Origin of the sequence: Streptomyces sp. B6B3 (genome assembly GCF_039871525.1) — a bacterium.
Taxonomy (GTDB): Bacteria; Actinomycetota; Actinomycetes; order Streptomycetales; family Streptomycetaceae; genus Streptomyces.
This window is the reverse complement of sequence record NZ_JBDPLU010000015.1, coordinates 1-215,572: the sequence shown is the minus strand read 5'-3', so window position 1 is coordinate 215,572 and position 215,572 is coordinate 1. Positions and strand designations below refer to the sequence as shown.

Annotated in this window: 189 protein-coding genes, 1 rRNA gene and 3 pseudogenes; 79 read left to right on the top strand and 114 right to left on the bottom strand. The window is 72.6% G+C overall.

Annotated elements, in window-relative coordinates:
* Nucleotides 1-118: ribosomal RNA gene (locus ABGB06_RS27605) — 16S ribosomal RNA — on the bottom strand; the annotation flags it as partial.
* Nucleotides 119-494: 376 nt separating this feature from the next.
* Nucleotides 495-1,502 (bottom strand): stage II sporulation protein M, encoded by a 1,008-nt coding sequence (locus ABGB06_RS27600; RefSeq protein WP_347594179.1) that lies wholly within the window; start codon nt 1,500-1,502, stop codon nt 495-497.
* Nucleotides 1,503-1,673: 171 nt separating this feature from the next.
* Here ABGB06_RS27600 and ABGB06_RS27595 point away from each other — a divergent pair, with 171 nt between their 5' ends.
* Nucleotides 1,674-2,774 carry an RDD family protein gene (locus ABGB06_RS27595; RefSeq protein WP_347594177.1) on the top strand — a complete coding sequence of 367 codons (1,101 nt, stop codon included), beginning with the start codon at nt 1,674-1,676 and terminating at the stop codon, nt 2,772-2,774.
* Here ABGB06_RS27595 and ABGB06_RS27590 read toward each other — a convergent pair.
* From ABGB06_RS27590 to ABGB06_RS27560, 7 genes are all read right to left on the bottom strand, one after another.
* Nucleotides 2,758-3,390: a hypothetical protein gene (locus ABGB06_RS27590; RefSeq protein WP_347594175.1), complete on the bottom strand. Its 633-nt coding sequence runs from the start codon at nt 3,388-3,390 to the stop codon at nt 2,758-2,760. The two genes, ABGB06_RS27595 and ABGB06_RS27590, sit on opposite strands and share 17 nt — an antisense overlap.
* A 52-nt stretch (nt 3,391-3,442) precedes the next feature.
* The gene (gene ahcY, locus ABGB06_RS27585; RefSeq protein WP_347594173.1) at nt 3,443-4,885 is read right to left on the bottom strand and encodes an adenosylhomocysteinase; all 1,443 of its coding nucleotides are present in this window, start codon (nt 4,883-4,885) and stop codon (nt 3,443-3,445) included.
* Between the two features lie 214 nt (nt 4,886-5,099).
* A complete protein-coding gene (gene manA / locus ABGB06_RS27580; protein WP_347594171.1) occupies nt 5,100-6,338 on the bottom strand; it encodes a mannose-6-phosphate isomerase, class I in 1,239 nt (412 codons plus the stop codon).
* Between the two features lie 173 nt (nt 6,339-6,511).
* Nucleotides 6,512-7,708, bottom strand: coding sequence for a mannose-6-phosphate isomerase (locus ABGB06_RS27575; RefSeq protein WP_347594169.1), 1,197 nt, complete (start codon nt 7,706-7,708; stop codon nt 6,512-6,514).
* A gap of 27 nt (nt 7,709-7,735) precedes the next feature.
* Nucleotides 7,736-7,909, bottom strand: a complete 174-nt coding sequence (locus ABGB06_RS27570) for a Trm112 family protein (RefSeq protein WP_347594167.1) — start codon at nt 7,907-7,909, stop codon at nt 7,736-7,738.
* Between the two features lie 137 nt (nt 7,910-8,046).
* Complete coding sequence (locus ABGB06_RS27565) at nt 8,047-9,405, bottom strand: phosphomannomutase/phosphoglucomutase (protein ID WP_347594165.1); 1,359 nt, start codon at nt 9,403-9,405, stop codon at nt 8,047-8,049.
* A 92-nt stretch (nt 9,406-9,497) separates the two neighbouring features.
* A complete protein-coding gene (locus ABGB06_RS27560; protein ID WP_347594163.1) occupies nt 9,498-9,890 on the bottom strand; it encodes a DUF3499 domain-containing protein in 393 nt (130 codons plus the stop codon).
* A gap of 324 nt (nt 9,891-10,214) precedes the next feature.
* Here ABGB06_RS27560 and ABGB06_RS27555 point away from each other — a divergent pair, with 324 nt between their 5' ends.
* A complete protein-coding gene (locus ABGB06_RS27555) occupies nt 10,215-10,682 on the top strand; it encodes a metallopeptidase family protein (RefSeq protein WP_347594161.1) in 468 nt (155 codons plus the stop codon).
* A gap of 70 nt (nt 10,683-10,752) precedes the next feature.
* Here ABGB06_RS27555 and ABGB06_RS27550 read toward each other — a convergent pair whose 3' ends face one another.
* The 3 genes from ABGB06_RS27550 to ABGB06_RS27540 all read right to left on the bottom strand — a co-directional run bounded on the left by ABGB06_RS27550 (nt 10,753) and on the right by ABGB06_RS27540 (nt 16,841).
* Complete coding sequence (locus tag ABGB06_RS27550; RefSeq protein WP_347594159.1) at nt 10,753-12,351, bottom strand: DUF5719 family protein; 1,599 nt, start codon at nt 12,349-12,351, stop codon at nt 10,753-10,755.
* Nucleotides 12,348-16,208 (bottom strand): glycosyltransferase family 2 protein, encoded by a 3,861-nt coding sequence (locus ABGB06_RS27545; protein ID WP_347594157.1) that lies wholly within the window; start codon nt 16,206-16,208, stop codon nt 12,348-12,350. Before ABGB06_RS27545 ends, ABGB06_RS27550 begins: the two co-directional genes overlap by 4 nt.
* Before the next feature lie 369 nt (nt 16,209-16,577).
* Nucleotides 16,578-16,841: a WhiB family transcriptional regulator gene (locus ABGB06_RS27540; RefSeq protein ID WP_347594155.1), complete on the bottom strand. Its 264-nt coding sequence runs from the start codon at nt 16,839-16,841 to the stop codon at nt 16,578-16,580.
* A gap of 509 nt (nt 16,842-17,350) precedes the next feature.
* Between ABGB06_RS27540 and ABGB06_RS27535 the strand changes: the two genes are divergently transcribed.
* The 4 genes from ABGB06_RS27535 (at nt 17,351) to ABGB06_RS27520 (ending at nt 21,400) form a co-directional block, all read left to right on the top strand.
* Nucleotides 17,351-17,848, top strand: a complete 498-nt coding sequence (locus ABGB06_RS27535; protein WP_347594153.1) for a cysteine dioxygenase family protein — start codon at nt 17,351-17,353, stop codon at nt 17,846-17,848.
* A gap of 13 nt (nt 17,849-17,861) precedes the next feature.
* Nucleotides 17,862-18,827 (top strand): 2-phospho-L-lactate transferase, encoded by a 966-nt coding sequence (gene cofD, locus ABGB06_RS27530; RefSeq protein WP_347594151.1) that lies wholly within the window; start codon nt 17,862-17,864, stop codon nt 18,825-18,827.
* Complete coding sequence (locus ABGB06_RS27525) at nt 18,824-20,215, top strand: coenzyme F420-0:L-glutamate ligase (RefSeq protein ID WP_347594149.1); 1,392 nt, start codon at nt 18,824-18,826, stop codon at nt 20,213-20,215. The genes cofD and ABGB06_RS27525 overlap by 4 nt, the downstream gene beginning before the upstream one ends.
* 228 nt (nt 20,216-20,443) lie before the next feature.
* Nucleotides 20,444-21,400 (top strand): cation diffusion facilitator family transporter, encoded by a 957-nt coding sequence (locus ABGB06_RS27520; protein WP_347594147.1) that lies wholly within the window; start codon nt 20,444-20,446, stop codon nt 21,398-21,400.
* A 98-nt stretch (nt 21,401-21,498) separates the two neighbouring features.
* Here the strand turns inward: ABGB06_RS27520 and ABGB06_RS27515 are convergent, their stop codons facing one another.
* Nucleotides 21,499-22,689, bottom strand: a complete 1,191-nt coding sequence (locus ABGB06_RS27515; RefSeq protein WP_347594145.1) for a cytochrome P450 — start codon at nt 22,687-22,689, stop codon at nt 21,499-21,501.
* A gap of 86 nt (nt 22,690-22,775) precedes the next feature.
* On the opposite strand from ABGB06_RS27515, the gene ABGB06_RS27510 reads away from it, so the two are divergent.
* Nucleotides 22,776-23,696 (top strand): SMP-30/gluconolactonase/LRE family protein, encoded by a 921-nt coding sequence (locus ABGB06_RS27510; RefSeq protein WP_347594142.1) that lies wholly within the window; start codon nt 22,776-22,778, stop codon nt 23,694-23,696.
* A 316-nt stretch (nt 23,697-24,012) separates the two neighbouring features.
* On the opposite strand, the gene ABGB06_RS27505 is transcribed toward ABGB06_RS27510, so the two are convergent.
* Entirely contained in the window at nt 24,013-25,299 is a 1,287-nt protein-coding gene (locus tag ABGB06_RS27505; RefSeq protein WP_347594140.1) for an SGNH/GDSL hydrolase family protein, read from the bottom strand.
* A gap of 222 nt (nt 25,300-25,521) precedes the next feature.
* Nucleotides 25,522-26,850: an SGNH/GDSL hydrolase family protein gene (locus ABGB06_RS27500; RefSeq protein ID WP_347594138.1), complete on the bottom strand. Its 1,329-nt coding sequence runs from the start codon at nt 26,848-26,850 to the stop codon at nt 25,522-25,524.
* Nucleotides 26,851-27,282: 432 nt separating this feature from the next.
* Between ABGB06_RS27500 and ABGB06_RS27495 the strand changes: the two genes are divergently transcribed.
* The gene (locus ABGB06_RS27495) at nt 27,283-28,227 is read left to right on the top strand and encodes an alpha/beta hydrolase (protein WP_347594136.1); all 945 of its coding nucleotides are present in this window, start codon (nt 27,283-27,285) and stop codon (nt 28,225-28,227) included.
* Nucleotides 28,228-28,318: 91 nt separating this feature from the next.
* Here the strand turns inward: ABGB06_RS27495 and ABGB06_RS27490 are convergent, their stop codons facing one another.
* Entirely contained in the window at nt 28,319-29,455 is a 1,137-nt protein-coding gene (locus ABGB06_RS27490) for a helix-turn-helix domain-containing protein (protein WP_347594134.1), read from the bottom strand.
* A 26-nt stretch (nt 29,456-29,481) separates the two neighbouring features.
* On the opposite strand from ABGB06_RS27490, the gene ABGB06_RS27485 reads away from it, so the two are divergent.
* Complete coding sequence (locus ABGB06_RS27485; protein ID WP_347594132.1) at nt 29,482-30,462, top strand: PHB depolymerase family esterase; 981 nt, start codon at nt 29,482-29,484, stop codon at nt 30,460-30,462.
* Nucleotides 30,463-30,579: 117 nt separating this feature from the next.
* Nucleotides 30,580-31,347, top strand: a complete 768-nt coding sequence (locus ABGB06_RS27480; RefSeq protein WP_347594130.1) for a polysaccharide deacetylase family protein — start codon at nt 30,580-30,582, stop codon at nt 31,345-31,347.
* A 105-nt stretch (nt 31,348-31,452) separates the two neighbouring features.
* On the opposite strand, the gene ABGB06_RS27475 is transcribed toward ABGB06_RS27480, so the two are convergent.
* Nucleotides 31,453-32,277: a SigB/SigF/SigG family RNA polymerase sigma factor gene (locus ABGB06_RS27475; RefSeq protein ID WP_347594208.1), complete on the bottom strand. Its 825-nt coding sequence runs from the start codon at nt 32,275-32,277 to the stop codon at nt 31,453-31,455.
* A gap of 794 nt (nt 32,278-33,071) precedes the next feature.
* Here ABGB06_RS27475 and ABGB06_RS27470 point away from each other — a divergent pair.
* The 6 genes from ABGB06_RS27470 (at nt 33,072) to ABGB06_RS27445 (ending at nt 36,336) form a co-directional block, all read left to right on the top strand.
* The gene (locus tag ABGB06_RS27470) at nt 33,072-33,845 is read left to right on the top strand and encodes a polysaccharide deacetylase family protein (protein WP_347594129.1); all 774 of its coding nucleotides are present in this window, start codon (nt 33,072-33,074) and stop codon (nt 33,843-33,845) included.
* Between the two features lie 154 nt (nt 33,846-33,999).
* Nucleotides 34,000-35,205 (top strand): helix-turn-helix transcriptional regulator, encoded by a 1,206-nt coding sequence (locus ABGB06_RS27465; protein WP_347594127.1) that lies wholly within the window; start codon nt 34,000-34,002, stop codon nt 35,203-35,205.
* Between the two features lie 132 nt (nt 35,206-35,337).
* On the top strand, nt 35,338-35,511 hold the full coding sequence (locus ABGB06_RS27460) for a hypothetical protein (RefSeq protein WP_347594125.1): 174 nt from the start codon (nt 35,338-35,340) through the stop codon (nt 35,509-35,511).
* On the top strand, nt 35,508-35,759 hold the full coding sequence (locus ABGB06_RS27455; protein ID WP_347594121.1) for a hypothetical protein: 252 nt from the start codon (nt 35,508-35,510) through the stop codon (nt 35,757-35,759). The genes ABGB06_RS27460 and ABGB06_RS27455 overlap by 4 nt, the downstream gene beginning before the upstream one ends.
* Before the next feature lie 51 nt (nt 35,760-35,810).
* The gene (locus tag ABGB06_RS27450) at nt 35,811-36,080 is read left to right on the top strand and encodes a type II toxin-antitoxin system Phd/YefM family antitoxin (RefSeq protein WP_347594119.1); all 270 of its coding nucleotides are present in this window, start codon (nt 35,811-35,813) and stop codon (nt 36,078-36,080) included.
* Nucleotides 36,073-36,336, top strand: a complete 264-nt coding sequence (locus ABGB06_RS27445) for a type II toxin-antitoxin system RelE/ParE family toxin (RefSeq protein ID WP_347594117.1) — start codon at nt 36,073-36,075, stop codon at nt 36,334-36,336. The genes ABGB06_RS27450 and ABGB06_RS27445 overlap by 8 nt, the downstream gene beginning before the upstream one ends.
* Nucleotides 36,337-36,359: 23 nt before the next feature.
* Here the strand turns inward: ABGB06_RS27445 and ABGB06_RS27440 are convergent, their stop codons facing one another.
* Nucleotides 36,360-36,578 (bottom strand): cold shock domain-containing protein, encoded by a 219-nt coding sequence (locus tag ABGB06_RS27440; RefSeq protein WP_347594114.1) that lies wholly within the window; start codon nt 36,576-36,578, stop codon nt 36,360-36,362.
* 60 nt (nt 36,579-36,638) lie between these two features.
* Nucleotides 36,639-37,601 (bottom strand): adenosine kinase, encoded by a 963-nt coding sequence (locus ABGB06_RS27435; RefSeq protein WP_347594112.1) that lies wholly within the window; start codon nt 37,599-37,601, stop codon nt 36,639-36,641.
* Between the two features lie 240 nt (nt 37,602-37,841).
* On the opposite strand from ABGB06_RS27435, the pseudogene ABGB06_RS27430 reads away from it, so the two are divergent.
* Both ABGB06_RS27430 and ABGB06_RS27425 read left to right on the top strand, forming a co-directional pair.
* Nucleotides 37,842-38,858 (top strand): annotated as a pseudogene (locus ABGB06_RS27430) (family 43 glycosylhydrolase); the annotation flags it as partial.
* A gap of 177 nt (nt 38,859-39,035) precedes the next feature.
* Nucleotides 39,036-40,109, top strand: coding sequence for a cellulase family glycosylhydrolase (locus tag ABGB06_RS27425; protein WP_347594110.1), 1,074 nt, complete (start codon nt 39,036-39,038; stop codon nt 40,107-40,109).
* A 94-nt stretch (nt 40,110-40,203) separates the two neighbouring features.
* On the opposite strand, the gene ABGB06_RS27420 is transcribed toward ABGB06_RS27425, so the two are convergent.
* The gene (locus ABGB06_RS27420; protein ID WP_347594108.1) at nt 40,204-41,274 is read right to left on the bottom strand and encodes a saccharopine dehydrogenase NADP-binding domain-containing protein; all 1,071 of its coding nucleotides are present in this window, start codon (nt 41,272-41,274) and stop codon (nt 40,204-40,206) included.
* A gap of 112 nt (nt 41,275-41,386) precedes the next feature.
* Between ABGB06_RS27420 and ABGB06_RS27415 the strand changes: the two genes are divergently transcribed.
* A complete protein-coding gene (locus ABGB06_RS27415) occupies nt 41,387-42,328 on the top strand; it encodes an AraC family transcriptional regulator (protein WP_347594106.1) in 942 nt (313 codons plus the stop codon).
* Between the two features lie 25 nt (nt 42,329-42,353).
* Here ABGB06_RS27415 and ABGB06_RS27410 read toward each other — a convergent pair whose 3' ends face one another.
* The 9 genes from ABGB06_RS27410 to ABGB06_RS27370 all read right to left on the bottom strand — a co-directional run bounded on the left by ABGB06_RS27410 (nt 42,354) and on the right by ABGB06_RS27370 (nt 56,656).
* On the bottom strand, nt 42,354-44,210 hold the full coding sequence (locus ABGB06_RS27410; protein WP_347594104.1) for a glycoside hydrolase family 15 protein: 1,857 nt from the start codon (nt 44,208-44,210) through the stop codon (nt 42,354-42,356).
* Between the two features lie 180 nt (nt 44,211-44,390).
* Nucleotides 44,391-46,406, bottom strand: coding sequence for a serine/threonine-protein kinase (locus tag ABGB06_RS27405; protein WP_347594102.1), 2,016 nt, complete (start codon nt 46,404-46,406; stop codon nt 44,391-44,393).
* 179 nt (nt 46,407-46,585) lie between these two features.
* The gene (locus tag ABGB06_RS27400) at nt 46,586-48,355 is read right to left on the bottom strand and encodes an ABC transporter ATP-binding protein (RefSeq protein WP_347594100.1); all 1,770 of its coding nucleotides are present in this window, start codon (nt 48,353-48,355) and stop codon (nt 46,586-46,588) included.
* Nucleotides 48,352-50,142, bottom strand: a complete 1,791-nt coding sequence (locus tag ABGB06_RS27395) for an ABC transporter ATP-binding protein (RefSeq protein WP_347594098.1) — start codon at nt 50,140-50,142, stop codon at nt 48,352-48,354. Before ABGB06_RS27395 ends, ABGB06_RS27400 begins: the two co-directional genes overlap by 4 nt.
* Before the next feature lie 157 nt (nt 50,143-50,299).
* Nucleotides 50,300-50,422, bottom strand: a complete 123-nt coding sequence (locus ABGB06_RS27390) for a hypothetical protein (RefSeq protein WP_347594096.1) — start codon at nt 50,420-50,422, stop codon at nt 50,300-50,302.
* Between the two features lie 251 nt (nt 50,423-50,673).
* Nucleotides 50,674-50,838 carry a hypothetical protein gene (locus tag ABGB06_RS27385; protein ID WP_347594094.1) on the bottom strand — a complete coding sequence of 55 codons (165 nt, stop codon included), beginning with the start codon at nt 50,836-50,838 and terminating at the stop codon, nt 50,674-50,676.
* Between the two features lie 22 nt (nt 50,839-50,860).
* Complete coding sequence (locus tag ABGB06_RS27380) at nt 50,861-52,801, bottom strand: alpha/beta fold hydrolase (protein WP_347594092.1); 1,941 nt, start codon at nt 52,799-52,801, stop codon at nt 50,861-50,863.
* The gene (gene lanL, locus ABGB06_RS27375; RefSeq protein ID WP_347594090.1) at nt 52,798-55,578 is read right to left on the bottom strand and encodes a class IV lanthionine synthetase LanL; all 2,781 of its coding nucleotides are present in this window, start codon (nt 55,576-55,578) and stop codon (nt 52,798-52,800) included. Before lanL ends, ABGB06_RS27380 begins: the two co-directional genes overlap by 4 nt.
* 355 nt (nt 55,579-55,933) lie before the next feature.
* Complete coding sequence (locus ABGB06_RS27370) at nt 55,934-56,656, bottom strand: response regulator transcription factor (protein WP_347594088.1); 723 nt, start codon at nt 56,654-56,656, stop codon at nt 55,934-55,936.
* A gap of 448 nt (nt 56,657-57,104) precedes the next feature.
* Here ABGB06_RS27370 and ABGB06_RS27365 point away from each other — a divergent pair, with 448 nt between their 5' ends.
* The gene (locus ABGB06_RS27365) at nt 57,105-59,480 is read left to right on the top strand and encodes an ATP-binding protein (RefSeq protein WP_347594086.1); all 2,376 of its coding nucleotides are present in this window, start codon (nt 57,105-57,107) and stop codon (nt 59,478-59,480) included.
* Complete coding sequence (locus ABGB06_RS27360; protein WP_347594084.1) at nt 59,477-60,133, top strand: response regulator transcription factor; 657 nt, start codon at nt 59,477-59,479, stop codon at nt 60,131-60,133. Before ABGB06_RS27365 ends, ABGB06_RS27360 begins: the two co-directional genes overlap by 4 nt.
* 53 nt (nt 60,134-60,186) lie before the next feature.
* Here ABGB06_RS27360 and ychF read toward each other — a convergent pair whose 3' ends face one another.
* Nucleotides 60,187-61,275: a redox-regulated ATPase YchF gene (gene ychF / locus ABGB06_RS27355; RefSeq protein WP_347594082.1), complete on the bottom strand. Its 1,089-nt coding sequence runs from the start codon at nt 61,273-61,275 to the stop codon at nt 60,187-60,189.
* A gap of 214 nt (nt 61,276-61,489) precedes the next feature.
* Here ychF and ABGB06_RS27350 point away from each other — a divergent pair, with 214 nt between their 5' ends.
* Nucleotides 61,490-62,047 (top strand): DUF6542 domain-containing protein, encoded by a 558-nt coding sequence (locus tag ABGB06_RS27350; protein ID WP_347594080.1) that lies wholly within the window; start codon nt 61,490-61,492, stop codon nt 62,045-62,047.
* Between the two features lie 12 nt (nt 62,048-62,059).
* Here ABGB06_RS27350 and ABGB06_RS27345 read toward each other — a convergent pair whose 3' ends face one another.
* Nucleotides 62,060-63,076: a 4-hydroxy-3-methylbut-2-enyl diphosphate reductase gene (locus ABGB06_RS27345; RefSeq protein ID WP_347594078.1), complete on the bottom strand. Its 1,017-nt coding sequence runs from the start codon at nt 63,074-63,076 to the stop codon at nt 62,060-62,062.
* A 216-nt stretch (nt 63,077-63,292) separates the two neighbouring features.
* Here ABGB06_RS27345 and xseA point away from each other — a divergent pair, with 216 nt between their 5' ends.
* Both xseA and ABGB06_RS27335 read left to right on the top strand, forming a co-directional pair.
* Nucleotides 63,293-64,525 (top strand): exodeoxyribonuclease VII large subunit, encoded by a 1,233-nt coding sequence (gene xseA / locus ABGB06_RS27340; protein WP_347594076.1) that lies wholly within the window; start codon nt 63,293-63,295, stop codon nt 64,523-64,525.
* 81 nt (nt 64,526-64,606) lie between these two features.
* The gene (locus ABGB06_RS27335) at nt 64,607-64,891 is read left to right on the top strand and encodes an exodeoxyribonuclease VII small subunit (RefSeq protein WP_347594074.1); all 285 of its coding nucleotides are present in this window, start codon (nt 64,607-64,609) and stop codon (nt 64,889-64,891) included.
* A gap of 30 nt (nt 64,892-64,921) precedes the next feature.
* Here ABGB06_RS27335 and ABGB06_RS27330 read toward each other — a convergent pair whose 3' ends face one another.
* Nucleotides 64,922-65,638, bottom strand: coding sequence for a DUF4245 domain-containing protein (locus ABGB06_RS27330; protein ID WP_347594072.1), 717 nt, complete (start codon nt 65,636-65,638; stop codon nt 64,922-64,924).
* A 135-nt stretch (nt 65,639-65,773) separates the two neighbouring features.
* Here ABGB06_RS27330 and glpX point away from each other — a divergent pair, with 135 nt between their 5' ends.
* Nucleotides 65,774-66,805 carry a class II fructose-bisphosphatase gene (gene glpX, locus ABGB06_RS27325; protein ID WP_347594070.1) on the top strand — a complete coding sequence of 344 codons (1,032 nt, stop codon included), beginning with the start codon at nt 65,774-65,776 and terminating at the stop codon, nt 66,803-66,805.
* 148 nt (nt 66,806-66,953) lie between these two features.
* On the opposite strand, the gene ABGB06_RS27320 is transcribed toward glpX, so the two are convergent.
* The 8 genes from ABGB06_RS27320 to ABGB06_RS27285 all read right to left on the bottom strand — a co-directional run bounded on the left by ABGB06_RS27320 (nt 66,954) and on the right by ABGB06_RS27285 (nt 77,106).
* The gene (locus tag ABGB06_RS27320; RefSeq protein ID WP_347594068.1) at nt 66,954-67,361 is read right to left on the bottom strand and encodes a WhiB family transcriptional regulator; all 408 of its coding nucleotides are present in this window, start codon (nt 67,359-67,361) and stop codon (nt 66,954-66,956) included.
* A 121-nt stretch (nt 67,362-67,482) separates the two neighbouring features.
* Nucleotides 67,483-68,169 carry a DUF1707 domain-containing protein gene (locus tag ABGB06_RS27315; protein ID WP_347594206.1) on the bottom strand — a complete coding sequence of 229 codons (687 nt, stop codon included), beginning with the start codon at nt 68,167-68,169 and terminating at the stop codon, nt 67,483-67,485.
* Between the two features lie 356 nt (nt 68,170-68,525).
* Nucleotides 68,526-70,520 carry a SpoIIE family protein phosphatase gene (locus tag ABGB06_RS27310; RefSeq protein WP_347594066.1) on the bottom strand — a complete coding sequence of 665 codons (1,995 nt, stop codon included), beginning with the start codon at nt 70,518-70,520 and terminating at the stop codon, nt 68,526-68,528.
* Nucleotides 70,521-70,570: 50 nt separating this feature from the next.
* A complete protein-coding gene (locus ABGB06_RS27305) occupies nt 70,571-71,338 on the bottom strand; it encodes a DUF402 domain-containing protein (RefSeq protein WP_347594064.1) in 768 nt (255 codons plus the stop codon).
* A gap of 57 nt (nt 71,339-71,395) precedes the next feature.
* Complete coding sequence (locus ABGB06_RS27300; protein WP_347594062.1) at nt 71,396-72,790, bottom strand: class II fumarate hydratase; 1,395 nt, start codon at nt 72,788-72,790, stop codon at nt 71,396-71,398.
* Nucleotides 72,791-73,270: 480 nt separating this feature from the next.
* Nucleotides 73,271-75,616, bottom strand: a complete 2,346-nt coding sequence (locus tag ABGB06_RS27295; protein ID WP_347594060.1) for an FtsX-like permease family protein — start codon at nt 75,614-75,616, stop codon at nt 73,271-73,273.
* Nucleotides 75,613-76,293 carry an ABC transporter ATP-binding protein gene (locus ABGB06_RS27290; protein WP_347594058.1) on the bottom strand — a complete coding sequence of 227 codons (681 nt, stop codon included), beginning with the start codon at nt 76,291-76,293 and terminating at the stop codon, nt 75,613-75,615. Before ABGB06_RS27290 ends, ABGB06_RS27295 begins: the two co-directional genes overlap by 4 nt.
* A 240-nt stretch (nt 76,294-76,533) precedes the next feature.
* Nucleotides 76,534-77,106: a PadR family transcriptional regulator gene (locus ABGB06_RS27285; RefSeq protein ID WP_347594056.1), complete on the bottom strand. Its 573-nt coding sequence runs from the start codon at nt 77,104-77,106 to the stop codon at nt 76,534-76,536.
* Nucleotides 77,107-77,819: 713 nt separating this feature from the next.
* On the opposite strand from ABGB06_RS27285, the gene ABGB06_RS27280 reads away from it, so the two are divergent.
* Nucleotides 77,820-79,529 carry an alpha/beta-hydrolase family protein gene (locus tag ABGB06_RS27280; RefSeq protein ID WP_347594204.1) on the top strand — a complete coding sequence of 570 codons (1,710 nt, stop codon included), beginning with the start codon at nt 77,820-77,822 and terminating at the stop codon, nt 79,527-79,529.
* Between the two features lie 130 nt (nt 79,530-79,659).
* Here ABGB06_RS27280 and ABGB06_RS27275 read toward each other — a convergent pair whose 3' ends face one another.
* The 10 genes from ABGB06_RS27275 to ABGB06_RS27230 all read right to left on the bottom strand — a co-directional run bounded on the left by ABGB06_RS27275 (nt 79,660) and on the right by ABGB06_RS27230 (nt 89,447).
* Complete coding sequence (locus ABGB06_RS27275) at nt 79,660-81,258, bottom strand: AI-2E family transporter (protein WP_347594054.1); 1,599 nt, start codon at nt 81,256-81,258, stop codon at nt 79,660-79,662.
* A gap of 285 nt (nt 81,259-81,543) precedes the next feature.
* Nucleotides 81,544-82,239: a transglycosylase SLT domain-containing protein gene (locus tag ABGB06_RS27270; RefSeq protein ID WP_347594051.1), complete on the bottom strand. Its 696-nt coding sequence runs from the start codon at nt 82,237-82,239 to the stop codon at nt 81,544-81,546.
* 424 nt (nt 82,240-82,663) lie between these two features.
* Complete coding sequence (locus tag ABGB06_RS27265; protein ID WP_347594201.1) at nt 82,664-83,965, bottom strand: PhoH family protein; 1,302 nt, start codon at nt 83,963-83,965, stop codon at nt 82,664-82,666.
* A gap of 321 nt (nt 83,966-84,286) precedes the next feature.
* The gene (locus ABGB06_RS27260) at nt 84,287-85,054 is read right to left on the bottom strand and encodes an isoprenyl transferase (protein WP_347594049.1); all 768 of its coding nucleotides are present in this window, start codon (nt 85,052-85,054) and stop codon (nt 84,287-84,289) included.
* Between the two features lie 247 nt (nt 85,055-85,301).
* Entirely contained in the window at nt 85,302-86,102 is an 801-nt protein-coding gene (locus ABGB06_RS27255; RefSeq protein WP_347594047.1) for an A24 family peptidase, read from the bottom strand.
* Nucleotides 86,103-86,531: 429 nt separating this feature from the next.
* Nucleotides 86,532-87,062 (bottom strand): DUF1990 domain-containing protein, encoded by a 531-nt coding sequence (locus ABGB06_RS27250; protein ID WP_347594045.1) that lies wholly within the window; start codon nt 87,060-87,062, stop codon nt 86,532-86,534.
* Between the two features lie 180 nt (nt 87,063-87,242).
* A complete protein-coding gene (locus tag ABGB06_RS27245) occupies nt 87,243-87,995 on the bottom strand; it encodes an OmpA family protein (protein WP_347594043.1) in 753 nt (250 codons plus the stop codon).
* A gap of 13 nt (nt 87,996-88,008) precedes the next feature.
* Complete coding sequence (locus ABGB06_RS27240; protein ID WP_347594041.1) at nt 88,009-88,611, bottom strand: hypothetical protein; 603 nt, start codon at nt 88,609-88,611, stop codon at nt 88,009-88,011.
* 36 nt (nt 88,612-88,647) lie between these two features.
* Complete coding sequence (locus ABGB06_RS27235) at nt 88,648-89,187, bottom strand: hypothetical protein (RefSeq protein ID WP_347594039.1); 540 nt, start codon at nt 89,185-89,187, stop codon at nt 88,648-88,650.
* Nucleotides 89,188-89,237: 50 nt separating this feature from the next.
* The gene (locus ABGB06_RS27230; protein ID WP_347594037.1) at nt 89,238-89,447 is read right to left on the bottom strand and encodes a hypothetical protein; all 210 of its coding nucleotides are present in this window, start codon (nt 89,445-89,447) and stop codon (nt 89,238-89,240) included.
* Nucleotides 89,448-89,752: 305 nt separating this feature from the next.
* Here ABGB06_RS27230 and ABGB06_RS27225 point away from each other — a divergent pair, with 305 nt between their 5' ends.
* The 3 genes from ABGB06_RS27225 (at nt 89,753) to ABGB06_RS27215 (ending at nt 91,812) form a co-directional block, all read left to right on the top strand.
* A complete protein-coding gene (locus tag ABGB06_RS27225; RefSeq protein WP_347594035.1) occupies nt 89,753-90,022 on the top strand; it encodes a WXG100 family type VII secretion target in 270 nt (89 codons plus the stop codon).
* A 175-nt stretch (nt 90,023-90,197) separates the two neighbouring features.
* Complete coding sequence (locus ABGB06_RS27220; protein ID WP_347594033.1) at nt 90,198-91,226, top strand: hypothetical protein; 1,029 nt, start codon at nt 90,198-90,200, stop codon at nt 91,224-91,226.
* A 58-nt stretch (nt 91,227-91,284) separates the two neighbouring features.
* Nucleotides 91,285-91,812 carry a hypothetical protein gene (locus ABGB06_RS27215; protein WP_347594031.1) on the top strand — a complete coding sequence of 176 codons (528 nt, stop codon included), beginning with the start codon at nt 91,285-91,287 and terminating at the stop codon, nt 91,810-91,812.
* A gap of 123 nt (nt 91,813-91,935) precedes the next feature.
* Here the strand turns inward: ABGB06_RS27215 and ABGB06_RS27210 are convergent, their stop codons facing one another.
* From ABGB06_RS27210 to ABGB06_RS27165, 10 genes are all read right to left on the bottom strand, one after another.
* A complete protein-coding gene (locus ABGB06_RS27210) occupies nt 91,936-92,697 on the bottom strand; it encodes a carbonic anhydrase family protein (RefSeq protein ID WP_347594029.1) in 762 nt (253 codons plus the stop codon).
* Between the two features lie 416 nt (nt 92,698-93,113).
* On the bottom strand, nt 93,114-94,007 hold the full coding sequence (locus tag ABGB06_RS27205) for a DUF5936 domain-containing protein (RefSeq protein WP_347594027.1): 894 nt from the start codon (nt 94,005-94,007) through the stop codon (nt 93,114-93,116).
* A 37-nt stretch (nt 94,008-94,044) separates the two neighbouring features.
* The gene (locus ABGB06_RS27200; protein WP_347594025.1) at nt 94,045-95,058 is read right to left on the bottom strand and encodes a type II secretion system F family protein; all 1,014 of its coding nucleotides are present in this window, start codon (nt 95,056-95,058) and stop codon (nt 94,045-94,047) included.
* 9 nt (nt 95,059-95,067) lie between these two features.
* Complete coding sequence (locus tag ABGB06_RS27195) at nt 95,068-96,408, bottom strand: CpaF family protein (RefSeq protein WP_347594023.1); 1,341 nt, start codon at nt 96,406-96,408, stop codon at nt 95,068-95,070.
* 44 nt (nt 96,409-96,452) lie between these two features.
* A complete protein-coding gene (locus tag ABGB06_RS27190; RefSeq protein ID WP_347594021.1) occupies nt 96,453-96,899 on the bottom strand; it encodes a TadE/TadG family type IV pilus assembly protein in 447 nt (148 codons plus the stop codon).
* Nucleotides 96,896-97,309, bottom strand: a complete 414-nt coding sequence (locus ABGB06_RS27185) for a TadE/TadG family type IV pilus assembly protein (RefSeq protein WP_347594019.1) — start codon at nt 97,307-97,309, stop codon at nt 96,896-96,898. The genes ABGB06_RS27190 and ABGB06_RS27185 overlap by 4 nt, the downstream gene beginning before the upstream one ends.
* A gap of 29 nt (nt 97,310-97,338) precedes the next feature.
* Complete coding sequence (locus ABGB06_RS27180; protein WP_347594017.1) at nt 97,339-98,562, bottom strand: AAA family ATPase; 1,224 nt, start codon at nt 98,560-98,562, stop codon at nt 97,339-97,341.
* Nucleotides 98,563-98,875: 313 nt separating this feature from the next.
* Nucleotides 98,876-99,628 (bottom strand): Flp pilus assembly protein CpaB, encoded by a 753-nt coding sequence (gene cpaB / locus ABGB06_RS27175; protein WP_347594015.1) that lies wholly within the window; start codon nt 99,626-99,628, stop codon nt 98,876-98,878.
* Between the two features lie 110 nt (nt 99,629-99,738).
* Nucleotides 99,739-100,749 (bottom strand): hypothetical protein, encoded by a 1,011-nt coding sequence (locus ABGB06_RS27170; protein ID WP_347594013.1) that lies wholly within the window; start codon nt 100,747-100,749, stop codon nt 99,739-99,741.
* A 450-nt stretch (nt 100,750-101,199) separates the two neighbouring features.
* Nucleotides 101,200-102,513, bottom strand: a complete 1,314-nt coding sequence (locus ABGB06_RS27165; RefSeq protein ID WP_347594010.1) for an alanine racemase — start codon at nt 102,511-102,513, stop codon at nt 101,200-101,202.
* A 173-nt stretch (nt 102,514-102,686) separates the two neighbouring features.
* Between ABGB06_RS27165 and ABGB06_RS27160 the strand changes: the two genes are divergently transcribed.
* The gene (locus ABGB06_RS27160) at nt 102,687-103,898 is read left to right on the top strand and encodes a pyridoxal phosphate-dependent aminotransferase (protein ID WP_347594008.1); all 1,212 of its coding nucleotides are present in this window, start codon (nt 102,687-102,689) and stop codon (nt 103,896-103,898) included.
* Between the two features lie 130 nt (nt 103,899-104,028).
* Here the strand turns inward: ABGB06_RS27160 and ABGB06_RS27155 are convergent, their stop codons facing one another.
* Nucleotides 104,029-104,463 (bottom strand): nuclear transport factor 2 family protein, encoded by a 435-nt coding sequence (locus ABGB06_RS27155; RefSeq protein ID WP_347594006.1) that lies wholly within the window; start codon nt 104,461-104,463, stop codon nt 104,029-104,031.
* A gap of 110 nt (nt 104,464-104,573) precedes the next feature.
* Here ABGB06_RS27155 and ABGB06_RS27150 point away from each other — a divergent pair, with 110 nt between their 5' ends.
* Together ABGB06_RS27150 and ABGB06_RS27145 are read left to right on the top strand one after the other, a co-directional pair.
* A complete protein-coding gene (locus ABGB06_RS27150; protein ID WP_347594004.1) occupies nt 104,574-105,200 on the top strand; it encodes a TetR family transcriptional regulator in 627 nt (208 codons plus the stop codon).
* A 142-nt stretch (nt 105,201-105,342) separates the two neighbouring features.
* On the top strand, nt 105,343-105,705 hold the full coding sequence (locus tag ABGB06_RS27145) for an MmcQ/YjbR family DNA-binding protein (RefSeq protein ID WP_347594002.1): 363 nt from the start codon (nt 105,343-105,345) through the stop codon (nt 105,703-105,705).
* Between the two features lie 17 nt (nt 105,706-105,722).
* Here the strand turns inward: ABGB06_RS27145 and ABGB06_RS27140 are convergent, their stop codons facing one another.
* The 3 genes and pseudogenes from ABGB06_RS27140 to ABGB06_RS27130 all read right to left on the bottom strand — a co-directional run.
* Nucleotides 105,723-105,914 (bottom strand): DUF397 domain-containing protein, encoded by a 192-nt coding sequence (locus ABGB06_RS27140; protein ID WP_347593999.1) that lies wholly within the window; start codon nt 105,912-105,914, stop codon nt 105,723-105,725.
* A gap of 17 nt (nt 105,915-105,931) precedes the next feature.
* The gene (locus tag ABGB06_RS27135; protein ID WP_347594199.1) at nt 105,932-106,576 is read right to left on the bottom strand and encodes a DUF5753 domain-containing protein; all 645 of its coding nucleotides are present in this window, start codon (nt 106,574-106,576) and stop codon (nt 105,932-105,934) included.
* Between the two features lie 21 nt (nt 106,577-106,597).
* Nucleotides 106,598-106,810: pseudogene (locus ABGB06_RS27130) on the bottom strand (helix-turn-helix transcriptional regulator); the annotation flags it as partial.
* A gap of 180 nt (nt 106,811-106,990) precedes the next feature.
* Here ABGB06_RS27130 and ABGB06_RS27125 point away from each other — a divergent pair.
* Complete coding sequence (locus tag ABGB06_RS27125; RefSeq protein WP_347593996.1) at nt 106,991-107,431, top strand: ATP-binding protein; 441 nt, start codon at nt 106,991-106,993, stop codon at nt 107,429-107,431.
* 394 nt (nt 107,432-107,825) lie between these two features.
* Here the strand turns inward: ABGB06_RS27125 and ABGB06_RS27120 are convergent, their stop codons facing one another.
* The 5 genes from ABGB06_RS27120 to ABGB06_RS27100 all read right to left on the bottom strand — a co-directional run bounded on the left by ABGB06_RS27120 (nt 107,826) and on the right by ABGB06_RS27100 (nt 114,535).
* Nucleotides 107,826-108,371, bottom strand: a complete 546-nt coding sequence (locus ABGB06_RS27120) for a hypothetical protein (RefSeq protein ID WP_347593994.1) — start codon at nt 108,369-108,371, stop codon at nt 107,826-107,828.
* Nucleotides 108,372-108,388: 17 nt separating this feature from the next.
* Nucleotides 108,389-110,578 (bottom strand): alpha/beta hydrolase, encoded by a 2,190-nt coding sequence (locus tag ABGB06_RS27115; RefSeq protein ID WP_347593992.1) that lies wholly within the window; start codon nt 110,576-110,578, stop codon nt 108,389-108,391.
* Nucleotides 110,579-110,733: 155 nt separating this feature from the next.
* Nucleotides 110,734-111,825: a hypothetical protein gene (locus ABGB06_RS27110; RefSeq protein WP_347593990.1), complete on the bottom strand. Its 1,092-nt coding sequence runs from the start codon at nt 111,823-111,825 to the stop codon at nt 110,734-110,736.
* Nucleotides 111,825-112,484, bottom strand: a complete 660-nt coding sequence (locus ABGB06_RS27105; RefSeq protein ID WP_347593988.1) for a hypothetical protein — start codon at nt 112,482-112,484, stop codon at nt 111,825-111,827. Before ABGB06_RS27105 ends, ABGB06_RS27110 begins: the two co-directional genes overlap by 1 nt.
* A gap of 176 nt (nt 112,485-112,660) precedes the next feature.
* Nucleotides 112,661-114,535: a phosphoenolpyruvate carboxykinase (GTP) gene (locus tag ABGB06_RS27100; protein WP_347593986.1), complete on the bottom strand. Its 1,875-nt coding sequence runs from the start codon at nt 114,533-114,535 to the stop codon at nt 112,661-112,663.
* 214 nt (nt 114,536-114,749) lie between these two features.
* On the opposite strand from ABGB06_RS27100, the gene ABGB06_RS27095 reads away from it, so the two are divergent.
* From ABGB06_RS27095 to ABGB06_RS27085, 3 genes are all read left to right on the top strand, one after another.
* Nucleotides 114,750-115,394, top strand: coding sequence for a hemolysin III family protein (locus ABGB06_RS27095; protein ID WP_347593984.1), 645 nt, complete (start codon nt 114,750-114,752; stop codon nt 115,392-115,394).
* 68 nt (nt 115,395-115,462) lie between these two features.
* A complete protein-coding gene (locus tag ABGB06_RS27090; RefSeq protein WP_347593982.1) occupies nt 115,463-117,151 on the top strand; it encodes a DHA2 family efflux MFS transporter permease subunit in 1,689 nt (562 codons plus the stop codon).
* A gap of 5 nt (nt 117,152-117,156) precedes the next feature.
* Entirely contained in the window at nt 117,157-117,762 is a 606-nt protein-coding gene (locus ABGB06_RS27085; RefSeq protein ID WP_347593980.1) for a TetR family transcriptional regulator, read from the top strand.
* Between the two features lie 50 nt (nt 117,763-117,812).
* Here ABGB06_RS27085 and ABGB06_RS27080 read toward each other — a convergent pair whose 3' ends face one another.
* Nucleotides 117,813-119,849, bottom strand: coding sequence for a thioredoxin domain-containing protein (locus ABGB06_RS27080; protein WP_347593979.1), 2,037 nt, complete (start codon nt 119,847-119,849; stop codon nt 117,813-117,815).
* Between the two features lie 218 nt (nt 119,850-120,067).
* On the opposite strand from ABGB06_RS27080, the gene ABGB06_RS27075 reads away from it, so the two are divergent.
* Both ABGB06_RS27075 and ABGB06_RS27070 read left to right on the top strand, forming a co-directional pair.
* On the top strand, nt 120,068-120,997 hold the full coding sequence (locus ABGB06_RS27075; RefSeq protein WP_347593977.1) for a helix-turn-helix transcriptional regulator: 930 nt from the start codon (nt 120,068-120,070) through the stop codon (nt 120,995-120,997).
* 223 nt (nt 120,998-121,220) lie between these two features.
* Nucleotides 121,221-122,327 carry a hypothetical protein gene (locus tag ABGB06_RS27070; RefSeq protein ID WP_347593975.1) on the top strand — a complete coding sequence of 369 codons (1,107 nt, stop codon included), beginning with the start codon at nt 121,221-121,223 and terminating at the stop codon, nt 122,325-122,327.
* A 498-nt stretch (nt 122,328-122,825) separates the two neighbouring features.
* On the opposite strand, the gene greA is transcribed toward ABGB06_RS27070, so the two are convergent.
* Together greA and ABGB06_RS27060 are read right to left on the bottom strand one after the other, a co-directional pair.
* Nucleotides 122,826-123,326 (bottom strand): transcription elongation factor GreA, encoded by a 501-nt coding sequence (gene greA, locus ABGB06_RS27065; RefSeq protein ID WP_347593973.1) that lies wholly within the window; start codon nt 123,324-123,326, stop codon nt 122,826-122,828.
* Nucleotides 123,327-123,583: 257 nt separating this feature from the next.
* Nucleotides 123,584-124,003, bottom strand: coding sequence for a DUF4307 domain-containing protein (locus ABGB06_RS27060; RefSeq protein WP_347593971.1), 420 nt, complete (start codon nt 124,001-124,003; stop codon nt 123,584-123,586).
* 119 nt (nt 124,004-124,122) lie between these two features.
* On the opposite strand from ABGB06_RS27060, the gene mca reads away from it, so the two are divergent.
* Both mca and ABGB06_RS27050 read left to right on the top strand, forming a co-directional pair.
* Entirely contained in the window at nt 124,123-124,995 is an 873-nt protein-coding gene (mca, locus tag ABGB06_RS27055; RefSeq protein ID WP_347593969.1) for a mycothiol conjugate amidase Mca, read from the top strand.
* A 3-nt stretch (nt 124,996-124,998) separates the two neighbouring features.
* Nucleotides 124,999-125,247 carry a hypothetical protein gene (locus ABGB06_RS27050; RefSeq protein WP_347593967.1) on the top strand — a complete coding sequence of 83 codons (249 nt, stop codon included), beginning with the start codon at nt 124,999-125,001 and terminating at the stop codon, nt 125,245-125,247.
* Between the two features lie 159 nt (nt 125,248-125,406).
* Here ABGB06_RS27050 and ABGB06_RS27045 read toward each other — a convergent pair whose 3' ends face one another.
* From ABGB06_RS27045 to ilvA, 4 genes are all read right to left on the bottom strand, one after another.
* Nucleotides 125,407-128,742 carry a tetratricopeptide repeat protein gene (locus ABGB06_RS27045; protein ID WP_347593965.1) on the bottom strand — a complete coding sequence of 1,112 codons (3,336 nt, stop codon included), beginning with the start codon at nt 128,740-128,742 and terminating at the stop codon, nt 125,407-125,409.
* 226 nt (nt 128,743-128,968) lie between these two features.
* On the bottom strand, nt 128,969-129,802 hold the full coding sequence (locus ABGB06_RS27040; RefSeq protein ID WP_347594197.1) for an ABC transporter permease: 834 nt from the start codon (nt 129,800-129,802) through the stop codon (nt 128,969-128,971).
* 29 nt (nt 129,803-129,831) lie between these two features.
* A complete protein-coding gene (locus tag ABGB06_RS27035; RefSeq protein WP_347593963.1) occupies nt 129,832-130,890 on the bottom strand; it encodes an ATP-binding cassette domain-containing protein in 1,059 nt (352 codons plus the stop codon).
* A 166-nt stretch (nt 130,891-131,056) separates the two neighbouring features.
* On the bottom strand, nt 131,057-132,262 hold the full coding sequence (ilvA, locus tag ABGB06_RS27030) for a threonine ammonia-lyase (RefSeq protein ID WP_347593961.1): 1,206 nt from the start codon (nt 132,260-132,262) through the stop codon (nt 131,057-131,059).
* Between the two features lie 382 nt (nt 132,263-132,644).
* Here ilvA and ABGB06_RS27025 point away from each other — a divergent pair, with 382 nt between their 5' ends.
* Nucleotides 132,645-133,124, top strand: a complete 480-nt coding sequence (locus ABGB06_RS27025; RefSeq protein ID WP_347593959.1) for a MarR family transcriptional regulator — start codon at nt 132,645-132,647, stop codon at nt 133,122-133,124.
* Nucleotides 133,125-133,263: 139 nt separating this feature from the next.
* Here ABGB06_RS27025 and ABGB06_RS27020 read toward each other — a convergent pair whose 3' ends face one another.
* The gene (locus ABGB06_RS27020) at nt 133,264-134,427 is read right to left on the bottom strand and encodes a cystathionine gamma-synthase (protein WP_347593957.1); all 1,164 of its coding nucleotides are present in this window, start codon (nt 134,425-134,427) and stop codon (nt 133,264-133,266) included.
* Between the two features lie 376 nt (nt 134,428-134,803).
* On the opposite strand from ABGB06_RS27020, the gene ABGB06_RS27015 reads away from it, so the two are divergent.
* Together ABGB06_RS27015 and msrA (ABGB06_RS27010) are read left to right on the top strand one after the other, a co-directional pair.
* Nucleotides 134,804-136,018, top strand: coding sequence for a hypothetical protein (locus ABGB06_RS27015; RefSeq protein WP_347593955.1), 1,215 nt, complete (start codon nt 134,804-134,806; stop codon nt 136,016-136,018).
* 56 nt (nt 136,019-136,074) lie between these two features.
* A complete protein-coding gene (gene msrA, locus ABGB06_RS27010) occupies nt 136,075-136,740 on the top strand; it encodes a peptide-methionine (S)-S-oxide reductase MsrA (RefSeq protein WP_347593952.1) in 666 nt (221 codons plus the stop codon).
* Nucleotides 136,741-136,782: 42 nt separating this feature from the next.
* On the opposite strand, the gene ABGB06_RS27005 is transcribed toward msrA (ABGB06_RS27010), so the two are convergent.
* The gene (locus tag ABGB06_RS27005) at nt 136,783-136,983 is read right to left on the bottom strand and encodes a hypothetical protein (RefSeq protein ID WP_347593950.1); all 201 of its coding nucleotides are present in this window, start codon (nt 136,981-136,983) and stop codon (nt 136,783-136,785) included.
* Nucleotides 136,984-137,342: 359 nt separating this feature from the next.
* Here ABGB06_RS27005 and ABGB06_RS27000 point away from each other — a divergent pair, with 359 nt between their 5' ends.
* Nucleotides 137,343-137,834, top strand: coding sequence for a hypothetical protein (locus ABGB06_RS27000; protein WP_347593947.1), 492 nt, complete (start codon nt 137,343-137,345; stop codon nt 137,832-137,834).
* 63 nt (nt 137,835-137,897) lie between these two features.
* Here ABGB06_RS27000 and ABGB06_RS26995 read toward each other — a convergent pair whose 3' ends face one another.
* Nucleotides 137,898-140,243, bottom strand: coding sequence for a beta-L-arabinofuranosidase domain-containing protein (locus ABGB06_RS26995; protein WP_347593945.1), 2,346 nt, complete (start codon nt 140,241-140,243; stop codon nt 137,898-137,900).
* Between the two features lie 350 nt (nt 140,244-140,593).
* On the opposite strand from ABGB06_RS26995, the gene ABGB06_RS26990 reads away from it, so the two are divergent.
* From ABGB06_RS26990 to msrA (ABGB06_RS26975), 4 genes are all read left to right on the top strand, one after another.
* The gene (locus ABGB06_RS26990; RefSeq protein ID WP_347593943.1) at nt 140,594-142,057 is read left to right on the top strand and encodes an MFS transporter; all 1,464 of its coding nucleotides are present in this window, start codon (nt 140,594-140,596) and stop codon (nt 142,055-142,057) included.
* 194 nt (nt 142,058-142,251) lie between these two features.
* Nucleotides 142,252-142,485 carry a hypothetical protein gene (locus ABGB06_RS26985; RefSeq protein ID WP_347593941.1) on the top strand — a complete coding sequence of 78 codons (234 nt, stop codon included), beginning with the start codon at nt 142,252-142,254 and terminating at the stop codon, nt 142,483-142,485.
* Nucleotides 142,486-142,546: 61 nt separating this feature from the next.
* Nucleotides 142,547-143,839 carry an FxsB family cyclophane-forming radical SAM/SPASM peptide maturase gene (locus tag ABGB06_RS26980; RefSeq protein WP_347593939.1) on the top strand — a complete coding sequence of 431 codons (1,293 nt, stop codon included), beginning with the start codon at nt 142,547-142,549 and terminating at the stop codon, nt 143,837-143,839.
* A gap of 101 nt (nt 143,840-143,940) precedes the next feature.
* Nucleotides 143,941-144,588, top strand: a complete 648-nt coding sequence (gene msrA, locus ABGB06_RS26975) for a peptide-methionine (S)-S-oxide reductase MsrA (RefSeq protein WP_347593937.1) — start codon at nt 143,941-143,943, stop codon at nt 144,586-144,588.
* Between the two features lie 30 nt (nt 144,589-144,618).
* Here the strand turns inward: msrA (ABGB06_RS26975) and ABGB06_RS26970 are convergent, their stop codons facing one another.
* Genes ABGB06_RS26970 through ABGB06_RS26960 form a run of 3 tightly spaced genes read right to left on the bottom strand, consistent with a single transcriptional unit; the run spans nt 144,619 to nt 146,379 of the window.
* Nucleotides 144,619-145,146 carry a hypothetical protein gene (locus ABGB06_RS26970; RefSeq protein WP_347593935.1) on the bottom strand — a complete coding sequence of 176 codons (528 nt, stop codon included), beginning with the start codon at nt 145,144-145,146 and terminating at the stop codon, nt 144,619-144,621.
* Nucleotides 145,143-145,391 carry a helix-turn-helix transcriptional regulator gene (locus ABGB06_RS26965; RefSeq protein ID WP_347593933.1) on the bottom strand — a complete coding sequence of 83 codons (249 nt, stop codon included), beginning with the start codon at nt 145,389-145,391 and terminating at the stop codon, nt 145,143-145,145. Before ABGB06_RS26965 ends, ABGB06_RS26970 begins: the two co-directional genes overlap by 4 nt.
* 55 nt (nt 145,392-145,446) lie before the next feature.
* Nucleotides 145,447-146,379, bottom strand: a complete 933-nt coding sequence (locus ABGB06_RS26960) for an alpha/beta hydrolase (RefSeq protein WP_347593931.1) — start codon at nt 146,377-146,379, stop codon at nt 145,447-145,449.
* Between the two features lie 163 nt (nt 146,380-146,542).
* On the opposite strand from ABGB06_RS26960, the gene ABGB06_RS26955 reads away from it, so the two are divergent.
* The gene (locus ABGB06_RS26955; protein WP_347594195.1) at nt 146,543-147,229 is read left to right on the top strand and encodes a TetR/AcrR family transcriptional regulator; all 687 of its coding nucleotides are present in this window, start codon (nt 146,543-146,545) and stop codon (nt 147,227-147,229) included.
* A gap of 87 nt (nt 147,230-147,316) precedes the next feature.
* On the opposite strand, the gene ABGB06_RS26950 is transcribed toward ABGB06_RS26955, so the two are convergent.
* A complete protein-coding gene (locus tag ABGB06_RS26950) occupies nt 147,317-147,871 on the bottom strand; it encodes a flavoprotein (protein WP_347593929.1) in 555 nt (184 codons plus the stop codon).
* A 95-nt stretch (nt 147,872-147,966) separates the two neighbouring features.
* Here ABGB06_RS26950 and ABGB06_RS26945 point away from each other — a divergent pair, with 95 nt between their 5' ends.
* On the top strand, nt 147,967-149,151 hold the full coding sequence (locus ABGB06_RS26945; protein WP_347593927.1) for a helix-turn-helix transcriptional regulator: 1,185 nt from the start codon (nt 147,967-147,969) through the stop codon (nt 149,149-149,151).
* A gap of 206 nt (nt 149,152-149,357) precedes the next feature.
* Nucleotides 149,358-149,597, top strand: a complete 240-nt coding sequence (locus ABGB06_RS26940; protein ID WP_347593925.1) for a hypothetical protein — start codon at nt 149,358-149,360, stop codon at nt 149,595-149,597.
* 18 nt (nt 149,598-149,615) lie between these two features.
* Here the strand turns inward: ABGB06_RS26940 and ABGB06_RS26935 are convergent, their stop codons facing one another.
* On the bottom strand, nt 149,616-150,137 hold the full coding sequence (locus ABGB06_RS26935) for a universal stress protein (protein WP_347593923.1): 522 nt from the start codon (nt 150,135-150,137) through the stop codon (nt 149,616-149,618).
* A 61-nt stretch (nt 150,138-150,198) separates the two neighbouring features.
* A complete protein-coding gene (locus tag ABGB06_RS26930) occupies nt 150,199-151,458 on the bottom strand; it encodes an SLC13 family permease (protein WP_347594193.1) in 1,260 nt (419 codons plus the stop codon).
* Nucleotides 151,459-152,123: 665 nt separating this feature from the next.
* On the opposite strand from ABGB06_RS26930, the gene ABGB06_RS26925 reads away from it, so the two are divergent.
* Together ABGB06_RS26925 and ABGB06_RS26920 are read left to right on the top strand one after the other, a co-directional pair.
* On the top strand, nt 152,124-152,504 hold the full coding sequence (locus tag ABGB06_RS26925; RefSeq protein WP_347593921.1) for an ATP-binding protein: 381 nt from the start codon (nt 152,124-152,126) through the stop codon (nt 152,502-152,504).
* Between the two features lie 45 nt (nt 152,505-152,549).
* On the top strand, nt 152,550-152,804 hold the full coding sequence (locus ABGB06_RS26920; protein ID WP_347593918.1) for a hypothetical protein: 255 nt from the start codon (nt 152,550-152,552) through the stop codon (nt 152,802-152,804).
* A gap of 80 nt (nt 152,805-152,884) precedes the next feature.
* Here ABGB06_RS26920 and ABGB06_RS26915 read toward each other — a convergent pair whose 3' ends face one another.
* The gene (locus ABGB06_RS26915) at nt 152,885-154,267 is read right to left on the bottom strand and encodes an aminotransferase class I/II-fold pyridoxal phosphate-dependent enzyme (protein ID WP_347593916.1); all 1,383 of its coding nucleotides are present in this window, start codon (nt 154,265-154,267) and stop codon (nt 152,885-152,887) included.
* 71 nt (nt 154,268-154,338) lie between these two features.
* Here ABGB06_RS26915 and ABGB06_RS26910 point away from each other — a divergent pair, with 71 nt between their 5' ends.
* Nucleotides 154,339-156,105: a PLP-dependent aminotransferase family protein gene (locus ABGB06_RS26910; RefSeq protein ID WP_347593914.1), complete on the top strand. Its 1,767-nt coding sequence runs from the start codon at nt 154,339-154,341 to the stop codon at nt 156,103-156,105.
* A gap of 51 nt (nt 156,106-156,156) precedes the next feature.
* Nucleotides 156,157-157,068, top strand: coding sequence for a phosphorothioated DNA-binding restriction endonuclease (locus ABGB06_RS26905; RefSeq protein WP_347593912.1), 912 nt, complete (start codon nt 156,157-156,159; stop codon nt 157,066-157,068).
* A gap of 11 nt (nt 157,069-157,079) precedes the next feature.
* On the opposite strand, the gene ABGB06_RS26900 is transcribed toward ABGB06_RS26905, so the two are convergent.
* Nucleotides 157,080-158,009 carry an LLM class flavin-dependent oxidoreductase gene (locus ABGB06_RS26900; protein WP_347593910.1) on the bottom strand — a complete coding sequence of 310 codons (930 nt, stop codon included), beginning with the start codon at nt 158,007-158,009 and terminating at the stop codon, nt 157,080-157,082.
* Between the two features lie 150 nt (nt 158,010-158,159).
* On the opposite strand from ABGB06_RS26900, the gene ABGB06_RS26895 reads away from it, so the two are divergent.
* Nucleotides 158,160-158,615: a lamin tail domain-containing protein gene (locus tag ABGB06_RS26895; RefSeq protein WP_347593908.1), complete on the top strand. Its 456-nt coding sequence runs from the start codon at nt 158,160-158,162 to the stop codon at nt 158,613-158,615.
* 225 nt (nt 158,616-158,840) lie between these two features.
* Complete coding sequence (locus ABGB06_RS26890; protein WP_347593906.1) at nt 158,841-159,146, top strand: thiamine-binding protein; 306 nt, start codon at nt 158,841-158,843, stop codon at nt 159,144-159,146.
* 37 nt (nt 159,147-159,183) lie between these two features.
* Here ABGB06_RS26890 and ABGB06_RS26885 read toward each other — a convergent pair whose 3' ends face one another.
* From ABGB06_RS26885 to ABGB06_RS26855, 7 genes are all read right to left on the bottom strand, one after another.
* On the bottom strand, nt 159,184-160,041 hold the full coding sequence (locus tag ABGB06_RS26885; protein ID WP_347593904.1) for an amidohydrolase family protein: 858 nt from the start codon (nt 160,039-160,041) through the stop codon (nt 159,184-159,186).
* Nucleotides 160,038-162,101, bottom strand: coding sequence for a CoA transferase (locus ABGB06_RS26880; protein WP_347593902.1), 2,064 nt, complete (start codon nt 162,099-162,101; stop codon nt 160,038-160,040). Before ABGB06_RS26880 ends, ABGB06_RS26885 begins: the two co-directional genes overlap by 4 nt.
* Nucleotides 162,102-162,221: 120 nt before the next feature.
* Nucleotides 162,222-163,568, bottom strand: coding sequence for an ABC transporter substrate-binding protein (locus ABGB06_RS26875; protein ID WP_347593900.1), 1,347 nt, complete (start codon nt 163,566-163,568; stop codon nt 162,222-162,224).
* A 16-nt stretch (nt 163,569-163,584) separates the two neighbouring features.
* A complete protein-coding gene (locus ABGB06_RS26870) occupies nt 163,585-164,517 on the bottom strand; it encodes a carbohydrate ABC transporter permease (protein ID WP_347593898.1) in 933 nt (310 codons plus the stop codon).
* 64 nt (nt 164,518-164,581) lie between these two features.
* Nucleotides 164,582-165,547 carry a sugar ABC transporter permease gene (locus ABGB06_RS26865; RefSeq protein ID WP_347593896.1) on the bottom strand — a complete coding sequence of 322 codons (966 nt, stop codon included), beginning with the start codon at nt 165,545-165,547 and terminating at the stop codon, nt 164,582-164,584.
* On the bottom strand, nt 165,544-166,464 hold the full coding sequence (locus ABGB06_RS26860; RefSeq protein ID WP_347593894.1) for an NAD(P)-dependent oxidoreductase: 921 nt from the start codon (nt 166,462-166,464) through the stop codon (nt 165,544-165,546). The genes ABGB06_RS26865 and ABGB06_RS26860 overlap by 4 nt, the downstream gene beginning before the upstream one ends.
* 98 nt (nt 166,465-166,562) lie before the next feature.
* A complete protein-coding gene (locus ABGB06_RS26855; protein WP_347593892.1) occupies nt 166,563-167,270 on the bottom strand; it encodes an RraA family protein in 708 nt (235 codons plus the stop codon).
* 206 nt (nt 167,271-167,476) lie between these two features.
* On the opposite strand from ABGB06_RS26855, the gene ABGB06_RS26850 reads away from it, so the two are divergent.
* Nucleotides 167,477-168,160, top strand: a complete 684-nt coding sequence (locus ABGB06_RS26850) for a GntR family transcriptional regulator (protein ID WP_347593890.1) — start codon at nt 167,477-167,479, stop codon at nt 168,158-168,160.
* 95 nt (nt 168,161-168,255) lie between these two features.
* Here ABGB06_RS26850 and ABGB06_RS26845 read toward each other — a convergent pair whose 3' ends face one another.
* Together ABGB06_RS26845 and ABGB06_RS26840 are read right to left on the bottom strand one after the other, a co-directional pair.
* A complete protein-coding gene (locus tag ABGB06_RS26845; protein ID WP_347593888.1) occupies nt 168,256-169,518 on the bottom strand; it encodes an Ig-like domain-containing protein in 1,263 nt (420 codons plus the stop codon).
* Between the two features lie 228 nt (nt 169,519-169,746).
* Nucleotides 169,747-170,109: a hypothetical protein gene (locus ABGB06_RS26840; RefSeq protein ID WP_347593886.1), complete on the bottom strand. Its 363-nt coding sequence runs from the start codon at nt 170,107-170,109 to the stop codon at nt 169,747-169,749.
* A 97-nt stretch (nt 170,110-170,206) separates the two neighbouring features.
* Here ABGB06_RS26840 and ABGB06_RS26835 point away from each other — a divergent pair, with 97 nt between their 5' ends.
* On the top strand, nt 170,207-170,419 hold the full coding sequence (locus ABGB06_RS26835) for a hypothetical protein (RefSeq protein ID WP_347593884.1): 213 nt from the start codon (nt 170,207-170,209) through the stop codon (nt 170,417-170,419).
* A 109-nt stretch (nt 170,420-170,528) separates the two neighbouring features.
* Here ABGB06_RS26835 and hutH read toward each other — a convergent pair whose 3' ends face one another.
* The 5 genes from hutH to ABGB06_RS26810 form a co-directional block, all read right to left on the bottom strand.
* Nucleotides 170,529-172,112, bottom strand: coding sequence for a histidine ammonia-lyase (gene hutH / locus ABGB06_RS26830; RefSeq protein WP_347593882.1), 1,584 nt, complete (start codon nt 172,110-172,112; stop codon nt 170,529-170,531).
* Between the two features lie 77 nt (nt 172,113-172,189).
* Nucleotides 172,190-173,521, bottom strand: coding sequence for a GGDEF domain-containing protein (locus tag ABGB06_RS26825; RefSeq protein ID WP_347593880.1), 1,332 nt, complete (start codon nt 173,519-173,521; stop codon nt 172,190-172,192).
* A 221-nt stretch (nt 173,522-173,742) separates the two neighbouring features.
* The gene (locus ABGB06_RS26820) at nt 173,743-174,633 is read right to left on the bottom strand and encodes an enoyl-CoA hydratase-related protein (RefSeq protein WP_347593878.1); all 891 of its coding nucleotides are present in this window, start codon (nt 174,631-174,633) and stop codon (nt 173,743-173,745) included.
* Nucleotides 174,634-174,680: 47 nt separating this feature from the next.
* Nucleotides 174,681-175,685, bottom strand: a complete 1,005-nt coding sequence (locus ABGB06_RS26815; RefSeq protein ID WP_347594191.1) for an adenylate/guanylate cyclase domain-containing protein — start codon at nt 175,683-175,685, stop codon at nt 174,681-174,683.
* Between the two features lie 277 nt (nt 175,686-175,962).
* Nucleotides 175,963-176,889: a biotin--[acetyl-CoA-carboxylase] ligase gene (locus ABGB06_RS26810; protein ID WP_347593875.1), complete on the bottom strand. Its 927-nt coding sequence runs from the start codon at nt 176,887-176,889 to the stop codon at nt 175,963-175,965.
* Nucleotides 176,890-177,010: 121 nt separating this feature from the next.
* Here ABGB06_RS26810 and ABGB06_RS26805 point away from each other — a divergent pair, with 121 nt between their 5' ends.
* Complete coding sequence (locus ABGB06_RS26805; RefSeq protein WP_347593873.1) at nt 177,011-178,597, top strand: acyl-CoA carboxylase subunit beta; 1,587 nt, start codon at nt 177,011-177,013, stop codon at nt 178,595-178,597.
* A 44-nt stretch (nt 178,598-178,641) separates the two neighbouring features.
* Here the strand turns inward: ABGB06_RS26805 and ABGB06_RS26800 are convergent, their stop codons facing one another.
* On the bottom strand, nt 178,642-181,644 hold the full coding sequence (locus ABGB06_RS26800) for an NACHT domain-containing protein (protein ID WP_347593871.1): 3,003 nt from the start codon (nt 181,642-181,644) through the stop codon (nt 178,642-178,644).
* Between the two features lie 140 nt (nt 181,645-181,784).
* Between ABGB06_RS26800 and ABGB06_RS26795 the strand changes: the two genes are divergently transcribed.
* The 6 genes from ABGB06_RS26795 to ABGB06_RS26770 all read left to right on the top strand — a co-directional run bounded on the left by ABGB06_RS26795 (nt 181,785) and on the right by ABGB06_RS26770 (nt 188,483).
* A complete protein-coding gene (locus ABGB06_RS26795; protein WP_347593869.1) occupies nt 181,785-182,015 on the top strand; it encodes an acyl-CoA carboxylase subunit epsilon in 231 nt (76 codons plus the stop codon).
* Nucleotides 182,016-182,130: 115 nt separating this feature from the next.
* On the top strand, nt 182,131-182,295 hold the full coding sequence (locus tag ABGB06_RS26790) for a hypothetical protein (protein ID WP_347593867.1): 165 nt from the start codon (nt 182,131-182,133) through the stop codon (nt 182,293-182,295).
* A 135-nt stretch (nt 182,296-182,430) separates the two neighbouring features.
* A complete protein-coding gene (locus tag ABGB06_RS26785; protein WP_347593865.1) occupies nt 182,431-183,873 on the top strand; it encodes an ABC transporter permease in 1,443 nt (480 codons plus the stop codon).
* 40 nt (nt 183,874-183,913) lie between these two features.
* On the top strand, nt 183,914-184,606 hold the full coding sequence (locus tag ABGB06_RS26780; protein ID WP_347593862.1) for an ABC transporter ATP-binding protein: 693 nt from the start codon (nt 183,914-183,916) through the stop codon (nt 184,604-184,606).
* A gap of 370 nt (nt 184,607-184,976) precedes the next feature.
* Nucleotides 184,977-185,645, top strand: a complete 669-nt coding sequence (locus ABGB06_RS26775; RefSeq protein ID WP_347593860.1) for a nucleoside triphosphate pyrophosphatase — start codon at nt 184,977-184,979, stop codon at nt 185,643-185,645.
* A 1,062-nt stretch (nt 185,646-186,707) separates the two neighbouring features.
* Nucleotides 186,708-188,483, top strand: coding sequence for a biotin carboxylase N-terminal domain-containing protein (locus ABGB06_RS26770; protein ID WP_347593858.1), 1,776 nt, complete (start codon nt 186,708-186,710; stop codon nt 188,481-188,483).
* An 85-nt stretch (nt 188,484-188,568) separates the two neighbouring features.
* Here the strand turns inward: ABGB06_RS26770 and ABGB06_RS26765 are convergent, their stop codons facing one another.
* Together ABGB06_RS26765 and ABGB06_RS26760 are read right to left on the bottom strand one after the other, a co-directional pair.
* A complete protein-coding gene (locus ABGB06_RS26765; RefSeq protein WP_347593856.1) occupies nt 188,569-189,441 on the bottom strand; it encodes a DeoR/GlpR family DNA-binding transcription regulator in 873 nt (290 codons plus the stop codon).
* Nucleotides 189,442-189,596: 155 nt separating this feature from the next.
* Complete coding sequence (locus tag ABGB06_RS26760; protein ID WP_347594189.1) at nt 189,597-191,123, bottom strand: NAD(P)H-quinone dehydrogenase; 1,527 nt, start codon at nt 191,121-191,123, stop codon at nt 189,597-189,599.
* Between the two features lie 159 nt (nt 191,124-191,282).
* Here ABGB06_RS26760 and ABGB06_RS26755 point away from each other — a divergent pair, with 159 nt between their 5' ends.
* From ABGB06_RS26755 to ABGB06_RS26745, 3 genes are all read left to right on the top strand, one after another.
* Nucleotides 191,283-191,744, top strand: a complete 462-nt coding sequence (locus ABGB06_RS26755; RefSeq protein ID WP_347593854.1) for a gamma-glutamylcyclotransferase — start codon at nt 191,283-191,285, stop codon at nt 191,742-191,744.
* 199 nt (nt 191,745-191,943) lie between these two features.
* Complete coding sequence (locus tag ABGB06_RS26750) at nt 191,944-192,687, top strand: purine-nucleoside phosphorylase (protein ID WP_347594187.1); 744 nt, start codon at nt 191,944-191,946, stop codon at nt 192,685-192,687.
* Between the two features lie 295 nt (nt 192,688-192,982).
* Complete coding sequence (locus tag ABGB06_RS26745) at nt 192,983-194,620, top strand: phospho-sugar mutase (RefSeq protein WP_347594185.1); 1,638 nt, start codon at nt 192,983-192,985, stop codon at nt 194,618-194,620.
* Between the two features lie 10 nt (nt 194,621-194,630).
* Here ABGB06_RS26745 and ABGB06_RS26740 read toward each other — a convergent pair whose 3' ends face one another.
* The 3 genes and pseudogenes from ABGB06_RS26740 to ABGB06_RS26730 all read right to left on the bottom strand — a co-directional run.
* Nucleotides 194,631-195,269: a PH domain-containing protein gene (locus ABGB06_RS26740; protein WP_347593852.1), complete on the bottom strand. Its 639-nt coding sequence runs from the start codon at nt 195,267-195,269 to the stop codon at nt 194,631-194,633.
* Between the two features lie 458 nt (nt 195,270-195,727).
* A complete protein-coding gene (locus ABGB06_RS26735) occupies nt 195,728-196,630 on the bottom strand; it encodes a hypothetical protein (protein WP_347593850.1) in 903 nt (300 codons plus the stop codon).
* A 105-nt stretch (nt 196,631-196,735) separates the two neighbouring features.
* Nucleotides 196,736-197,221, bottom strand: a pseudogene (locus ABGB06_RS26730) (SigE family RNA polymerase sigma factor); the annotation flags it as partial.
* Nucleotides 197,222-197,437: 216 nt separating this feature from the next.
* Here ABGB06_RS26730 and deoC point away from each other — a divergent pair.
* From deoC to ABGB06_RS26715, 3 genes are all read left to right on the top strand, one after another.
* Nucleotides 197,438-198,406: a deoxyribose-phosphate aldolase gene (gene deoC, locus ABGB06_RS26725; protein ID WP_347594183.1), complete on the top strand. Its 969-nt coding sequence runs from the start codon at nt 197,438-197,440 to the stop codon at nt 198,404-198,406.
* An 89-nt stretch (nt 198,407-198,495) separates the two neighbouring features.
* A complete protein-coding gene (locus ABGB06_RS26720; protein WP_347593848.1) occupies nt 198,496-199,926 on the top strand; it encodes an aldehyde dehydrogenase family protein in 1,431 nt (476 codons plus the stop codon).
* Complete coding sequence (locus ABGB06_RS26715; protein ID WP_347593846.1) at nt 199,919-200,908, top strand: aldehyde dehydrogenase family protein; 990 nt, start codon at nt 199,919-199,921, stop codon at nt 200,906-200,908. The genes ABGB06_RS26720 and ABGB06_RS26715 overlap by 8 nt, the downstream gene beginning before the upstream one ends.
* Nucleotides 200,909-201,121: 213 nt before the next feature.
* Here ABGB06_RS26715 and ABGB06_RS26710 read toward each other — a convergent pair whose 3' ends face one another.
* A complete protein-coding gene (locus ABGB06_RS26710; RefSeq protein WP_347593844.1) occupies nt 201,122-201,913 on the bottom strand; it encodes a SigE family RNA polymerase sigma factor in 792 nt (263 codons plus the stop codon).
* Nucleotides 201,914-202,309: 396 nt separating this feature from the next.
* Between ABGB06_RS26710 and ABGB06_RS26705 the strand changes: the two genes are divergently transcribed.
* From ABGB06_RS26705 to ABGB06_RS26690, 4 genes are all read left to right on the top strand, one after another.
* Nucleotides 202,310-202,987, top strand: coding sequence for a response regulator transcription factor (locus ABGB06_RS26705; protein ID WP_347593842.1), 678 nt, complete (start codon nt 202,310-202,312; stop codon nt 202,985-202,987).
* Nucleotides 202,988-203,267: 280 nt separating this feature from the next.
* On the top strand, nt 203,268-204,965 hold the full coding sequence (locus ABGB06_RS26700) for a HAMP domain-containing sensor histidine kinase (RefSeq protein ID WP_347593840.1): 1,698 nt from the start codon (nt 203,268-203,270) through the stop codon (nt 204,963-204,965).
* Between the two features lie 83 nt (nt 204,966-205,048).
* On the top strand, nt 205,049-205,660 hold the full coding sequence (locus ABGB06_RS26695; RefSeq protein WP_347593838.1) for a hypothetical protein: 612 nt from the start codon (nt 205,049-205,051) through the stop codon (nt 205,658-205,660).
* A 287-nt stretch (nt 205,661-205,947) separates the two neighbouring features.
* Nucleotides 205,948-206,628, top strand: a complete 681-nt coding sequence (locus tag ABGB06_RS26690; protein WP_347593836.1) for a VanZ family protein — start codon at nt 205,948-205,950, stop codon at nt 206,626-206,628.
* A gap of 139 nt (nt 206,629-206,767) precedes the next feature.
* On the opposite strand, the gene ABGB06_RS26685 is transcribed toward ABGB06_RS26690, so the two are convergent.
* The 3 genes from ABGB06_RS26685 to ABGB06_RS26675 all read right to left on the bottom strand — a co-directional run bounded on the left by ABGB06_RS26685 (nt 206,768) and on the right by ABGB06_RS26675 (nt 209,605).
* Nucleotides 206,768-207,157, bottom strand: coding sequence for an ATP-binding protein (locus tag ABGB06_RS26685; protein WP_347593834.1), 390 nt, complete (start codon nt 207,155-207,157; stop codon nt 206,768-206,770).
* Between the two features lie 164 nt (nt 207,158-207,321).
* Complete coding sequence (locus ABGB06_RS26680; protein ID WP_347593832.1) at nt 207,322-208,440, bottom strand: adenosine deaminase; 1,119 nt, start codon at nt 208,438-208,440, stop codon at nt 207,322-207,324.
* A gap of 250 nt (nt 208,441-208,690) precedes the next feature.
* Nucleotides 208,691-209,605: a LysR family transcriptional regulator gene (locus tag ABGB06_RS26675; RefSeq protein WP_347593829.1), complete on the bottom strand. Its 915-nt coding sequence runs from the start codon at nt 209,603-209,605 to the stop codon at nt 208,691-208,693.
* Nucleotides 209,606-209,955: 350 nt separating this feature from the next.
* Here ABGB06_RS26675 and ABGB06_RS26670 point away from each other — a divergent pair, with 350 nt between their 5' ends.
* Nucleotides 209,956-211,227, top strand: a complete 1,272-nt coding sequence (locus tag ABGB06_RS26670) for an MFS transporter (RefSeq protein WP_347593827.1) — start codon at nt 209,956-209,958, stop codon at nt 211,225-211,227.
* A 142-nt stretch (nt 211,228-211,369) separates the two neighbouring features.
* Here the strand turns inward: ABGB06_RS26670 and ABGB06_RS26665 are convergent, their stop codons facing one another.
* The gene (locus tag ABGB06_RS26665) at nt 211,370-212,518 is read right to left on the bottom strand and encodes an alkaline phosphatase PhoX (protein ID WP_347594181.1); all 1,149 of its coding nucleotides are present in this window, start codon (nt 212,516-212,518) and stop codon (nt 211,370-211,372) included.
* Nucleotides 212,519-212,831: 313 nt separating this feature from the next.
* On the opposite strand from ABGB06_RS26665, the gene ABGB06_RS26660 reads away from it, so the two are divergent.
* Entirely contained in the window at nt 212,832-213,287 is a 456-nt protein-coding gene (locus tag ABGB06_RS26660) for a PH domain-containing protein (protein WP_347593825.1), read from the top strand.
* A 30-nt stretch (nt 213,288-213,317) separates the two neighbouring features.
* On the opposite strand, the gene ABGB06_RS26655 is transcribed toward ABGB06_RS26660, so the two are convergent.
* On the bottom strand, nt 213,318-214,151 hold the full coding sequence (locus ABGB06_RS26655) for an alpha/beta hydrolase (protein ID WP_347593823.1): 834 nt from the start codon (nt 214,149-214,151) through the stop codon (nt 213,318-213,320).
* Nucleotides 214,152-214,385: 234 nt separating this feature from the next.
* Here ABGB06_RS26655 and ABGB06_RS26650 point away from each other — a divergent pair, with 234 nt between their 5' ends.
* Entirely contained in the window at nt 214,386-215,306 is a 921-nt protein-coding gene (locus ABGB06_RS26650; protein WP_347593821.1) for an NAD-dependent epimerase/dehydratase family protein, read from the top strand.
* A 39-nt stretch (nt 215,307-215,345) separates the two neighbouring features.
* Here ABGB06_RS26650 and ABGB06_RS26645 read toward each other — a convergent pair.
* Nucleotides 215,346-215,572 (bottom strand): HNH endonuclease signature motif containing protein (locus ABGB06_RS26645; RefSeq protein ID WP_347593819.1); only part of this gene is annotated, 227 nt, incomplete at its 5' end.

Genomic DNA, 215,572 nt, shown 5'->3' with positions numbered 1-215,572 from the left:
CACGTGTTACTCACCCGTTCGCCACTAATCCCCGACCGAAGCCGGATCATCGTTCGACTTGCATGTGTTAAGCACGCCGCCAGCGTTCGTCCTGAGCCAGGATCAAACTCTCCGTGAATGCTTCAAAACCATCCACGCGAGCAAGAACATCCTCGCTGAATGCGCCAAACAAACCCCAGGAAACCCCAAGGTCCTGTCTGGCAGTCAAATCATCTGGCATTGACAACATGACACGCTGTTGAGTTCTCAAGGAACGGACGCCTTCCGGCGTTTTCCCTCTCGGTGTGTCCACTACCTTAGTAGCGTTCCCCGCCGAATTCAAAATCCGGGGTCTTTCGACAAGCTGAGGGCAAGCGAAAGAAGCCCTCTCGGGCGGTAGCTCACGGTTTGTGGTCGCCACTTACAGTGGCGGAACGCGCCCCCTGTTGCAAGCGCTCGGGCAACATTACGCGTGGGGGTCACCGCCGTCAAGTCGAGCCCTGGGATCAAACCGGTCAGGCGGCGACGGGCACCTCGTCCGGGCGGTCTCGCGCCGTCATGTCCCCGGTTTCGCCGGCCAGGGCGGCCCGCCGTCCGAGGACGAAGACATAGGCGAGGAAGGCCACTTCGGCCACCACCCCGATGGCGATGCGGCCCCAGGTGGGCAGCCCGGACGGGGTCACGAAGCCCTCGATCACCCCGGACAGCAGCAGCACCAGGGCCAGGCCGATGGCCATGCCTATCGCCGCGCGGCCCTCCACCGCCAGCGCGGCCCGCCGGGTGCGCGGACCCGGGTCGATCACCGTCCACCCCAACCGCAGCCCGGTCCCGGCCGCGACGAAGACCGCGGTGAGCTCCAGCAGTCCGTGCGGCAGGATCAGGCCCAGGAAGACGTCGAGCCGGTCGACCGAGGCCATCAGCCCGACGCCGGCCGCGACGTTGATCGCGTTCTGCAGCAGGACCCAGAGCACCGGGAGGCCGAGCAGCGCGCCGAAGGCCAGGGACATCCCGGCGACCTGCGAGTTGTTCGTCCAGACCTGGGCGGAGAAGGCGGCGGCGGGACTGCTGGAGTAGTACGACTCGTACGCGCCGCCGGGCCGGGTCATCTCGCGCAGCTCCTGCGGGGCGGCGACGCTGCTGCGCACGCCGGGGTCGGTGGCGATCCACCAGCCCAGCGCCGCCACCACGATCGTGAACACCAGGCCCGTGGTGACCCACCAGTGCCGGCTGCGATAGCACGCGGCGGGAAAGCCGCGGGTGAGGAACAGGGCGGCGTCCCGCCACGTGGCCCGCCGGGCGCCGACGACCGCGCTGCGGGCGCGGGCCACCAGCGTGGTGAGCCGGCTGGTGAGAGCCGGGTCGGGGGCGGACGACTGGAGCTGCGAGAGGTGAGTGGCCGTGCGCTGGTAGAGCAGGACGAGCTCGTCGGCCTCCGCTCCGGTGAGGCGCCGGCCGCGGCGCAGCAGCACGCCCAGCCGGTCCCACTCCGCCTGGTGTGCGGCGACGAACACGTCGAGGTCCATGAGCCGAGCTTCTCAGACGGGACTGACACGGGCACAGGGCACCGGGACTGGACACGGAAACGGGACACGGAAACGGGACACGGGGACGCTCCCGGTCTCGCCGGCGCTGTCGGGAGACGGTGACAGACTGTCCGGTGGAACCGGTCAGTCACCACGGGAGGGGGTCACCGGATGAGTCAGCTGGTCACGGGCGACGCGGTGGTGCTCGGCCTGCAACCGGCGAGGCTGCCGAGCCGGGCGCTGGCCATCACCCTGGATCTGGTCGTCCTCGTGGGCTGCTATCTGCTGCTGGTGATCGTGCTGCTGAGCGCGGTGCTGCCGCTCGGCACGGCCACGGCCGCCGCGGTACAGGCCGCGCTTCTGGTGCTGTTCCTGGTCGGCGGTCCGGTGGCGGTGGAGACGCTGAGCCACGGACGTTCGCTGGGCAAGCTGGTCTGCGGGCTCCGGGTGGTGCGGGAGGACGGCGGCCCGATCCGCTTCCGGCACGCGCTGGTGCGCGGTGCGATCGGCTTCCTGGAGATCCTCGCGACGGTCGGGTGCGTGGCCTGCATCGCCTCGCTGGTGTCGGCGCGGGGTCGCAGGCTGGGAGACGTCTTCGCCGGGACCCTGGTGGTGCGGGAGCGGATTCCGGGCGCGCGGTCGGCTCCGCCGCCACCACCGCCGCCCGGGTTGGACGGGCGGTTCGCGGAGCTCGACCTGTCCCGGGTGCCGGAGGGGTTGTGGCTGGCGGTGCGCCAGTACCTGGGCCGGATGCGGCAGCTGGACCAGCGGGTGGCCTGGTCGATGGCGGTGCGGCTGTGCTCCGATCTGGTGGACCGGATCGGCACGCCGGCCCCGCCCGGCATCCACCCGGTGGCCTATCTCGCCGGGGTGGCCGCGGAACGCCAACGCCGGGACGCGGAGCGGGCCTTCGGCCCGCACGCGGTGCCGCCGTCGGCGCCGCCGACGGCGTACGACAGCCCGCACCAGCCCTCGGCGGGGCCCTGGCAGGCCCCGGACCCGGCACCGGTTGCGGCCAGCACGGGCAACGGCCCGCACCAGCCCTCGGCGGGGCCCTGGCAGGCCCCGGACCCCGCACCCGTTGCGGCCAGCGGTGGCGTCGGCCAGCCTCAGACCTCGGCGAGTGCCTGGCAGCCCCTCGACCCGGCACCGGCCACGGGCAGTGGTGGCGGCGCCGATGGCGGCTGGCAGCCGGGGGCGGCGAGCGGCGGGCCGCGGCAGACCGGGGAGTCGGAGGGTCCTCCGGCGACCGGTTTCACTCCGCCGTTCTGAGCGGGGGGAACGTGGACGGCGGCGAGTCGAGGTCCTCGAGTTCCACGCCGGGCGCGGCCAGCACCACGTCGCCGGCGAGGTGGACGACGCGCCGTTCGCCGGTCTCCAGGTCGTCGACCCGGTGCTGGTCCACGACCAGCGGCCCGACGTCCGTCGGGTGCTGTTCCCGGCCGAGCAGCGTCCAGGACTCCTGGCGGGTGCGCGGGGCGAGCACCGGCGGGGTGAGCTCGACCAGCCGGACCGGCGTGGCGTCGCCGTCGGGTTCGGGTCTGAGCAGGCGGGCCGTGGCGACCAGGAACGCGGGCGAGTCCCCGGTGAAGCCGCGCGCGGGCGCGTTGCCCTCCTGGGCGTGCTCGCCGGTGGCGGCCATCCGGACCCAGGTGACGCCGGCCAGCGCGCCGCCGCGCACCAGCCAGTCGCCGGCCCGCAGCTCAAGCCGGAGCGGCCGGCCCAGCTCGTCCAGCGTCAGGTCCACGGATCCGGCCGGTGCGCCGCTCGGGGCCGTCCGGTGGGCGACGTAGCGCCAGCCGCTGGGGCCAGGAGCGCACTGGAAGCGCTCCTCGCCGACGGGCTCCCCGGTCTCGGGGTCCTGGAGGAGGTAACGGCCGCGGGGCATGGTGGGTGGGTGGGTGCTCCCGCGGCCCAGCGCGGGCCGCGGGAGCGTCGCGTCAGTAGCGGTAGTGGTCGGACTTGTAGGGACCCTCGACCGGCACGCCGATGTAGTCGGCCTGTTCGGGGCGGAGGGCGGTGAGCCGGACGCCCAGCGCGTCCAGGTGCAGCCGGGCGACCTTCTCGTCCAGGTGCTTGGGCAGCGTGTAGACGCCGGTCGGGTACTCGCTGGTCTTCGTGTGCAGTTCGATCTGGGCGATCGTCTGGTTGGCGAAGCTGTTGGACATCACGAACGAGGGGTGGCCCGTGGCGTTCCCCAGGTTCAGCAGGCGGCCCTCGGACAGCACGATGATGTTGTGGCCGTCCGGGAAGGTCCAGGTGTGCACCTGGGGCTTGACCTCGTCCTTGACGACGCCGGGGATCTGGGCCAGGCCCGCCATGTCGATCTCGTTGTCGAAGTGGCCGATGTTGCCGACGATCGCCTGGTGCTTCATCCGGCTCATGTCGGAGGCCATGATGATGTCGCGGTTCCCGGTGCAGGTGACGAAGATGTCCGCGGTCTCCACGACGTCCTCGAGGGTGGCCACCTGGTAGCCGTCCATCGCGGCCTGGAGGGCGCAGATGGGGTCGATCTCGGTGATGATCACCCGGGCGCCCTGGCCGCGCAGCGACTCGGCGCAGCCCTTGCCGACGTCGCCGTAGCCGCACACCACGGCGACCTTGCCGCCGATCAGCACGTCGGTGGCGCGGTTGATGCCGTCGATCAACGAGTGGCGGCAGCCGTACTTGTTGTCGAACTTGGACTTGGTGACCGAGTCGTTGACGTTGATCGCCGGGAAGAGCAGCGTGCCGTCCCGGAACATCTCGTACAGCCGGTGCACGCCGGTGGTGGTCTCCTCGGTGACGCCGCGGATCTCCGAGGCGGCCTGGGTCCACTTCTGCGGGCTCTCACCCAGCGTCCTGGTCAGCAGTTCGAGGATGACGCGGTGCTCGTCGTTCTCGGCGGTGTCGGGGTCGGGGACCTTCCCGGCCTTCTCGTACTCGACGCCCTTGTGGACCAGCAGGGTGGCGTCGCCGCCGTCGTCGAGGATCATGGTCGGGCCACCGGTCGGGGCGTCCGGCCAGGTCAGCGCCTGCTCGGTGCACCACCAGTACTCCTCGAGCGTCTCGCCCTTCCAGGCGAAGACGGGGATGCCGGCGGCGGCGATCGCCGCGGCCGCGTGGTCCTGGGTGGAGAAGATGTTGCAGGAGGCCCAGCGGACCTCGGCGCCCAGGGCGATCAGCGTCTCGATGAGCACGGCGGTCTGCACGGTCATGTGCAGCGAGCCGGTGATGCGCGCGCCGGCCAGCGGCCGCGACGCGGCGTACTCCTCGCGGATCGCCATCAGGCCGGGCATCTCGTGCTCGGCGAGGCTGATCTCCTTGCGTCCGAAGTCGGCCAGCGAGAGGTCGGCGACCCTGAAGTCGCCGCCGGTCGCGGGGTCGTTCGTGCGGTCGGTCATGACGGCTGCTCCTCGTACGGATGAGCGTGCGCGGACAGGTGCGGCTGCGGGCAGCGCGGTCGGACCGCGGGCATGCCCGGAGCATCGCAGTCCGTCGGAGGGCCTTCTTTCCCCTCGGCCGGGTGCGACCCACTGGTCGCCCGACTGCCATCAGCAACGACGTCTGACTCCCGGCCGAATCTACACCTCCGGCCCCGGGGCGGACCACGGGGCCTCAGGCCACGGCGACCGTGGCGCGGAACACGGTGCCGACCCCGGTGGCGCTGACCTGCTCCCCCGCCCTGACGTACGCCGACCGGCCGGGTTCCAGGACGAGTTCGTCACGCTGCTCGTCGCCGGCGCGGAGCGTGGCGCGTCCCGCGGTGCAGAGCAGGATCTGCGGGGTGCGGTCGTCGAACCGGTGCGGGGCGGCGTCGGGCACCAGGTCGACCCGGGAGAGCCGGAAGTCCTCGATCGGCGCGGGGTACCGCTCCTCGACCGGGCCCGCGGCGTCCCCGCCCGCCCCGCCGGGGACGGCCTCCGGGCGCAGCACGCCGGGCTCGGTGGCCCCGAAGCGGACCACGCGGAGGAGCTCGGGCACGTCGATGTGCTTGGGGGTCAGGCCGCAGCGCAGCACGTTGTCCGAGGTGGCCATGATCTCCACGCCCAGCCCCCGCAGGTAGGCGTGCGGCACGCCGGCGCCGAGGAACAGGGCCTCGCCCGGGCTGAGGCGCACCGGGTTGAGCAGCATGCCGGCGATGACGCCGGGGTCGCCGGGGAAGTGGCGCTCCATGCGGTCCACCGCGTCGTAGCTGCTGGTGAAGCGGCTGGGCCCCTCGGCGGCCAGCCGGCGGGCGGCCTGCGCGGCCCTGGTCACCACGCCGGCCAGCGCCTCGCGGTCGGCGCTGAGCACGGCGGTGAGCGTCTCGCGCAGCGCGTCGGCCTCGGGGTGGGCCCGCAGCAGGTCGGCGTACGGCTTGAGCTCGCCCACGTCGAGGGCGTCCAGCAGGTCGGCGGCCTCGGCGGCGGGGCGGAACCCGCACAGCCCGTCGAACGGGGTGAGCGCGCAGATCAGTTCGGGCTTGTGGTTGGCGTCCTTGTAGTTGCGGTGCGGGGCGTCCAGCGGCACCCCGCGGGCCTCCTCGTCGGCGAAGCCGGCGGCGGCCTGGGCCCGGTCGGGGTGCACCTGCACCGAGAGCGGCGCCTCGGCGGCCAGCAGCTTGAGCAGGAACGGCAACCGCGGGCCGAGAGCGCGCACGGTGGGCTCGCCGAGCTCGGCCGTGGGGTCGGCGGCGATGACGTCGGTGAGGGAGACGGGGCCGGAGCCGCGGTCGACGAGGGACGGCGCCCCGGGGTGAGCACCCATCCACAGCTCCGCCTGCGGCTCGCCGGTCGGCTCGGCGCCCATCAGCTCGGGCAGTGCGGTCGTCGAGCCCCAGGCGTAGGGGCGGATGGTGTTCTCCAGGCGATCCATGGCAGATCCAGACGGTCGGTGCGGGCCGCTGCGCGGCGAGCGGCCTGCGGTGCGGGCGGTGCGGGCGGTGGTCAGCCGGACGGAGGCGGGCGGCGGTGCCTGGCCACCGCGGGGGACTTCACGGGCTTCGGGTGCTGGTCAGCCCGGGCGGGCAGCGCGGCGGGCACCGGCCGTCATGACCGGTCGGCGGAGGCGAGCGTCAGGTAGACCGCCGCGAAGTCGAGCTGGGCCAGCAGCTCGGCCGCGATCAGCAGCGGACCGCCGCGCTCGGCGGGCGGCGTCTCCGGCTCGCCGGCCTCCTCCGGCTCCTCCGTCTCCAACTCGCTGAACGCCACGCCCTGGGAGAACGCCAGATCGCGGGCGGCGGTGGCGGCGCTGGGCGTCGGGCCGTCCGAGCCGGGCGGCAGCGGGCTGCGCAGCAGCAGCACCCGGGCGCGCAACGGCTGCGGCTCCTCGACCCGGTCGCGGAAGAAGTCCTCGGGTCCGGCGCCGGGCACCAGGCTGCCGTTCAGCAGCGCCGCGTGCGCCGTCAGCGCCTCGGGGAGCTCGGCGGTGAGCGCCGGCCGGCCGGGCAGGCAGGTCAGGGTGGCCGCGGCGTGCCGGGCGGCGGCGTGCGCCACCGGGCCCTCGCTCCACAGCAGCGGCAGGGCGGCACCGAACTCGACGGCCAGGGTCTTCGCGGTGTTCCCGTGCGTGCGGGAGGCGGGACCGCAGCGCTCGGCCACCGCGTCCAGCCGGTCGGCCATGGCCTGCAGCGCGGCGACGTCGGCGGTGCCGGGCGGGAAGAGGCCGAGGCGCTCGCCGAGCAGCAGCAGCGGTGTGATGACCGCCCAGGTCGGTCCCGGCGCCGCCGGATGGTCGGCGGGCTCGGCGTAGGGGGCGGTGACCAGCGGGAGGGTGAGGTTGCGGCGGTGCGCGCTGGTCTCGGCCAGCGGCGAGTCGGCGGGCGCGACGGTGACCACCTGACAGCCGCGCCGGAACGCGGCCTCCAGCAGCAACGACAGCCCGGGCTCGGTGCCCTCCGCCGAGGTGACCAGCAGCAGGTCGAGCGGGCCGACCCAGCGGGGCAACGGCCACGTGAGGGCCCCCGGGGCGGCGAGCGCGCCGGCGGGTCGCAGCACGCGGACCGGGAGGCCGTCGCCGGTGAGCGCGCGCAGCAGGTCGGCGATGAGCGGCACGTCGGGCCCGGGCCCGGCGAGCAGCAGGGCGCCGGGGCGGCCGTCGGGGTCGATCCGGGAGAGGTCGGACTCCTGCGCGGCTCTGGCGGCGGTGCGCACCTGCGCGCCGGCCGCGGCGACAGCGCGGAGCAGGCCGCGGGGGTCGGCGCGGGTGAGCTGGTCGGGCGAGTCCAGCAGCGTTTCGTCGAACATGCGAGGCTCCGATCGCGGCGAGCGCCGTCAGCCGGTGCGGCGCGCCTCGTCCTCCAGCAGGACGGGGATGCCGTCCTGGATCGGGTAGGCCAGGCCGCAGGACTCACCCGTGCACACCAGTTCGTCGCCGTCCTCGCGGAGCGGGGCGTGGCAGACGGGGCAGGCCAGGATCTCCAGCAGCGCGGCTTCGATGGGCGGCATGGTCTCCTCCAGCGGGTCGTCGCCGATCACCCTACCCGTACGCCGCCCGGCGGGCATCGGGAGCGGCGGACACCGGCACATCCCCCGCACCCGAACGCCCGCCCGCGCACCCACGTCCGCACGGGCGCGCCCGGCGCCTACGCCCGGACGATCGCCAGCACCTCGTCGCGCACCTTGGCCACGGTGGCCGCGTCGCGGGCCTCGACGTTGAGGCGCAGCAGCGGCTCGGTGTTCGAGGGCCGGAGGTTGAACCACCAGTCCTCGGCGGTCACGGTCAGGCCGTCCAGCTCGTCCAGGGTCACGTCGTCCAGGTCGCCGAAGGCGGCGCGGACCGCGGCGGTCCGCGCCGCCTGGTCGGCCACCCGGCTGTTGATCTCGCCCGAGGACGGGTACCGGTCGTACTCGGCGACCAGCTGCGACAGCGTGCCCTGCTGACCGCCGAGCGCGGCCAGCACGTGCAGCGCGGCCAGCATGCCGGTGTCCGCGTTCCAGAAGTCGCGGAAGTAGTAGTGGGCGGAGTGCTCGCCGCCGAAGATGGCGCCGGTGCGGGCCATCTCCGCCTTGATGAACGAGTGCCCGACGCGGGTGCGCACGGGGGTGCCGCCGCTCTCCCGCACCACCTCGGGGACGGACCAGGAGGTGATGAGGTTGTGGATGACGCTGGAGCCCGGCGCCTTGGCCAGTTCCCGGGCGGCGACCAGGGCGGCGATGGCGGACGGCGGCACGGGCTCGCCGCGCTCGTCGACGACGAAACAACGGTCGGCGTCGCCGTCGAAGGCCAGGCCGATGTCGGCGCCGGTGGCCCGCACCCGGGCCTGGAGATCCACGATGTTGGCCGGATCCAGCGGGTTGGCCTCGTGGTTGGGGAAGGTGCCGTCCAGTTCGAAGTACATCGGGTCGACCTCGACGGGCGAGTCGGCCAGCACCGTGGGCACGGTGTGGCCGCCCATGCCGTTGCCCGCGTCCACCACGGCGCGCAGCGGGCGGATGGCGTCGATCCTGACCAGCGAACGCAGATGCCGGCCGTAGTCCTGGAGCACGTCCCGCTGGCCGATGCTGCCGGGGTTGCCGGAGGGGGCCGGGGTGCCCCTGTCGAGCCAGCGCTCCACCAGGGCGCGGATCTCGGCGAGACCGCTGTCCTGCCCGATCGGGGCGGCGCCGGCCCGGCACATCTTGATGCCGTTGTACTGGGCCGGGTTGTGGCTGGCGGTGAACATCGCGCCCGGCAGGTCGAGCGCGCCGCTGGCGTAGTAGAGCTGGTCGGTGGAGCAGAGGCCGATCTCGGTGACGTCCGCGCCGAGCCGGGCCGCCCCGCTGCCGAAGGCGTGGGCGAGCCGGGGGGACGAGGGACGCATGTCGTGGCCGATGACCACCGCCTCGGCACCGGTCACCTCTGCGAAGGCGGCACCGAACAGCTCCGCCAAGCGTTCGTCCCACTGGTCGGGAACCACGCCACGCACGTCGTAGGCCTTCACGATCTGCGACAGGTCAGGCACAGCCCACCCCTTTTTGTCTCGTGTCTGGAGGTCCGAGGTTCGCGTGTCGCGGCTCTCCATCGAGCAGCGGGCCCCAATGTAACCGGCGGAGCTCACGGCTCCGGGGAGCGGAGGATACGCAAGTGCGCACGGCGAGCCACCTCGATGGGATCCGCGCCGCCCGCGGGCGCGGGCTGTCCCGCCGCGCCCCTCCGGCCGTCGTCCCGCGGCGGGGTGCGGGCGGCCTCGCGCACGGCGTCGGCGAGCGCCTCCAGGTCGTCCCCGCTGGGCCGGGCCGCCTGCACGTCGACGGCGAGCCTGACCACCTCCCAGCCGCGCGGTGCGGTCAGCCGCTCGGAGTGCTCCGCACACAGGTCGTAGCAGTGCGGCTCGGCATAGGTGGCGAGTGGGCCGAGGACGGCCGTGGAGTCCGCGTAGACATACGTCAGCGTCGCCACGGCAGGGCGGCCGCACGCGGTGCGCGAACAGCGACGTACGGGGCTCACGATGTTGGACCGTACCGCACTCCTGAGCGGGTCGCGACGACTTGCCCCGACCGTGCACCCCCGTGTCGTCTGGACCGGGTCCGTGCTGTCCGCATTCGCCGGGAGATCCGCCCGGAGATCCGACTGGAGGTGCCGTTGTCCCCCTCGCCGCTCCCCTCACCGGCCCCGGAACCAGCCGGCGAACCGGCCAACGATCCGGCCCGTGAGCCGGCCCGTGAGCCGGATCCCGAGTCGGCCGGCGGACCGGCGGAGCCGGACGCCGGGTCGTCGGCTTCGAGTGAACGGAGCGACCCGCGGCCGTCGGGTCATCTATGGTCAGAGTCGATGGACAACCTCAGCAGCGTCCCCCCCGCCCCGTCCGGGCCGAACCGCCGACCCCGTAACCGGGACCGGCACGGCCGTGGGATGCGCGGGCCCGTGGCGCCACCGCAGGTGCCGCTGGCGATCAGCCGGGCGGACACCTTCGACTCGCTGGTGCACGAGTCGGCGGAGCGGCTCAGACGCCGGCTGCCGCAGCTGGCCGGGGTCGACTTCGCCGTGCAGGAGGTGCCGTGGCTGTCCCGCGGGGAGCTCGCGGACGCCGCGGCGGCGGACTTCGTCCCGCTCGGCGGGGTGGTGCCGGCCAGGGACGGCCGGCCCGACCGGATCGTGGTCTACCGCAGGCCGGTGGAGCTGCGCAGCCGGGACCGCGACGAGTGCGCGCGGCTGGTGCACGAGGTCGTGGTGGAGCAGGCGGCCGAGCTGCTGGGGCTGGCGCCCGAGTCCGTCGACCCGCGCTACGGCCAGGAGTGACCAAGCCCCGATGACCACGCCCCGGTGAGGCACCAGGGCGGTGCCTCACCGGGGCGAGTCAGCGGGTGGCTCAGTCGGTGAGCACCGCGAGGTCCTCCTCGGTCGCCGGCACGGCGACGGTGGAGCGGTCGTCGGCGAAGGGCTGGACCGTGAGCATCAGATCCTGCTCGCCGCCGCCCTCGGACAGCGTCCGGGCGGCGTACAGCCGGCCGTCGCCGCCGACCCGCTCCACGGTGATCGCGTAGCGGCCCTTGGTCCCGTCGGGGATCTCCGGGGCGATGGCCAGGGTGGTGCCGGCGTCCACGGTGTGGTTCTCGGTGAACGGCTCGCCGCCGTCGCTGCCCGCCGAGACGGTGACCTCGACCTCGACCGGACCGCGGGTGGCGGTCAGGGCCAGCCCGGTGCCGTCCGCGGTGTTCCCCGCGATGCTGCCGCGCTGCTCGATGGACGCGCTGGCGGGGACGAACGCCAGCTCCTCGGCGCCGGTGGCCTCCCCGTCCTCGTCGTGCGCCGCCGCGGTGATCGCGACGGCGGCGGCCACCGGGCCGCCGCCCGAACCGGAGGCGGGGGTCAGCACGAGCGAGCCGGCCTCGCCCTGGGAGAGGTTGCCGAGCTCCAGAACGGTCAGCTCGCCGGAGCGGACCGCGACGGTCTCGTTGCCGGCCGGGGTGATGACGCCCGACGGGCCGGCCAGGCCGACGTCGAAGGTGACGTCCTCGTCGCCGGGCGCGTAGGCCACCAGGCGCACGTCGGTGGCGTCGGCCGGGATGCCCGGCAGCACCAGCGGGCCGTCGGCCACGGCGGCGGGCGGCAGCCAGTCCGCGCCGAGCTCCTCGTCGACCACCTCGACCTGGGCGCCGACCCGGCCGGTGCGCGCGGTGACCTGGACGGCGAGGTCGTCGAGCTCCTCGTCGGTCAGCGTGGACAGCCGGACCGGGAGGGCCGAACCGCCGGGCACGGTGATGGCCTGGCCCGCGTCGGTCTCCAGCCGACCCTCCGGACCATAGAGCTCGATGTCGACGACGGTCGCCGCCGCGTCGGGGTTGATGACGTGCACGTAGTCGTGCCGGGTCTCGGCGGTGCTCGCGCCGGCGAACCAGAACGCGGTGTCCGGCTCCTGGCAGGTCGTGCCCAGCAGGCCGCGGCCCGCGCCCGTCGCGACGCTGGTGGTCTGCTGCACGGTCCAGCCGGGGGCCAGCGCCTCCTCGGCCGTGCCGAAGAGCGCCGGGGCGTCGGACCTCTCGGTGCTGACGGTCACCGGCAGCCCGGGCTCCTCCAACGCCGCTACCGGCTCGGCCTCCTCGCCGGCCCCGTCACCGCCCTCGCCACCGCCGCCCTGGTCACCGCCGCCCTCGTCCGAGTCCTCGCCGTCGTCCGCGGGGTCCTCGGTGCCCGGCACGTACTCCGGGGCCGGGAACAGGTTGGCGCTGCCGGCCTCCTGGTCGGAGGCGGACTCGCCGGCCGGGGTGTACCCGGTGTACCAGGTCGTCGCGGACTCGGCCTCGGTCGGCCGCGGGCAGGTCAGGGTGGTGCGCTCGACCGGGCGCGGGCTGGCGGCCGCCGGGGTGGTGGAGTCCGCCGACCCGTCGCCCGGGCCGAGGCTGGCCACGCCGGTCAGCGCGAGCAGCGCGCCGCCGACGGCGAGCAGCGAGATGGTCGGGCGGTTCACCGCTGGTTGCTCCCGTCCCCGTAGTCGGCCGGATAGTCGTAGGGCGCGGCGTAGTTCTGCTCGTCCCAGCCTTCGCCGCCGTACGGCTGGGTCTGCTCCGGAACGGCCTGGCCACCGGGATAGCCCTCGGGTGGGTAGCTCTCGGCGTCCTGGTACTGCTGCTGGTCCGGGTACGGCTGCTGATCCGGATGTTGCGGCTGGTCGGGATACGACTGCGGGTCCGGGTACTGCTGGCCCTGGTACTGGTCGCCGTACTGCTGGCCGTACTGGTCCTGGTAGCCGGTCTGGTACGGCTGCTGCGGGTACGCCGGATCCGGCTGCTCGCCCGCGTAGCCCCACTGCGGCTGTTCCGCGGTGGGCGTCGGTTCGGGCTGCTGGTCGGGCGGCGACATCGGCGGAGGCACGGACGGCGGGGGCGGCGGGGGCGGGCCCGCCGCCGGCTGCGCGTCGGGGGTGGCGCCCGGCTCGGAGGTCGCCCCGGAGGCCGGCTCGGCAGCCGGCGCGCCCTGCGGGTCGAACGTGGCCTGCGGTTCGAAGCCGACGCCGGCCGCGGGCGCCGCCTCGGCGGCGAGCCGGCGCGCGCGCCGGCCGCCCGGTGCCCCGATCGCCACCGGTTCCGGCTCGGGCAGGTCGTCGTCCAGCTCGCGGCGCCGGCCGGGCAGCGCCAGCACGCCCAGCACCAGCAGCGCGAAGCCCTGGGCCCAGACCCACAGGGTGTGGGTGCTCGACGTCTCGAAGGTGATGTCCAGCCGGCCGCCGCCGGCCGGCAGCTCGAAGCCCTGCGCCCAGCCGCCCAGGGTGACCGGGGTCAGCGGCTCGCCGTCGAGGGTGGCGTGCCAGCCGGAGGAGGCCGCGTCGGCGAGGCGCACCGTGCGCCCCTCGGGACCGTCGGGCACGTCGGCGTGCACCTCGACCGGGCCGGCGGCGATCGGCTGCGCGTCCGCCGCGCCGTCGGATCCGGACGGCAGCAGCATGGCCCGGGAGACCTCGCGGTCCACCCGCCACAGCGCGCTGCCGTCCTCCTGGCTGAGGCGCTGGAGTCCCGGCGTGGTGTCCAGCACCTGGTGCAGCGCGATCGGCGAACCGTCCTGCACCAGGACGTACGCCACCGCGTAGGAGGCGAGCACCGCGGTCTGGTCGGCGCCCGAGCCGGCGACCAGGTCGCCCACGGCCTGGCTCAGCTCGGAGTTGTCCCCGAGCAGCCCGGCCAGGTCGGCGTCGCCGAGGCGGGCGCCCGAACCGCGCACCAGGGAGTACTCGACGAGCTCGGCCGGCCCGTCGTCGCTCGCGCCCTCGCCGGACAGCACCAGGGTGCGGGCCTGGTCCTGGGTGGAGCTCTCCTCGGCCACGAACGCGGGCACCTGCACCGGGTCGCGGCGTTCCAGCGGGCTGTCCGCGCCGCCGAGCACCCAGCCGGCGCCGACCAGCAGCGGCCCGACGGCGGCGGCGCCGGCGACGGCCACCGCCACGGGCTGCCGCCAGCCGAAGCTCTGCGCGGCCACCCGGTACCTGGCGCCGTCCGCGCCGAGCACGGCGGCGCACAGCAGGGCCAGCCCGTAGACCAGGGTGGCCGGGCCCGCCCAGTGGTCGCCGCCGCTCGACCAGACGGCGAAGAGCAGACCGACCAGCGCCACGGACCAGGCGGTGCCGATGGCCAGCCGCCGCTCCTTGCGCAGCAGCGCCCCGAGCCCGGCCAGCAGCAGGCCGACCAGCAGCCACGCGCCGGGGGTGCCCGGGCCGCCGGGGCTGAGGTTGAGCAGCTGCCAGGCGTTGGCGTCCGTGGTGTCGAACGGCAGCCCGGCCTCGCGCAGGAAGTCGTCGGGGCTGAGCAGCACCGACCAGGACCACGGGCCGAGCAGCACGAACGGCGTGAGCAGCGCCGCGGCGAACCGCAGCGCCCTGGCCTGGCGCAGGCCCGGCTCCGGGCTGGGCAGCGGCAGCGCCACGGCGCAGACGGCCAGCAGCACGGCCAGCGGCCAGACCACGGGGGTGAAGGCGGTGACGATGGTGAGCAGCAGCGCGCAGGCCCATGCGGCGCGCCACGGGCCGCGGCCGCCGTTCGCGTATCCGGCGGCGGAGATCGCGGTGCGGGCCAGCGGGGGCAGCAGCACGGCGAGCACGGCGGTGCCGATCCGCCCGCTGGCCAGGGCGCCGGTGATGGCGGGCAGCAGGGCGTAGGCGATGCTGGCCCAGGCCCGCAGCAGCCGGGACATGACCAGCGGCCGCGAGGTGAAGTAGGCGCTGGCGCCGGCCAGCGGCACGGAGCAGACCAGCAGCAGCGTCATGGCCGTGCCGGGACTGCCGAGCAGCAGCGTGGAGAGCAGCGCGAGGAGCCCGAGATGGGGCGGGGCCGGCTGGTCGCCGCCGGTGCCCACGGGCTGCCAGGTCTCCAGGTACCGCTCCCAGAGGCTGGCCGCCTCGGCGGGGGCGGGCAGCAGGGCGCCGCCGGCCAGGGCGCCGCCGCTGATCAGCTCGCGACAGGCGAGCAGGGAGAGCAGCAGCAGTGCGAGGAAGAGCATCGGTCCCGGCCGTCGGGCCATCCGCTTGAGCCGCGCGAACTGCTCGACCTCGAAGGCGTCGGCGTCCTCGTCGGTGGGCCCCGACTCGACCGCGCCGTGCCGCCCGGCGGACGCCGTGGCGGCGTCGGAACGGCGCGAGACGTTGCTGACGACCTGCTCGACGGTCGCCCGGACGGTGGCGCCGGGCGGCGGGAAGAGCGGCCGCAGGTCGCCGGGTTGGACGGCCGGATCGCTGACGCGGCGGCGCCGTCTTCGGGCGCCGAGCACCCGTCCGGGCCGCAGCAGGGTGGCGAGCAGGCCGCCCGCCTCGTCCAGGGCGCGTCCCGGCAACTTGCCGACGAGATAGGCCAGGACGCGCAGCAGGGTGCCGAGCACCAGCCGGAAGATGACCCACGGAAGGTTCCGCCCGCGGGTGCCGACGAGCAGCACGTACGAGGCGGCGGCCTTGTCGATGCGGTGCGGGCTGGCGCCCATCCGGCCCGCGCAGTCGATGGAGCGGCGCTCGCGGGAGGCGGCCTCGGCGTGCCGGAGCACGGCGGCGGGGGCGACGAGCACCCGGTGGCCCGCGGCCTGCGCCCGCCAGCACAGCTCGACGTCGTCGCGCATCAGCGGCAGTCGTCGGTCGAAGCCGCCGAGCTGCTCGAAGACGTCGCGCCTGACCAGCATGCCGGCGGTCGAGACGGAGAGCACGGGGCGCACCTGGTCGTGCTGGCCCTGGTCCTGCTCGCGGCGGTCCAGGCTGGTCCACCGGCGGCCGCTGTTGGCGATGGAGACGCCCACCTCCAGCAGCTGCCTGCGGTCGTACCAGCCGCGGAGCTTGGCGCCGACGATGGCGGCCGAGGGCGTGGCGTCGGCCTGCCTGAGCAGCTCCGCGAGGGCGTCCGGCTCGGGCGCCGAGTCGTCGTGCAGCAGCCAGAGCCAGTGCACCGGCTCGCCGAACGGCAGCTCGGGCAGGTCGTAGGTGCTGGTGTCCCAGGTGCGGCTGACGGGGTCCCAGGCCGGCGGCCGCATGAGGTACGGCAGCTCCTCGGGGGTGAGGACCGGCGCGGTGCGGGCGGCCTCGGTCACGGCGGTGCCGAAGCCGGTGCGGCGGGCGAGGTGGAGCACGCGTTCGGCGCCGAGCGCCTCGGTGACCAGAGTGGCGGAGCTGTCCGCGCTGCCCGTGTCGGCGGCTATCACGTCCTGCACGGGACGGTCCTGGCTCAGCAGCCCGGTCAGGACGTCGGGGAGCCAGCGTTCGCCGTCATGCGAGACGAGCACGGCGGTGACGACGTGCCGCGGGAATTCGGGATGGGCGGGCTGACGGTGATGCTCCGCCGGCTGGCTGTGCAGGGACATCGAGGTGCGGGCCCCGGTTCGCTGGACGGTGGTGGACGTAGCGGCGCCGCGGGCGGCGGTACGTCTCGGACAGCGCACCACACTAGCGGCTGGGTCCGACGGCGCCGGTCCGGCTGGTTGGGCGTCAGCCATCGGGCGGCGGCCGTTGGGGGCACCTCCCAGGTCCCGTGGGCCTGGGGGAGCCGGGGGAGGCGGTGCGGGGCCTGGTCCGGCCCGGCGGTACCTCGGTCGGCGCTCGGTCAACGACGCGGCCGGCCTCGGTGCGGCGCTTCGGTCAGCGCCGGGTCAGCCTTCTCGGTCGGCGATGCGGGTCGCCGATGCCGGGCGACGATGCCGGTCGACGCCGATCGGTGACCGGTCGGCGAGAGGTCAGACAGCGGCCTTCTTCAGGCGTCGCCGTTCACGTTCGGACAAGCCGCCCCAGATGCCGAAGCGTTCGTCGTTGGCCAGGGCATACTCCAGGCATTCGGAGCGCACCTCGCAGGCCAGACATACCTTCTTGGCCTCGCGTGTGGACCCGCCCTTCTCGGGGAAGAAGGACTCCGGGTCGGTCTGGGCGCACAGTGCGCGCTCCTGCCAACCGAGTTCTTCTTCCGCCTCGGCGACCAGCAGTTGGTGGAACAGCTCGGTCATATGCGCGCCCCTCGTCTTCTTTGCTTCCCCGTGATGCTGTCGTTATCGATCCCGCTCGAACGACACGAGTGAAATTACAGGTGGGGCGATCTGCGGCAGTCAAGCCACGATCTGCCATTCACCCGATGATTCACCCTGTGGCACCACAACCGTACGGAAAGTGTTCAAATCGCCACAAAGTATGCCGTCCCTTCGGCTCCGTCCTTCCCCTTCCGACGCTTCTTGCCCTCTTGTTCAGGAGGGACGCGTCAGCCGCGGCAGACGTTCCACCCGATCCTGACAGCGACCGAGATCACAGCGGGATCACGGATGAGCAACGGCGTTCGGTGCCGACCGGATGCGGTGATGACGCGCCTGTCCCGACTCGCAAGCGGATAAACCTTTCGGCACCGGAGCTACCGGAAGTGGTGAAAGAATGCGGCTGTTGAGCGGCGCTCGGTTGACACCGGGACGGTCGTTCGGCTCCGCTGAGTTCCCCGAGACCCACGCCAAGGCAGACCTGAACGTCCATGGACAACGACAACGACATCGCCGGCAGTCCGCTGGCGATCCGGCACCTGCTGCCGCCCGCCCACGAGCACCCCAGCACCGTCGCGCAGTTCGCCGCCCTGGCGAGCGAGATCGCCGGCGACCGCGCCCGTTGGGCGCCGCTGGTCCGGTTCGACGCCGTCAGCCGCTGGTACCACCGGATGCTGACCGGCCCCGGATACGAGGTGTGGCTGCTGAGCTGGGTGCCCGGGCAGGGCAGCGGCCGGCACGACCACGGCCCGTCGCACGGCGTCTACACCGTGCTGGACGGTGCGCTCACCGAATGCGCCGAGGGTCGGGGCACCCGGGTGCTGACCCCGGGGTCGCTGCGGGTCTTCGCCCCCGGTTACGTGCACGAGGTGGTCAACGCCACCCTGGAGCCGGCGGTCAGCCTGCACGTCTACTTCCCCGGGCTCACCGAAATGCCCATGCACGGGCCACAATCCACCCCCTTGCCGCGAAGCGCCCTGGCCTGCTGAGAGACTGAGCCACATGCGACGCATCGTGGTTCTGTCCGGCGGTATCGGCGGCGCACGCTTCCTGCGCGGCCTGAAGCGGGCCGCGCCGGAGGCGGACGTCACCGTCATCGGCAACACCGGTGACGACATTCACCTGTTCGGCCTCAAGGTTTGTCCCGACCTCGACACCGTGATGTACACGCTGGGCGGCGGCATCCACGAGGAGCAGGGCTGGGGCCGGGCCGACGAGACGTTCACCGTCAAGGAGGAGCTCGCCGCCTACGGGGTCGAGCCGCAGTGGTTCGGCCTCGGGGACCGCGACTTCGCCACCCATATCGTGCGCACCCAGATGCTCGGCGCCGGGTACCCGCTCAGCGCGGTCACCGAGGCGCTGTGCCAGCGCTGGCAGCCCGGGGTGCGGCTGCTGCCGATGACCGACGACCGGGTGGAGACCCACGTCGTGATCGACGACGGCGTGGGCGGGCGCAAGGCCGTGCACTTCCAGGAGTACTGGGTGCGGCTGCGCGCCGGCGTACCGGCGCACGCGGTCGTACCCGTGGGCGCGGACCGGGCGGCTCCCGCCCCCGGCGTGCTGGAGGCGATCGGCGAGGCGGACGTCATCCTCTTCCCGCCCTCCAACCCCGTGGTGAGCGTCGGGACCATCCTCGCGGTGCCCGGCGTCCGCGAGGCCATCGCCGGCGCCGGCGTGCCGGTGGTCGGCCTGTCCCCCATCGTCGGCGACGCGCCCGTGCGCGGCATGGCCGACAAGGTGCTGGCCGCCGTCGGCGTGCCGGCCACGGCCGCGGACGTCGCCCAGCACTACGGTTCGGGGCTGCTCGACGGCTGGTTGGTGGACACCGTGGACGCCGACGCGGTGAAGGCGGTGGAGGCCGACGGGATCCGCTGCCGGGCCGTGCCGCTGCTGATGACCGACGTCGAGGCGGCCGCCGCGATGGCCACCGAGGCCCTGACGCTGGCCGACGAGGCGCGCCCCGTATGAGCGCGACCGGACCCGGCGAGCGGGCTGTCGAGGCATTTCCCAGGTCTACGGCGCCTTCCGAGCCCGCGGGAGCGCCGGCCTCGGCGCCCTCGTACCGGGTGTGGGCGCTGCCCGGAATCCCCGAGGTGCGTCCGGGTGACGACCTGGCCGCGCTGATCGCCCGGGCCGCCACCGCCGACGGCCCGGCCGGCCTGGTCGACGGCGACGTGCTCGTCGTCACCTCGAAGATCGTCAGCAAGGCCGAGGGCCGGACGCTGCGGGCCGACGACCGCGAACGCGCGATCGACGCCGAGACCGTGCGGGTGGTGGCCAGGCGCGGCCCGACCCGGATCGTCGAGTCCCGGCACGGCTTCGTGATGGCGGCCGCCGGCGTGGACGCCTCGAACACGCCGGCGGGCACGGTGCTGCTGCTGCCCGAGGACCCGGACGCCTCGGCCGCCCGGATACGGGACGGGCTGCGCCGGCTGCTCTCGGTGGAGGTGGGCGTCGTGGTCACCGACACCTTCGGCCGCCCGTGGCGCGCCGGCCAGACCGACGTGGCGATCGGCGCGGCCGGGGTGACGGTTCTGGACGACCTGCGCGGGGTCACCGACCCGCACGGCAACGCGTTGCACGTGACGATCACCGCGGTCGCCGACGAACTGGCCGCGGCCGGCGAGCTGGTGAAGGGCAAGACCGCGGGGCTGCCGGTCGCCGTGCTGCGCGGCCTGCCGTCCCTGGTGGGCGGCGCGGCCACCGCGCGGGACCTGCTGCGCGACCCCGCCCTGGACATGTTCCGGCTCGGCACCTCGGAGGCGGTCCGGGAGGCGGTGACGCTGCGCCGGACGGTCAGGGAGTTCACGGACGAACCGGTGGACCCGGTGGCGGTGCGGCGCGCCGTGGCCGCCGCGGTCACCGCGCCGGCCCCGCACCACACCACGCCGTGGCGCTTCGTGCTGCTGGAGTCGGCGGAGGCGCGGACCCGGCTGCTGGACGCGATGCGCGGGGCCTGGATCGCCGACCTCCGGCGCGACGGCAGGACCGAGGAGAGCATCGCGCGCCGGGTCGCGCGCGGCGACGTGCTGCGCCGCGCCCCGTACCTGGTGGTGCCGTGCCTGGTCGCGGACGGGGCGCACACGTACCCGGACGAGCGACGGGCGGCGGCCGAACGGGAGATGTTCGTGGTGGCCGCCGGCGCCGGCGTGCAGAACCTGCTGGTCGCGCTGGCCGGCGAGGGCCTGGGCTCGGCCTGGGTCTCCTCGACGATGTTCTGCCGCGACGTGGTCCGCGCGGAGCTGGCGCTGCCCGGCTCCTGGGACCCGATGGGCGCGGTGGCGGTGGGTCGCGCCGCGGCCCCGCCCAGCCCTCGTCCGCCGCGCGACGCCGACGCGTTCATCGAGACCCGCTAACGCTGGCGCCTTCCGGCGGGGCGAGCCGCGCACCGGCTGGGGAACCGACGCCGACCGGCCACGGCCCCGGGCGCACCCCGTCGGCGTGCCGGACCGTTCCGCTTCGGGCGGACCGCGCCGGCCGCCCACCGGCCGTGTTACCCGGGTGACCGGCGAGGCCGGTAAGGTCCCGCCGGGAAGACCCGGTCGCCGGGGCCGAGGACGCCGACGAAAGGACAGCCAGCAGCCATGAGCGCCTCAGGGGGAACCAAGGCGATCGTCGCCGCACTCGTCGCCAACCTCGCCATCGCCGTGGCGAAGTTCACGGCGGCCGTGTTCAGCGGATCCTCGTCCATGCTGGCCGAGGGCGTGCACTCGCTCGCCGACTCGGGCAACCAGGCGCTGCTGCTGCTCGGCGGCAAGCGGGCGAAGCGGGCGGCCAGCGCGGAGCACCCGTTCGGGTACGGCCGGGAGCGGTACATCTACAGCTTCCTGGTGGCGATCGTGCTGTTCAGCGTCGGCGGCCTCTTCGCCGTCTACGAGGGCGTCGAGAAGATCCGTCACCCGCACGAGATCGAGCACTGGTACTGGCCGGTGGGCGTGCTGGTCTTCGCGATCATCGCCGAGCTGTTCTCGTTCCGCACGGCGATACGGGAGTCGAACGCGGTGCGCGGCACCCAGGGCTGGGCCCGTTTCGTGCGCACCGCCAAGGCGCCCGAGCTGCCCGTGGTGCTGCTGGAGGACCTCGGCGCGCTGGTCGGCCTGGTGCTGGCGCTGGTCGGCGTGTCCCTCGCCCTGATCACCGGCGACAGCGTCTGGGACGGCGTGGGCACGCTCGCCATCGGTGTGCTGCTGGTGGTCATCGCGATCGTGCTGGCCATCGAGACGAAGTCGCTGCTGCTCGGCGAGGCGGCCAGCCCGGAGTCGGTCGTCGCGATCCGCGAGGCCATAGTGGACGGCGACACGGTCACCAGCATCATCCACATGCGGACGCTGCACCTCGGCCCCGAGGAGGTCCTGGTGGCCGCGAAGATCGCGGTCCGGCACGAGGACAGCGCGGGGCGGGTCGCCCAGGCCATCGACGCCGCCGAGACCCGGGTCAGGACGGCGGTGCCGATCGCCCGGGTGATCTACCTGGAGCCGGACATCCGCCGGGAGCAGGCGCCGGCCGAGACGGCGGAGACGTCCGAGACGTCGGCCGACTAGGTCCGGTCCGACAGCCAACGCCGGTGGTGGGCCCGCGACGTCTGATGCCGGGCGTCGCGGACCAGGCGCGACCTGACGGGTCGGGCGGGCCGACCCGTTCAGCCCGTGGTGACCCGCAGGGTGCGCAGGCCGCGGATGACGAACTCGGCGCGGCGGTCGGGCTCGTCGGCGACGAGGCGTAGCCCGGGCAGCCGGTCGACGAGGGCGGCGAGGGCGGCGGCGATCTCGACCCGGGCCAGCGGCGCGCCGACGCAGTAGTGGATGCCGGCGCCGAAGCCGAGGTGCGGGTTCGGCGCGCGGCCCACGTCCAACGTGTCGGGCTCCGCGAACACCTCCGGATCGCGGGCCGCCGCGCCGAGCAGCGCCGCGATCCGGTCGCCGGGCGCCAGCGGGTAGCCGGCGACGGAGGTCGGGGCGGTGGCGGTCCGTTCGAACAGCTGGAGCGGCGCGTCGTACCTGATCAGCTCCTCCACCGCGGTCGGCAGCAGCGCCGGCGAGGCCACCAGCCGCCGCCACTGGTCCCGGTGCAGCAGCAACGCCCGCACGCCGTTGCCCAGCACGTTCACGGTGGCCTCGTGGCCGGCCATCAGCAGCAGCACCGCCGTGCCGACGAGTTCGTCGTCGGACAGCCGGTCGGTGCCGTCGCGCACCGACACCAGATCGCTGATCAGGTCGTCCCCCGGCGCGGCGGCCCGGTCCCTGGCCAGCGCGCGCAGATAGTCGACGAACTCGGCCGCCGCCCGCTCGGCCGCCGCCGCGTCCTCCTCCGGCAGCCCGTACTCGTACATCTTGACGATGGCGTTGGACCACGGCCGAAGCCGCGGCCGGTCCGCCGCCGGGACCCCGAGCAGTTCCGCGATCACCTCCACCGGCAACGGCCCCGCCAGGTGGGCCATCAGATCGGCGGAGCCCTCGGCGTCGATGGCCGCCGCGAGCCCGGCCACCAGATCGTCGGCCACGGCGCGCACCCAGGGCTGGAGCCGCGCCGTGTGGCCGCGCCCGAACGCGGCGGAGATCAGCCGGCGCAGCCGGGTGTGCCGCGGCGGCTCGTTCTCCAGCAGGGAGTTGCGGTGCAGCAGGTTGAACGCGGGGAACGCCTCGACGGGCGTCCGGTCCTGCCAGAGGCGGCCCGTCGCGCGGTCCCTGAGCACCTCGGAGCACGCCGCGTGCGAGACCGCCACCGCGAGGCCCAGGCCCGGATGCCAGTGCACGGGCCCGCGCTCCCGCAACGCGGCGAACGCGGGATACGGATCTGCCAGGAAGCCGGGGTCGCGCGGGTCGAACAGCACGCGCCGACGCTACCCGTTCGCCGCGCACCGGGAGCGGATACGTTGAGTCCGAATGAGCGAGGAAGCGCGAGACGGTGGGAGAGGCGATGTCCGGCGACGTGGTGAACGGGGTGTACGAGGTCCTGGACGAGCGGTTCCGGACCGGGCGGTGCACCTTCGGCGACAGCGGGTTCGAGCGGCTGCACGACGGCTGCCGCTGGGCCGAGGGGCCGCTCTACCTGCCCGCCTGGCGGCAGCTCGTGTGGAGCGACATCCCCAACGACCGGATGCTGCGCTGGGACGAGGCGACCGGCGCGGTCTCGGTGTTCCGCGCGCCGGCCGGGTACAGCAACGGCAACACGGTCGACCGGCAGGGCCGGCTGATCAGCTGCGAGCAGGGCAACCGCCGGGTGACCAGGACCGAGCCCGACGGCTCCGTGACCGTCATCGCCGACCGCTACCAGGGCCGGCGGCTGAACAGCCCGAACGACGCGGTGGTCCGCGCGGACGGCTCGATCTGGTTCTCCGACCCCGACTTCGGGATCATCACCGACTACGAGGGACACCGCGCGGAGAGCGAGATCGGCGCGTGCAACGTCTACCGGGTCGACCCGGACACGGGCGAGGTGCGGCTGGCCGCCGACGGCTTCCTCGGCCCCAACGGCCTGGTGTTCTCCCCGGACGAGAAGCGACTCTTCGTCTCCGACACCCGGCACAACCAGGTGCGGGTCTTCGACGTGCGCGACGACGGCACGCTCTCCGACGGCGAGGTCTTCGCCGCGTGCCGGCCGGGGGACGGTGCGTTCGACAACATCCGCTTCGACGACGAGGGCCGGCTCTGGGTCGCCGCCATCGAGGACGGCGTCCACTGCTACGACCCGGACGGCACGCTGATCGGCCGGCTCCTGGTCCCGGAGCCGGCCGCCAACATCGCCTTCGGCGGCCCGAGGAACAACCGCATGTTCATCGCCGCCACGACCTCGCTGTACTCCCTGGTGATGTCGGTGACGGGAGCCCCGCGCCTGTGACCCGCGCGGGACCCTCACCGGCGAACTCCCGATTGCGCAAGCCGGTGACAGGAACCCCGCGCCTGGGACCCGCGCGGGACCCTCACCGACGGACTCCCCGATTGCGCAAGCCGGTGACAGGAGCCCCGCGCCTGGGACCCACGCGGGACCCTCACCGGCGAACTCCCGATTGCGCAAGCCGGTGACAGGAGCCCCGCGCCTGTGACCGGCGCGGGACCCTCACCGGCGGACTCCCGGTTGCGCAAGCCGGTGACGGGAGCCCCGCGCCTGTGACCGGCGCGGGGCTCCCGGCGGGGCTCCCGGTTGGCTCCTCGGGTCAGCTCCCGAAGAGCCGCAGCGGGACGGCGGCGGCCATCGCCTCGTTGCCCGCGTCGTTGGGGTGCAGGTGGTCGCCGCTGTCGTAGGCCGGCAGCAGCCGGTCGGGCTGCGCGGGGTCGCGGAGCGCGGCGTCGAAGTCGATCACGCCGTCGTACTCCCCGCTGGTGCGGATCCACTCGTTGACGGCCTGCCGGATGGACTGGTTCTCCGGGGTGTCGAAGCCGAGCGGGGTGTCCCGGAACGGGGCGATGGTGGCGCCGAAGATCTCCAGGCCGCGGTCGTGCGCGCGGTCGATCAGCTGGCGGTAGCCGTCGATGAGGTCCTCGGCGGTGATCCGTTCCGATTCCGGCACGAGGCCGCTGGCGGGGTGCCCGATGTCGTTGACGCCGAGCGCCACGACGACGTACTCGACGCCCGGCTGCCGCAGCACGTCGCGGTCGAAGCGCTTGAGGCCGGCCTCCCCGAACAGCGCCGCGAAGTCCTCGGCGTCGTGGCCGGCCGGCGGGTTGGGGTCGTGCAGCAGGCGGTTGCCGCTGACGCCCTGGTTGAGCACCCCGATGTCCGGTAGGGACCAGGACGACCGCAGCCGTTCGGCCAGGAAGTCCGGCCAGCGGTGGTTGGCGCTGACGCTCGACCCCACGGTGATGGAGTCGCCGAGGGTCACCACGGCCGAGGGCGGCCGGTCGCAGTCGCGGGAACGGACGCTGATGCCGCTGAGGAAGTGCCACCGGTCGCTGGTCGCGGTGGGCGTGATGGTGCTGTCGCCGGTGACGTTGCCGGCCGCCACGTAGTTCTCCTCGCTGGAGAACGCCTGGACCGTGTTGCCGCGGGTGGGCTCGGGGAGGTGGACGCTGACCACCAGGTCGGCCGCCTCGGGGAGGGACAGCCTCACCGGGTCGCTGAACACCGACTCGCCCGGCGGGATGGTCACCCCCCGCGCGCCGTCGAACCTGACCGCCCGGTCGCTGGCCGGCACGGTGCGGTGGCCGGCGCCGCCCGGCGCCTGCCGGGCGACGCGCGCCTCGCCCACGACGAGCGGCTCGGTGCCGAACGTGTTGGACAGCTGAACGCGCAGCTCGTCGCCGCCGATGCTGGTGCGCACCACCTGACGGAGCGTCTGGTCCTCGAAGGTGGTGTCGTCGGAGGCCGGGACGGTGGTCATGGTGGCCGACCAGGTGCCCGTCCACGGGGCTCGGGCGGCGTGGCCCGGGCCCGCCGCGGCGGGCCCGGCGGAGGCGGGGGACGCGACCAGGAGCAGCGACAGTGTGCCGAGCAGCAGTGCCACCGCCCTCCGGGCCGGGGCGGGGAGGAGACGGGTCGAGCGAGAACTCAGGGGTGGGGACACGGGCTGCTCCGACGGCTCAGGACGGTGCGGACGCCAGCACACTGGCACGTCCACCCGCGCACGTCATCAGACAGTCGTCGGGAACCTCCAGCACATCTGCCCGACACGGACGGCCGGTCCGGCCGCCCGTGTCGGGGTCAGCGTGTCATCCGAACGGGACGATCACCGGAAGAGGTTCAGCGGCACGGCCGCGGCCAGCAGGCCGTAGCCCTCGGGGTTCAGGTGCAGCCAGTCGCCGTCGTGCACGGACGGCAGGAGCTGGTCGGGCTGGGCGGGGTCGCGGACCGCGGCGTCGAAGTCCAGGACCGCGTCGAACCGGCCGCTGTCGCGGATCCAGTCGTTGACCGTCTGCCGGGCGCCCTCACGCAGCCCTCCCGCGTCGTCGTACCCGGTGTTGTTGCCGAACGGCAGCAGCGTCGCGCCGTACACCTCGATGCCGTGCGCGTGCGCCCGGGTGATGATCTGGTCGAAGGCGGTGATCAGGTCGGCCGCGACGGCCTCCTGGGCCGCCTCGGTGGCCGCCGCCGTGCCGATGTCGTTGACGCCCTCGAAGATGATCAGCCGGTTCACGCCACTGCGCGCGAGCACGTCGCGGTCCACCCGGGACACCACGCTGGGGCCGAGGCCCTCGTTCAGCACCCGGTTGCCGCCCGCCGCCTGGTTCAGCACCGACACGTCGTCGGTGCCGTAGCCGGCCTGGAGCCGGGAGAACAGCTGGTCGGGCCAGCGGTTGTTGCCGTTGGTGGTGGAGCCCCGGCCGTCGGTCAGCGAGTCGCCGAGGATGGCGGTCGCGGTGACGCCGGTGGACCACGCCTCGACGGCGCTCAGGAAGTACCAGTGGTCGGTGCTGGTGGCGCCCGACAGGGTCTCGTCCGCGACGTGGTTGCCGGAGACCAGGTAGGAGGTGGTGCGCGAGCCCGGATGCGAGGTGATGGACTGCGACGCCTGACCGTCGGCGAGGTAGACCGTCACCGTGAGGTTGGATCCGGCCGCCAGATCGAGGTCCAGCGGGTCCGAGACGTAGCGCGCGCCCATGGGGATGGTCACGGACGACTCGCCGCCGAAGGTGACCGGCTGGGAGCTGCCCGGCTCGATGGCGCTGACGCCGGCCCCGCCGTCCAGCGGCAGGGCGACGGAGATGGCGGTGAGGGGCAGCGGCGCGCCGCCGAACTCGTTGGAGAACTGCAGGCGGATCTGGTCGCCGCCGGTGGTCACGTGCACGGTCTGCCGGAGGGTGGCGTCGTCGAGGACGCCCTGGTCGGTGGTGAAAGGCGGCGGCGGCATGTTGGACGGCTCGGTGAGCTGCGGCATGGCGGTCCACGTGTCGACCCACGCGGGGTCCGCCTTCGGCCGGTGCGCGGCGGCTTCGGCCGACGACGCGGCGGCGCTGGTCGGCGCCACCGCCGACCCGACCGCGGACGACGTCGCGAAGAGCGCCACGGGGAGGGTCGCGGCCGCGATGAGGCGCGCGATCGAGGGGGTTCTTCTCACGGTGTGCGGCTCCTTCGCGAGCTTCACGGAAGGACGTCGGGGGGACGTCGAGGGGGCGGCGGGGCCGGGCGGCCGGGCGCCGGGGTACGGGGTTCCGGGGCGAGGTGCCCGCGGGGCGGTGACCCTATGAACGGCGACGTGCCGCGTCAAGGTGGCGTCGGCGCCCGGAGTCGGCGGTCGGCCGCGCCGGGAGGGTCCGCCGGCGGGCCCGGCGGAGGGCCGGGGTCGGGTGGCCGCCGACCGGACAAGGCCGGTTGCGGCGGAGCGGTGCCGGGCGGCGGCTCCGGCGCGGAGTCCTCGGGTTTCGCCGGGTGTCGGGCCCGGCCCCACGTTTCCCCGACGCTCGTCTGCTGACCGTCGCGCCCGCGCCGTGGGACCGTACTCGGCGACGGCACCGCGCCGCGCGCCCCACGGAGTGCGAACGGAGAAGTCATGGGTTACCCCCTCGACCCGGAACTGGCCGCCGCCGTGGCCATGATGGCCGAGGTGGACATCTCCGACCTGGCCGCCGCCCGGGCGGCCTGGGCCGCCGAGTTGGAGGTGGCCCTCGCGGAGGCCGACGAGCGGGGCGTGGAGATCCGCGAGGCGCGCGCACCGGGACCCGACGGCGCCGGCGAGGTACCGCTGCGCGTCTACCGGCCGCTCGACGCGGAGGGCCCGTTTCCGGCCGTCTACAGCATCCACGGCGGTGGTTTCGTGGCCGGCTCGCCGGACGTCGACCACGACACCAACCTGCGGTTCTGTCGGGAACTGCCCGCCGTGGTGGTCTCCGTGGACTACCGACTCGCCCCCGAGCACCCCTTCCCCGCCGCGCTCGACGACTGCTACGCCGGGCTGTGCTGGCTGGTCGAGCACGCCGCGGAGCTGTCCGTCGACCCCGACCGGATCGGGCTGTGGGGCGACAGCGCGGGGGCCGGCCTGGCCGCCGGCATCGCCATGGTCGCCCGCGACCTCGGCGGCCCGCCGATCCGCTACCAGCACCTGCACAGCCCGGCCCTGGACGACCGGCTGGCCACGGAGAGCGCGCTGCGCTACACCGACACGCCGGTGTGGAACCGGCGCAACGCCCAGCTGAGCTGGGAGGCGTACCTGGGTCCCGACGGTCCTGGCTGCCCCGACGTCTCCCCGTACGCCGCCCCGGCCCGCGCCACGAACCTGGCCGGGTTGCCCCCGGCCTTCGTGGCGGTCATGGAGTTCGACCCGCTGCGCGACGAGGGCGTGGCGTACGCCGAGGCACTCCAGGCGGCGGGGGTTCCCGCCGAACTGCGGTGCTATCCCGGCACCTTCCACGGCAGCGCGGCCGTAACCCACGCCGGCATCGCCCGCCGGGTGACGGCGGAAGCGATGGCGGCGCTGCGGAAGGGGACCGCCCGGTGAGCCCCCCACCGGGCGGTCCCCGAGACCCGGCCGTCAACCGCCAGGCACCCAACCCCGACCAGCCCGGCGACCAGCCGCACAGCAGGGCCCCTCACTCCCCCGTCGACAGCCTCCAGGCGTACAGCGCCAGCTGGGCGCGCAGCCGATCGTTCGGGTCGCGCAGCCGCCAGCCGAGCGCCGTCTCCACGCCCGACAGCCGGGCCGCGACCGAACTGTGGTGCAGATGCAGCGCCGCGGCGGCCTGGCGCAACGACCCGGTCCGACAGAACGCGGCCAGCGCGGCCAGGCTCAGCGCGCCGCCGTCCTGTCCGGACAACTCGGCCAGGGCGCGTACCCCAGGCTCGGACCGCAGCCGCGCCGCGGGCACCTCCGCGAGCAGCGCCAGCGGGCCGAGCGCGTCATGGTCAGCCACCTCCTCCTCGGGCACGCCGGTGACCGCGAAGCGCAGCGCGATCCTGGCCTGCGCCCAGGAGGCACCCGCCTGGGCCGGCGCGACGCTGCCGCCGACCCCCAATCTCAGGCCCCGGGAGCGTTCGCCGCCGGGCAGTCGCTCGTGCCTCCGTTCGGTCATCGCCTCCCGGAGAGGGCCGGCCGGGGAGTCCGTGCCGTCGTGGGGCTGGACGAGCCCCGCGGCCAGCGAGCCCACGGTGGCCACCCGCACCGCCGCGGGCAGTTCGCAGCGGGCCAGCAGCATCACGGCCTCCATGCCCGGGTCGGCGCCCGCGTCGCCGGACACGGCCACCACCCGCAGCGGCAGCCCCGGGTGCAGACCCAGCAGCCGCAACGCCCTGGTGCGGTCCGCGATCGCCTCGCGCTCGGAGAGCACCAGCTCCACCAGCGCGGGATCGGCCGCCTGGGGCGACGGGACGCTCCGGCCCCGCCCGCCCACCATTGCCGCGATCGCCATCCACTCCAGCAGCAACGCGTCGAACGGGCCTTCCGCACCGTCCCGCTCCAGCCAGACCCGACCGGCGGGGCGCAGGTCCACGCTGCCGGAGACGTGACCGGGCACCCCGGGGAGTGCCACTCCGTCGGAGGCGAACCGCACCCGGCGCCCGTCGGCCAGCTCCAGGCCGGCCGGGCACTGCGCGAGACCCGCGGTCGACCGCACCAGCACCACGGGATCGACCGCACCGTCGCTCAACAGCGCCTGGAAGTGGGCGATCACCCGCATGGCCGCGGCGGCGTCCGCGTCGAGCGACGACAACCGCAGGAGCAGACCCTTCACGACCGCAGTCTAGAAAGGGCACCACGATGTCCACCAGAGCCGCTTCACCCCCACGTTCCCCCGTACGCCGGCTCCGCGCGCTGGGCGCGACGCTGTTCGGCGGGGTGCTTCCCCTGCTGGCCGCGCTGTTCCTCGGCGCGCCCACCGCGTCCACCGCACAGGCCGCCACCCTGACCGAGGTGACCAACTTCGGCTCGAATCCGAGCGGTCTCCGCATGCACCTGTACGTTCCGGACAACGTCCGGCCGCAGCCGGCCGTGCTGGTCGCCGTGCACTACTGCACCGGCTCGGGTCCCGCGTTCTACTCGGGCACCGAGTTCGCCCGGCTGGCCGACCAGTACGGCTTCATCGTCATCTACCCGTCGGCCACCCGCGGCGGACAGTGCTTCGACGTCTCCACGTCGGCGGCGCTGCGCCGTGACGGCGGCAGCGACCCCGTCGGGATCCGGTCGATGGTCAGCTACGTCCAGAACCGGTACCAGTCCGACCCCGGCCGGGTCTTCGTCACCGGCGCCTCCTCCGGCGCGATGATGACCAACGTCCTGCTGGGCAACTACCCCGACGTGTTCGCGGCCGGGGCGGCGTTCGCGGGCGTGCCGCACAGCTGTTTCGCGAACAACGACGGTTCCGGCTGGAACAGCCAGTGCGCGAACGGCCAGACCAACCGCACCCCGCAGCAGTGGGGCGACGCCGTGCGCAACGCCTACCCCGGCTACAACGGCCCGCGCCCGCGGATGCAGATCTGGCACGGCACGGCCGACACCACGCTGAGGTACCCGAACTTCCAGGAGCAGATCGACCAGTGGACCAACGTCCACGGCCTCAGCCAGACCCCGTCCTACCAGGACAACCCGCAGCCGTCCTGGACCCGTACCCGCTACGGCGGCACGGGTGACCAGGCTCCCGTGGAGGCGATCAGCCTCAACGGCGTCGGACACAACCTGCCGACGAGCGGCATGGCGGCCCAGGCGATCCACTTCTTCGGGCTCGACGCGCCGGCGGCCTAGGCCGCTGGTTCCCGCGTTGAGGGACGCGGGCACCACCAGGCACCACACGGCACCACCAGGCACCACCCACCCACCACCATCACGAACGAGGGGCCGGAAGGGAATGAGTGAGCTCAGATGCGAGCAATGGACGATCCCCGCGAGGTGCGGCCGCGCCGGCCGAGAAGGCGCCTGCTGGCGCTGCTGGCGGCCCTCGGACTCTGCGTGGTCGCCGCGTTGACCGCGGCCGGACCGGCGCAGGCCACGCGTGACGGCGTCGCCGCCATGGCCGACTCGACCATGGCGGACGCCACGATCATCACCGACACCGGCGTCGGGGGACAGACCGTCGCCTTCACCTTCGACGACGGCCCCGACCCGTCCAACACCCCGCGCCTGCTGCAGGTGCTGGCGCAGAACAACGTCAAGGCCGTGTTCTGCCTGTGGGGCGACCACGTCCGGCAGTACCCCGACCTGGTGCGGCAGATCGCCGCGGCCGGCCACACGCTGTGCAACCACTCCATGTACCACAGCGACATGGGCTCCTGGTCCGCCAGCCAGATCCGCGCGGACCTGGAGCAGACCAGCGCCATCATCCGGCAGGCCGTGCCGGGCGCCCAGATCCCGTACTTCCGCGCGCCGAACGGCAGCTGGGGCCAGACCCCGGGTGTCGCGGCGAGCCTGGGCATGCAGCCGCTGGGCTGGCGGCTGGCCATCAACGACTGGGAGCCGTCCAGCGCGGACGTGTTGGCCCAGCGCCTCAGGTCCGGCATCAGCCCGGGCGCCGTGGTGCTGATGCACGACGGCGGCGGCAACCGCCAGCCCACCGTGGACGCCGTCGCCCGCGTCATCCCCGAGTTCAAGTCCCAGGGCTGGACGTTCACGCTGCCGGCGCCACCGAGGTGACGCCGTTCGGCTGAGGAACAGCACCCGCGCCGGGGCCGCCGTTCGCGGCGGCCCCGGCCCGTTGCCTGCTTCTCGTGCTGTGGGGTGGTGTGGTTGTGGTGGGGGTCAGGCGGTGCGGGAGCCGCGGGTCTGACCGGCCTCGACCTGTTCCCGCAACTGCGCGCAGGTCCGCGACAACAGCCGGGACACATGCATCTGGGAGATCCCCAACTCCTCGGCGATCTTCCGCTGCGTCATCCCCTTGAAGAACCGCAGATACAGAATCCGCCGCTCCCGCTCCGGCAACCGCCGCACACACGGCGCGACCGCCTCCCGCGCCACCACCCGCTCATACGCCCCCTCCGACTTCCCCAACACATCCAGCAGCGAGTACCCCTCCCCCTGCGAGGCCAGCTCCGCGTCCAACGACAACACCGCGTAACTGTCCATCGCGTCCAACCCCGTACGCACCTCGTCCTCCGACAACCGCGTACGCTCCGCCAACGCCCTCACATCCACCCGCCGGTCGTCCACCGAACGACACAACTCGTTGTGCGCCACCCGCACCCGATTCCGCAACTCCTGCACCCGCCGCGGCACATGCAACCCCCACAGATGATCACGGAAATGCCGCTTGATCTCCCCCTGAATCGTCGGCACCGCATAACTCTCGAACGCCGACCCCAACGACGGGTCATACCGCCCGACCGCCTTGACCAGACCCAGATGCGCCACCTGCGTCAGATCCTCAAGACTCTCCCCACGATTCCGGTACTGCCGCGCCAACCGCCCCGCCATCGGCATCCACGCCCGAACGATCTCCTCCACCAACGCATCCCGCGCCGCCCCCGGCTCCATCCCCGCCAACCGCACAAACGCCTCAGCGGTATCCGGAGTGTCGTGATGCGGGTGCCGACGACGCGACCTCCGCGAAACCTGTGTACCAGCCATCACACTCACGCTCCCTCCTCGGCGGACCAAACCCAACACCGCGGGAGCGCCCGGACCAGAGCACACACAGGAGGCCAAACCACTCCCGCGAGATGTGCCTCCAGTCCGAAGCACGACTAATCCCTCACCTGCCCGAACACCCAGACCGTAAACACACGGTGCCGCGTCGGCGGGCCGACAGCGTGGGCTGTGCCGTCGGGCAGCGCGTCATCTTCCGGCGCCTCTTCCGGTGGTTCGGCGCGGCCCCGACGGCTCTGGGTATCCCGCCCCGCCGGTCGCATAACCCGGCCCCGGCGATCGCCCCACACGCGGCCTCCGCCATGGCGTCGGGAAGCGTGGAGAGCCCGTCGGCATGCGTCACGAGGAGTAGCCGAGTTCGCCCGCCGCCCTCCATGATTCGCACAAAAAATTCCGGAACCCTTCCGATAATTATCGGTCCAAAGTCGAGCGATCCGAGCCTCGGCAACGGATACTGCCCCCTCAGCGCCCCATCCCCGAACGGAGACCACTCACTGACCTGGGACGTACGCGCTGCAGGCGCTTCGCCTCCGAGCCGCAGCTACCGGAACTTTTGCGGAAACTGTTGACAGCCCCACCGGCCAGTCCAACACTGTTCCGCATCGACGAACCTGACCCTCCGTCGATCCGAGTCACCAGCCGGGACCCGGCTCCTGGGTCATCAGCAAGCAGATTGTCATGATCGCGACATTCGGGTGACCGCCGCCCTGGATGTCGCAGCCGTGACGCCACCGCACACCACGAATCCAGGGGCCGGAAGGGAACAAGTGACACGCATGCACTTCATCGACGACCTTCGCGGGACGGGGGCACGACGCCTCTCCCGTGCCCGGTTCCGCCTGTTGTCGCTGCTGGCCTGCCTCGGCCTGTGCCTGGCCGCCGCGTTGACCGCCACCGGAGGCACCGCCCAGGCGAGCCGCGACGGCGGCCCGGGCACCGGCACCCTGGCCGACTCCACCATCATCGACTCGACCGGCGTCAGCGGTCAGACCGTCGCCTTCACCTTCGACGACGGTCCCGACCCGTCCAACACGCCGGCCCTGCTGGAGGTGCTGCGCCAGCAGAACGTCAAGGCGGTGTTCTGCCTGTGGGGCGAGCACGTGCAGCAGAACCCCGACCTGGTGCGGCAGATCGTGGCGGACGGCCACACCCTGTGCAACCACTCCTGGAACCACAGCGACATGGGCTCCTGGTCGCCCGACCAGATCCGCGCCGACCTGGAACAGACCACCGCCGCGATCCAGGCCGCCGCCCCGGGTGCGCCGATCCCGTACTTCCGCGCCCCCAACGGCAGCTGGGGCCAGACCCCGGGCGTCGCCGCGAGCCTCGGCATGCAGCCGCTGGGCTGGCGCCTGGCCATCAACGACTGGGAGCCGTCCAGCGCCGACCAGTTGGCCCAACGCCTGAGGTCCGGCATCACCGCCGGCGCGGTCGTCCTGATGCACGACGGCGGCGGCGACCGCAGCGCCACCGTCTCCGCCGTGAGCACGGTCATCCCCGAGTTCAAGGCCCAGGGCTGGACCTTCACCCTCCCCGCCCCACCCCGCTGACCCAGCCACACCCCAGCCGGGGCCGCCCCAACCAGGGGCCGCCCCGGCCGCGTGTTCTCCGAAGACCTCGTGAACCGGGGCCGGTTGTTCGATGTCGCTCCGGGTCCGGCGGGAGTAGCGTGCGTGGTGTCACGACAAAACACCGGGAGTCGGGATGACTGACGACACCGACGTTTCCGCGAGGACCATCGGCACCAGGATCCAGGAGCTGCGGACCATCCGCGGCTTCTCCCTCTCCGAGCTCGGCCGCCGGGCCCATGTCTCGGCGCCGCAGCTCTCCCGGATAGAACGCGGCCAGCGCTACGCCACCCCCGGCGTCGTCGCCTCCGTCGCCCGGGCGCTGGGAGTCGGGGAGGCGGTGCTGCGGGGTCAGCCCTACATCACGATGCTGCAGAAGGACCGGCTGGACGCGATGCTGGCGCCGATCAGCAGCGCGTTGGACAGTTGGGACCTGCCGCCGGACGGCGAGCCGCCGCCCCGTCCGTTGGAGGTGCTGGAGGCGGAGACGGCGCGCATAGTGAGGCTACGGGTCAGGACGGAGTTCGCGGCGATCGCCGAGGAACTCCCGGGTCTCATCGTCGAGTCGGCGCTGCTCACGCAGCTGCACGGCCGGTCGGGCCGGAACCAGGAGCGCGCCTACTCCGTGCAGGCCGAGGTTGCCCGCACGGCGGCGATCGTGGCCTACCGCATGGGGTACATGGACCTGTCCCGGCTCGCGCTGTCCCGGATGGCGGTGGCGGCGCCGCAGTCCGGCGACAAGCGGCACGTGGCCGTGGAGCGGTACGAGCGGGCGCAGATCACGCACGCGGAGGGCTCGCGCCCCGATCGCGCTGTGGCGCTGATGCGCCTCGCGCTGCGGGACCTGGACGACGACGGGGAACGAGCCACCAGGGCCGTGCGCGGAACGCTGCAGCTCCGCGCCGCGATGATGGCCGCCAAGCAGTGCGACGCGAGCGGCCTGGCGGACTGGTTGGGCCAGGCCGGCGAGCTCGCGGCGGTCACCGGGGAGACGAACGACTACGCGATGGCCTTCGGCCCGTTGAACGTGGCACTCAACGAGATGGCCGCCGCGTCCAGTCAGGACGACCACGTGCGGGCGTTGGAGCACGCGGCCCGGGTGCGGCTTCCGCAGGGCTATCCGCCGACCCGCGCGGCGGGCTTCTGGATCGGGAAGGCGAAGTCCGAGGTGTGGACGGCCCGACTCGACGACGCGCTGGTGTCGTTGCGGAAGGCGAAGCAGGAGGCACCGCAGCTGACGCGCTACCACCCCGAGGTCCACGAAACGGTCGGCACGCTGCTCCGCGCCCGGGGCAAGGCGCCCGATCCGCTGCGGGAGTTCGCCCGGTGGAGCGGCGTGTAACAGCTCCGTCGCTGAGCGTCAAGAAGCTCCACGGCCCTGGCAATGCCTGGTAGGCAACGCCGGGGCCGTTGTGCGCGGACAGGCTGAGGTCAGCAAGGTCCCACGTGGCGGAACCCGTGAAGGCAGGCTGACATGGTGCACGCGTCCGCGCCCGCGTCTAACGAGCAACCACCTCCGACGACCGCACAGCAACAGGCGACCGACGAGGCCCTCTCCGACCGGCTGCGCGAGCGGATACGGGAGGCCAACGCGCAGAGCGAGGCGAACCGCCTGAGCAAGGGCGGCCGGACCGCCGGCGGACGGTGACCGACGAGGCGCTGCCGGACCTGGAGCGGTTCTCGGACGAGCAGCAGCGTGGCCTGGCCTGCGTGCGGTGCCGCCGGCGGCTGCCGCCGTCCTGGCGGGCGGCCCGCCGGCTCGGCGTCGTCGCCGACCAGGCCGGACGGGCGTACAGCCTCTACGTCTGCGCGCCGGCCTGCCCGCCCCTCCCGCGCCGCGTCCCGCACGTGGCCTGGCCACCCGGCGGCAGGCCGAACGGCGCGGACTCGAGGTGATGCAACCAGGCAATTGTGTGTACACATGGTACTTCCGGTACACTGGGACGCATGACACAACCTGTGCCCATAGAGTCCATCCGCGAGATCCGCGCGCACCTCGCCGAGGTCGTGGACCGAGCCGACCGCGACGACGTGCCGACAGTGATCACCCGTCGTGGCCAGGAGGTGGCCGCCGTGGTGTCCATCGAGGTGTTGCGGAAGTACCAGGAATGGGAAGAACGCGAGATCAACCGGATCATCGACGAGCGCATGGCCAACCCTGCGGCCGGCATCCCGATCGAAGAGGTCATGAGGGAGACGCTGGCACGCAGTGAGTAAGTACCGCACCATCTTCCGCCCGGAGGCACAGGCACAGCTACGCAAGGTTCCGCGTGACATAGCACTCCGCGTCCTGGCCAAGCTGACCGAACTAGAGAGCGACCCGCTCGGCTTCAACACCACCGCACTCGTGTCGCAGCCTGACCGCCGCCGCCTGCGCGTGGGAGACTACCGCGTCCTCTACACGATCGACGACGGAGAGCTGATCGTGTGGGTCGTCCACCTCGGGCATCGTTCCACGGTCTACGACACCTGAGCCTCGCCTTCAGAGCCGAGGCCTCAGGGGACGACCCGCACCGCCCGGTAGTCGAAGCCGTCCTGGCCTGGCGCCTCCCATTCGAGGCGGACGCGCTGACCAGGTTCGAGCGAGCGGAACCCGTCGGCCTCCACGTGCGAGAAGTGCGTCCAGCAGCCGCCCGGGGTCTGTGGGCTGTCCAGCACACCCCAGCCCTCCTCGTCGCGCCACTCCCGGACCGTCGCCTCCACCTCGTGCGTCATCCCGCGACCCTAACCCGCCCCGGCCCAGCGGCGCCGATGCGCAGTGAGACCCCGTGAGCGTCACGCACGCTCGGCGGCGGTCGTCGTGGCCGTTTCCGTGTCGTTGGCCGGGGCCAGCGCGTCCAGTTCCCGCGCCCGCGCCAGCAACTTCTCCCGTCCGATGGCGTCGGCCGTCGACGAGGGGAGCGTGCAGGCGTAGGCCGCGGCGATCGCGGCGTAACGGGCGCAGCGGTGCGCGGGCTCGCCGGTCAGCCAGCCGTAGAGGTAGCCCGAGACGAACGCGTCGCCCGCGCCGTTGGTGTCCACGACCTCGCCCGGAGGCGCGACGGCCGGGACGTGGGTGAGTTCGCCGTCGTGCAGCAGGTACGCGCCCTCGGCCCCGGCGGTGGCGATGACCGTTTCGGCGCGGCCGCGTTCGGCGATGCGCCGCATGGTGCGCTCCGGGCTGGCCGGCAGGGCGGCGGTGGACAGGAAGACGAGGTCGGCCTCGTGGGCGTAGAGCTCGTGGTACGGCTTGGCGCCGTCCCAGTCGTGGAGATCGGTCGACACGGTGACGCCCGCCTCGCGCAGCGCCGGCAGGGCGAGGGCGCACGGATGGGTGATGGCGACGTGCGCGTGGCGGCTGCGCGCCGCGAGGGCGCTGACCGTCGCGGGCGGCAGCCGGTCGTCGTCGCTCCTGCGGGTGATGTCGTACAGGGAGAGCCGCCGCCCGTCGGGGCCGACGAGGTTCACCGCGCGCCTGGTGCCGGCGGTCAGCGGCAGGTCGGTGAGGGGGATGCCGCGCTGCCGGTGGAACGCGCGCACCAGCTCGCCCTCGGGGTCGGCCCCGATCAGGTCGAGGTGGTGGGTGCGCAGTCCCAGCGCGTGCAGTCCCAGCGCCACGAAGTCCCCGGTCTGGCCGGCTCGGGTTTCGATGGCCGGGACGTGGTAGCTGTCGGCGAAAGGAAGCGGAAGCTGGGGAACATAGACGATCGTGTCAACGCCGGCACCTCCCAGAACGAGGATGTCGATCTCGCGGCTCAACGGCGCTCCTGGTGACGCGTGCGGGGGTTCGCGTGCATTATCCGCGCCCGAATCCGCCGGCGGAGCAACCCGCCACGACGATCGATTCTGATCAATCCTGATCGATTCGCGTCGGATCAATTGACTCTGTGTGCGCCTCGGTTGACCTTGAACGGCACGTGCCCTCGATGGCAGCCCCTCGCAGGCACGACCCCGCACGGACGGCGGGGAGCTCCTCACCCCCACACCAGGAGTCGCCTCATGTCCCTCCAGCACCGAACGCACGCCGCGCACCCCACGCCACGTATCTGGCGCCTCGTCCTGCTCCCGGTCGTCGCGTTGCTCGCCCCGTTCCTGCTCGCCCACCCCGCCGAGGCGGCGCCCGTGACCGTCGTCAACGGGACGCAGTTCACCGATCCGAACGGGAACCCGGTGCACGCGCATGGCGGTGGGGTGATCAGGGTCGGTGAGTACTACTACTGGTTCGGGGAGAACCGCAACGACGACAACACCTTCCGCTACGTCTCCGCCTACCGCTCCACCGACCTGAGGACGTGGGAGTTCCGCAACCACGTCCTGACCGAGGCCACCGACCCGGAACTGGCCACCGCGAACATCGAACGGCCGAAGGTCATGTACAACGAGGCCACCGGGCAGTTCGTGATGTGGGCGCACAAGGAGAACGGCTCCGACTACAGCGAGGCCCGCGCCGCCGTGGCCGTCTCCGACACCGTCGACGGCGACTACGCCTGGCAGGGCAGCTTCCGCCCGCTGGGCCACATGTCCCGGGACATCACCGTCTTCGTCGACGACGACGGCACCGGCTACATGGTCTCCGCCGCCCGGGAGAACTACGACCTGCACATCTACCGCCTCACCGACGACTACACCGACGTCGAGGCCCTGGTCGCCAACCCCTGGCCCAGCGGCCACCGCGAGGCCCCCGCCCTGTTCAAACGCAACGGCGTCTACTTCATGCTCACCTCAGGCGCCACCGGCTGGGACCCCAACCAACAGCAGTACGCCACCACCACCAACCTCACCACCGGCTGGAGCGCGATGACGAACATCGGCGACTCCACCACGTACGACTCCCAGACCGCGTGGGTGCTCCCGATCCAGGGCAGCGAGGAGACCTCCTACCTCTACCTCGGCGACCGCTGGGCGGGAGCGTGGGACGGTCCGGTCAACGACTCCCGCTACGTCTGGCTCCCCCTCGAGTTCCCCGACGACACGACGATGTCGATGAGTTGGGCCGACGAGGTCAGCATCGACACCGAGACCGGCGCGATCGGCGCCGGATGAGCCCGGTCGGCGGGCCGCCATCACCTCCCAGGCCCACGGCGGCCCGCCGGCCGTTCCAGCCCACCCCTTCCAGCCCGCAGGCCGGGCCACCGGACCGTCACGCCGGTGGCCCCCCACAGGACCCAAGGACGAGAGGACGAGAGGACGATCATGTCGCACTCCACCGCACCCGACGCCCGTTCCCACCGCCGCCGGCGCCGCGCCCTGGCGGCCACGCTCGCCGCCCTCGTCGCCGTGCCAGCCGCGGCTCTGACGTCCGCGGCGGCCGAACCAACCGCAGAACCCACCCCGTTGGCCGCCGCCGACTTCAGGGGCGTGAACTGGGCCATGCCCGGCGACAACTTCACCGACGACCCCGTCGTCCCCGAGGGGCTGAGCGAGTCCGACAGCTACGACACCGTCAAGGCCAAGGCGGCCGCCGTCATCGAGGGCTTCGCGAGCACGATCGACGCCAACACCGTCCGGCTGCCCATCAACTTCGACTCCGTGCCCGGCACGGCGTGGGGCGACCGCTACGCCGGGGCCGTCGACGCCGCCACCGAGGCCGGCTTCAACGTGATCCTCTCCATGTGGGAGGGGAACTCCCCCAACGGCCGGATCGACGACATGAACGGCTTCAACGCGATGTGGGACGCCGTCGTCGACCGATGGGGATCCAACAGCCGGGTCCACTTCGAGCTGATGAACGAGCCCCACGGCTACAGCGCCGGCGACTGGGCCAACATCGCCGCCACCTGGATCGCCAACCGCCCGGAGGTGCCCAGGAACCGGATCTTCGTCAGCGGCAGCGGATTCAACCAGGACGTCACCGGCGTCTGCGCCGACAGCCGCCTCGACGGGACCTACCTCTCGCTCCACTCGTACACGTTCTTCCACGGCGAGATGACCTACGACCAGTGGATGAACACCCTCGCCGCCCGGATCGGCAACTGCGGATCACGCACCGTCCTCGACGAGTTCGGCGCCCCGACGGACGACGGCCGCAACTACAACGACGCCAACAGCACCGACAACTTCGTCCGCTACATCCGCGCCGCCACCGACACCGTCCGCAACCACGACATGGGCGCCGTCTACTGGCCCGCCCTCGGCGGCAAGCACACCCAACGCCCCGACTACGACTGGTACTCCCTCTACGCCCTCGAAGGCAGCGGCACCAACCTGACCCTCCGCGTACGCAGCACCAGCATGGTCGACCGACTCCACCACGCCTGGGGCATCTGACAACCCACGGCAACCACACCCGACACCGCCTGACCAACGCCGAAACCCAGACCGGACCCCGCCGGAGCCCCCAGCGCCCCGGCGGGGTCCGCCCTCACGCCCGGACGCTCCAACGAACGCCGTGCGGCTCCAGCCCCGCCAGGAAGTCCGCGGGGTCGAACGCCTGGGACGGCGCCAGCACGCCCGGAGCCGATCCGCCGGCCACCAGCCGGAGGGCGCCCTCCACGGCGATCACCGCCGTCAGGCCGTAGCCGTCGGTGCCCGTCACCGCGCCTCGCGCCCGCCGGCCGTCAGCGCCGTCCGCGTACGCCGCCATCAGCCAGCGCGCCGCCGCCCGCTCCGCCGGTCCCGGACCGTCCGGCAGCGCCTCGACGAGTTCCTCGCTCAGGGCGGTGAACAGCGGCGCGACCTCGGCCCGCATCACCGCCTCGACCCTGCGGGCTGGCACATGGCGCGGCACGGTGACGATGCCGGGCAGCGCGAACGGCGCCACCTTCAGCTCGCCGCGCTCTCCCTCCGCCCCCACCTCGGGGACCGGAACCGTCTCGCACCGCGCCACCGTGCCCCGGTGCCAGGCGCCGTCCACCCAGTGCAGGCCGCCGTCCCGGCCCCACAGGCGGCGGTTGGCCAACGCCGTGCGCGCCGTACCCCGGGAAACGCCGCCGGGGAGCCGCAGGTCGGCGATCGTCAGCGACTCGACGGGCGCGTCCCGGCCCAGGGCCGCCGCGGTGAGGTGCGCGATCAGGTCTCCGGGTCCGCCGTCGTCCGCGAGCGCGGGGACCACGGTGACCCCCGCCCCTTCCGCCGCCTCGCCGAACGTGTCGAACACGCGCTTGAGATAGGGCTGTTCACCCGTGGTGTCGACGTAGTGGCAACCGGCGGTCACGGCCGCCCGCACCACCGGCTCGCCGAACGACTCGAAGGGCGCGACGCAGTTGACCACCGCCGCGCAGCCGTCAAACGCCGCGACGAGAACCGCCGGCTCCTCGACCCCGGCCACCCGCACATCGGCGTCCGTCCCCGCGGCAGTCCCCGCGACCGCCACCCGCCGCAGGCGTCCCTCGTCCCGTCCGACCAACACCACCCGCACGCCCCGGCGCGCCAGTTCGGCTACCACCAGCCGCCCCGTGAACCCGCTCGCCCCGTACACCGCGATCTCCGTCATGACGAGCACGCTAGGTCCGGACGGCGGGACGCTGAATGCCCGGCAGTCCCGGGTGCCTGTCCGATCATCCTCCGCGCCCCGGCTCCCCCGGCTCGGGCGCTACGGTCCCGGAATGGACGTGCTCAGCGACGCGGTGGCGGCCATGCGCACCGGGCGGCCGCACTCGTCGCGCACCCGCTTCGCCGGCCCCTACGGCGTGCGCTTCCGGCCGTTCCGCGGCGCCGGATTCCACGTCGTGCTCCAGGGGGCCTGCTGGCTGCTGCCGCCCCGCGGCGCCCCGTTCCGGCTGGGCGTCGGCGACCTCGTCCTGCTCCCGCACGGCCACGCCCACGGTCTCGCCGACGACCCGGAGACCCTGCTGCGCGACGCGGGCGATCCGAGCGACCCGAACCCGGGCGACGCGGGCGAGCCGGCAGCCTCGGACGCGGGCTCGCCCCCGCCGGACGGCGACCGCGCCGCGACGGTCCTGCTCTGCGGCGGGTACCTCGTCGACCGGATCCGCCCGCACCCGTTGCTCGCCGAGCTTCCCGAGGTGGTCCACCTGCCCGCCCGGGTCGGCGCCCACCCCGAGCTGCGCGCCGCCGTCGGCCTCCTCGGCGCCGAGGTGGACCGCCCCCGGCCGGGCAGCGCCGGCATCGTCCCCGCGCTCCTGGACACCCTGCTGCTGTACGCGCTGCGCGCCTGGCACGACGAGGAGGTCCGGCACCGCCCCGGGCCCGGATGGGCCTCCGCGCTGCGCGACCCGGCCGTGGCCGCCGCCCTCCACGCCGTCCACCGCGACCCGGCGCACCCGTGGACGGTGGCCTCGTTGGGCGCCGCCGCCGGCCTGTCCCGTTCCCCGTTCGCCCGTCGTTTCACCGCACTCGTCGGCCAGCCACCGCTCGCCTACCTGACCTGGTGGCGGATGACCGTCGCCGCGCGGCTGCTCCGCGAGGACGACCGACCCCTTCACCGCGTCGCCGAACGGGTCGGCTACACCTCCGAGTACGCCTTCGCCAAGGCGTTCCGACGCGCCCACGGCACCTCCCCGGGCCGCTACCGACGAGGGAGCTGAAACACCCCGGATCGGATCAGTCAGATCAGTCGAGTGCCCGGTCGAGGTTGAAGGCGGCGCTGATCAGGCCCAGATGGGTGAAGGCCTGCGGGAAGTTGCCGCGCTGCTCGCCGGTGTGGCCGACCTGTTCGGCGTACAGGCCGAGGTGGTTGGCGTAGGTGAGCATCTTCTCGAACGCCAGCCGGGCCTCGTCCGTGCGGCCGGCGCGCACCAGCGCCTCCACGTACCAGAACGAGCAGATGGAGAAGGTGCCCTCCGAGCCGCGCAGCCCGTCGGGGCTGATCGCCGGGTCGTAGCGGTAGACCAGCGAGTCCGACACCAGTTCCTCGCCGAGGGCGTCGAGGGTGGACAGCCACCTCGGGTCGGTGGGCGACACGAACTTGGTGAGCGGCATCATCAGCACCGAGGCGTCCAGCACGTCGCCGCCCTCGCGCTGGACGAACGCGTTCCGCTCGGGGGACCAGCAACGGGCCATGATCCGGCGGTAGATCTCGTCCCGTCGACCACCCCAGTACGACAGGTCGGCGGGCAGGCCGCGCCGGCGGGCCATGCGCATGGCCCGCTCGACGGCGACCCAGCACATCAGCCGCGAGTGACTGAAGCGCATCCGACCACCGCGCGTCTCCCACATGCCCTCGTCGGGCTGGTCCCAGTGCTCGCAGACCCATTCCACCAGGCCGCAGACGCCGTCCCAGAGGTCGCTGGAGATCGGCTCGCCCCACTTGTCGTAGAGGTAGATCGAGTCGATCAGCGCGCCGTAGACGTCGAGTTGGAGCTGGCCGGCGGCGGCGTTGCCGACCCGGACCGGCGCCGAGTCGCGGTGGCCCGACAGGTGTCCCAGCATCCGTTCGGGCAGGTCGCGGCGCCCGTCGATGCCGTACATGATCTGCAACGGGCCGCTCGGCGCGCCCGCCGCGCCTCCTTCCGGCCCGGAGCAGCGCTCTGCGGTCTCCGACAGGAACGTCATGAACGCGGCGGCCTCCTCGGTGAAGCCGAGCCGCAGCAGGGCGTAGACGCCGAACGCCGCGTCCCGCAGCCACACGTACCGGTAGTCCCAGTTGCGCTCGCCGCCGATCTGCTCGGGCAGGCTGGTGGTGGGCGCGGCCACCATCGCGCCCGTCGGGGCGTAGGTGAGCAGCTTCAGCGTGAGCGCGGAGCGGTGCACCATCTCCCGCCAGCGGCCCCGGTAGCGGGAGGCGGACAGCCACCGCCGCCAGAACGCCACCGTGGCGGCGAACTGCTCGGTCGCCTCGGAGCGCGGGCAGGCGCGCGGCGGCTCGCCGGGGGCGATCCGGTCCAGGGCGAACACCTCGGCGTCTCCCTCGCGGAGCGTGAAACGCGCCGAGGCGTCGCGGTCGTCGCAGGTCAACGGCACCGTCGCGGTCAGCGCCAGCGACAGCTCCGGCCCGGAGAAGACCACCTGGTCCCGCTGCCCCGCCTCGACGGTGTGCGGCTCCGCGCCGTAGCCGAACCGGGGCGCCACGTGGGCGCGGAACGGCACCACGCCGCGCACGCACACCACGCGACGGATCACCCGGTTCCGCTCGGCCTCGTCGCCTGAGGTGGTGTCGCCGGGGGTAGTCTCGACCGGCATGAAGTCCTGGATCTCGCAGACGCCGTCCGGCGTGAAGAAGCGGGTGATCAGGACGTTGGTGTCGGGGAAGTAGAACTGCCGGGTCCGCAACACCGGCACGTCGGCGGCGAGCTCGAACGACCCGCCGCGCTCGGCGTCCAGCAGGGCGCCGAAGACGCTGGGCGAGTCGAAGCGGGGGCAGCAGTACCAGTCGATGGTGCCGTCGGTGCCCACCAGGGCGGCGCTGCGCAGGTCCCCGATCAGCCCGTGGTCGGCGATCGACAGATACCGGGAGGTGGCCTCGTTCATCCTGAACCTCCTCCCACCAGCGTAGGTGGAGATCCGGACCCGCGCCGCGCGGCGCGGAGCGGCTGGTCAGGCGGCCGGCCGGACGGCGCGACAACCGGGTGAACCGATTCAACGCCGCCGATTCAACGCCCTCGATGCACGCCCCGACGCAACAGCGCGGCCCCGCCGCGGTCGCGCGGTTCAGACCCGGTACATCGACGCGCTCATCGCGCCGCCGTAGGAGTCGAAGGCGTTCATGCCGGCGGTGTCCGCGCCCTCCAGCCAGAAGTTGACGTCGCAGGTTCCGCAACCGCCGGAGGTGCCGTTCAGGTGCACCGAACGGCCGGCGTCACTGACGCTCGCCAGTTCGAGCGTGTAGAAGCACCCCATGAGGTCGATCGTCCAGCTGCTGCCGTCATAGGTGAGGACGTCGGAGCTCGATTCCCACGTGCCCACCATGTCCCGGTCGACCTGGTCGTTCAGTCCCCCGCCACCGGAGGACCCGCCGTCCGAGCCGCCGCCCGAGGAGCCGTCGGAGGACCCGCCGTCCGAGCCGTCTCCGCCCGAGGAGCCGTCGGACGAACCGCCGGACGAGCCGTCCGAGGAACCACCCGAGGATCCGTCCGACGAACCACCGGACGAGCCGTCCGACGAACCACCCGAGGTGTCCGTGTCCGAGCCGCCGGACGACGAGCCGCCGTCGGAGGTCCCCCCTGACGTGTCACCGCCGTCCGAGTCCCCGTCACCGGAGGCGTCGTCGCTCGGGCTGCCGGACGGGTCCCCGCTCGGGCGCCCCGACTCGCCCCCCTCCGAGCCCTCGGCCGTGCGCCCCGGCGAGTCGTCGGCGGAACCGTCCTCCGCCGAGCCCGCGGACTCCGTGGTCGTCGCGTCGGCCTCCACACCCCGGTCGCCGCCACCGGCCCGCAGGGCGGTCACCACCAGCAACACCGTCACCACGGTCGCCACCACGCTGAGCGCCACCAGCACGACGTCGGGCCGGCGGCGCTGAGCGGCCGTGGCCCGGCGCCGGGCCCCGTGGGGCGGCACGGGAGGCTCCGTGTCCGCCGCTCCCCGATCCCGTGGGGGCTCCTCGACGACGCGCAGCTGCATCGTGTCCGACGGGCTGCCGACGGGCGCGTCGATGGACGGCGCCGGCGGCTCCGCGTCCGCCTCCTGGTTCCGCGCCGGTTCCTCCGGCAGGCGCAGGTGCATCGTCTCCGACGACACGGACGAGACAGGCGGGACGGACGACACGGACGAGACGGCGGAGGGCGCATCGCCGGGAGCCGAGGGCGGCTCCGCGGGCGGCTCCGCCACCTCGCCCCGCTCGGGTTCCTCGATGGTGAGCAGTTGCACCGTGTCGCGGAGCAGCTGATCGGTCAGCGCCGGGGGAAGCCAGGGTCCGCTGGTGCGGTGGGCCAGTGCCGCCGTGGCGATGTCCCGCGGAGTCGGACGTTCCCCCGGGTGCTTGGCCAGGCAGGCGGCCACCAGGTCCCGCAGCGGGCCGGCGAGGTTGCCGAGGTTGGGCGCCTCGTTGATGACCCGGTACATCAGCGCGTGTCCGGAGCCGTCCTCGGTGTCGAAAGGACCGGCGCCGGTGGCGGCGTAGGTCAGCGTCGCGCCCAGGCTGAAGACGTCACTGGCGGCGTCCAGCCGTTCGCCTCTGACCTGCTCGGGGGACATGTAGCCGGGCGAGCCGACCACCGTTCCGGTCCTGGTGAGGACGCTGGCGTCGACGGCGCGGGCGATGCCGAAGTCGATGACCCGGGGGCCGTCCACCGTGGCCAGCACGTTCGACGGCTTGAGGTCGCGGTGCACCAGGCCGCTGTCGTGGATGGCGGTGAGCGCGTGGGCCAGGCCCTCGGCCAGCCGCCACAGCGTGGCCTCGGGCAGGACGCCGAACTGCGTCACGATGTCGTACAGCGGCGGGCCGGCGATGTAGTCCGTGGCGACCCACGGGATCGGCCCCTCGGTGTCGGAGTCGAGCACGGGCGCGGTCCACTCCCCGCCCACCCGCTGTGCGGCGGCGATCTCCCGTTGGAAGCGGCTCCTGAAGGCCGGATCCAGGGCGAACTGAGGGTGGATCAGCTTGACGGCGACGATGCGCCCCTGCGGCGAACGGCCGAGGAATACCTTCCCCATGCCTCCGGCACCCAGCATCCGCAACAGCCGGTACTGCCCCAGTTTCTGCGGATCGTCCGGCTCCAGTGGTTTCAACGTGCCCCCGCCTCGTCGTCGTCAGTCCGTGCGTGTCCTTCGCAGGTTGCTGACGAGTATCACGCGTCGGGGAAGAGAAGTTCGAACCGGTGCCGGCCGACGTCCGCTTCGCGCATTACGCGCCAGTAGCCCCCGGCCGTCTTCGGGTTGCGCCGTTTGCAGCGTTTTCACGAGCGAGGTCAGGCCGTGGTTCGGTCCGGGACGGCGGCCCAGGTGTTGGCCAGGTCGGCATAGAGCGGCGAGTCGCGCAGCAGCGCGTGGTGGTCGCCGATCCGGGCGGAACGCCCGTCCAGCACGAGGATCCGGCGGGCCCGCATCGCGGAGCTGATCCGGTGCGCGATGATGATCAACGTGCCGGGGCGGGCGGAGAACGCCTCCTCCGCGCGTCGTTCCGCCGCCGGATCCAGGTGGCAGGTGGCCTCGTCGAGGATCACCACCCGCGCCGGCGAGACGTACGCCCGCACGAGCGTGATCAGTTGGCGTTCCCCCTCGGACAGGGCGGCGGCCTGTCCGATCGTCGCGTGGAACCCGCCGAGCCGTTTCACCACCGGCGCCAGCCCGACCGCGTCGGCGGCCCACACCAGCTCGTCGTCGGACACCTCGGGGGCGAGGTAGGCGAGGTTCTCCCGCAGCGTCCCGGCGAAGACGTAGGACTCCTGCGGGACGAGCGCGACGGCCTCCCGCAGCTGCGGTTCGGCCAGCGCGCCGAGCGGGACGCCGCCGAGCGCGATCTCGCCGCGTCGGCAGGACTCCAGGCCGGCCATCAGGTTGGCCACCGTCGACTTGCCGATGCCGCTGGGTCCCACGATCGCCAGATGGTCGCCGTACGGGACGTCGAGGTCGAGGTCGTCGACGATCGGCGCGGAGTGCGGGCCGTAGGCGAAGGTGACGCCGCGCAGGGAGAGGGACGGGGAGAGGGACGGGGCCTGGTCGTGGCCGGGTGGGGCGGCGTCGGGCGGGCCGGGCGGTGCGGGCGGCTCGGCCGTGTGTTCCGCGAGCCGTCGCAGCAGGACCTGGAGTTGGACCCCCATGTTGCCCAGGCTCTGCGCGAAGAGCCGCAGCGCGGGTTCGAGCCCGGAGACCAGGTAGGTGACCGCGCCGAGGACCTGCCCCGGGGTGACGGCGCCGCTGCGCAACAGCCACGGCGCCATGGCCAGGGTCGCGACCAGCGGAACGCGGGCGCCGATCACCACCACCCCGATCCGGCAGGCCCCGATGCGGGCGGCCGCCACGGAGGCGGCCGCGTTGGCCTCCACGTCGTGTCCGAGGTGCCGTGTCGCCGTGCCCGCGCCGCCGCACGCCAGCACGTCCCGCAGGCCGGACACGGCGTGGCCGGCGCTCCCCGCCAGCCGCTCCTCGGCCACCAGCGCCTCGCGGTAACGCCTACGGAAGAGGATCGAGAGCAGCGCCAGCAGCGCGCCGGCGGCGGCGAGACACACCAGCGTCACGCCGGCCAGCTGGGGCAGCAGCGTGGCCAGGCCGGCGAGCGCGGCGCCGAGCGAGAACACCACGGTCCGGACCGTCATCAGCAGCAACGCCAGGATCTGCCGCACGCCCTCGGTCTGCCGGGTCAGCCGGGCGACCGTGCTGGCGTCGGTGGGGCCGCCGTCCCGCACGGCGTGGGCCAGCCGGGCCTGGACGACGGCGCGGACCAGCGCGTCGCGGGCGGCCTCCACGACGGCGGCGAGCGGGATGACGGCGTGCCGGGCCGCCCAGGCGCCCAGCACCATGCTCGCGCCGTACAGCATGAGGAACGCCAGCCCCGCGGCCAGTTCGCCGGCCAGGAAGCCGTGGTCGAGCGCGGCGGCGACGAGCTGGCCGGACAGCAGGACGGGGGCCGCCTCCAGGAGCGACCAGGCCGCCAGCACCAGCAGGGCGCGGCGTTGGGCGGCGAGTGCCGGGCGCAGCAGCGTCCGGCCGCTGGGCTTGGCGTTGGCCGTCACCGTCATGTCTGCTCCACCGTTCGGGGCTCCGGCGTTGCCGTTCGAGGCTCTGCCGTTCGGGTCTCCCCCAACAGCGGGGCGTCTTCGCCGGCGTCGCCGGGGGCCTGCTGGAAGAGACCGCGGTAGTCCGGGTCGGCGGCGAGCGCCTCGTGGCTGCCCATGGCCCGGATCCCGTTGTCCTCCACCCACACCACCAGGTCGGCGCGGCGCACGGTGGCGGCGCGGTGGGTGACGACCAGCCGGGTGCGGTGCCGCGCGGCGCGGTCCATGGCCAGGGAGACCTCCCGTTCGGTGACGGTGTCCAGGCTCGACGTGGTGTCGTCCAGCACCAGGATCCTGGCGTCCCGGCAGAGCGCGCGGGCCAGGCCCAGGCGCTGCAGCTCACCGCCGGAGAGCCGCAGCCCGGCGACGGGCGTGGCCGGGCCGAGCGGCAGCCGTTCGACGAACGACTCGGCGCGGCTGTCGCGCAGCGCCCCGCGCAACGCGTCCGGCGGCACCGGCCGGTCGCCGTAGGCGACGGCGTCGGCGACGGTCTCGCCGAGCAGCACCGGCCGTTCGAAGGCGTGGGCCACGGCGTCCCGCACCGACCGCTGGTCGGCCTGCCACAGCGGCATGCCGTCGATGGTCACCGCACCGGCGTCGGGCCGCCACAGCCCGCCCACGACCGCGGCCAGCGTCGACTTGCCGCCGCCGGAGCCGCCGACGACGGCGACGGTGGCGCCGGCCGGAATGTCGAGATCGACGCCGTCGAGCAGCGCGCGGTCTCCCTCGGTCACCCGCACCCCGCGCAGGCTCACCGCGCCCCTGCCGGCGGGCAGCGGCGGGCCGACGCCGGTGCCGTCGCCCCCGGCGGGCGCCGGGGTGTGCAGCACCTCGCTGATGCCGGCCGCCGAACCGCGCGCCCTGCCCAGGTGCGCCAGGGTGCCGACCTGCCGGAAGACGCCGAAGGCGTAGCCCAGATAGGTGTTGAGCGCTATCAGCTCGCCGGGGCTGACCCGCCCGGCGATCACCCCGTGTCCGGCCGTCGCCAGAACGCTGACCTGGAGCACGGCCACCAGCAGGGCGAGCCGCCAGCCCACGTCCCGCTGGGCGTTCCACAGCGCCTCGCCGTGGCGGCGCAGCTCGCGCAGCGGGACGAGCACGCGGCGGGTCTCCCGGCCGACCGTGCCGCTGGCGCGGAGGGTGCGCACCCCGCTCATCGCGTCCACGAAACGGGCGGCGAGCGCGCTGTAGGCGGCCTGGTAACGCTCGGTCAGCTCCGTCGAGCTGCCCAGGAAGCCCCGGGCCAGCCGCCACACGACCGGGGCACCCAGCAGGAAGACCGCGCCGGCCACCGGGTCGATCAGCAGCAGCGCGACGATGCCGGCCACCGAGGTGAGCAGGGCGACGGCGGCCCCGGCCAGGGAGGGACCGACCTTGGCGGTCTCCGCGGTGCCCTGGAGCAGCCGGTTCAGCAGGTCGCCCTCGGCGAACCGCCGCTGCCCGCCGAGGTCGAGGGCGAACAGGTGGCCCAGCGCCCGGTGCCGCAGCCGCGCCGTGGCCCGCGCCGCCGTGGTGGCCTCGACCAGCTCGGCCGCGACCTGGGCCAGGGTGGAGACGGCCAGCAGGGTGACCAGCCAGACCAGGGCGGGACCGGTCGAGTCACCGCCGAGCGCGGCGTCGATCGCCGCGGCCAGCGCCATCGGCAGAGCCAGGGAGGCGGCGGCGTCGAGCAGGGCCGCCCCCAGGAACAGCGACGTCCAGCCGCCAGTCGATCGCGCCACCTGCCACAGGAGCCGATCACGCTGCTGCATGGAAGTCCTCACCTCGCCGGGTCGTGTCAGCCAGTCCGATCTGCCGCTGATCCGGCCTGTCCCTGATCCGGCCTGCCGGTGCTCCGACGTGCCGGTGCTCCGGCCCGCCGACCGCGGACCCCGACGGCTCGGCAGAGCCGCCGGGGTGCCTTCGAGATCAGAAATCGAAGGTGTAGGCAGGGCAGGTCAGAACGCTGCCGAAACCGCAGCAGCCCTCCTCCGAGTTCGCGGCTTCCTCGGATTCCGGTAGCCGCTGGAGCAACTCGACATCGATGGCCATGGTCTTCTCCTTCCGTCAGTGACGGACGGCTGACGGCCCCGCCGTCACCCGGTGTTGGTGTTGGTGCAGCTGTGACAGGTGGTCAGGCCGCTGGTCCCGAAGATGGGGCAGTTCTCGGTAAGCGAGTTCCAGCAGCAGTCCAGTGCGCCCAGAGCCGCCTCCTCCGTCGATGCGAGCTCTTGGAGCGCGTCCACGGAAAGCGTCACGGGAGTCACCTCCTCTCCACGCTCGTCGCGACTACGTGGCCCGCGTCAGCCCGTGAAGGTGCAGCCGAAGCAGGTGATCACGCTCATCTCGCAGCAGCTCGTGGCGTACAGCCAGTCGGGCAGCGGGCAGCAGTCGGCCAGGCCGGCGCTCTCCTCCGTGGCCCGCATCTCCTGCAGGGCCTCCAGATCCAGTGTCATGTCGTCGTTCACCTCCCCTCCTTGTTCGTCGCGGTCATGGACTCCACCCGCCCGCGGCCAGGAACCGCGCCGTGGCCAGGTGGAGGCTCTGGGAGCCGTCCAGCGGGGTGTGCCCCGCGCCGCTCACCTCGTGGTGGTGGAAGTCCACGCCCGGCACCGCGCCCCGTTCGGCCAGCCGCCGCGCCAGCGCGCGGGACTGGCCGGCGGGGACGACGTCGTCCCGGTCGCCGTGGAGGATCAGCAGGGGCGCGCGCAGCCGGGACAGCCGGCCGGGTTCGGCCAGGTCGCGCGGGCCGTGCTCGTCGACCACCCGTCGCCGCCCGCCGAGCCGGTCGATCATGGCGCGGACCGGCGGCGTGGCGTCCCCGTACAGGGACTCGCCGGACAGGAACGGTGCGACGGCCACCACCCGCGACCACAGCTCGGGCTCGGCGCACGCCGCCAGCAGCGCGAGGAACGCGCCGTAGCTGTGCCCGTAGAGCGCCGGCGGTTCGTGGTCCGCGGGCCGGTGGCGGCGGATATGACGGGCCAGGTGCAGGACGTCGGCCAGGTCGGGGCCGCCCCAGGCGTTGACCACGTGCTCGTGGAACGCCTGCCCGTAGCCGATGCTGCCGCGCGGGTTGGGCGCGATGACGGTGACGCCGGCGTCGGCGAAGACCTGGAACAGCTGGTGGAACTTGAGCCGCCACATGCCGGCCGGCCCACCGTGGAGGGCCAGCACGACGTGCCGGGCGGTGCGCCAGTCCTCGTGGCCGCAGACCAGGGCCTCGACGTCGCCCGCCGGTCCCGGGAAGTTCCGCACGTGGCCGGGTGCCCAGGGCCACCGGCCGGCCGGGGTGCCGTCGTCGGCCTCCACCCACCGCGCGTCACCGGCCCCGGCACCGGCCCTGCCGACGGACACGGTGGCGCCCAGCAGCCGCGCGGGCGTGTCGGCGCCGACCGACACGCACCACAGCCGTGGCGACCCCGCGTCGGCGCCGCCGGCGGACGCGCGCCAGGCGGCCGGGCCCAGGACCCGGCCGGTGGGCGCGGCGAGGGGATGGACGGCGTCGCGGTGGGTGTCGAGGAGGAAGAGGTCGCAGACGAGACCACTGGTGCGGCGCAGCAGCGCCCACCTGCCATCCCCGCGCAGGGCCAACGGGCGGACCTCGCCGGCCAGCCGCTCCGGCGCGAGAAGGGTGTGCAACGGGCCGGAGGCCGGTCCGGCGCGCAGCACGTGCCGGCCGTTCCGCTCGGTGGCCGTCAGCAGCGCGCCGCCCTCGGGCGCGGTCAGCAGCACCGTGTCGCCGCCGGTTTCGCTGGGGTCGTTGGGGCCGGGGTCGAGGAAGTCGTGGCCGCCGTCGCGCACGTGGAAGGCGGCGGGGCGGATGCGGCCGGCGGCACGGACGTTGACCACGAACCGCTCGCCGGCCGGGTCGAGCCAGCCGCCGCCGATCAGCAGCAGCGCGGGCAGTGTCCCGACCCGCATCGGCGGGCCGGCCAGGCCGGCCGGGGAGCCCGTCAGCGTCCACGCCGTGCAGGCGGCGTCCGGGTCGTTCCCGACGCGGGCCAGGAGCAGCGCGCCGGGCCGGCCGTCCGGCGGGGCGGCGAGCGTGACGTGGTCTCCCGGCACCGAGCCCAGGGGGCGTTCCTCGCCGTCGGGCAGCACGGCCACCACATCGTGGGCACCGGCCCTGGCCACCAGCACCAGCACGGAGCCGTCGTCGAACGGCACCACGTCGGTGGGCCGCCCCCGCAGCGGGACGTTGGACGCGGCCCGCTCGAAACCGGGCAGCGCCCGGCAGCCCGGGGTGTCGCCGCGGAGGTCCCAGGACTCCAGGAACATCCGGCCGTGGCCGTCGGTGACCAGGGCCGCCGCCCGTTGTCCGGTGGCGGAGAAACGGAAGCCGAAGCGCGATCTGAGGGTGGTCAGGGCCGCCCACAGCGGGGCCGAGGATTGGGACTGGTCCGCCACGGCGGGCGCGGCACCGCTCACCGCTGGCCCTCCGGCGCCAGGGCGAAGTCGTCCACCATCCACCAGCGTTCGCCGCCGTGGCGCAGCCGGTGCAGGAACCCGATCGAACCGGCCAGTCCGAGGTTGTAGCTGTAGGTGGTCTTCAGGGACACGTCGTCGATGGGGACGAGGCGGTCGTCGCGCTGCACGCACAGCCGGGCCAGGCAGGTGGCGTACTCCTCGGCCCAGTCGCGGTACACCCGCTCGCCGGTGGCCGCCGCCATGTCGAGCAGGAACTCGGCGTTGCCGGCGACGCCGTGGCAGTGGCTCGCGGACAGGAACCACTTCTCGGCACGGGTGGCCACCGCCGCCCGGTGCGCCGCCTCGCGGTACCTCGTCTCGCCGGTGGCCCGCCACAGCCGGATCAGGAAGGTGCCGATGCCGGACGCGCCGCTGCACCACCAGCACACCCCGTCCTCCGGCGTCTCGCCCGGCTCCGGGGGCGCGACCGGCCAGGTGACGCCGTCCCCCACCTCCTGGGCGACGGACAGCAGGTAGTCGCCGCCGTCGACGGCCGTCGTCAGCAGTTCGGGCCGGTCCAGCTCGCGGGCGACCGTCATCAGGAACGTGCAGATGCCGGCGACCCCGTGGGCGTACCCCAGGTGGGTCGGGCCGGTCGCGGCGCGGCCGTTGGGCGATTCGGGCAGCGGCCACAGCGTCGACCCGCTGGACGGGCGGGCGGCCAGCACCGATTCGGCGCAGATCGCCACCCGCCGGGCCAACTCCTCGTCGCCGGTGCGGCGCCACAGGTGCAGCTGGGCGAGGCCGGAGCCCGCCACGCCGTGGGTGATGTCCGGGTTGGCCCAGGTGACCGGCAGCCGCTTCACCCGCTGGACCGCGCGCCGCATGGCGCCCTCGTCTCCCAGCGCCTCGGCCGCCTCGTACAGCGCCCAGCAGGTGCCGGCGCGGCCGAAGAAGAGACCGGGCAGGAGCCGTTGGTCCTGGCGGAGTCGGGCCTCCAGCCAGCTCACCGAGGTCCGCAGGGCACGCCGCACCGCGTCGGCCCCGCCGGCTCCGTCGGGCTCGCCGGTCCCGTCGGTGCTCTTGAGGGCCAGCGTGCGCCGCAACGCGTCGATCGAGCCGGCGCAGCCCGCCTGCAGGCTCAACGAGTCGAACAGCCGCCCGTCGTAGGGCACCGCCGGCCACAGGGTCCGTTCGTCGTCCGGCGTCATCGCCGTCATCAGCTCGCGGACGGCGTCGTCCAGCAGCCGCTGCTGCTCGTCGGCAGGCAGCCGCACGGGAGCCGACGCCACCGGGACGACGTCGCCCTCGGCGTCGGGCTGCCGCGGCATCGCGGCGAGCAGTTCCCGCACCCGCGGCAGCCCGATGCGCTGCCGCGGGTCCTGGCGCAGCAGGCCGAGCACCACCGGCGCGAAGGCGCGCAGCGTGGGGCTGGTGCCGGCGACCGCGTTCACCAGGAACGCCAGCCGGTCGTCGAGCGGGCGCGGCTCGGGGGAGGCGTCCTCGGCCAGCAGCGGGTGGACCCCGGTGCACAGGAAGAAGAGCGACGCGCCCAGGCTGTACAGGTCGGTGTCCTGCTCCGGCGCGGGGTAGCGCGCCGGGCCGGTCATCTCCTCCGGCGCGACGTACCCCATCGTCATCACCCGGGTCACCTGCTCGCCGGGGCGGGTGACGAACTCGGTGTCGATCAGCACCAGGGTGTCGTCGGGGGTGACCATGACGTTGTTCGGCGTCAGGTCGCGGAAGACCAGGCCCTTGTCGTGGACCGTGGCGACCAGGGTGACCAGCTGCCGGGCCATCGGCAGCACCGCGTCCACCGAGATCAGGTGCTCGGGATCCTCCCGCACCTGACGCTCCACCCACGCCCGCAGCGTCACGCCGGGGACCTCCTCCTCGGCGAGGAAGACGTGGTCCTGGTACTCGAAGAGCGACACCGGGCGGGGCGAGATGCCCATGCCCTCGAAGAGCCGCAGGATCTCGTGCTCGTTGCGCAGGTAGTCGCGGGCGTCGGTGCCGTCGAACTCGGCCGCGACGTACGGGCGGGCCTCCTTGATGACGACGGTCCGGTCGGTGCGCCCGTCCTTCGCCCGGTAGACCCCGCCGCGGTTGGAGTGCCGGATCGCTTCGAAGACGGCGAACCGGGAGTCGAGCAGCACCTGCTGCTGGCCGCGCTCCTCCGCGCCCCGGGCCGGGGTCGGGTCGGGGAGGGGCGGCTTCGCCCAGGGCACCGGCGCGTACCACGCCTCGCGCTTGTCCTGGAACCAGCTGCCGTCGGGGGTGACCAGCATCGGCACGTAGGAGCCGTCGGCGTCGAGGATCTGCTGCCGGCCGGAGAAGCCGCCGAAGCGGTAGTGCACCAGGCTGTCCGGCCGGTAGCGGCGGTCGGAGAGGATCTTCGGGCCGGTCATGCCCTCGGTGGCCTGGTGGAGTTCCTCGACCAGCTCCGCGAACTGCCGGTCGTCCTCCGGGTAGACGGTGATGAACTTGCCGCCGCTGCCTCGGTTGCAGCGCACCGAGAGCAGCTGCCGCAGCTGGGCGACGCCCTTGGCGAACTTGAAGGCGACGCCGCGTTCGAGCAGCACCCGGGCGGCGGCCCGGAGGGCGGGCACCGCGGAGCGCGGCGTCGCCGAGAGGTGGATCTTCCAGCCCTGCGGTCGCGAGTAGTGCCCGGGTGGCAGAACGTGGCACCACATGTCGTCCAGGGAGTGGTCCCACCCGTGGAGCGCGACCACCTCGTCCCTGACGCCGAGGAAGTCGTGAACGTAGAGATGGTCGGGATGCTGGGGCTGGCTGCTCACGGTGGCTCCCGGCGGTGAGGACGAACGCACCGGTGGTCGGCGCGGCTCCTCAGGACGCTAGGCCGCCCGATGTCCCGGGCTCCCGGGGCAGATGTCTCGTAAATGTCCCGCCCGAACGTCCCGGTTCCCGCGTTGGTCGTGCTTTCGGGGCGATCCGGACAGCGCCGGAACCGGGCGTTCGGCGCGTCTCGTTGAGGGCACCGGCTCGCCGGCGGGCTGGTGAACTGGTGGACGGGTGGACGGGTGTGCTGCGGGCTGGTGGGAACGACGACGGCGCCGGCCGCCCGTCATCCCAGGCCGCCTCCGCGCCGCGCGCGTCCGCTCACCCTCGAATCACCCGCGAATCACCCGCGAATCAGCCGCGAACCGAACCGTTCGCGTTCGGGACCAACGAGATCCCCAACCCGGCGTCGCGCGCCCGCACGACCGCCTCCATCCGGTGGTGCACGTCCAACTTGCCGAGGATCTGCGAGACGTAGTTGCGAACGGTCTTCTCCGTCAGCACCAGGTCCCTGGCGATCCGGCCGTTGCTCCAGCCGCGCGCGAGCAGGTCGAGTACCTGCGTCTCTCGCTCCGTCAGCTGCGGGAACGCCGACAGGTGCGGCGCCGCGTGGGGTGCCGAGAAGTACTCGCTCAGCCGTCGGGCGATCACCGGGCTGAACACGGCGCCGCCCTCGGCGACGATCTCGAGGGCGCGCAGCAGCTCCTGTTCGGAGGTCTGCTTGGTGATGTAGCCGCTCGCCCCGGCCCGTACGGCCGCCACCACCGAGTCGTCGTCGTCCCGGACCGAGACGGCCAGCACGCGTGGCGTCCTGCCGTGCCGAGCTCCGTTCGTCGTGCTCCGCGCCGGGGTCGGCCCCGAACGCAGGGCCCGGATGGCGACCGTTCCCGCGCCGGCCTCCAACCGGGGGTCGATGAGGACGACATCGGGCGCCGGAGACAGCTCCGGCAGTAACCGCAGCGCCCCCTCGACCGACCCCACCTCGCCCGCCAGTTCGAAGCCTTCCGCTTCCGACAGGAGGTGCCGGATGCCGGCGCGGAACAGCGCCTGCTCATCGACCACGAAGACGCGCACCATCACCCCGCACCCCCCAGCACCCGGGCCCGGCCGCCGTCGGCGCGACGACAGCGCTCGCGAGAACCCGGCCATCTTCGGTGCGAAGGGCCCGGTTCCGTGTTCCCGACGGCGTGCATGCCGTTCCTCCCCGTTCGCCAAGCCCGCACCTCCGCGCCCGGCCCGCGTGCTCACCTGCCGACCGCCGAGTTCCCCACCAGAGAAGCGACCTGGGGCCTGCACGCCCACCACGGCCGGTTTCAGCCCGTACGACGCGCACACTAGCCCGACCCCGCGTCCGGGTGTGCCGGTCGTTCGCCCCACAAGGAACGGCCGCCGCACACACCACAAGATCACTTCCGCCCCCTAACATGCGCTTTGTCCCGATCACGGGCCAACTAATCTGGCCTCCATGTGGCATGGCGGGCGGGGAGAGCTGGGAGAGCGGGGAGCCAAGCGGAACGGATCCGCCGTGCCGACGGAGGGCCCCAGGTCCGGAGAGCGCCTGTTCAACGTGACCGTCGAGCGGTACGGACTATGGCTCCGGTCCGCCGTGGTCTGCCTGTGCAGTGCCCTGGGAATCGTCTCGGCGGACCCGGCGGGGGTTCCCCTGGCGCTGTCACTGCTGGTGCCCGCCCTCCTCGCCTGCGGTGTGCGGCTCTACGGGCTGCGTCGCCCCCTCCCGTTATCCGGGCTGTGGACGCTGGACGCGGCCGTGGTGGTGCTGACCGGGCTGGCCCAGCCGGTGCTCGGCGGCGCGGGCGCGGATGTGATGGCCGAGGCGGTCGTCGGCATCTGCGTCATCACCTTCCAGCAGGAGTGGGCGGTGCGCCCCATGGCCGGCGCCACCCTGGCCGTCGTGGGAACCGCCGTCTGCGCGCTCGGCGACGTCCTCTCCTCACCCGGGCACAGCCCGGAGTCGGCCACGGTGGTGCGCTTCCTCGTCCTGGCGGGCCTGTCCAGGGCCGCCTACCTCATCGTCCGGACGCGGGTCAGGGCGGCCGACCGGTCGGCCGCGGCCAGGGCGGCGTCGCGCCGGGAGGCCGAGGTCGCCGCCGCCCGGCGGGCGACCGAACGCGAGTACCTGGCGACCCTGCACGACACGGCGAGCGCGACGCTGTTGATGGTCTCCCAGGGCGACGGCCGGGACTGGTCGTGGCTGCCTCCGCGTGCCAGACAGGATCTGGAGGCGTTGTCCGCCGTGCCCGGATTCGAGGCGGGGAGCGTGGACCTCGCGGAACTGCTCGGCTGCGTGCCCGGGGGTGCCGAGGGCGAGGGACCGGCCCTGGTGCGGCTCGGGACGCGCGTCGACGGCCCGCTCATGGTTCCGTCCGGCCCCGGACTCGCGATATTCAACGGGGTCCGGGAGGCCGTCACCAATGTGGCCCGCCATGCCGGAGTGCGGGAGGCGGAGCTGCGGGCCTGGGCGGAGGAGGACGGCGTCGTCGTCGAACTGTCCGACGCGGGCCGGGGATTCGACCCGGAGTCCGTCCCCGCGCGGCGCCGGGGCATCTCCCGTTCCATCGTCGGCAGGATGCGGGCGGTCGGCGGCTCCGCCACCATCACCTCGTTTCCGGGCAGCGGGACCCGGGTGCGGTGGCGCTGGCACGCCGAGGCCCGGGCGCCGCGGTCGGGGGAGGGGACGCTGGCGAAGGGCAGACCGCGGGCGCCCCGCCTCCCGGCGCAGCACGCCGCCGTCGTTCGCCTCATCGGCGGGCAGCTGGTCCACGGGGCGCAACTGGCCGCCCTGCTGATCAGCCTGCTGTCGCAGTTCACCCTGTCGCTGCGGCAGCTCACGGCCTACCAGGACGTCTACCGCCCCGCGTGGGCGCAGACGGCCGCGTTCGTCTGGCTCGCCGTCGTCGCGCTCGCCGGGGCCGCCTGTCTGCTGCGTGGCCGGCGGATCCCGCCGGGGGTGCGTGGCTGGGGCCTGGGCTCGGTGCTGGCCGTTTCGGCGGTGTGCGCCTTCACGCTCCCGCCGGAGCGGTTGACCGGCGCGGAGGACTGGGCGTTCGGGCTGGTCGGCTGGCACGCGCTGTTCCTGCTGGCCGACCTGCGGATCAGGGTGTTCGCGGCGTTCCTCGGGGCGCATGTGGGGCTCAACGCCACCGCGGTGCTCCTGTCGGGGCCGCCGGCCGCCGCGGAGTCCGCCGTCATGGGGATCGCCGTGGTCTCCACCTGCGGCTTCCAGCTTGCCACCGGCGTGCTGACGCGCCAGCTCCACGGGGCCGCCTCGACGGCGGGGACCGAGGCGGCCCGTGAGGAGGAACTGCGCACCCGGGAACGCATCCAGGAGGACATGCAGCGTGATCACAAGGAGCGCTACCGCGCCCTGACGGCGACGACGGTGCCGCTGCTCGCGGGCCTCGGCCACGGCGTGCTGAGCCCGCACGACGAGGATGTCAGGCAGCGGTGCGGCGTGGAAGCCGCCCGTATGCGCCGCCTGTTCGCGGAGAGCGACGCCGTCTCCGACCCGCTGCTGAACGAGGTGCGGGCGTGCGTCGAGGTGGCCGAGCGCCAGGGGGCGACGATAAGTCTGGCCGTTCGGGGCCGGCGGGGGGAGGTGCCCGTGGAGGTACGCCGGGAGCTGATCGACCCGGTGGCGGTGATTCTGGGCCGCACCCGCTCGACCGCGCGGGTGACCGTCGTGTGGACGCCCCGCGCGGTGCGCGTCAGCGTGGTCAGCGAGGACGGCACCGACGGCCGCGACACGGCGGAGGCCGCTTCGGCCCCCCACGGCCATGGCACCGACAACGACGTGAGCGTGGCCAGAACCACCCGCGGCGGACGTCTGTGGGTGGAGGCTGGTTGGAGCAGACCGGCGACCTCCGGAGTTGAGCTGACATGAGTGACAGCGCACCGGTCAGCGTGGTCGTCGTCGACGACCATCCCGCCATCCTCTCGGGCATAGAGGCCTGGTACGCCGCGTCGCGGCGCCCCATCACCGTGGTCGCGGCCGGCGCCTCCGTGGAGGAAGCCTGGACCGCGCCGGGCAGCACGGCCGATGTCGTCCTCCTGGATCTGCAACTGGGCCAGGGCGGCCCCGCCTTCGGCAGCCTTCGACGACTCGTCGACGCCGGGCGGCAGGTGGTCGTCTACTCGATGCGGGACGACGAGAAGACAGCGCTCAACTGCCTGGACCTCGGAGCCGCGACCTTCCTGACCAAGAGCGAGGGCCGACAGCATCTGGTCGAGGCGACGTTGGCGGCCGCCGACGAGCGGCCCTACATGCCGCCCGCACTGGCCGGCGCGCTGGGCACGAACGCCCGCGCCGACCGGCCCCAGCTCTCCGTGCGCGAGGAGAACGTGCTCATCGAGTGGTTCCAGTCGGAGTCCAAGGAGTTGGTCGCACAGCGTCTCGGCATCTCCGTGCGCACGGTCAACTCGTACCTGGACCGGGTCCGCATCAAGTACGCGAACGTCGGCCGCCCCGCGCGAACCAAGGCAAGCCTGGTGGCCCGCGCCATCCAGGACGGCCTGGTCGACGTGGCCGACCTCTGAGCGCGGGGTCCTCCGTCCAGGGCTGGAACACCGTGACGCATCACGACGCCCGGCTACACGTTGAAGCGGAACTCCACGACGTCGCCGTCGCGCATCACGTAGTCCTTGCCCTCCATGCGGGCCTTGCCGCGGGAGCGGACCTCGGTGACGGAGCCGGCGTCGACCAGGTCGTCGTAGGAGATGACCTCGGCCTTGATGAAGCCCTTCTGGAAGTCCGTGTGGATCACCCCGGCCGCCTCGGGCGCGGTGGCGCCCTTGGGGATGGTCCAGGCGCGGGCCTCCTTGGGGCCGGCCGTGAGGTACGTCTGGAGGCCGAGGGTGTCGAAGCCGACGCGGGCCAGGGTCTGCAGGCCCGACTCCTCCTGCCCCACCGACTGCAGCAGCTCCAGGGCCTCGTCCTCGGGCAGTTCGCCGAGCTCGGACTCCAGCTTGGCGTTGAGGAAGATCGCCTCGGCGGGGGCGACCAGGGCGCGCTGCTCGGCCTTGAAGGACTCGTCGGTCAACTCGTCCTCGTCCACGTTGAAGACGTAGAGGAACGGCTTGACGGTGAGCAGGTGCAGCTCGCGCAGCGGCTCGGCGCGCTCGGTGCCCTGGGCGATGCCGGCGGCGTAGAGGGTGCGGCCCTCCTCCAGGATCGCCTTCGCCTCCTCGACGGCGGTGACCAGCGGCTGCCTGTCCTTCTTGACCCGGGCCTCCTTGGCGAGGCGCGGCAGCACCTTCTCGATGGTCTGGAGGTCGGCCAGTATCAGCTCGGTGTCGATGGTCTCGATGTCGCCCTTGGGGGACACCTTGCCGTCCACGTGGACCACGTTCTCGTCGCGGAAGGCCCGGATCACCTGGCAGATCGCGTCCGACTCGCGGATGTGCGCGAGGAACTTGTTGCCCAGGCCCTCGCCCTCGCTGGCGCCGCGCACGATGCCCGCGATGTCGACGAAGTTCACCGTGGCGGGGAGCACCCGCTGCGACTGGAAGATCCCGGCGAGCCGGTCGAGGCGGGGGTCGGGGACGCCGACGACGCCGATGTTCGGCTCGATCGTGGCGAACGGGTAGTTCGCCGCCAGCACCTCGTTCTTGGTCAGTGCGTTGAACAGGGTCGACTTGCCGACGTTGGGCAGGCCGACGATTCCGATCGTGAGCGACACGTGAGGTACTTCCGTAAGCGAGAGCGGACAGCGGGGGCGACCCGGCTCCCGCCGCGGCCCAGGGACGACGCACTTCCGTAAGCGAGAGCGGACAGCGGGGGCGTGGATCGTCCCCAGTCTACGGGCGGCCGCGAGACCGCCATCCGCAGCCATATCGAATGATCAGCGTGTCTTGTCCCGCTTCGTCCGTGATCATCCGCTTACCGTGTGATCCGTGGAACACAGTACGCGCACCTCCCAGCGTCCCCAGCCGCCCGCGGCGGCGGCGCGCGGAACCGTGCCGCGGCCCGCCGAGCGAGGCTCGGCACGGCAGCCGCGGGTCGAGCCGCGCGTCCGCCCCGGCGCCCCCAGGACCCGTGCCCGCCCCCACGTCCGGCTCACCGGGTTCGGCTGCGGCGCGCTGACCGGCGTGGTGATGGTGGGCGCGGCCTGGCTCTGCGAACTCTTCGGCGGCGTGCCCACGCTCTACGGGGTGGTGTTCCTGGCCGTGGCCGTCCTGGCGGCGCTGTGGGTGCGGCCGGCGGACCTGATCTGCGCGCCCGTGGCCGCGCCCCTGGCGTTCGCGCTCGGGCTGGTCACCACCGACGGGGTCGTGGGCACGGTGGCCGAGTTGGCGCTGCGCGCGCCCTGGCTGTTCGCGGGCACCGCGGCGGCGGCCGGCCTGACGCTGCTGCGCAAGCTCCTGCTGCTGCTCGGGGCGCTGCTGCGCCGACGCAGGCGACGCCGACGGGCGGCGGCGACAGCGACGACTACGGCCGCGGCGGCTGCCTGACCCGGGTCGTCGTCAGTCGGCGACCTTGGCCGCGGCCTCGGCCCGCAGGTCCCGGCGCAGCTCCTTGGGCAGCGAGAACTGGATGTGCTCCTTCATCGGCTGCACCACCTCGACGTCCTCGAACCCGCGGGCGGCGAGCCACTCCAGCGCCTCGTCCACCAGCACCTCGGGCACCGAGGCGCCCGAGGACAGGCCCACGGTACTGACGCCGGCCAGCCAGGACTCGTCGATCTCCGCCGCGTTGTCCACCAGATGGGCCGCGCCGGCTCCGGCGCCGAGCGCGACCTCGACCATCCGCTTGGAGTTCGAGGAGTTCTGCGAGCCGACCACCAGTACCAGGTCGGCGTCGGCGGCCACCTGCTTGATCGCGGTCTGGCGGTTCTGCGTGGCGTAGCAGATGTCGTCGCTCGGCGGGCTGACGAGCTGCGGGAAACGGTTCTTGAGGCCGTCCACCGTCTCCATCGTCTCGTCGACCGAGAGCGTCGTCTGGGACAGCCAGACCACCTTCTCCGGGTCGCGCACCGTGACGTTGGCGACGTCCTCGGGGCCGTCCACCAGGGTGATGTGGTCCGGGGCCTCGCCGGTGGTGCCGATGACCTCCTCGTGGCCCTCGTGGCCGATGAGCAGGATGTCGTACCCGTCCTCGGCGAACCGGACGGCCTCCTTGTGCACCTTGGTGACCAGCGGGCAGGTGGCGTCGATGGTGGCCAGCCGGCCGCGCTCGGCCTCCCGGTGCACCTCGGGCGCCACGCCGTGCGCGGAGAAGATGACGATCGCGCCCTCGGGGACCTCCGCGGTCTCCTCGACGAAGATGGCGCCCTTACGCTCCAGGGTCCGCACGACGTACTTGTTGTGCACGATCTCGTGCCGCACGTAGATCGGCGCGCCATACTGCTCCAGCGCCCGCTCCACGGCTATGACGGCCCGGTCCACGCCCGCGCAGTATCCGCGGGGGGCGGCGAGCAGCACCCGGCGTCCGGGACGGACGGGGGCGGCGGACGACGTGGACGGCTGGAACGAGGTGGCCATGCCTCCCATCGTAGGGGGCGGCCAGCAGTGCGAGCAGGGGCGCGTTCGAGCACCCGAGGTAACCCACGGCACCCATAGGGCGTCCAACCTCACCCGGCCGGGAGCGTCACCGCGCGAGCAGGGGCGCGTTCGAGCACCCGGGGTAACCCACGGCACCCATAGGGCGTCCAGCCTCACCCGGCCGGGAGTGTCGGTGGGGGGCGCTAGCGTGGCCGCATGGCTGTGCAGACGTCCGCGGAGGCGCCGATCCCGGTCGGCGAGATCTCCCGGCTCATCGGGGGTTGGATCGACCGGTTGGGGGCCGTCTGGGTGGAGGGGCAGATCACCCAGTTGTCCCGTCGCCCCGGCTTCGGCGTGGTGTTCCTCACGCTGCGGGACCCCTCGCGGGAGGTCTCGCTGCGGGTCACGTGCTGTCGCGCGGTGTTCGACCAGGTGGCCGAGCTGATAAGCGAGGGCGCCCGGATCGTGGTGCACGCCAAGCCCGAGTGGTACGCGCCGCGGGGCGAGTTGTCGCTGCGCGCCACGGAGATCAGGGCGGTCGGCGTCGGCGAGTTGCTGCTCCGGCTGGAGCGGCTGAAGCGGTCGCTGACGGCCGAGGGCCTGTTCGCCGAGGAGCGCAAGCGGCCGCTGCCGTTCCTGCCGCACCGGGTGGGCCTGGTGACCGGGCGGGCCTCGGCGGCGGAGCGCGACGTCCTGCAGAACGCGCGGCTGCGCTGGCCCGCGGTCCGTTTCGCGGTGCGGAACGTCGCGGTGCAGGGAGTGCACGCGGTGCCGCAGGTGATCGGGGCGATCGAGGAGTTGGACGCGGACCCGACGGTCGACGTGATCATCGTGGCCAGGGGCGGCGGCAGCGTGGAGGACCTGCTGCCGTTCTCGGACGAGGAGTTGGTGCGCGCGGTGGCCGCCTGCGGCACGCCGGTGGTCTCGGCCATCGGCCACGAGCCGGACGCGCCGCTGCTCGACCTGGTCGCCGACCTGCGGGCCTCCACGCCCACCGACGCGGCCAAGCGGACCGTGCCGGACGTCGGCGAGGAGGCGGCCCGGGTGCGGGAGCTGCGGGAGCGGGCCCGCTGGATGGTGCGGTCGCTCGTCGAGCGCGAGGAGCGCGGCCTGGCGGCGGCGCGCAGCCGGCCGGTGCTGGCCGAGCCGCACCGGATGGTGACGGCGCGTCGGGAGGAGCTGGTGGCCCTGCTCGGGCGCGGCCGGCGCACGCTGGGGCATCTGCTGGACCGGGCGCAGAGCGATCTGGAGCACACGCGGGCGCGGGTGGTGGCGCTCTCCCCCGCGGCGACGCTCCGGCGCGGGTACGCGGTGCTGCAGCGCGCGGACGGCGCGGCGGTGCGCGCGGTGGACGAGGTGACCGAGGGCGAGGCCCTAAGGGCACGCGTCGCGGACGGGGCGTTCGCGGTGACGGTCGGCGAACGAGCACAGGGGGGCGGGCATGGGTGATCCAGAGCCAGGCACGGCGGGCACGGGTCCCGGACGGAGCGTTCAGCGTGACGCTCGGCGAGCGAGCATAGGGTGGCGGACATGACGGAACCGGACGCGGACACGGCCCTCGGCTACGAGCAGGCGCGGGACGAGCTCATCGACGTGGTGCGGCGGCTGGAGGCCGGTGGGGTCACGCTGGAGGAGTCGCTGGCGCTGTGGGAGCGCGGCGAGGAGCTGGCGAGGATCTGCGGCCAGTGGCTGGAGGGCGCCCGCGCCCGGCTGGACGCGGCGCTGGCCGAGGAGGAGTCGGCGGCCGAGGAGACCGGGTCAGGGGCCGACGAGGGCTCGGCGGAGGACCCGGCCCGGGCGGAGGCGTCCCGGTAGCCCGCCCGGTCCGGTGGGCGGGCGCGGGCCTCAGGGTCGACCGTCGTCGGGGAGCCTGGGCTCCAGCGCGGAGGCCAGTTCGGCCAGGCCGTCCTGGGAGGCGGTGCCCAGCACCACCGTGGTGACGCCCGGCTCGCGGAGCACCAGCGCGTCGTACTCGGGGCCCTCGTACCGGGCCCACTCCCGGCCGTCGATGCGCCGCACCGAACCGGTGTCCTCGGCCTGCCGGGTGATCGAGGCGACGAAGCCCTCGGAATCGCCGTCGGCCTGGGCGAGCGCGGCGTACTCCTCCTCGGGGTCCACGAAGCCGAGCCGCCAGGTGGCCCCGTGCTGGCCCTGCGGCTCGTAGCGCACCGAGTTCGCCCGCCACTCCTGGGGCAGCCCCTCCGGTACCAGCAGCTCGTAGGGCGCGACGCGCGCCGCGGTGGCCGACTCGACGTCGTACGCCACCGGCCGCAGGTGATCCGTGGACTCGTCGTGCGGGATGAAGAGGTAGAGGAAGAAGGCGCCGACGGAGGTCAGGGCCATGGACAGCAGCATGTTCCGGGCGGTCTGGCCCCGCGCCCGGCGGGCTGGCGGCCGGGGCTGGGCCGGCTGGGCCGGATCCTCCGGCATGTCCCGGACCTCCGGGCCCTCTGGGGTTTCCGGTGTTTCGGGGCCTTCCGGGGTCGAGGGCTCGTCCTGGTCCGCCGCCCGCGGGGTGTCCGGGTCGGTCGGTGCGGTCGAGGTGTCCGTCTCGCTTGCCACTCCCCCATGGTGGCGCATGCCGTCGGGTGCCCCGCAGCCGCCCCCTCAGCCACCCTCTCGCTCATCCGAGGTACGTACTGCTCATGTGTACGAATCGCGATAGAGTTGGTGGCACCCTCCGAAAGGTGTGCCTCCATGCCCGAACACCATCTGCCGCCCGCGCTCGACGTCAGCCCCGAGGCTCCGGACCGCAACCTGGCGTTGGAGCTGGTCCGGGTCACCGAGGCGGGAGCGATGGCCACGGGCCGCTGGGTGGGCCGCGGGGACAAGAACGGCGCGGACGGGGCCGCCGTCCGCGCCATGCGGACCCTGATCTCCACCGTCTCCATGAACGGGGTCGTCGTCATCGGCGAGGGCGAGAAGGACGAGGCGCCGATGCTCTTCAACGGGGAGCGGGTCGGCGACGGCTCGGGCCCCGAATGCGACGTCGCCGTCGACCCGGTGGACGGCACCACCCTCACCGCCAAGGGGGCGGGCGGCGCCGTCTCGGTGCTCGCGGTGGCCGAGCGCGGGGCGATGTTCGACCCGAGCGCCGTCTTCTACATGAACAAGCTCGCCACCGGGCCCGAGGCCAGCGAGTTCGTGGACATCGACGCGCCGCCCGCGGTGAACGTCCGGCGGGTGGCCAAGGCCAAGGGCGGCGCGCCGGAGGACGTCACGGTGGTCATCCTGGACCGGCCGCGGCACGCGGACATCGTGCGCGAGGTCAGGGAGAGCGGCGCCCGGATCAAGTTCATCGAGGACGGCGACGTGGCCGGCGCCATCATGAGCGTGCGCGAGGGCACCGGCGTCGACCTGCTGCTCGGCATCGGCGGGACCCCGGAGGGCATCATCGCGGCCTGCGCCATCGCCTGCCTGGGCGGCACGCTGCAGGGAAAGCTGTGGCCGAAGGACGACGCCGAGCGCCGCGCCGCGCTGGACGCCGGGCACGACCTGGACCGGGTGCTGCACACGGACGACCTGGTGCGCGGCGACAACGTGTTCTTCGTCGCGACCGGGATCACCGACGGCGAACTGCTGCGCGGCGTGCGATACCGCGCCGAGACCGCCACGACCCAGTCGTTGGTGATGCGCTCCCGGTCGGGCACCATCCGACAGATCGACTCCACACACCGCCTGTCCAAGTTGCGCGCCTACAGCGCCATCGACTTCGACCGCGGCCGGTGACCGCGACGGCGTTGCGAGCCGTGACCCCGGCAGTGATGCGAGCAGCGATGCGAGCGGTGACGCGCGCGGTGGTCCGAGCGGGTGGGTGAGCGGTGTGCGAGCGGTGTCCCCAGCAGCAGGCCGAGCGGTGATCCCGGTGCCGAGCCCGTCAGGCGACCCGGCCGCCCGAGGTGGCCTCGCGCCGCCGTCGACGACTGAGCAACACCCGGCGCTCCGCGGCGGTCAGGCCGCCCCAGACGCCGTACGGCTCGGGCTGGAGCAACGCGTGCTCCCGGCACTCCAGCAACACCGGACACCGCGCGCAGACCGACTTGGCGGCCTGCTCGCGCGACAGCCGGGCCGCGGTGGGCTCCTGGGAGGGGGCGAAGAACAACCCCGCCTCATCACGCCGGCAGGCGGCCTCCGAATGCCATGGTCCCGCGAGGCTTCTCGGCGCGGACTGGGTGGGTACGGCTGGAGACCACTGGGTCTGTTGTGGCGGTGACGATTGCAGCACGGTCAACTCCTGACGACGGCTACCGGGGGTCGCTCCTGGCTGATGGACCCTCACCCGCATGCACATGCCGCTGCACCGCAGTACACCCTTCCCACCGTGCGGCCAAACGAGTGACGGTCCCCCGAGCCCTACCCGCTGTACGCGGGCTTATGCACGGAGCGACAGCGCGAGCTGCCCCGGCTCAGCCGTCACGCAGGTCCTCGATCCGCTTGCCGTCCACTGTCTTCGCCTCGACCCCGCCCCAGATCGCGACGCCCTTGACGATCACCACCGGCGCGTCGGGCTGCGTCGACTCCGCGTCCCTGACCTCGAAGCCGCCCATGATGCCGCTGCCGGCACCGCGCAGGCTGACGTTCTCCGGCACCTTGATCTCCACGCCGCCGCATATCGCCGTCGCGTTGATGACGACGTGCTGCTGGTCGAAGATCGCCTCGGTCAGGTCGAGCTCGACCCCGCCGCAGACGGCCACCGCGTTGATCTTGCCGCCCACCCGCCAACGGCCCTTGCGGCTCGCGCCGCTGAGCACCGCCACGACGTTCTTCCCGCCGTTGACGTGCAGGCCATGGCTGACCGAGTGCCCGGAGCGGGGCTCGGCCGTCGACGCCTGGCGCGGGGCCGGCACCCGGGACGCGGCCGGTCTGGGCTGTCCGGCGGGCAGATCCTCGATCAGTGGCTGCAACTCGCCCAGGGTCTTGGCGCGGTACACCGCCTCGATCCGCTCGGCGTGCTCCTCGGTGTCCAGGCGTCCCTCGGCCAGGGCCTCGCGCAGGATGTCCGCGAACCGGTCCCGGTCCGCGTCCGAGGCCCGGACGGCCTGGGGCTCGCGGGGGGTGCTCGGCCGGGACGACGCGTCGTCCGGCTTGTCCAGCGTGATCGCCTGCTTGTCCACGGGCGCGGGCGCATTCTCGGGGTTCACCCGCTCAGCGTACCGACTCGCGATACATCGCGACCAGTCCCCTGACGCGTCCGCGCGGCGCCACGCCGGCGTCAGCGGAGGAACGTTCAGCCTCACCCGAACGAGGGATACGGCACCGGGGGCCACGAACGAGGGACCCGGGCGGGGAAGGCAACAGGGAGGAGCAGCGGGCCGCACGCGGCCGGGCGGCATGGGGAGACCGGGAAGCGGCCAGCAGCCGGCCAGCGGCCGACCAGGGAAGAAGTCAGCCGGAAGCCAGGAAGGGACCAGGAGTCCGGGAAGCCGGAAAGGGAGGGGCGGCGGTGGTCTCAGGACGCGATGGTCTGGTGGCCCGCCTGCTGGGCGGGGAGCGCGACCTCGAACCACACGAGCTTGCCCGTGCCCAGCCGGGTGGCACCCCACCGCCGGGCCAGGCGCTGCACCAGATACAGGCTGCGGCCGCCCTCGTCGGACGGGCCCGCCTGGCGCAGCCGCGGCAGCAGCGGCATGTCGTCGCCCACCTCGCAGCGGAGCACGTCGGTGCGCAGCAGCCGAACGGTCACCGGCCGCTCGGCGTACCGCACCGCGTTGGTGACCACCTCGCTGACCAGCAGTTCGACCGAGTCCTCCAGCTCCGTGAGCTCCCAACGCGCCAGGTTCTCCCGGACCATCCGGCGCGCCTCGCGCACCGACTCGGGGCTGGCCTCCAGCTTCCGCAGCGCCACCAGCTCGCTGGGGATGCCCTCGAAGCGGGCGGCCAGCAGGGCGATGTCGTCGTCGCGGTCACCGGTGCCGACGATGTCCAGGATCTCGTCGCACAGCGGCTCCAGCGGCGGGGCGGCGTCCGGCCTGGTCAGCCGCGCGGTCTTGGTCAGCTTCTCGCGCAGCTGCTCCACGCCGGTCCACACGTCCCGGCTCCGTGACTCCACCAGGCCGTCGGTGTACAGCACCAGGGTGGCGCCGACCGGGGCGTCGATCTCGATCGTCTCGAAGTCCACGCCGCCGACGCCGATCGGCGCGTTCGGCGGCAGGTCGACCCGCTCGGTGGTGGCGTCCAGGCGCAGCAGCACGGGCGGCGGGTGCCCCGCGTTGGCCGCGGTGATGCGGTGCGAGACCGGGTCGTAGACCGCGTAGAGGCAGGTCGCCATGCGGTCCTGGCCGAGTCGCTGGGCCTGCTCGTCGAGGTGGTGCAGCACCTCCTGCGGCGGCAGGTCGAGCCCGGCCAGCGTCTGCACCGTCGTGCGCAGCTGCCCCATGATGGCGGCCGAGGTGGTCGAGTGGCCCATCACGTCGCCGACGACCAGCGCCACCCGGCTGCCCGGCAGCGGGATCGCGTCGTACCAGTCGCCGCCGACCCGCGCCGACTGCGCCGCGGGCAGATAGCGGCTGGCCAGCCGGACGCCGGTGGGCTGCGGCAGGTCGTCGGGCAGCATGGTGCGCTGCAGTTCGTCCGCGATGGACGCCTCGCGCCCGTAGAGCGCGGCCTTGTCCACGCCCAGCGCCGAGTGGGTGGCCAGCTGCTGCGCGACCTGGAGATCCTCGCTCTCGAAGCCGGCCCGGTCGGGACGGCGCAGGAAGACGGCCGCCCCGATGACCCGGCGCCGGCCGCGCAGCGGGGCGAGGATCGCCCGGCGGCCCTCCGGCAGCGCCGCCGTTCCGGACAGCTCGCGCAGCGCCGCCCGCGGCACCTGGGACTCGGTGAAGACCGGACGCACCCCGCGCAGCACCTCGGCCAGCGGCCCGTTGCCCCGCACCTCGACCAGGGAGGTGGCGCCGGCCAGCAGCGGCAGCGTCGGGCCCGGACCGTCCGGCAGCACGTCGCCGAACACCGGCATCTCCGGGATCCGGTCGGTGCGGCGCAGCTTCAGCACCCACGGGGTGACGGGCTGCTCGTCGCCGACCGGCAGCGGATGCCGCAGGTAGACCAGGATGGCGTCGGAGAAGGTGGGGACGGACGCGCGGCACAGGCCGAGCACGATCTCGTCCAGGTCCATGCCACGGGCGATGCGCCGGGTGGCCGAGCCCACGAACCGCAACCGCTCGGTCTGCGGCACCCCGCCGTTCACCGCCTCACCCGCCTTGGCCGGCCGCGCCGCGAACTCCGCCCCGAGCTCCGTCTGCACCGCCGTCCCGTCCGGCCTCGCCTCGCCCCGCTGCGCCGACGGCTCGGGCCGCGGGTCCGGCTGGGCGTCGGGGCCGGGCCGGACCGGTGGGTGCTCCGCGGTGTCGGGCCCGGAGCGGGCATGCGGAAGCGCCGATCTCTCCGCGGGAGAGGGTACGTCCGCTGTGCGTGCCACGGGCTGCGGTCGGGTCGGGTCCGTCACGGGGGGATGTCCATCCATCCAAGGGGGAACTGGCGTGCGGGAGGGGGATGTTAGGCGGTTGTGCGGTTGTGGGGGTCGATCCTACGTTTGGCTCCCCGGGGGGCATCAAGAGGTGCACGACCGACGGGTATGCCGGGCCTGTCCCAGTCAACGGGCAACCGGGGGGTGCGCCAGTGCGGATCCGGCCGCCAGTCAACCCACCCCTCACAGAACGGCGGGTCCCAGGCGCTGATCAGCCGGAGCGCGTCCTGACCAGCGGCGCGCACGCGCGCCGCCTGCGCGGCGTCCAGCAGGCCTGCCTGCTGCGCTTGGGCAAATTCGTCCTCGTCCCGCCACTCCCAGCTGCGGTCTGGGTAGACCACGATGTCGAGAAAGTGATCTTCTGAATCCACCCCGCCGGGCCAGCGGCGGCGGGGCTCTTCAAGGTTGACGTACCAGTTCCTTAAGCGCCAGTGCCGATCCCAGAAAAGCCAGACCGACCACGGCTCGCCGGGGCGAGCCAGCTTCAGCACACCGTGCCCCGTCCACTCGGCGCGGACGGTCGTGCGTGGCTTGGTGTAGCGGGTGGCCAGCGGCTCCCTGTCCACAGGGGTGCCGTCGGCCAGCTCCGGTTTGACGCATTCGGTGCCGGGCGCCATCCACACCGCGAGCATCTCCGGAGTGTCCTGGACAACGGTGACGGGCCGGCAGATATGGAACGGGCCGGAGTCGCCCGGCCCGTCCGCAGCTCCTCCGCCGTTGGTACGGTACCGCCACAGGATGTGATCTCCCGGCCGCCACCGGTACGCCGGACCGGCCCCGTTTGTGCCCGTTGTCATCTATGCATGATATTCGGGCACCGCCGCGGCCGGTTCGGAACCGGCCGCCAGACCCCGTCAGGGGTGTGTCATCCGCAGCACGTCCAGTGCCTCGTCGAGCTGCTCCATGGTGAGCTCGCCGCGTTCCACGTACCCGCCGTCCAGCACGGCCTCCCGGATCGTCTTGCGCTCCGCGAGGGCGCGCTTGGCGATCCTGGCGGCCTCCTCGTAGCCGATGTAGCGGTTCAGCGGGGTGACCACCGACGGCGAGGACTCGGCGTACTCGCGGGCGCGCTCGGCGTTGGCCGTGATGCCGTCCACCGTGCGGTCGGCGAGCAGCCGGGAGGCGTTGGCCAGCAGCCGGACGGACTCCAGCACGTTCTTCGCCATCACCGGCAGCATGACGTTCAGCTCGAAGTTGCCGGAGGCGCCGGCCGTGGTCACCGTGGCGTCGTTGCCGACGACCTGGGCGGCCACCATCAGCACGGCCTCGGGGATCACCGGGTTGACCTTGCCGGGCATGATCGAGGAGCCGGGCTGGAGGTCGGGCAGGGCGATCTCGGCGAGGCCGGTGCGCGGTCCCGAACCCATCCAGCGCAGGTCGTTGCAGATCTTGGTGAGCGAGACGGCGATGGTGCGCAGCTGGCCCGAGGTCTCGACCAGACCGTCGCGGGCGCCCTGGGCCTCGAAGTGGTCGCGGGCCTCGGTCAGCGGCAGGCTCGTGCTGCGGGCGACCTCGGCGATGACCGCGGCGGCGAAGCCGGGCGGGGTGTTGATGCCGGTGCCGACCGCGGTGCCACCGAGCGGCAGCTCCGCGAGCCGGGGCAGCGCGCCCTCGAGACGCTCGATGCCGTACCGGATCTGGGCGGCGTAGCCGTTGAACTCCTGGCCGAGGGTGACGGGCGTGGCGTCCATCAGGTGGGTGCGGCCGGACTTCACCACGTCGGCGAACTCGGTGCCCTTCCGCTCCAGGGCCACCGCCAGGTGGTCGAGCGCCGGGATCAGGTCGGCGAGGACCGCGCCGGTGGCGGCGATGTGGATGGAGGAGGGGAAGACGTCGTTGGACGACTGGCTGGCGTTGACGTGATCGTTGGGGTGGACCGGGCGCCCGAGGCGCTCGGTGGCCAACGTCGCGACAACCTCATTCATATTCATGTTCGAAGAGGTGCCGGAGCCCGTCTGGAAGACGTCGATGGGGAAGTGCTCGTCCCAGCCGCCCTCGGCGACCTCCTCCGCGGCCTGGGCGATGGCCTCGGCCATGTCCTTCTCCACCACGCCGAGCTCGGCGTTGACGGTGGCCGCCGCGGCCTTGACGCGGGCCAGGGCGGCGATGTGCGCGCGCTCGATGGTCTGGCCCGAGATGGGGAAGTTCTCCACGGCACGCTGGGTCTGGGCCCGCCACTTGGCGTGTGCGGGCACCCGCACCTCGCCCATCGAGTCGTGCTCGATCCGGAATTCTGGTGTCCCGCTCATGGATACGAATCTACCGGCCGACCCGGCGCACCCCCCGAGCCGGGGGCGAGAGCCCTGTCATTCCCTGCCCACGCCATCGGAACAGATCTACCGGCCGACCCGGAGCACCCCCCGAGCCGGAGGCGAGAGCCCAGTCACTCCGCGCCCACGCCATCGGAACAGATCTACCGGCCGACCCGGAGCACCCCCCGAGCCGGAGGCGAGAGCCCAGTCACTCCGCGCCCACGCCATCGGAACAGATCTACCGGCCGACCCGGAGCACCCCCCGCGCCGGAGGCGAGAGCCCAGTCACTCCGCGCCCACGCCATCGGAACAGATCTACCGGCCGACCCGGCGCACCCCCCCCGCCGGAGGCGAGAGCCCAGTCACTCCGCGCCCACGCCATCGGAACAGATCTACCGGCCGACCCGGCGCACCCCCCCCACGCCGGGGGCGGGAGCCCCCGGCGCGGGGCCGGCCAGCGCTCAGGACAGCCCGGGTTCATTCCGTGCGCAGGCCGTCGGGGCGCATCAGGCGCCAGAGGAACGGCAGGCTGACCAGGGTCACGAAGGCGATGAGGCCGCCGCCGGCCGCGGCCATCGGCAGGAACGCCAGCCAGCCGGAGACCGGCAGGTGGACCATGGTCATCAGCAGCGCGCCCAGGCCAAGCCCGACGCCGCTGGCGAGCGCGAGTCCCAGGGTCACGGGTATCGCGGTCTGCCACAGCACCGAGGCGCCCAACGTGCTCCGCCGGGTGCCGAAGGCGACCAGCACCGACAGCAGGCGCCTGCGCTCCCTGAGCTGCTCCAGGGTGGTCACCACCATGCTGGCGCCGATGAGCAGCAGGACGCCGCAGGCGCCGACCAGCAGGCCGAGCTGGATGTTCCGGAACTGGGACGAGACGTCCTCGGAGGTCACCTCCCAGACGGAAGGCCGACTCTCGTAGGCCCAGGCCACGTTGCGGATCCGCTCGATGACATCCCGGCCGGCCGCCGGGTCGATGCGCACCAGCGCCCGCGTCTCCGCGTCCCCCAGCACGGCGGCGTCCAGGGCGGCCGGGGTGGCGAAGACCCCGGAGGCGTAGGCCGAGAACTGCTCGTCGTCCGGCAGGGGGACCTCGCGCGCCGAGTCCGGCACGGTCCAGTGGCCCCCGCTCTCGGAGGGACGGTCGCCGAGGTAGAGCCGGTCCCCCGGTTGCACCGTGTCGTACTCGGCGTCCTCCGGCGCGCGCACCAGAAAGCTGTCGCCGTTCGCACAGTCGCCGATCTCGGCCAGCAGGCTCAGCGTCGCGCAGTCCCCCACCACCACCTGGGTGGCGGGATCACCGACCGTCCCGGCGTCCTCCCGCAGGATCTCGCCCCAGCCCACCGCGAGAGAGAACGCCTCGGTCACGCCCGGCACGGCCTCGATCTCGCCGGCGAACCGCTGGTCCTCCGCGCGGTCGAGCTCGTATCCCAGCACCTCGACCTGGTACGCGTCGGGATCGCGGCCCGTCTCCTGCGTCTCCTCGGCGCGCACGCCGGAGAAGAGCATGTACAGCGCGGTCGCCCCGGCGACGGCGACGGTGATGCCGCTGACGGCGCGGGCCGCGGGTCCCCCGCTGAGCTGGAGTCGGCGGATGGCGAGCTGCCAGGAGAGCGGGCCGCCGCGCAGCCGGCCGACCAGCCGCTCGACCATCCAGGGGAGCAGCAGCGTGACGCCGACGAGCAGCAGCACCATGCCGACGACCGCCTGAGCGAGGGCGAGGTCGTCGCCGGTGGTGAAGGAGCCGGCCAGCGGCACCAGCATCGCGGGCCCGAGGAGGACGGGCAGCAACCGCCAGGCCAGCCGGCGCCGGCGGCTGGGCGCCCGCCGGACCACGCCCAACGGCTCGATGGCGACGCCGCGCAGCGCGAAGAGCGTCACGGCCACGGCGCTGCCCGGCACGCCCAGCAGGATCAGCGCGACCAGCGCGCCGCTCGGCGCGATGTCCGAGGGGAACACGCTGGAGCCCGACACCGTGACGCCGCCGAGCAGTTCCCGCAGCGGCAGGAAGCCGAGGCAGCCGAGGAGCAGGCCGGCGAGCGCGCCCACCAGGGCCTCGCCCGCGGCGATCCGGCGGGTGGTCATCGCGTCGGCGCCGACCAGGCGCAGCGCGGCCAGCCGCCGGTCCCGGCGCTCCCCGCCGAGCCGGACGGCGGTGGCGACGAAGACCGCGACGGGCATCAGCAGCGCCACGCAGATCACCGAGACGAGGAGCAGCAACGGCGCGTTCAGCTCCTCGTCCGCCCAGTCCCTGCCGAACTCGTCGACCCGCATCACCGCGCCCTCGGGCACGAGTTCGAGGTGGTCGGCGCCCGCGTAGTAGAAGAGGTCGGCGGGGCCGACGAGCCCCTCGTCGCCGATGGTGCCGACCGGCTCGTGGTCCAGCCGCTCGGCGAGCAGCGCGCCCTCCTCGGAGTCGAGCAGCCGCCCGAGCGCCGGGGAGACCAGCATCTCGCCGGGTGCGGGGAACGCGTCGACTCCCGGCGGCGGCGTGGCGGTGCTGCTCGCCCCCGCCTCGGGTTGGAGCAGGGCGCCGCGGACCTCGGTACCGTGGTATTCGGTGAACTCCTGCAGGTACAGCAGGGTGTCGGCCCCGGGTTCGGTCTCGTAGCAGGCGACGTAGTCGTTCATGCAGCTCGGCTCGCGGTTCTCCCCGCGCGCGTCCAGGGTGGTCAACACGTTCGGCACGGCGGTGGCCAGCAGCAGGACGACCACGCCGAGCCCGACGCCGAACGCGGTCAGCGCGGTGCGGGTCCAGCCGGACCGGCCGCCGGCCAGCGCGAACCGCGCGCCGAGCGCCAGATCGCGCGCCCACCCCCTCACGCGCCGGCTCCCGCCAGGGAACGAGCGCGACCGTCGCGCACCACGATCTCCCGATCGGAGTACGCGGCGACCCGCGACTCGTGAGTGACCAGCACCACGGCGGCGCCGCTCTCCCGGGCCGCGTCGGTGAGCAGCTGCATCACCCGCTCGCCGTTGAGCGAGTCGAGCGCGCCGGTGGGCTCGTCGGCGAAGATCACGCGCGGGGCGTTGACCAGGGCCCGGGCCACGGCGACGCGTTGCCCCTGCCCGCCGGATATCTCGCCGGGCCGCTTGTGCCGCACGTCCTCCACCTCCAGGCGCGCCAGCCATTCGGCGGCCCTGGCCTCGGCCTCCCGGCGGCCGCTGCCCGTCAACCGCAGCGGGAGTGCGACGTTCTCGGCGCAGGACAGCTCGGGCACCAGCTGCCCGAACTGGAAGACGAAGCCGAACTCGGCGCGGCGCAGGGCGCTCCGCTCGGCGTCGGACAGCCGCGACAGCTCGCGTCCGGCGTAGTGGACGACGCCCTCGTCCGGCGGCACGATGCCGGCCAGGCAGTGCAGCAGGGTGGACTTGCCCGACCCCGACGGACCCATGACGGCCACGATCTCCCCCGCCTCGATGGCGAAGTCGGCCCCGGCCAGGGCCGGGGTGGCGCCGTAGGTCTTGTGCAGCCCGGAGGCGACGAGAAGCTCGGTCATCGGGTCACGTCCTTGTGCTGGAACGGGGCGAGACGGTCAACGCGGGCCCCGGCGGCGAAGCGGCAGTACGGCCCGGAGGCGGCGAGTGGGGCGGTCATCGGGACGCACCCCTCTTCCGCGGGGACGGAGCCAGCCGTGGGGACGGCCGGCGCACCCCGACGACGAGCCGTTCGAGGCGGTCGAGGCGGGCCCCGGCAACGGTGAGCCAGCGCCGCCCGGAGACGCAGAGCAGCGGGGTGGTCATCGAGACTCGCCCTTCTTCTGCGAGGGCGGGGCGGGCCGTTCGGAGGGGTGGCTCACCTCAGCGGCGAGGCGGTCGAGGCGGGCCGTGGTGAGTTCCAGCCAGCGCAGGTCGGCCTCCAGGTGGAACAGCGCGTGGTCGCAGATCAGCTGGTCGGCGAGGTCGCCGTCGCGCTTGCGGCGGGTCAGCTCACGCATCAGCCGCAGGTGTTCGGCGCGCTGGGTGTCCAGCAGCGAGGCGGCGTCGCGGCCGGTGAGGAGCGACAGGACCACCTTGGTGTACAGGGTCGACTGGAGGTACGGCTCGGGCTTCTCCGGCCGGGCGAGCCAGCCCTCGACGTCGGTGACGCCCGCGTCGGTGATGGCGTACCGCTTGCGCTCGGGTCCGCCGCCGGGCTCGGTGCCGTCGACCTCCACCAGGCCGTTCTTCAGCAGCCGGGACATGGTGGCGTAGACCTGGCCGTAGTGCAGGGGCCGGTCCTGCCCGAAATGGGCGTCGAAGGCGCGTTTCAGGTCGTAGCCGTGCCGCGGACCGTCCTCGAGGAGGGCGAGCAGAGTGTGACTGACTGACATGACGCGCACTATACACACGGTGTAGAGACGCGGTCTATACACGGACTGTCTAGGGAGCGGGATCGGTGGACGTGTCCTCCTCGGCATCACTCGGGCAACAGTTTGGGCAGCGTCCGGAGGGATGTCAGACGCATCGCATAACGTGAGCGAGGCAGCGCGCAGCGCACCACCGCTGCACAGGGCCCCTAGCGGGGAAGCGAGTCCAGCCGGAGGGCTTGGTGGAAGACGGGTCACTGACGGGCGGCGACACGCCGCATCCGGACGGACTTGGGCAGCGCGAACGCCGCGAGGCCCGTGCCCGCGCGCGGGATGCCGAGGCCGCGGCCGGCGCGGCCGAGGCCCGAGACACCCCTGACGCGACGGTGCGCGTCGCGGATGCGACGGCCCAGGCGCCGGGTCGCGAGGCCAACGGGCGGGGCCCCGCGCGCGGTCGCTGGGGCCGCCGCTGGGGCCGCACCGCCGACCGCGGCGGCACCGCCGCGACCAGCCGCACGCTGCCGGACACGGACCCGGACGCGGGCCCGCACGCCCACCTGGACACCAGCACGAACGCCGGCCCGCACGCCGTCCCTGACGCCAGACCAGACACCGAGCCCGACACCGAGCCCAACACCGAACCAGCCACCGAACCAGCCACCGACCCGGACACCGAGCCCACTCCCGAACCCACTGCGGACGGGCTCCGGGCCGCCGCCCGGCGGGCCGGCGAGCGGCTGGGGACGATAGCCCGCAAGCCGTACTGGGACGCACCGCACGACTCCTGGGTGATCCGCCGCTGGCCCGACCTGACGGCCTGTCTGGTCGCCACCTTCTTCTTCTGGCTCTCCCTCACCCCGTCGCTGGTGCCCAGGCCGTGGTACTACCAGGGCGGCATCGGCGGCATCACCGCCGCCATCGGCTACGCCCTGGGCGCGCTGCTGAGCTGGCTGTACCGGCTGCTGTCCCCCTGGCAGCCCGACGAACGGGTGCGCGCCAGGAGCTGGCTGGGGTACCTGGTCCTGCTGCCGTGGGCGGTCGGCATCATGCTCGGCCAGAGCGCCGACATGCAGCGCGAGCTGCGCCAGTTGCACGGGCTGCCGCCGACGCTGACCTGGCACTCGTTGATGATCGCGCTGATCTCCGCGGCCGTGCTGGCGCTGCTGCTCACGGTCGGTCGCGCGGTCCGGCTGCTCACCCGACTGCTCACCCGACTGCTGAACCGGGTGCTGCCCTGGCCGTTCGCGGTCGCCCTGGCGTTGGCGCTGAGCAGCGTGATCGTGGTGGTCGGCACCCGCGACGTGTTCTGGGACCGCGGCGTGCTGGGCGTCGCCAACCAGATCGCCGCGGCCAAGGACCGCAGCACCGATCCGGGCGTGATGCGGCCGTACTCGCCGCTGGTCTCGGGCAGCCCCGACTCGCTGATCGCGTGGGAGGAGCTGGGCAACAAGGGGCGGACCTTCACCGGCACGACGCTGTCCAGCGAGGAGATCTCCGGGTTCACCGGCGAGCCGGCGCTCGACCCGATCCGCGCCTACGTGGGCCGGGCCTCGTACGAGGACTTCGCGGCCGGCGCCGAACTGGCCGTGCGCGAGCTGGAGCGGACCGGCGCCTTCGACCGGGAGGTGCTCGCGGTCACGGGCACCACCGGCACCGGCTGGGTGAACCCGACGACGGTCGAGGCACTGGAGTACATGTACGGCGGCGACACCGCGATCGTCACCATGCAGTACTCGTACATGCCGAGCTGGGCCTCGTTCATGGTGGACAGGAACGAGGCGGGCGTCGCCACCCGGGCGCTCTTCGACGCGGTCTACGCCCGCTGGGAGCAGGATCCGGCGGACGAGCGCCCCCAGCTCCTGGTGTTCGGCGAGAGCCTGTCGGTGGCGGCGGTGGAGGCCGCGTTCGACGGCCTGGACGACATGCTGGCCAGGACCGACGGGGCGCTGCTGATCGGACCGCCCGACTACAGCCCGATCCACACCGAGCTCACCGCGAACCGGGACGAGGGCAGCCCGATCTGGCGGCCGATCTACGACGGCGGGGCGCACGTCAGGTTCGCCCAGTTCCCGGAGCAGGACCTGCTGCTGCCGGAGGGCGAACCGTGGCAGGAGCCCCGGGTCGTCTACCTCCAGAACGCCTCGGACCCGGTGGTCTGGTGGTCGTTCGACCTGCTGTTCCAACGACCCGAGTGGATGAACGAGCCGCTGGGACCCGACGTGACCTCGTCCATCGACTGGTTCCCGTTCGTCACCTTCTGGCAGACCACGGTGGACATGGCCGTGTCCTACACCTCGCCCGCCCCGCACGGGCACCGGTACGGGTCCAATCCGGTGGCCGCCTGGGCCGCGATCGCCGCACCCGCCGGCTGGACCGACACGGACACCGAACGGCTGGGCTTCCTGCTCGAGGTCCGCCACCCACCCCGCCACGGCTGGGCGGGCTGACCGGGCAGCCGGACAGCCTGGCCAGCCGGGGACACCAGCGGACCAGCAGACCAGCAGAACCGCCCGGCTCCATCCCCGTGACGGGGTGGGGCCGGGCGGGTGCGCTGCTCGGGCGGGTGCGGTACTGGAGTCAGTCGGGTTTCCGGCCCGGCCCGTTCTCGTCGGCGGGGCTGCCCTCGCCGCCCGAGCCGGGCGTGGGGCCTTCCGCCGTCCGCTGCGTGTCGGGTGCGGTGGGCGGCGGCTGTGTGGGGGCGAGTTCGGCGATGGTCGCCCCCGTGGTGGCCGGCATCCCGGCAGCACGCCAGCCGGCCTCCTCGTGGTACGCCCGCAGGTACCCGACGACCGTGTTGGTCACCGCGATCAGCGGCACGGCCACGATGGCGCCGGGAATGCCGGCCAGCATCGAGCCCGCGGCCACGCCGAGCACCACGGCGAGCGGGTGCACGCGCACCATCCGGCCGAGGATGAACGGCTGGAGGATGTGACCCTCTATCTGCTGGACCAGGAGCACCACGCCGAGCACGATCAGCGCGTCGACCACGCCGTTGGTCACCACCGTCACCATGACGGCCAGCGCGCCGGACACGATGGCGCCGACCAGCGGCACGAAGGACGCGACGAAGACGATGACGGCCAGCGGCACGGCCATCGGCACCCCGAGGATCACCAGCCCGAGCCCGATGCCGACCGCGTCGATCAGCGCCACGATCACCGTGCCGCGCACGTAGCCGGTCAGCGTCATCCAGGCCCGCGGCCCGGCGCCCGCCACCCCGGGGCGGGCGTTGGCCGGCACCAGCTTCAGGAACCAGCGCCACACGCCCTGCCCGTCGTAGAGCAGGAAGAGCACCACGAAGAGGGTGAGGGCGGCGCCGCTGAAGAACTCCACGAGGTAGTTGGTGGCCTCGAGACCGGCGGACGTCAGCGTGTCCTGGTTCTCGTTGATCCACTCGTTGACGCTGTCCACCCACTCGTTGAGGTTCTCCTCGGTGATGTGGAAGGGCAGGTCGAGCAGCCAGTCCCGCAGTCGTTCGACGCCGTCCTGGAACCGGTCGGACAGGTCCTGGCTGTTGTCTATGACCTGCCAGACCACGAACCAGCCCATCAGCCCCATCACGGCGAAGCCGCCGAACGCGGTGACCACGGTGGCCGCGCCCCGGCCGAAGCCGATCCGCTTGAGCCAGCCGACGAACGGCTGGAGCAGCGCGGTGATCAGCAGGCCCGCGGTGAAGGAGATGACCAGCAGGCTGATCGCCCCGACCACCTGGATCAGCACCCAGATGACGGCGGCCAGCACCAGCATGCGCCAGCCGGCCTCGGCGGCCACCCTGACCCCCCAGGGGATCATCGCGTCGGGCGGCGGCTTGCCGTCCGCGGTGGCCGGTGGCGCGGCGGCCGGCGGCGGGGGCGCGCCGGCGCCGACGGACGGCGGGTGGGCGCCGCCCACCACCGCCTGTCGGGCCCTGGCGGCCAGGGCCTCGCCCTCGGGCTGCCGCGGGTCCGCGGCTCCGGCAGTGTCCGCCGAGGGCTCGTCGGCCGGTCCTGACTTGGCGAGCCCGGCCGGGGCCGCCCCGAGGTCGCGCGCCGAGCCGACCTGCGCCGCCTCGCTCATGCCGCGCTCCCCGGCCTCGCGTTCCAGGCGCTGCTGCTCCCGCTGGGCGGCCGCGCGGTACCCCGTCGCCCGCCTGGCCATCCGCCCCAAACCGGCCCCGAGCCGGCCCAGTCTCGACATCCCTAGTCCCTCCGCCCCCAGCAGTTTCCGCGCGGTGCGCGCCACGACGTTACCGCGTGCCGCCCCAGCACGGGCGTTCCCCTGCGGAAACGCAACCGCCCCGTGCCCTTACGGGGCACGGGGACGCGGGGGGCGGGGGCGGTCAGGCGCGGGACACCGGGCACGGACCCGAGGCCAGGACGAACAACCCAGGAACAACCCAGGAGCAAGCCAAGAACAACGTCCCCGTACCCTTCCCGGGTACGGGGACGTTGCGAAGCGGTTGGGCGCCCCGATCCAGTAGGCCTAGTACCAGCCGTTGGCGGTCCAGAACTCCCAGGCGCCGCAAGGGCTGCCGTAGCGGTCGTCCATGTAGCTGAGGCCCCACTCGATCTGGGTCGCGGGGTTGGTCTGCCAGTCGGCGCCGGCCGTGGACATCTTGGAGCCGGGCAGCGCCTGCATCAGGCCGTACGCGCCGGACGACGGGTTGGTCGCCGTGTAGTCCCAGCCGCTCTCGTGGTCCACGATGTTCGAGAAGCACTGGAACTGGTCGGCGGGCACCATCGACTGGGCCAGTGCCTGCACCTCGGCCACGGTGTAGGAGGACTGCACCGGAGCGTTGGCGGCCTCCTCGGCCGCCTCCGCTGCCGCGGCTGCCTCGGCGGCGGCGGCCGCCTCGCGCTCGGCCTCCTCCTCGGCGGCCTTCCTCGCCGAGGCGTCCTCGGCGGCCTGGATGCGGGCGGCCTCCTGGGCCTCCCGCACGGCGTCGGCGTCCGCGGCGGTGCTCTGGGCCTCCGCCTGCTGGGTCAACGACGCGGTGTGCAGCTGGGCGTTCGTGCCAGCGGGTATTTCGGCAAGCAGCGTCGCGTCTGCGGCGACCGACTCAAGGTCATCGGCGGTGGTGCCCTGCTCTTCTCCCGAGGCGACACCGACGGCAGCGCCGACGGTGGTCACCGCGGTGGCAGACGCCACTGCGAATCCCCGGACCGAGATCCGGCTCACACGGTTTCCTTCCGACATCGCCCGCTCAGGTGACCTCACGGGCGCGATCGTGCCCCAGTCACGGGCCTCCCCTCGCAACGGTCACGGGAGGCACGGGCCCGCAGGGGTTGGCGCGCGGCTCTGCGCGCTGACCCGCTTGGCAATTCGGGCGGCATACGACGAACTGCTGTTCAGTTGTGTGGTGATGCGAACTCGGCCGTATGCGGGGCCTGACAGACGCACACACTGCCGGACGCGGATGCCGGGTGGCAATTCAGCTTGATGTGGGAAAGCTCACACGCAGTTTGGACTTGTCAGCCGCCGGAAAAGCGCCTCCGATCCGCCGTGCGCGCCCTGCCAGGCCAGATACGGCGCCCGCCCACCCGTCGGAGAACGGGTGGGCGGGCGCGAAAGGGAGATGCCGGCGCTTCGCGGACGAGAAAGGTTAAAGCCGTCCCTCCTCCAGCATTTCGGTCACCAGCGCGGCGATCGGGGACCGTTCCGAACGGGTCAGCGTCACGTGCGCGAAGAGCGGATGACCCTTCAACCGCTCGACGACCGCGACCACTCCGTCGTACCTGCCGACCCGGAGGTTGTCCCGCTGCGCGACGTCGTGCGTCAGCACCACCCGGGAGTCCTGGCCGATGCGGGAGAGCACGGTCAGCAGCACGTTGCGCTCCAACGACTGCGCCTCGTCGACGATGACGAACGCGTCGTGCAGCGACCGGCCGCGGATGTGGGTGAGCGGCAGTACCTCCAACATGCCGCGCGCCACGACCTCCTCGATGACCTCCCGGGTGGTGACCGCGGACAGCGTGTCGAACACGGCCTGGGCCCAGGGGTTCATCTTCTCGGCCTCGGTGCCGGGCAGGTAGCCGAGGTCCTGGCCGCCGACCGCGTACAGCGGCCGGAACACCATCACCTTCCGGTGCTGACGCCGCTCCAGCACCGCCTCGAGACCGGCGCACAACGCCAACGCGGACTTGCCGGTGCCCGCCCGGCCGCCCATCGAGACGATGCCGACCTCCGGGTCCAGCAGCAGGTCCAGGGCGATGCGCTGCTCGGCGCTGCGGCCGTGGATGCCGAACGCCTCGCGGTCGCCGCGCACCAGCTTCACCCGGCCGCCGGCGGTGACCCGGCCCAGCGCCCGGCCCCGCTCCGAGGCGATCACCAGACCGGTGTGCACCGGCAGCTCCGCGGCCCGGGCGTCGTACACGCTCTCCTGGGCGAACAGCTCGTCCACCGCCTCGCCCGGCAGCGTGACGTCCACCATCCCGTTCCAGCCGTCGGCGTCCGTGATGGCCAGTTCGGCCCGATACTCCTCGGCGGTCAGGCCGACCGAGGACGCCTTGATGCGCAGCGGCAGGTCCTTGGAGACGACCGTCACGTCGCGGCCCTCGGCCTGCAGGTTCCGGGCCACGGCCAGGATGCGGGAGTCGTTGTCCGCCAGGCGGCCCCGCTCGTTGAGCATGGCGGGCGGCAGGATGCCGGGATCCGAGTGGTTCAGCTCGACCCGCAGGGTGCCACCCAGGTCGCCGATGGGCAGAGGCGTGTCGAGCCGTCCGAACCGCACCCGGTACTCGTCCAGCCGGCGCAGCACCTGCCGGGCGAAGTAGCCCAGCTCGGGGTGGTGCCGCTTGGCCTCGAGCTCGGAGATGACGACGACGGGGAGCACCACCTCGTGCTCGTCGAATCGGGTGAGTGCCGATGGGTCGGCGAGCAGCACGCTGGTGTCCAGGACGTACATCCGCCGGTCAGGTGAGCGCTTCTTGCTGGTGGCCACGTGTGGACGAACCCCCTCGGATGAGGTGTGGGAACGAGGCGCCCGTCGTCCTACGTGAGGTCACCGGGCGCCGGGGCTCTGGTGCCGGCTCCGGCCCACCACGCGGGGCCCGGTGCCGGCCCCCGTCCATGTCCGTGGTACGCAAACGGGCCTCCCGGCGCGGCCGCGCCGACGCGCGACCCGCCGTGAATATGCCCGCAGGCTGCGCATCTCATGCGAAGAACTCCCCGGACCCGCCCCTCCACGCTCCGCGCACGCCGAGCGCCGCGCGCCCGCGTGACGTGCTCAGATTCCGTAACGACGGTGGCGCGCGGCGTAGTCACGGAGCGCGCGCAGGAAGTCAACCTTGCGGAAGGCGGGCCAGTAGGCCTCGCAGAAGTAGTACTCCGAATGGGCGCTCTGCCAGAGCATGAATCCGGACAGTCGCTGCTCCCCGCTGGTGCGGATGACCAGATCGGGGTCGGGCTGACCGCGGGTGTACAGATGCTCGGAGATGTCCTCGACGCTGAGGCCCTCGGCGACCTCCGCCAGCGTCTGCCCCTCGGCCGCGCGCTTCGCCAGCAGCGAACGGACGGCGTCGGCGATCTCCTGACGCCCGCCGTAGCCGACGGCGACGTTGACGAGTATCCCGTCGCGGTCGCCCGCCTCCTCCTCGGCGGCCCGGAGTACCTGGCGCGTCCGCTCGGGCAGCGCGTCCAGCGCGCCCACGTGGTTCACCCGCCACCGGCCGTCGGCCGCGAGGTCCCGCACCGCACCCTCGACGATGGACAGCAGGGGGTTGAGCTCATCCGGCTCACGGTTGAGGTTGTCGGTGGACAGCAGCCAGAGCGTGACGACCTCGACGTCGGTCTCGGTGCACCAGCCGAGCAGCTCGCGGATCTTCGCCGCCCCGGCCTCGTGCCCCTGCCGCGTGGTGTTGCCCGCGGCGCGGGCCCAGCGGCGGTTCCCGTCCAGGATCACGCCGATGTGCTTGGGCCCCTGGTCGGTGTCGAGGCGACCCTCCACCCGCCGCGCGTACAGCCGGACGGCAAGCCGACGCACCCTGTTCCTCATGGCGTGTGTCCACCCCTGCATACCGCTCCCTCAGCACTCGGGTTCGAGCACTCTACTGTCTTTCGGTAACGGCGTGATGCTGCCTCAGCAACGGCCCCGCGACGGCCCGGATGCGCCTCCCCGTCCCCACGCGCCGCCCCCGCGGACAAGAAAGCGGGCCGGTCCGTGGGGGGGGTGACGGACCGGCCCGAGGGGGGGATTCCACCGTAACGCATGTCGGCCCGTGCCGCGCGCATCGGGACCAGATTTACGCGGCGAGTCCTCCGAGAAGCAGCGCCACCAACGCGCCGGCGGTAAGGAAAGGGCCCAGCGGGACATCCGACTTGCGGTCCGCCAGGCCCCGGACGATCAGCCACAACGCGTATCCGGAGGCCAGCAGGAACCCCGCGAACGTGCCGAAGACCACAGCGTCCCAGCCGTACCAGCCGAGGGCCACCCCGAGGGCCACGGCCAGCTTGACGTCGCCGAAGCCGACGGCGTTCGGGCTGATCAGGAAGAGCACGAAGTACACCAGGCTGAGCACGGCACCGGCCCACAGCGCCCTGCTCCAGTCGCCGCCCGCGTCGGGCAGCGGCACGCACCCGGCCAGCCCGGCTATCAGCGCGGCGGCCAGCGGCAGGGTGAGGACGTCGGGCAGCCGCTTCACGGCTCGGTCCACGGTCGCCAGCAGCACCCCGACCGGGGCCACGAGCAGCCACACCGCCAGCTCCGGCCGCGCGCCCACGGCCGCGGCGAGCGCGGCGCAGCAGCAGGCGACCAGCACCGGGAGGCGGACCCTCCCCCAGCCACGGGTGTCCCCCCGGACGGAGTCCGGGGGTGGCTCGGAGGTGTCCCCACGGCCGCCGTACCACCGCTCCCCCGGCGGGCAGCGCGGGCAGCGCGCCAGCCCGAGCCAGCCGACCGACGACCCACCCAGCGGGTGCCCGCCCGGGCAGGCGGAGCGCCACGGCTGCTCGGGCTCGACGGAGAGCCGGTACGCCGGCCTGTCGAGCAGCAGCCCGACCAGGGCGCCGTACACGGCGACGGCGGTCACGAGCAACGGATCCACGCGCCGAAGCGTACGGCGTGCGACTGACACCACGACGGGCCGGTCCACCGGCGGGAGGCGGGCCACCCCGCGGCGATCCGTCGGCGGCGGTAGGCGCTTTCCCGGGAAAGACGACGGGCCGGTCTGCCCGAGTGGGGGGAGGGGCAGACCGGCCCGTCACAAGGGGCCGGATCACAGCCGGGGGGGGGTTGGCTCGCGATCCGTCCCGCCAGCCGTCGCCGGGGTGGGAATGACGACGCTGGCCGTATGGATGTAACACATGTGTCAGCTGGGGCCGACGAGGAGACCATACCGCACAGTACGAAGCGCCGCCCCCATGGATCTTCACCCTTGGTGAGAATCGATGGGCAGAGATCGTGACGCTACGCCAGCGATGTTGGAGCGCCGCGCACGCCCGGCGCCGCCCCTCATCCGGCCCTCACCCGACCGTCATCCGGCGCTGAGCCGGCGCAGAACGCGGCCGCAACGGCGCGCGTAGGCGCGCTGCGCCACCCGGGTCAGCGGCCCGGTGAGCCGGGTGTACCACCGGGCGGCGCGGGTGAACGCGGTCACCGTCAGCCAGACCGAGTCGTCGGGCAGCCGCTCGACCAGGAACGCCTCCTCGCCGCAGGACGGGTGCCCGGCCAGCGTGCCGTAGCCGAAACCGGTGCGATCCGGCTCGTGCACCGCCCAGACCACCCGGCACGGCGCGGACAGCCGGAGCGGGCCGGCGCCGAGGCCGACCAGGACCGTCACGCCCGGCGCCGCCTGGGGCGCGTTCGCCCGCACCCGCACGCCGACGGCGCGGTGCATCCGCCACTCCAGCACCGCCTGGCCGGCCCGCCGCTGCACCGCGCGGCCGCTGCCGAGCCGGGTGCGGACCCGCAGCGGGTGGAAGCCCGCCGGCGGCTGCCCAGCCTCCCGCCGGGTCGCGCCGACGTCGCGGTAGGTGAAGCCGTGGGCCCCGGGGTGCACAGCCATTGGGCACCTTCTCTCCGCGCCGTTTCTCGCCGCGTCGTCCTGCGCGCGGTCCCGTCGGCCTCGCGGCGCGCGCGGCCGGGTCCCCCAGCATCTCGTATCGCCCGGGAGCCGCCCGGGCAAGCCCGACGCCGGCGCGGCGCGGTGTCACCCACGCCGGTCGTCACCGCCGGGGCGGCCGCGTCAGTCCTGGGTGGGCCAGGAGATCTCGACGCGCCGATTGCGCTCCCGGCCCTCCTCGGTGCGGTTGTCGTACAGCGGGAAGTCCTCGCTGTAGCCCGCGACGTTGAACGATATGCCGGACGGGTCTTCCAGCAGGTCCACCAGCGCGACCTGGGTGTTGCGCGCCCGGTCGTTGGAGAGGGTCACGCCGCTCTCATACGAGCCCTGGTCGTCGGTGAACCCGAAGATGTTGACCTCGGTGGGCTGGTACTCGTCGATCGCCTCGGCCACCTCCATCAGGGCGTCCTCCGCGTCGGGGCCGAGGGTCGCGCTGCCCTCGGCGAAGAGCACGTCGGTCTGCAGCGTGAACTTGTGCTGCCCCGAGCTGATCTCCTCGCGCTGCTCACCTCCCCCGTCCTCCACCGGCTCCTCGGTCTCGCCGCCGCCGGTACCTCCGGTGTCGCCGCCGGTGCCGCCGTCGTCGTTCCCGGTGTCGTCGCCCGTGTCGTCGTCCTCCGTCTCGCCGGTGCCGAGGCTCTCGATGACGGACTTGATGTCCAGGGCCTCGGGCTCCGCGAGCTCGGCGCCGTCGCTGATCAGCAGCCCCGGCGCGTTCGAGTCGATCTCGGGCGCCGGCGGCGCCTCGTAGCCGGGCGGCTGGTCGATCTCGCCGTCGTCCTCGTCGGCTATGGCCGGAGTGCCGACGGCCAGCACGGTCGCGCTGGTCACCGCCAGCATCGCGGCCCGTCCGGCACGGCGTCCTCGGTGCGTCATCGTGCGACTCCCCTCAGCGGATCTCGATGGTGGCGGGGGGCAGGTCGCCCACCTGGAAGTCGACCTGGGTGGTCTCCGGCTGCGGCTCCGGGAACTGGGCGAACCAGGAGACGGCGGCGTCCGGCTCGATGCCCGTGCCGAAGCCCGTGCAGAGGCAGCGCCCGCTGGTGTCCCGCAGGATCAGGTAGCGCTTCTCCTCCTCGGTCGCGACCAGGGAGGCACCCGCCATCGAGAAGCCGTTCTCCGCCAGTTCGGTCTCCCCTCCCGCCCAGTTCAGGTCGAAGAAGGTGTTGTCGCCGCCGTTGTGCAGCGTGCCCTCGACGGTGATGAAGCCGCCCTCCTCGCGCTCCACGCTGGTGATGGTCAGCGTGAGCTCCTCCCCGCCGGTCACCTCGGCCAGCGGCTCCGCCGCCTCCTCGCTCGAGCCGCCGTCGGAGCCCTCGTCCCCTCCGCCGCCCTCGCCGTCCCCGTCCTGCGAGTCCTCGGAGGTCTGCTCTTGGCCTTGGTCCGACCCCTCGTCGTCATTGCCCGCGCAACTGGCAACGGCGATCACGAGTGCCGCACCGAGCGCTATCACGATGAGGATGAGCCGGTTCTTGCTGTCACGGAGATCCATCGGGGGCTGGTCCTTCGAACGTCAACGTATCGGGCTTCAGTCTTCTAGATAGACCTGGAACAGTTCGCGCGCTTCTGGCAGTTCGTCCTCGTCCCCCGGGTCGAAGGTGAGGTCCTCCTCCTCGCAGTCCAACTCGACCTCGGCGTTGCCCTCATCCTCGACCTCGCACAGGCCGCGGATCACGGCGGTCGCAATTCCGTTCGCCTGCTGATCCTCGGGTACGCCCGGGATGATGGTGTCACCCAGGGTGTCGTTGGTGAGGACGCTCACCTCGTAGCCGGGCCGGCCGTCCGACAGGGGGTCGCAGCCGTCCAGAACGGCGTCGTTCTGGTTCGCCAGCCGCGGTGCCGCCACGTCACACGCCGCGTCGACGTAGAAGTCCTCGCCGGTCAGGATGTCGTCGAGGTCGCCATCGCCGTCGACGGCCTCCCGGAAGTCCTGGTAGAGCTTGTCGCGGGACTCGGTGGCCGCCGCCAGCGCGGCGGCGTCGGCGGCGGACTGGCCGCTGCTGCGCAGCACGGCCGCTCGGGCGAAGACGAAGAGCGTCACGGCGATCACCAGCAGGCCGGTGACCATCCATATATAGAGGGGAAAGACCGCGCCCCGCTCCCGCTCCGCGCCCCGGATCAGCCGCCCGAGTTGAAAACGGCGTTGACCTGGTCCTGGATGAAGTTGCCGATCTGGTTGTCCAACCCGAGCAGCATCACCGCGCTCACCACCGTGGCGATCAACAGCAGCAGCCCCGCGTACTCCACGAATCCCGCGCCACGGTCGTCGTAACGGGGAGGTGTCCGCTCGGCGACGGCACGCCTCAACTTCAGCAGCAGTCCGCTCATGGCGTCCCTCTCTTCCGGGGCACGGGTGGCAGCGGTGCCCATGTTGCACCCGATTAGTACTGGGATGCACCACGCCCGACCCCCTCCAGCGGGCCTATCCGTACTCCTATCGACACTGACTGTGCCATACGGAGGGCGGGTTGGGCAGGGTGATCTGACGGATCGTGCTGTTATCGATAGCGCCGGAGGCGCACGGAACCGGGTACCGTCTGACCGGCCGATGTGCCACTGCTATCGAATGGGAACCACGGTGCCGTTGGTGTCGTCCTCCATAGGAGACCAACGGGGAGGTTCGGGGAGGTTGCATGTCCCAAGAAGCTGAAGACCTGAGAACACGCGCCACCAACCTGCGGGATCTGGCGAGAGATGTCAGGGGCTTGTTGAGCGGTCCGAAGGGCTACGTCGAGGGCACGATGACGACCTGGGCGGGGCCGAACAAGGACGAGGTGTCCGGCTCGCTGACGTCGTGGAACACCCAGTGCGACACCGTGGCCGACGAGCTGGAGAGCCTGGCGACGGCGTGCGACAACGACGCCCAGGACATCGAGGACCAGGAGGACGAAGACGACGAGTAGTGCGTCGGCGGCCTGCCGTTGACGCGCTGCGCGTCTCGTCTCTGTACCAGGCTCGTAGCAGACCTTCTCCGCCCGGTCGTGCACGGGTGCGAACGAATTACTGTGGATCCACGACAGGGACCACGACACGGACCGTGCCGGGTTGGGCACCCGGAGACGAGGGGAGCGGAGCGTCATGGGTGACGAACGCAATGCGAATCCAGACCAGCTGGATCACCTTGCGAACCTGCTTGAGCACGAGAACGGCGCAACCGGCGCCAGCATCGATCTCGGCGAGATGTTCACCAGGGCGACCAATCTCAACGCCAGCGGCGAGATGACCTCGCTCCAGCCCCTGCAGACCTGGCTGTTCGACACCTCGTGGGACCTCCGCGGCCGGGCCGCCGGTCTGCGCGGCGAGGACCTGACGACCCTGTACAGCTTCCCGACGGATCTGCAGGGCGCCGTGATGCCCACGATCCACGGCTCCAAGCAGTTCTGGGACATGTACCGCAACGGCAACCGGGTCGGCATTCCGGCGGGCATGTCCGCGACGTACATGGCGGACTACGCCTTCACCGGGGTCAGGCCGACCAACTTCATGGGACGGATGGCCACCGCCGGTATGACGCCGCGCGTCGCCGGCTGGCTCGGCGGCTCGCACTCGGCCGCCTCGTACGGCGGCTTCATGCGCAACGGCAGCTGGTTCATCCCCACCGCCCAGCAGTCCAACCTGCTGCGCGTGGCGGGGGGCAGCTACACCTCTTCCATCGCCAGCGGCAGCAGCCGGTTGTCCAGCTTCGGCACGGCGATGAGCAACATGAGCAAGGCCTCCGGCCTGCTGCGCGGCGCAGGCGTCGCGGGCAGCGCCTTCGGCACGGTCACCGGCGTCGTCGACCTGGTCAACCAGGGCAACCCGGTGGAGGCGTTCCAGAACGACCCGTCCGGCTACACCGTGGACGTGACCGGCACCGCGTTCAACGCCTCGATGACGGCCGCCCTGGTCTGCCCCAACCCCGTCACCGTCGGCCTCGCGGTCGGCACCGGCATCGCCTACGGCGCCGCCCTGGTGTGGGACAACTGGGACACGATCACCGACCCGCAGACGTACGTGAACGCGGCGAACGCCGTGGTCGACGCCGGCGAGGCGGTGGTCGACACCGTGGCGGACGTCGGCGGCGACATCGTGGACGGCATCGGCGACGCCATCGGCAGCCTCTTCTGACGGCGTTCCGGCGACCGGTAGACGGAGAGATCGGGCGAGCTAGAGAGAGGAGCGGGGCGTGTACCGGGAACGAGGCGGCCGCGGTTCGAGGATCTGGATCTGGTCCTGCGTCGGCGTCTACGTGGCCGGCGTGGCCTGGATGGGCGCCCTGTCGCTCCCCGAGGATCTCGGCGCGTGGCTGGCGGTGTCCGGGATGTTCCTGCTGCCCCTGGCGCCCTGCCTGGTCGTGCCGCTCAGCAAGCGCCGCTACCACGACATCGACGTCACGCCCGACACGCTGCGGGTCGGCCGGGAGCGCATCCCGGTCGCGGAACTCGACCCGGGCTCGGTGCACCAGGCACAGCACCAACTCGCCGCCGGTGGCGGGGGCGTGCTGGGCAACCTCACGTCCTCGATGAACTCGGGCCTGACCATCCGCGGTCGTAACGTGGTGGACAAGAGCCTGCCGCGGCTGGTGGGCGGCGCGTACGCGGTGCCGATGGGCATGGCCAGCGTCGCCGTCGCCACCCGACACGGCGAACGCCTGCTCGTCGCCACGCGGTCCCCCGAGGCGTTCCTGACCGCACTGGCCCAGGTGGTGCGCTGACCCCGCCGAGCCGAGAGCATCGGGGAGCCCCGAAGCCCCCCACACGACAACGTCGGCCCTCAGGACCACCACCTGGTCGAGAGGGCCGACGTCACGCGATCCCCGCGGCCGCGGTCGGGGAGGTCAGTCCTCGACGAGGGTCAGCACGCGGTCGTTGAGCGGCTGGGTCGGCCGGTTGCTCCTGTGGAACACCTCCCGGTACGCGGCGACCTGGCTCGGAGTGACGGAGACCGGGTCGTCCAGGACGATCCACTTCAGGCCCTCGGTGCAGGGCGGGGTCGTCAGGGAACCGTCGTACTGGTACTGGTCGCGGTCGTTCGGCAGGAACTCGGCGAGGTCGAAGGGCTCGTTGATCTGCGCCTCGTCGCCCTCCTCGGTCGGCAGCCTGTCCCAGAGATCCGTGAAGGCGGAGTCGCCTCGCTCCTTCTCCATCAGGACCCCGACGACGGCGAGATCGCCTGCTTCGTCCGCGTGGACGAAGTGCATCTCCATCGCGGTGTGCTCGCCGTCCTCCGTGTGCTCGCTCGGAAGGTGGAAGTGGAACTGCTGCAGTTCGTACGGCGTTCCGTCGATGATGATCCTGCTGCCCGGAGACACGTTGGCCTGCACGGTGTGACCGTTGTTGACCAGTTTCGCCGTCACGGGGTGGTAGTCGATGGTGATGGCCTCGTCGCTCGAGGTGCCGACCGCGGTGTCCTCCGGGAGATCGATGGGCGACTGTTCCCGGCCCGCACCGCATGCCGCGAAGTCCTCGGAGAGACCTGCCCAGTGCTCCGGGCCGGTGGACCCCTGGTAGCTCCAGTGGACGGTTTCGCGTTCCGCTGTGTGAGGGCTGAAGCCGGTCGCGACGACCGTCAGGGTGGCGACTCCGACAATGACGGACATGCGCGCACGTATGACGCGAGAGGACATGTGCGATACACCTCGTGGGTGGGTCGACGGGGCACCGGACAGGTGCTGCTCACAGCTTTCGACCCCGACCACCAGCGCACAGGAAAGGAATGATCAAAGAAGAACAAAACAGGGTAAGTATTCGAACAAGGCATGACTGATTCCGCGCGCATTCACATGGGAATTGGGATGAACGGCGCTTACTGACGTTGCGGGTCAGCGTGACCTCGCCACGTCCGAGGCAGCCGGTTCCGGCGGCGAAGCCGTCGGGAGACCCAGGGCGGCACGGGGGGCGTTGAGCCGCTCGTGCCCGAGCGTTCGCGGGCGGTTGAGGGCGACCGGCACCCTGCCACCCCGCACGACGGAGGCGGAGCCCGACCACGCCCGGCCCTCGCCGGCCATGAGGCGGGCTAGCGCGAGTCGTCGAGGATCTCGGTGAGGTCCGTGCCGGAGCCGAGCAGCATGCCGGTCACGATGACGATCATCGTGGCGGGCACCATGAAGACCAGCGTCGCCATCGTCGCCTTCGGAATGGCGCGCGCGGCCCGGCGGCGCGCGTTCTGCGCGTCCGTGCGCCGCATGTCGCGGGCGATCTGCATCAACGTGTCGGCGATCGGCGCGCCCAACTCCTCACCCTGCTGCAGCGCGCTGACGAACTGGTTGACCGGTTCCGAGTCGTTGCGCCGGCGCAGCTCGTCGAAGGCCTGCCGCCGGGACACGCCCATGTCCATCTGGCGCAGCGTGATCCGCACCTCGTCCGCCCACGGGCCCTCGTAGCGCTCGGAGACCCGTTCCAGCGCCTGCCGGAAGCCGAGCCCGGCCGAGACGACGACGGCGAGCACGTCGAGGAAGTCGGGCAGGGTGCGGTCGATGACGTCGCGGCGGTCCCTGATGCCCTGCCAGATCGCGATGTCCGCGGCGAACGCCCCGAAGGCGAGGCCGAGCAGCGCGAACAGCGGCACCCCGGCGGCCACGAAGACCACCGTGACCAGCACGCCGAACACCCCGTAGACGAAGCGCCTGGCGGCGTACCGGTCGATGGTCAGGCCCTGCGGGTTGCCCGCCTGGTCGATGCGCCGGCGCTTGCGGTCCACCGCGCGCCGCCCCATCAGCCGCAGCACCAGCGGCGCGAAGCGCATGCCGAGCCGGTCGACGGCCGAGCCGCCCGCCGACACCCGGGAGGAGCCGATCTCCAGTGCCAGCGCCAGATCGGGCGGCAGCGGCGTGCCCGAACGCAGCATCCGGATGCCGGCGATCATGCCCAACACCGCGGCGGCCAGCGCGAGTCCCAGCAGCAGTCCCACGGTTTCGCCCCTCTCCTCTCGCTCCCCGGCTACACGTCTACACGTCGATGCGGCCGAAGCGGCGCACCACGACGAAGCCGACGACGTACATCGCGAGCGCGACGATCATGGCGATCTGCCCGCCGGCGCTGTCGGTGACCCGGCCCAACGCGCCGGGCTCGATGGCGTTGATCATCAGCAGCGCGCCCAGGCCGAGCAGCGGCACGGTCACGGCGGTGGCGTTGATCTCCGCGAGCATGGTCCGCACCTCGCGCCGCGTCTCCTTGCGCTCCTCCAGCGTCTCGGTGAGGTTGCGCAGCGAGGAGACGATGGTGCCGCCGGCCCTGTTGGCCAGTATCAGCGTGGTGACCAGGACGTTCAGCTCACGGGACGGCAGCCGGTCGCCGAGCTCCTGGAGCGCCTCCTCCAGGGAGCGGCCCACGGCCAGCTGGTTGGCGACGATGGCCAGTTCGGCGCCGGCCGGGTCGTCCATCTCCTCGGCGGCCATGGACAGCGCGGTGCGCATGGCCAGACCGGCGGCCGTGCCGTTGGCGATCAGCCGGGCCAGCTCGGGGAGCTGGCCGATGAACCGCTCGGTGCGGCGCTGCCGCTGCCAGTTGAGGAAGGCGTTGGCGCCCCACAGCGCGACCAGCGCGCAGACCGGGCCGAAGAACGGGGCGAGCACCGCGGACGCGACGAGCCACAGCGCGACGACGGCGCCGAGCACGTAGCCCGCGTACTCGCCGACCGTCAGGTCCAGGCCGGTGGCCTGGAGCTTCAGGCGCAGCCGGCGGCCGAGCGCGGTGCCGCGGAGCCGGCGGTCCAGGCCGGTGAACCGGCGCGTCCTTGGGCGCTGGGCCTGGTCGCCGCCCGGGCCGGCGGCGGCGCCGGGGCGGGCCAGTATCGGCAGCGGGCGGGCGTCGGCGGGCGTCGGCTCGGGGCCGGTCAACCGGTCGAGCAGCGCCCGCTGTTCGGCCCGGCCCGAGGCGTACAGCTGGACGCCGGCGATGGCGACCAGCAGCGCGAGCACGGCCAGGCCGATCGTCAGCAGAGAGAGATCCATGCCGTCCATGGGCGGGAACTAGCTCGCCTCCCTGGTCGAGAGTTGGCTGTCGTCGAGGTGCACGCCGAACGCCCGGGGGATCTGCTCGCCCGCCAGGTAGAGCCGGTCGGCGACGGAACGCGGGAGCGGGTAGTGCCGGAACCGGCCGCCGACCCGGCCGCCCGAGGTCATCGGCTCGGCGCGGAACTCGGCGACGGTGCAGATGCGGAACGACTCCCGGCCGTGCGAGGCGAGCACCGCGACCTCGGCCAGCCGACGCGAGCCGTCGGGGTGCCTGACCAGCTGGACCAGCACGTCCACCGCGCTGTTGATCTGGTCGCGCAGCGCCTCGAACGGCACCTGGAGCTCGGACATGGAGGCCAGGGTCTGGAGCCGCAGCAGCCCGTCCTCGGCGCTGTTGGCGTGCACGGTGGCGAGCGAGCCGTCGTGTCCGGTGGACATGGCCTGCAGCATGTCGAGGGTCTCGCCGCCGCGGACCTCGCCGACGATGATGCGGTCGGGGCGCATGCGCAGCGAGTTGCGGACCAGATCGCGGATGGTGACCTCGCCCTTGCCCTCGATGTTCGGTGGGCGGGACTCGAGGCGGATCACGTGGTCCTGCTGGAGCTGCAGTTCGGCGGCGTCCTCGACGGTGACGATGCGCTCGCCGTCGGGGATCAGCCCGCTGAGAGCGTTGAGCAGGGTGGTCTTTCCGGCGCCGGTACCGCCGGAGACGATGATGTTGAACCTGGCGCGCACCAGGCCCGAGAGCAACTGCACCAGATGTTCGTCGAGGGTGGCGAACTCCACCAGCTCGGCGAGGGTGTAGGCGCGCGGGAAGCGGCGGATGGTGAGGGTGGCGCCGCTGAGCGCGAGCGGCGGGATGATCACGTTGACCCGCTCGCCGGTGGGCAGCCGGGCGTCCACCATCGGATTCGACTCGTCCACGCGCCGGTTGACGGCGGAGACGATGCGTTCGATGGTCTGCATCAGCTGTTCCTCGGAGGCGAAGCGCAGCGGCAGCCGCTCCACCCGCCCGGAGCGTTCCACGTAGATCTGCTCGGGGCCGTTCACCATGATCTCGGTGATCGACGCGTCCTCCAGGAGCGGCTCCAGGATGCCGAGGCCCAGGGCCTCGTCCACCACGCGGCGGATGAGCTGGGCGCGGGCCTGGGTGGACAGCACCGGGCCCTCGCGGCTGAGGATGTGGCCGAGCACCCGTTCCAGGCGGTCGCGGCGGTCGGCCATGCCGAGCGAGGACATCTCGGCGAGGTCGATCTCCTCCAGCAGCTTGGCGCGGTAGGTGGCCACCAGGCGGCTGTCGCCCGAGCCGACGCGGGCCGACTCGTCGGGGGCGTGCACGCGGGACCTGAGGCTCATCGCTCGCTCCCCTCTCTCCGGTGTCTCCGGTGTCTCACGGGTGGTTACGGGCTCTCGGGTGGGGTGCCGTCGCAGGGCATGGTCACGGTGCGGGTCGCTTCGAGGTCGTTCAGCAACGGCAGCACGGACGGGATGTCGACGACGGCGGTCGCCGTGGTCTCCTCACCGCACGGGTCGATGGTGATCTCGACGTCGAGCCAGTCGCTCACCGCCCGCTGGCCGATCTGCTGGGCCTGTTCCTCCAACTCCTCCTGGGCCGCGGCCCGGGCGGCGGCGCGGGCGGCCGAGCCGGCCTGCAACGCGCCGTAGCCGACGATGCCCAGCTGCACGCCGGCCAGGGCCACCAGCGCGAGGATCGGCAGCCATCCGGCGAACTCCACGGCGGTGACGCCGCGGTCGCCGCCCCGCGCCCGGCCGGTGAGCCGGGCCGTGAGCCGGCGCCCGATCCGGCGCACGGCCGCCGGGCGCGTGCGGGCGCGGCGGGCGTTCACGGTCCCTCCTCGGGCGTGGCCGACGTGCCCGTGACGGTCAGCGCGGGGAGGTTGAACGCGCCGGGGAAGAGCACCGGAACCTTCACGTCCAGGGTGACGACGCGCGTCCCGCCCTCCAGCGGGCAGGACACCTCGGCGTCCCAGGCGCCCGGCAGGCTCTCGTTCGCCGCCGCGGCGCAGGCGCCCTCGGCGTCGCCGTCGGCGGCGGCCGCGGCGCGGGCCGCCTCGTCGGCGGCGTTGCCGGCCAGCGAGTAGGTGTAGCCGATCAGGATGCACTGCCAGATGGCGGCCATCATGATCAGGATCAACGGGAAGATGCCGGCGAACTCGACCATCACCGCGCCCCGGTCGTCGCGCCAGCCCCGCCGGCCGCGCCCCGGGCCGGCGCGCGGGCGCGCCGCCTCCCTCATGTGCCTCGTCTGCGACTCCACACCCGTATTCATGCCCGCCGGCTCCGGCGTCTGCCGCCCACGGGCGCGGATTCCGGTGCGGCGAGGCCGAGTTCGGCCGCCAGGGACCACATCGCGCGGCGCACCGGGCCGCGCGCGTCCAGATCCTGGATGCGGCCGGCGTCCTGCGCCTCCTGCAACTCGCGGAAGTTCGCCGGGATCACGTTGCGGGCCACGTGGGTCCCGGTGATCCGGGAGATCAGCTGCGGCTGGATATGACTGGTGCGGCCGAGCCGGTTGACGACCGTGAGGGTGTCCGCCGCCTTCCTGATCTGCAGCCGGTCCCACATCCGCACCAGGCGGTTGACCGCCCGCACGGAGATCACGTCGGGCGTGGTGACCAGGATCGCCACGTCCGCCATCTCCACGGCCGCGGCGTTGGCGCTGTTCATCTGGCTGCCGCAGTCCACGACGACCACGTCGTAACGGGTGCGGACGGCGGTGAGCAACTGCCGGGCGGTGACGTCGCTGACATCCTCCGCGCGCTCCCCCTCGGCCGGCGCGATCAGCATCGACAGCCCGGTGTCGTGCGTGAACACGGCCTCGGAGAGCACCTGCTGGGAGATGTCGGGGATGCCGGCCAGGTCCGCGACCGAACGGCGGAACTGCACGTCGAAGTACGAGCCGACGTCCCCGCACAGCAGGTCCAGGTCGACCAGGATCGCGCCGCGCTCGGGTGGCCCGGCGAGCTGGGCGGCCAGCGCCAGCTGGGTGGCCACCAGGGTGGTGCCGACCCCGCCCTTGGCGCCCGAGACGGTGATGATCCGGCCGCCGGGCCCGGTCGCCACGTGCTCCTCGGCGCCCAGGTGGCGGCGCATCCCGACCGCCCACTGGGCCGCGGAGGCGACCCGGGCGGCGAGCTCCTCGTAGGACAGCGGCAGTCCGGCCAGGCCGCGCGCGCCGGCGTCCATGGCGGCCGAGTACAGGCCGGCGGTCGCGTCGGCCGAGACCAGCACCACGCCCACCGCCGGGAAGCGCAGCGCGACCTCGCGGATCAGCTCCAGGGCGGGCAGCGGCCCGATCCGCTCGTGGATCACCACCACCTCGGGCAGCCCGGCCACCGCCTCGTGGGTGAGCGCGGCCAGAGTGTCGAGCAGCGTGGAGGAGTCGGGGACGGAGCGCATCGGCTCGCTGTCGGGCAGCTGGCTCAGCAGGGTGATCAGGGAGCGGGCGGTGTCCGGATCACCCACCGCCGGCAGAATGCGCGTCGTCATCTCTCCAACCTGCTCATTCCGGGCCAGCTCATTCCGCACCACACCAATCCGGGGCGCCGCGCGCCGCGTTGTCCCGATCCGGGCCCCGGCAGTCCGGGCCCCCGCCCTCCGAGTCCCCGCAATCCGGGCCTCCGCAACCAGACCTGTCGCGATCCGGCCGGTCGCGATCCGGGCTCCCCCGCGTCGGTCCGCATCGTTCCCGGCGGACCCACACGCGGCCGCCTCGCCTCGGGGCGCCTCATGTCCGGCCGCCTCACCTCGGACCGCCTCGCGTCCGGCCGCCTCGCCTCGGGGCGCCTCATGTCCGGCCGCCTCATTCGGCGAACAACTCGCCAGGATCCGCGTGCGGATCGCCGAGGCTGTCACCCACGATGGTGTAGGTGCGCTCCTCCTCCGGGATCTCCTGCTCGTCCCCGGGCGCGACCAGCGCCAGCCGCACCTCCTCCGCGAACGCCTCCGCGAACGTGACCCGTTGGGCGTCCTCGTTGTTCAGCGCGAAGGTGATCGGCACCGCCTCCGAGGTGTTGCTGTCGTCGTCTTCCACCTCGGTGAGATCGCCGACCTCGATGACCTCCGCGTTGTTGATCATCAACTGCACCAGCTCGTACTCCTCTTCCTGCTCGCCGGTGCGGTCGGTGACCTGGAAGGCGCCGTACATGTTGATCAGCGCGCCCGGATAGATCTTCCCGGCGACGCCGGTGGAGGCGTCGATCATGACGGCGATCTCCTGCTGCCCCGGGGCGAGTTCGGGCCGGTCGGCGAGCATGTCCGTCTGCAGCAACGAGCCCTCGCGCAGCGGACCCACCGCGACCTGGTCCTCGATCTCCGCCAGGTCGGTCACGGCGGAGTCCGGTATGTATCGCTCGGGGATGCTGACCTCGCGCAACTGGTCGGCGGACAGCTCCTGGTACGGATCGACGTCCTCGCTCAGCTCGTAGGCCGTCGCCTCGGGGCCGACCTTCGACTCCACGTCGTTTATCACCGCGACCACTCCGGCCAGCGCTCCCACGGCGAGCAGGACGGAGACGACCAACAGCATCAGGCCGCGTCGCTGACGAGCGTTCATGAGGAGTGTCTACCTTCTCGGGCTTCTCGGGCTTCTCGGGCTTCTCGGGCTGAGGCTTCGGACGTCTGGGTGGTGCACCGACCGGGAGGCGCGCGGTCCCGGACCGCCCGTCATCGGGCGCCCGGACCGGCGCCGCGGTAGCGGGGTATCGCCTGCTGCGGCGCCGCGGCCCGCGGCCGGTGCTCCGGCGCGTGGGGCTGGGAGGCCTGCGCCCGGGAGGCCGTGCCCTCGGCGGGGCGCCCGGCTCCTATCGCCCGCCGCCGGGCCGAGGCCGCTATGGCGCGCGGGCGCCGCTCCTGCTGCGCCACGGGCGCCGAGCAGAAGGCGCAGCGGTCGCCGATCAGCGTCAGCCCACACCAGTGGCACGCCTCCTGCCGCACGGAGCTGACCATCTGGTACAGCAGCGACACGTCGGGGATGGCGGCGGCGAACTCGACCACCTTGGGCGTGCCCCACCAGGCCGTGGAGGCCTGGGGCAGCGGCACCGGGTGGATCGCCTGCACCTGCCACTGCCGGGCCAGCCGTCCGCTGACCCACTCGCTGCCCAGGCTGCCGGGCGCGTAGGTGAGGGCCGTGGAGAACTGCGGGCCGGCGAGCGCGCCCTCGCCGTCCGCCTGGACCAGCTGCGGCGTGGGGCCGGCCAGCACGGCGCACTGGCCCGCGGGTGGCCGGGCGCCGTTCGGCGCGGGCTGCGGCAGCGCGACCGGCAGCCGGTCGAGCCGGTTAGCCGAGCCGAGCAGCGCCCCGGCGTAGATGTAGTGGGCCAGCAGCCGGGCGGAGGCACCGAGCACGCCGGCGCTGAAGTCGCAGACGGACAGCTGCCGTAGCTGCCGCACCAGGACCGCGGTGCCGAGCGGCGGGAGGGCGCTGGGCAGCAGCGCGATGCGGTCGGACTCCAGCATCGCCCGCACCGCGTGCAGGCGCTGCACGTGCGAGCGCGGCGTGGTGGCCGGGTAGAGCACGATGAGGTGACCGTGCCGCTCGACCAGCGTCCCGATCTCGCTCAGGGTGTCCGCGAACTCCTGCTGTTCGGGCGGGGTGAGTACGTGCGCGCCGGGGGTGCTCTGGTCGGTGGGCGGCAGCACGAGGTCGGCGCTGGTGACCGCGATGGCAATCGGCATGCCACTCCCCCTGGGCCCTGAACACCCGTCTCGTCGCTAGGCGCATCCGCCAGTTGGGCAGCTTATCGACATTCCCCCGGCCGTAAACAGCGGAGTAGCGGGAGAAATGCCCGGATGGGGGCGTGAGCGGGATGCGCCCCGATGATCACCCAGGTGGGGGAACAGTGGAGCCATGGTGGGAAATGTGCCGAGACCCCTCGTCTCCCGGCACATCCCCTCCCTAGAGATGCCCCACGAGTCGCGGCAGTTGCGCCGGGAACCGGTCAGAAAACGGGCACACACCGGTCGATCTGTTCCGAACGGGCGCGGAACGAGCCCGAAACGGGCTGGCGTTGCCCGCGGCGAGCCAACGCGGGTCGCGTCGCGTCCCGTCGTCACCCATCGTCCAGAAGAACGTGCGGTTCCGAAGCAACGCCGTTCCGAAGCAACGCCGTTCCGAAGCAGCGCGGCTCAGAAGAACGTGCGGATGTAGTCCACCACCGTGCCGTCGCCGGCGACGAGCGGGATCAGCGGCCACTTCTCGAAGATCGTGCACGGGTGCGACATGCCCAACGCCACCCAGTCGCCGACCCGCGGCATCGCGCCGCGCACCGCCCCGTTCGCGGGGCTCGGCTCGGCGTCGGCGACCAGGCACGCGTGCTGGTCGGCGAGCCAGTCGACGCGGAGCCCGGCCGCGCCGCGCACCTGCCCGCCGGGCTCCCTGACCGCCTGCACCTCGGGCAGCCCGAGGTCGTAGGCGATGTCCCGCTTCCCCGCGTTGACGAGCGCCCGGCCCGGCTCCGGCTGGGAGACCACCTGGGTCCACAGCCGGAAGGCCGGCAGCAGGGAGCCCTCCCGCGGGATCCGGTTGAACGGCGTGACGTCCCGGTACCGGCCGTCGTCGTGGCTGATGTACGCGCCGGAGCGGAGCAGCCGGAGGCTGGGGCGGGACAGGTCGGGCAGCGCCTCGAACGCCTCCGCGACGACGTCGAACCACGTGCTGCCGCCGGCGCTGACCACGACCTCGTCCAGTTCGGCGAACCGCCCGGCCGCGTCGAACGCCACGGCCAGTCCCATCAGCCCGTCCAGCCAGGCGCGCACCGCCGCCGCGTCCGCGTTCCGCAGCTCGCCCTCGTATCCGGCGACGCCGACCAGCCGCAGGGTGCCCACCCGGGCCACCGCGTCCGCCACGGCCGCCGCCTCCGCCTCGTCCCGCACTCCGGTGCGGCCGCCGGGGACGCCGTACTCGACCACCACCTCGACCGGGCGGGCCGCGTCGGCGGCGCGCAGCGCGGCGTCCATCAGCTCCACGCCGCGCGTCGAGTCCACGTAGCAGACGCAGCGGAAGTCCGGGTCCGCGTCCTGCTCGCCAGCCAGCCAGGCCAGCGCGGCGGCGTCCACCAGCTCGTTGGCCAGGAAGACCCGGCGCACCCCGAAGGCGCGGGCCACCCGCACCTGGTGCGGCACGGCGAGGGTGATGCCCCAGGCCCCGCACTCCAGCTGCCGGTGGAAGAGCTGCGGGGCCATGCTCGTCTTGCCGTGCGGCGCCAGGGCCAGGCCGTGCCGGGAGGCGAAGCGCTCCAGGGAGCGGAGGTTGTGGTCCACCGCCTCGGCGGACAGCGTCAGCACCGGCGTTATGAACCCGCCGGAGTACAGGTCGCGCCGCTGCGTGGCGAGCTCGCCGACCGTGGCCCCCGTCGCGTCGGGAGGCAGCCCCTTGAAGCGGTGGTCGACGATCTCCTCCGCGAGCTTGTCCAACGCGAGCTTGTCCATCGCGATGTTCATGGCGACTCCGGGTGACCGAGTAGATGCGACAGGTTCAGTCGCTCCAGCAGGACCCTACCTAGCACCGGGTACAGAAAGGGTCAACAGAGCGCGATCGGAGCGTAATGCCCCGCACGGTCCTAGTGGGGGAAAACATAAGGCGCCGTGCGTTACACGGCCGTAAGGTGTCGAGTATGCAGGTGATCCAGTCAACCAAGCTCGCCAACGTGTGCTACGAGATCCGCGGCCCCGTGCTGGAGGAGGCGCAGCGGCTCGAGGCGGCAGGTCACCGCATTCTCAAGCTCAACACCGGGAACCCCGCGGCCTTCGGCTTCGACTGCCCGCCGGAGATCCTGGAGGACGTTCTCCGTAACGTCGCGAACGCGCACGGCTACGGCGACGCGAAGGGCCTGCTCTCGGCCCGGCGCGCGGTCATGCAGCACTACCAGACCAAGGGCATCATGCTCTCGGTCGAGGACGTCTACCTGGGGAACGGCGTCTCCGAGCTGATCCAGATGTCCATGCAGGCGCTGCTCGACGACGGCGACGAGGTGCTCGTCCCGGCCCCCGACTACCCGCTGTGGACCGCCTCGGTCTCGCTGGCCGGCGGGCGCGCCGTGCACTACCGCTGCGACGAGCAGTCCGACTGGATGCCGGATGTGGCCGATATCGAGCGGCGGATCACCGACCGGACCAAGGCGCTGGTGGTGATCAATCCGAACAATCCGACCGGGGCCGTATACAGCGACGAGATGCTGCGGCAGCTGGCGGACGTGGCCCGGCGGCACCGGCTGGTGCTGTGTTCCGACGAGATCTACGACCGGATCCTCTACGACGACACCACCCACACGTCGACCGCGGCCCTCGCCCCCGATCTGCTGACGCTCACGTTCAACGGCCTGTCCAAGAACTACCGGGTCGCCGGCTTCCGCTGCGGCTGGCTCGCGGTGTGCGGGCCGAAGGACCACGCGGCGAACTACATCGAGGGCCTGACGATCCTGGCCAACATGCGGCTGTGCGCCAACATGCCCGCCCAGCACGCGGTGGCGGCGGCCCTCTTCGGCCGGCAGTCGATCGAGGGCCTGGTCCTGCCCGGCGGCCGGATCCGCGAGCAGCGCGACGTGGCGTACCAGCTGCTCACCCAGATCCCCGGCGTGACCTGCGTCAAGCCGAAGGGCGCGCTGTACGCGTTCCCGCGGCTGGATCCCAAGGTCTACAAGATCAAGGACGACCGGCAGATGGTCCTGGACCTGCTGCGGACCGAAAAGATCATGATCGTGCACGGCACCGGCTTCAACTGGCCCGAGCCCGATCACTTCCGCATCGTCACGCTCCCCTCGACGTTGCAGCTGACTGACGCGATCACCCGCATCGCGTCCTTCCTGGACGGCTACGCCCAGTACTGAACCGCTTTCCGCGGCAGGTCCCCGTCGCGGCCGGGCAGCGCCCCGGTCGCCGGTCGAGCCTCCCGAGCTCGCCGCCCGTCGCGTCCACCAGGCCCGTTCTCTCACCTGGCAGTGCCGCCGAGCCCTCCGGCTACGCGCCGCGCGCGCCGGCCACGGCCAGCCCGTCCAGGTAGTCGCGGACCCGGACGATGTGCCCGCCCCGAACGCGCATCACCAGCAGGCCGGGGACGGTGAAGGTGTCCCCGGCCGGCGGCAGCGTGGCCACCACCACATGTTCGGCGATGACCACCTCCGGATCGCCCGTGTCGTGGACCGTGACGTCCGTGATCGCCTCCACTCGGACCGGAGTGGCGCCCCAGGCGGCGCGATACCCCGCCCGCACCTCCTCGCGCCCCTCGTAGCGCGGGGGAAAGCCGGGGCTCGCGAAGGGGAACTCGTGTAGCCCGTCCGGGGCGTAGAGGTCCGCCAGGTCATCGGCGGACTTGTCGCGCATGGCCTGGTGATAGCGCGCCAGCACCTCGCGGGGGGCGCGGACGGCGGACGGTCCGGGGTTCGAGTCCGACACGACGATCACTCCATTCGCTCAACGGCCGTTGAGTGGACCGTTGCGTCGAACCCTACGAGCACGGTCGAGCTTCGGTCAACAAGCGTGGAGCGAACTTGTAGGGTGAGGCCGTGCCGAGTTCCTCCCCTTCCACGCCCTCCACGCCCTCCACCGCGTCCACCGCGTCCACCTCCCGCGCCGACCGCCGCCGGGCCACGGAGGCACGCGTCCTGGAGTGCGCCCGCAGGCTGTTCGCCGAACGAGGCTTCGAACGCACCACCATCCGTGCCGTGGCCTCCCTCGCCGAGGTCGACCCGGCCCTGGTCATGCAGTACTTCGGCTCGAAGCGCAACCTCTTCACGCGGTCCCTGGAGGCCGCGGCCGTGCTGCCGAAGGCCACCGACGCCGACGGGCTCGTCGACGAACTGCTGGCCACGCTCGTTCTCAAGCTCGGCGGTCTCCCCGAGAGCACGATCGCGACGCTGCGCTCGATGCTCACCGACCCGGAGGCGGCAGAGCACGCGCGCAGGACCCTGGGTCAGCAGATCGAGTCCATCAGCGCGATCCTCACCGCACACACGGCACAGGCCGCACACGAGGACGCGGAGCTGCGCGCCGCCCTGATCACGACGATCGTGGTCGGCGTCGCCATCGGCCATCAGCTCCTCGGCCTCGCCCCGCTCCGCGACGCCCCCACCGACCGCATCGCCGCGCTGCTCCGCCCGGCGCTCGCGGCCCTGACGGAGTCACCCCACTGAACGGGGCACCGAGTCACCGAGATCGTGCGCGTGGCGTCCCTCCCCCAGCCTGGCGGCTGGGAGGTGCCCCCATGCGGGACGTGACGCGCACGATCTCCGTACCAGGGCGCGCGTGTCAGACCCCTGTCCGATACTGGCGACCATGACCCCTGACGAGCTGCGGGCCAGCTGCCTCGACCTGAACGACACCGCGGAGACCTTCCCGTTCCCCCGTAACCCCGGCCTGTCCGCCTTCAAGGTGTCCGGCAAGGTCTTCGCGTTCAGCGCGCTGGACGAGACCCCGCTGAAGGTGACGCTGAAGTGCGACCCGGAGCTCGCGACCAACCTGCGCGCCGCCCACCCGGCGATCGTCCCCGGCTACCACACCAACAAGCGCCACTGGAACACCGTCACCCTCGACGGCTCGCTCCCCGACGGCATGATCCGGGACATGATCGAGGACTCCCACGCCCTCGTCGTCGCCACCCTCCCCAAGGCGGAACGGCTCCGCCTCGGCCACGCGTGACCCTCAACGGTCTCCGGCTACCGGGCCGGGTGGGCCAGGCGCCGCAACAGCGCGGCCAGCCGAGCGGGGCTGGTGGTCAACACCGTCCCCGGCTCGTCGCTCTCCCGTAGCCACACGTGGCCCCCCTGCGGGGCGCGGGCTATCTCCACGCAGTTCTGATTGACGTCCGCGCTGCTGAAACTCGACTTCTGCCACTCCTGGCGCGACATGTTCCCTCCCAAGGGTCCTACAGGACATAGCGCAGATGCTGGACGAGCGCCATCGAGTTGCCCTCCCGGGACTCCGACGGATCGAGCGGCTCCAGTCCCACCATGGTCAGCCTCCGGAAGGCGGCCGTGAACTGGTCGACGTGCGGGCCGTCGCACAGGAACAGCGGACTCACCGGATGCTCGACGTGCACCGTGCGGAGGCTGGTCACCCCGACGTCGTGGATGGTGAACGGCGCCCCCGGCGTGACCGGATGGGACTCGGCTCTGAACGGCAGCAGCTGGATGGCCACACTGGGAAACTGCGAGAGCTCCACGAGGTAGTCCAGCTGCGCCCGCATCGTGTCCCGCCCGACGAAGTGCATGTGGAACGCCGCCTCGTGGACGACGGCGTGGAAGCTCGGACTGCGCGGGCCGGTCAACGCCTCCTGGCGCCGCATCCGGAACTCGACACGGTCCTTGATCGCCTCGGACGATCTCGACGGCTCGCCGTTGACGAAGAGCTCGCGCATGTAGTCCGGCGTCTGCAACAGCCCCGGCACGTACAGCCACTCGACGGTCCGGAAGCCGGTCACCGTCGACTCCAGCTCCGCGAGGTCGCGACCCCGGTCGTCCAGGATCGCTCGGTACTCGCTCCACCAGCCCTTGCCGGTGGAGTTCGTCATGGCGACGAGTGCCTCGACAAGGGGCTCATTCTCGCATCCGTAGAGGCGAGCGAGTGCCCGGAGCCGAGGCTCGGGACAGGAGGTGCGGCCAGCCTCGATATGACTCAGATGCGCCTGTCCGAGGCCAACCTGCCGCCCGGCTTCCGCCGTGGTCAGACCGGCGGCTTCGCGCAGTTTGCGCATCTCGTGGCCCAAGCGCTTCTGACGTTGGCTCGGGTTGGTCCGAAGTCCCATGCATCAAGTTCCGCCCCGTGCGGGCACTGCTGGCCACCCAAAGAGGCAACGTTCACCTGATGGAGTGATGCGAACACTCGCCGGTACAACTATGAAGTCAGTTCCCCTACCTTCAAGGGGGAATCGCCGCGTCGCGCATCGTGTGTCGCGGCCATTGTGCGAGGAAGGCCAGGAACCGCCATGTGCCCCACCCCCACCCTGCTGCCGAGCCCCACCGACTTCTCGTTCACCTTCCCGCCGCAGCCGCAGTGGGTGCGCAGCGCACGCCACGCGGTCCGCACGGCCCTCGCACCGGTCGCCCCCGCCGGATCCGACCTCGTCGAACTGGCCGCGCTGCTGACCTCCGAACTGGTCACCAACGCGATGACCGCCTCCCTCGCCAGCCTCACCCCCACCCCGGTCTCCCTCCACGGCGAGTGGTCCCCGACCGGCACGATCCGCATCCTGGTCCACGACCAGGCCCCGGGCACTCCCGCGTCACCCGCGGGCTTCCCACCCCCCGACGCGGAGAACGGCCGCGGCCTCCCCCTCATCGACCTCCACGCCACAACCTGGGGCATCTGCCACCACACCCCGGGCCGCGGCAAGATCACCTGGTGCACGCTGGACACGAAGGGGTGATCCGCCGCACGGCGCGGCTTCCTCGAAATCCTCGGCACCAGCCGAAACGCTGCCTGCGCCGTCAGCCCCTGGTGTCAGCAACGAGGATCACTCCTCGTCCTCGCACGAGCCGTTGAGAAGCTGCTCGGAGCGGTCCGCGAACGTTGGATCTCCGAAACCGAAGGCCGGAATGTCCTTCTCCCCCCAACGGCGCACCCGAGCGCCACGGGATGCACACCACGGCGAATGAGCTGAGCCGCCGGCACGCCGTCCCGGGCCGCCGGCATACTCGCCCGCGCCTCGGCGCTCCACCACCACGGCTCGCCACCGGGTATCTGCCATCACACCCCGACCGCGGCAAGATCACCTGGTAGTCGCTCAACGCGAAGGGGAGCATCACCACGCCAACAGCCGATCAGTACTCGTTACGAGGGCTCTCCCCCTCAGGCGTGCTGAAGCATGCGGAAACCATCGAGACGTGCAGCTGGAATCCCTCGCCCCTTCCTTCAACGGTCACATGGGCCGCGTATTCAAGCTCTCTATTCTCGAAGAGAATCCGAGGCGTTCGGTTTGCGTTGTCGACCTCTCCGTCTTGGATGATTTCCCAGCCCCGACTCGGAAGCGTCTCTCTCAATCGATCCATCCCCTCCTCCAGTCGATCGCGGGACACTCCGTGGATGGACCAAGGATGTCGCATCAAGTAAAGTCGATTCATTTCAGGATCATCTTCGCACATACTGACACCAACTCCTGGATCGTCCACCGAACCACCAATCCCCGCCGCCTCTCGAATCGACGCCGCGATGTCCGCATCCTCTGCTCGTGCCTCGTCAACCGACTGAACTGTGTGTTGCCCATCGGGCTCCTCGCCCTGCTGACTTCCATCCACCACAGAACACCCCGATACAAGAACGAAGAGTAGACTAGTCGCGATAAATATTCCGACTTTCCCAGTTTTCACCCAATCCCTCCCAAGATCTATGTCACGTCTCCATGTTCACCAACGATCACACGGGCTTGGTTCAAGAGACTGAGACTCGCATTTCCCTCGTCGTCTACGTCCCAGTAGTCACTATGACCCGATGAATCGTTAGACATGATGTTGCCTCCGAATGATTCCATAGAAGGAACCTCGGGAAGGATGTCGAAATCCAAGTATGGAATTCCGAACGGACCAACCTCTGCATCCACATCGAAGCCTCCTCCACCATGAATGAGTCCGGCAAGGGGCACTTGATCCTCCCAAATCGACGCCGCCATAGACCAAACATGATCACTGCCCACGCCGAGGTCCGATGCGTGGTCAACCAGCATTCCAGGGCTCCCTGCAGCGATGACATCGTCGGCAAAGAGACCCCCTTCCTGGGAAGCAGCTCCCACCACGGTACTCCCGTAGCTGTGTCCGATAATCGTGGTGTGACTTTCCCCTTCGCCTCCTTGCGCGACAGCCAATCCTTCCGTGAAACTCACGAATACTGGTGCCGCATCACGCGCATAGGATTCAAAGCCGGCGTCGGGAATTACGTCATCCGGCGCATCGTAACCCAGCCATGTGATCGTGGAAACGTCGCCGTCCGTCAGAGAGTCGCTTACTCGCCACAGATCGTTCGCGCGACGCATGTCGCCGTTGGCACCCGCCAGGGCGGCACCGGTTCCAGGAACGTAGACGGCTGTGTGATCGGCCGTATCTGGATTGCCGTTTGCCACGATGTACTGGCCGTCGCCCTCAGGATTGAAAGCCAATAGGAAGGTTTCCGGTGACCCGTTCCGATTGAGACGTTCCCGAATATCCGAGACACCGGCGAGCTTGTCCTCCATGGCCTGTCTGTCACGATCAACGAGCAGGTCGTTGCCGAGCAATGCGTTCAACCGGTCATACTCCGCCTCGAGTACGATCCGGTTGGCGCTGTCCCTGTCTACAGTAGGAAGGCCGTCCATCGCGCCGACGCGCTCGGGAAACGCGCGGATAAGCGCTTCCTGAGTCTGTTCACCGAGGCCATCCCACCAGTCCTTGTTCTGCTGAGGGGTGCTCGAGGTCGCAAACAGACCTCCCAGCCCGGCAGCCAGCAGCGCCGCATCCAGGCCAGGTGACTCGCCGTCCTCCGTGGCGATGCCGGCGTCGCGGGCGGAGTCGCCCTCGCCAGTGAAGTAGTCCAGATTGTGGCGGCCCAACCGGGGATCGAAGAACGTGGCGACCGCGTCTGGGTTGCTGGCGGCCGCCAAGCCCAGAAGGCGGTCGACCACGTCGTTGTCGCTGTTCCAGCCGGGCGTGTCGGGGTCGTCCGGCTCGTAGCGCCGCACATTCCACACGTCGAGATCGGCGCGTTCCAGCTCCATCATGCTCGTCATCGTTCGGTCGAAGAAATGCTCATCGAGCGGCGCACCTGACGTCTCGAACAGGTCCAGCGCCACGTCGTAGGCCAACCGCTCGTCCGGCGCGGGGGACATCTGCGTCTCCTCGGCGTACAACTGCTGCGTGCCGAGTTCGTTGAACGCCTGGAGGCGCTGATCGTAACGCTGCCCCTGCGGCGTCTCCAGCCACTCCTGGTAGGCGGAATCCTCGTACCCGGGCGCGGTCTGGACCTGGGCTGTCATCTCGCCCGGCGTCCAGAATGCCCTCGACAGCGTGGTGCCGAGACTGCTCTGGAGCATGCTGACCATGGTCACATCCTCGGGAGCGTTTCCGGCACGCTGATCCAGGCGCTGGGAGAAGCCCAGGAAGGCGTCCATGCCGATCTCGTCGACCAGGTAGCCGGCGAAGTCGGGGTCCTCGCCGTAGTCCATGAGGATCTGGTTCATCCAGCGCAGGTCCTCGTCGGTGAGGCTGTCCTTCTCGGTCAGACCGGCGAACTCGTCAGCCAGATCCTGCCCGTTCACCTGCCACGATGACGCGAGGAGTTGGGTCTCCAGGTCCAGGGAGGAGAAGGCACCCGTGCCAGGGCCCGGATCAACTCCTCGCAGGATGGTGGCGCTGTTGCGTAACTGGTCGGCGGCGTCCGTCAACCAGTGCAGCAATGGTTGGAGCGAGCCGACCTCGCCGGAGACGTCATGGGTGCGGGCCCGGTCGAAGATGTTGCTGAGGCTGCCGTACGCGCCGCCGTCGTTTGACGCGTGTAGAAGATCGGCCAGACGATCGAGGTCGTCTGGGTTGGCATTGCGGATGGTCATGGCTGAGCGACTCCCCTCCCCGCCGGGCTCTCCCCTTCCCGGCCTGGAACGCAGTTCAAACGATGTGACGTTGTGTCGCAAGGGAAACGCTAGTCGTGACGCCCGAACGGACCAACAGCGGGCCTGTATCCCTTACGAGACGTTCACCTCGGCGCTCAGCGGACGATGGTCTGGTTCTCGTCGACCACGATCGTGTGGGTCGTCTCGAACGTGCCGCTGGGGAGGGGGTTTCGGCCCTCCGTCTGGGAACCGGTCCAGTAGACCTCCCAGGTGAGGCTCGCGGTCAGTTCGTAGGAGCCGGCCTCGTGGGTGGACCGGAGGTACTCCACGCCGCACGGTGGGTCCTCCTCCGCCCGACCCCGCTCGTACGGCTCGCCGATCCGTCCGTTCGCGTCGATCTCGCACTCACCCGACTCCGGGTACACGACGGCGTCCTCGGTGCCCGGGTCGAGGGTCATCGCGACCGGCTCGGCGGTGGTCTCGGCCCACAGGCCGTTGATCGGCAGTTCGGCGCGCACGGTCCGGGGTTCGAACTCACCCGCGTCGAGCCAGATCCACATGGGGATGTTGACGTACTGGTCGCCCTCCGGGTTGATCTCGATCTCGGTCTCCGGGATGGCGATCTCGTCGTAGGCGTACTCGGCGAGCACCTCGTCGGTGATCGACTCCTCAAGCGCGGGCTCGTCCACGGAGTCGGCCCAGAAGATCGGCTCCGGGCAGTCGGTGCCCATGCGGAACTCGTCCTCGCGGTTCGGGTTGATCACCCCATGCCACCAGAGACCGTCCTCCTCGGCGTCGAGGTTGTAGTTCTCGTAGCTCTGTTCTCCGTAGACGCTCTCGAAATTCACGGCCCAGCCGTTGAGATTGTTGTCCCGGTAGATGTCCGTGAACGCGACGGGCGGTGAGGAGATGTTCAGCGCACGCTGGGCGTGAGAGTCCAAGTTCTCGACGGCATCACGGAACTGTTCGGCCGTCATGTAGGGCTCGTACCAGCAGACGGGTGGTTCCCACCCCGTGTCGATCGGCGACAGCGAGCCGCTCCCGTCGCCGGCTCCGCCACCGCCGGTGTCGCCGCTGATGACCACTTCGGTCGATGCTTCAGCGGTGAGAACGCCATCCTCGTGGCCACCAACGTTGTCTCGGGAATCTCCGTCCCCGTTGCCGAAGCCTGTCGCGCTAGGCGACATGGCGACAGCGACCAAGAGAACACTCACAGATAAGGTGCCGACGCGGGCGATCCTCTTCATCAGGGGCACTCCTTTCGCTCCGACTGAACGGCCGTCGTTACCCATACACCGCGATCATCCTTCTGCAGAAGATTCATATAGGAGACCTCAGGAGAGTCGCTGTCTTCCGCAATCGCCTCCCCGGTGTTCACATCCACGGCGGTAGCGTTGCTTTCGTCAGCGCAATAGGTGATGGTCGCCCCGCCATCCCCTTGCATTGCGATCTCAGGGTTGTAATAGCGAACCTCGCCTGCAATCGAACGATCATTCTCGATGAATCCCTCGATCCAGTCCTTGGCACCGAAAAGGGCCTCGGCAGAGTGATAGAAGTTGACATAATCAGCCTCCGGGGCGCGTTCCAAGATCGCTAGATCAATAGCGTTCTGTGCTTCCCGCGCATCGTCCAGGACCGCCTGTTCGTCCGGGTCGTCGGACTCCCAGTCCTCGTAGACGTTCTCCCAGCCCTCAGGCAGCACGATCTCCGGCCGGTCCGCCCCGCCTTCCGGCTCCTCCTCGGTCGGGGTCTCGCTCTGCTGTTCCTCGTTGCCGCCCTCCCCGACGCCCTCGATCTCGTCGTCGGAACCGCCCGAGCCGCCGCAGGCGGTGAGGGGGAGGAGGAGGGCCGTCGTGGCCGTGGCGGTGAGGAGGGTCGTGAGGGTCGTACGGATGCGGCGTGTCACGGCGTCCCCGTTCACTGATGGATGTGGGCGAATACAGACTGCCGTCAGTAACGATACGGACGCAGCGCGTTGATCATCCGGGAACGTGACGACTCGTTACCAATCCCCCACGAACGGAACCGGGCCCCGCACGCCGTTGTGCGGGGCCCGGTTCGGGTGGGGAGAGGGGGTCCGGGTCAGGTCAGGCGGGCGGTCAGGGCGTGGTACTCCTCCCACAGTGCCGTGGGCGTGCGCGCGCCGAACGTGCGGAGGTGGTCGGGGATGAGGCCGGCCTCCTGGCGCCAGGTGTCGGGGTCGACGTCGAGCAGGAAGGAGATCTCGTCCGGGCCGAGGTCCAGTCCTTCCGTGTCGAGGGCCTCCGGGGTGGGCAGCACGCCGATCGGCGTGGTCGTGCCGTCCGCCAGTCCGTCGAGGCGGTTGACGATCCACTTCAGGACCCGGATGTTCTCGCTGAAGCCGGGCCAGACGAAGTCGCCCGCGTCGTCCTTCTTGAACCAGTTGACGTAGTAGATCTTCGGCAGCAGCGCGGGGTCGGGGGCCCGTTCGGGCATGGAGAGCCAGTGGGCGAAGTAGTCGCCCATGTGGTAGCCGCAGAACGGCAGCATCGCGAACGGGTCGCGGCGCAGCTCGCCGACCGTGCCCTCGGCCGCCGCGGTCTTCTCGGAGGAGACGCAGGAGCCGAGGAAGACGCCGTGGCGCCAGTCGAAGGACTCGGTGACCAGCGGAACGGCGGTGGCGCGGCGACCGCCGAAGAGGATCGCGGAGATGGGGACGCCGGCCGGATCCTCCCATTCGGGCGCGATGGTCGGGCACTGCGCGGCGGACACGGTGAAGCGCGCGTTGGGGTGGGCGGCCGGGCGGTCCGAGCGGGGCGTCCAGTCGTCGCCGCGCCAGTCGGTGAGGTGGGTGGGCGGCTCGTCGGTCATGCCCTCCCACCACACGTCGCCGTCGTCCGTGAGGGCGACGTTGGTGAACACGGAGTTGCCCCACAGGGTGCGCATGGCGTTGGCGTTGGTGCGCTGGCCGGTGCCGGGGGCCACGCCGAAGAAGCCGGCCTCCGGGTTGATGGCGTGCAGCCGACCGTCTTCGCCGAAGCGCATCCAGGCGATGTCGTCGCCGATGGTCTCCACCTTCCAGCCGGGCAGGGAGGGTTGGAGCATGGCGAGGTTGGTCTTGCCGCAGGCGGAGGGGAACGCGGCGGCGACGTAGCGCGGCTCGCGCCCGTCGGGCGGGGTGAGCTTGAGGATCAGCATGTGCTCGGCGAGCCAGCCCTCGTCGCGGGCCATGACGGAGGCGATGCGCAGGGCGTAGCACTTCTTGCCGAGCAGCGCGTTGCCTCCGTAGCCGGAGCCGAAGGACCAGATCTCCCGGGTCTCGGGGAAGTGCGAGATGTACTTGGTGTCGTTGCACGGCCACGGGACGTCGCGCTCGCCGGGCGCGAGGGGCGCGCCGACGGAGTGCACGGCGCGCACGAACTCGCCGTCCTCGCCGAGCCGGTCCAGTTCCTCCAGCACCGCGCTGCCCATCCGGGTCATGGTGCGCATGGCGACCGCCACGTACGCGGAGTCGGTGATCTCCACGCCGAGCGCGGAGAGGGGCGAGCCGAGCGGGCCCATGCAGAACGGGACCACGTACATCGTCCGGCCACGCATCGCGCCGCGGAACAGGCCGTGGTCGCCGGTGAAGGTCTCGCGCATCCGCGCCGGGTCCAGCCAGTGGTTGGTGGGGCCGGCGTCCGCCTCGCGCTCGGAGCAGATGAACGTGCGGTCCTCGACCCGGGCCACGTCGGTCGGGTCGGAGGTGGCCAGGAACGAGTCCGGCCGCGTGTCCTGGTTGAGCCGGGTGAACGTCCCGCCGGCGACCAGTTCCTCGCACAGACGGTCGTACTCCGCCTGCGAACCGTCGCACCAGACGATCCGGGCGGGCTGGGTCAGCGCGGCGATCTCCGCGACCCAGGCGGCCAGGCCCCGATGTCGGGTGGGGGCGGCCGAGGGATCGGCAGTGGAGTCGGCGTGGGGTGTGGCGACGGGACCGGCGTGCGTGAGCGTCACGATCGCTCCAGGGGATGAGGGTTTTCAGTTCGGAGCGCTGATCGGATCGCGCTGATCGGCTTCGCACCCGTCAGGCAGCGCACCCGTCAGGCAGTGCACACGAGCCAACGCTCATAAGAAACGGTGCTCGCTCATTTGATAGTGCCTGCTTCTCTCGTCTGTGTCCAGTGGTGCTCAAGTGAGCGCGTCGTCCGTCGCCGATACCATCGATGCCATGACACCGCTCACCAAGCCCCGCCTGCGCGGCTGGTTGCACGCCGGGATGTTCCCCGCCGCGCTGATAGCCGGCGTCTTTCTCACGGCGTTCGCCAGCAGTACCCAGGCCCGCGTGGCCTGCGCCGTCTACACGCTGACGGCGTGTCTGCTGTTCGGCATCAGCGCGCTCTATCACCGGGGCAACTGGAGCCCGCGGGCGAACGCCGTGCTGCGCCGGCTGGATCACGCCAACATCTTCCTGATCATCGCCGGCACCTACACGCCGTTCACCATCCTTCTGCTGGAGGGCGCGCGACAGCAGGTGCTGCTGTGGGTGATCTGGGCCGGCGCGATCACCGGAATCGCGTTCCGGATCTTCTGGGTGGGCGCGCCCCGCTGGCTCTACACGCCCTGCTACCTCGCGCTCGGCTGGACGGCGGTGTTCTTCCTGCCCGACTTCCTGCGGGCGGGCGGCATCGTGGTGCTCTGCCTGGTCATCATCGGCGGGGTGCTGTACAGCACCGGCGGGGTGGTCTACGGGCTGCGGCGCCCCGACCCGTGGCCGCGCTGGTTCGGCTTCCACGAGGTGTTCCACTCGTTCACGCTGGCCGCCTTCGTCGTGCACTACGTCGGGATCTCGCTGGTGGCCTACCGAGCGGTCTGAGCGCCTGCTTGACAGTCACACCCTTTTGAGAGTCACTATCACTAGATGGTGACTCTCGGAGGTGTGCCGTGACCCCGAACCACACTCCCCCTCCCCACCCCCGGCGCTGGTGGGCGCTCGGCGCGCTGGTGCTCGCCACCCTGGTGCTGGGCTTCGACATGACGATCCTCAACGTCGCGCTGCCCACGCTGGCCGCGGAGTTGGGCGCCGGCACGGGTCAGCAGCAGTGGATCGCCGACGCGTTCCTCGTCGTCTTCGCCTCGACGATGCTCCCCGCCGGCCTGCTCGGGGACCGGTTCGGGCGGCGCCGGCTGCTGGTCGCCGGCCTGGTGATCATCCTCGCCGGTTCGGTGCTGGGCACCCTGGCCGGCAACGCGGAACTGCTGATCGCCGCGCGCGCGGTCATGGGCCTGGGCGGCGCGTTGATCACCCCGCTGGCGGTGGCCGTGTTGCCCACGCTGTTCGGACCCGAGGAACGCGGCAGGGCGGTGGCCGCGCTCGCCGCCGCGCTGGCCGCGGGCATGCCGCTCGGGCCGCTGATCGGCGGCTGGCTGCTGAACCACTACTGGTGGGGCTCGATCTTTCTGATCAACGTGCCGCTGGTGGCGGTGGGCATCACGGCCTGCCTGCTGCTGCTCCCGGAGAGCCGCGATCCCGCGGCCCCGTCCGTGGACGTGGTGAGCACCGCGCTCAGCGTCGCCGGCCTCGGGGTGCTGGTCTACGGCCTGATCGAGGGCCCGTCGCGGGGTTGGGACGACCCGCTGGTGCTCGGGATGCTCGTCGCCTCGGCACCGCTGCTGGCGCTGCTGGTCGCCAGGGAACGGCGGCGGGCCCACCCGATCCTCGACGTCGGCCTGCTGCGGATGCCGAGCTTCCGGTGGAACGCCCTGGTGGGCACGCTGGTGAGCTTCGTGCTGGCCGGGATGCTCTTCGTGGTGCCGCAGTACCTGCAGGCGGTCAGGGGGCACGACGCGCTGGAGACCGGCGTGCGGCTGATGCCGATGATGGCCGGGCTGATCGTCGGGGCGCGCGGGTGCCAGCCGCTGGTGCGGGCCTTCGGCGGGCGCGGGGTGGTGGTCTCCGGCCTGGTGCTGCTGTCGTTCGCAGGTTTCCTCGGCTCGACGACCGGGGTGGACTCCGGATACGAACTGACCGCGACGTGGCTCGCCGTCACCGGGCTCGGCGCGGGGCTCGCGCTGGTGCCGGCGATGGACGCGGCGCTGGCCGCGCTGCCGCCGGACCGCTCGGGCATCGGCTCCGGGCTGCTGATGACCGTGCGGCAGGTGGGCAGCGCGATCGGGGTGGCGCTGCTCGGCAGCCTGCTGGCGCAGGCGTACCGGTCCCGGGTGGACACGGGGCGGCTGCCGGCGGAGGCGGCCGACGCGGCACGGGAGTCGGTCGTGGCCGCCCATCTGGTCGCGGAGCGCGTCGCGGACGGGGGCATCGGAGGCGGCGCCGGGGGCGCGGGTGGCGGTGGCGGGGGCGCGGGTGGCGGTGGCGGGGCGGACGGTGCGCGGGTCGGGAGCGCGGCGGACCTGATCGCCTCGGCCGACGCGGCCTTCACCCACGGCATGAGCCTGACGCTCTTCGTCTGCGCCGCGGCGGCGCTGCCGGCCGCGCTGCTCGCGGCGTTGCTGCTGCCGGCGGCTCCCGCGGGCGGGCGACCGGAGGGGCGGGCGGAGGAGCGGAAGGAGGGGCGGCCGGAGGCGGGTGACGGCGGGAGCCTGGCCGTGGCGGAGCGCGATCGCGCAGAATGACTGCCATGGCCGCCACATCCCCGACCCGCCCCGGCCTGAGGGAGCGGAAGAAGATCCGGACGCGTCAGGCGATCCAGCGGGCCGCGTACCGCCTCTTCGCGGAACAGGGCTACGAGGCCACGCGGGTGGACGAGATCGCCGACGCCGCGGAGGTGTCGCCCAGCACGGTCTTCCGGTACTTCCCGACCAAGGAAGACATCGTGCTCAGCGACGAGGACGACCCGCTCGTCGAGGCGGCGCTACGCGCCCGCCCCGCGGCCGAGCCACCCCTCATCGCCGTCCGGGAGGCGATCCGCGACGTCTTCCGGCATATCAACGACTCGCCGGAGGCCATGGCGGAGGTGCGCCAGCGGATGCACCTGGTGGCCTCGGTGCCGGCGATCAGGAGTCGGATACACGACTCGATGGCTCTCTCCGGCAGAATGCTCGCGACGGTGCTGGCCGAGCGCACGGGCCGTGCCCCGGAGGACCTGGAGCTGCGGGTCCTCGTCGCGGCGATACTCGCGGGTGCCCGCGAGGCGGCCCTGTACTGGATCGAGAACGATGCTGACGGCGCCCTGACCGCCTACATCGACCGCGCCTTCGACATCATCGACGGCGCCCTGGAGTAACGGGCCGCTCGCGCGCTCCGCCCCCGGGTGTCGACCCACCGCCCTCCGGCTCAGCCCAGTTGCTCGGCCAGCGTCGCCGGATCGGTGGTGGGGGCGTCGCAGGTGAAGCGGCGGCAGACGTAGGCCGCCGGGCGGCCGTCCCGCATCGGACGGTCGGCGAGCAGCGGCGGCGGCCGGTCCGCGTCCGGCTCGCCGACGGCGACCACCGCGCCAGGCGCGGTGGCGCGCAACGCGGTGCGGTGCAGTTCCGCGGTCGCGGCGTCGCCGAGCGGGCCGACGATCGCGACCTCCCGGGGGCCGTCGAGCGCGGCCTCGGCGACGGCCAGGCCCCAGCCGATGAAACGTGGCGCGCGGGCGCCGAGGGCGGTGACGATGCCCAGCGCCCGCTCCGCCGCCTCGCGGTGCCGGTCGCTGCCGGTGTAGGCGGCGTACGAGAGGAACGCGCCGGCCGCCGCGGTCCAGCCGGCGGGGGTGGCGCCGTCGGTCGGGTCCTGCGGGCGGCGGATCAGCTGCTCCGCGTCGGCGGCGGTGTCGTACAGTGCGCCGTCGGGCCGGCTGAACCGGGTCAGCACCGCGTCGAGCAGGCCCTCGGTGTGGTCCAGCCACCGGGGCTGGCCGGTCACCGCGTACAGCGCGAGGAACCCCTCGGCCACGTCGGCGTAGTCGTCCAGCACGCCGGCGCTGGGACCGGTCCGTCCGTCCCGCGAGGTGCGGGCCAGCCGGAGGCCCGCCGCGCCGTCGCCGTCGCCTCGCGTCCCGTCGAGGTGCACCTGAACGAGCAGCTCGGCCGTGGCCACGGCCGCGGCGACCAGGTCGGGGCGCTCCAGGCAGGCGCCGGTCTCCGCCAGGGCGGCGATGGCCAGTCCGTTCCACGCGGCGACGACTTTCTCGTCCCGCTCCGGGCGGGGTCGCGCGGCGCGCGCGGCCAGCAGCCGGGCCCGGATCTCGGCCGGCGGCTCGTCCGCGTGCAGTCGGAGCACCGAGGCGCCGGCCTCGAACGTGCCCGCGTCGGTCACCCCGAACGCCCGCGCGGCGGCCTCGGCGTGTGCCTCGTCGCCGAGCACCGCGCGCAGCTGGCCGGGCGTCCAGACGTAGTACGCGCCCTCGACGTGGTGCCCGTCCTCGTCGGCGCTGTCGGCGTCGAGCGCGGAGGCGAAGCCGCCCTCGGCGGTGCGCAGCTCGCGCACCATGAAGTCGGCGGTCTCCTCGGCGACCCGGCGGGCCAGCGGGGAGCCGTTGGCTCGCCACAGGTGGGTGTAGACGCGGCAGAGCAGCGCGTTGTCGTAGAGCATCTTCTCGAAGTGCGGCACGGTCCAGGTGGCGTCCACGGCGTACCGGGCGAAGCCGCCGGCGAGTTGGTCGTAGATGCCGCCGCGTGCCATGGCCTCGCAGGTCTGCTCCACCAACGCCAGCGCCCGCGTCGAGCCGGTGCGGGCGTGGTGGCGGAGCAGGAACTCCAGCGTCATGGCCGGCGGGAACTTCGGCGCGCCGCCGAAGCCGCCGTGCGAGGCGTCGAAGTCGCGGTCCAGGGCCGCGACGGCCGCGGCCAGCTCCTCCGCGTCGGGTGGCCGCGGCGCGTCGTAGGCCAGCTCGCGGCCGGCCAGCTCGCGGGTGATCCGGTTGGCGACGCCGGTGACCTCGCCGCGCCGGTCGGTCCAGGCGCTGTGCACGCCCTCCAGAAGCTGCGGGAAGGACGGCATGCCGGACCGCGGCTCGGGCGGGAAGTAGGTGCCGAAGTAGAACGGTTCGCCGTCCGCCGTCATGAACACGGTCATCGGCCAGCCGCCCTGGCCGGTCGCCGCCTGGACCGCGTCCATGTACACGGAGTCGACGTCGGGACGCTCCTCGCGATCCACCTTCACGGACACGAAGTGCTCGTTCAGATACGCCGCGATGTCCGGGTCGGCGAAGCTCTCCCTGGCCATGACGTGGCACCAGTGGCACGCGGAGTAACCAACCGACAGCAGAACGGGTACGTCCCGCCGCCGGGCCTCCTCGAACGCCTCTTCCCCCCACGGCCACCAGTCCACCGGGTTGGTGGCGTGCTGCAGCAGATACGGCGACTGGGAGTCGGCCAGGCGATTCATACCGGCATCGTCGCACGCACCGGACCGCCCGGCCCAGCACACCAGGTCGAGAGTCGCGGCTCCCGGACGGTCCCGGGCGCATCCCCCGCCGCACCGGTCCGCCGTGCGGGCGGGAACGGCGATTCCGGTGAGGCCGCAGGGCCGCGCTCGTTCCCGACCTCGTGACTGCTACTCCCAGGGGCAGGCTAGCCGTGGCGAGCCTGGCCATACTCGGTCGCATGCACGACACACCGCACAGCAAGTCCCTCCTCGGCGAGTTCCTCGCCACGCGTCGGGCGCAGTTGAAGCCGGCAGACGTGGGGCTCCCGGACTACGGCGACCGGCGGCGGGTGCCGGGGCTGCGGCGTGAGGAACTGGCCCAGCTGGCCGGTGTCAGCGTGGCGTACTACATCCGGCTGGAACAGGGGCTGTCGCTCAACGCCTCGCCGCAGGTCCTCGACGCGCTGGCCACGGCCCTGCGGCTGGATGACCCGGAGCGGCGCCACCTGCACACCCTGTCGGGTGATGCCCGGCAGAGCCGCCGCCGGATCCCCGCCGAGCGTGTCACCGCCGCCGTGCGCCAACTGATGGACGCCTTCGGGGACTCACCCGTGGTCGTCGTGGGCCGGCGCTCGGACGTCCTGACGTGGAACCGCGCCGGGCACGCGTTGTTCGCCGGGCACCTGGCCCTGGACAGCCCGGATCGCGCGGCCACCCGGCCCAACACCGCCCGGCTGGTGTTCCTGGACGCCCACACGCGGGATCTTTACGTGGACTGGCCCAGGAAGGCACGGGACGTGGTGGGCAAACTGCGGCAGGCGGTCGGCGAGTATCCGAGCGACCCGCATCTGGCCTCTCTCATCGGCGAGTTGACCATGCGCAGCCAGCAGTTCGCCACGCTGTGGGCCGAGCATCGGGTCCGCGCCTGGGGCATGACCGAGTACCGGATGCGCCATCCGACGGTCGGGGAACTGGACGTGCTGCAGCACTCGCTCCCGGTGCCCCGGACTCAGGGGATCCGGCTGGTGGTGACGACGGCGGCGGCCGGCTCCGCCTCCCAGGCGGCACTGCGGTTGCTCAACCAGACCCTCCAGCCCGCCGCGGACATGCCGGAGGGCTCCCACCCCGCCGGCGACACCCCCGCACCCACCGTTCCTCTGGATCTCTGATCCGGTGACCCCTGATCCGGTGGACCTCTGATCCGGCCGGGCCGGCAGGGATGACCGCGGGCCCCCGTCATCCGCGCGTCCTTCTTTTTCTCCACTTTCACCCCATCTCAGCCCTCCTGGAGGTTCCCCATGCCCACTTCTCCCGTCACGGCCCTCGCCGAGGTCTGCCCCCCGTACGGCTCACCGCACCACGCAGCCCCAACACTCCAGAGGAACAAGGACGATGAAGAAGACGAAGCTGAGGATCGCCCTCTCGAGCGCGGCACTTGTCGCCGCCGTGGCCACCGGGACGGCGTGCGCCGCGAACGATTCCTCCGCCGGATCCGGCTCCGAAGACTCCGGGACCGAGCGGACCGGGACCGAGCGGACCGGGCAGTCCGGAACCGCGCAGACCGAGCAGGAGGCGCCCGGCGTCATCGAGGCCGACGGCTCGAACGTGTTCCCGCACTCGCTGGACCACGACGCGGAGTCGAACACGTTCTTCGCCGGCTCGTTGAATCAGGGCAAGGTCTTCGTCTTCGGTCCGGACGGACAGGTGCGCACCCACATCGACGACCCGGAACTGGTGTCCGCGCAGTCCGTCGTCGTCGACCGCGACCGAGACCGCGTCCTGGTCAGCAACGTGGACTACGGCCTCGCCGAACGTTCCAACCCGGAGGCTGCCTTCCGCATCGCCGGCGTGGGCAGCTACGACCTGGAGACCGGGGAACAGGACTGGTGCGTCGATCTGACCGCGATCACCAACGACGGCAGGGACCACCTGATCGCCGACCTGACGGTGGCGCCCGACGGCACGATCTACGCCGTCGACCAGCTGACCCCGACGGTGTTCCGCGTCGAACCCGATGGCAGCGCCTCGATCTTCCTGCGGAGCGACCTGCTGCGGGGCACGCTGGACATCCCCGACTTCCTGAACGATGTGGGGATGTCGGCGGTGGAGTGGGTGGAGGGGGACCAGCTGATCATCTCCATGGCTGACGGCTCCCTGGTACGGGTGCCCGTCCGGAGTCCCGAAGACGCGCAGCCGGTGGAGCTCTCCGCGCCGCTGGCGTCCCCCACGGCAGGCATGCGGCTCCAGGAGGACGGCTCGATCGTGGCGGTCAGCAGCGGTCTGCTGTCCGGCGCGCCCGCCGAGATCCAGCGTGTGGAGCCCGGCGACGGCTGGGCGGAAGCCACGGTGACCGTCACCGACACCGTCGAGGACCCCGTCACCAGCGACGTGACCGCGGGACCGAACGGGACGACGTACGCGCTCAGCGGCGGACTGGCCGACCTCCTCGCGGGCGCGCCCAACGACGGGTTCACCCTGACCCCCGTCGGGACCGACTGAGCCGGAGCCCGTTCCCCCGACGGCCCCCGGGCACCGCTCCCACGACCCGCCCCGGACCCGGCACCATGCGGTAGCCCACATCCTGAGCCGGAGCCCGTTCCCCCGACGGCCCCCGGGCACCGCTCCCGCGACCCGCCCCGGACCCGGCAGCGTGTGGTAGCCCTCATCCGCGGGAGGGCTACCGCACTTCGGCAACGGTGCCGCGGTCCGCACATGGCTGGATGCGATGGAGCCGGTCGCGCCGGAACGGCGTCGACATGCCCGGCCAACTCTCACGTGCGAGTCGACACGGATGCTCTTCGGAAACCTGGGAACGCGGCGGAACAGAGCCGCCCGGGGTTGTCCGCGCGCTGGAGGAGGCAGGCGATGTCTCGGAGGCGAGCCGCTTGGCCCTACCTCCGTCCTGACCCCGATCGGGTCAGGGCGGAACCGGAGCAGGTCAGCCGCGACGTTCGCGGCGCGGGGCTGGCCGGGCCGGCGGGCCCGGGCTCAGCCGGCTCAGCCAGCCTGGTAGGGCTTGGCCTCCATCACGCGGACGCGCGAGATGCTGCCGTTCGGCAGCTCGTACTCGGCGTCCTCGCCGACCTTCTTGCCCAGCACGCCGCTGCCCAGCGGCGACTGCGGGGAGTACGTCTCGATGTCCGAGGTGGCGAACTCGCGGGAGGCGAGCAGGAACATCATCGTGTCGCTCTCGTCGCCGTCGAAGGCGATGGTGACGACCATGCCCGGCGCCACCACGCCGGTGTCGGCGGGAGCCTCGCCGACGCGCGCGCTCTCCAGGAGCTGGGTCAGCTGGCGCACCCGCGCCTCCATCTTCCCCTGCTCCTCCTTGGCCGCGTGGTACCCGGCGTTCTCCTTCAGGTCCCCCTCTTCGCGGGCCGCCTCGATCTTCTTCGCGATCTCGATGCGGGCGGGACCCGACAGGTGATCCAGCTCCGACTTGAGCTGGTCATACGCCTCCTGGGTCAGCCAGGTGACAGTGTCGCTGGTCTGGGTCACAGGTGCTCCTCGGGTGATACAAGAAGGACAAAACGATAAAAAGGACGCCCGACCCGGATGGATACGATCCTGGGGCGGGCGGATCATCGATCGAAATCTCGACTCTAACAACGCCGATCGATGTTCGGAAGGATTACCCTCCGCTGCCGACGACAAACCCTCGGCGTCCTGGCCGGAGGCGCGAGGATTACCCTCCGCTGCCGACGGCGAACCCTCGGCGTTCCAGCCGACGGCGCGTGCGCAGGTCGCCCGGTCGACTACGCCGCGGCACAGCCGAGCAACTCGGCGGTGGTGGCACGCTGCGTGGTGTTCAGCGTCACGGAGCGGTGGATGCGGTCCGTGTCGTCGTCGAACCGGACGTCGGCGCGGCCGACCTCCAGGCCGTCCTCCGCCCGGGCCCGGATGGTGCACACGCCCACCTCGTCGGTGGGCTTCCGCACCGCGACGCTGACCTCGACCTCGCTGTCCGACACCACGTCGAAACCGGTGAGCTCACCGGTGACGTCCTGACCGGCGATGTACGACGCGCCCGCCCAGGCGGTGAAGCCCAGCAGCAGCACGCCGAGGACCAGCCCGGTGGCCTTCAGCCGCCGGTCGGTGCGGGCCTCGGCCGTGCGCGCGCGTCCGTACCGTCCCTCGGGCGGCGCCGTGGGTGCCGCCGTGGATGGCTCGGCCATGGTCGTGGTCCTCGATCAGCCGGTCGGGTAGAAAAACCAGGAATACGGGTGATGGTTCTTCGGTCACTATAGAAGGCGTTTCCCGGCCCCATCACACCAGGACGACGAGGATCGAAGCCTTGACAGAGCAGTTGCGACTCATGGCGGTGCACGCCCATCCGGACGACGAGTCCAGCAAGGGCGCTGCGACGATGGCCCGGTACGTGTCCGAAGGCGTGGACGTGTTGGTCGCCACCTGCACCGGTGGCGAGCGGGGTGACATCCTCAACCCGAGGCTCCAGGGTGATCCGTACATCGAGGAGCACATCCACGAGGTGCGGGCGAAGGAGATGGCGGAGGCCCGGGAGATCCTGGGCGTGCGGCAGGAGTGGCTGGGCTTCGTGGACTCGGGTCTGCCCGAGGGCGACCCGACGCCGCCGCTGCCCGACGGATGCTTCGCCCTGGAGGACGTCGACGTCGCGGCGGAGCGGCTGGTGCGGCTGATCCGCACGTTCCGGCCGCACGTGATCACGACGTACGACGAGAACGGGGGCTACCCGCACCCCGACCACATCATGACCCACAAGCTCTCGGTGGCGGCGTTCGAGGCGGCGGGGGACCCCGAGCGCTACCCCGACGCCGGCGAGCCGTGGCAGCCGCTGAAGCTCTACTACAACCAGGGCTTCAACCGCCCGCGCACCCTCGCCCTGCACAACGCGATGGTGGCGCGCGGGATGGACTCGCCGTACGCGGAGTGGCTGGAGCGCTGGGACGAGATGAAGGTGCCGGAGCGGCACCTGACCACCCGGGTGCCGTGCGCCGACTTCTTCCCCGTCCGCGACAAGGCGCTGATCGCGCACGCCACGCAGATCGACCCGGACGGCGGCTGGTTCAAGGTGCCGATGGAGATCCAGCAGAAGGTCTGGCCGACGGAGGACTACGAGCTGGCGCGGTCCCACGTGGACACCTCGCTCCCCGAGTCCGACCTCTTCGCGGGCATCCGGGAGAATTGAGTCATGACTGAGTGGCTACCCCTCGCGAAGGAGCTCGACGAGTACTCGGTGACCCCGGGTGTGCTCGGCTTCATCGTCTTCGCGGTCCTCGGCGTCGGCGTGTGGATGCTGTTGAAGTCCATGAGCCGGCATCTGGGCAAGATCGCGTTCGACGAGGAACCGGACGGCCGGGAGGACCAGGACGGCCGGGAGGCCGGGAAGGGCCCGGCGGCCGCGGAGAGCGAGCAGTCCTCCAGCCGAGCGTCCGCCTGACCGGACGCGGAACCGGACGCCGGACGCGGACCTGAGCACCAGCCCCGGGGCGAGCCCAGGGCTGGGCGCAGGCCCGAGCCCCCTGCGACCGAATCGCCTGGTACCGGGGCCACCCAGCTCCGGGTCCCCCTCGCTCCGGCTCACCCAGCTCCGGCTCGCCTAGCCCCGCGTCACCACGCCGAACGCGTCGCGGGCGCCGCGCCGCGGCACCATGCCCATGCGCCAGGCCGGCCAGCCCGACTCCGGGCCCTGGCCACGCTGGAGCATCAGCGAGTAGCTGTGCGCGGCGTCCGTCAGATGCGGGTCGCGCAACGGATGGTCCTCGCGCAGCAGCTCGGCCAGCTCCTCCTGGGCGACCGCCGAGCCGACGTCCGTGCCGCCCGGCGAGGCCAGCGGCAGCAGCGTGCAGCGCAGGAACTGCGCCCAGTCCGCGCCCCTGGCGTCGGGACGCCCCTCCCCGTAGCCCTCGCCGAAGAGCCGCAGCGCCGTGTCGGCCAGCTCCAGCGCCTGGGACAGCCGCTCGTTGCCGGCCTCGATCACCGCCAGTTCGACGCAGCTCCACGCCTCGCCGTGCACCATGCCGGCGCGCTGGAAGTCGCGGCGCGCCTCGGTCAGCAGCTGCCGGGCGAAGCCGGTGTTGCGCAACGAGCCGGTGCTGGCCGCGCTCTGGTCCCGGGTGATCCGGGCCGTGTGGTGCCGGGCGCAGGCCAGTCCGTAGACGTCCCGCATCCGGTTGAACATCGTCCGGGCGCGTTCCATGGTGCGCAGCGCCTCGGCCGTGTCGCCGTGCTCCTCCTGGGCCTGGCCCAGGTAGTAGAGGGTCCACGCCTCGCCGCGGGCGTCCTCCGTGTCGTTGTGCCGGGCGAGCGCGGAGCGCAGCTGCTCCAGGGCGCCGGCGGCGTCGCCGTCGTAGAGCCGGGCGCGGCCGAGCTCGGTCAGCGACCAGGCCACGCCGCGGACGTCCCGGGAGCGCTCGTAGAGGTCCAGCGCGGAGCGGATCTCGTGCTCGGCGGCCCCGACGTTGCCGCCGCGCAGCAGCGTCTGGCCGAGCTGGAACCTGGTCCACGCCTCGCCGTGCACGCTGCCGCTCGCCTGGTGCAGCGGCAGCGCCTCGGCCAGCATCCGGCGCGCGCCGTGGATGCGGCCGCACTCCCGTTCCACGGTGGCCAACGCGTGCAGCGTCCAGGCGCGGTCGCCGTCGAACTCGGGGCCCTGCTGGAGGTCGAGCGCCTGCCGCAGCTTCTCGCCGGCCTCGGCGAACCGTCCCTGGTGCTGCAGCGTGATGCCCAGGTCGCGCAACGCCCGGGCGGTGCCGGCCTCGTGCTGCGCCTGCTGGTAGAGGGTGACCACGGAGGACAGGGTGGACCTGGCCTTGTCCAGCTCGCCGAGCTGGCGGGCGGCGACGCCGGTGCGCCACTGCACGGAGCGGGTCAGCAGCCCCTGGTTGACGGCCTGGGTGAGCTCGTTCAGCTCGCCGAGCCGGTAGAGGTCGCCGCGCAGCAGGCAGTAGTCGCAGAGCGCGCCGAGCAGGTGCTGCACGGCCTCGCGGTCCACCCGCTCGTCCGCGTGCCGCAGCGTGGCGGTGATGAAGCTGGTCTCGTCGTCGAGCCAGCGCAGCGCCGCGTCGAGCGAGGCGAAGCCGTGGCCGCCGGCCGCGGCCGGTAGCAGGTCGGCGCGGGTGGAGGTCTTGCCGTCGACGAGCCGGATCACCGTGTCGGCGAGCTCGGCGTAGCTGCGGATCAGGCGTTCCTGAGCGGCCGAACGCTCCTCGTCGCTCTCCTCGTCGAACAGCCGGGCGCGGGCGAAGCGGCGGACCAGGTCGTGCAGCCGGTAGCGGTTGCCGCGCACGTGGCGCAGCAGGCCGACCCGGGTGAGCTCCTCCAGCTGGCGGGTGGCCTCCTGTTCGCCGACGTCGAGCAGCGCGGCGGCGGCGCGGGCGCCGAGGCTGGCCCGGCCGGCCAGTGCCTGGCGGCGCAGCAGTCGCCGGGCGGTGTCGGTCTGGTCGGCGTAGCGCATGAGCAGCGCTCGTTCGGCCGGATCGAGACCGGCCGCCGCGGGCCCCGGCGGGTCCTGCCGGGCGCCGGGCGTGGGCCCGTACGCGGCGAGGTCGTCGGCCAGCTGGGCCGGGGTCCGCTCGTCCAAGGCCGAGCCGACCAGCCGCAGCAGCAGCGGCCGGCCGTCGCACAGCTCGGTGATGCGCTGCCAGCTGGGGGCGTCGTACGGCCCCGGCGCGATGGTGCCGCCGTCGGTGACCGAGGCGCGCAGCAATTCCTCGGCGTAGCCCAGGTCCAGGGCGCCGAGCTCCAGCTGGTGCACGGAGGCGGGCAGTTCCGGGTCGAGCGCGAGCGGTTCGGCGGCGGTGACCAGCACCAGCGAGTCGGAGCGCTCGGGCACGAGGGCGCGCACCTGCTCCGGGTCGGTGGCGTCGTCCAGGATGATCACCACGGGCCGGCCCGTGAGGTGTTGCTGGTAGCGCTCGGTCAGTCGGCGCAGGTGCGCCGGGTCCGCGCCGCGCCCGATGCCCTCGCGGAACAGCAGCTGCTCGCGCGGGGCGCCGAGCCGGTTCATCAGGTGCAGCACCGCGTCGCGGGTGGGCAACGGGTCGGCGCTCTGGCCGCGCAGGTCGACCAGGCAGGCGCCGCGGAACAGCTCGCGCATCTCGTGCGCGGCCCACACGGCGAGCATGGTGCGGCCGGCGCCCGACGGGCCGTGCAGCACGACGACGGTGGGGCGGGTGCCGGTGCTGGCGCGGTCCCGGTTCACCCACTGGGTGATCTGCGTCAGCTGGCGGCGGCGGCCGATGAACGGATGGCCGCGCTCGGGCAGCCGGTCGAAGGACCGGGCGAGCACGTTACGGGTGCGGGCCTCGGCGCTGCGGTCGCGGGAGCGCGGCGCGGGGCGACGCGGCTCGCGCTGCGGCTGGCCGAGCGACGTGCCGAGCGGCTGCCGGCGCGGCGCCAGCGCCCGCTGGTGGTCCAGCCAGGGTCGGAGCCCTCGCACCTCGACCGCGGTCAGCCAGGCGAGCCGCAACTGCTCGACGCCGCCGGGCTGGTTCCGGCGGCCGGCCAGCGACTCCGCCGACCACAGGTGGGCGACCACCGCCTGCACCGCGAAGCCGAGCAGCCCGGCGACGGCGACGATGACCGCGTCCCCGAACGCCGTGGTCACCGAGTCGTCCATGGCCCCGATCAGCAGCAGCGCGGCGAGCGCGGCCGAGAGCGAGGTCACCGCCGCGCCGCCCAGCGGGCGGGGCCCGAACCGCTCCCCCAGCCGGCCCGCCGAGGAGTCCGCCTCGGCCTGCCGGTACGCCTCGTACTCCTCGGCCGCCGGGCGCACGATCTCCGCCAGGGCCGCGCGGCCCCGCTGCAGCAGCAACTCCCCGTCGACGCGGCCCTCGGAGATCCGCACCTCCCCCTCGACGGCGCGCGCGAGCAGCCGCTCCACCTCGGCGCGGTGACGAGCCGTCAGCTCGCCCGCCTGTTTCTGGTCCGGCATCTGCTGTCCCTCCCCGTTTCCCGGATGCGGCGAAGCATCCCGTGAGAGACGCATTCCCGGGGTGAGGCTGCCCGAACAGTTCAGCCGATGGCAAGATCAGCGAATCCGGCGGATCCGGCGGTGCCAGGTGCCGCGCCCTCGGGCCGACACGCCGGCGGGCCGGGTGGATCGTGTGATCCGCCCGGCCCGCTCGCTCCGTCCGTCCGCTCGGGGCGGGGCGGCCTGGTCAGCCAGTGGCGCGCTTGTACTTGCGCACCGCCAGGGAGCGGAAGACGACGATGATGATCACCGAGAAGAGCGCCGAGGCGAGCTCGGGGTGCTGCATCGGCCAGACATCGGGCGCCTCGTAGTTCGCCGGGAGGTTGCCGAACAGCTCGCGGACGCCGAGCACGGTGGCGCTGAACGGGTTCCACTCGGCGACGGGCTGGAGCCAGCCCGGCATGTTCTCCGACGGCACGAACGCCACCGAGACGAACGTCAGCGGGAAGAGCCAGATCAACCCACCTGAGGTGGCCGCCTCCGGAGTGCGCACCGACAGGCCGATCAGCGCGCCGATCCAGGTGAAGGAGTAGCCGAGCAGGAGCAGCAGCCCGAACCCGCCGAGGGCGTTGAGCACCCCGTCGTGCACCCGCCAGCCGACCAGGAAGGCCACCACGGCGAGGACCACCAGGATCGCCGCGGTCTGCACCAGGTCGGCGAACGTGCGGCCGGTGAGCACCGCGCCGCGCGCCATCGGCAGCGAGCGGAAGCGGTCGATGATGCCCTTCTGCATGTCCTCGGCGATGCCGGCGGCGGCGCCGGCGACCGCGAAGGTGACGGTCTGGGCGAAGATGCCGCCCATCAGGAACTCGCGGTAGGCGTCCGGGTCCAGGCCGGCGCCGGGGACGTTGATCGAACCGCCGAAGACGTAGGCGAACAGCACCACGAACATGATGGGCTGGATGAGGCCGAAGATGACCACCTCGGGGATGCGCATCATCCGCAGCAGGTTCCGCTTGGCCACCACCAGGGAGTCGTGCGCCCCCTGACGGAAGCCGATGCGCTCGCCACCGGTGCCCACCGGGCGGGGGGCGGCCTGGGTCGTGATGCTCACCGTGCACCGTCCTCGTTCTTCGTGGCGCTGGTCTTCGTGGCGCTGGCGTTGGTCGCGCCGGTCTTGGCGGCTCCGGTCTTGGCGGCTCCCGCCTCGGCGTCCTGGGGGCCCTCGTCCTCGGCCGTGTGGCCGGTGAGGGAGAGGAACACGTCGTCGAGCGTCGGGCGGCGCAGGCCGATGTCGTCGATCTCCACGCCCCGGTTGTCCAGCTCGCGGATCACCTCGGCCAGCAGCTTGGCGCCGCCGGCGGCCGGGACGCTCAGCTTGCGGATGTGCTCGGTGAAGGTGGGCTCCCCGTCGCCGAGGTTGCGCAGCACCTCCTCGGCGAGCGGCGCGTGCTCCCGGTCGTGCACCACGACCTCGACCACCTCGCCGCCGGTCTGCGCCTTGAGCTGGTCGGACGTGCCCCGCGCGATGACCTTGCCGTGGTCCACCACGGCGATGGTGTCGGCGAGTTGGTCCGCCTCCTCCAGGTACTGGGTGGTCAGCAGCAGGGTCGTGCCGCCGGCCACCAGCTCCTTGATGACCTCCCAGAGCTGCTGGCGGTTCCGCGGGTCGAGGCCCGTGGTGGGCTCGTCCATGAACATCACCGGCGGGCTGACGACCAGCGCGGCGGCGAGGTCGAGCCGCCGGCGCATGCCACCGGAGTACGTCTTGGCCGTGCGCTCGGCGGCGTCCGACAGGTTGAACCGCGCCAGCAGCTCGTCGGCCCGCCGCTTGGCGTCCCGGGCGGAGAGCTGGTAGAGCTCGCCGACCATCTGGAGGTTCTCCCGGCCCGTCAGGTACTCGTCGACGGCGGCGAACTGGCCGGACAGGCCGATGGAGCGGCGCACCGCGTTCGGGTGCTTCACGACGTCGAGCCCGGCGACCTCGGCACGGCCGCTGTCCGGCTGGATCAGGGTGGTCAACACCCGGACCGCGGTGGTCTTCCCCGCGCCGTTCGGCCCGAGCAGGCCGAGGACGGTGCCCTCCGGCACGTCGATGTCGACGCCGTCCAGTGCCCGCACTTCGCCGAAGGTCTTCACCAGCCCTTCGGCGTATATGGCGCCTGGCATGTGGTCTCCCAAGTTCTTTGGGTCAGGTTCTGTGACTGATGTGACTGATGTGACTGCTGATGCCATGAGTTCGGTGCAGCGTCGCCAGTCTAGGGTATCGCGATGTATCGCGTTACCTGATTCCTCTACTTCTGGCAGTCGCTGTCAGCGAACGCGAGGATCGTGCTCAGCCGAGGACCTGGTATCCGGCCGTGCGCAGCGCCTCGTTCAACTCGGCGCGGTGCCGCCGGCCCTGGGTCTCCAGCTGCAGCTCCACCTCCACCTCGCTCACGCCGAGCCGTGGATCGGTCCTGACGTGATTGACGGCGAGGACGTTAGCGCCCGCCACTGACAATTCCGTGAGGAGCGCGGCCAACGCCCCGGGGCGGTCGGGCAGCCGGAGCCGGAGCGAGAGGTAACGGCCGGCCGCGGCCATGCCGTGCCGCAGCGTGCGCTCCAGCAGCAGCGGGTCGACGTTGCCGCCGGACAGCACGGCCACCACCGGCCCGCCGGAGAACGCCTCGGGATCCGACAGCAGCGCCGCCACCGGGCTGGCGCCCGAGGGCTCGACGACCAGCTTGGCCCGTTCCAGGCACAGCAGCAGTCCGGCCGACAGCGCGTCCTCGGAGACCGTGCACACCTCGTCCACGTGCTCGGCGACGATCCGGAACGGCACCTCGCCGGGACGGCCGACCTGGATGCCGTCCGCCATGGTGGACATCTCCGCCAGCGCGACCGGTTCGCCGGCGGCCAGCGACGCCGGGTACGCGGCCGCGCCCTCGGCCTGCACGCCGACGATCCGCACGTCGGGTCTGAGCGACTTCACGGCCACCGCGACGCCGGCGGCCAGCCCGCCGCCGCCCATCCCGAGCACGATGGTGCGCACCTCGGGGCACTGCTCCAGGATCTCCAGCCCGATGGTGCCCTGGCCGGCCACCACGTCGCGGTGGTCGAACGGGTGGATGAGCACCGCGCCGGTGCGTTCCGCGTGCTCCTTGGCGGCGGCCAGCGACTCGTCCACCACCTGCCCCGCCATCCGCACCTCGGCCCCGTAGTCGCGGGTCGCGGCGATCTTCGGCAGCGGCGCGCCGACCGGCATGAACACGGTGGCCGGCACGCCGAGCAGCCCGGCGGCCAGGGCCACGCCCTGGGCGTGGTTCCCCGCGCTGGCCGCGACGACGCCGCGGGCCCGTTCGGCCACCGTCAGGCCGGCGATCCGGGTGTAGGCGCCGCGCACCTTGAAGGAGCCGGTGCGCTGGAGGTTCTCGCACTTGAGGTGGACCGGCGCGCCGACCAGCCGGCTCAGGTGGCGGCTGCCCTCCATCGCGGTGACCCGGGCGACGCCGGCCAGCGTCTTCTGGGCGGCCAGCACGTCCTCGAGGGTGGGCCCCACCGGCGGCTCGGCGGAGCCTGGGGAGTCTGCGGGCCGGTGGGGTGCCCGGTGCGGGGTCTGCCCGGGCCTTTGCTCGTGGGATCCCTCGCGGGAGTGCTCGCGGGACTGCTCGGTGGTCCGGCGAGCCGCGGGGTCGGGCGGCTCTGACGTGTCTGCGACGGGGTGCTTTGCAGCCATGTGGCAAGTCTGGCAGGCGCGTGGAACGGCGGCGCGCGCGGTGCGCCGGCCGGACGCTCCCCGGTGAATAACAGGGGCTTCACGGGATTCCCGATAGTCGGGCCGCAGCCGCGCCCGGCGGCGTACTCTGTGGCGCAACCATCAAGCCACCCCCCACGATTGCGGTCCCACCGCGACCTCCGTGCCCCCTACCCCAGATCCGACGATGACGCCTGAACCCACCACACCCGAGACCGAGGACATCCAATTGCTCGACGCGTTCCAGCACGAGGTGGCCGTCTTCGCACGCCGTGCCGAACAGACCCGCCTGGGGGGCTACGGCGCCGCCCGCAACTCCATGGACCGGGCCGCGTACCTGCTGCTCAGCAGGCTCGACCAGGAGGGACCCACGGGGGTCAAGGCGCTGGCCGCCGGCATGGGCATCGACTCCTCGACCGTCACCCGACAGGTCGCCCCGTTGGTCGACTCCGGTCTGGTGAAACGCACCTCGGATCCGGACGACGGCCGGGCCGTGGTGCTGGAGCTCTCGCCCCGGGGCAGCGACCGGCTGGAGGAGGTCCGCTTCTCCCGGCGCAAGCTGATGTCGGTGCTGACACAGGACTGGACGGAGGAGGAGCGCGCCCAGTTCTGCGCGCTCCTGACGCGATTCAATACCGCCATCTCCGACTGGCAGAGCCGCGCCTAGCCGCGCCCAGCCGCTCTTGACCGCCAACCGCGCCCGGCTCGCCCCAACGGCTCCGGGCCGCGCCCAGCCGCGCCCGAGCGGCGGCCCTCGGCCCGGGCGCAACCCCGGGGCCGGGCCCGAGCCCGGCCCCGGACCGCGGTCAGGCGCGTGCGGCCAGCGCGTCCGCCAGGTCGGCCAGCAGATCGTCCACCGACTCGATGCCCACCGAGAGCCGCACCAGATCGGCCGGCACCTCCAGCGCGGATCCCGCCACCGAGGCGTGCGTCATCCGCCCGGGGTGCTCGATCAGCGACTCCACGCCGCCCAGCGACTCGCCCAGCGTGAACACCCGGGCACGCTCGCACACCGCGACCGCCTCCTGCTCGCCGCCCGCCACCCGGAACGACACCATCCCGCCGAAGCCCCGCATCTGCTTCGCGGCCGTCTCGTGCCCCGGGTGCGCGGGCAGCCCGGGGTAGTAGACCTGGACCACCCTCGGGTGCGCGGCGAGCGCCTCGGCGACCCGGTGCGCGTTGGCGTTGTGCCGGTCCATCCGCACGGCGAGCGTCTTGATGCCGCGCAGCACCAGCCAGGAGTCGAAGGGGCCGGCGACCGCGCCCATCGCGTTCTGGTGGAACGCCAGCTCCTCGGCCAGTCCGGGGTCGTCCGTGACCAGGGCGCCGCCGACCACGTCGGAGTGGCCGCCCAGGTACTTGGTGGTCGAGTGCACCACCACGTCGGCCCCGAGCGCGAGCGGCTGCTGGAGGTAGGGGCTCGCGAAGGTGTTGTCCACCACCAGCCGGGCGCCGGCCGCTCGGGCCACCTCCGCGACGGCCGCGATGTCGGTGATGCCGAGCAGCGGGTTCGAGGGCGTCTCCACCCACACCGCGCGGGTCTCCGGGCGCAGCTGCCCCCGTACCGACGCCGGATCCGACGTGTCGGCGACCGACCAGGCCACGCCCCAGCGCTCCACCACCTTCGCGATCAGGCGGAACGTGCCGCCGTAGGCGTCGTTCGGGATGACCAGATGGTCGCCGGGACGCAGCAGCGTGCGGAGCAGGCAGTCCTCGGCGGCCAGCCCCGAGGCGAACGCCAGCCCGCGACGGCCGCCCTCCAGCGCGGCGAGGTTCTCCTCCAGGGCGGTGCGCGTGGGGTTCGCCGAGCGGCTGTACTCGTAGCCGCCGCGCAGGCCGCCCACGCCGTCCTGTTTGAAGGTGGAGACCTGGTGGATGGGGGGCACCACCGCCCCCGTGAGCGGGTCGGGGGTCTGCCCGGCATGGATCGCCACGGTCTCGAAACGGTGCTCGGATCGCTGCTCGTTCATGGGTCAACGCTACGGGGCCGTACCGTGGAGGTACGCGGAGGTACGCCCGCCGCGAAGGAGCCAACGCTACGGGGCCGTACCGTGGAGGTACCCGAAGGTACGCCCGCCGCGAAGGAGCCAACGCTACGGGGCCGTACCGTGGAGGTACCCGAAGGTACGCCCGCCGCGAAGGAGCCAACGCTACGGGGCCGTACGGTTGAGGTACGCGGAGGTACGCCCGGGGCGAAGGAGCCGTAGGGTGTGCCGACCGGCCGAAGGCGCGCCGTCGCACGCGCCGCGCCCAGCGTGGCGCCCACCGTGCGGCTACGCCGGACGCCGGACGCGTGGGCCGTCCGACCGCGAGGGCCGTCCAACTGCGAGGGGGAGCGCCGCCGCCATGGATGCACTGTTGTTGCTCATCGCCCTGACCGCCATCTTCGGCGTGGTCGTGATGCCGATGCTGAGGCGGCGCCGGGAGCGCGCGGAGTTCGAGCGCGCCGCCGGTACGGCCGGTAGCGCGGACGGCCGGCCCTGGGGCGCCGACGGGGTGTCGGGCCACGGCGAGCCCGCTCTGGGCAGCCCCAACGCGCCGGGGGCGCACGCGGCCACCGGCCTGGTGCCCGTCGAGCAGCTGGACGTGCGGCTGCCGGGCCCCGATCCCGAACTGGTCGCCGCGCTGGAGGAGGCGCAGCACACCCAGCGGTGGCGCCCGGTGGGCCAGCTGCTGGCGCTCACCACCGGGGACAGCGAGCTGCGCTGGCAGCGGGTGCAGTCCCTGGCGGGCGCCGCGGCCATGGAGCTGGGCGCCTGGCGCGCCTCGGGCGCGCCGCTGGACACCCCGGACAGCGCCGACGACGGTGCCGGGCCGCTGCACAAGGGGACGCCCCGCCGGGACGCGGGCTGGCTGCGCCGCTGGCGTGCCGAGGAGCCGAACGATCCGGGTGGCGCCCAGGTGTACGCGCAGTTCCTGGTGTGGCAGGCGATGGCGGACCCGAGCTCGGCCGACCACCGCATCGTGCTGGAGGAGGCACGCACGGTGTGCGGCGAGGCGGCCCAGCTGGCGCCCGACGACCCGGTGCCGTACATCACCGAGCTCTTCATCGCCCGCGGGCTGAGCTACCGGGCGCCGGACTTCCAGGCCCTCTGGGACAAGATCACGCAGCGTGACGCCACGCATATGGGCGCGCATCTGGCGGCGCTGCCGTACTGGTCGGAGAAATGGCACGGTTCCCGGGCGGAGGCCGACACCTTCGCCCAGCAGGCCGCGGCCAACGCCCCGGCCGGCAGCCTGCTGCCGGCGCTGCCGCTCTTCGCGGTCTACGAGCACCTGCCCGAGGTGACGCTCTCCCCCAGCATGTACCAGGGCGCGGTGGTCTCCGACGCCATCGAGGCGGCGCACTTCGCGCTGAGCCAGGCGCGGCCCGGTCACCCGGTGGAGCCACACGTGCGGCATCTGCTGCTGTGTTTCCTGGTGCGCGCGGAGAGGTACGCGGAGGCTGCGGAACAGGTGCGCGCGATCGATGGTTATGTGGGTGCGGTCCCCTGGGTCGACCGCGAGAACCCGGTCAGCGAGTACGCCGCCTACCGCGCGATGGCCATCGCCGGCCAGTGAGCGCCAGTGAGCGCACCCAGCCGAGCAAGGGAAATCCGGGAAGAGGGAAGAGAAAGATGATGCTGTACGCGTACAAGAACCGGCTGCCCACTCCCGAGGAGGCCCTGCCGGGCCGCGAGGAGCGCCCGTTCCACGTCCCGGAACGGCACACGGTCCTCGGTAACCCGCTGCTCGGCCCCTACCCGGAGGGCCTGGAGGTGGCCGACTTCGCCCTGGGCTGTTTCTGGGGCGCCGAGCGACGCTTCTGGCAGACCCCGGGCGTGTGGACGACGCTGGTGGGCTACCAGGCCGGCAGCACGCCGAACCCCACGTACGAGGAGGTGTGCACCGGCATGACCGGCCACACCGAGGCGGTGCGCGTCGTCTTCGACCCGGCGCGCGTCTCGTACGAGAGCCTGCTGAAGCTCTTCTGGGAGTCGCACGACCCGACCCAGGGCTTCCGCCAGGGCAACGACGTGGGCACCCAGTACCGCTCCGCGATCCTCACCCACTCCCCGGCCCAGCAGGCGGCCGCGGAGGCCTCCCGCGACGCCTACCAGAAGGTCCTCACCGACTCCGGCTACGACGCCATCACCACGGAGATCCTCCCCGCCACCCCCCACCCCTTCCACCCGGCCGAGGACTACCACCAGCAGTACCTGGACAAGAACCCCGCCGGCTACTGCGGCCTCGGCGGCACGGGCCTGTCCTGCCCGGTGGGCGTGGCTCCGGCTGGGGAGTGAGCGACGGCCGGGTCGGCCCGGTTCTGAGGGGCCGTCGGTCCCTCAGGACGTGTCGGCCGTCAGGCCGCGGTTCGGGGCGGCGGTGAGGGTGCCCTGGTAGATCGTCGGGGAGCATCCCTCGCCGTTGGGGTGGGACTCGCGCAGTCGCACGTCCGCGCGCTCGTCGAAGATGCGCTGGCCGTCGTCCCGCGAGGTGACGGTGAACCGCACCGGCACCCCGAATCCGCGCCGATCAGGGTGCACCGTCGCCCTTCGCCGATGACTCCGCAGCCGATGGCCAGCAGACAGGGCGTGACGAGGAGGAACAACAGCCGTCGTCCCTTCGCGTCGCGGGTCACGGTCCGTACGACGACGGGGCGAGGGGAGATCGGTTCCGCCGTATGAGCGGGTGGTGTCCGAAAAGGGCCCGTCCGGTGGCGGGCAGGTGTGGAAGTGGGCGAAGCCGGCCGCGTCATCGATACGTCATCGGGGACTCCGTACGCTGGCGGGCGTGGCCGGGAGGTTCGGCGCCTGCGGCGGTGAGCCGTGCTGGGTCGGAGCACTCCCCCACGATGCTTGGTTACGTTTCGAGGGGAAACATGCGCACTTCCATACGACTTGCCGTGCCAGCCATCACCGCCTCGGCGGTGCTGCTGTTGGGCGCGTGCAGCAGCGACGACAGTGACAGTGAGGGTGACGGGGGTAGCGGGCTGGGGCAGAGCGAGAGCACCGGTGGCTCCGGTTCCGAGGAGGGCTCCGGTTCCGAAGGGGGTACCGAGGAGGACTCCGGTTCCGAAGGGGGCACCGGCGGTGGCGGCGAGGTGCCGTCCGACGCCGACGTGGAGGGTGGTTGGAGCAACGTCGAGCACGGGCTCGGCCTCTACGTCACCCAGGGCATGTTCAGCGTCGGCAACGCCGACGGCAGCATGAGCTGCACGGGCACCTACTCCGGGGGTTCCCTGGAGGGCCAGTGCCAGGACGGCTCCAGCTTCTCCGGCACGGCGACGCTGAACGACGACACGCTCAACGTCCAGCTGGACACCGGCGACGGCTACGACTTCACGCGTGCCGGGGACATGGACATCCCCGAGATGCCCGAGGTCCCCGACATGTGAGGACACCCGGTTCCGGTCGGCAGACCGCCCCGCGTGCGGTCGCACGCGGGGCGGTCTGCCGTGTCAGGGGCGCAGCTCCTGCTCCGCCCGGGTGGCGTGGTTGATGATCGTGGCGCGTTCCGTGGCGGTGAACAGGCCGGCGGCCACCCACTCGTCGGCGACCTGCCGCACCCGGCGCAGGAAGGCGCTGTGGGTGGCGAACGGCGCGCCGTCCCACAGCACGTCGAGGAACGTCAGGCCGTCGTCGCCGGGTGAGGCGACGCCCTCCACCGGAACGTCGTAGTTCGGCAGGTTGTCGTCGCGCGTGCGGTTCGGAACGCCGGTGGCGATGCCACCGAAGACCACCTCCGGCTCGACCCGCCGGAAGTACGCCGACTGGGCCCTGGTGTCGCCGACGTAGTGCGGGCGCAACGTGAGGCCCGCCGCGGTGAACGTCTCGCCGTCGCCGGCCGTGATCGCCGCCCTGGCGTAGTCGCCGTCCCGCTTCAGGTGGCGGTAGAGCGTGAGCTCGCGGAACGCGCCCGCGCCCGGGTCGCCGAGGATCGGCAGCAGCAGCGGGCCGGAGAACGCCGACTGGGTGCTGGGGCTGTCGATCGCCCGCTCGATGCGGACCGGGAACGGCATCGCGACCTCGATGGTGTCGCCGGGGCTCCAGGTGCGGCTCAGGGTGAGGTAACTGCCCGGCCGCGGCGAGGCGTCGGGGACGGGGCTGCCGTTGACGGTCACCGCGAAGCCCGCCGCGGTGGGGGCCGCCCAGCCGGGAACCCGCAGCCTGATGTCGAGCGGGCCGCTGCCGTCCACGGTCAGCGTCGTGCCCTGTTCACGGGGGAAGTCGGTCCGCTGGGTGATCGTGAACCCTCGTTCGGCCCAGGTCAGGGTCGACGCGGTGTAGAGGTTGACCCACAGGGTCGAGCCGTCGGCCGACCGGAAGTAGATCGTCTCCTGGTACTTGGTGCCGTTCTCCAGGCCGGTGCCGCCGCAACAGGTGCCGGTGTTGCCGTAGTCGCGGGCGGCGCCCGGGGTCAGCGGCTGGAAGTACGCCAGTTGCGGGTCGTCGACGTCGTCGGTGTCCGCGCGCTGCCCGAGGATCATGTTGACCAGGCCGCGCTCGTAGTAGTCCAGGTACGCCGGGTCGGGGTCCAGGAGGAAGAGGTTGCGGGCCAGCTTGAGCAGGTTGTAGGTGGTGCAGGACTCGGCGCCGTTCGCGTCGATGGCGTGGGCCATGTTGTCCCGGTTCTGGAACTGCTCGGGATTGTTGTTCGATCCGGGGAAGTTCCCGCTGGTGCCGCCGTGGGCGAACATCCGGTGCGGCACCACCATGCCGAAGAAGTTCCGGGCCGCGAGGTGGTACTCCTCCTCCGCCGTCTGCTCGAAGATCCGCAGGTAGCCGACGAAGTTGGGGACGTGGGTGTTGGCGTGCAGGCGGTTCGGCCGGCGGCGTCCCGGGCGGGTGTCGTCGGTGGTGACGAGGATGTCGCGGTCCGCCACGCAGGCGTCGAAGAGCGACTCCCGGTTGTCGAAGCACCTGGCCGTCTCCAGGTGCCGCTCGTCGCCGGTCAGGGCGTGGATCTCGGCGAGGACCTCGTTGGCGCCGCCGTACTCGCCGGCGATGTAGGTGTCCCACATGAGGTTGAGATCGTCCCTGGTCACCGGGCCCGCGTAGTCGGGATGGTCGACGTCGCCGAGGGTCAGCGCCAGATGCGCCCAGTCCGCCATGGCCAGGACGATCTCGAACGCCTGCTGGTTGCCGGTGAGGGTGTGGGCGTCGAGGAGGCCGCGCATGATCTTGTGCTGGGTGTACCAGGGCGCCCAGGTGTTGGTCTCCAGATCGCCGCCGTACAGCGCGAACCGGGGCGGGCCCACCCGCAGCACCACGTCCTCGGGCAGCGCGCCGAGATAGCCGGGGTGCACCGTCTGGCCACTCAACGCCTCCTGGCACGCGCCGAGTTCGCGCACCATCCAGTCGAGCTTGTCCTTGAACACCTGCTCGCCCTGGTCGACATGGGCCTGCGCGAGCGCGGTCAGGTAGTGACCCGCCCAGTGGCCGCTGAGCAGTCCGCCGTCCTCCCAGCCGCCGGGGACCTCGACGCCGGGCGGGTTGGGCCGTCCCGCGGTGTCGTTGAACAGCACGAGGAAACGCCGCTCGTCGTACCGCTCGACGAAGTCCTTCACCCGGTCGCGTTTCTCCTGGTAGAGGCTGGAGCCGAGGGCGACCTGGTGCAGCGTGAAGGGCCGGATCGGCGCGGTGCTGCCCGCCCCGACGTACGGGGGGAGGTCCGCCGCCAGCACGCGGGACGCCGCGGGCGTCGGCGTTGCCGCGTGGGCCGTGTGGGCCGCGGGCAGTGATCCGGCGGCGGCCGCGGAGGCGACCCCGACGGCGGAGACACGCATGAAGTCACGTCGGTTCACGGCCCTCTGACGCTCCACCATGTCGATCCTTTCCGGTGCACGCGTTCGACATTCCGGATGTTATTTGATGAACCGAACAATCCTTCCGTCTAGTGTCTGAACGACCACTCGTCAAGGTCTCGCGGCGGCTGCGTGCGTGGGGCACGGGTCGGCGGATGCGTGGTGAGGGGTGGTGGGGGCACGTGTGGGGCGTGCGTCGTCCGAGGCTGGCGCCCCGGGGACGCGCCTCGGGCGTGGTGGTGGCTGTGGGGCGCATGACAATAGCCTGGGCCGGCAGGTGGCGGGACGGGATGACGCGGGGTCAGTCGGAGCCGTCCGCCGCGCCCTCGGAAACCTGGAGGTCCCCCGCCATGACCGGCTCGCCCGCCGCGCCGTCCCGCGGCACCGCGGCACCCTTCGCCGCGCTGCTGCTCGCCGTGCTCGCGTTCTCGCTGATGCAGACCATGGTCGTGCCCGCGCTGCCCGATCTGCAACGGGCGTTCGACACGAGCACCACGACCGTCTCCTGGGTGCTCAGCGCCTTCCTGTTAACGGCCTCCGTGGCGACGCCGCTGCTCGGCAGGGTGGGCGACATGTTCGGGAAACGGCGGGTGCTGATCGCCACGCTGGTGACGTTCGCCGCCGGCACCCTGCTCGCGGCCGTGTCGAACTCCATCGGCATGCTGATCGCCGCCCGGGCCGTCCAGGGGATCGGCGCCGCGGCCTTCCCGCTCGCCTTCGGCATCGTGCGCGACTCGTTCCCCCGGGAGCGCGTGCCGGTGGCCATCGGCCTGATCAGCTCGACGTTCGGCATCGGCTTCGGGATCGGGATGGTCATCGCCGGGCCGATCACCGACGCGGCCAGCTGGCGTTGGATCTTCTGGGTCGCGCTGGCGGTGATCGTGGCCGGCGTCCTGGCGATCGTCGCGTTCATCGAGGAGTCCCCGATCCGCTCGCCGGGCCGGGTCGACTGGATCGGTGTCGTGCTGCTGACCGGCGGGGTGGTCGCGCTGCTCCTCGGCATCAGCCAGGGCAAGCCGTGGGGCTGGGGCTCCCCCGGCGTGGTCGGGCTCTTCGTGGTCGCCGCGGTGGTGCTCGCCGTCTTCGTGGTGGCGGAACGGCGCATCCGCGAGCCGCTGATCGACATCGGCCTGTTGGCTCGTCCCGCCGTGGCGACCCCGCACGTCGCCTCGTTCATCCTCGGCTTCGCCCTGTTCGGGGCGTTCACCCTGGTGCCGTTGCTGGCGCAGACGCCCTCGTCGTTCGGCTACGGCTACGACGCCTCCGTCACCGAATCCGGCCTGTTCATGCTGCCGATGGCCGTCACGATGCTGGTCGCCAGCCCGCTCGCCGGCCGCATCGGCATGGCCGTCGGCTTCAGGACCCCGCTCGTGCTGGCCTGTCTGGTCGGCGTCGCCGGCTTCGCGGTCTTCGCCGTGGCCCACGAGCACGCCTGGGCGATCTACACGGGCTCGGCGGTGCTCGGCGTGGGCGTCGGCTTCTCCTTCGCCGCCCTGGTCAACCTGGTGGTGAGCGCGGTCGATCCGCGCCAGACCGGAGAGGCCACCGGCATCAACTCGATCATGCGCACCATCGGTGGCAGCCTGGGCGCGCAGATCTCCGCCACGATCATCGCCTCGGACACCCTCCCCGGCACCGCCGTCCCCGTCGAGTCCGGCTACACGACGGCGTTCTGGATGTCGACGATCGCCCTCGGAGTGGCGACGGCGACGGTCCTCGCCGGCCCCGGCCGCCCACGCAGGCCCGCCGCCGCGGCGGACAAGGGCGATCCGGGCAACGATCCCGCCCAGCCCACCCGCTCGGCGACCCACTGAGCCGCCCGCCGAGCCGCCCGCCGAGCCGCCCGCCCCGGTAACCCCGCCCGGGCGGGCGTATGCGTTTCGTATGTCTGTCCGCAGACAGCCGAAGGGGGGTCGCATAGCCTTCCCGCGGTTCGGCGTGGCCGTCGACGTGGTCGCGAACACGGCGACGGGGGGCGCCGGCCTTCGTCTGAGTGGAAGGAGTACCCATGCCGGAACGCGAAGGGGAGCTCGTACGAAAGGTGGCGCTGGCGGCCGCGGCGGTCGCCGCCGCGTCGGTCGTCACGATCGGCACCGCCGGCGGCGCCTCGGCCACCGAGTCCGCGTCCGCGGACCTCTCGGAGGTCGCGACGGCGGCCGACCAGGACAGTGCCCTCGCTGCCGCCCTGAACCGGGTGAGCTCCGACGACGCCGTCACCCCCCTGGGTCTGTTCAACCGGTGACGGACCGGCCGCTCCACGGCCGGCCGTGGAGCGGCCCCCGAGCGAGGCTAGGAGGCATCCGGTGACCGAACTACCGATCGTCCAGGTGACGGGAGCGGCGGCGGGCACCCGCGAGTGGCCCACCCGGGACGTGACCGACGAGGCGCTGGCGGACCCGTCCTGGCGCCCGCTGCCCTTCGTGGAGTTCGCCCTCAAGTTCCACGGGCGATGCAACCTGGCCTGCGACTACTGCTACATGTACGAGATGGCCGACCAGAGTTGGCGCGACAAGCCGGTGGCCATGTCGCGCGAGGTCATCGACCAGTTCGCCCTCCGGCTCGGCGAGCACCTCCGCGCCCACACGGGCGAGACCTGCGGCGCGTCGGTGCGGATGCACGGTGGCGAGGCGCTGCTCGCCGGCGCCGACCAGTTCGCCTACGCGGCACGGGCGTTGCGGGCCGCCGCACCGCCGGAGGCGACGCTGCGGCTGGTCACCACGACGAACGGGATCCTCCTCGACGACGAGGAGTTGCTGGACACGTTCCGCGAGCACCGGATCGGCGTGACGGTCAGCCTCGACGGCGACCAGCGGGGACAGGACCGGCACCGCAGGTACGCGAACGGCCGCGGCAGCCACGACCTGGTGATGCGCGGCGTCGAGGCACTGAACCGCCCCGCCTACCGCGACCTCCTCGACATCGTGCTGTGCGCCATCGACCTGGAGAACGATCCGCTGGCCACCTACGAGGCGCTGGTCGCCACGGGCGCGCCGGCCGTGGACTTCCTGCTGCCGCTCGGCAACTGGTCGTCGTTCCCGCCAGGTTGGAACGGGGCGGACGGGGGCACGGCGTACGCCGACTGGCTGATACCGATCTTCGACCACTGGTACGGCACGGTCCCGATGCCGGCCGGCGTCAGGCTCTTCGAGAACATCATGGCGCTGAGCCTGGGCGGCCGGAGCGCGAACGAGACGGTGGGGCTCACTCCGTTCCAGCTCCTGGTCATCGAGAGCGACGGCACCATCGAGCTCGGCGACGCGCTCAAGTCCGCATACGAGGGCGCCCCGTTCACCGGCCTGAACGTGTTCGACAACGCGCTCGACGACGCGCGGCTGCTGCCCGGCGTCGTGGCCAGGCAGCGCGGCGTGGCGGGCCTGTCGCAGACCTGCGTCGACTGCTCGATCCGGGACATCTGCGGGGCCGGCGAGTACAGCACCCGCTACCGCGCGGGGTCGGGCTTCCTCAACCCCTCCGTCTACTGCGCCGACCTGGCCAAGCTGATCTGCCACATCCGCGACCGGGTACTCACCGACGTGGGCCGACTGAAGGCCACGAGGGCCACGAGGGCCACGGGGACGACGGCGAAGGCCGGTTGACGGGACAGGAAGCACGCCTGGTTTCGCGCCAGGGGCGGCGCCGGGAGAATGGCGGGGTCGTGAAACGCGCCGGACCGGCGCGCGGGAGTGAAGGGGCCGCGATGCTGTTCGCACGGAACCGTGAGTTGCGCATGCCGACGCCCGAGGAAGCGCCCCCGGGCCGGTCCGCGCCGGCGTACCAGGTGCCCGAACGCCACGCCGCGCTCGGCACCCCGCTGCTCGGGCCGTACCCCGACGACCACGAGGTGGCCGAGTTCGCGCTCGGCTGCTTCTGGGGCGCGGAGCGGCGCTACTGGCAGACGGCGGGCGTGTGGACCACGCTGACCGGCTTCCAGGGCGGCTTCACCCCGCACCCGGTGGACGACGAGGTGCGCACCGGCCTGACCGGCCACGCCGAGACGGTGCGCGTGGTCTTCGACCCGGCGGCGGTCTCCTACCGTCGGCTGCTGCGGCTCTTCTGGGAGTCGCACGACCCGACGCAGGGCCTCCGGCAGGGCAACGACGTCGGCACGCACGTCAGGTCCGTCCTGTTCACCCACTCCCCCGCGCAGCGCACGGCGGCCGAGGAGACCAGGGCGCGGTACCAGGAGGTGCTGACCGCCGCCGGCTACGGCCGGATCACCACGGAGATCCTGCCGGCGGAGGACCACCCGTTCTACCCGGCACGAGCCCTCCACCAGCAGTACCTCCACCACAACCCCGCCGGCTACTGCGGCCTGGGCGGCACCGGGCTGACCCTGCCGGAGTAACCAACCGGCCCAGCCAGCCCGGTCCGTTCCCTAACCTTCGATCCCTTCGAGGCTGTCGTCGTCCGGCTCGTCCGGGGTGCGCAGCACGGCGACCCAGAGGGGCAGCAGCCAGTGGGTCAGCAGCAGGCCGAGCAGCACCGCGACCAGCACGCGCGGGTCGACGTCCGCGCCGGCCAGGCCGACGGCGATGGTGAGGACGGCCACGGCGCAGAGCAGCAGGCTCAGCTGGACGCGGTGCGCGACGGTGTGCACCCGCCCGCGCTCCGCCAACTGCCGTTCGTCGAGGACCCGGGCGCGCAGTTCCAACAGGCCGCGGGTCGAGGAGTTCAGCACGCCGGTGCAGACGCACCAGGCCAGCAACAGGGGCACGACCATCGCGATCAGCAGCACGTCGTTCGAGCCGGCCAGCGGGAAGGCCGCCGGAGTGGCGGCGGTCAGCGCGACGTGCACCGCGGTCCAGGCACGTCGCTGACCGCGGCGCGCGTGCCAGTGTCTGACCTCGTTCTGGTTCAGCGTGCGGAGCATCGCCCGGTCGTGCCGCGTCGGTTGATCGGTCATGACGTCTTCCTCCCGTACACCTCGTCCGTGAGCGGCGTGAAGGGCTGCAGGGAGAAGAGCGCCTCCACGGGCAGCCCGAAGTACGCGGCGATCCGCAGCGCCAGGTCGAGGCTCGGGTTGTACTGCCCGCGCTCGATGTGCCCGATCGTCTGGTAGTGCGCACCAACGGCCTCCGCCAGCACGCGTCGCGTCACCTTCCGCTCCGCGCGCACCACGGACAGCCTGTTGTGCACTTGCTCACTCATGTATAAGAAGTACTACATCTGATAGCGTTCACGCAACCACACGACACCGTCGGCGTCACCCCTCCCGGTCGGCACTCCTGGGCGCCTCGTCCGCCAGCCGCCGGATGTCGGCGGCGATGTCCCGCCACGCCGGCTCCGGCATCTCGTGACCGACCTCGGGCAGCAGCAGGAAACGGGCGCCGGGGATGCGGGCCGCGGTGCGGCGCCCGCCGCTGGGCCGGATCAACGGATCGTCCGCGCCGTGCAGCACCAACGTGGGCGTGCGGACCCGCTCGATCGACGGCCCGTGCCACTGGGCGCCGATCTGCCGGCTCTGGGCCTCCTGGTCCCGGACCCCGTGGTCGGCGATCCGCTCGGCCCACGCCCGGGCGGCCCCTTCGTCGAACGGGCGCGCGGGCGAGGCGAGGAGCCGGGAGACGGCGACGCCGGCCGCAATGTCGCCCTCCCGGGTGTCGGGGAACCTCAGCCGGGCGAACTTCGCCAGCGTGCCCAGCCGGATGTACCGCAGCGTTCGCAGTCCCGCGACGTCCCCGGGGATGGCGGACATCGAGGTCAGCGTCCGCACCCGGTCCGGATGCCGCAGCGCCACGCGCTGGGCGACGGCGCCGCCGAGCGACTGGCCGAACAGGTGCGCCGACCCCCAGCCCAGGGCGTCCATGACCGCGACCGCGTCGTCAGCCATGTCCTCGGCGGTGTACGTCTCGCCGCGCTTCCCGAAGAGCGCGGAGATCGGGTTACGGGCGGGAGCCGGCGGCAGGTGCGTGGACTCCCCGGCGTCGCGCGGATCGTAACGGGCCACGGCGAAGCCCCGGGCGGCCAGCTCGCGGCACAGCCCGTCCGGCAGCCACTGGCGGCTGGCCCCGAGCCCCATCACCAGCAGCAACGGCTCGCCGCCCGCCCCCTCGGCAAACCGGTCGAAGGCCAGCCGGATCTTCCCGTTCTCGGCCCAGCGGACCGGGGTCCACGACCCTTCCGGAGATGCGCCCATCTCGTCTCTCCCTCGTGTGACTGGGTACAGCAGATACAGATACCGCGATCACTGTTCGCACTTTTAGGATAGAGGATCGGACGACGGAAGGACGGGTGGGGTGCCAGACGGGACGCCGGGTGGAGTGCCGGACGGGACGCCGGGTGCGGGGGCCGAGGCGGCCATGACCGTGTGGGAACGCCCCGCGCGTGGCGCGCGGGGCCCCGCGCCCGAGCGCAGCCGCGCCGAGGTCACCGCCGCCGCGGTCGCCTTGGCCGACGAGAGCGGACTCGCGGCGGTGACCATGCGACGCGTGGCCGGGCGGCTGGGCACCGGGCCAGCCTCCCTCTACCGCTACGTCTCCAGCCGCGACGAACTCATCGACCTGATGGCGGACGCCATGACGGGCGAGATCGACCTCACCGCGCCGCTCGGCGGCGATCCGGTCGAGGACCTGCTGGCCCTGGCCAGCCAGGCGAAGGCGCTCCACCTGAGCCACCCCTGGCTGCTCGACGTCCCGCCGGAGCGGCTGCGGCTCGGACCCCGGGGCCTGGACTACCTGGAACACGCGCTCGCGGCGATGGCACCCGCGGCGCTGCCCGGCCACGCCCGGCTGGAGGCGGTGGCCCTGCTCAGCGGTCTGGCGAAGCTCTTCGCCAGGACGGAGTTGCAGGCCGCGCAGACCTCCACGGAACGGCACGCGGCCCAGGCCGCCTACCTGACCCGAGCCGCGGCCGAGGGCACCCGTCCTCTCCTCGCCGCGGCCCTGGCCGAATCCACCGCATCCGGCCTCCCCGAGGACCCCCAGGCCCTCTTCGAGCGCACCACCCGCCGAGTCCTGGCCGGCCTGCTCACGGGAGACCAGCTCTGACCCACCCCAACCCCCAAACAAAACGGCCCAAACAAAACGGCCCAGACAACACGGCGCGCACGACCCGCCGAGTCCTGGCCGGCCTGCTCAGGTCTGGTCGCGGCTGACGATCCTGGAGCACGCGTCCAGGGCGAGATGCCAGGGGTACGTGTCCGGGCGGCCCTGGCCCGGGGGGTTGGGGACGAAGCCGCCCTCGCCGTAGAGCACGTGGACGCCCATCGTCCGCAACGCCTCGATGCTGCGCCCGAACTGCACGTGCCGAACGAACGCCTCGTTGACGCACGGCATCGCCACGGTCGGGATGCCCCGGCCGACGCCCTCGGCCACGAAGCCGACGACGAACTTCTCGGTGATGCCGAGAGCCCACTGGTTCAACGTGTTGAACGTCGCCGGCGCGACCAGCGCCACGTCGGCGGGCGGCCAGACGTCGGGCTCCGCGGGCAGCTTGTACCGGCTGCGCACCGGGTGGCCGGTGAGCCGTTCCAGGGCGGGCAGTTGGTCCTCCAACCAGCGCGCGGCGGTGGGGGTCAGCCCGAGGCAGACGTCCCAGCCCGCCGCCCGCGCGCGGTCGACGACGACGCCGACGTCGAGCACCGGAGGGGCCGCGCTGCCCAGCAGGTAGAGCACCCGGTTCGCCATCATGTCGCAGTCCATCCCGCGGAGTTCGTCAGTCGCAATCTACCTTCGGCTGGTTCGGGTAGCGTTTGAGGTGGCACGTACGGAATGGAGCACTTCCCATGTCCACCCTCTGCGACGAGCACGCGGGCTCCCGGATCGCACACCATCGGAAGCGGGCGGGCCTGACCCAACGAGGGCTGGCACAGCGCATCCCGTACTCCTACAGCCTGCTCACCCAGGTCGAGTCCGGCCACAAGCCGGCGAGCCCCGATCTGGTGGCCACGGTGGCCCGGGCGTTGTCCGTCGACGTGACCGCGCTGACCGGTCAGCCGTACGTGACGGAGCTTCAGCAGGACCGGCTGGCGGAGCTGGTGCGCCCCATCCGGGAGGCACTCGACCTCTACGACGTGGGCGCCGACCTGGCGACCGACCCGCGGCCCACCGAACAACTGATATCCGCGGCCGAGCAGTTGTGTCGGCAGGTCAGGGCCACGCTGCTGAACGACGCCGCGCACGACCTGCCGGGCGTCATAGCCGAGATCACCGCCGCCGCGCACCGCACCCCGTCCACCGAGTTGTGGGCGGCCCTGTCCAGCACGTACCGCACGGCGCACGACGTGTCGATGAAGCTCGGGTACTTCGACCTCGCCACCGTGGCCCTGGACCGGATGGACTGGGCCGCCTCCCGCGCCTCCGACCCGCATCTGGCGGCGGTCCGCCAGTACATGCGCGCGCTGGCCAACTTCCGCGAGGGCGCGTACGCCATCGGCCTGCGGCTCATCGAGTCGGGACACGCGCTGCTCACCCAGGCTCCGCCGAGCCGGGTGCGCGACGTGGTGAACGGACAGCTCCACCTCGGCGCCGCGATCATCTCGGCCCGGTCCCGGGACAAGCAGGCGGTGGACGCGCACCTGGCGGAGGCCCAGGCGTACGCGGTGCGGGTCGGGGAGGCGACCCGGGTGCACTGGCTGTCGTTCGGGCCGACCAACGTCGCCGTCCACGCGGTCTCGGCGCACATCGAGATGCGGCAGTACGGCGAGGCGCTACGGCGCGCGGCCACGGTGGTGCTGCCCGGGGACTGGGCGGTCTCCCGCGCCGCGCACTTCCACGTCGACCAGGCGCGCGCCCAGATGGAGGCCGGCCGGGCCGAGGCGGCCCTGGCGTCGGTCACCGCGGCGCGGCGGCTGGCACCGCAGCAGACCCGGTACCACCCGGGAGCGCGGGAGACGATCCGCGGCCTCGTGCACCTGTCCCGGCGGACGCCGGACACGCTCGACCACCTTGCCGCCTGGGTCGGGTTGTAGCCCTCATCAACTCGCGCCAACGCAAGGCGCAGGCCCGAACTTTCACCCAGGTGTGAAAGTCACCGGCCTGACGTTCCGTCAGCATGGTTCCGTGCCGGGGATGTGCCCGGCATCCATGACCCCTGCCCGAGGCTGACGAGGAGCGCTGAGGTGTACGACCGTGTCGACGTGGAGCCGTGCCCGACTCACGGGGCGGAGGTGACCGCGTGAGCGGCGTGGAACGCCTGCGGATCGGCTCCCTGGCACGCGACACGTCACGCGACGTCGTCGGCCGCGTCACGGCCTTCCAGTCCGGCCGGGTGTGGCTGCGGCCGCAGGAGGGCGGCCGCGAGTGGGACGTCCGCCCCGACCAGGTCGAACCGGTCACCCCCCAGCCCAACCACGGCACCGGCACCGGCACCGGCACCGGCACCGGCACCAAGGCTGACGCCGACGGACCAGCCTGAACCACCGCGCTGAACCCGCTACCGCCCGTGCGACGGCGGGTGCGGCCCGTGTGGCGGAGGTGGGGGCGCGGGCGGCAGCGTCTCCACCGTCGGGGGTGGGTCGGGCCAGACCAGGAGGACGGGGCAGGGGGCGTGATCGACGACGAATCGACTGGCCGGCCCGAGGCTTCGCGGGCCGAGGTGGTCGCGGTCGCCGTCGCGGGCCAGCACCAGGAGATCGGCCCCCTCGGTGGCGGCGACGATCTCGCGTTCCGGACGTCCCGTGCGCGCCCGCCGCACGCAGGGCCGGTCGAGACGCTCCGCGGCGGCGGCGAGCAGCCGCTCGGCCGAGTCCGCGGCGAGGCGTTCCAGGCGCGTTCCTGGGTCGTGCTCGGGGTGCCGGCGGCCGAGCAGCCCGGCGTACGCGCCGTGCGCGGCACCCGCGACGTCGTCCTCGCTGACGTGCAGCAGCACGATCTCCGCGTCCTCGGGCGCATGCGTCCGCGCCGCGTCGACGCAGGCGGGCCACGTGCCCTCGACGACCCACACGATCACCGCCATCCGCGCAGCCTCCCGTCCCGCCCGTCCCGACTCGTCCGGCACATTCCTCAGCTCATGTTCCTCAGCTTCCCACCAGGTGCAGGGAGGCCCAGAGCGCCAGCACCGCGAGGGGCAGGGCGACGGGGACGGTGAGCAGGCCCAACCGGGTGAACTCGCGCAGTCCCACGTCGGCGTCGTGCTCGTGCACCACGCGGCGCCAGAGCAGCGTGGCGAGGGATCCGGCGTAGGTGAGGTTGGGGCCGATGTTGACGCCCAGCAGCACCGCCAGGACCGCGCCGGGACCGGCGGGTGCGGCCAGTGGCAGCAGCACCAGCACCGCCGGCAGGTTGTTGATGGCGTTGGCGAGCACGGCGGCCAGCGCCGCGACGCCCAGCAGCGAGACCAGTCCCGTGCCGCCGGGCACGAGCCGGCCCAGCGCGTCGCCGAGACCGCCGTCCACCACGGCGCGCACCACCACGCCCAGCCCCAGGACGAACCCGAGGAACGGCACGTCGGCGGCGCGCAGCAGCGCGGCGGGCGTGGTGCGGCGGCGGGCCAGGGCGCGCGCCGCGAGGACGACGCAGCCGCCCAGCGCGGCCCACGCCGGGTTGAGCCCGACGGCGGACGTGACCACGAAGCCGGCGAGCGTGCCGGCGAGGGTGGCCAGCGCGAACACCGGCGTGGGTGGCGCCTCGGCCACCCGGGACGAGGCCCGGGCGCCGGCGTCCAGGTCGGTGGCGAAGAACCGCCGGAAGACGGCGTACTCGGCGGCGATCGCGACCAGCCAGGGCAGCGTCATCAGGGCGGCGAACCGGGCGAAGCTCAGCCCGCTGGCCGCGAACGCCAGCAGGTTCGTGAGGTTGGAGACCGGCAGCAGCAGGGACGCGGTGTTCGACAGGTGGGTGCAGGCGTAGACGTGCGGCCGGGGTCGGGCGCCGAGCCGGGCGGCGGTGGCGAAGACGACCGGGGTGAGCAGCACCACCGTGGCGTCGAGGCTCAGCACGGCCGTGGTCACCGAGGCCACGGCGAACACCTGGGCGAGGAGCCGGCGGGGGCGACCGCCCGCGAGCCGGGCGGTCCAGGCGCCGCAGGCGTCGAAGAGGCGCTCGTCGTCGCAGAGCCGGGCCAGGACGAGGATCGCCGCCAGGAAGCCCACCACCGGAAGGAGGCGTTCCGTTTCGGCGCGGGCGTGGTCGAGGGACAGCGCGCCGGCGGCGATCAGCACGCCCGCGGCCGGCACCGCCGCCACCGCCTCGGGCCAGCCGCGCGGGCGCGCGACGGCCCAGGCGAGGACCAGCACGAGGAGGGCGACGGAAAGCGCCTCGGCGACGGGCGGCGCCAGCCCGCCGGCAAGGGACGCGGACACCCCTCCGATTGTGCACACACCCGGCAGACCCGGCACACCCGGCCAGCCCGTCCACGCCCGTCCATGCCCATGCACGCCCGTCCATGTCCCGTGCGCCCCCGGGGCGGCCGGCGCGTGGGTGGCACGCGCGGGGACGCGGGGCGTGCGCTGTGGCGGTGGGCGTCGGGGCGGGGCCGGGCGTCGTGCGGGCGGCGCGACGGGACGGCCGGGAACGGTGCACCCGTGTGCGCCCCCTGGCGTGGGGTGGCGCAACGGCCCCGCGGGGCCACGGCACGTTCCGCTGGTGAGCGGTTCGCGCGGCCCGCCAACAGGATGTTTGCCCCGCGCCCGAGCCGCCGGCCGGTGTCGAACGTGTGGCGTGGGGCGGCGCCGGGGCTCCGGGCCGGCACCGGGTGGACCGTAGACGTGTCCCCGTGTGAAGGCGTGCGCCCCCCGGCGACCGCTGCCGCGCTGTTTCTGACGGGTCTTCACTTGTCTTTGAGACTCGGCGTGTTGGTTCGCCGGAAGAGCAGGATGGGGGAACGGAGATGAAGCCGAGTGACGTCCGAGAGGCGCCGCCCCGGGTGGTGCCACCGATAACGCCGACGTCTCCGCGCTCGCATTCGGTCACCCTCGGCGCGGATCGTCCCGACACCGGCCGGGTGGCGCGTCGCACGGCGCGCCGGATCGTCGGCGACTGGTGCCTGCCGCTCTCCGCCGACGACGTCGAACTGGCCGTGTCCGAACTGGTCGGCAACGCCGTGCACCACGCCGCCCGGAACGCCCCCCGTGGCCGGGTCACGGTGGTGTTCCGCGCCTGGTCGCGCTGGCTGCTGGTGGAGGTGGCGGACGAGTCGCCCGTCCCGCCCGCGTTCCCGGTGGGTTCCGCGCTCTCCCCGCAGCCGCCCGGGCTGGCGGAGGGCGGGCGCGGGCTCTACCTGGTGGGCTGCCTGGCCGACGGCGTCTGGTGGTCGGCCAGGGAGTCGGGCGGCAAGAGCGTCTTCTGCCGTTTCCGCTTCCGGCCCTTCGAGGAAGCGCCGTGACGGTAGCGGCCGACCCGCCCACCACCGAGGACAGGAGGAAGCGCCATGGCCCGGGGAAACGTCGTGATGTCCGCCGAGTGGACGCTGAGCGTGGAGACCGCCCAGGGCGCGCCCTCCGGCATCTTCCACGCCAGCTGTCTGTCCTGCGGCGCCCATTCGGAGCCGGTGGACAACGAGCCGTTGCCCGTGGAGATGTGGGCGCTCCGGCACACCGGCCGGCATCCGGGGCACCGGCAGTTCACCTTCGTCACCGAGTCGTTCTGGCGCGTCGATCCGGCCCCCGGAAACCCGTACCGCTAGCCGACCGAGTGCACGGCGGAGACGGAAACGAGGGCGGCGTCGTTCTGGCGCGTCGATCCGGCCCCCGGAAACCCGTACCGCTAGCCGCGCGCGGTGCCCGCGGTGGCTGTGGCGCCCGCGGTGGCCGTGGCGGTGTGGCTCGCCGCTGGGGGTGCGCCGGTCTCCAGCAGGCCGTCCAACGCCTGGCGGAGGTCGGCCCACAGGTCGTCCGGGTGCTCGATGCCGACGGACATGCGGACCGTGCCCTCGCCGATGTCGGCGGCGGCCAGCGCCTCGGGGCCCAACTGGCGGTGGGAGGTGCTCGCCGGGTGCATCACCAGGGTGGTGACGTCCCCGAGGGAGGGGCTGAGCGAGACCAGGCGCACGGTCTCGACGAACGTCTGCCCCGCCGGCCGGCCGCCGGCGAGGTCGAAGGAGAGCACCCCGCCGCCGCCGGTGAGCAGCCGACGGGCCACGGCGTGGTCGGGGTGGTCGGGCAGCATCGGGTAACGGACCCGGGCGACGGCCGGGTGGCCGGTCAGCCGCTCGGCCAGCACGAGGGCGTTGGCGCAGTGCCGTTCCACGCGCAGCGCCAGCGTCCGCATGCCGCGCAGCGTCAGCCAGGCGGCGAACGGGTCGGCCGTGGCGCCCTGTTCCACCGCCAGCCGCCAGACGGACTGCCGCGTCTCGGCGGTCCGGAAGACGGCGACGCCGCCGACCACGTCGGCGTGGCCGCCGAGGTACTTGGTCGCCGAGTGCACCACGATGTCGGCGCCGTGCTCCAGCGGCCGGCACAGCAGCGGGGACGCGAAGGTGTTGTCCACGACGGTGGTGACGCCGCGCGCCCTGGCCTCGCCGATCAGCGCCGGCAGGTCGACCACGCCGGTGGTCGGGTTGGCGATGGTCTCCAGGTACAGCACGCGGGTGGTGGGGCGCAGGGCGGCGCGCAGTTCGGCGGGGTCGTCGGTCGCGAGGTGGGTCACCTCGACACCCCAGCGCTCGGCGAGGTCGGCGAGCAGCGCGTACGTGCCGCCGTAGACGCAACGCTGGGCGACCACGTGGTCGCCGGAGGAGAGGGTGCTGAGCAGCACGGCGTTGATGGCACCCATGCCGGAGGCGAACGCCAGGCCCGCGGCGCCGCCCTCCAGGTCGGTGACCGCGTCCGCGAGCGCCTGGACGGTGGGGTTGCCGAGCCGGCCGTAGAGGTACGGGTCGCTCGCCCCGTCGAAGGCGGCGGCCAGCTCCTCGGCGCCGTCGAAGGCGAAGACGTGCCCCTGGTAGATCGGGACGGTCGTGGGACGGCTGCCGGAGGGCGAGGGAACACGGTGGTGAACGGCACGGGTCTGCGGATGCGCCTCAGCCAGGTCAGACGGGTCACGCGGGCCGGACGGGTCAGGCAGGTCGGACGAGCCAGGCAGGTTGGATGCATCAGGCAGGTTGGGCGCTCCGGACGGGTGACGGGCGTGGGCTTCGTGAGGGCTCATGCCGGCCAGTGTCGCGACGAAATGGGTTGCCAGGGCAGAGCCAATGCGACGAGATTGGTCCTGTTATGGGAGTGAAGAAGGCGAACGAGGAGCTGGTGACGACGCTCGGGCGCTGGTCGGCCGGGCGTGGCCCGCTGTACCTGCTGCTCGCCGCGCGTTTCCGGCAGGTGATCGACGAGGGCCTGCTGCCGCCCGGCACCCTGCTGCCGCCGGACCGGGCGCTGGCCACCGCGCTGGCCGTGGGGCGCACCACCGTGGTGGCCGCGTACGAGGTGCTGCGCCAGGAGGGTCGGATCGTGCGCCGGCAGGGCAGCGGGACCCGGGTCGCCGCGGCCGCGCTCGCCGCGCCCGAGTCCACCCGGCCGTCCCCGGCCCGGCCTGGACCCGGAACGCCGGGCCGCGGCCGGGCGCGGGCCACGTCGAACCCGCTGTTCCTGCACCTCCTGGAGCCGCCGGACGGGGTGCTCCTGCTCAGCTGCGCCGCACCGCTCGAAGCGCCCGACGAGGTGACGCGCGCCTACCGCACGCTCGAACTGCCCGGGCGCGACCTCGGCTACCACCCGGCGGGCGTGCCGGCGCTGCGGGAGGCGATCGCCGACCGGTACACGGCGCGGGGCGCCGCCACCACGCCCCAGCAGATCCTGGTCACCACGGGCGCCCAGCAGGCGCTCTCGCTGCTGACGCGGCTGCTGGTGGCGCCGGGCGATCCGGTGCTGGTCGAGTCGCCCACCTATCCCGGCGCGCTGGACCTGTTCCGCGAGGCCGCGGCGGTGTTGCGCCCGGTCCCCACCGATCCGGACACCGGCCTGGACGTGGACGCGGCGGTGCGGACGATGGCCGAGCACCGCCCCGCGCTGTCGTACGTGATCAGCCGGCACCACAACCCGACCGGCGCGGTGCTGCCCCCGCTCGCCGCCCGACGCCTCGTCGGCGCCGCCAGAGACCTCGGCCTGACACTGGTCGACGACGAAACCCTGGCCGACCTGACCTTCGCCGGTCACGCAGGTCATGCAGGTCACGGCCCCGCGTCCAACACCGTGGGCTCCCCGGCCAGACACCGGCTGCTCGACGACGAAACCCTGGCCGACCTGACCTTCGCCGGTCACGCCAGTCCCGCCGGCCCCGACCCCGCGTCCAACCCCGTAGGGCCCCCGGCCAGACACCGGCTGCTCGCCGACGAAACCCTGGCCGACCTGACCTTCGCCGGTCACGCCAGTCCCGCCGGCCCCGACCCCGTATCCAACCCCACCCCCGCCGCTCCCCCGTTGGCGATGCTGGTCAGGGACGCGCCGGTGGTGGCTGTCGGCTCGCTGAGCAAGGTGTGCTGGGGCGGGCTGCGGGTCGGCTGGGTGCGCGGGCCGACGCCGCTGATCTCCCGGCTGGCCCGGCTGAAGGCCATCCACGACCTCGGCACCGACGTGCCGGCCCAGTTGGTGGCCGTCCGGCTGCTGGCCGACTTCGAGCCGATGCGCCAGCGCCGGATCACCGAGCTGCGCCGGCACCACGACCATCTGCGGGCCGAACTCGCCGCCCAACTCCCCGACTGGCACTGCCCGCCGGTCATCGGCGGCCAGACGGTGTGGGTGCGGCTGCCGCGCGGCGACGGCGTCTCGTTCGCGCAGACCGCGCTGCGGCACGGGGTCGCGGTGCTGCCCGGCACCACCGTGGACACCCTCGGCCGCAGCGGGGCGTATCTCCGGCTGCACTTCCTGGCCCCGCTCGAAGAACTCACCGAGGCCGTCAGGCGCCTGGCCACCGCCTGGCGCGCCCACAACCGCACCCCCCGCGACCCGGCCGTCCCCGCCGGCCCGGCCTCACTCAACGCGATCGTGGTCTAGCCGCGCCGCACCGAACCGCGCCCTGCCAGGACCGCTGGCTAGGATCCGGGCGTGGACTGGACGGAGCGGGTGCGAGGGCTGCGGCAGTGGACGCAGCGGGGTGAACGGGCGCCACACAAGCCGCTGTTGATGCTGTACGCGCTCGGCAGGTACCAGCGGGACGTCGCGGCGTCGCTGCGCTTCTCGGACGTGGAGGACGATCTGCGGCGGCTGCTGGCGCACTACGGGCCCGACCGGCGCACGTCGGCCGCGTACCCGTTCCACCACCTGGTCTCCGACGGCGTGTGGGAGGTGTGGACGGACAACGGCTCCGGCAGCCCGGGCACGGGCGTGCGGGAGTTGCGCGCGCGGGGCGCGGCCGGGCAGCTCGCGCCGGACCTGCGCGCCGCGCTCGCCGCCGACCCGCCGCTGTTGGGCCAGCTGGCGCACGTCCTGCTCGACCAGCACTTCCCGCCGTCGCTGCACGACGACATCGCCGCGGCCGCCGGCCTGGACCTGACGGCCGCCGATCTCGCGGCACCCACGCCGCGGCTGCCGGCGCAGCGGTCGGCCGAGATGCGCGAGCGGGTGCTGGTCGCGTACGAGTACCGCTGCGCGTTCTGCGGCTTCGACGGCACGCTGAACCTGGTGCCGGTCGGCCTGGAGGCGGCGCACGTCCGGTGGCGCGCCTACGAGGGGCCCGACGCGCTGTCGAACGGGCTGTGCCTGTGCTCGTTGCACCACAAGCTGTTCGACAAGGGGGTGCTGGGGCTCGCCGGCGGCGGCAACGCGCCGCTCCGGATCATGGTCTCGCAACGGTTCGTCGGCCGGGGTCCGGCGGCCACCGGCCAGGTGCTGGACCTGGCCGGCCGGCCCGTCATCGGCCCGCAGCCGGGCAGCGATCCGGTCGCCGAGGAACACGTCGTCTGGCACACGTCCGAGGTGTTCAAGGGCGACCCACGCCTCGCCGCGGACCCGGCGTAGCCCAACCAGCCCTACCGGGCGGGGCCGAGTGCGTCGAGCGCGGAACGGAGCTGGGTCAGCGGCCGGACGCCGATCGGGCGGAGCACCACGGTGTGCGCGCCCGCCTCCCACAGGCTGTGGATACGGCGCGCCGCGGTGTCGGCGTCGCCGGCGGCGAGGAAGACCTCGGCCGGCGGGATGCCGAGCCACTCGCTGTACTCGGCGACCACCGGGGCGGTCGCCGCCGCCAGGCGTTCCGCGTCGTCGGAGACGCACAGGTGGGTGAAGAGGATCAGCTCGTGCGGGCGCTCCGCGCCGGCCGCGCGGGCGGACTCCCGCCCCGTGGCGATGTGTCCGAGCGCGGCGGCGATCCGGCTCGGGCCCTGGCCCTCGGCGACGATCGTGCCGTCCGCGACCCGTCCCGAGAGCTCCAACGACCGCGGGCGGACGACGCCCGTCACCAGCGGCGGCACGGCGTCCGGGGCCGGCGGGTGCACCAGGCGCACCCCGTCGACGCGAACGGTCCGGCCCTGGAACGTCACGGTCTCGCCGCCGAGCAGCGCGCGGACCACGGTGATGGTCTCCTCCAGCAGCGCCAGCTTCGTCGGGGTCGCCGCGCCCACCTGGGCCATCCACTCGGGCACGCCGTGGCCGATGCCGGCGACCAGCCGTCCGGGGAAGAGCCGGGCGAGGCTGCCCAGTTCCATGGCGAGCAGCGCCGGGTTGCGCAGCGGGGCGGGCAGGATGCCGATCCCGACGCGCAGCCGCTCGGTGGCCGCCAGCGCCACGGCCGCGGAGGAGACCGAGCCCGCCCAGCCGAGGTCCTCGACCAGCCACAGGTCGTCCACGCCGGTCTCCTCCGCCGCCCTGGCGAAGTCGCGTAGTTCCTCGGGCCGGTGGTCGCGGTCGAACATCACGCCGAGCCGGGAACGAGGGTTGCCGGAGGTGGATGCGTTCGTCATCCGGTCACTCTAACCAGGCCGCGACGCGTCGCCCGATCAAGAAAGTGCCTAAAGAGAATGTAAAGTAGATGTGATGGCAACGTGAAGGTCCGTAGCGTGGCGCACCCGCCGCACACACGAGGTGTGTGGCCCGGACGAACAGGACCTCACGTGACCCGAGTTCGCACCATCGCGGGCGCCATCGTCGCCGCCTGCTGCGCCAGCCTGATCCTGCTGCCCGCCCCGGCGCACGCCGCGTCCGGATCCGTCCACATCTCGAAGATCTACTACGACAGCCCGGGCAGCGACCGCGGCTCCAACACCAGCCTGAACGCCGAGTACGTGCGGATAACCAACACGCGGGACGTGGCCGTGAGCCTGAAGGGCTGGACCCTCCGGGACAGCGCCGGCCACCGCTACACCTTCGGCACCTTCACGCTGGCCGCCGGCGAGTACGTGACGGTGCGCACGGGTGACGGGAGCAACAACCGCCACAACCGCTACATGGGCAGGGAGTGGTACGTGTGGAACAACGACGCCGACCGCGCCACCCTGCGCCGGGGCAGCGGCACCGTGGTGGACGTCTGCTCGTACGACAACGACGACAGGGACTACAAGAACTGCTGAACCGCTGAACCGCTGACCGCTGACCGCTGACGCGAACGCGGCTGGTCCAGCCGGCCCAACCCGGCACGGCCGAGGGGTCGCCCCGCCCCCGGCCGTGCCGGTCTCGGCCGTGGTTGCCGCAGTATGGATCGGTAGTGCGCCCGGGAACCACCCGATCCGGGCCCGACATGAGGAGCGGTGACCAGTAGTGCGTGAAGTGGTGCGCGAAGTGGCGAGTGATCAGTCGTGATCGTGGCCTTCTCGGTGACGCCGATCGGCAGCGGACAGCACGTCGGCCAGGCCGTGGCCGACGCCGTGCGGGTGGTGCGGGACAGCGGACTTCCGCACCGGACCGACGCCAGGTTCACCAGCGTCGAGGGCGAGTGGGACGAGGTGATGGACGTGGTCAGACGGGCCGTCGAGGCCGTGCAGGCGCACGCGGCCCGGGTCAGCCTCGTGCTGAAGGCCGACCTCAACGAGGGCGTCACGGACGGGCTCACCACGAAGGTGGAAACGGTGGAGCGCCTGCTCGCCGAGGAGAGCGAAGGCTGACGGGCCTGGCCGGCGCGACGCACCGGCGCCGCCCGAGTCATCCCAGCCGGTACCAGCGGGCCGCCGTGCCGCCGGTGGCCTCGGCGAGGTCGCGGCCGGCCACGCCCGCCGCGCGCAGCGCGGCGGTCAGGTCGGCCCAGGTGCCGGGGTAGTCGCGGCGGAGCAGCACCACCGGCCAGTTGCTGGCGAGCATCAGCCGGCGCGGGCCGAAGAGCTCCGCCGCCCGCGCCACGTACGGCACCAGCTCCGCCGCGTCCCACCTCGGCCAGGCGGTCAGGGCGTCCACCCCGACCGACACCTTCAACGCGACCCCGGGGTGCTCGGCCAGGGCGCCCAGCCGGCGGGCCCACGACGCCAGGTCCCGGCGGCCGGTTTCCAGTGGCGGCCGGGCCAGATGGTCCACCACGATCCGCAGCTCCGGGACGGCGGCGGCGAGTTCGGTGACCGCGCGCAGCTGGGGCTCGGTGACCGGGACGACGTCCCAGCACAGACCGCGGTCGGCCAACTCGCGGAAGAGGGAGAGCGAGTCGGGCGTGGTCAGCCACTCCAGCGGGTCGCGCTCGACCAGACACCGCACCCCGCACGGCGTCGGGCCGAGCACCCGCACCCTGCGCAGCTCCGCGCGGGCGGCGACGGGGTCGGCGAGCGGCAGCCACGCGACGGTGCCGGCCACCTCGGGTACGGCGGCGGCGTACGCGGCGAGGCGGTCGTTCTCCCGCGGGTCGTCCACCGACTGCACCAGCACGGTCGCGGCCACCCCCGCGGCGGCGAGCTCCGGCACCAACTCGTCCGGCCCGAACACCCCCTGCACCGGCCGCGGATGCGGATCGTCCGAAGCCGGCCGCCAGTAGTGGTGGTGCGCGTCGACCGCATCGGGCGTCTCGTGGCTGCTCACTGGCCCCTCCAGTGTGGGGTGCGGCGGTCGAGGAAGGCGTGGACGCCCTCCCGGAAGTCGGCGCTGCCGTAGCAGCGGCGCAGCAGGTCGTCGGTGTCGACGCGGGCCGCCGCGGCGCGCAGCCGCCGGTCGGTCTCCTTCAACGCGGCCAGGGTCAACGGCGCCGAGCCGCGCACCCGTGCCAGCAGGGCGTCGAGGCGCTCGTCCAACTCGTCGCGGTCCACGACGTGCTGCACCAGACCCGCGGTCCTGGCGGTTTCGGCGTCCAGGAGTTCGGCGGTCAGCAGCATCGCGAGCGCGCGTCCCGATCCGAGCCGGTCCTGGAGGCGGGCGACCACCGGGGCCGGCAGGCAGTTGCCGAGGGTGCGGGCGATCGGGGCGCCGAACACCGCGTCCGGCGTGGCCAGCACGACGTCACACGCGGCCGCCAGGGCGAGGCCGCCGCCGACCGCCGGGCCCTCGACGACGCCGATCAACGGGGCGCGCAGCGCCAGCAGACGGTCCAACACCCGGCCGACCCGCCGCTCGTACTCCAGACCCTCCTCCGCCGCAGCGGCCCCAGGGCCGCCGCCCAACACCCGGCCGACCCGCCGCTCGTACTCCAGACCCTCCTCCGCCGCGGCCCCAGCGGACCCAGCCAGTCCAGCGAGCCCGGCGAGCCCCGTGAACTCGCGGATGTCGGTTCCGGCGGCGAACGCCCGGCCGCCGTCGCCGCGCAGCACGACGACGCGGACGCCCGGCTCGTCGGCGACGTCGCACGCGGCGAGCAGCTGGTCGTACATGGGGAAGGTGAGCGCGTTTCTGCGGTCCGGGTTGGACAGCACCACCCGGACGACGTCCCCGTCCCGCCGCACCCGCACCTCACCGGCCGAGCGGGACCCAGCCACCGCCGACCCCGCCGCCGAGGTGCCCTCCCGGAGCTCCGCGAGTATCTCCTCGGTGTGCTCGCCGAGCAACGGCGGATGGGTGCGGACCGTGGCAGGGGTGCGGTGCAGGCGGAGTGGCGGGGCGAGGACCCGGACGCGGCCGGCGGCCGGGTGGTCGATCTCCCGCACCAGCTCGCGGGCCCGCACGTGCGGGTCCGCGTCCAGCACCTCCGCGTAGTCGAGGATCGGGCCGGCCGGCACTCCGGCGGCCAGCAGCGCGTCGACCCAGCCCGCGGTGGTGTCCTCGACCAGCCGCGCCTCCAACTCCACCACCAGCTCCTCGCGGTTGCGCAGCCGGTCCATGTTGGTGGCGAACCGCGGGTCCTCGGCGAGGTGTCGCATGTCGAGCGCCGCGCACAGGCGCTGCCAGAGCCGTTCGTTGTTGGCGCCGACGGTGAGGTGGCCGTCGCGGGTGCGCAGCGCCTGGTAGGGCGCGGACATCCGGTTGGCCGAGCCGAGCGGGCGCGGCGCACGGCCGGTGGCCCAGTACTCGGTGGACTCCCAGATCGACATGGCCAGCGTCGCCTCGTAGAGCGAGGTCTCGACCTGCTGCCCGGTGCCCGTACGCAGCCGGTACAGGTAGGCGGCGAGGATGCCGCTGACGCAGAGCAGGCCGGCGCCGAGGTCGCCCACCGGCAGGCCGTTCTTGACCGGCCGGCCGCCGGGTTCGCCGGTGACGCTCATCGCGCCGGTCATGCCCTGGGCGATCAGGTCGTAGCCGGGGCGGTCGGCGTACGGGCCGGTGCCGCCGAAGCCGGAGATGTTCGCGTAGACCAGCGCGGGGTTGAGCGCGGAGAGCGTCGGGTAGTCGGCGCCGAGCCGTTCCGCCACGCCGGGCCGCCAGTTGTGCACCACCACGTCGGCGGTGCGCACCAGGGCGTGCAGGTCGGCGCGGCCCTGTGCGGTCTTCAGGTCGAGGCAGACGCTGCGCTTGTTGCGGTTGAGGCCGTGGAAGGCGGTGCTGTCCTGGCCGCCCGCGGTGTCTCCCCAGGAGTGACGGGTCTGGTCGCCGCCCGGGGGCTCCACCTTGATCACGTCGGCGCCGAGGTCGGCGAGGATCATGGTGCAGAACGGCCCGGCCATGACCTGGGTGAGGTCCACCACCCGAACGCCGTCGAGGGGGGTGTCGTGCATGGGGTTCCTGGTCCTCCCTGCCGCCACGGGCCAGGCCCGGGCGGCTTGTCTGTACGGCTACGTCGCGAGACCGGCATTGGCCTCCACGCTTGTGCAGGCCCCGATGCCAGCCCCGTGCCGCTACGTCGCGAGACCGGCATTGGCCTCCTCGAAGAAGGCGTCCACCGCCTCTCGGACGGTCCGGTGGCCGAAGGAGACGTCCTCGTACGCGCGCAGGAACGCGGACTCGAACACCGCCATGTAGCCGGGCGGATAGATGACCAGGGCCGGTTCCCGCTCGACGATCCGCTGGTAGAGACGGAGTTCGTGGCGCTTGGTGCGGGGCAGTTCCGGGTCGTCGACCTGGCGCTGGAGCAGGCGGGTGTTGGTGACCCCGCCGTTGTCGGAGGCGTAGGTGTCGCCGCTGCGCGCGTCGTTGGCCCAGAAGTCGACGAACGCGGCGGCGGTGGGCACGTTGTCGCAGTTGCGGGGGATGGACATGCCGGAGGAGATCAGCACGTTGCCGCCGCCCGCCGGTCCGCTGGGCAGCGGCAGGGTGGTGAGCCGCTGGCCGGGCTGGGTGCCGTCCAGGGTGGCCTGGATGGGGGTGAGGGCGTTGCCCGGGGTGACGTCGCTGAGCAACGCGCCCTGGGCGACGTAGCTGGCCTCCGGCGTGGGCGGCTCCTCGGCGTTGGACTCAGGTGTGTTGGTGAGCCCGTCGTGCCGCATCTCCTCCCACATCTCCCAGTAGGTGACCAGCAGTTCGCGGGAGAAGCCGAGCAGCCGCCCGTCGAACATCTGCTCGCCGTGGCCCTGCACGTAGGCGATGAAGAAGTTCGGCAGGCCGCCGCTGAGGCCGGCCGGCGGGATGGCGGGCGGCAGCCCGTCCCTGGCGGCGCGCAGGAACGCGGCGAAGTCGTCCCAGTCGTAGCCGAGCCCGGGGAGCTCGACGCCGGCCTGTTCGGCGAGCGTGGCGTTGACGGTGACCGCGTCGTAGGCGGCCCCGGTGGGCAGCATGTACAGCCGGCCGTCGGGTCCGCGGCCGGTCTCCAGCACGGCGTCGGGGATCTCGCTGACGTCGATCGCGCCGGAGTCGAGCATCGGGTCCAGTGGCAGCAGCGCGTCGCGCTCGGTGAAGTCGTTGAGCTGGCGTGCCTGCATCTGCGTGACGTCGGGCAGGTTGCGGCCGGCGGCCTGGACGTTCAGTCGCTTGAAGTAGTTGCCGAACTCCCCGGGCTCGCGCTGGACGTTCGCCTCGGGGTGGTCGGACTCGAAGATGTCGGCGATGTCGTTGCTGAGCAGGTGCCGGGAGGCGGCGCCCCACCAGGCGAAGCGGATGTCGCCGGCGACGTCGCCCCGGCCGCGCAGTTCGGCCCGGCTGTGCCGGGGCAGCCGCTGTCCGCAGGCGGTGCCGAACGCGCCGAGGGCGGCCGCGCCGCCGACCGTGAGGAAGGCGCGTCGGGTGGTGACGGCTCGGGTGTGTTTCATGAGTGCTGCTCCCCTTTCACCGCATGCCACTCGTGGCGATGCCCTCGACCAGCAGCTTCTGCGCCGCGATGAAGAAGCCGAGGATCGGCACCAGCGAGAGGGTGGACATGGCGAACAGCGAGCCGTACGCGGACTGGCCGGTGGCGTCGAGGAACGAGCCGAGGCCCTGCGAGACGGTCCAGCTGTCCGGTTCGGTCAGGTAGAGCAGCGGGCCGAGGAACTCGTTCCAGGTGGCGATGAACGTGAACAGCGCCGTGGTGCCGAGCGCGGGCACGGACAGCGGCAGCACCACCCGCCAGAAGATGCCGAAATGGCCGCAGCCGTCGATCCGGGCGGCGTCGTCCAGGTCGCGCGGCAGGGTGCGGATGAACTGCACCATCAGGAAGATGAAGAACGCGTCGGCGGCCAGGAACTTCGGCACCACCAGCGGCAGGATGGTGTTCACCCAGCCGAGCTGGTTGAAGAGGATGTACTGCGGCACCATCGTGACGTGGTACGGCAGCAGCAGCGTGCCGAGCACCAGCGCGAACAGGGTCCGCTTGAAGCGGAAGTCGAGGCGGGCGAAGGCGTAGGCGGTCAGGGAGCAGCTGACCAGGTTGCCGACGATGGTGAGCACCGTCAGGGTCAGCGAGTTGAGGAAGAACCGGGAGAAGTTGAGCTGGTCGCCGCCGGACCAGCCGCGGCTGTAGTTCTCGGTGGTGAAGTCGCCGGTGAACAGGCCGAGGGTGGTGAACACCTCGTTGTCCGGCCGGAAGGACGCGGCGAACATCCACAGCAGGGGATAGAGCATCACCGTGAGGGTGATGATCAGCACGCTGTGCCTGACCACGGAGAGCAGCAGCGGGCTGCGGGTCATCCGGTTGCCGAGCAGCGGCCGGAGCGGACGGCGTCGGGGGCGCGGTGCGAGCGCGGCGGGGCGCCTTCTGGTCAGGGTCGGGGTCGGGGTCATCGTTCGTCTCCGTAGTGGACCCAGTGCCGAACGGGAAGCGCGGGAAGATCAGGAGACGTACGCGTCATCGTTCGTCTCCGTAGTGGACCCAGTACCGGGAGCTGAGGAACAGCAGCCCGGTGAAGACCGCCAGGCCGAGCACCAGCACCCAGGCCATGGCCGCCGCGTAGCCCATGTTCAGCTGCGCGAAGCCCTGTTCGTAGAGGTAGAGGGTGTAGAACAGCGTCGAGTCGGACGGGCCGCCCGAGCCGTTGCTGACCACGTAGGCGGTGGTGAACGCCTGGAACGCGTTGACCACGCTCAGCAGCAGGTTGAAGAAGATCAACGGGGACAGCATCGGCAGCGTGATGCTGCGGAACCGGCGGGCCGGGCCGGCGCCGTCCACCGCGGCCGCGTCGTACAACTCCCTGGGTATCTGGCGCAGTCCGGCGAGGAAGATCACCATCGCGGAGCCGAAGGCCCAGACCTGGAGCACGACGATGGTGTAGAGCGCCGAGTCGGGGTCGCCGACCCAACTGCCGTGGTCGATGCCGACCAGCGCGAGCGCCTCGTTGACGATGCCCTCCTCGCCGAAGACCTGGCGCCACAGTGCGGCCACGGCGACGCTGCCGCCGATCAGCGACGGCATGTAGAACAGCGCGCGGTAGCCGCTGAGGAAGCGCATGCCGCGGTTGAGCACCATGGCCAACGCCAGCGAGACGACCAGCAGCACCGGCACGGAGACGACGACGTAGGTGAGGGTCACCTCGACCGAGGAGAAGTACCTGGGGTCGGTGGTGAACATGTGCCGGAAGTTGTCCAGGCCGATCCACTCGGGCGAGCTGATCAGGTCGTACCGGGTGAACGCGAGGTACAGCGAGAAGATCATCGGCCCGATGGTGAAGACCGCCATGCCGACCAGCCACGGCGACAGGAAGGCGTACGCGGCGCGGTTCTCGGAACGACCCCGTGGGGTGCGGGCCGGGGTGTCCGCGGCGCGGTTCTCGGAACGGGCGAGCGGCGTCGGGGCCCGGGACTCGGTGGCACTCATGGCTGGGGCTCCTCCCCCCCGTCCTGGGCCTTCCGCGCGTGCGACTCCACCAGATCGGCGAGCGTCTGGGCGAGCAGTCCGGCGAGCGGCAGCCGCAGGTCCGCGGCGCGGGCGGCCGCGGTGACCTCCCACAGGTCCTTGCTCCACGGGCGCTCGGACACCGGCGTGCCGGCCCGCTGGTAGGCGGCGGCGACCTCGTCGAAGAATCCCCAGTGCCTGGTCACCCAGGAGTCGCCGGTCGAGTCGCCGACGGCGTCCAGCACCTCGGCCGGCGCGACCCCGTGGGCGGCGGCCAGCTCCAGCGCCTCGTGCGTCCCGGCCAGCGCGGCGAACATCATCAGCTGGTTGGCCAGCTTGGTCGCCGCGCCCGCCCCGGCCGGCCCGAGGTGCCGAACCCGGGAGCCGACCGTGTCGAGCACGGGGCGGGCCCTGACGAGCGCCGCCTCGGTGCCGCCGACCATGACGGACAGCTCGCCGCGGGCGGCGCGTTCGGCGCCGCCGCTGACCGGCGCGTCGAGCAGCGCGACGCCGCGCTCGGCGGCGCGCTCCGCCAGCTCGTGCGCCGTCCGGGGCAGCACGGTGCTGTGCACCAGCACCAACGCGCCGGGGGCCAGCGTCGCCAGCAGCCCCTCGGGGCCGCCCAACACCCGCTCGACGGCGGCGTCGTCGGACACCGCCAGGGCCAGCACCCCGCAGCCGGCGAGGTCGGCCGGGCCGGCGGCCGGCTCCGCGCCGGCCGCCAGACACTCCCGGTCGCGCCCCGGCACCCGGTCGTGCACCGCGAGACGCCAGCCGCCGCGAAGCAACGCGAGGGCCATCGGCCGGCCGAGATTGCCGAGCCCGACGAAACCGACGCGCGCGGACTCCCGGCGCACGGGACCGACGGAGTCGCCCGCGCCGATCTCTGTGGTGTGCACCTCCGTCACCGAACGGTGTCGTCCAGCGGGCGGCCCAGCCGCGCGCCCGCTTCCCGCCTCCCCGCCTCCCGTGCCCCCGTTCCTGGCAGACATCTCCGTCACCGAACGGTGTCGTCCAGCGGGCGGCCCAGCCGCTCGTAGAGCCGGCGGCGGCCCTGCTTGTCGTTCTCCAACTCCTGCCGGGCGTACCGGGCGACCGTGACCGCGTGCTCGACGGGCACCGCGATGACGCCGTCGCCGTCGGCGACCACGATGTCGCCGGGGCGGATCAGCACGCCGCCGATGTCCACCGGCACACCGAGCGCGTCGAACTCCACCCGCCCCTGCACCATCTTCTGCGCCCGGTACCGGCAGAACAGCGGCACCTCCTGCAGGATGCACTCGTCGGTGTCCCGCACGCCGCCGCTGGTGACGATGCCGGTGGCGCCGGCGGCGTGCCACTCCAGCGAGTTGTTCGAGCCGATCTCGCCGACGTCCAGGCCGGCGGACTGGATGACGACGATGTCGCCCTGCTCGATGGTCGACGTGATCATGTTCGGGTACTGCTCGCGGTACCAGCCGGCCGACCAGCCGGTGTACTCCTCCGGGGTCAGCGCCGGGACCGCCTTCTCCGAGGGCCGCAGCCGCATGGTGCGGGCCAGCCCGGTCATCCGGGCGCCCTGCCACAGCGGCGTGATCTCGGGCGACACCGTGCCCTTGGTGTGCAGCCCGGCCCAGTCCATGCCGTCCCGCACGTCGGCGACGCGCAACCCGTCGAACAGCTCGATCAGTTCGGTCCTCGTGGCGGCTGTCTCTGCAGTGCCCATGTGCTTCGTGCCTCTTCCCGTCGGCGGCTCGAAAGATCCGATGAGCTATTGTCTACAATAGACTTAGCGAAGGGACAAGACCCCTGGGAGCATGGCTTCAGACTCGGCTTCCGACTCGGCCACGAACCCAACTCCTGCCCGAGGCGCCGCCATCGCCACCATCCGCGCCGCGCCGCCTGCGCCCACCGTGAAAGGCAGCCCAAGCCATGGCCCCCGCCCCCGCCTCCCCCGACTCCCCCCGCGACCGCGAGGTCCTCGACCCGCCGAGCCTCGTCCAGCTCGCCGCGGCCGCGATCCGCAAGATGATCCTGTCCGGCGAACTGGGGCCAGGCGACCGGCTCATCGAGCTGCAGCTGACCGAGCGGCTCGGCATCAGCCGCCCGCCGCTGCGCGAGGCCATGCGCCTGCTCGAACAGGAGGGGCTGATCACCATTCAGCCGCGCCGCGGCGCGACGGTGGCGGAGCTCACCGACCAGGACGTGTACGAGATCCTCACGCTGCGGTCGGCGCTGGAGCGCACGGCCGTCGAGCTGGGGGTGCCGGTGCGGGTACCCGAGCGGCTGGAGGCGTGCCGGGACGCGCTGGAGCGGATGGCGGCGAGCGCGCGGCAGCGCGACCGGGCGACGCTGGTGGAGAACGGCTACGCCTTCCACGCCTCGATCGTGGCGCTGGCCGGGCACCGCAGGATCGAGGCGATCTACGCCTCCCTGCACCGGCAGCTGCTGATCTGCATGGCGCGGAACCTCTACGTGCGGGAGCGGTACTACGAGGACCTGGAGGCGCACGTGGCCCGCCACCGCCACCTGCTCGACCTGATCGAGGCGGGCGACCCCCGCCGCGTCCTCGACGAACTCGCCGTACACGGCGAACGCTCGTTCTCCCAACGCTGAGGCGGGCGAGCCCTTCCGGACGCACACAACAACTCAGCCCCGGGCGGGTCGCCCGGGGCCTCGTCGTGATCGCGCGGTTCAGCTCAGCTCGACGCTCAGCTCAGCGCGCTCCCGGCGGTCCATTCGGACCAGTCCATGTTCCAGCCGTTGAGGCCGTTGTCCGGGGAGATCGTCTCGTCGTCGGAGTTCACCACGATCACCACGTCACCGATGATCGAGTTCTCGTAGAACCAGGCGCCGTCCGTCGAGGGATCGTTCGCCCCCTGCGCGTCGGCGAGGCCCACACAGCCGTGGCTGGTGTTGTAATTGCCGAACGCGTCGCCACCCCAGTAGTTGCCGTGAATGAACGTCCCCGACGTGGACAGCCGCATCGCGTGCGGAACGTCCGGTATGTCGTATTCGCCCTCGCCGTCGTCGTCCGTGAAGCCGACGGTGGCGCCGTTCATCCGGGTCTCCTCGTGCTTCTCGGAGATCACCATCTGCCCGTTGTACGTCGGGGTCTCGTCGCTGCCCGCGGTGATCGGGATCGTCTTGATCGTCTCACCGTCACGCACGACGTTCATCTCGTACGTCTCCGCGTTCACCGTGCTGACCTGGGAACGGCCGACCTCGAAGCTGAACGAGCGGTCCTGCACGCCGTAGATCCCCGGGGCACCTTCCACACCGTCCCAGTTGAGCTCGACGTCGACCTGGGTGTTCGCCTCCCAGTAGGTCTCGGGGCGGAAGTCGAGGCGGGTGTCGCTGAACCAGTGGCCCACGACCTCCTGGCCGCTGCTCGTGGTGATCTCCACGGCCTCTTCTATCTCGGCCTGGTTGGCGATCGAGGTGTCGAAGTTGAGCGATATCGGCATCCCCACTCCGACGGTACTGCCGTCCTCAGGGGTGAAGTACCCGATGAAGCTGTTCTCCGGCGAGACGGTCGTGAACGTCGCGCTCTCGTGCGCCGCGCGACCCTCGCTGTCGCTCGCCTCAACGGTCACCTCGTACTGGGTGGCTCGTTCCAGCTGGATGTCGGGCGCCCAGCTGGTCTCGTCCTCGGACAAGGTGCCGGTGACCTCGGTCCCGGTCTCCGAGGCGGTCATGACCACCTCGTCGAGGGTGCCCTTCTCCACCGAGACCTGCACGTCGCTGTTGATGCCGACGTTCTCCGCCGTGTCCTCGGGGGATATGGATATCACCGCCTCCGAGGTGTTCGCGTCCTCGGCGGCCTCGTCCGCCTCCGTCTGTCCGCCGCCGCCCTGGGGAGCGTTTCCGTCGTCCTCGCCGTCGCCGCCACTGCACGCCGACAACGCCAGCACCCCACTCAGCAGCGCCGCCATCACCGCGAGACGTCCGCGCCCGCGCCGCATTGCTGTCATCAGATCGCTACTCCACTCCACAGCCGTGTCTCCCGAAGGCATTAGGGGAGAACGTGACCCGGCCGCGGCCGGTTCCACTGTAGGTGAAACTGTGGGGGAGACCACGAGTTCGATCGCCAGCCGACCGCCGTCTGTCCGCTCACACAGCTCACCCAGGGCTCCGGCCCGCCCGTCCCGCCTGCCCATCCGACCTGCTCAGCCGGCCTGCTCAGCCGGCCGCCGGGCCGGTCAGGCGGGTTCGTCGTCGGCGTCCTCGTCGCTGTCGTCGTCCTCGACGTACCACTCCTCGTCCGGGTCGTACTCCATCAGTTCACTGCTCCAGGACGCCTGCGCGAGCTGCACGCCCGGCATCTCGCCGACCAGGTCGACGGGATCCACGAGGAACGCGACGGCCTCCGCCGCGTCCCGGGACACGGCCCGCGCGGCCTGTTCCCGCTCGCCCTCCGGAAGCTGCTCGTCGGCCTCGATCCGCGCCCAGGCGGCGCGGGTCAGCTCGTCCCGCTCCGCGATCTCCAGCACCATCTCCACGCGGACGCGCACGTGACTCCTGCTGGTGTCCTCGTCTTCGTTGACGGATCCGTGGGTACTCATGCACCGGAGGGTAAATCCCCTAGGGGTCGCCTCTTCCCCGCGACCCGCACCCGCCCGTAACATCGCACCGCACGCCCGCCGACACGCTGGAGCCCTCGTGGACGCTCAGCCCGGCCCGCAGGGCCAACTCCGAAGCGCCAACCGGCGACCCCTGATCAGCGGCATGGTGGCAGCCGGTGTCCTCTGCCTGGGCTGGTTGATCCCCTCCGCTTACGCGGACGGCGACGAGGCCGCCCCCGCCAACCCCTCCACGGTCGCCCCGGCCGACGAGCCGGCCGGTCCCGGCGCCGCCCACGAGCGGCAGAACTGAGCCAGCCGCCACCCTTCACGGCGATATCCGGACAGATTCCGACGCCACCCGGAGCACGACCCTCCGCCGCGCGCCCCCCGGAGCCGCTCCCGGTCGCTCCCAACCATCCTCAGTCGAGCTCGCCGGTGACCGACTCGGCGGCGGCGACCAGCCCGCCCCCGCGCACGAAGTCCTCGGCGGCGGCCAGATCGGGAGCCAGGAAACGGTCCTCCCCCGCCCCGCCGACGCCGGCGGCCCGCGCCGCGGCGACCACCGCCTCGGCCGCCGGACCCGGCCGCAGCCCCTGCCCGCGCAGGCCGTCGCGCAGCTCCAGGGCGCGGGCCGCCGCACACAGCTCGATCGCGACGACCCGGGTCGCCGCGTCCACCGACCGGCGCAGCTTGCGCGCCGCCGACCAGCCCATGGACACGTGGTCCTCCTGCATCGCGGAGGACGGGATGGAGTCCACGGAGGCCGGCACCGCCAGGCGCTTGAGCTCCCCGACCAGCGCGGCCTGGGTGTACTGGGCGATCATCAGCCCGGAGTCCACCCCGGCGTCCCCGGCCAGGAACGGCGGCAGGCCGTGCGAACGGTTCCGGTCCAGGAGGCGGTCGGTGCGGCGCTCGGCGATCGAGGCCAGATCGGCGGCGGCGATGGCCAGGAAGTCCAGCACGTAGCCGAGCGGCGCGCCGTGGAAGTTGCCGTTCGACTCCACCCGGCCGTCGACCACCACCGGATTGTCGACGGCGGCGGCCAGCTCGCGCCCGGCCACCGCGCGGGCGTGCGCCAGGGTGTCCCGGCCGGCGCCGGCCACCTGCGGCGCGCACCGCACCGAGTAGGCGTCCTGGACCCGGGGCGCGGCGTCCTGGTGGTGCCCGACGAGGCCGGAACCGGCCAGCACCCGCCGCATGTTGCCCGCGCTCGCGGCCTGCCCCGGGTGGGGGCGCAACGCGTGCAGCTCGGGGGCGAGCACCCGCTCGGTGCCCAGCAACGCCTCCAGGGTGAGCGCGGCGGTGATGTCGGCGCTGGTGAGCAGCCGGCCCAGGTCGGCGCAGGCCAGCACGAGCATGCCGAGCATGCCGTCGGTGCCGTTGAGCAGCGCGAGCCCTTCCTTCTCGCGCAGCTCGACCGGGGCGATGCCGTGCTCGGCCAGCAGCTCGGCGGAGGGCCGCGGCTGGTCCGGCGCGTCCGGGCCGGTGGCCTCGCCCTCGCCGAGCAGCGTCAGCGCGCAGTGGGCGAGCGGCGCCAGGTCCCCCGAGCAGCCGAGCGAACCGTGTTCCGGCACGACGGGCGTGATGCCGGCGTTCAGCACGGCCGCCATGGTCTCGGCCACCGCGGGGCGTACGCCGGTGTGCCCGGAGGCCAGGGTGCGCAGGCGCAGGAACATCAGCGCCCGCACCACCTCGCGCTCCACCGGCGGCCCGAGCCCGGCGGCGTGCGACCGGACGATGTTGCGCTGCAGCGCGGTGCGCAGATCCGGGGCGATATGCCGGACGGCCAGCGCGCCGAAGCCGGTGGAGACGCCGTAGACCGGCTCGGGCCTGGCAGCCAGGTCGTCGATGGTCCGGCGGGCGGCGGTCAGCGCGGCCAGGGCCTCGGCGGACAGCTCCACCCGGGCGCCGGCGCGCGCGACGGCGACGACGCCCTCGGCGGTCACGCCGGCGGAGCCCAACGCGACGACGGTACGGGCCTGGTCAGGGTGCGTCGCAGCCATGCCCAGGAGGGTAACCGTGCCGGCCGGCCCGGGGAGGCCCGGGGAGGCACAGGGCGGCCAGGGGAGGCCAGGGGCGCTCAGCAGTCCTCGCGCACCCGGTGACGGGGGGTGCCGCGGCCGCGGAACCGGCGACGGTCGTCGCCCTCGGCGGGCGGCGGCCCGGCGGCGTCGGCCAGCGCGACGACCTCGTCGTGCGGGCCCGCCCGGCCGGCGACCACCGGCTCCCGCGAGCGGGCGGCCTTGGCCTGGTACTGGGCGGCGTCGGCGAGCCGGAACAGCCGGCGGGCGCTGAGCCGTACGCCGGCGGGCTCGCCGATCCGCTCGCCGGTCGAGGCGACGCCGCAGGCGACCCCGTGGCCCAGTTCGAGCGCGTCGGCCCGGCGACACACCTCGGCCGCGGCGCGTACCACCTCCTCCGTCGGCTGGCCGACCGCCAGCAGGCAGAACTCGTCCCCGCCGAGGCGGGCGGCCAGCGAACCCGGAAGCGCGGCGCCGCAGAGCGACAGCACCGAGCCGAAACGCTCCAGCAGCCGGTCGCCGGCGGCGTGGCCGTAGGTGTCGTTGACCTGCTTCAGGCCGTTGACGTCGCAGACCACCAGAGTCACCACGGTTCCGGCGGCGCGGTGCTGCGCCACCGCCTCGTCCAGCCGCAGATCCACGGCCCGCCGGTTGGCGAGCCCCGTGAGCGGATCGGTGAACGCCAGCCGGCGCACCTCCTCCAGACGTTGGTGCTGGACCAGGCCGGCGGCGATGACCGAGGCGAGCACCGCGGCGAAGTCCGTCTCACGCCGCCCGAAGACCTCGGCGCCGCGCCCCCGGGCCACGTACAGCTCCCCCCAGGCAGGGCCCTGCGGCACACCCGCCTCACGCCGCCCGAATGTCTCGATGCCCTCGGCGTCCCGCCCCCGAGCCACGTACAGCTCCCCCCGGGCAGGGCCCTGCGGCACAGCCTCGGCATCCTCCGCCCGGGCCCGGTACAGCTCGTCCCAGGCGGGGCCCTGCAGGACGATGGGCGCCACCACGCAGCAGCCGCGGCCACGGCGGCGCAGCGCTACCGCCCGCTGCCGGTCCCCGGCGCCGCCGGCCCCCACGGCCGGCTCGCCGGCCGTGGTCACCCAGGCCGCCGGCTCGCCGCGCGCCTCCGCCAGCAGGGCGATCTCGGGAAAGTCGTGCACCGGATACGACTCGTCGGCCGGGAACTCCTCCTCGTCGGGCGCCAGCGCGCCGACGTTCGCCAGCACCCGCAGCCGGCCGCGCTCCCGCTCCCAGACCGAGATGGCGGCGAAGGAGCCGTCCAGCGCCTGCCGGGCCCGGCTGGCGGCGGCGTGCGCCACCTCCGCCATCCCGTGCGCCGCGGCCATGCTCTGCGACAGCTCAGCGACGGCGCGCAGCCGGCTCTCCTCTCCCATACGCCCAGGCTATGAGCGTTCGGCACACTATGGGGCCTTCAGCTACTCCCTGCCCCATTCGCTGTATTATTCGCCGCCCGCACGCCCCCACCGCGCCCGGCCCACAACCCACCGAGACACCACCGCCCGCACGCCCCCACCGCACCCGGCCCACAACCCACCGAGACACCACCGCCCGCACGCCCCCACCGCGCCCGGCCACCCCCGCCCCCGCACCTCCGTTACGCCGTGCTGTCCGGCCACCGCGGGGGCCGCTTCTCGCGGAACGCCCGCACGCCCTCCAGGCGGTCGGGGGAGAACGCGACGGTGCGCCAGGCGGCGTCCTCGACCGCCAGACCGGCCGCCAGGTCGAGGCCGAAGCCGGCGCGCAGCGCGTGCTTGGCGGCCCGCAGCCCGACCGGGGAGTTGGCCGCGATCGTCTCGGCCAGTTCGCGCGCCTCCGCGTGCACCCGGTCGGGGCTGGCCAGCCGGTCGATCAGCCCGAGCCCGAGCGCCTCGGTCGCGGTGACGCGCCGGGCGGTGAAGATCAGCTCGGCCGCCTTCGCCAGCCCCACCCGGCGCGGCAGCAGCTGGGTCCCGCCCCCACCGGGGATGACGCCCACGGACACCTCGGGCAGGGCGAGCACCGCCGACGGATCGGCGACTATCAGGTCGCAGCTCAGCGCGAGCTCCAGGCCGCCCCCCAGCGCGAAGCCGTGCACGGCGGCGACCACCGGCATCGGGAGCGCCAGCACGCCGTTGAACGCCGCGCGCAGCAGCGTGCGCTGACGCGCCAGCTCGGCGTTGTCCACGCCGTCGCGCTCCTTCAGGTCGGCGCCGACGCAGAACGCCCGGGGGTCGCTGGAGCACAGCACCACCGCCCGGATCCGGCGGTCGGCGGCGAGCGCGTCACAGGCGGCGGCGAGCTGCCGGGCCAGTTCGGTGGAGAGCGCGTTCATCGCCTCGGTCCGGTCGAGCACCAGCTCGGCGACCCAGCCCTCCGCGTTCCGGCGCACCGCCACCCAGTCCCCGTACCGCTCCTCGCCCGACCCGCCGGTGGCCCCCGCCGGTCCCGCCGGCTCCGAGGGTACTGACCGTTCTGACGGCTGGCCCGCCTCCGTTGGCTCGCTCATACCGCGCATTATCCGGGCGCGGCCCGGGCCGTGCGCCGCCGGAGAACCTAACCGCGGCGGGAGAGAAGCCAGGGCTCGACGATGCCGAGGCCCCGCACCGGGCGCTGGTAGAGGGGCTGGAGCGCGAAGCGGTAGCCGTTCGGGCGGCCGTTGGTGTCGGCCGTCTTCTCGGAGTGTGGCGCCAGCCCGGCCGCGGTGAGCTCCTCACGCATCGCGCCGTCCACCAGCACCATGTCCTTGGGCGCTATCGAGGTCAGCCGGCTGGCGAGGTTCACCGTGTTGCCGAAGACGTCGCCCATCCGCGTGGTGACCGTACCGAAGGCGATGCCGACGCGCAGCTCCGGCATCATCGGGTCGTCGCCCATCGTCTCCACCAGCCGCAGCCCGATCTCGGCGGCGGTGCCTGGTTCGTCGGCCGCGAACAGCACCTCGTCGCCGAGCGTCTTGATCAGCCGGCCGCCCTGCGCCGCCACCTGGTCGGCGGCGGTGGTCTCGAACGCCTCGACCAGCTCGCCCAGCTCCTCCTCCTCCAGCCGCCGGGTGAGCCGCGTGAAGCCGACCAGGTCGGCGAAGCCGACGGCGAGCCGCCGGTCGACCATCTCCTCGTCGTCCTGCGCCTGGAGCACCCGGCCGGCGGCCGCGGCCAGCTGCCGGCGCCACACGTAGACCAGGAACTCCTCCAGCTCGGGCAGCAGCAGCTCGACCAGGGGGTAGGCGACGTCCGAACGGGTCATGTCCGGCTCGGGCGGCTCGGTCAGGCCCTCCAGGAAGGAGTCGATCTGCCAGTCGGCCAGGCGCGCGGTGGTCTGGCCGGTGGAACGCGCCACCTGCACGGCCATGCCCTCGCTCAGCAGCCCGGCCTCCACGAGACCGGCCAGCCGCCGCAGGGCGAGCACGTCCGCCTCGGTCAGCGCCTTGGCCTGCCCGATGTCGGGAAAGCCCATGGCCCGCCAGAACCGGGCGGCCAGCTCCATCGAGACGCCGGCGGCCCGTGCCGCCTGGAACGGGGTGTACTGCCGCTCGGCGCCGATGATCAACTGTTCCATGCGCAGCGCGACGGTCTCGTCGGTCTCCTCCGACGCCTCCTCAGCGGCCGGCTCGGGGCCGGGCCGCTCACCTGGGTCGCTCGGCTGGGCCTCAGCCACGGCCACCGCCCACCTTCCAGGTGGGGATCCCTCCGCTGCGCACGTTCCTAACCGTTTCACTCCTCCGCGCCCGTCGCGCGTGTTCCATCGCCCAACCCTACGGCAGTGTGCCCTGCGTCACGCGCCACCGAGCTGCGCAGCCAGGTAGCCCACCGCCGGAGCCCTCCTGGAGCCCGCCGGGGGCTCACTCACCGCCCAGGCGCCCGTTGCCGTGCCCGTGCCCGTGGAGGTGAACGACGTCGGCGGCGGACACCGGGTGGCTGACCCCGTCGTCGGTGCGGACGACCAGCCGGCCGTCGCCGTCCAGCGCGACGGCCTCGCCGCGCAGCTCGGTGTCGCCCGGCAGCACCGCCCGGACCCGGCGGCCGAGGGTGGCGCAGCCGGCGACGTAGGCCTCCTGGAGGCCGCTGACGGCCGGATCGCCGCCCGCCGCCACCCAGCGGTCGTACCAGTCCCCGAGGGAGCGCAGCACGGCGCGCAGCAGCGGATCGCGGTCGGTGGTCTCGGCGTCGGCCAGCGCCAGCGAACCCGCGCCCGGTACGGGCAGCTCGTCGGCGCGCAGCGAGACGTTGAGCCCGATGCCCAGCACGACCGCGGGTGTCGCGAACCCGCCGTCGGCGTCCGGCGGGGGCCCGACGCGCTCGGCGAGGATGCCGCCGCACTTGCGCTCCTCGCCGGCGATGTCGACGAGCAGGTCATTGGGCCACTTCAGCGCGGTGTCGACGCGGGCGATCCGGGACAGCGCGCTCGCCGTGGCGACGCCGGCCAGCAGCGGCAGCCAGCCCCAGCGCGTTTCGGGCACGGTCGCGCCGGGCTGCGGGGCGAGCAGCACGGAGAAGAACAGGCCCGAGCGCGGCGGCGCGCTCCAGCCGCGCCCCAGCCGCCCGCGTCCCGCGGTCTGCTCCTCGGCGACCAGCACCCGCCCGGGCGCCTCGCCGGAGTGGGCGGCGGCGATCAGGTCGGCGTTGGTGGAGCCGGTGGACTCGACCACGTCCAGCCGGGTCCACGGGCCGTCGGGACGCACCAGCGCCCTGCGCAGCGCGGCGGCGTTGAGCGGCGGCCGGTCAAGGTCGGACCAGCGGCTTCGCGGGCCGCCTGCGGTGGGCGTCATGCCCCAAGCCTATGCAGCCACCGCCTCGCCCCAGGCCCACCCGGCCCGCCCCCATCCGCCCGTGCCGCCCCCGGGCTAACCTACGGATCGGTAGCAATCAGACGATGAGGAGCCAGCCCCCGTGCCCGAACCCGACATCCACAGCACGGCCGGCAGAATCGCGGACTTCCGGCAGCGCGTGGAGGAGGCCACCCACGCCGGCTCGTCACGGGCCGTGGAGAAGCAGCACGCGAAGGGGAAGTTGACGGCGCGGGAACGGATCGGGCTGCTGCTGGACGAGGGGTCGTTCACGGAGCTCGACGAGTTCGCCCGGCACCGTTCGACCAGCTTCGGCATGGAGTCGCGGCGGCCGTACGGGGACGGCGTGGTCACCGGCTACGGCACCGTGGACGGCCGCCCGGTGTGCGTCTACTCGCAGGACTTCACGGTCTTCGGCGGCTCCCTCGGCGAGGTGTACGGCGAGAAGATCGTCAAGGTCATGGACTTCGCGCTGAAGACCGGCTGCCCGGTGATCGGCATCAACGACGGCGGCGGCGCGCGGATCCAGGAGGGCGTGGTGGCGCTCGGCCTGTTCGCCGAGATCTTCCGGCGCAACGTGCACGCCTCCGGCGTGGTCCCGCAGATCTCGCTGATCATGGGCCCGTGCGCGGGCGGCGCCGTGTACTCCCCCGCGATCACCGACTTCACGGTGATGGTCGACCAGACGTCGCACATGTTCATCACCGGGCCCGACGTGATCAGGACCGTCACCGGGGAGGACGTCGGCTTCGAGGAGTTGGGCGGCGCGCGGACCCACAACACCCGCTCCGGGGTGGCGCACCACATGGCCGGGGACGAGAAGGACGGCGTCGAGTACGTCAAGGCGCTGCTGTCCTACCTGCCGTCCAACAACCTCGCCGAGCCGCCCGCGTTCCCGCAGGAGGCGGACCTGACGACGGTCACGGACGAGGACCGCGAGCTGGACGGGCTCATCCCCGACTCCGCGCACCACCCGTACGACATACACGAGGTCATCGAGCGCGTGCTGGACGACCGGGAGTTCCTGGAGACCCAGCCGATGTTCGCGCCGAACATCGTCACCGGCTTCGGCCGGGTGGAGGGCCGTTCGGTCGGCGTGGTCGCGAACCAGCCGATGCAGTACGCCGGCTGTCTCGACATCAACGCCTCGGAGAAGGCGGCCCGCTTCGTCCGCACCTGCGACGCGTTCAACGTCCCGGTGCTGACGTTCGTCGACGTGCCCGGCTTCCTGCCCGGCACCGACCAGGAGTACAACGGCATCATCCGGCGCGGCGCCAAGCTGATCTACGCCTACGCGGAGGCCACGGTGCCGCTGATCACGGTGATCACCCGGAAGGCGTTCGGCGGCGCGTACGACGTGATGGGCTCCAAGCACCTCGGCGCGGACCTCAACCTCGCCTGGCCGACCGCGCAGATCGCGGTGATGGGGGCGCAGGGCGCGGTGAACATCCTGCACCGCCGCACGCTCGCGGGGATCGACGACGAGGAGGAGCGGGCGGAGACCCGCGACCGGCTGACCCAGGAGTACGAGGACGCGCTGCTCAACCCGTACGCGGCGGCCGAACGCGGCTACGTGGACGCCGTGATCACCCCGGCCGAGACCCGCCACCACGTGGTACGCGGCCTGCGGGCGCTGCGCACCAAACGGGAGCAGCTGCCGCCGAAGAAGCACGGCAACATCCCCCTCTAGCCGGGACAGCATCCCCGGACAGCACTCAGTCCCCGGCCAGCACCTCAGTCCCGGGCCAGCAGCAGCACCTCGCTCGCCGGCCGCTCGCCGCTGTCGCCCGTCTGGAACGCGGTGACGGTGGTGGCGACCCGACGGAACGCGTCGCCGACCTGGACGCCTCGCTCCGGGGTGTCGGCGTGCGTCTCGGCCTCCACGGCGAGGCACAGCGCGCCCAGCCGGAGTGCCGTGGCCTGGAGGTCCGTGGTCGCCGAGCCGTGCCAGTGGCCCGGCAACCGGCCCGCGACGGTTCTCGCCCACGGCAGGTGCTCGGTCGGCAGGGTCCGGAACGCGGCGTCCGCGTCGCGCAACGCGTCCGGCACGGCGTCCCCCGACATCCGGTGGTCGCACTGCTCGACACGCGTCGTGCGCTGGAAGGCAGCGGAGATGGGCCTGATGACGCCGTCCCGCTCCGCCGGCCGGGTGGCGTCGGAGGCGAACAACCTCACGTAGCCGCCGAGCGAACGCCACCACGCCGACCCGATGACCAGGCTCGGGATCGGCACCGGGCTCGGCACCTGGCTCGGGGGGCGGACCGACCCGCCGCCCTGTGCGCGGGCCACCGCCTGCGCGAACGTGCCCGACGGCTCGAAACCGAAGTGCCGGTCGATCTCCTTGTTGAGCGCCCCGGTCAGCATGCTGATCCGCCGCTGGGCGTTCTCCCGGTCCCCGAAGTCCACGCCGAGCACGTGCTCCACGGCCCGGTCGACCCCGAGCGCCCGGGACAGGTACCAGTAGCCGTCATCGTCCCCCGGGTCCTCCGGAAGGGAGAGGGTACGAGGGAAGGCCGCGCCCCGCGCCCGGTCGATGGCGAAGCCCCGCGCCAGCGCGGAGGCGTGGTCGCGGTCGAGTTCCCCGCCGGACAGGGCCACCGCGAACGCGCGCAGCAGCAGGAAGTCTCCGACCACCCGCGACGCACCCCGCAGGTCCTCCCGAAGGAGCTGCCCGACGTCGGACGGATCGAGGGCCGCCGGCTGCTCCCTCGCTCGGGGCGCCAGCAGCCCGGGGCCGGCCGTGCCGCGATCGATCCAGACGGCGTAAGGAGGGGCCGACACCGGAACGGTGACGCTGCTCGGCGTGTGGTCGACGGGGTCCGGCCCCGTGTACGCCTCCTCCCAGAGCCTGGGCGGTCGCGGAAGGACCTGGTCGCCCAGCCCTCCCGCCTCCGGCCCGGTCGGCAGGCGGTACCGGGTTCCGAAGTCGCGCCGCGCGCCGATGCCGACGACCTCGTTGGCCCAGCGAACGAACGCCTCGGCGTTGCAGCCCCGCACCCCGACCAGCATGCCGTCGTGGTCGCCTCCGCGATCCGGCGGACGGGGCTCGCCACGATCCTGATGGTCGCGGAGGAACATCCGGTACAGCTCGGCCGTGATCGGCCGCGCGCAGACCGGCCCGTCTCCCACGGTCTCCCGCAGGTGACGGGACAGCAGCACGCCGGCCACCAGCCGGCGGCGCTCCGGGTCGGCGTCCTCCCGAGTGCCGCTCGCCAGCAGCTCGTCGAGCCGGGCAACAAGTTCCGCCGCCAGGCCCGGGGACTCCTCGGCGCAGTCGAAGGCCAGCGCGAGCGCCGGCGCCGTTTCCGCCGCCAGGCAGGCCAGGACGATCCGGTCGGCGCCGGCGTGGGCCGCGTACAGCAGCAGCGCCTCGTGCCACCACGTGTCGTGCACGGCGGCCGGCGGGAAGTCGACGTCCGCCTCGCGCGCGACGTGCGCCGCCGCCAGGTACTCCTGGAGCGTCGGGTGGGCGAAGGCGAACGTCCCGCGCTCCCGCTCCGACAGCAGCCCGTAGGTGGTCGCCTCGTCGAGGAACTCCCGGGCGGTCGCCGCCGCCGGCAGCCGGCGCAGCGCCGCCTCGACCACCTGGTGCAGCTCCGTGGCGTCGAGGTCGCGGACCCGGCGGCGCATCATCGCGAAGGCGATCTCGCCGAACACCACCATCTTGTCCTCGCCCGGCACGGCGGCGGTCAGGCCCTTCACATCCTCCTGCCGCTTCCACAGCACGACCTCGCAGATCTCCCGGTACAGCTCGGCGCGGTTGCCCGGGAGGCGGCCGCCGCCGTAGCGGTGCACGTTGGCGATCATCGTCAGCAGCAGCGGGTTGGCCGCGAGGTCGCGGAGCCGCCGGGTGGTCCCGATCTGCCCGAGCAGGTCGTCGGCGGATCCCGCCTCCCGTTGCGCGCCGTACCAGCCGCGCACGAACCGCTCGATCTGCCGGTCGGTGAAGGGCCGCACCTCCAGCACCACCGCGCCGGTGACCGGCGCGGTGCGGTAGCCGCCCGGCCGGGAGCTGATCACGAACCGGCTCGCCGCGTACCGGCCGATCTCCCGCTCGATCCACACCGCGACGGCCCGCCGCTCCGCGTCCGTGGCCACCTCGTCCAGGCCGTCGAGCAGCACCAGGCAGTCGCCGGCGTCCAGCCGGCGTTCCAGCCAGCCGCGGGGCTCCCGCCCGGCGAGGTGCGCCATCTGGGACCGCACCAGCTCGGGCAGGCCAACGTCAGGTGACGCCGCGATCGTGGCGACGTGGTCGCGAAGCGCCAGCAGCAGCGGGACGCGGCGCGGGCGACGGCGGCGACAGGCCTGGCGGGCGGTGTGCCACAGCAGCGTCGTCTTGCCGCTGCCGGGCTGCCCGAGCACCGCCAGGATCCGATGCACCGGGTCGCGGAGGAAAGTGCCGAGCGGCTCGCGCTGGCCGGCCTCGGTACCCAGGCCCTCCAGCAGCCCCGCCGGAATCTCCTGCTCCGACCGGGGCGCCAGGCTCACGTCCACGTAGATGTCGTCCAGGGCGGCGGGGAACGCGCCCTTCGGCCCGAACGCCTTCTGGTTCACGTACCGCCCAGCCGGTTCGCCCAGCACCCAGGCGCGGTACCGCCGGGCGAACCCGAGGCGGATCCAGGGCCGCTCGGGAACCTCCCCGTCGGCCGCGCGCTCGCCCTTCCGGGTGTTGTACCCCGTGAGGTAGGAGCCGACCGCCTTGTCGAGGACCCACCAGACGACGCCCGCACCAGCCATCAGCAGCGCCCCCGCGCCTAACCAGACACCCGGCCCCATCCCCGACCCCGATTCGCCCGCCGTCCCGTACCGGCACCGTACGATGAGCGCACCAAGCACGGGAAGCCGGAGACACTCGGCCGAGCGCACCAGGAGGCAGCGTGGTGGGAGAGGGCGCCATTCGCGTCGTCCGGGGTGATCCGACGCCCGAGGAACTGGCCGCCGCCGTCGCGGTGGTGCAGGCACGGGCCGCCGCGCTGGCGACCAGGGGCGAGGACGAGGAGACCACCCCTCACGCCCCTGACACCTGGTCCGACCCCGCCCGCACCCTGCCGCGCCCCCTCCCCGCTCCCGGCCCGCACGCCTGGCAACGCAGCTACCGGCCCGGCTAGCACGCCGACCCGACGAACACATCGTTGAAGATTTGAGCCTTGAAGATTTGAGTCCTTGAAGATTTGAGTACCTGTACTCATGTCTCACGGGCTCACGCGCGGCAGCATCGGAACCATGCTGTGGTCAGACTGGTGCGAGGAACGGGACGAGCGGCCGAACGGGGCCGCCCGGAGCGGTGAGGCCAGCAACTCGGAGGCCGGGAACGCCGCCACCATGCTGCGTCGTTGCTGGTGGGTCACCGCCGCGTCGGCCGTGCTGGCCTTCCTGTTGATCCGCTGACGCACACGCTCCGGCGCGGGAACCGGCGCCAGCCTCAGCACCCGCCCCGGGCGTAAGCACCAGCTATGGGCCCTTCTCATCCAAATCTCACGGGGAACTCAGCCGGCCCTCACCGCGCCTGCCTAACTTCCCCGCATGATCCTCATCTATCTGCGGCGGGAGCTGCGCCGACGCCGCAAGGCCCAACTCGTCATCGCCCTCGGGCTGGCCCTCGGCATCGCCCTGGTCGTCGTGGTCAACGCGGTCTCCTCGGGCATGCGCAAGGCGCAGGACGACGTTCTGGAGTCGCTGTACGGGCTGGGCACGGACATGACCGTCGCGAAGGAGTTCCCGGAGCAGGGCGACGGGATGCGGCAGGGCCCGCGCTTCGAGTTCGGCGCCGAGGACGGCGAGGAGCAGACCGACGACGTGCTGACCCTCGACGGCTTCGACACCCTCGAGAGCGACGCCGTCGACCGCATCGCGGCCATGGACGGCGTGTCCGACGCGGTCGGCGCGCTGGCGCTGCGCGATGTCACCGTCTCGGGCAACTTCGACCCGGGAACGGTCGAGGAGGGTGACTCCGAGGAGGCCACCCAGGGCGAGCGCGGGCCCGGGCCACGGATCGAGGGCGGCGGCGCGGAGTTCGGCGTCGACGACTTCACCGTCCTCGGCACCGACGTCAGCAAGCCGGGCGTGGGCCCGCTCAGCGGCCTGGAGATCACCGAGGGCCGCTCCTTCGAGACCGACGAGAAGGACGCGAACGTCGCTCTCGTCGACGCCAACCAGGCCGCCAGCGAGGAGCTGGCCGTCGGCGACGCGGTCACGATGAAGGGCACCGACTTCGAGATCGTCGGCCTGGTCGAGGGCGGCGGCGAGGGGGCGTCGGACGTCTACGTGCCGCTGGCCCGGGCGCAGCAGCTCGCCGAGTACGAGGGCGAGGTCAGCACCGTCTACGTGCAGGCCACCGACTCCCAGCAACTCGACGCCGTCGAGGCGGCCATCAACGACGAGTTCGACGAGGTGGACGTCGTCACCGCCGACGACATGGCCGACCAGGTGTCGGGATCGCTGGCCACGGCCGCGGACCTGGCCGACGGGGTCGGCACGTGGCTGTCGTACATCGTGCTGGGCACCTCGTTCGTGGTCGCCGGCCTGATGGCCTCCTCGGCCGTCAGCCGCCGGGTGCGGGAGTTCGGCACGCTGAAGGCGCTCGGCTGGACCCGGCGCCGGATCACCGGCCAGGTGATGGGCGAGTCCCTGGTGACCGGGCTGTTCGGCGGCGCGATCGGGCTCGGCCTGGCGCTGCTCACGGCCTGGACGATCACCACCCTGAACCCCAGCCTCACCGCCGAACTCGCGTCCTTCGGAGCCGGCGGAGCCGGCGGCCCGGGCGGCGGTCCGGTGATCGCCGGCGAGACCGCGTCGTCGGACGCCGCCGGCAGCGGCCTGGACATCGGCCTCACCGCCCCGGTCAGCCTCGACATGCTGCTCGTCGCCGTCTCCCTGGCCGTGGCGGGCGGGCTGATCGCCGGCGCCTTCGCCGCCTCCCGCGCCTCCCGGCTACGCCCCGCCGACGCCCTGCGTCGCGTTGCCTGACACCAGCCAGCCGACCCCAGAACCGGAGACCAACCACCCCATGTACGAACTCACCGGCGTCACCAAGCACTACCGGCGCGGCAGGGCGACCGTCACCGCGCTCGACGACGTCTCGTTGACCGTCGCCAGCGGCAGCCGGCTCGTCATCCAGGGCCCGACCGGCGGCGGAAAGTCCACGCTGCTCCAGCTGCTCGGCGGCCTGGACCGGGCCGACCGCGGGCAGGTGGCGCTCGACGGCGTCGATCTCAGCGGGCTGTCGGAGGCCAAGCTGACGCGGCTGCGCGCCGAGCGCATCGGCTTCGTCTTCCAGGGCTTCCATCTCATCCCGACGCTGAGCGCCCAGGAGAACGTCGAGACCGCCCTGGTGCCGCTCGGCCTGCGCGGCCGGGAACGGGCCAGACGGGCGTTCGACGCGCTGGACGCGGTGGGCCTGGCCGATCGCGCCGATCACCTGCCGAGCGAACTGTCGGGCGGCCAGCAGCAACGGGTCGCCATCGCCCGCGCGCTCGCCAAACGGCCCACCGTGCTGCTGGCGGACGAGCCCACCGGCAACCTCGACGAGTCGACCAGGGACGAGGTGATGGACGTGCTGGAGAAGCAGTGGCGGGAGCTGGAGTTGACGTTCGTCCTGGTCACCCACGACAGCAGCATCGCGGCGCGGGCCGAACGCGTCGCCAGCATCGCCGAGGGCCGGATCACGATCACGGACCAGCCCGGACACCAGCTGGTCTAGCGCCGGGGGGACCCGGGGAAGAGGGCGCCGGACGCCGACCGGAAGGCCGATGGGGGCGAAGCCCGATCGGTAGGCAGAGGGACGCTCTCGTGGGGGCGGCGCACGCGGCCGCGCCGCCCCCAGCCGGCCCCCTGGCACTGCCCCGCCTGATCTAAGCGCTCCTCGGGCCAGGCCTGGTTCTACGCACCTCACCGGACCTGCCTGGTCTGCGCGCTCCACCGGCGGGGCCCGGTCTACCTGCCTGCCCTGCCTGCTCTGTCTGCCGCCCCTGCCTGCCCTGCCTGCCCCTGCCTGCTCTGTCTGCCCTGCCTGCCCTGCCTGCTCTTCCTGCCGCACCCGGCTGTCTTACCCGGCCGTTACGCTGGCCGGCATGAACGACCAGCCTTCCTCCCCCACCGCGGCGCACTCACCCCGTCCGGCGCAGCCGGACCATGCGGCCCGGCCCGCGCGGCGGCTCGTGTTGGCGTCCGCCTCGCCCGCGCGGCTGGGGCTGTTGCGGCAGGCCGGTTTCGCGCCCGAGGTGATAGTCAGCGGCGTGGACGAGGAGGCGGTGAGCGCCGCCTCGCCGGGTGCGTTGGCCGGGCTGCTGGCCGAGGCGAAGGCCGGCGCCGTCGCACAGCGGCCGGAGGTGGCCGGTTCGCTGGTGGTCGGCTGTGACTCGGTGCTCGACCTGGACGGGGACGCGCTGGGCAAGCCCGCGGACGCCGAGGAGGCCACGGCCCGCTGGAAGGCGATGCGGGGTCGCTCGGGGGTGCTCCGCACCGGGCACTGTGTCATCGACACCGCGACCGGGCGCAGGGCGACCGGCGTCGCGTCAACGACCGTCCGCTTCGGGGAGCCGAGCGACGGGGAGATCGCCGACTACGTGGCCACCGGGGAGCCCGTGAACGTCGCCGGAGCGTTCACGCTGGACGGGCGCTCGGCCCCGTTCGTCGAGGGGATCGACGGGGACCCGGGGACCGTGATCGGGCTGTCGCTCCCGTTGTTGCGCCGGCTGCTGGCCGACCTGGACATCGCCATCACCACCCTGTGGACCTGACGGCGGAGGAGCGGGCCGGGGTGTGGCGTCCGCGGGCGGATACATCATCACGGTCAGCAGCAGGAGGCAGAAGACGAGGCTGAGCGCGGCGAACGCGGCCCACCCCGCGAGCCCGACCGCCAGCGTGGCCAGCACCGCGTGCAGCACGGCGCAGCCGACCAACAGGGCCCGCACGAGCCGGCCCGGCGTCCGGTCGGTCCAGGCGAGCCGCACCAGCAGCACGCCGCACAGCAGCAGGAACGCGGCCAGTGAGCCTCCCGCCGACCAGGCGGAGACGCTCATGGTGGTGGACGAAATACCGCCGATCGACATTTCCTGTCGATCGGCGGCGAGTCCCAATATCAGGTGCACCATGCCGAGCACCACGGCTCCGCTGATGACGGCGATGGCCGTCACCACGGCAACTATTCGTCTACCCCGGTTCACCCGGCGTACGCTACTTCTGGGTAATCGCCTCGACAACCCCCCGGGCAGCCGCAGGGTCTCCACGTGGTCTCTACTCAGCCTCTACCTGGCCTCTACGCAGCGCCCCTCCCCCGCGCTCGTCGGGACATCGGGAAAGCCGCCGGAAGCTGACCGAGAGCCAGCCGGACCCAGCCAGGAGCCAACCGAGAGCCACACGGAGCGTCAGGCAGATCTCCGGGCAGAGCACCGGGCAAGGTCCGGGCAGAGAACCCCGCAGAGAACCGGGCCGGGAATCTGGCGGGAATCAGCGGGGCCCAGTCGAGCGAATCGGGGGCGCGAGCCGCTCGCGCGCGCCGGGCGCGCGTGCGTGGGCGCGCGCGCAAAGAATTCGCGCGGCGATTGGTCGGTTCCTACAAGTCGAACGATGCTCACCTGTGCCGCGTCGCCGCAGTTGACCAACTGACCAGGCAATCCCAAGGCAAACGTGATCCGGGCGCGTACCGTGGAACGGCAAGGCCAGCAGCGGATCGCGACGCCTCCACTCACCACCACACGCCCCCACTCGGAGTGCCACGTGGGCAAGGTCACCCGAGTGGGCGACTCGTTGCGGGGTGTCGCCAGTACCTAAACTCGGCGTGTGCCGAGGAGGGAGCCATCGTGCGCAAGGTGCTCATCGCCAACCGTGGCGAAATCGCCGTTCGCGTCGCCCGGGCGTGCCGGGACGCGGGTCTCGCAAGCGTTGCCGTCTACGCCGATCCGGACCGGGACGCCGTGCACGTCCGGGCCGCGGACGAGGCGTTCGCCCTGGGCGGGGACACGCCGGCGGCCAGTTATCTGGACATCGACAAGGTGCTGAAGGTCGCGGCCGACTCGGGTGCGGACGCGGTCCACCCCGGGTACGGATTCCTGTCCGAGAACGCCGACTTCGCTCAGGCGGTGAGCGACGCCGGGCTGACCTGGATCGGGCCACCGCCGGCGGCGATCAGGTCGCTGGGCGACAAGGTGGCGGCCCGACACATCGCGCAGCGGGCGGGCGCCCCGCTGGTGGCCGGCACGAAGGACCCGGTGTCCGGCTCGGCCGAGGTGGTGGCCTTCGCCGAGGAGAACGGGCTGCCGATCGCGATCAAGGCGGCGTTCGGCGGCGGCGGCCGCGGGCTGAAGGTGGCGCGCAGCCTGGAGGAGATCCCCGAGCTGTACGACTCGGCGGTGCGCGAGGCGCAGGCCGCGTTCGGGCGCGGCGAGTGCTTCGTGGAGCGGTACCTGGACCGGCCGCGGCACGTGGAGACGCAGTGCCTGGCCGACAAGCACGGGAACGTGGTGGTGGTCTCGACCCGTGACTGCTCGCTCCAGCGGCGGCACCAGAAGCTGGTCGAGGAGGCGCCCGCGCCGTACCTGACGCCCGAGCAGAACGCCGAGCTGTACCGCGCCTCGAAGGCGATCCTCCGGGAGGCCGGATACGTGGGCGCCGGCACCTGCGAGTTCCTCGTGGGCCAGGACGGCACGATCTCCTTCCTGGAGGTCAACACCCGGCTCCAGGTGGAGCACCCGGTGACCGAGGAGGTCACGGGGATCGACCTGGTGCGGGAGATGTTCCGCGTGGCCGAGGGCGAGGAGCTGGGGTACGACGATCCGCCGCTGCGCGGCCACTCCTTCGAGTTCCGGATCAACGGCGAGGACCCGGGGCGGAACTTCCTGCCCGCGCCTGGCACGGTGACCACGTTCGCGCCGCCGAGCGGTCCCGGTGTGCGGTTGGACGCCGGCGTGGAGAGCGGCTCGGTGATCGGCCCGGCCTGGGACTCGTTGCTGGCGAAGCTGGTCATCACCGGCGCGGACCGGCAGCAGGCGCTGCAGCGGGCGGCGCGGGCGCTGCGGGAGTTCCGCGTGGAGGGTATGGCGACGGCGCTTCCGTTCCACCGCGCGGTGGTCACCGACCCGGCGTTCGCGCCCGAGGTGACCGGCCGGGCGGGCGAGCCGTTCGACGTGCACACCCGGTGGATCGAGACGGAGTTCGTCAACACCATCGAGCCCTTCGGCGGCGCGGCCGTGGAGGCCGAGGACGGCGACGTCCGGGAGACCGTGGTCGTCGAGGTCGCCGGCAAGCGCCTGGAGGTGTCCCTGCCGGCCACGCTGGCGATGCCGCTGGCGAGGGCCGCGGTGGCGGGCGGCGCCAAGCCCGCCCGGCGGCGGGCCGGCAAGCGCAGCGTCAGCGCGGCGTCCGGCGACGCGCTGGCGTCCCCGATGCAGGGCACCATCGTGAAGGTCGCCGTGGCCGAGGGCCAGGAGGTCGCCGAGGGCGAGCTCGTCGTGGTCCTGGAGGCGATGAAGATGGAGCAGCCGATCAACGCGCACCGGTCGGGCACGGTGGTCGGCCTGAGCGCCGACGTCGGCTCCGCCCTCTCCGCAGGCGCCGTCATCTGCGAGATCAAGGACTAGCCGCAGCTCAGCCGCCGCACCCCGGCGGAGCCGCGGCGCCCCCCCCCCATCCGCCCGGCCGGCCGGGGCCCCGCGTCCAGCCCAATCACAACCTTGCCGCCGCGCTGCGGGGGTGGGGCGCGACCCGGGGGGGCGGCAGCGGCAGGTCGCGCCGTGCCGCTGGGTCGATGCCGGGCCCGTGCTTGCCGCCGGGCTGCTGCCCCTGACCCGCCACGGAGATCCGCATGCCCGAGTCGGCGAGCAACTCCAGCTGGGTACCGGCGCGGTCGCACTCCGGCGGCGGCTGGTCGGTGACCAGATGCGCGATGGCCTCCGTCGGCACGGTCTGGAACATCGTGTCGGTGCCCAGCTTCGTGTGGTCGGCCAGCACCACGACCTCCGCCGCCGCCCTGACCAGCGCGCGGTCCACGCTGGCGGCCAGCATGTTGGACGTGGACAGGCCGCGTTCCGCGGTCAGCCCGGCTCCCGAGATGAACGCCCGGCTCACCCGCAGCCCCTGGAGCGACTGCTCGGCGCCGCTGCCCACCAGGGCGTAGTTGGAGCCGCGCAACGTGCCTCCCGTCATCACCACCTCGACACGGTTGGCGTGCGCCAGGGCCTGGGCCACCAGCAGGGAGTTCGTCACCACGGTCAGCCCGGGCACCCGGGCCAGCCGGCGGGCCAACTCCTGCGTGGTGGTGCCGGCGCCGACCACCACGGCCTCGCCGTCCTGCACGAGGCCGGCCGCGAGCTCGGCGATGGCGGCCTTCTCCGCGGTCGCGGCCATGGCCCGTTGCGGGAACCCGGACTCGCGGGTGAAGCCGCCGGGCAGCACGGCGCCGCCGTGTCTGCGGTCGAGCAGCCCTTCCGCCTCAAGGGCGCGCACGTCGCGCCGCACGGTCACTTCTGAGGTCTGGACGACGCGGGCCAGCTCGCGGAGCGATACGGCTCCGTTGGCGCGCACCATTTCGAGAATCATCTGACGACGTTCTGCAGCGAACACGGAACCGACAGTAACCCCAACGACCATCTTGTTTCAGCAGGTTGCGGGGAATTACCGAAGTTGGTGCACGTACGCCCCCGGCGTGCTATGCCGCGCGGGCGCCGGCCGATGATCCCCGCGCTGACCAGTGCCTACTGTTCCTCGGAGCTCTTCCGGGTGTGCAGCTGCCGGGCGGCCTCGGCGATCGACCCGGACAGAGACGGGTACACCGTGAACGCTTTTGCGATCTGTTCTACCGTCAGACTGTTGTCCACGGCGATCGATATCGGATGGATGAGCTCGCTGGCCCGCGGCGCCACCACCACGCCGCCGACGACGATTCCCGTCCCGGGACGACAGAACAGCTTCACGAACCCGTCCCGCACCCCCTGCATCTTGGCCCTCGGGTTCCGCAGCAGCGGCAGCTTGACGGACCGCGCGTCGATCCGGCCCTCGTCCACGTCCTCCTGGCTGTAGCCGATGGTCGCGATCTCCGGATCGGTGAAGATGTTCGCGGACACGGTGTTCAGGTCGAGCGGGGCCACCGCGTCGCCGAGGAAGTGGTACATCGCGATGCGCCCCTGCATCGCCGCCACCGAGGCCAACGCCAGCACGCCCGTGCAGTCGCCCGCCGCGTACACGCCGGGCGCGGTGGTGCGGGAGACCTTGTCGGTCCAGACATGACCGGAGTCCTTCAGCTTGACGCCGGCCTCCTCCAGGCCCATGTCCGCCGTGTTCGGCACCGCGCCGACCGCCATCAGGCAGTGCGTGCCGGAGATCACCCGACCGTCCGTGAGGGTGATCTCCACCCGGTTCCCCACCCGCTTCGCGGCGGCCGCCCGGGAGCGGGCCAGCACGTTCATCCCCCGACGGCGGAAGACGTCCTCCAGCACGGCCGCGGCGTCCGGGTCCTCACCCGGCAGCACCCGGTCCCGCGAGGACACCAGCGTCACCCGGGAGCCCAGCGCCTGGTACGCGCCGGCGAACTCCGCGCCGGTGACGCCGGAGCCCACCACGATCAGCTCCTCGGGCAGCTCGTCGAGGTCGTACACCTGCGTCCAGTTCAGGATGCGCTCGCCGTCCGGCCGCGCGTCCGGGATCTCCCGCGGATGCCCGCCGGTGGCCAGCAGCACCCCGTCGGCCACCAGCTCCCTGGTCTCGCCGGCCACCCCGTCCACGTCGGTCACCGTGATCCGGCGCGAACCGTCCGCCTCCCGCGTCTGCCCGAGCCGCGCCTGGCCGCGCAGCACCCGCACGCCGACCCGGGTCACCGAGGCGGTGATGTCCTGCGACTGGGCCAGCGCCAGCCGCTTGACCCGCCGGTTGACCTTGCCCAGGTCCACGCCGATGCCACGCACCTCGTCGCCGATGCCGTCGCCGTCGTGGTCGATCACTATCCCCAGCTCCTCGCGCGAGGAGCCGAAGCCCGTCATCACCTCGGCGGTGGCGATCAGCGTCTTGGAGGGCACGCAGTCCGTCAGCACGGAGGCGCCCCCCAGGCCGTCCCGATCGACGATGGTCACCTCCGCGCCTAGCTGCGCCGCCACCAGCGCCGCCTCGTAGCCGCCGGGCCCGCCACCGATGATCACGATCCGAGTCACCGTTCCAGTGTCCCTCACCCGTCCGACGTTCCGGCGCCCACCCCGCCGCGCCCACCCCGCCGCGCCGACCAGGACCACCCACCAACCACCCCGCCCACCGGACACCGCCGCCCCTCACCCGTCCGACGTTCCGGCGCCCACCCCGCCGCGCCCACCAGGACCACCCGGACCATCCGGGGCACCCTGAGCACGGCATGCTCAGCCGCACATCGTTGCCCCTCCCGTACGCTCAGGAGCATGTCGCTCTACGCCGCATACGCCGGAAACCTGGACGCCCGGTTGATGGCACGTCGCGCCCCGCACTCGCCGCTGCGGGGCACCGGCTGGATCACCGGCTGGCGGCTCACCTTCGGCGGCGAGGAGATGGGCTGGGAGGGCGCCCTGGCCACCGTGGTCGAGGACGCGCCGTCCGCCGACCCGACCGCCCCGCCCTCGGAGGTGTTCGTCGCGCTGTACGACATCGCCCCGATGGACGAGGACGCGCTCGACCGCTGGGAGGGCGTGGGCATGGGCGTCTACCGCCGCACCCGGGTCCGCGTCCACACGCTCGACGGCGACCAGTCGGCGTGGGTCTACGTGCTCAACGCCTACGAGGGCGGCCTGCCCTCGGCCCGGTATCTCGGCGAGATCGCCGACGCGGCGGAGTCGGCCGGAGCACCCCACGACTACGTGATGGAACTGCGCAAGCGCCCGTGCTGAGCCAGGTGCCGAGCACCGGAGACGCAACCCGCGCACGCGCAGCCGGCCCTCGGCCCAACCTCCGTATGGCCGGGCCCGTCTACGCGCGTAGGGAACGACGGGTTAGGCTCAGCGCGTGAAAGCTTCTGACAACGACGAGCACCACCCCGGCCAACGGGCGAACGCCGAGGCCGTCGCCGCCGCGGGCCGGCTCCGGGAGCTGACCGGCGAGGCCAGCCACGACGTCGCTCTGGTGATGGGATCGGGCTGGCTTCCCGCCGCTGAGGTGCTCGGCGAGCCGCACCACGAACTGGGCGTCACCGAGCTTCCGGGCTTTCCCCCACCCACCGTCGAGGGCCACGCGGGCGTCGTCAGGTCCTACCGGGTCGGCGACAAGAGAGCGCTGGTCTTCCTCGGCCGGACGCACTTCTACGAGGGGCGGAACGTGGCCGCCGTGGCACACGGCGTGCGGACCGCCGTGGCCGCCGGCTGCAAGACCCTGGTGCTCACCAACGGCTGCGGCGGGCTCCGCGAGGGCATGCGGGTCGGACAGCCGGTCCTCATCAACGACCACATCAACCTGACGGGCGCCTCGCCCATCATCGGCTCCAACTTCGTCGACCTGACCGACCTGTACTCGCCCCGGCTGCGGGCCCTGTGCCGGGAGATCGACGACAGCCTGGAGGAGGGCGTGTACGTCCAGTTCCCCGGGCCGCACTACGAGACGCCTGCCGAGATCCGCATGGTGCGGACCATGGGCGGGGACCTGGTGGGCATGTCGACCGTCCTGGAGGCGATCGCCGCCCGGGAGGCGGGTGCCGAGGTGCTCGGCATCTCCCTGGTCACCAACCTGGCGGCCGGCCTGACCGGTGAGCCGCTGAACCACGAGGAGGTGCTGCGCGCCGGCCGCGACTCCGCGGCCCGCATGGGCACCCTGCTGGCCCGGGTGCTCAGCCGCATCTGAGCCCACGCCGGAGCCGGAAGCACGCCCAACGGGGGACGGCACAAACACCGCACAAGCAGGGCTCTACGAACCAGGCTGCACGAACCAGGCTGCACAAGCAGGGCTCTACGAACCAGACTGCACGAACAGGGCTGCACAAAACGGGGCTGACAGGACAGACCACGCGGGCGAAGGGAACACCGTGACGGCGGCGAACAGTGCGGCGAACACAGCGGCTAACAGTGCGGCAGACAGCACAGCCCAGCAGCGGGAGCGCGACGAGGCCGGGGAGCTCACCGCCCGGGCGCGTGCCTGGTTGGCCGAGGACCCGGACCCGGAGACCAGGGCCGAACTGGCCGCGCTGCTGGAGGCGGGCGACACCGCCGAGCTGGCCGCCCGTTTCTCCGGCATGCTGGAGTTCGGCACGGCCGGGCTGCGCGGCGAGATGGGCGCGGGTCCGATGCGGATGAACCGCGCCGTGGTGATCCGCGCCGCCGCCGGGCTCGCCGGGTACCTGCTGCACCGCGCCCGCACTCCGGGGCTCGTCGTCGTCGGCTACGACGCCCGGCACCGCAGCGCCGACTTCGCCCGGGACACCGCCGCGGTGATCACCGGGGCGGGCGGCGGCCTGCGCGCCGCGCTGCTGCCGCGTCCGCTGCCGACGCCGGTGCTGGCGTTCGCCATCCGGCATCTCGGCGCGGTCGCCGGCGTGGCCGTCACCGCCAGCCACAACCCGCCCCGCGACAACGGCTACAAGGTCTACCTCGGCGACGGCAGCCAGATCGTGCCGCCCGCCGACGCGGAGATCGCTGCCGAGATCGCCGCCGTCCGCGCGCTGGCCGACGTGCCGCGCCCCGAGGGCGGCTGGGAACTGCTCGACGAGGAGGTCGTCGAGGCGTACCTGGACCGTTCGGGCGCGGCGCTCACCCCGGGCTCGCCGCGCACCACCACCGCCGTCTACACGCCGCTGCACGGCGTCGGCCAGTCGGTGTTGTCCGCGGCGTTCGCCCGGGCCGGTTTCCCGGCGCCGATCGAGGTCCCGGAGCAGGCGGCGCCCGACCCGGACTTCAGCACCGTGGCGTTCCCGAATCCGGAGGAGCCCGGTGCCATGGACCTGGCGCTGGCGGCGGCCGGCACCGCCCGCCCGCGCCCCGACCTGGTGATCGCCAACGACCCCGACGCGGACCGCTGCGCGGTGGGCGTGCCCACCGACAGCGTGAGCGGCGGTTGGCGGATGCTGCGCGGCGACGAACTCGGCGCGCTGCTCGCCGCCCACGCGGTGCGCAGGGGCGTGCGCGGCACGTTCGCCACCTCGATCGTCTCCTCGTCGCTGCTCGGCGCGATCGCCGCGGCCAACGGGCTGCGGTACGTGGAGACGCTGACCGGCTTCAAGTGGCTCGGGCGCGTTCCCGAGCTGGCCTACGCCTACGAGGAGGCGCTCGGCTACTGCGTCGACCCGGACGGGGTGCGCGACAAGGACGGCATCACCGCGGCGCTGCTCGCCGCCGAACTCGCCGCAGAGCAGCGCGAACGCGGCCGCACGCTTGCCGACCTGCTCGACGAGCTGGCGGTCGAGCACGGCCTGCACGCCACCGACCAGCTCTCGGTGCGGGTGGACGATCTGGCCGAGATCGCCGAGGCGATGCGCCGCCTACGCGCCGAACCACCCACGGAACTGGCATCCCGCCCGGTGCTGCGGGCCGACGACCTGCGCGAGGGCGGCACCCAGCTTCCCCCCACGGACGCCCTCCGCTACGTCACCGAGGCGGCCCGGGTCATCGTCCGCCCCAGCGGCACCGAGCCCAAGCTCAAGTGCTACCTGGAGGTCGTCGTGCCCGTCGCCGCACTGGCCGACCTGCCCGCGGCCCGCCAGCAGGCGGACGAGGCGCTGGCCACGCTGAAGCGGGGCATGGCACGAGCCACCGGTATCGACCCCGCCGCGCCCCAGCCCTGACGCCCCCGGGTCAGCTGGTCAGCCAGAGCACCAGCAGGCCGGCCGCGCCGACGGCGAGGGGGGCCAGGATCTCGTACGCCCAGCGCACGCTGACCGGGCCCTGGGCGCTCTCCTGCTCGCCGTGGCGCTCGGCGAGCTCGCGGAGCTCGGAGACGGTGTCGTCCGAGGGCGCCGACTTCTCCTTCAGGTCCTGCGGGTCGGGCGACCCGCCCATGCCGGAGAGGCTGAAGATCCCGCCTCGCGGGTCCTCGCCCCGGGCCAGCCGGTCGTTGTGCCGGGTGGCCCGGTTGCGGGCGCGCAGCGAGACGGGGATGGCCCACAGCTGGTACTTCACGTCGTCGGCGCGCAACTCGACGCTGTACCGGGCATCGATGCTCTCCACCGCGCCCCAGGGCGCGACGATCGTGCGGAACGGGTTCCGCACGCGCAGCCGCTCGTCCCCGGCGAAGACGGCGGGGCGGAACGTGAAGGCGACCACCAGCGGGACCACGAACAGCAACGCGGCCAGCGCCGTCACCGGCGTGCGCCCATCCCCACGCACCAGCGCGTCGCCGCCCAGCCACCCCGCGAGGCCGAGCAACAGCACCCCCGCCACCAGCGCGGAGCCGGAGCGGTAGCAACGATCGGCGTACTTGATGGGCTCACTCATACCGCCGATTCTGCCGGACGGAGCAAGCGGCGCCCCCGCCAGTGCCCGCGGCGCCGCGCGGGCAGCGCCGTCATCCGGGTGCGAGAGGGCCGCTACTCATGCGCCGGCGTGCAACGCACCCCCGCCCGGCAGTAGAAACCGCGGCCCTTGCAGTGCCAGCAGTGATGCGCCGAGGCCACCCCGTGCGCTCGCCCCGTCGCGGGCACGTACAGCGTCTCCCGGAACTCCACGTGCTGGCCTCCGCACGCGTGACACTGTCGATGCGGCCCCGAGCAGTCGTCGTCTCCTGGATCGTCCATCCCGTCCCGTCGATCGCGCGCCACGCCGGTGGCTCTTCGTACTCACCGCCATCCGGTGAGTGAATCCCCCACCACCCTAGTCACCCCGGCACCCTCGCGAGGCGTGCGACGGCGAGGGTGCCGGGGTCGCGGCGGCCGCGCTGGCCAGGACCGCTGCGGCTACTGGTCCTGGGTGTAGGTGGGGTCCTCACGGGAGTCGTAGACGACCTCGCCGTCGGCGTCGTATCCGACGATGACGGGGTTGGCGTCGGGCTGCTCCTCGGCGATGCCGGCGGCCACGAAGTGTCCCTCCTCCACCACGGCCTCCTCCGTGACGCCCGCGTACGTCACGGTGACCCGCTCGACCTCCGGCTTGACCAGACCGAAGTCGGCCCACCGGAAGGGCACGTCCCACTCCTCGAGTATCGGCGAGTAGTGGCGCCGCGCGTTGCTGTCCGGGGAGACGGGGAGGTCGTCGTCCGAGTGCACGACGGGGCCGGACTGAATGCCGGGCCAGCCGTCCGGGCCCTCGGAGCAGACGATCCGCACGGGCTCCGCGTCGTCGCTGACGGCGAGCACCTCGCGGATCGGGCCCTCCCCGCGGTTCTCGTCGCCCTGGGCGACCCACGCGAGCAGGATCCGCATATCGTCCACGTCCACGCCCGGGTCCTCCAACGGCGACTCATCCGAGAGGCACCGCTCCAGGGTCTCGGTGGCCTGCTCCAGGGTGACGCCGTCCAGGAGCTGGCGCTCGGGGTCGGAGGGGCCCGTCGGCCCGTCCGAGCCGGTCCCGGCGGAGCTCCCCACGCCGGCCTCCGAGGAGCCGACGGCCGCCGGAGGGATGGACTCCGAGCCCCCGGGCTGGAGGCCGAAGGCGGCGACCGGCCCGGCCGCGGCGAGCACGGCGGCACCGGAGCACAACGCGATGGTGCGCCGGCGGCGGGCGACGCGCCCCTTCCTGAGGATCGTGTCGTACGGCGTGCTCTCCGCCGGGAGGCCGTCGGCGCGACCGCTGAGCAGCAGCCGCAGTTCGGCCTCCAGGGGCGAGTCCTCGGGGCCGGTCGGGTTCGTCCACGTGGTCATCGGTGAAACTCCTTGCTGGGAAGGTGAATGTTCGGCGGTCGCGAACAGCGGTCGCGAACGGGGGAAGGCGGGCCGGTCGGTGCGGCCCGTGGCGCACGGACTCGGTCAGCGGCTGGCGACCGGGAGGGCCTGGAGGACATGGCGCAGCTTGGACAGCGCCTTGGCGGCCTGGCTCTTGACCGTGCCGGTCGAGCAGCCCAGGGTCTGCGCGACCTCGGTCTCCGAGAGGTCCTCCCAGTACCGCAGCACCACCACCGCCCGCTGGCGGCGCGGCAGACCGGCCAGCGCGGCGGCGAGCAGCGCCCGCTGGTCGGCTCGCGCCATGTCGTCGGACTCCGCCGCGACGTCCGGCGGCATGTCCGTCAGGTGCTCCGCGACCCGCCGCTTACGGAAGCGGTCCCGATCGCAGTTGACGAGGATCCGGCGCACGTACGCGTCCGGGTTGTCGCTGCGCATGACCCGCGACCAGGACCGGTACGCCTTGGCGAGGGCACTCTGCGCCACGTCCTCGGCGAGATGCCGGTCGCCGGTCAGCAGGTACGCCGTGCGCACCAACCGTGACCACCGGCTGCGTACGAACCCGTGGAACTTCTTCGTCTTCGGACTTCATCTCTTGGCACCCCCTCTCACCCCTCCTAACCACCACCTCGGCCGCTCCGGTTGCCCGCCAGCCGCCTTGTCGGCCGCGTCGCCGGCCCACTCCGCCGCCCGGCCCACCCCCCTCCAGACACCCCCAGGCCAGAACGAGATACCGACGCCCCGGCGACAGGTCACTACACGCGTAGATATGCTGGTCTGGTGACCATGATGGATCTGCCTGCCCCGGCCCAGCTCGCCGACGTCACCACCTCCGACGCCGCGCTGCGCCGTTTCCTGCACGGCCTGCCCGGGGTCGACGCCGTCGGCCTGGAGGCACGGGCCGCGACGCTGGCGACCCGTTCGATCAAGACCTCCGCCAAGGCGTACGCCATCGACCTGGCGATATCCATGATCGACCTGACCACGCTGGAGGGCGCCGACACCCCGGGGAAGGTCAGGGCGCTGTGCGCGAAGGGCGCCCGCCCCGATCCGGTGGACGGCTCCGTGCCACGGGTGGCCGCCATCTGCGTCTACTCCGACCTGGTGTCGGTGGCGAAGCGGGCGCTGGCCGAACTGGGCGCGGCCGGTGTCGGGATCCGCGTGGCGTCGGTGGCGACCGCGTTCCCGGCCGGGCGCGCGGCCCGTTCGGTGAAGCTGGCCGACACCGCGGAGGCGGTCGCGGCGGGCGCCGACGAGGTGGACATGGTGATCGACCGGGGCGCGTTCCTGTCCGGCAGGTACCTGGCGGTGTTCGAGGAGATCGCCGCGGTCCGCGAGGCCTGCGGCGGCCGGGCGCACCTGAAGGTGATCCTGGAGAACGGCGAGCTGGCCACCTACGACAACATCAGGCGCGCGTCCTGGCTGGCGATGCTGGCCGGGGCCGACTTCATCAAGACCTCCACCGGCAAGGTGTCCGTCAACGCGACCCCCGCCAACACCCTGCTGATGCTCCAGGCGGTGCGCGACTTCCAGGCCGCGACGGGCCGCCAGGTGGGCGTCAAGCCGGCCGGCGGCATCCGCACCAGCAAGGACGCCGTGCGCTACCTGGTCCTGGTGAACGAGACGGCCGGTGAGGCGTGGCTGGACCCGGCGTGGTTCAGGTTCGGGGCGTCCAGCCTGCTCAACGACCTGCTGATGCAACGCCAGAAGCTCCGCACCGGCGCCTACGCGGGCGCGGACTACGTGACCGTTGACTGAGCCGAGCACACCCGTCCAGCACCGCCCCCATCCAGCACTGCCCCAACCCAGCAACCCAGCACCGAGCGAGCACAGACTGAGGCTGACACATGGCATTCGAGTACGCGCCGGCGCCCGAGTCCCGGGCGATCGTCGACATCGCGCCGTCGCACGGGCTGTTCGTCGGCGGCGAGTTCCGTGAGGCGGTGGACGGGCGGGTGTTCAAGACCGTCTCGCCCGCCTCCGAGGAGGTGCTGTCCGAGGTCGCCCAGGCCAGTGCCGAGGACGTGGACGCGGCGGTGGCGGCCGCCCGGGCCGCGTTTCCCGCCTGGTCTGGGCTGCCGGGCGCGGAACGGGCGAAGTACCTGTTCCGGATCGCCCGGCTGATCCAGGAGCGCTCGCGTGAGCTTGCGGTGCTGGAGTCGCTGGACAACGGCAAGCCGATTCGTGAGTCGCGCGACGTCGACCTGCCGCTGGTCGCCGCGCACTTCTTCTACTACGCGGGCTGGGCGGACAAGCTGCCGCACGCCGGCTTCGGTTCCGATCCGCGACCGCTGGGCGTGGCCGGGCAGGTCATCCCGTGGAACTTCCCGCTGCTCATGCTCGCCTGGAAGATCGCCCCGGCCCTGGCCACCGGCAACACGGTGGTGCTGAAGCCCGCCGAGACCACGCCGTTGACCGCGCTGCGGTTCGCCGAGATCTGCCGGCAGGCGGGCCTGCCGCCCGGGGTGGTGAACATCGTCACGGGCGACGGCGCGACGGGCGCCGCGCTGGTGGCGCATCCCGGCGTCGACAAGGTGGCGTTCACCGGTTCCACCGAGGTCGGCAAGGAGATCGCCCGGACGATCGCCGGCAGCCGCAAGCGGCTCAGCCTCGAACTGGGCGGCAAGGCGGCGAACATCGTCTTCGACGACGCGGCGCTCGACCAGGCCGTGGAGGGGATCGTCAACGGCATCTTCTTCAACCAGGGCCACGTGTGCTGCGCCGGCTCCCGGCTGCTGGTGCAGGAGTCGGTGGCCGAGGAACTGCTCGACGCGCTGCGGCGGCGGATGGCCACGTTGCGGCTCGGCGACCCGTTGGACAAGAACACCGACATCGGCGCGGTCAACTCGGCGGCCCAGCTGGCCAGGATCCGCGAGCTCGCCGAGGCGGGCGAGGCGGAGGGCGCCGAACGCTGGTCGCCGCCGTGCGCGCTGCCGACGTCCGGGTACTGGTTCGCGCCGACGCTCTTCACCGGCGTGAGCCAGGCGCACCGGATCGCCCGGGAGGAGATCTTCGGCCCCGTGCTGTCGGTGCTGACGTTCCGCACCCCGGAGGAGGCGGTGGCCAAGGCCAACAACACGCCCTACGGCCTGTCCGCCGGCATCTGGACCGAGAAGGGCTCCCGCATCCTGTGGTTGGCGGGGAAGCTGCGGGCCGGCGTGATCTGGTCCAACACGTTCAACAAGTTCGACCCCACCTCGCCGTTCGGCGGCTACCAGGAGTCCGGCTACGGTCGCGAGGGCGGCCGCCACGGACTGGAGGCGTATCTCGATGTCTGAGCTCCCGACGACCGAGCCGAAGGCTGGCCGGAAGACCGGACGGAAGGCCGAGCCGAAGGCCGACCGGAAGGCTGGCCCGAAGGCCGAGCAGGCCGGCCCGAAGGCCAAGCAGTTGGCTGAGCATTCTGACCGGCAGGCCGAGCCCGCCGCCCTCCCGGTGTTCAAGACCTACAAGTTGTTCGTCGGGGGCAAGTTCCCCCGGTCCGAGAGCGGGCGGGTGTACGAGGTGACCGACGCGCGCGGCGAGTGGCTGGCCAACGCTCCCCTCGCCTCGCGCAAGGACGCCAGGGACGCGGTGGTCGCGGCGCGCAAGGCGTTCCCCGGCTGGTCGGGCGCGACGGCGTACAACCGCGGCCAGGTGCTCTACCGCGTCGCCGAGATGCTCCAGGGCCGCCGCGAGCAGTTCCCGGCCGACGAGGTGGACGCCGCCGTCGACCGGTGGGTCTGGTACGCGGGCTGGACGGACAAGGTGGCGCAGGTCGCCGGCGGGGCGAACCCGGTCGCGGGCCCGTTCTTCAACCTCTCCACCCCCGAGCCCACCGGCGTCGTCGCGGTGCTGGCGCCCCAGCGTTCCCCGTTGCTCGGCCTGGTCTCGGCGCTGGCCCCGGTGATCGCCACCGGTAACACGGCGGTGGTCGTCGCCAGCGAGTCGGCGCCGCTGCCCGCGCTGGCCCTGGCCGAGGCGCTGGCGACGTCGGACGTGCCACCCGGCGTGGTGAACATCCTGTCCGGCCGCACGGCGGAGCTGGCTCCGCCGCTGGCCGCGCACCAGGACGTCAACGCGATCGACCTGACCGGCGCGCCCAGCGACCTGGCCGCCGAGCTGGAGGCAACGGCAGCCGACACCATCAAACGCGTCCGCCGCCCATCCCCCACCGGCGAGTCCCCCACCGGCGAGGAGGACTGGCGCGCCGACCCCGGCACCAGCCGCCTGCTCGCGTACCTGGAGACGAAGACCGTCTGGCACCCGATGGGCACGTGACGAGACGGGCTGCGAGACGGGCTGGTAGCCCGCCCCACAGGGGCACCCGAGAACACACGCACGAGTGCGCGGGGTCCCGCCGCACCCCCCGGCCGGCTGGACCCCGCGCTCCCCGCTCCCCCAGTCTCCCCCGTTTCCCCGTGTCCCCCGTTCCCCTTCCCTCGGTTCCCCCGCTCTTCCCCGTTCCCCCGTTTTCCCCCGTCCCCCGTTCTGTCAGGCGACCAACTCGCCGAAGGACTCCTCCCGGTCCCTGCCGAGGCTGAGCGCCTGGTCCTCGCGCAGCCGGCGCAGCGTGCGCCAGATGCTGCTCTTCACGGTGCCGACGCTGATGTTGAGCGTGTCGGCGATCTCGGGGTCCGTGCGGCCCTCGTAATAGCGGAGCACCAGCATCGTGCGCTGCTGCTCGGGGAGCCGCGCCAGCGCCTGCCACAGGACGGTCCGCAGCTCCGTGCCGCGCATCGTGTCCTGCTCGCCCGGCGCCTCGGGCAGCTCCTCGGTCGGGTACTCGTTCAACTTGCGCCGCCGCCACGCACTTATGTGCAGGTTTGTCATGGTACGCCGCAGATATCCGCCCAGGGCCGCCTTGTCGGCTATCCGGTCCCAGGCCCGGTATGTGGACAACAGCGCGCTCTGCAGCAGGTCCTCCGCCTCGAACCGGTCACCGGTGAGGTGGTACGCGGTGGCGTACAGGGAGGCGCGGCGCTCCTGCACGTAGGCGGTGAACTCCGCCTCCATGCCCCCCTCGCGTCGCGCTCCCCCGGCCTCCCTGTACGAGCCGCTCCCCCCGCTGTTTCCCCCGTGTCCCCCGTGGTTCCCCCCACCCTTGCTCCCGCCGTTCCCCCCGCTCACGGCGGTGAGATGCGACGGGCGCTGGTGTCCGATGCCGCGACGACCCCCAAGCCTGTTCGCGACACCGGACTTCTCCCCGCATCGAACGGGAACCACCCGGGTGTGCGAGCGCGTGGTATCGGTCGCCGTGTCGGTAGTGCCGTGCCGAGCGCTCATCCCGTCCCCCTCTGTGGAGTGATCCCGTCCGTGTCTGTGTTGGGAAATACAGTGCACGGCCAGTTTCATGACCGAGTCCCCCAACTGTCACAGCGGTGTCACAGGGACTGGCCGCCTCCTCAGGGCCGGACAGACGAACACGGTCACAGCGGCGCCACAGGGACTGACCGCCTCCTCAAGGCCGGACAGGCAAACACGGTCACAGCGGCGCCACAGGGACTGACCGCCTCCTCAAGGCCAGACAGACGAACACGGTCACAGCGGCGCCACAGGGACTGACCGCCTCCTCAAGGCCGGACAAGCAGACACGGTCGCAGCGGCGCCACAGGGATTGTGGCCGCCTTCTCAGGGCTGGACAGTCGAACTCCGGCGGGTCCATGGGCCACAATGACCGGCGTGGCATTCCTGTTGCTGATCGAGGATGACGAGGCCGTGCGCACGGCCCTGGAAATGAGCCTGACTCGCCAGGGGCACCGAGTGGTGGCCGCGGCGACGGGTGAGGACGGCCTGAAGCTGCTGCGCGAACAGCGCCCGGACCTGATCGTCCTGGACGTGATGCTGCCCGGCATCGACGGCTTCGAGGTCTGTCGCCGCATTCGGCGCACGGACCAGTTGCCGATCATTCTACTCACCGCGCGTAGCGACGACATCGACGTGGTGGTGGGGTTGGAGTCGGGCGCCGACGACTACGTCGTCAAACCCGTGCAGGGCCGGGTGCTGGACGCCCGGATCCGCGCGGTGATGCGACGTGGCGAGCGGGATGCCAACGACTCGGCGACGTTCGGCTCGATCGTCATCGACCGCGCCGCCATGACGGTGACGAAGAACGGCGCCGACCTGCAGTTGACCCCGACCGAGCTGCGCCTACTGCTGGAGTTGAGCCGCCGCCCCGGCCAGGCGCTCTCCCGGCAGCAGTTGCTGCGCCTGGTCTGGGAGCACGACTACCTGGGCGATTCCCGGCTGGTCGACGCCTGTGTGCAGCGGCTGCGCGCGAAGGTGGAGGACGTGCCCTCGTCACCCAAGCTCATCCGCACCGTGCGCGGCGTGGGGTACCGACTGGACGCGCCCTCGTGACGAACGGCGAACGACACGGAGCCACACCAGCACAACGTGACCCAGCGGAACGAAGCACGCACGGAGCCGGCACGACCCTGCCCGGCACGACCCTGCCCGGCACGACCCTGCCCGGCACGACCCTGCCCGGCACCTCCCGTGACGCCGGCATCAGCCGCGCCGTCGTCACTCTGCCGGGACCGGGTGGCGCGTTGGGGCGTGACGGAGTGTGACGGAACGTAGTGAGTCAAGTACCGGTGAGTCAAGTCGCGGTGAGTCAACGAGTGACCGCAGGCGCAGGGTGCCTTTCCGGCTCCGGGGCGCGCCGCGGCTGACGAGCCTGCGCCTACGGCTGGTGACGGTGTTCGCGCTGGTGGCCCTCGTCGCCGCGGTGTCCGTGGCGGGCATCGCGTACTGGCTGAACCGGGACGCCGTGCTCACCCGTGCGCAGAACGCGGCGCTCGACGACTTCCGCACCTCCCTGGGCGAGCGAGCCAGCTCACTGTCGGAGAACCCGACCTGCGACGAGCTGCGCCGGATGGCCGCCGGCATGAGCAACCTCACGCAGAAGTACCAGGTGGTGCTGACCAACGAGGGCGACGCCGGCGACGAGCCGGTCTGCACCGCGGCGTCCGACCCCTCGCAGTTCACCATGGGCATGGTTCCGGACTCGCTGGTGAACGCGGTGCGCGACCGGCGTGACGACGGCGACCAGGACGCTCCGTACCACCTCTACTGGCAGCGGATCACGGTCGAGGGCAACCCGTACCTGGTGGCCGGCTCCCGGGTGCTCGACGACGGCCCGACCGGCTACATGCTGGCCCCGTTGGCCGCCGAGCGCGACGACCTCAACTCGCTCGCCTGGTCGCTGGGCATCGCCACCGCGCTGGCCGTGATCGGCTCCGTGCTGCTGGCCCAGGCCGCCGCGACGACCGTGCTGCGGCCGGTGCAACGGCTCAACGGCGCCGCGCGACGGCTCAGCGAGGGCAAGCTGGACACCCGCCTCCCGGTGCGCGGCGCCGACGAGCTGGCCGAGCTGACCCGCACGTTCAACAGCGCCGCCGAGTCGTTGGAGCGACGGGTGCAGGAGCTCAGTGGCCGCGAGGAGGCCAGCCGGCGCTTCGTGGCCGACATGTCCCACGAACTGCGCACCCCGATGACCGCGATCACCGCGGTGACCGAGGTGCTGGAGGACGAGGTCGACAACCTCGACCCGATGATCGCCCCCGCGGTGCAACTGGTGGTCAGCGAGACACGCCGGCTGAACGTGCTCGTCGAGAACCTCATGGAGGTCACCCGCTTCGACGCCGGCACGGCCCGGATGGTGCTGGACGACGTGGACATCGCGGACCAGGTGACGCACTGCATCGACGACCGCGCCTGGCTCGACGCGGTCGAGGTGTCGGCGGAACGCGGCATCATATTCAGGGTCGATCCGCGGCGGCTCGACGTGATCCTGGCCAACCTGATCGGCAACGCCCTCAAGCACGGCGGCTCGCCGGTGCGGGTCGCGGTGCGCGAGGAGGAACGTGAGGGCCAGCAGGAGTTGGTGATCGAGATCGCCGACCAGGGCCCCGGCATCCCGGAGAACGTGCTGCCGCACGTCTTCGACCGGTTCTACAAGGCGAGCGCCTCCCGGCCGCGCTCCGAGGGCAGCGGCCTCGGCCTGTCGATCGCCCAGGAGAACGCCCACCTGCACGGCGGCGAGATCAGCGCCCACAACTCACCCGACGGCGGCGCGGTGTTCACCCTGCGCCTGCCGCGCGAGGCCCAACCACCCGAGGACGCCGAGGGCGAGAACGGCGACGGGGGCAACGGCGGCGACAGCGACAATGGCGGCAACGACGGGGCCGGCGGCGGGAGCACCGGCACGGGCCGGAACGCCGGGTCCGCCCCGGACTCCGCCGACAGGTCGCCGGCTCAGGCGCTGACTCAGACGCAGGCCCCGACCCAGACGCAGGCCCAGGCGCAGGCCCAGACGCAGGAGGAGGTCTCGTGAGCGGAGGGCTCGTGAGCGGGGGCCTCGTGGGCGCGGGTTGCATACCTCGCTCCCTCGGCGGTTGGCTACGGACCCGCCGGCTGGTGACCGCGCTGGCGCTGGGGACGCTGGTCGCCGGCGTCGCCGGGTGCGGCATCAGGTCGACGGAGGTCCCCGTGGACGGCGGCCCCGCCCCCACCCGAGCGAGCTGCGACGCGCCGGCGGCGCACAACGGCACCGAGGTCTACCTCGTCTGCGGCTCGCAGGTCGAGTCGGTGGTCCGCGCCGTCGACCTGCCGCCGGGCAAGGACGGGCCGGTCGAGGTGGCCAACGAACTGCTCCTCGAGCTGAAGTCCAACCCGGCGGAGGAGGAGCAGGCCGCCGGGTTCCGCACCGAGGTGCCGGCCAACCTGTGGGTGACCGGAGGCGCGGGCGACTCGGAGAGCCCGGTGATCCGGCTCAGCCAGGGCCCCGGCCAACTGCCGGTCTCCGCGCTGGTCCAGATCATCTGCACGTTCGCCCGCAACGAGGTACTCGGCAACGGGCACTCCGTGATGCTCAGCGGCCCGCCCGCGTCCCCGAGTTCCACCCCCAAGACGTACCTGTGCAGCGCCACCGTGCGCGAGAGCCCCGAGGCAGCCAGCCACGAGCCCGCCGACGACGAGAATCCCTCCGGCGAGCCCGTCACGGACGAGACCCCCACCGGCGAGGACTAACCGGCGAGGACTACCAGCCCGGGCCTGCCCGGTCGGGCCCAACCAGGGCGTGCTCCCGCGTTGATCCCGCGCCTCTCCCGGGCGCACGCGACGTTCGGGGGAGCCCGCGGAGGTGAGACGGGTCACCTGACCTACTGACGGGGAACCGCGCGCGCGAAGGGCGCGTCCTGGATTCCGTGCAGCAACATCCCGCGGGCTCGTTCGGGCCCAACCGGCCGGCGAACGAAGAGCGCGGGCCCAGCGGCGGCGAGAGCGTCCCTCCCCGAGTCAGGCTCGGAGCCCTGGTCGTGCTCTCCGCCTTTCTGCTGCTGGTCGGCTGGCAGTCGTTGCGACCGCTCGCCGTCCTGTGGGTATCGCCGGCGAACCTGGAACCGTTGGAAACGATCCGCGCCGACATCGACCGCGGCCCCGAGGCCGCCCTGCGCACCATCGGCGCCGGGATGCTGCGCCTCTCCCCGCTGGGGCTGCTGCTGCCGCTGGTGGCCCGGCGGCTCGGCGGTGGGCGCTTCACCTCGCTGGTGCACACGATCGCGGCCGGGGCGATGGTCGCGCTGGTCATCGAGTGGTCGCAGTCCCTGGTGCCCAGCCGGGTCGCCGACGTGGACTCGATCATCCTCAACACCGCCGGGATCGCCGTCACCCACCAGCTGTGCTACGGCCGCCTGCGCACGTTGACGCTGCACAAGGGAGGCAACGGCGGCCGGCGCACCATCCACCGCCAGGACTCCCACCCGGCCACGCCAGCGCGGCAGCCCGCACAGCAACCCTCCCAGCAACCCACTCAGCGGCCGTCCCACGGCCGAGCGCACCACCCGGCGCACCATTCGGCCGAGACCGCCACAGGCACCGCCCCGGACCCCGCCGAACCACCAGCCCACGAGTCACCAGCGCACGAGGCTCCCGCGCACAAGTCAGCGCACAACAGGGCCGCGCCTCGCGGTGTGCGAGGCGCGGCCCTGTCGCGGTGACGCGGGAGCCGCCCGTCCGGCCAGGCGCAGCCATCCAGCTGGCCAACCATCCAGCCGCCGAGCGTTCGAATCCGTCAGAACACGCGTCTGTCTGAGCGCACTGTCTGCCAGAACGTGTGTCTGTCAGAACACGCGCCCGTCAGAGCGGGAGGCCCTGGACCGGCAGGCCGTTGTTGAGCGCGGAGCTTCCCACCGGCAGGCCGCCCAGCAGGTCGCCCGTCGTGGTGCTGAGGTCGCCACTGGTGGACGGGATCTGGCCGGCCGTGGCGGACTGGGTGCCGGCCAGCGTGTCGTCGGTCAGGGGCAGCTTCGCCTCGCCGGTGAGCACCCGGCGGCCGGCGTCGACCACCTCGCCGCTCTCGCCCGGCAGTTCGTTCGCGGCCTCCTCCAGCGGCAGCGTGCTGACCAGCTCGCCGGCGGTCTCGTGCACACCGTCGGTGATGGCGGCGGACGCGGTGCCCGCGGCGGTAACTGCGATGGCGGCCCCGAGGGCGGCGGCGCCGAGCGACTTCACGGTTGCCTGCTTCATCTGTGCATACGTCCTTGTGTGGGGTTTCAGCGGCGAAGTGACCGTAGCCGCGGCGTCGCGGGCGTCGCAATGAATCGAAATGCGCGGCGCCGCCCGTAACCCGACCAACCACACCCCAGGCCCCGCTCGCCGCGCACGGCCGCTCCGGTCGGCGTCGTCGCTGGTCAGGACGTCGCGTCAGCGGATGTTGGGAACAGCCATTCGGAGCGCAGCCTCGCGTACCCGGGTTTGATCACGTCGTTGATCATCGCCAGACGTTCATCAAAAGGAATGAATGCCGATTTCAGCGCATTGACCGTGAACCACTGAAGGTCGTCGAGGGTGTAGTCGAACGTCCGCACCAGATGGGCGAATTCCGCGCTCATACTGGTGCCGCTCATCAGCCGGTTGTCGGTGTTGACCGTGGCCCGGAAACGCAGGCGGCGCAGCAGCCCGATGGGATGCTCGGCGTACGAGGGGGCGGCGCCGGTCTGGAGGTTGGAGGTCGGGCAGAGCTCCAGGGGCACCCGCTTGTCCCGGACGTACGCGGCGAGCCGCCCGAGCCGGACCGCGCCGTCCTCGGCGACCTCGATGTCGTCGATGATCCGCACCCCGTGGCCCAGCCGATCGGCGCCGCACCACTGGAGCGCCTGCCAGATGGACGGCAGGCCGAACGCCTCGCCGGCGTGGATGGTGAAGTGGTTGTTCTCCCGCTTCAGGAACTCGAAGGCGTCCAGGTGCCGGGTGGGCGGGAAGCCCGCCTCGGCGCCGGCGATGTCGAAGCCGACGACGCCGTGGTCCCGGTAACGGTTGGCGAGCTCGGCGATCTCCAGGGCGCGGGCGGCGTGCCGCATGGCCGTGAGCAGCGCGCCGACCCGGATCCGGCGGCCGGACTCGGCGGCTAGGCGCTCACCCTCCCGGAAGCCCTCGTTGACGGCCTCGACGACCTCGGCCAGGTCGAGCCCGCGGGTCAGGTGCTGCTCGGGCGCGTACCGCACCTCGGCGTACACCACGCCGTCCTCTGCGAGGTCGAGGACGCACTCCGCGGCGACCCTGACCAGCGCCTCCCGGGTCTGCATGACGGCGCAGGTGTGGCTGAAGGTCTCCAGGTACCGTTCGAGCGAGCCGGAGTCAGCGGCGGCCCGGAACCAGGCGCCCAGCCGTTCGGGGTCGGTCTCGGGCAGCGCGTCGTAGCCCTGTTCGGCGGCCAGCTCCACGATGGTCGCCGGGCGCAGGCCACCGTCGAGATGGTCGTGCAGCAGCGCCTTGGGCGCACGCCGGATCTGGTCCAACGTCGGCGGCACGGGCCCGGGCGGCAGCGGCGTGGACGGCGGCGCAGTGGACGGTGGCGCAGTGGACGGTGGCGCGTCGGACTGTGCGCTGGTGGGCTGTGTGCTGGATGGTGGTGTCGACGGAAGGGCGCTCTCGGTCACCCCAGCACTGTAGCCCCTACGCGCGTAGATCGTGCGCGGAACCTGACGCGCCCGCGACGCGAGGCGCAGCAGTCGGAGGTCGTAACACGCCGGGCGCGCAGCAGCCGGGGTTGCGCGCGGTTCAGACCCTGGCCACGACGCGGGCGCGGCCTCGGCCACCGAGCAGGAAGCGTTTGAAGTCCGCGACCGGCCGGCTGTCCGGGTGGCCCGCCAGCCAGGCCACGCCGATCTCGCGAACCGCGCGCGGCGCGGACACCGCGAGGTCGGTCACGCCGGGCCGCGGCACGGTGGGCGGCGGCAGCAGCGCCACGCCGAACCCGGCCGCCACCAGACCGCGGAGCGTCTCGGGCTCCTGCCCCTCGAAGGCGATACGCGGCCGGAAGCCGGCCTCCTCGCACAGTTCGGCGGTCAACCGCCGGAGACCGTAGCCGGGTTCGAGGGTGACGAAGGCGTCGTCCGCCGCCTCGTCGAGCCGCACCCGACGGCGCCCGGCGAGGCGGTGCCCGTCCGGCACGGCGAGGAACAGCCGCTGTTCGCCGAGTCGCCGGGTCACCAGGTCGGGGGCGTCGGGGATGGGCGAGGTCAGGCAGAGGTCGAGCTCGCCCTGCCGCATCCGCTCGATCATGTCCTCGCCGTAGCTCTGCACCAGCGCGAACCGCACCCGGGGATGGTCGGTGCGGAACTCCCTGATCAGCTCGGGCACCGTCTCCGGGCCCATGGTGTGCAGGAACCCGAAGGCGACCTTGCCGGCGGCCGGGTCGGCGTCCGCGCGCACCGCCTCGGCGGCGCGCTCCACATCGCCGAGCGCGCGTTCCACGGAACGGGCGAAGGCGCGGCCCGCCGGCGTCAGGGACACGGTCCTGCCGTGCCGGGCCAGCAGCGTCACGCCCAGGTCCGCCTCCAGGCGCGCCATGGCCCGACTGAGCGTGGGCTGCGGCACCCCCAGATCCTGGGCGGCCTGGGTCACATGCTCGCGCCGGGCAACAGCGGCGAACTGCGCGAGCCGCGGCGTGAGCAACGACGCCCACGAATCCACCGAGACATCCGCAACAACAGACCGGGAGGCACCCCCGCCCGCCGTACCCGGGTTACCCGCCGTGTCCGGTGTTACCGACCGGGAGGCACCCCCGCCCGCCGTACCCGGGTTACCCGCCGTGTCCGGTGTTACCGACCGGGAGGCACCCCCGACGCCCGTACCCGGGTTACCCGCCGTGCCCGCCGTGTCCGGTGCGTCTGGCGTACCCGGTGTGCCCGGTGTTACCGAGTTGTCTCTTTCGTTGCCCGGAGATGACATGCCGCGCTCCTAGCTGGGGTCATGCATGAGCGTATCGTTTTCCGCCTTCTCATGTATTGGACGCATGATTTGCGTCGGCCTAGGTTGGGGGCATGCCCAGCGATACCAGCGCGGCTCACACCACCCAGCGGGCCGCCGCCTCCCGATTCCGTCCTCCGTTCCGCGTCACCTCGCGGAACCACGCCCGGATCAACCTCGCGCTCTTCGCCCTCGGCCTCGCGACGTTCGCAATGCTCTTCGCCACCCAGGCGCTGCTGCCCGACATCGCCACCAGTTACGCCGTGAACCCGGGCCAGGCCAGTTGGACGGTCAGCGCGGCCACCATCGGGCTGGCCGTTGCCGTGGTGCCGCTGAGCACGCTCTCCGAGCGGTTCGGCCGCCGCCGGCTGATGACCGGCTCGGTCGCCGTCGCCGTGGTGCTGGCCCTCCTGCTGCCGCTCGCGCCCGACCTGGGCACGTTGATCGCGCTGCGCGCTCTGCAGGGCGCCGCCATCGCCGGAATCCCGGCATCCGCCGTGGCCTACCTGTCGGAGGAACTGCCGAAGCGGGCGACCGTCGGCGCGGTCGGCCTCTTCATCGCGGGCAACAGCGTCGGCGGGATGTCCGGCCGGGTACTCACCGGCTGGGTCGCCGAGGGCTTCGGCTGGCGGGCCGCACTGGCCGCGGTCGCCGGGATGGCGCTACTCGGCGCGGTGGCGTACCGGCTGCTGCTGCCGCCGGCGCGGAACTTCACCCCGGCCTCGTTGCGCCCCCGGGTCGCGCTGCGCACCGTCGGCGATCACCTCGCGCGGCCGCTGCTGCTGCGGCTGTACCTGATCGGCCTGCTGCTGATGGCGGCGTTCAGCGCGGTCTACACGGTGATCGGCTTCCGGCTGGTGGACGAGCCGTTCGACCTGTCGGCGGGCCTGGTCGGCTCGGTCTTCGTGATCTACCTGGTCGGCACCGGCTCCTCGTCGGTGAGCGGCCCGCTGGTGGACCGGCTGGGGCGACGCGGCGCGCTGTACGCGTCGATCGTCACGGTCACCGCTGGGCTGCTGCTGAGCCTGGTCGACCACCTGGCGCTGGTGCTGCTCGCGCTGGTGCTCATCACGGCCGGCTTCTTCGCCGGGCACGCGGTGGCGTCCGGCTCGGTGAGCCGCGCGGCCACCCACGGCCGCGCCCAGGCCTCGGCGCTCTACCAGGTGGCGTACTACCTGGGCGCCAGCCTTGGTGGCACCGCCGGTGCGGCGATCTTCCACCAGGCGGGCTGGTCGGGCCTCGTCGCGTTCGCCCTGACGGCCCTCGCGGCGACCGCGGCCATCACGGTCTACGCCACCGCCCGAGCCCGCCAACTAGACCGCCGCGCCCTCGCCACGGCGGCGTAGCCAGCCTGGCCAACCCACAGACCGGTCCGCCGCGCCCTCGCCACGGCGGCGTAGCCAGCCGCAGGTAGTGCGGTCCACGAACCGGCCCGGGCGCTCGCCGCGCCCGGGCCGGCCGTCTTCCCGCTGTCTGTCTTCGCCCTGGCTAGCTACGGAACGGGCCGGTGACCTCGTAGGTGATGCCGCCGCCGCTGGAGCCGCTGGTGCCGCGCTGGGAGGAGAAGTAGAGCCGGTTTCCCGCCGGGTTGAACGCGGGTCCGCAGATCTCCGAGGAACTCTGCCCGGTGATCCGCAGGAACGGCGCCACCACGTCGTCCGGCGTGATCACGCAGATCTCCATGTTCCCGCCGTCCTCGGCCACGTAGAGGTCGCCGGCCGGGGCGCCGGTGATGTTGTCCACGCCGCTCAGCGGCGGGTCGTCGGTGAGGCCGTCGTCGTAGGCCAGGGCGAGGGTGTTCGCGTTCGCGTCGTAGGCCCAGACCCGGTTGTCGCCCTTGGTGGTGAAGAAGCAGGTGCCGTTGCGGTAGTAGCAGCCCTCGCCGCCGTTGAAGCGGCGGGCGCCCGACACCTGGTCGCGGGTCTGCTCGCCGCCGGATGCGCCCGGGTCGGGCACGTCCGCCCAGGACAGCGCGCCGCCGGACTCGACCAGCACCTGGAGTGTGCCCGCGGAGAGGTCGCCCCAGGTGGCGGGCACGAAACGGTAGAACGCGCCGCTCGACTCGTCCTCCGTCAGGTACACCACCTCGCGGTCCGGATCGCAGGCCGCGGCCTCGTGCTTGAAGCGGCCCATGGCGTCCCGCCGCTCCGCCGCGTTCACCCCGTACGGGTCGGTCTCGAAGACGTAGCCGCGGGTGGTCTCCTCGCAGGAGAGCCAGGTGTTCCAGGGGGTGGCGCCGCCGGCGCAGTTGCTCGTGGTGCCGGCGAGCACCCGGTAGGCGTCGGTCACGGCGCCCGAGCCGTCGAACCGGACCGCGGTCACCCCGCCGGAACCGCCTCCGAGTTCGGCGTTGGAGACGTAGATCCAGCCGGACTCGGCCGTGAAGCAGGCGCCGCCGTCCGGCGCGCCATGCCAGACCTGGCCGGTGCCGGCCACGGTCTGACCGGAGCGGGCGATCACCCTGCTGGTGAACCCGGAGGGCAGCATGATGCCGTTGGCGTCGGCGGCTTGGAGCGGTCCGTAGGGGCTCGTTCCGGTCTGCGCCGGATAGGCGAACGACTCCCGGGTCATGGTGAACCCGAAGGCCACCGTTCCCGTCCCGACGACCGCACTGCGGAGAAGGGTGCGACGGTCCAACTCGTGGGTCACCTCATCCGTTGTTCTCTGGGCTGGTTTCTCTGGGCTGGGTTTCTCTGGGCTGGCGAGTCTGGCTCGGCGAGCGTAGGGCCCGGCCGTCGCCGTGCTCAGACCCTGCGCGGTGAACTCCTCACGACGAGCCGCGGAAACGCCGACGAACACCCACCGATCTCGGCGCCGGGACCGGCACACCCGCCCCGGTCCGATCATCCGAACGAACGGTGAGCGGCCCGCACCCGGCGTGACCCGCCCACCGCCCACGACGAACGACGTCTGGGACCCGTCCCGCTCCGTCGTTCTACGATCACTCTCCATGACGAAAGAGTCGGAATTCCGGACCTACTGCCCGGCCTCCGGACTGAGGAGCGCCGGCGCGCCGGTGGTGATTCCCTTCACCGTGCTCCCGCTCATGGCCGCGACGAGGGTCTCGATGGCGATGCTGCTGTTGACGGCCGTGGTCCTCGGTGGCGTGATGGCGCTGTGCTACGTGGCTCTCCGGCGGGCCGGAACCACCACCCACCGTGACCACATCGAGTTGCGCTCGCCCTTCAGCGTTCGGCGAGTGGCCTGGAGCGACGTGCAGGCCATCGAGATCAGGGACTACAAGCTGATGGGTCAGATCGCCAGGGTTCGCGACGCCTCGGGCCGCTGGCTCACCCTGCCGCACGTCAACTCGAACAGCGTGCCCTCGTTGCCGGAGGAGGTACGGGCACTACGCGAACTGTGGGAGCGACTCCGCGGCCCCGACTGGGCACCGGGCCAGCACTGAGGCTCGTCCCTCCGGATGACTCGCCGGATCTCAGTCCAGGCCGTGGAGGAACGCGAGCAGTGCCGCGAGGAGTTCGGCCGGGGCGTCTTCCTGGACGAGGTGTCCGGCGCCGGGGATGAGCCGGAGTTGGGCGCCGGGGATGCGGGCGGCGAGTTCGCGGCCCCTTTCCGTCGGAATCCAGGTGTCGTCCGTGCCCCAGCAGACCAGGACGGGGATGTCGATCGTGGCGTAGCGGTCCTGGATCTCGTCCGTGTACCGCTGGTCGGCCTGCGCGATCTGCCGATAGAACGCCGCCTGGCCGACCTCGTCGAGCCACGGTTCGACGAGCCGGTCGAGGGTCGCCGGGTGGAGTCCGGGACTGCTCGCGGAGCTCACGTACTCGCGCACCAACGCGCGGTGCAGCGCGGGGGGCAGTTGACCGAACACCGCCGAGTTCTCGGCGACCAGACGGAAGAACGGGGATCCCCATGGCGCCACCGCGACCGGATCGACCACGGCGAGCTGGCGATACCGGGCCCCGTGCAGCAGATGCGCGCGCAGTGCGACGGCGCCCCCGAAGTCGTGGGCGATCACGGTCGGCTCCACGAGCCCCCAGTGCGCGAGGAGTTCGGCGAAGGTCCCGCCCTGGGCGGCCAGGGAGACGTCCTGCCCCTGGGCCTTCTCCGATGCGCCGTAACCGGGCATGTCCCACACGAACACCTGGTGGTGGTGCGCGAGTGAACGGGCGATGCCGCGCCAGACGTAGGAGGAGAACGGCGTTCCGTGCAGCAACACGACCGGATCCGCGTCCGGCTCTCCGAAGCGGTCCCACCGGACCCGCCCGGAGGCGCTGTCATAGCTCCTACTCAACTCCCAGTCGGTCAAGACTGAACGCCTCCGATCGCAGGATGATCAGGCTCGGTCGTCCCGGCATGTTAGCAAGGACACCTCCCTCCATCAGGTGATAAGCACGGCACCCGCGCGCCCGTTGGGCCGATGGCGCACACACGTGCTAGGCATGAGTGATTGACCGGCGCATGCAACGATTTGGGTCATCGACTCAGCTCCGACAAGTCCGGTACCAACGAACCAGTTCCAACGATCCAGGGAGTCGGCTCCATGAAGGTCTTCGTCACGGGTGCCACCGGTTACATCGGCGGTTCGGTCGCGGTGCGGCTGGTGGAGGCGGGTCACGAGGTGAGCGGACTGACCCGGAGCCCGGAGAAGGGCGAGGCGCTGTCCCGGCTCGGCATCGAACCGGTCGTGGGCACCCTGGACGACGCCCCGCTCCTCGCCGACGGGGCACACCGCGCCGACGCCGTGGTCAACGCCGCCGACAGCGACCACCGCGGCGCGGTGGAGGCCCTGATTCTCGCCCTGAACGGATCCGGCAAGCGCCTGCTGCACTCCAGCGGCTCCAGCATCGTCGGCGACGACGCGCGCGGCGACTCACTCTCCGAGCGGGTGTTCACCGAGGACGATCTGGACCCGGACGCATCGTGGGAGCCCGCCCCGGACAAGGCGGCCAGGGTGGCCATCGACCGTGTGGTCCGTTCCGCGTCCCAGAAGGCCGGCATCCAGTCGACGGTGATCTGCAACACCCTGGTCTACGGCCACGGGCGTGGGCCCGGCCGGGACAGCGTGCAGATCCCGGCCCTGGTGCGCCAGGCCCGGGCCAGCGGCGTCACCCGGCACGTTGGCGCGGGCCGGAACGTCTGGTCCACGGTCCACATCGACGACGTGGCCGACCTGTACCTCCGGGCCCTGGAGGACGCCCCTGCCGGCTCCTTCTACTTCGCCGAGAACGGCGAGGCGTCGTTCTCGGACATCACGGCCGCCATCGCCCGGGCCCTGGGCCAGGCCGAACCGCAGCCGTGGGACGTCGAGTCGGCGATCCGGGAGTGGGGCTACGAGCCCGCCGTCTTCGCCCTCGGCTCCAACAGCCGCGTCCGCTCCACCCGGGCCCGCCAGGACCTGGGCTGGGCACCCGCGCACGACTCCGTGCTCGACTGGATCGACTCGGGCCTGACGGCGGAGTGATCAGCCTGGGTGATCAGGCCGGGTGATCAGGCTGGTTGGTCAGGCGGCGTAGGTGTGTGGGTCTCGGCTGTAGTGGTGGCCGGTGGGGGCGGTCCAGGTGATCTGGTCGGTGGTGGTGTCCCGTTCAACCGACCACGGGGTCTGGTGCTTGACCCGGTGGTGGCGTCGGCACAGGGCCATCAGGTTGTCCGGTTCGGTGGGACCGCCGGCGTCCGGGTCCTGGTGGTTGAAGGGCTGGATGTGGTCGATGTCGCAGCGGTGGGCCG

Coding starts and splice junctions, on each gene's coding strand:
- ABGB06_RS27600 (WP_347594179.1), bottom strand. CDS start 1,502: ATGGACCTCGACGTGTTCGTCGCCGCACACCAGGCGGAGTGGGACCGG.
- ABGB06_RS27595 (WP_347594177.1), top strand. CDS start 1,674: ATGAGTCAGCTGGTCACGGGCGACGCGGTGGTGCTCGGCCTGCAACCG.
- ABGB06_RS27590 (WP_347594175.1), bottom strand. CDS start 3,390: ATGCCCCGCGGCCGTTACCTCCTCCAGGACCCCGAGACCGGGGAGCCC.
- ahcY (WP_347594173.1), bottom strand. CDS start 4,885: ATGACCGACCGCACGAACGACCCCGCGACCGGCGGCGACTTCAGGGTC.
- manA (WP_347594171.1), bottom strand. CDS start 6,338: ATGGATCGCCTGGAGAACACCATCCGCCCCTACGCCTGGGGCTCGACG.
- ABGB06_RS27575 (WP_347594169.1), bottom strand. CDS start 7,708: ATGTTCGACGAAACGCTGCTGGACTCGCCCGACCAGCTCACCCGCGCC.
- ABGB06_RS27570 (WP_347594167.1), bottom strand. CDS start 7,909: ATGCCGCCCATCGAAGCCGCGCTGCTGGAGATCCTGGCCTGCCCCGTC.
- ABGB06_RS27555 (WP_347594161.1), top strand. CDS start 10,215: ATGGACAACCTCAGCAGCGTCCCCCCCGCCCCGTCCGGGCCGAACCGC.
- ABGB06_RS27545 (WP_347594157.1), bottom strand. CDS start 16,208: ATGTCCCTGCACAGCCAGCCGGCGGAGCATCACCGTCAGCCCGCCCAT.
- ABGB06_RS27540 (WP_347594155.1), bottom strand. CDS start 16,841: ATGACCGAGCTGTTCCACCAACTGCTGGTCGCCGAGGCGGAAGAAGAA.
- ABGB06_RS27535 (WP_347594153.1), top strand. CDS start 17,351: ATGGACAACGACAACGACATCGCCGGCAGTCCGCTGGCGATCCGGCAC.
- cofD (WP_347594151.1), top strand. CDS start 17,862: ATGCGACGCATCGTGGTTCTGTCCGGCGGTATCGGCGGCGCACGCTTC.
- ABGB06_RS27525 (WP_347594149.1), top strand. CDS start 18,824: ATGAGCGCGACCGGACCCGGCGAGCGGGCTGTCGAGGCATTTCCCAGG.
- ABGB06_RS27520 (WP_347594147.1), top strand. CDS start 20,444: ATGAGCGCCTCAGGGGGAACCAAGGCGATCGTCGCCGCACTCGTCGCC.
- ABGB06_RS27510 (WP_347594142.1), top strand. CDS start 22,776: ATGTCCGGCGACGTGGTGAACGGGGTGTACGAGGTCCTGGACGAGCGG.
- ABGB06_RS27495 (WP_347594136.1), top strand. CDS start 27,283: ATGGGTTACCCCCTCGACCCGGAACTGGCCGCCGCCGTGGCCATGATG.
- ABGB06_RS27485 (WP_347594132.1), top strand. CDS start 29,482: ATGTCCACCAGAGCCGCTTCACCCCCACGTTCCCCCGTACGCCGGCTC.
- ABGB06_RS27480 (WP_347594130.1), top strand. CDS start 30,580: ATGCGAGCAATGGACGATCCCCGCGAGGTGCGGCCGCGCCGGCCGAGA.
- ABGB06_RS27475 (WP_347594208.1), bottom strand. CDS start 32,277: ATGGCTGGTACACAGGTTTCGCGGAGGTCGCGTCGTCGGCACCCGCAT.
- ABGB06_RS27470 (WP_347594129.1), top strand. CDS start 33,072: ATGCACTTCATCGACGACCTTCGCGGGACGGGGGCACGACGCCTCTCC.
- ABGB06_RS27465 (WP_347594127.1), top strand. CDS start 34,000: ATGACTGACGACACCGACGTTTCCGCGAGGACCATCGGCACCAGGATC.
- ABGB06_RS27460 (WP_347594125.1), top strand. CDS start 35,338: ATGGTGCACGCGTCCGCGCCCGCGTCTAACGAGCAACCACCTCCGACG.
- ABGB06_RS27450 (WP_347594119.1), top strand. CDS start 35,811: ATGACACAACCTGTGCCCATAGAGTCCATCCGCGAGATCCGCGCGCAC.
- ABGB06_RS27440 (WP_347594114.1), bottom strand. CDS start 36,578: ATGACGCACGAGGTGGAGGCGACGGTCCGGGAGTGGCGCGACGAGGAG.
- ABGB06_RS27425 (WP_347594110.1), top strand. CDS start 39,036: ATGTCGCACTCCACCGCACCCGACGCCCGTTCCCACCGCCGCCGGCGC.
- ABGB06_RS27420 (WP_347594108.1), bottom strand. CDS start 41,274: ATGACGGAGATCGCGGTGTACGGGGCGAGCGGGTTCACGGGGCGGCTG.
- ABGB06_RS27415 (WP_347594106.1), top strand. CDS start 41,387: ATGGACGTGCTCAGCGACGCGGTGGCGGCCATGCGCACCGGGCGGCCG.
- ABGB06_RS27410 (WP_347594104.1), bottom strand. CDS start 44,210: ATGAACGAGGCCACCTCCCGGTATCTGTCGATCGCCGACCACGGGCTG.
- ABGB06_RS27400 (WP_347594100.1), bottom strand. CDS start 48,355: ATGACGGTGACGGCCAACGCCAAGCCCAGCGGCCGGACGCTGCTGCGC.
- ABGB06_RS27395 (WP_347594098.1), bottom strand. CDS start 50,142: ATGCAGCAGCGTGATCGGCTCCTGTGGCAGGTGGCGCGATCGACTGGC.
- ABGB06_RS27390 (WP_347594096.1), bottom strand. CDS start 50,422: ATGGCCATCGATGTCGAGTTGCTCCAGCGGCTACCGGAATCCGAGGAA.
- ABGB06_RS27370 (WP_347594088.1), bottom strand. CDS start 56,656: ATGGTGCGCGTCTTCGTGGTCGATGAGCAGGCGCTGTTCCGCGCCGGC.
- ABGB06_RS27360 (WP_347594084.1), top strand. CDS start 59,477: ATGAGTGACAGCGCACCGGTCAGCGTGGTCGTCGTCGACGACCATCCC.
- ABGB06_RS27345 (WP_347594078.1), bottom strand. CDS start 63,076: ATGGCCACCTCGTTCCAGCCGTCCACGTCGTCCGCCGCCCCCGTCCGT.
- xseA (WP_347594076.1), top strand. CDS start 63,293: ATGGCTGTGCAGACGTCCGCGGAGGCGCCGATCCCGGTCGGCGAGATC.
- ABGB06_RS27335 (WP_347594074.1), top strand. CDS start 64,607: ATGACGGAACCGGACGCGGACACGGCCCTCGGCTACGAGCAGGCGCGG.
- glpX (WP_347594070.1), top strand. CDS start 65,774: ATGCCCGAACACCATCTGCCGCCCGCGCTCGACGTCAGCCCCGAGGCT.
- ABGB06_RS27320 (WP_347594068.1), bottom strand. CDS start 67,361: ATGCGGGTGAGGGTCCATCAGCCAGGAGCGACCCCCGGTAGCCGTCGT.
- ABGB06_RS27305 (WP_347594064.1), bottom strand. CDS start 71,338: ATGACAACGGGCACAAACGGGGCCGGTCCGGCGTACCGGTGGCGGCCG.
- ABGB06_RS27300 (WP_347594062.1), bottom strand. CDS start 72,790: ATGAGCGGGACACCAGAATTCCGGATCGAGCACGACTCGATGGGCGAG.
- ABGB06_RS27290 (WP_347594058.1), bottom strand. CDS start 76,293: ATGACCGAGCTTCTCGTCGCCTCCGGGCTGCACAAGACCTACGGCGCC.
- ABGB06_RS27285 (WP_347594056.1), bottom strand. CDS start 77,106: ATGTCAGTCAGTCACACTCTGCTCGCCCTCCTCGAGGACGGTCCGCGG.
- ABGB06_RS27275 (WP_347594054.1), bottom strand. CDS start 81,258: ATGTCGAGACTGGGCCGGCTCGGGGCCGGTTTGGGGCGGATGGCCAGG.
- ABGB06_RS27265 (WP_347594201.1), bottom strand. CDS start 83,965: ATGTACGTCCTGGACACCAGCGTGCTGCTCGCCGACCCATCGGCACTC.
- ABGB06_RS27260 (WP_347594049.1), bottom strand. CDS start 85,054: ATGAGGAACAGGGTGCGTCGGCTTGCCGTCCGGCTGTACGCGCGGCGG.
- ABGB06_RS27250 (WP_347594045.1), bottom strand. CDS start 87,062: ATGGCTGTGCACCCCGGGGCCCACGGCTTCACCTACCGCGACGTCGGC.
- ABGB06_RS27245 (WP_347594043.1), bottom strand. CDS start 87,995: ATGACGCACCGAGGACGCCGTGCCGGACGGGCCGCGATGCTGGCGGTG.
- ABGB06_RS27240 (WP_347594041.1), bottom strand. CDS start 88,611: ATGGATCTCCGTGACAGCAAGAACCGGCTCATCCTCATCGTGATAGCG.
- ABGB06_RS27235 (WP_347594039.1), bottom strand. CDS start 89,187: ATGGTCACCGGCCTGCTGGTGATCGCCGTGACGCTCTTCGTCTTCGCC.
- ABGB06_RS27230 (WP_347594037.1), bottom strand. CDS start 89,447: ATGAGCGGACTGCTGCTGAAGTTGAGGCGTGCCGTCGCCGAGCGGACA.
- ABGB06_RS27225 (WP_347594035.1), top strand. CDS start 89,753: ATGTCCCAAGAAGCTGAAGACCTGAGAACACGCGCCACCAACCTGCGG.
- ABGB06_RS27220 (WP_347594033.1), top strand. CDS start 90,198: ATGGGTGACGAACGCAATGCGAATCCAGACCAGCTGGATCACCTTGCG.
- ABGB06_RS27210 (WP_347594029.1), bottom strand. CDS start 92,697: ATGTCCGTCATTGTCGGAGTCGCCACCCTGACGGTCGTCGCGACCGGC.
- ABGB06_RS27200 (WP_347594025.1), bottom strand. CDS start 95,058: ATGGACGGCATGGATCTCTCTCTGCTGACGATCGGCCTGGCCGTGCTC.
- ABGB06_RS27195 (WP_347594023.1), bottom strand. CDS start 96,408: ATGAGCCTCAGGTCCCGCGTGCACGCCCCCGACGAGTCGGCCCGCGTC.
- ABGB06_RS27185 (WP_347594019.1), bottom strand. CDS start 97,309: ATGAGGGAGGCGGCGCGCCCGCGCGCCGGCCCGGGGCGCGGCCGGCGG.
- ABGB06_RS27180 (WP_347594017.1), bottom strand. CDS start 98,562: ATGACGACGCGCATTCTGCCGGCGGTGGGTGATCCGGACACCGCCCGC.
- cpaB (WP_347594015.1), bottom strand. CDS start 99,628: ATGAACGCTCGTCAGCGACGCGGCCTGATGCTGTTGGTCGTCTCCGTC.
- ABGB06_RS27170 (WP_347594013.1), bottom strand. CDS start 100,749: ATGCCGATTGCCATCGCGGTCACCAGCGCCGACCTCGTGCTGCCGCCC.
- ABGB06_RS27165 (WP_347594010.1), bottom strand. CDS start 102,513: ATGAACATCGCGATGGACAAGCTCGCGTTGGACAAGCTCGCGGAGGAG.
- ABGB06_RS27160 (WP_347594008.1), top strand. CDS start 102,687: ATGCAGGTGATCCAGTCAACCAAGCTCGCCAACGTGTGCTACGAGATC.
- ABGB06_RS27145 (WP_347594002.1), top strand. CDS start 105,343: ATGACCCCTGACGAGCTGCGGGCCAGCTGCCTCGACCTGAACGACACC.
- ABGB06_RS27140 (WP_347593999.1), bottom strand. CDS start 105,914: ATGTCGCGCCAGGAGTGGCAGAAGTCGAGTTTCAGCAGCGCGGACGTC.
- ABGB06_RS27135 (WP_347594199.1), bottom strand. CDS start 106,576: ATGACGAACTCCACCGGCAAGGGCTGGTGGAGCGAGTACCGAGCGATC.
- ABGB06_RS27125 (WP_347593996.1), top strand. CDS start 106,991: ATGTGCCCCACCCCCACCCTGCTGCCGAGCCCCACCGACTTCTCGTTC.
- ABGB06_RS27115 (WP_347593992.1), bottom strand. CDS start 110,578: ATGACCATCCGCAATGCCAACCCAGACGACCTCGATCGTCTGGCCGAT.
- ABGB06_RS27110 (WP_347593990.1), bottom strand. CDS start 111,825: ATGAAGAGGATCGCCCGCGTCGGCACCTTATCTGTGAGTGTTCTCTTG.
- ABGB06_RS27095 (WP_347593984.1), top strand. CDS start 114,750: ATGACACCGCTCACCAAGCCCCGCCTGCGCGGCTGGTTGCACGCCGGG.
- ABGB06_RS27085 (WP_347593980.1), top strand. CDS start 117,157: ATGGCCGCCACATCCCCGACCCGCCCCGGCCTGAGGGAGCGGAAGAAG.
- ABGB06_RS27080 (WP_347593979.1), bottom strand. CDS start 119,849: ATGAATCGCCTGGCCGACTCCCAGTCGCCGTATCTGCTGCAGCACGCC.
- ABGB06_RS27075 (WP_347593977.1), top strand. CDS start 120,068: ATGCACGACACACCGCACAGCAAGTCCCTCCTCGGCGAGTTCCTCGCC.
- ABGB06_RS27070 (WP_347593975.1), top strand. CDS start 121,221: ATGAAGAAGACGAAGCTGAGGATCGCCCTCTCGAGCGCGGCACTTGTC.
- ABGB06_RS27060 (WP_347593971.1), bottom strand. CDS start 124,003: ATGGCCGAGCCATCCACGGCGGCACCCACGGCGCCGCCCGAGGGACGG.
- ABGB06_RS27050 (WP_347593967.1), top strand. CDS start 124,999: ATGACTGAGTGGCTACCCCTCGCGAAGGAGCTCGACGAGTACTCGGTG.
- ABGB06_RS27045 (WP_347593965.1), bottom strand. CDS start 128,742: ATGCCGGACCAGAAACAGGCGGGCGAGCTGACGGCTCGTCACCGCGCC.
- ABGB06_RS27035 (WP_347593963.1), bottom strand. CDS start 130,890: ATGCCAGGCGCCATATACGCCGAAGGGCTGGTGAAGACCTTCGGCGAA.
- ABGB06_RS27025 (WP_347593959.1), top strand. CDS start 132,645: ATGACGCCTGAACCCACCACACCCGAGACCGAGGACATCCAATTGCTC.
- ABGB06_RS27020 (WP_347593957.1), bottom strand. CDS start 134,427: ATGAACGAGCAGCGATCCGAGCACCGTTTCGAGACCGTGGCGATCCAT.
- ABGB06_RS27015 (WP_347593955.1), top strand. CDS start 134,804: ATGGATGCACTGTTGTTGCTCATCGCCCTGACCGCCATCTTCGGCGTG.
- msrA (WP_347593952.1), top strand. CDS start 136,075: ATGATGCTGTACGCGTACAAGAACCGGCTGCCCACTCCCGAGGAGGCC.
- ABGB06_RS26990 (WP_347593943.1), top strand. CDS start 140,594: ATGACCGGCTCGCCCGCCGCGCCGTCCCGCGGCACCGCGGCACCCTTC.
- ABGB06_RS26985 (WP_347593941.1), top strand. CDS start 142,252: ATGCCGGAACGCGAAGGGGAGCTCGTACGAAAGGTGGCGCTGGCGGCC.
- msrA (WP_347593937.1), top strand. CDS start 143,941: ATGCTGTTCGCACGGAACCGTGAGTTGCGCATGCCGACGCCCGAGGAA.
- ABGB06_RS26970 (WP_347593935.1), bottom strand. CDS start 145,146: ATGACCGATCAACCGACGCGGCACGACCGGGCGATGCTCCGCACGCTG.
- ABGB06_RS26965 (WP_347593933.1), bottom strand. CDS start 145,391: ATGAGTGAGCAAGTGCACAACAGGCTGTCCGTGGTGCGCGCGGAGCGG.
- ABGB06_RS26960 (WP_347593931.1), bottom strand. CDS start 146,379: ATGGGCGCATCTCCGGAAGGGTCGTGGACCCCGGTCCGCTGGGCCGAG.
- ABGB06_RS26955 (WP_347594195.1), top strand. CDS start 146,543: ATGACCGTGTGGGAACGCCCCGCGCGTGGCGCGCGGGGCCCCGCGCCC.
- ABGB06_RS26950 (WP_347593929.1), bottom strand. CDS start 147,871: ATGATGGCGAACCGGGTGCTCTACCTGCTGGGCAGCGCGGCCCCTCCG.
- ABGB06_RS26945 (WP_347593927.1), top strand. CDS start 147,967: ATGTCCACCCTCTGCGACGAGCACGCGGGCTCCCGGATCGCACACCAT.
- ABGB06_RS26935 (WP_347593923.1), bottom strand. CDS start 150,137: ATGGCGGTGATCGTGTGGGTCGTCGAGGGCACGTGGCCCGCCTGCGTC.
- ABGB06_RS26920 (WP_347593918.1), top strand. CDS start 152,550: ATGGCCCGGGGAAACGTCGTGATGTCCGCCGAGTGGACGCTGAGCGTG.
- ABGB06_RS26915 (WP_347593916.1), bottom strand. CDS start 154,267: ATGAGCCCTCACGAAGCCCACGCCCGTCACCCGTCCGGAGCGCCCAAC.
- ABGB06_RS26900 (WP_347593910.1), bottom strand. CDS start 158,009: ATGACGAACGCATCCACCTCCGGCAACCCTCGTTCCCGGCTCGGCGTG.
- ABGB06_RS26880 (WP_347593902.1), bottom strand. CDS start 162,101: ATGCACGACACCCCCCTCGACGGCGTTCGGGTGGTGGACCTCACCCAG.
- ABGB06_RS26875 (WP_347593900.1), bottom strand. CDS start 163,568: ATGAAACACACCCGAGCCGTCACCACCCGACGCGCCTTCCTCACGGTC.
- ABGB06_RS26870 (WP_347593898.1), bottom strand. CDS start 164,517: ATGACCCCGACCCCGACCCTGACCAGAAGGCGCCCCGCCGCGCTCGCA.
- ABGB06_RS26865 (WP_347593896.1), bottom strand. CDS start 165,547: ATGAGTGCCACCGAGTCCCGGGCCCCGACGCCGCTCGCCCGTTCCGAG.
- ABGB06_RS26855 (WP_347593892.1), bottom strand. CDS start 167,270: ATGGGCACTGCAGAGACAGCCGCCACGAGGACCGAACTGATCGAGCTG.
- ABGB06_RS26850 (WP_347593890.1), top strand. CDS start 167,477: ATGGCCCCCGCCCCCGCCTCCCCCGACTCCCCCCGCGACCGCGAGGTC.
- ABGB06_RS26845 (WP_347593888.1), bottom strand. CDS start 169,518: ATGACAGCAATGCGGCGCGGGCGCGGACGTCTCGCGGTGATGGCGGCG.
- ABGB06_RS26840 (WP_347593886.1), bottom strand. CDS start 170,109: ATGAGTACCCACGGATCCGTCAACGAAGACGAGGACACCAGCAGGAGT.
- hutH (WP_347593882.1), bottom strand. CDS start 172,112: ATGGCTGCGACGCACCCTGACCAGGCCCGTACCGTCGTCGCGTTGGGC.
- ABGB06_RS26825 (WP_347593880.1), bottom strand. CDS start 173,521: ATGGGAGAGGAGAGCCGGCTGCGCGCCGTCGCTGAGCTGTCGCAGAGC.
- ABGB06_RS26820 (WP_347593878.1), bottom strand. CDS start 174,633: ATGAGCGAGCCAACGGAGGCGGGCCAGCCGTCAGAACGGTCAGTACCC.
- ABGB06_RS26810 (WP_347593875.1), bottom strand. CDS start 176,889: ATGACGCCCACCGCAGGCGGCCCGCGAAGCCGCTGGTCCGACCTTGAC.
- ABGB06_RS26800 (WP_347593871.1), bottom strand. CDS start 181,644: ATGGCTGGTGCGGGCGTCGTCTGGTGGGTCCTCGACAAGGCGGTCGGC.
- ABGB06_RS26790 (WP_347593867.1), top strand. CDS start 182,131: ATGCTGTGGTCAGACTGGTGCGAGGAACGGGACGAGCGGCCGAACGGG.
- ABGB06_RS26785 (WP_347593865.1), top strand. CDS start 182,431: ATGATCCTCATCTATCTGCGGCGGGAGCTGCGCCGACGCCGCAAGGCC.
- ABGB06_RS26780 (WP_347593862.1), top strand. CDS start 183,914: ATGTACGAACTCACCGGCGTCACCAAGCACTACCGGCGCGGCAGGGCG.
- ABGB06_RS26775 (WP_347593860.1), top strand. CDS start 184,977: ATGAACGACCAGCCTTCCTCCCCCACCGCGGCGCACTCACCCCGTCCG.
- ABGB06_RS26765 (WP_347593856.1), bottom strand. CDS start 189,441: ATGATTCTCGAAATGGTGCGCGCCAACGGAGCCGTATCGCTCCGCGAG.
- ABGB06_RS26755 (WP_347593854.1), top strand. CDS start 191,283: ATGTCGCTCTACGCCGCATACGCCGGAAACCTGGACGCCCGGTTGATG.
- ABGB06_RS26740 (WP_347593852.1), bottom strand. CDS start 195,269: ATGAGTGAGCCCATCAAGTACGCCGATCGTTGCTACCGCTCCGGCTCC.
- ABGB06_RS26735 (WP_347593850.1), bottom strand. CDS start 196,630: ATGACCACGTGGACGAACCCGACCGGCCCCGAGGACTCGCCCCTGGAG.
- deoC (WP_347594183.1), top strand. CDS start 197,438: ATGGATCTGCCTGCCCCGGCCCAGCTCGCCGACGTCACCACCTCCGAC.
- ABGB06_RS26720 (WP_347593848.1), top strand. CDS start 198,496: ATGGCATTCGAGTACGCGCCGGCGCCCGAGTCCCGGGCGATCGTCGAC.
- ABGB06_RS26715 (WP_347593846.1), top strand. CDS start 199,919: ATGTCTGAGCTCCCGACGACCGAGCCGAAGGCTGGCCGGAAGACCGGA.
- ABGB06_RS26710 (WP_347593844.1), bottom strand. CDS start 201,913: ATGAGCGCTCGGCACGGCACTACCGACACGGCGACCGATACCACGCGC.
- ABGB06_RS26685 (WP_347593834.1), bottom strand. CDS start 207,157: ATGAAGCAGGCAACCGTGAAGTCGCTCGGCGCCGCCGCCCTCGGGGCC.
- ABGB06_RS26670 (WP_347593827.1), top strand. CDS start 209,956: ATGCCCAGCGATACCAGCGCGGCTCACACCACCCAGCGGGCCGCCGCC.
- ABGB06_RS26660 (WP_347593825.1), top strand. CDS start 212,832: ATGACGAAAGAGTCGGAATTCCGGACCTACTGCCCGGCCTCCGGACTG.
- ABGB06_RS26650 (WP_347593821.1), top strand. CDS start 214,386: ATGAAGGTCTTCGTCACGGGTGCCACCGGTTACATCGGCGGTTCGGTC.